The sequence below is a fragment of the Exiguobacterium sp. SL-9 genome, assembly GCF_004336985.1.
Taxonomy (GTDB): Bacteria; Bacillota; Bacilli; order Exiguobacteriales; family Exiguobacteriaceae; genus Exiguobacterium.
The window spans coordinates 515,964-744,013 of the sequence record NZ_SJUO01000002.1 but is presented as its reverse complement, the minus strand read 5'-3'; the positions used below and the strand labels follow the sequence as shown (position 1 = coordinate 744,013).

Genomic DNA, 228,050 nt, shown 5'->3' with positions numbered 1-228,050 from the left:
GACGATAAGTACAGCCGGGTGTATCAGGAAGGTGTCTGTTTCGTGCACGTGTCGACGGACGAAGTATACGGTTCGCTCGGTGCGACCGGGTATTTCACGGAGGACTCGCCGATTGCCCCGAACAGCCCGTATTCGGCCTCGAAAGCAAGCTCCGATCTGCTCGTTCGAGCCTATTATGAGACATACGGGTTGCCGGTCAAGACGACGCGGTGCAGCAACAACTATGGGCCGTACCAATTCCCGGAGAAGCTCATCCCGCTCATGATTCATAACTGTATGTCGAACTTGCCGTTACCGGTTTACGGGGACGGACAACAGATTCGGGATTGGCTGCATGTGAGCGATCACTGTGAAGCCATCGATGTCGTTCGAGAGAACGGAAGGTTCGGCGACGTTTACAACATCGGGGGTCATAATGAAAAGACAAACTTGGAGCTCGTTCACATCATCATTAACGCGTTCGGGCAGTCAGAAGAACTGATTCACTTCGTGAAAGACCGTCCGGGGCACGATCGGCGTTACGCGATCGATGCGACCAAGATGGCTGACGAACTTGGATGGATCCCACGATATCGGTTTGAAGATGGAATCGCTGAGACGATTCAGTGGTATGTGGAGCATCCCGAATGGATTGAGCGGGTCGTGTCCGGTGCGTATCAAGCCTACTACGACTCGATGTATTCTTCGTTCCGATAGGAGGGGGTTCCCATGTATGCACGTTTTATCAAACGTCCACAAGACATGTTCCTTGCGACAATCTCACTGCTCGCTTTAAGTCCCGTCCTCGTCACGATTGCCGGACTCATCAAATGGAAACTCGGAGGACCGGTACTGTTCAAACAAAAACGTCCCGGGAAGGACGGGATCATCTTCGAGATGGTGAAGTTTCGGACGATGACCGATGAGCGAGATGAGCAAGGGGAGCTGTTGCCGGACGAGGCGCGTTTGACCCCATTCGGGCAGACGCTTCGATCGCTCAGTCTCGATGAGTTGCCGAGCCTGCTCAACATCGTCAAAGGGGACATCGCCATCGTCGGACCGCGCCCGCTTCTTGTCGAGTATTTACCGCGCTATAACGACGAGCAGCGCCGACGGCACGATGTCCGTCCCGGATTGACGGGACTTGCCCAAGTGAACGGCCGGAATCGGCTGTCGTGGCCGGATCGTTTTGCGCTCGACGTGACATACGTCGACAACGTCACATTTCTAAATGATTGGAAGATCATCTTGCAGACGGTCGGGAAAGTCGTGAAGAAGGACGGCATCTCGTCGGATACGGCGGCGACGATGGAGGCCTTTATGGGGAATGATGCGAGCGGACCTTGAGTCGGCTCGTTTGCTTGTGTGCCGTTTCATCGGGGAAACGTCATCAGAACGTCACTCGAGTCTGTCAGGCAGACATGATATAACTAAATATGTGAATATTTGAACAAATGGAGGTCCATCAATGAAACCATTTTATCTATTACTCGTAGGACTTGTTCTGATCCTTTCTGCCTGCAGTCAAAGTGAGGCTGTCGATTCGAAGAAGTTGCATACATACACGCAGTATGAGCTCCCGCTCGAGGAGAAGGTCGCGCTTGGAGAAGGAGAGCATGAGATTGTGTTCGTCTTCGACTACAGCTGTCCGTGGTGCAAGAAGTGGATGGAGACGGTACTCCCGGAGATCGAGGAACGTTGGATTGACACGGGCGAAGCGACATTCAAAGGGCAACCGCTCGTCCTATTGAATGAACAGTCTCAGTTGCTCGCGAACGTGGACTACAACGTAGAACGACTCATCCCGAACCGTTATTATGAGGTGCAGCGTGCCATTGGGCTCGACTCCGGGACGGACGGGTTCGGGACGGAAGCCTATGCCCGGGAACTCGCGTCCGACTTCAACCTCAATGCGGACGAATTGCTTGAGAACCATGTCGATGTCGGCATCCAAAACTCACGTCTGTTCACGCGGGATTTCGGCGTTCAATACGTGCCGACGGTGTACGTCGACGGCATTCAGCTCATGGACGCGTTCAGCTTAGAAGAAATGGAACAAGTCATGGACGGCACGATTCAAGCAGGCGACGAAGTCGAACTACCGGAAGATTAAAACAACCCATCGTCGATGTGACATACTCCTCAATAGGTAAACAGATGAAATAACAAATCTGTTTATCTGATTGGGGAGTGTTTTGTTATGGCGAGAAGTCGACATTCGATGTAACGAAGAATGAACGTATTGTTGAGCGATGTTTCTTAGGTCTTGTACAAAAAGAAATGTGTGATGAAATTCGAAAACATTCTCGCTTTACTTTTACCAATGTTTTTACAATGTGTAAGTTATACTAAAAAATGGATTAATTTAATTTATTTTTGGATATAATAGGGACTAAGGCCTATTCTTATTTTCGAAAGGAGGGATATGAGGGGAATGGTGTTACAGCATATCATTCGAACGTCAATTCTTGTATTGCTCTGCCTAGCAATCACATCTTTCCTTAAAATAGGAGACTTATCGTTTACACATGCAAACTCAGATGAAAACGTAGAAGAAACAATAGACGATGTACCTACAACACAGGGGACTGAAGAGAGTCCGCTGTCCGAATCCGAACCCATCAGTGATGATGATGGCACAGAAAAGAGCAGCGGGGATGAATTAGAACAGAAAAGCGAAGACGCTTCATCTGATCAAACTCCAAATCAAGAGCCATCCAAAGAAACTGAGAGTGGCAACGGCGGAGACTATCCAAATATAAATACCGATACGCCATCCTCAGAAAGCATACCGAGTTTAGATTATACGGAAGAGACACATGAATCACAAAAACATTCGGTTGTCCCACCAGAGTCAACAGATGAGCCTAAAGCAAAAGTTGAAACGAACGGAGTAGTAGGACTGTCTCTCTTATCAGATATTCAACTAGAAGGTGAATTTGATGGAGACAATCAAATTAAACTGCGAGTGATTGGGGACGGTGTGCTCAATCTCAACTTATTGAAAGAGCGATATGTTTTGTTTAAACTTCCAGACTCTTTGTTTCCGTACATAGAAGAAGCGAGTTTTAACGGGACGTATGATGTACCAAATATCAGCCTGACTGGGCTCGAAATTGGGCGAAACAGAGGAGCGATTGCGACAGAACAGTGGATCATCGATCGTGAGCGAAAACAACTGGTTTTTCAAGCGAATCAGCTATTGTCACTAAGCTTATTAAGTGATTCTACCTATACGTTTGAGTTGAATTTTCGCGTGGATGGGTTCCCACTCATTACACCACAACGTTATAACTTCTATGGTCATCTGACGAATGATTTGGTCGATATTCGAGCGTTATCTGATGGGAAAGATCAATGGCAACTCGTATTAGACGGAAATGAAGTTCCTTTTATGTCACTAGTCGTACCGGAACAAATCGACTTTGGAAATGTTGACATTCAGTCGAATATGGGCAGAATCAATCGTCAAGAAAATATGGTTGTCACTGTATTTCATAGTCGCACTAAAGGGACCGCGTGGCAGCTGACGGCTCAAGCTAGCGCGCTCCAGTCAGCTAGCCACACATTACACAACACCATTTTTTTCAAACGGAAAGATGGGACGACTGTCTCACTCGAACAAGGCTCTCAATTGATTGAGACAGGAGTGATGGCAGATGCTCCAACAATTATCGATTATGAACGAGACGAAGGGATTTTTCTTGATGTACAACAGCAAATGCCTCAAAGCGGAACGTACAACACAATCATCGAATGGACATTAATTGACTCAATTTAAAAAGGAGCGATACACATGTTTTCAAAACAGATGAAAGTTGGAATTTTGGCAAGTGTGATAGCGATCAGCAGCCTGACATCGTATGATGTGGCGCAAGCAGATCCTCTCGTTCGTTCGACAAATGCAACTATTACCTTTGAGACGTTAGAAGTTCCAGATATTTTAGACCCGTTAAATCCCGATACACCGAAAGATCCGGGACCAGATGAAGGTGAATTAAATCAAGAGGCTGCTGAACTGACGTTAGATTTTGCGCCAAATCTGTATTTTGGCTCACATGAGATTAAAGAAGATGGAAGCTATACGTATCCGGCACTCGTCAACGCAAATCAAACCGCGAATCCCGATGAAAAAACGTCCGACCCTTTTTTACAAGTCACAGATCGCCAGGTAGTCCCTGGAAATTGGGAAGTGACGGTCGAAGCGTCCCGCTTTACGAATAGTGAGACCGCAAACGCTGACTCCTTGGCTGGCGCGACCTTGACGTTTACTGACGGTGTGTTAGACAAACCGACTGCTAACGTCACGGCTATCTCACCGACACTTATCTCCCCTGTCGAAGTGAGGACTGGTGAAGGGGCACAAGTTTTATTGACGGCAGGCTTAGGCCAAGGGCAATTCTCATGGATCGCCCATTGGATCCCTGAAAATTCAGAAGACACGACAGGAATCAGTTTGACAGTTCCAGTCGGCAGCATTCAAAAAGGAACACATACCTCGACGTTGACTTGGACATTGGCAACGACTGTGTTGCCATAAAGGGGGAAAGGCGATGAAACGATGGTGTTACGTTTGTTTCGTCATATTCGTTTTCGGGTGGGGCGGATTGCAATCGCCTACAAACGCACAAACCGGCGAAGTGGACTTTTCCGTTGAGGCTGTTCCACATGAGGGGCAAATCGATCAATCCGTTTCATATTATGACCTCTTGCTGTCGCCCGAAGAAAAAACGACGCTTGATTTCTTTATCCATAATGAAACAAATGAAGAAATGACGTTCGATTTATCTGTAGTCAACGCTTCGACGAACGGAAATGGCGTAATCGTCTACGAACAAAGCAGCCCATCTGATGAGTCGATCTATTCTGTGACTGAACTAATCGAGCAACCGAAAGTCGTTACGGTTGAAGCCTCGTCCTCGAAACGCGTCTCGATTCAATTGACTGCTCCGTCGGACGCGTTTTCAGGTGCTTTACTTGGAGGAATTCGGATTTCGAGACAAGTTGACACCGAGACTTCAGAGACAATCGGTATTCAAAATCGGTATGTATACGTCCTTGGTGTCAAACTGTCAATGGGTGTGAAAAAAGAGGCGTTTGATCCAGAACTGGTAGGCGTATCGTTACAAGCGGATACGTATTATCCGCACGTGGCTTTTGCGGTCATCAATCAAACTGCTTCTATTAGCCACCCTATTCAGGTTGACATGTTAATCGAATCAGAGACAGGAAAAAAGCTTCGTCACCAGTTGGACGCCCGTTTCGTTCCGCATGGTCAGGCCGCGCTACGTTTCCAGTTAGGTACTCGCCTAGAGGCCGGGACATACGAAGCGAGTTTACAATTTACGGACACGGTGACCAATGAGACTTGGAAATGGGAAGAGACGTTAATGATTTCGAAAGATGAAGCGGACGAGATGGGGGAGCGGATTACACCAACAGAAGTGACTTCGTCAGGATTTTTTGGAGGGAAAGTAACATGGTTGATTACAGCAGTCGGGATCGTGATACTAGCTTTGTTTATTTATATCATTCGTTTGCGCCGTCAATTGATTCAAACGAGTGAAAAGTAAAAGAGATGCTCCGGCATCTCTTTTACTTTGAATCCATTGATGTAGATGTATTCTCATGTTTTTTTTTATCACGTCGCCACTTCCAAGCGAACAAACCGATGAGCGCGAGGACCGGGGCGGCGACCCAGGGGCGAGCTTCGATGATGGCGACGAGCTCGAAAATCGACAGCCATCCGCTAATCATGATCAAGATAAGCAGGAAAGTCTTAAGTCCACCTCGAATAGGAAACCAATAGAAAACGAAAAGCGAAATCAAAAAGAAAGCGAGCAATCCCATGCGGTTATTCCTTTCTAGCCTCATTTTGACTCATTATATCAGAGAATATTCACAGAGTGTTAGAGCCTTCCCTTGATCGGCGCTTTTCGTTACTGTTAGGAGAAGACTATTGAAGGAGGAACTATCGTGAAATTTGGAATTATCGGCCTTGGCTATGTCGGACTTGCCACCCTATGTGGACTAGCGAAGGCGGGGCATGAGGTCATCGGTGTCGAAAAAGATCAACCGAGACTGCTCCGTCTCATGAACGGGGACGTCCCGTTCCATGAACCGGGCATGGCGGACGTGTTACGCGACTATCCCGGGTCAATCACGTTCACAGACTCGATTGCCGACACAGAAACGGTCGACTACCTCGTGCTCGCTGTCGGTACGCCGAGCAAGAGTGACGGCAGTTGCGACTTGACGTTCGTCGACGCAGCTTTGTCTGAGGTGACGTCGAAACAAAAAATCATCATCCGGAGCACCGTTCCACCGGGGACGACCGATATGCTGTCCATCATGTATCCGGCCCACACGTTCGCCGTCGTGCCGGAATTTCTTCAAGAAGGTCGTGCTCTCGCCGACGTATTGAAACCGCACCGTGTCGTCATCGGCAGTGATAACCTCGAGATGAGCGAAGAACTCGCAGGCATCTACGGGCGTCTCGGCGTCCCGCTCGTCTGCACGTCCCCGATTGATGCTGAGTTCATCAAATATGCCTCGAACGCATTTCTCGCCACCAAAATCAGTTTTATTAACGACTTGGCGCGTCTTGCCGACAAGGCAGGAGCGGACATCACCACGATTGCCGATGGAATGGGTCTCGACCCGCGCATCGGGCGCTCCTTCTTGAACGCCGGCCTCGGCTACGGTGGCTCGTGCTTCCCGAAAGATATGCATGCGCTCTTGAACGTCGCCCATGAGAATGAACTCGACTTGCCGGTCATCAGCGCCGCCATGCACTCAAACGACGCGCAGATGGCGTACGTCGCTTCGAAAGTCGAGCACAAGAGCGGACTCAAGGTCGCGTTCCTCGGCCTCGCCTTCAAACCGGGGACGGACGACATGCGCGATGCGCCGTCTGTCACGCTTGCTAGCCACCTGGCGTTGCGTGAAGTCGAGATAATCGGCTACGACCCGCTCGCTAAGTGGGATTATCCGCAGGCGATGACCATCGAAGCGGCACTCAAAGGAGCGGACGTCGCCATCCTCGTCACGGAATGGGATGAGCTCGTCAACTTGAAACCGGAAGCGTTCGACGGGATGCGGACGAAACGATTGATTGACGCACGTAACGCTTGGAAATACGCACGTGACCCTGGCACCGTCCAGTACGAAGGGGTCGGTCGGATGCAAAACAAGGCGAATACGCCGTCATCGATGTGACGAAAGGAGAGACCCCGCGGGGCCTCTCCTTTTTCACGCCTTCATCTGTTCTTTCGTCGGACCCATGACACCAGGGACCGTGAGTCCCGCCTGACGAACGAGCACCGTCATCTGGCCGCGGTGGTGCGTCTGGTGATCAATCATCATGCGCAGGACGGCGCCACGCGGCTTTCTTTCACCGTGGACGTCGACTTTTTCTAATAAATAGTCGTCCGAGAACTGTTCGGCCATCTGCGCGATCTCGTCGGCGTAACGCGCATATTGGTCGGCGATTGTTGTCGCGTCGGTCGGTCGCGTCAAACTTTTCAGTGCCGACAGCCGGAAGCCGAGCAAGTTCGTGAAATAGCCGAGCGCGGTCGTCACGTGCCAGCCCATCCAACCGAGCGAGTTATGGCCCGGGACGATTTCTTGTCCGAGCGCCTCATCCGTGACGACGCGAAGCACGTCGAGCGTGCCGGTCGACGACTTGGCCCAATCCTGTAAAAAGTCTGCTTTTGTCCGATACATCGAATTCCTCCTTGAGCGTTCTATCACGAGTATACGACTTCGATTCACGATTATGAAACGTTCTGCGTCGTTTTCCCGTACACTAGGGTAGAAAGGGGGACGACTCCATGTGGGGCTTAGCAACTGCTGCACTCATTTTGTTTCTTCTTGGATTTGCCGTCCATCGGTTGGGCTGGCACTTCCTCATCTCTGGCTATAACACGATGAAGCGCGAGGACAAGGAACGCGTCAATATCGAGGCGGTGGCAAGATTGATCGGCTTCATGTGTTATGGGATTGCAGCAATCTTTCTGATTATCGCCGCCATTCAAGGATTTGGGTTTGGACTCGACATCCCGGTCGAGCCGTTCTTCGTCCTGATGCTCGTCCTTGTCGTCGTGACGCTCTGGCGTGCCCAAAAATATGACGGAAACATCTATGACGAAAACGGAAAAGTCCGTCCTGGTGGCAAAAAACGGCTCATTCCGCTCGTCGTCGTGTTGACGCTTCTCGTGACGGTCGTCCCAGGCCTTTGGCTCTGGTTCAGCCAGCCGACCGAGGTGACGCTCACCGAGTCAGCGCTCATCATCGAAGGCAGCTACGGGGAGACGGTGCCCTATGATGAGATCGAGGCCGTGACGTTGACGTATGAGCCGAGTCTAGCCCGTCGCACGAACGGTGCCGCCACTGGATCGCGACTGACCGGACACTTCCGGACGACAGGCGGGGAGGACGTGCTCGTCTTCATCGACCGGGACATCGACGTGGTCGTTCGGATCGACTGGAGCGGCAAACCGATTTACGTGAATGTGGAGTCGCATGAGGCGACGGAACAATTGTATGAGGAGGTGCAGGCTAAATGACAAGACCTTGGTACACGCGGCATATGCCGTTCTTCTTTTTGACGTTTTTATTCGCGCCACTCGCGCTCCTCTTGCTCGTTTGGCGTTGGGAGAAGTTTGAGGGATATGAGCGGGGCATCAAGCTTTTCTTCGCCATCGGGATGACCGTGTTCATCGTGTTCGGTCTATTGCCTCGTGGTTCGCTTCCCATCATCTTGCCGGTCATCGGACTGTTGATCGCGTTGAAACTCGTCTTCAATCTCATCACACGAAAAACCGGCTGACATATGTCAACCGGTCGAACGGGGCCCACGCTTAAGCGAGACGGCCTCTTTTTTCATCCACCCACGCTTCGAACGCGGTCGCGTCGAGGGCCGGGGCGTAATAATAACCTTGGCCGAGTTCGACGCCTTCGGCGAGGATGCGGTCCAAATCTTGTTTCGTCTCGATGCCTTCGGCGAGCGAGGTCAGTTCTTGTTCACTGGCGAAACGCGAGACAGCGCGGAGGAACGACGTGCTATCTCTTGCTTTCCCGCTGACGTACATGCGGTCGATTTTCACTTCCTGAATCGGTAAATGCCAGATCGCTTCGAACGAGGCGTAGCCGGTACCGAAGTCGTCGATGGAGAGGCAGTAGCCGAGTTCGGCGATCGCTTCGAGCCGTTCGAGTTCGTTCGTATGCGACATGATGTCGGCCGACTCGGTCAATTCGATTTTCAACCGATCCGGAAGCCATGGATATGTCTCAGTCAAGTCACGTAGCTTCGTGACGATCGACGGGTCAACGGAATGGGCGGACAAGTTATACGACAGCGAGATATCAGTGAACGGGGTGTCGCGCCAGGCGACGAGCTGTTGGACGACTAAATCGAGAATGGAATGCGACAACCAAAGGATTTGATCGGAACGCTCGGCGATGCGAACGAACTCGTTCGGTGGCACGTAGCCGATATCCGGGTGCTCCCAGCGTGCGAGCGCCTCGGCCCCGACGACACGGCCCGTCTTCAACTCGACTTGTGGCTGATAGGCGATCGTGATATGGCCTTGCTCGATTGCATCCGGAAGCGCCTGTTCAATCAAGGCAGCCCATTGAAGCTGAGCGAGGATACTCGCGTCGTACCAAACGAACGGGGTCCGTGTCTCTTTGGCGTGTTGGAGCGCTTTTGTCGCCTCGAACAGACAGTCGTTATAGTTCGGTGTCGTATGCGTCCCACCGATTTGAAGATGGACGGTCTGGCGTTTTTGGTTGATCAACAGTTCGGTCGGGAACAGCTCCAGCAACTCGGTCTCGTCGACGTTACGGAGCCCTTTCACATACAGCATGAGCGTGTCGTCACGGTAACGGCCAAACAAATGATGCGCATATTTCTCGAGTCGTTCCTCGACATGACGGGCGAACTCGGTCATGAGCAGGTCGGCGTATGTCGGATCATACCAATCGACGAGATGATGGAAATCATACAATTTGATCAACAAAAACGTGCCGTCGATGTCGTGTTTCTCCCATGCTTGAAGAAAACCGTACTCGTTGTAAAGTTCGGTGGCGAGGTCGAAGCGGACAAGCCGATCGACTTTGCGCTCGCGCTCGACACGCTCGGTCTCGTCTTCGAGAATAAGGTAGTAGGTGAGTGTCTCGCCGCGCTTAAGCGGGATGATTTTAACGTTCAAGAAACGGACGTGTTCGCCTTTTAAGTGGATGATAAATTGGGCACTCGTCCCGTTTTCCGTCACTCCGGTGAGCGCCTCGCGCAACAGGCGGCGTCCCGTGTCGGTGAACAGTTGATTGATTTCATACAAGTTTCGTTCCCCGAAGAACTGACGGAACACGTCGTTGCGTTCGATGAAATTGTACGTGTCATCCATTAAGGCGATGGCGAGTCCCGTCTCGGAGAAGAGTGACGACCAGCGCTCATGATACCGGAGCAGGTCGTCCGATTGTGTCTCGAGCGTGTGCACCGTCGAGTGGACGCTCGTGGCAATCTCTCGTAATTCGTCCTCGATACTGCGGAAGTCATGGCTCGGAGGGAACGATTCCGCGACCGGTTCTGTGCTCGGGTCGATGGCAAGGGCACGCGCTTTCAAATGTGCCAAATCGTGGGCGTACATCTTGCGGGTATAGTAGAGTGCCATTAAAAGCCCGACCGATAACAAAAGCGTCATGATGAGGACGGCGATGGCGAGCGTGCCGTAACGATCGCGCTCGGTCATGAGCGTATCGTCTGCCGTCGATCGTACGGTTTGAAGGGCGGCGTACGAATCCTCATAAAAGCTTGTCCCGTTGACATAACGGGCCTCGAGCGTCGAATTGGTTACTGTCATGCGACTAAGCGCGAGCGCACTCTCAATCAAATCTTCGACGGATTTGGTTTTCAGAGACGGATCGGTCGCGATGATATCCTCGATCAACCGGGCCTCATTCGCAATCGTCGTGACCTCGAAGTCGAGCCGTTCTTGGTTCGGCGTCTCGGCGAGCAGGTTCGTGACGCCCTCGACGAACGCCATCTGCATCCGCATGACAGTGTCAGTCAACTCGTAGGCTGTGTTTTCTTGGGCGGTCCGTTCAAGCCCTTGATAAAGCCAGCGTCGATTGATCGATTCGATGACGTCGAATGGTACTGCCTCGAATCGGCGTGATCCGTCTTCATTCAACGTGTCCTCGAGCTGTTCAGAGAAACGGAGCAGCGCGGCACGTTCGCGCTCATCGACACCGGTCTCGAAGTCATCGAGCAGCTGACTGTTGTATTGGAGCGCCCGCTCGCGGTACGGGGCTGATAACAGGGCCGTCGGTTGCTGAGAGTTTGTTTCGTATAGTTTGGCCGCGTGATGCAAGACGAGGTAGGACTCGACCCCGGCCAAGTCAGAGGCGTGGTTCAAGTCGCGCACCGTCTCGTCCACGGCGACATGTTTTTCATTCCAGTAATAGCTCAGTCCGAGCCCGAACAATAATACGCCGATGAGACAAGCGATGGCGAGTACCATCGTGTAAATCCGGTACGGAATTTTAGCGAATCGATTGCTTCCCATCGGATACCTCCTTTTTTCTCTTCCTATTCTATCTTTGGTGTTCGAGTCTTTCGAGGGAAATCCTGCCCCACGAAAAAAAACCCGACAAAGGTCGGGTCAATGAATGCGTCGAAGGTCACGGTCGCTTATAGCCGATGACGCGTGATTTCCAATATGGCTCTTTGCTGATCGTGTTGTAACCGAGTCCGTACGTCCCGGCGTGGATGAACGTGTCCGAATTGATCATGATGCCCATGTGAGACGGTCCGGCCGTGTACGTGTTCTCGAAGAAGACGAGATCCCCCGGTTGTGGGACAAACGATTTACTGAGCTGTGTTCCGAAATAAGACCCAGCCCAATACGTAGCCACGTTCGTACGTGGGACGCTGTAGCCAGCCTGATTGAAAGCGTAATAGATAAGTCCAGAGCAGTCGAACCCACCGTTGGCCGGGTTCGATGATGCCCAGATGTAAGGCGTGCCGACAAATTTCTTGGCGACGGCGATGGCTGCGAGACTCTTCGCTTGCCCGTCAGACGAGCTTGGCGGTGCCGTCACAGAACCTTTCGGCACAGATTTGACGTATGAAGCCGCGACGAAACCTGTCGTGTTGCCGATATAGATTTGATGCCACCCGTTCGACGTTTGAACGACACGGAGCGTCTGGCCGGCCGTGACGTTGCCGATGACGGCCGAACTCGTCGAGGCTGAGGCGCGGACGTTGAGCGATGGGGTATTGACGACATAGTCGAACGAGGCGTTGCCCGCACCGCCGTCTCCGGCGTTCGGTGTGACCGGCGCGCTCGGTGCCGTCGTCGTCTGTTTCAAATAGCCTGTGCTGACGTAGCCGCTCTTGCCGTTATACGTGACATACACCCACGTGCCGCTTTGTTTCGTCGCTTTGACGGTCGTACCGTTCGGGATGTTTGTGACGAGGGCATAGCCAATCCCCGGGCCTTTACGGACATTCAAGTTGGCAGTCGTGACGAACGATTGGCTGATGCTCTCTTCTTTAATGACCGGCTTCGATGGTGCGACCGGAGCCGTCGGTTGACTCGGAGCAGGTGTCGGAGTCGAGGCCGTCTTCATTAAATATGTATTGGCGACAAATCCGGTCTTAGTGCCGTATTTGACGTGAGACCAACTGCCTTCGACGCTCAAAACAGTGACTGATTTACCTTTCGGGATTGTGACGAGCACGCTTGAGTTTGTCGACTTCGAAGCGCGAAGATTCAAGTTGGCGGTCGTCTGTGACGTCGTCGCTGTAGTTGGTGTGCTCGGTGTGGCTGGTTTGCTTGGTGTGGTCGGTTTGACGGAAGCGGTTTTCAAGTAGCCGTTATGAACCCAACCGGTCTTTCCACCGTAGCTCACTTTCGTCCAGGCACCACTCGTTTGAATCGGTTTGAGCGTTTTTCCTTTCGGAATGGTGAGAAGTATTTTGTGTGACGTGCCTGCGGCGAGGCGTAGGTTCAAGGCGGCTGTCGTGACTTGGGTCGAGTTTGACGAGACCTGGGTCGTGGCAGGTTTTACGCCGGTCGAGGTGTTCTCACTCAATTTGAGCGTCTGGCCGATGGCGATTCGGTCTGAGCTTAGTTTGTTGATGGTCTTCAAATCGGCAAGCGACACGTTGTGCTTTTGGCTGATCGACCAAAGCGTGTCACCGGCACGGACGACGTGTGTGCTGGCTGCTGCGACTTCGTCGGCCTGGGCGATGATGCTGACGGCGGCGATGGCGGCGAATGAGTACATGAGGCCGGACTTAGGGGACATGGGGTCACTTCCTTTTCTATTCGTTGAATTGACAATTATCGACAGGTAAAGCGATACAAGTTTATTGTAGGGTTTACATATACAGCAGGCAATGGTGAAAATGGCTCAATCCGTATATTTCATTGAAAATAAGGTCAATAATTTTAGGGCATAGAAATAGGTAGTACTAAAGAAAGAGGGGAATTGAAAATTGACTTTCTGTTGAATTTTGGAAACCTATTGATTGATCTTTTCATGCTATCATGAATGAAAACGTGTGAACGGGAGTAGGGGAGTTTATGAACGAGGGGAACAATTCATCACAAATTTATCGAAAACATCAAGAGAAACTGTTCGAACTCGTAAGGGTGCCTGACGTGACAGAGGACGGGGTGCGGCGGACGCTTCATTACATGTGTGAAGTCGTCTCCGATATGCTCGACGTCGATACGGTCTCGATTTGGCACTTTGACGAAACGTACGCATCAATCAGTTGCCAAGTCGCTTATTCAAAAGCGAGCGGTCCGAGTGAACCGGCGTTGACGGTCGTGCGGGAAGACGCGCCCATCTATTTTGACGCCCTGCGGACGAACCGGGTATTGCCATTTGAAAACGTCCGGACCCATGAATGGGTGAAGGACTTGTATCAGCAGCATTTCGTGGAAGGGCAACATGTGTACTCGATGCTCGACGCTCCAATCTACGCGAATAGCCGGGCTAAAGGGGTCATCTGTTGCGAGACATACGCGCCGCGTCAATGGACGTTCGTCGAGGAGTTGATTGTCAGCACACTGTCCGACTTTATCGCTATCCTCTATCTTCGGCTCGATCGTCAAGCGATCGATGATCACCTCGCCAAACTTGCCTACACGGATGAACAGACCGGACTCATGAACTTGAACGGCTTCATCGAACGCGTGGACCCGTTACGGGAACAGATGCCACACCAGCTTGGCTCCTTGATTTATTTGCGGGCCGACGAGTTTCGTTCCGTCGAGACGGCGATCGGTATCGAGCGCTCGGACAAGATTGTCATCGAGTTATCGAGGCGGCTCCGACAAGTCGTCGATTCGACGTTACTCGCGCGCATCTCTCAGTCCGGGTTCCTGCTTTGGACGCCTTACGGGGACCGCATCAAAGTCAAAGGGTATGCTGATTATATTTGCGAGTCGGTGACGAGCGAGCCGTTTGCAGTCGGGGAGCTCGACGTCGTCTTGACGATGAGCGCATTTATTTCAATCGAAGACAAAGGTCGTTCGACGCTCGAGATGATGGACACGACACGGATCACAGCCAATGAGCGTCACGTACAACGTGGGGGGATCGCCTTTTACGAAGAAGAGATGAGCGAGAAGGCGACGGCACGCCTGACGCTTGAGATGAACCTCAGAAAAGGGCTCGCTTTGAACGAGTTTACGCTCTACTATCAGCCGAAGATCGAAGCTTCGACCGGTAAACTGAACGGATTTGAAGGACTGATGCGTTGGGTTCATCCGAAACACGGGTTGATCCCACCGCTTGACTTCATCCCGATTGCCGAATCGACCGGTGTCATTATCGAGCTCGAAGAGTGGGCGCTCGCCGAGGCATGCCGTCAGTTGAAAATTTGGCACGCCTCGGGGCGCATGTATCAACTGGCATTGAACTTGTCGGCCCGTCATTTCCTATCGGACGGGGTCGTCGAGAAGTTGGCCCAAATCGTCAAGGAGATGAACGTCTGTCCGAACTATTTGACGTTCGAGATCACAGAGAGTGTCGGGATGGAGAATCAGCAACACGTCATCGATCGCTTCATCGCCTTCCGGGAACAAGGTTTCTCGATCTCAATTGACGACTTCGGTACCGGGTTCTCGGCGTTCGTCTATTTGAAGCATTACCCGATCCATGAAATCAAGATTGACCGTCAGTTCATCCAAGTGACAGACAATGACCCGACCGGAAACGTCATCGTCCAGTCGATTATCGAGCTCGCCCGCGGACTCGAACTGAAGACGGTGTGCGAAGGAATCGAGACGCCTGAACAGCTCGATACGCTCCGTTCGCTCGGTTGTGACGAGATGCAAGGGTATTATTTTGCGCGTCCGCTCCCGATCGACGAACTCGAGATGTGGATTCATGAATATGAAACGACAAAGAAGGATTCGCTCCGTTGAGCGGATCCTTCTTTGTTATGCCGGCAACTCGATACGAATCGTCGTCCCGACACCGCGTTCACTCGTCATGGTGACGGTGCCGCCATGCGCTTTAATGATGTCCCGGGAAATGGCCATGCCGAGCCCGCTCCCGAGCGAATCGGTCGTGTTCGTGCCTCGATAGTAACGTTCGAAGATGTACGGCAAATCCTTCGCGTCGATGCCGGTGCCGTCGTCTTGAATCGTGATCGTGTCGTGTTCGACGGTGACGCGGACCGCGACCGTCTCGTCATTATGGAGCAAGGCGTTATACAAGAAGTTGAGCAATGACCGCTTCATGAAGTGCCGGTCGATCGCCCGTGTGGCCGCGTCCTTGCTCGCGAATGAGACGTCCCGCGTAGAAAACCGAGCGTCGTTCAACACGTCGATCACGAGCTCACGGACGAACGCCTCGAGCCCGGTCGCGACGGTCTCGAGCGGGAAGTCGCCGTGCTGAAGCCGCATCGTCAAATTGAAGTCGTCGATTAGTTCCTTCATATACATTGCCTGGCGTTCGATGACTTCGGCGTATTGGATTCGTTCCGCTTCCTCGAGGTCACGATCGTCGAGCAACTCCGCATACCCTTGGATCGAGGCGAGCGGCGTCTTCAAGTCGTGCGAGACGTTGCTCATCCACTCTTTCCGGTGTTTTTCGAGCTCTTCCCGTTCCGACTCGTACGTCGTCAACGTCTCGGACACGTCGTTCAAGTTGGCGAAGACAGGTCGATACATGCCGGGTCGTTTCGGTTCGACGGTCGAGAAATCACGTGCCTTCAACTGGGCGATCCGTTCGGTCAATCGATAGACGGGTTTCGTCAAAATCGAGGTGAAGGCGAGTCCGATCAGCGCCGCGACGGCGAGATCGACGATGAGCAAGATGAGCCCGGCCTTCGACAAGTAGGCAAGGACGGACTGGGGGTCGATCATCGTGACGATACGGCCCTCGGTTGCCTCGGGGAAGCCGACGAGATAGCTGTAATCCTCGAACTCGCCAATGAAATAGAGGACGAGGTCGTCGTCTTTGTATTTATAGATATGAATCAATTCAATCGGCGCGTACGCGTCCGGTGCCGTTTCGGGCGCATCGATTTCGCTGACGACACGGCCCGACTCGTCGAGCACTTGCAGGAACGCGTTATTCGTCTCGAGCGCGCGGACACCATCCGGACTGACGATCGGTTCCCCGTTCTCGAGCGTCATGTATTGGTTGAATGTGCGCGTGAACGTCTCGCCGGAGTTGCTCTCGACGTCGTCAATCCCGGTCCGCTGATTGATCAACAGGGTCACGAGGATGATCACGTTCAAGATGACGACGATCGCGACGATGGCCAAGATTGACACCAAATAGCTGCCGGTCAGTTTCCATTTCACAAGTGACCGCCTCCTATGCCCCGAACTTGTAGCCGAGCCCTTTGACCGTTTTGATGTAGGTCGGTTGGGACGGGTTCGGTTCGATTTTTTCTCGGAGTCGGCGCATGTGTACCATGACCGTGTTGTCGGCGCCATAAAAATCTTCACCCCACACTTGCGTGAACAGCGTCTCTTTACTGAGGATTCGGTTCGGGTTGCGCATGAAGCAGGCGAGCAGGCCGACTTCCTTGGCCGTCAGCTCGAGCCGAACCCCATCGCGATACACCTCGGTGCCGTCCGCGTTCAACTTGAACGGGCCGACGATCGTTTCGGCGGGAAGTTCCGGCGCATCATAGAGCGAGACGCGCCGGAGTTGCGCCTTGACGCGGAAGGCGACTTCTTTCGGGCTGAACGGCTTCGTGATATAGTCGTCGCCACCGATAGCGAGGCCGAGAATCTTGTCGACCTCGTCGGACTTGGCCGACAAAAATAAGATCGGGATGTTCGACGTGTTCCGGATTTGCTGACATAGTTCGTACCCTTCTCCGTCCGGCAACATGACGTCGAGGATGGCGAGATGAGGTGCGAACGCGGTGAACGCCGCGAACCCGTCTCGAATCGTATGGGCCGTCCGAATCTCACGAAATCCCTCTTTCTCTAACGCTTTTTGGATGAGCGTACATAAATCTCTCTCGTCGTCGACGATCAAGATGCGTGGTTGTTCCATATTCATCACCTCTCGCTCAAGCATAACACTTAAGGATTTCGTAAGGTACGCGTGATTTTCAGTTAAGGTATGTCCTTTATCGTTGTATTCAGAAAGAGGTGCTGAACAATGAATCCATTACTACAAGTTGATGCCATTAAAAAAACATACGTGACGGGGGGCAACGCCTTCCACGCGCTCGATGGGGTGTCGTTCACGATCGACCACGGCGAGTTCGTCGGAATCATGGGGCCGTCTGGAGCCGGGAAGTCGACGCTGTTGAACGTGCTCGCGACGATTGATACGCCGACGGACGGGGACATCCTCGTCGACGGGGAGAATATCGCCAAGCTCGAAGAAGAGGCGCTCTCCGACTTCCGACGCGACCATCTCGGTTTCATCTTCCAAGACTATAACCTACTCGACTCGCTCACGGTCCGGGAGAACATCCTGCTCCCGCTCGCCGTCACGAAGACGCCGATCGATGAGACACGTTCACGCGTCGACGCGCTCGCACATCGGTTCGGGATCAAGGCGATCCTCGACCAATACCCGTATCAAATCTCAGGCGGACAGAAACAGCGGACGGCGGTGTGCCGCGCACTCATTTCTAATCCGAAACTCATCTTTGCCGACGAACCGACCGGGGCGCTCGACTCGAAGTCGGCGACGGACCTGCTCCAGACGCTCGCCGGGCTGAACGAGGCCGAGACGACGATTATGATGGTGACGCACGACGCCTACGCGGCGAGTTTCTGTCGCCGGGTCCTCTACATCCAGGACGGCCGGTTATCGAAAGAACTGATTCGTGGCACGACGTCACGCGATACGTTCTATCAGACGATTCTTGATGAGTTGAAGGGCGGTGCGTCTGATGACGCTGTTTGATTTGGCGAAGAAGAACGTCGCCCGTAACTTGTCACGCTATGCCCTTTACGTCGGGACGACCATCTTCTCGATCATCATCTATTTCACGTTCGCGACGCTCAAGCATAGCGACGAGATCAGCGGCTTGGCGGAGACGTCGGGACAGATTCGAAGCTTGATGAGCGCCTCGACGTTCATCTTGCTCGTCTTCGTCGCCTTATTCATCGCCTACTCGAACGCCTTCTTTTTGAAAGGGCGTAAACGCGAGGTTGGACTCTATTCACTCCTCGGGGTGCGTAAAAAACAAATCGGGACGCTCCTGTTGTTCGAGAACTTCGTCATCGGGGCGGTGTCGCTCCTCGTCGGGATCGGACTCGGTCTCCTCGGCTCGAACGCGCTGTTACAGCTGTTGCTCCGGTTGATGAACAGTGACTTGTCGATTGGTTTCACCGTTTCGACGTCGGCGCTGAGCGAGACGATGCTCGTCTTCGTAGCGATTTTCTTGTTCACGTCGTTCCAGGGCTACCGGGTCATTTATCGCTTCAAATTGATCGAACTGTTCCATGCCGACAAAAAAGGCGAAGACGTCCCAAAAGCGAGCCCGATCATGGCACTCCTCGGCGTGCTCGTCCTCGGAGCGGCCTACTGGCTTGCGCTGCAAGATTTGGCGACGTCACCGCTTTGGGGATACCTTACGGCGGCGATGCCGCTCCTCATCATCGGTCTCACAATCGTCGGGTCGGGCCTGTTGTTCCATAGCGTCCTCATCTTTATTCTCGGTCGTTTGAAAAAGAACGAACGTTGGGCGTGGCGTCGCCTCAACTTGTTGACGACGTCACAGCTGTTATACCGGATCCGTGGGAACGCGAAGACGCTCACGCTCATCAGCATCATCAGTGCGACGGCAATCACGGCCGGCGGCGCGATTTTCAGCGTCTATTATTACGCGGAGCAACAAGTCACATCTTATGCCCCGTATACGTTCGCCTGGCAAGGAGAGACGCGTGACATCGACGCCGACGTGCTCCATCAGGCGACGATTCTCGAGAAGACGGTCCGAGTCGCAGGAGAGATGGGGGAGCGCGAATACGGCGTTATCGACGAGTCGACGTTTCGTGACGTCGCGACTGATATGGGCTGGGACACGCCAAAAATGCTAGCCTCTAATCAGGTCTATTTGATTGATCCGTTCTATGATGAGCGGTTCTCAGAACATGTGACTGAGGTCGAGCTTGACGGCGTGACGCATGAAGTCGCCTCTCGCTATGAGCAGACACCACTCAACGTCATGACGTTCGGCGGCTTACTCCTCGTGACGCCGGATGACGTGTTCACGGCACTGCCGGAAGAGGCGGCGACGTATCAGGCCGTCTCGGTCGCCGACTATAAAGAACAGTCAGCCTTGTCCGATTCGTTATCGATTGAGGCGAACTTCTCGAGCGCGACGGCGTTGTATAGCGAGGCGATGGCCGTACATGGTGCGCTGTTGTTCGTCGGTAGTTTCCTCGGACTCGTCTTCCTCGTCGCCACCGGCAGCATCATTTACTTCAAGACGATGACCGAGGCCGAGGAAGACCGGGCCAAATACGAGGTGCTACGGAAAGTCGGTATCTCAAAACGAGATGTGAAGCGGACGATTCGGCAACAGATTGCCGTCGTCTTCCTGGCGCCATTCTCGCTCGGAATCGTGCACGCCTCGGTCGCCCTCGTCGCGTTCTCGCGGTTGTTGGCGATGGATTTCACGGTGCCGGTGCTCGTCTGGATGGGTGTGTACAGCGCGATCTATGCGCTCTATTACGTGTTGACCGTACGACGGTTCACGAAACAAGTGATATAAAGGAGAGAACATCATGAAAAAAGGAATCATCGCGAGCCTCGCGCTCATCGTGGCCGTCATCGGTCTCGTCAATATCGATTGGCAACGGCTGGGGAAGGATCATGTCTATGTACAGGTTGGAGAGGTCACGGAAGTGGAAGAGACAACGCTCGATTCTGGTGACATCGTCCGCCGCTACGTCTATTCGGTGGAGGCGCTGACGAAGGACGGCGACCCGCAAACGGTCACGTTCACAGCTGCGAAAGAACTTCGGAGCGGAGCGTACTTGAAGCTGTATGTCAAAAACAAGGACGAGGTCACGTCGTACGACGAAGTGTCGGTCGCGGCCGTCCCAGAAGCGGCACGGGAAAAATTGTAAAGCATCCAAAAACAGCCTTTCCTGACGATTCAGGAAGGGCTGTCTCATGTCCGCTCATTCATGCGGCCGTTCGATGTTCAATTCTAGGTGGAGTATGTACGCCAATTCTTTATGGGCCAACTCGGAGAAGTTCGTCTTTTTGACGTGTGTCCGGGGCCGTAGTCCGCATTCCAATGCGATGTCGACGATTGTCCGAATCTGATTTTCCGTATAGAAGCGCTTGCGTCCCATCGTGAACGGGGTCGGTGGCAAGACGCCGTCGGTTTCCCATTTAATCAGCTGTTGCTGGCTACGGGGAATCCCGGCGACATGAAACGCACGGCTCAGTTCTTTTAGTGGATAGACGGTCAATGGGCGTTCGTTGTACAGAAGCGGCTTCGCGTGTTCAGGGCGATAATCATCCCAGTCGGTCGCATAAAACGTCAGGTCGGTATGGTCGAAGTCGAGTTGAGCGGAAGGAATAGAAGTGTCGAGTGCGAGGTCTAAGCTGTTCATCTAGAGTATCTCCTTCTTCAAGTCAAACTGGTCATTTCGAAAATGGCCTCCTCCGTATAGTACCCCATTTTCAAGCAATTAACTGTCAGTTTTTTCAAAGTGGGGAAATGAATTCGTGGGACTTTAGGCGTGTTTTCAAAATTCGGTTGACGCTTATTAAGATACCCTAATTGGTATGGGAATTCAAGAAATAAAGCCAATTTGTAACGATGAATGCGCCTTCATTCATAGTGGGTCTATAGTCGTTACGAAAAAGGGACAAGGAAAAATGAGCAAACATTCACCAACTTCGGTTAATAGGGGCGAAGGAGGTGAGACATATGGCAGTGTATCGAGAATACGCAAGCGTCTTTTATCTCGACACGAAGCGGCTCGTTGACGGCAAGGAGAAGCGTCAGCTCGTCCGGTTCGGTCCACTCGGTGCGCGGATGGAGACCGAGGAGATCAAGCAGTTCGGTGATCTATTGATTCCGCTTCTCGCGGTCGAATCCGCCGCATACGTCGTGTCGCGTGAATTCCACGTGACGTTCTAATTGGAGGAACCCCTGATGCGTGTACCGAAGCGTTCCGCCGGAGCCTTTTACGATGAGCGTGTGGTCACATGAGCTGGCCCGAACTCATCTCGAACCTCGGCTTCCCGATTGTCGTCTCGCTCTATCTGCTCCATCGGATTGAGACACGCCTCGAGCGCATGATCCAACTGCTCGAGCGCCTCGATTCGACCTATCCATCTGAATCGTAATCCATACCCGAAAGGAGCCATTCCCCATGGCCGTATTGACTGAAAAGAAAGCCACGCTCGTCTTGACGACGCACCACGATTTGAACAGCTTGAAACCGACGAAGAAAACGCAACGTTTCGGTCCGATTCGGGCAGCGCTCACGGCTGACAATGCCGAGGCGTTCGGACATCTCATGCTCGACTTGACCGAGCAAGAAGATTTTACCGTGTCGGTCGTTCGCGAATACGATCTCGTCTAATCACACCAACACCCAAGGAGGACTAACCCATGACTGAGACTAAAGTAGAAATCGCATTTTTGGATATGTTCAATAAAGTATCACGCTTCCGTTTGAATAACGTGAAACAGCCGGTCGATCCGTTAAAAGTTCAAGCGCTCGCCGACTTCATGGTCGCCAACGACCCGCTCGGCAAGAGTGTTGTCAAATGGACGGAAATCAAGATGATTGAAGGCACGCAAACCGTGCTGAACGTACAATAATGGCATGGAAGATGACTGATTGTTCAGTCATCTTTTTTTATTTTGGTCAATCTGCTTTACATTTCTCGATGTGAAGACGATATAGGAGGAAACGTTGCATTCGAGAGGGGAATATACATATGTCAGTGAAACAGAAATGGGAAGCGTTACGGGGGCGATTGGACGTCCGACGCTTTCAATGGAAACCGAAATGGCGAAAGTCGAGCGCTCGTGAAGGGAAACGCGTGACAGGTAAGAACCTGACGATCCGACAAAAGCTTTGGGGTCTCGTCATCCTCGCGCTCCTCATGGTTGCGGGTGTCGGCGGTTACTCGCTCTTGTCGCTCGCCGACGCGAACCGGCAAGGCGATGACATCGTCAACAACTGGAATAAAGGACTCGACTATGCCCACGAACTGAACACGCTCGCTGCGAACTATCGGGCGCTCGAACTCGAACATATCGTGACCGAAGACGCGGCCGCGAAAGAAGAATTGATGACCGAGATGAAAGACATTCGGACGCGCATCAATGAGATCGCCCCGAAATATGAACAAACGGCGACGGGCGAGACGGACAAAGAGTTGTTCGCCAACTTCAGCCGCCAGTGGGAGATGTACCAACGCGTGTCGGATAACATGCTGATCTTCAGCACGTCTGGCAACAACGGTATGGCTCGCTCGTATTATGACGCCCAGTCCCAATCGACATACGATAACTTCACGCAGCGCCTGACCGAGCTCGTCGACTACAATTCGGAAGGCTCGCAACGTGTCGGCGCCGACATGGAACGTGAGTTTCAACAGTCGCTCATTACGCTACTCGCGGTGACGATCGGTGCGGTCGCGCTCTTGTTGTTCCTCGGTTTGAGCTTATTACGCTCGATCATCACACCGATGCGGACGCTTCAAACGAAGTTTGACGAACTGGCTTCGCAAGGCGGCGACTTGACGATGGCCATCCCGGTCACATCGAACGATGAAATCGCCCAAGTGAGCCGCTCGTTCAACACGTTCCTCGCCACACTGCGCGACATCATGATTGACGTCGACAAAACAGCGAAAATCGTCCTCGTCTCGTCAAAAGAAGTGGCGACGGAAGTGACCGAACTGAGCCGGTATATGGAAGAGACGTCCGGCACGGTCGAGGAATTGACGGCCGGTATGGAAGAGACGGCCGCCTCCTCGCAAGAGATGAGTGCGTCGACGACCGAGATGGGCAGTTCCATCGATTCCATCGTCGACTTGTCGAACGACAGTGCGACGACAGCGGGTGACGTCGAACGCCGCGCCCATGCGATGCGTGAACAAGCCGTCGCGTCGAAGACGGAAGCAAACGCTATCATCGAACAGAAACGGATCGAGTTAGACGAAGCAATTAAAGGTGCACAGTCGGTCGAACAGATTCGTGTCTTGACGAGCGCGATCCTCACGATCGCCGACCAGACGAACTTGCTCGCTTTGAACGCATCCATCGAGGCAGCGCGGGCCGGAGATGCCGGCCGCGGCTTCGCCGTCGTCGCTTCAGAGATTCGAAAACTCGCCGAGAACTCACGGCAGACCGTGAACGAGATTCAAGCGGTGTCGCACACGGTCATCGATTCGGTCGCACGACTCAATACGAGCTCGGCCGACATGCTGACGTTCCTCGATACGAAAGTGCTCGCCGACTATGACCGACTCGAGGAGTCGGCCACACAATACGAGTCGGACGCGACCGTATTCGGACAGACGGCCGAGACGTTCGAGGCGAACGCGCTCCAACTGCGTCATATGACCGACAGCATTCTCCACGTGATTCAAGAAGTCGCGACGACCGTGACGGAAGGGGCGGACGGGACACAGTCCATCTCGGAGAAAGTCCAACTGTCTGTCGAACGGTTCAACGACGTTCAAGTCCGGATGCAGGAAACCGAACAGCGCGCGGTCGATCTTTCGAACCGGGTATCGCAGTTCAAAATATGAAACGAGACCGCAACTCATCACACAGTTGCGGTCTTTTTCTGTGACAAAATGATGGAAGGGAAAGTGGGAAATGAGGTCAATGTCTAAAAAATAGGTCCAGAAGATTGGAAAACCGGTTCCGACATCCGATAAAACCCATGTAGTTCCAAAAAAAGAGAGATAGAGGTGGAAGAGGACACGGTCCTCGAGAGATTATGAAACGATTCAATCAACTGTCATTGACTCAAAAACTGTTTAGCGGCATCGGATTGATTTTACTGTTCGTCACGCTCGGCATGGGCTATAACCTATGGACGCTGCAAAATATGACGACCCAATATGAAGAGATGATCAGTCATGACGTCATGAAGATGAAGGCGGCCGATGACTTGTCGCTCGGCATGACGCGTCAAGCGTACGGGGTACGCGGATATATTCTCGTCCAAGAAGACGAACGGCGCGAACAAATCGAACGGGGTGGTAAAGAGAAGAAAGAAGCGCTCGAACAATTGCTCGCACTCGCGAAGACGGAAGCCGAGCGGAAAGAATTCGAGAGCATGCTCTCCTACGCGACCGGCTATGACGATTTGGCACAAGAAGTCATCGTCGCGGCCGATAATCAAGATCAGGACAACATCGACCGGCTCACGCTTCGCCTCATGCCTGATGTGACGGCATCCATCACAGCGACGGGCGAACAGCTACAAGCCGAGACGGAAGCAACAATTGTCGAGAAACAACGAGAGCTCGAACAGCTCGGTGGACAGGCGTTCCTTTATTCGACAGGGATTGCTATTCTCATCTTGCTGCTCACACTTGGGGCCGGTTATATGCTCCAGCGCATGGTCACGGTACCGCTCCGACAGTTATCCAATGAAGTCGGGATTGTGGCCGATGGCGATTTGACGCGTGCCGACCTTCAAGCACTCACACGTGACGAAATCGGTGAGCTCATGGTCGGTTTCAACCAGATGAAAGGCAACCTCCGTGAACTCATCGACGAAGTGAGCCGGAACGCCCAAGAGATTACGGCCCAGTCGGAAGAACTATATGCGAGCACGGAAGAGATGTCGTCGCAGACGGAAGAGACGACACGGATGATTGAACAAGTTGTCGGTCAGACCGTCAACCAGGCGGCAGCTGCCTCGAAGAGCGGACAGGCGGTCGCGGCGGCCGATGAAGGCGTCGAGCGGATTGCCACATCAATCGGGACAATCAGTCAAGACGTTCAGACGAGTCTAAAGCTCGCCGAACGCGGTGAACAGACGATTCAACAGGCGAAACAAGAAGTGCTCGCCCTCGAATCCGAGACGGTCGTCACCGGTCAATCGATCACGGCGTTGAAACAACAGTCGGACGAGATCGCCCTCATCACCGAGGTCATCCAGTCGATTACCGACCAGACGAACTTGCTCGCCTTGAACGCGGCCATCGAAGCGGCCCGGGCCGGAGAGCAAGGGAAAGGCTTCGCCGTCGTCGCCGAAGAAGTGCGGAAGCTCGCGGAACAATCAAAACAATCGGCGTCCCAAATCGCCGGCTTGATCGAGTCGATTCAGACGCAATCGAACGCGGTGCTCGAACGTCACGCCATCAGTGCGCGTCGCGTCGAGACGAATACGGCGCTGCTCGAAGAAGCGACGGCGTCGTTCCAACAAATCGTCGGGCAATTGCACGCCTCGGTCGAGAACACGGAACAAATCCGGGTCGCCTCAACGGAAATTTCGACGACGACGAAACAAGTCGCGACAGCAACAATCCATATGGCAAGTGACAGCGAAGGTACGGCCGAGACGATGCGTAGCGTCGGCGAGACGGCCGACGCCCAGCTCGCGATGATCCAAGAGTTGAACGGTGTCGCCGAGTCGCTCGGCAATATGACCGGAGACTTACAGACGCTCATCGGTCGCTTCCAAACATAAGACGAACCGTCCTTTCCTGTTTTAGGAGAGGACGGTTTTTGCGAGTTCCAAGGATTGAGCAGATGGGGTTAGGGGAATTGCCGAAGAGAGACAATATCTCAATACCAGTGAAAAGGGGACAGGATTATGAAATATACAGTCATCACCGGGGCAAGTTCAGGGATTGGGTATGAGGCGGCGAAACAGTTCGCGAAGCAAGGGAAATCGCTCGTGCTCGTGGCACGCCGTCACGATGAACTCGAGAAGTTGCGGAGCGAGATCAAATCGATTTCACCGAAGAGCGACGTCATCATCAAGGCGAAAGACTTGTCGTACAGCGAGAACGTTTATGCGTTGTATGAGTCACTCGCCGATCTCGACATCGAGACGTGGGTCAATAACGCCGGGTTCGGGGATTCGAATCTCGTGAAAGACGTCGAGGTCGGGAAGATGGAGAATATGATTCGTTTGAACGTCGAGGCGTTGACGGTACTGTCGAGCCTGTACGTCCGGGACTATCATAACGTTGAAGGGGCGACACTCGTGAACGTCGCGTCTGTCGTCGGCTATCATATCGCCAAAAAAGGTGTCACGTACAGCGCGTCGAAGTTCTTCGTCAGTGCGTATACGGAAGGACTCGCTCGCGAGCTGATGAACGACGGGGACAAATTGCGGGTGAAAGTGCTCGCCCCGGCCGCGACGGAGACGGGCTTTGCGAACCGGGCCCGTGAAGAGGACGACTTCGACTATAGTCAAAACGTCGAGAAGTATCATACGGCTGAAGAGATGGCTGAGTTTTTAGTGCAATTGCTTGAGAGTGATCAAGTCGTCGGAATCGTCAACCACGAGGACTACTCGTTCGAGTTGCGCGGACCGATTCATCCGTATATGTAATAAATGATTGGTTAGGTTTGAGTGCAAAAACGAGTTAAATCTGTTACATTAAATACATACAGTATGTATTGTAAGTATTTAATGTGGAGGTGTTTTTGTGCAAAAACTAAAAAGTAGTGAAAGAAAGTTAGTGAAACACGGAAATTCTGTTCACGTCTCAATTCCTATAAGTGAATTGCGGCATCTGAATTTAGAAGTAGGCGATACAGTTTCCGTAACTACGACAGATGAGGGCATTTTAATCAAACCGACTAATAAGATTGAAATTCCGTCCAACATGGATATCGCTCCGAACTTCTTTAAAGAAATGGAACAAATTATGAGTCAGCACGATGAGACATTTAAAGGATTAGTAGATCGTTGATTCAGTATGTAACGGAAACAGAAGTGATTGCAATCAATCGTTTAATGATTCTGAGGTATTCACCTGAAGAACCAATTGGTATAAAAGACAGAGGTTTATTAAGTTCGTTCGTTCAAAGAATGAACCACTCTGCGTTTGGTGAAGATGCTTATATTACTGTATTTGAAAAGGCGGCTGCCTTATTTCACTCATTGATTAACAACCATTGTTTTATTAATGCCAACAAACGCACTGCTTATGGAGCACTTCAATTGTTTTTAGCCCGTAACGGATTTGCGCTCGTATTAGAGTCGTCTCTTGCAATCGAATTATGTGTTCGAGTAGCGACAGAGCAAATGGATATTCAGCAGTTGGCCAATGATATAGAAATTAACTCATCACCACTTTGATTCATTTAACGACAATAAACAGCCCGAACTCTTTGAAAGAGTTCGGGCTGTCTGTTTACGTTTACGATGAACGCATCGAATCCCCGTAGCCCCCGGTCAAGCGGTGCGTGAGCCGGTGATACCAATAGCGGAGACGTAAGCGGTATACATACAGTCTGGACGTGTTTGGCAAGACAACGTTGTCGATATAATCCGCGAACATGGCACGGAACATACGGTCCTCGCTGTCGTCATACGTCGCGCTCCACATGCCGTGCTCTTCGACCTCGAGCAACATCGCAATCGTCTCGTCATCGAGTTGATGGTTGTCTTCCGGCAAGCGCTTGACGAGCATTTCGACCCGGTGGCTACAGATCGACGCGTAGAGCGAGTGGGCGCGTGGGTTGCGCGGGTTCGCGTTCAAGTACCCGATGGCCGCCTTGAGTAATTCGTCGTTCATCTCGAGCGGAATCTCATCGAACACTTGGAAAAATTCGAGCAGCATCGGCACGGTCTCTTCGTTGAATCCGGCGAGTCGGATGTAATGCATCAAATGGAGGCCGGCCTCCCCGAAAAACTTGCGATTGAAGTAATGGACAGCAATGGCACGCTGGACCATCGGCACGTCCGGATAGCGTTCGACGGCGCGAAGGAAATGTTGCTCGGCCTCGAACATGAAATTCGTATCGTCGCTCAAAATGCCATGGAGGCAGTGGATCATGTAATGGTCGCCTTTTTCGCTCGCGGCTTCGAGTACGGCACGAGCCCTACCGAACTCGCCTTCACGAATGAGCGGGTAAGCCCGCAGCGCCGGAAAGAACGGGTCCTCGGGGAAGTTCGTCTCACCGCGGACGATGAGCGACTCGATCGATTCAGCGTTATAATCGTCAATCAGTTCTTCAAGGAGCATCATCTCGAGGAAGGTGCGCTGAAAGTCTGGATGGTGTAAATCGATGGTGTGTTTCACAGAAGTCCCTCCCAAGTTCGTGAGTGTGGCTTCATTATACCGAGCATTCGGGCGGACGAGTAGATTTTTTTCAAGAAATGGGAAAAGAAAAAGGAAGGATTTGCGAAGAAACGGAGGAATGGAAATGGTCACGTTCACGGGCTATATCGTCGAGCTCGAGCCGACGCGGCTTCGGGTCGCACCGAACTTGGATGCTGAGCCGTTTGATGGCATCGTGTTTCACTGGGAAGGAGTACTTCGAGAGGAAGAGGTACCGCTCGCCGTCGGGCAACAGGTGCGCGTCGAACACGATGAGAAGATGACCCGCTCGCTACCGCCCCAGGCGACGGCGTACCGAATCGATGTGCTATGATGAGGCTGAGGTGAGACAAATGGGACAGTCGAATTTTTTGTGGATGGGCGTCGTCATCGCCATCAGTGCGCTGATCGTCTGGTTGTTGCAGGATGTAATGCCATTTTGGATGTTGTCGATCATCCTGCTGTTGTTCGGGGCCGCGGTCGGCAACGTGCAGCGGCGCGCTCGAAAAGACACATGAAAAAGCACGTCATCATTCAGATGGCGTGCTTTCTTCGTCTTCCACCGGCTCGTCCGGGATATCCTCGGTCGCGTCAGTCACGTCCGACTTCTCCTCGGTGACGGGCAGTGGCGCCGGTTTGTCGTTCTTGTCTTGTTTCGGCTTTGTGTTCGGACTCGGTTTGTCTTGCTTATTGACAGGTGCCGGTGCTTCCGCTTCTTTCTCTTGAGCGGCTGGCTTCTCTGGCTCGACGGGTTCCGCCGGTTCGGTCACAGGGCCGTCGGGCTCGGTCGGTTGCTCCGTGACGGGAGGCGTCTCAGGTTCTTCGGCCGGTTGTTCCGGTTCGACTGGTGTTTCCACTTCGACCGGTGCCGGCTCTTCTGCGGGCTCTTCGGTTTCTGGTGGAGCTTCGGGAGCGGCTTCCGGTTCCGGTGTCGATTCAGGTTCTGGAGCCGGAGCTGGTTCGACCGGGTCTTCTCGTTTCGGGACCGGTGTAATCGGCGCGACCGGTGCGAGTTCAGCGGCCGGCGTACTGCGTTTTTTCGTCGGTGGTGGTGCTGGCGTGTCCGACTCGAGGAACGACAGTACGTCTTGTTCGAACAAGGCGACCGGGAGCGTCTTCGTCACCAAGTGCAGTCCAAGAACCCGTCCATTGGCCGTGACGATCGGGCTGCCGACGGCACGATTCGGTAAATCGAATTCCCGCTTATAGCTGTCTTCTTCGAACGTGAGCGTTCCTTCGATTTGTTCATCCGGCGCGAGTGTCAACACTGGTTCGTCCGGTCCGACAATCGCATGGCTGAACGAGAACGGTGTCGCTTTCACTTTTTCGATGCGGATGACGGCGATCGCGTCGGTCCGACCGATGACGGTCCCGTTTACTGCCTTGTCACCATGTTTCATCGTGACGCGAGTGATGCCGGCGACGTTATGGGCCGCCGTCAACACGTCTTGCGGACTAATTAAAAAACCGGTGCCTGTTCCAATCGTATATAAGCTATCTTGCAACGTCTCGAGGTCGACGGTGGTAGCCCCGTCGGCCGAGACCGTATCTTCGGTGATGTTCAAGTCGACTTTGTCGGCGAGCGATTCACTCGAGCGCGGAGTTTCGGTGAGATAAGCGTTCGTCAAAAAAGAGACGAAGGCGATGAGTGCGATCGCAATCGGGGCAGCAATCCATTTCAAGCGACGAGTGCGATGGCCGCACGTCGGACAAACAGTGGTTTTCGAGCGGGATTTCGCTCCGCAGCGTGGACAAGTCACGGGATGACACCTTCCTTCATAAACATAGATGATATGCCTATTCCTCATATGAAGGAGGGGTAAACAAATATTTAACCGGGGCACATACAGGAAAGGTGAGTGGAATGAACTTTTTCAAAACGGGAAAGAACTAATGTAACGTTTCAGAAAGGGGAAACCGACATGCAGCCTTTTTGGACGACTCGTGCCTTTCGTAATGGGATTTGGGTGTTGCTCATCTTGACGATCGTGTTCATGGCCAAACAAGTCGAGTTCTTGTTTTATCCGATCGGTATCTTTTTCGCCACTGTCCTGACCCCGTTTTTATTCGCTGGCATCTTATTCTATTTGACGGTCGGTCTCGTCGATTGGTTGGAAGTGAAGTTCAAGCGCCGATCGCTCGCGATTTTGACGATGTTGCTCTCGTTGCTCCTATTGACTGTCGCATTTGTCCTGACACTAGGTCCGCTCATCACACGACAATTGCTCGCACTGCTCGACACGTTCCCGCGCTTTGCCGAAGAGAGTTACCGTCAATTCCTGTTATTGTACGCTCGCCTCGAAGAGTACAGCTGGTTCCGTGAGTACGCCGAACAAAACGCGACGTCCGTCGAGACGTGGGTGCGCCAATTGGCCGATGCGCTTGGCGTCGTCATCGGTTCGGTCGCCGGGTCGCTCGGACGTTTGCTTGCTCTCGTGATTTCCGGGCTGTTCACGTTGTTCATCGCCTTGTTCTTGTACGTCTTTATGTTGATTGACGGCGGCAAGCTCGCAAGTGCGATCGTTCGCTGGATTCCACCGACGTATGAACAGGATGCCCGTCACATTCTGCACGACATGCACGAGACAATCAAACGCTACGTCCGGGCCCAGCTCATCGTCTGTACGTTCGTCGGTTTCTTCGCCACCATCGCCCTATGGCTGCTTGATGTCCCTTTCTTTCTGCCGCTCGGGCTGTTCATCTTCGCAACGAATATCATCCCGTATTTCGGTCCGTTCCTCGGGGCCGCACCCGCCGTCTTAATCGCGTTCATTGATGAGCCGGTCAAAGCCATCTACGTCATCATCGCCATCACCATCGTCCAACAGCTTGACGCAAACGTCATCTCACCGCTCGTCCAAGGCAAGTCACTCCGTGTCCATCCCATCACCATTACGCTCGTCCTGCTCGTGGCGGGACGTCTCGCCGGGATCGTCGGTATGCTGCTCGCCGTCCCACTCTACGCTGTCCTAAAAGTCACGTTTCTCAACATGCAAAAACTATATGCGCTCCGTAAACAGTCGAAGTTTTCTGGTAATACAAATCGTTGATGTAGGACTCAATCCTGAAAGGGGATTCCGGCATGAACTCCTTACTCGCCTTCACGATCGTCATGCTGATTTGGACGATTAGCGACTACGTCTCTAAGAAGACGAAAGCGCTCCTGTCGTCTCTGTTCGTCGCCTCGGTCATCTTTCTCATCGGATTCAAATCGGGCTTATTCCCGGAAGATTTGTTGCCGTCCTCATCACTGCTCACGCTCGGTCAGACGGTCGTCGGTCTCGTCATCGTCCACCTTGGGACGCTGATCAGTCTCGATGAGTTCAAACGACAATGGAAGACGTTTGTCATCGGGGTGTCCGCCGTCCTCGGGATTGCCGCTTTCCTATATGGCATCGGTCAATTTTTCCTCGACACGAACTATGTGTTGAGTGCCATCGCGGCCATCAGTGGCGGGACGATCTCCATCATTCTCGTCCAAGACGCCGCCGTCAACGCCGGGCTCGTCTCGGTCGCCGTCTTTCCGGTTTTGATTGCGGCGACGCAAGGGTTGATCGGTTTTCCACTTACGTCGATTATCTTACGGAAAGAGGCGCGGCGCATTCGGACGGCGCATCGGGATGGGACACTCGTCACACCGGAGGAACATGCGGTCGTCCATGACGAGACCGACGATTCGATTTTACCGGCCGCGTTCCACACGACGGCTGGAACGCTGTTCGTCATGGGGGTTGTCGTCCTTATCTCGACCGTCTTGAGCGGGTGGACGAACGGCTACTTGAATACGTTCGTCATCGCCTTGATTCTCGGAATCGTGTTGCGTCGCTTCAAGATTTTGAAAGCGAACGCGTTGAACGGCATCGATGCCTATGGTCTCATCATGATTGCGATTCTTCTCATCATCTTCGGTCCGCTCGCGACGCTGTCACCGAGCGCCTTGTTCGATTTGATTGTGCCGATCACCATCTCGTTCATCCTCGGTGTGTCCGGACTACTATTGTTCGCACTCATCGTCGGACGCTTCCTCGGCTATTCGAAAGAGATGTCGATGGCGATTGGGTTGACGGCACTTTATGGATTCCCGGGGACGCTCATCTTGAGCGAGGAGGCGGCGAAGAGTATCGGGGAGACGAAAGAGGAGGTGCACATCATCGAGGATGAGATTTTACCGAAAATGATTGTCGCCGGGTTCTCGACGGTGACGATTACATCCGTGTTTATCACGGGGATACTTGCTGCTTTCATTTATTAAGAAGGAGGAGACGACATGGCATTATCAACCGAACTAGGCAAAATCAAGCAACTTCATAATGCGGAGGCGGGGGTGCTCAGTCTTTACTTGAGCACCAAACCGAGTGAGCGTGACAAATGGGAGATTAACTTGAAAAACGAGTTGCGCCGGCTCGAGCAAGAAGTCGAAGCGAGCGGGGACGAATCGAAACGGAAAGCGTTCAAACAGCTCCGTGACCGGGCCGAGCGAGAAATTTTAGGGAACGAACATAAGTTGTTGCGCAGCATCGTCTTATTTGCGGAAGGGAATGACGGATTGTTCGAACTACACTTTCTACAGCTCGATGTCGACAACGATTTTCATTACGGGGACAAGCCGAAATTAGATCAAATCGAGAAGCTCGACGCTGAGTTCCCGAACACGGGCATCTTGCTTGCTCAGCTCGATAGCATTACGGTGTACGATACGAGACTCGGTGAAGTCGAGGACGTCGTCGTGTTCGATCTTGATTTAGACACTGACCAATGGAGAAGATACCAAGGACGCGGTGCCGGCGGGAGAGCGTCGTCAAGCAGTCAAATTGATTCATTTGACAGCCGGAAAGAGAACCAAATCCATCAATTCTATCGGGACGTCGGCGGAGAGATTCGCTCGCTTCATAAGCATCATAAGTGGAGTGAAGTCGTCATCATCGGGCAAGATCGAAGCGCCAACTTGTTAAAAAATGAACTCGGGCTAGACGTCGAGCGGGTCGTGAACCGGAACTTAGGACATGCCGAGGAGGAAGAAGTATTGCGACGAGCGTTTGAAGCATGAACGAAGCGAGCGACTGCGTGTCGCTCGTTTTTCATTCGGCCCAACGGTTGTCTTGCGTGAAGGAGATTGTCAGCCATTTCTCATACGGTAAGAACGTGAGCGCATCTTCGATCTTTTGACGGATGCGGTCCTGTTCGGCGATTTTGTCATACTGATAATCTTTCGGGACAACGAGGTCAATCTCGATGAATAGCATGTTACCAGACTTGGTCGTTCGCACGTACGTTTTCAACACGTCATAGTGATGGGCGACTTGTAGGATGGTCAGTGTGATTTGTTTACTGTACGGCGTCTCCGTGTTCATCCCAATCAACTCTTTGATCGCAGTCCACATCTCGATGAGCGGCGTCTTGACGAGCCAGAGTGTGATGATAATCAGCATGACCGGGTCGACATACGGAGAAATCGCATCGAACGACAGCCAGACGAGCACTTGTGCAATCAAGTAGCCGACGAGAGCCCCACCGAGGACAAGTTCATTGCCGCCGGAGCGGACGTCATCGATAGCACCAAGGAAGGCGTCGACGATGACGTATAAGAGGACACCGTACTGGAACAAGATGATGAGCGGTTCAATCAAACTTTTTCCGAACGGGAACCGCTTGTCGGTCGTCAACATATAGACGCCGGCTCGAAGCGAAATCCAGCTCATGATGACGCTCAAAAACGAGTAGATGCCGTCAAATAAAATGAAAGCGGAAGACAGCCAATAACCGACAACGATGCCGGCGATAGCGAAAAAGAACGAGCAAATGACGGAGACGCGCAAGACGTAGCGCTCGAGTTGAGGGTCTTTTGGCATATGGGGCCTCCCTTTGAGTCGGACAAACGATAGCGACTACTCCTATTTTCCCGCTTCTACACAATCTTATGTTTCGAACATACAGTGTCGACAAAAAACACGCCTGACCTCATGTGTGAGGACAGGCGTGTATGAATTAAAGTGATTTGTAGCCGAGGAAGTGAGGTCGCCACTGCGGATCATGAATCGAGTTGATTTGCAGCATCTCGCCTCCGGCATGAATGAACGTCTCGTTGTCGAGCATGATGCCGATATGAGACGGTCCGTTGCGATACGTCCCGTGGAAGAAGATGATGTCGCCTCGTTTTCCGCTCGAGAGGTTCGTCCGGCGATTCTTGAAATGGTTGCTATGCCAATAGCCGCTCACGTTCGTCCGTCCACCGATCTTACCGGCTTGGTTGCTCGCATAATGAATGAGCCCGGAACAGTCAAACCCACCATTGAGTGGAGACTGTGAACCCCATGTGTATGGTGTCCCGAGATGTTTGGCGGCAGCTGCAATCATGCGCTCGGTTTTCGTGTTACCTCGTGAAGTCAACAACGGGTCTTGCTTGACCCGGATGGCCTGTTTCTTGACATAAACGGGTCGCCAGCTGTCTTGAATCAAATACGAATCGCCGTGAAGGGAGCGCGGATAGATTCGTCGATTCGCATCGAGGTAGCCAATCGGTTTTGTATCGTACGGATTCGCATAGAACGGTGTCTGTTTGACCGTATGGTAGTGGGCTTTGACGGAAACCGCCTTTTTTGCCACTGCTTTCGGTTTCGTCTTGGCAATATACGGGTTCAATACATATACTTTTTTACCGGATGCGAGACGGACTTGCCAAAAGTCGTCATCAATCGAGCGAAGGCCGACAAGCTTGGCACCGCGCGCTAATTTACCGGCTGGGCGAGTGTAGGCGATATCGCTCGAGAAGTAAGGCGTCTCACTGATTTGGGTATAGAAAACGGTCCCGACCTTTGATTTCGGGAGCGGTTTATTCAGGCTCAAGTATGCCGTCGGGACGAAATAATACTTTGTCCCGATCATGACGCGTGTGTAATGTCCGCTCGTTCCATACGTCTCAATCAAGCGCCCACGATTGAAGTGAGTGATCTTCTTCGAAAACGTGGATGTAGTTTGGTACACGTCGACATCATTGAATTTAACATAACGTTTGCCCATCGCGTCATAGAGCGGGGGTTTCTTCGTGCTGGTCATACTTGTCAAGACGAATCGGTACTGCCCGCCCGTGAATACGCGCGTGTACTTGCCGTGCGTCCCGTAAATCGTCACAAGCGCGCCGCGTTTTAACGTTCCGACGGGTTTGAATGACTCGCTGTAAAGAGTGGTTGATTTGGTGATGTAGCGCTGGCCGGTCTTCAACGGGGCTGGTTTTTTCGTGCTCGTATGGCTCGTTTCAACAAATCGATATTGTCCGTTTACGAAGACACGGGAACGATTTCCGACCTGGCCGTAAATACTGATGCGTTGGCCTCGCTTGACGATGCCGACTCGAGTCGTCTGAGTCGCATCTGCGTACAAAGACGTATCTTTTGCGATGTACCGTTCCGTCGTTTTGACGGGGCGACTTGAAAGCGCACGCGCCGGTACATAGCGATAGTGTTCACCCGATTGGATGCGGAAATATCCGTTCGTTTGTCCAAAAACGATGATGGTTTGTCCGAGTGGCAATTGACCCACGACGGGACCCGTACGCGGCGATGCATACAAGTCAGCCTTCGATTTCACATAACGTGTCTCTTCAAGAAGCGGAGGCGCCGTATCGGAAAGTGACACACGTTGTACGAATCGGGGTGTCTCGCCGACGACGCGCAAAAGTTCGGCCCCGTCCCCTAAATCGTAGACGCTCACGGTCGCGCCGTATGATAAAAACTCGACCGCATTCCCGGCTTCATCAAGTAGGTCCGTTTCAGCGATGACGGTTTTCGTGACCGGTTCGACGAGGACCTCGTTCGGGACGTACCCGGTTTGTTCACCTGCTGATACGTGGGCATAGGTATCGGACCGATCGAGAACGGTGACGGCCGTGCCTTTCGGTAACGTGACCAAGCTGTCGCTGTCTTCAATCGACACGAGGAGAGGTGTGTCGACCTTGATCAAGCGTGTGGTCGCTTCTGCAGAGACGGAAGCCACCAGTAAAAAACTGAATAGGATAAGTGAACTGAATAAACGTTTATACATGATGTAGCCACCTCAGGATTATAGTTTCATCTATTATTATATCGACTTAGAAAAGGAAAATGTTAGAAAATGAGGTGGGACATTGTATCTTCTCTCCGATTTGGCATGCTAGAATAACAAAAAGCATCCGGAAAGTAGGGTATTCATGAAATTTGTAGTCTTATTCGGCCCACAAGCCGTCGGCAAGATGACGGTCGGGCAAGAGCTCGCACGAATCACCGACTTAAAGCTGTTCCATAACCACATGACGATTGACCTCGTCAGTCCGTTCTTTAGTTATGGGACGGAAGAAGGACGCCGCCTCGTCCAACTGTTTCGCCATGAGCTGTTTGAAGCAGTCGCAAAAAGTGACTTGGACGGAATGATTTTCACGTTCGTCTGGGCGTTTGATTTAGAAGAGGATTGGGCGTATATCAAACAAGTGACCGATTTGTTCGAGATGAACGGGGCCGACATCTATTACGTCGAGCTCGAGGCGGACATCGAGGAGCGCCTCATCCGCAACCAAACGGAGAACCGGCTGACACATAAGCCGACGAAGCGGGACATCGCCTGGTCGGAAGGCGAATTGAAGCAGACGTCGACGCTGTACCGCTTGAACTCACGGGACGGGGAGCTCGACGTCGACAACTATTTGCGCATCAACAACACACATCTCGATGCGGCGACGGTCGCCGAACGAATCAAACATCACTTCCAGCTATAACGAAAACGAGCCCTGTAAAGGAGCTCGTTTTTGTTATGCCCACCAATCGGGGTGTTGATAGGATGTGAGTAGTTCTTTCTCGATGAGACGTTCGTCGAGGTAAGACGTGACGCTCGGGAGCACGGGATCGAGATTGGCCGGGTGGACCATCACTTCAATCGAGTCGCCCGGTTGAATCGAGTTGAGCGTCGCTCGTGATACGCCGTCACCGTAGAACAGGTCACTGAACCGTTCGGTCACCCACAAATCCCGGCGTGCGTCGAGTGTCGTTAAGGCCCGAAACGTCGTGCCATATTCTTCGGCGAGACGGACGATGACGTCTTGAATCGCCGGCCAGCCATGGACGTGATGATGACTGTCGAGGTGGTGGAGCGGAAGACCCGTCGCACGGAACGCCTCGATTTGGGCTTTCCATTCGAGATAGACAAGTTCCGGGTCTGGCGCCGCTTCGGTCAGAAAACGGTTCGTGTAGCGGAACGTGCCGTCTTCTTTCGTGAGCGGTGTGCTCGTCTCGGCGAGCGGCCGGCCCCACGTCAAGGCGAGATGTACCCCAACGTGTAGGGAAGGGTATTGCCTCGCGAGCACCACGGCCTCTTCAACGGCGTGACCGTTCATGATCATCGTCGCTGAATTGACGATGCCATGGACATGGCTCTCGATGATGCCGCTGTTCACCCCGGTCGTCAGTCCGAAATCGTCAGCGTTGATCAAGACAAACGTCTTATGCATTTTGGACGAGACCGAGCGCTTGATCGAGCACTTGGTCACCTTTCATGAGGCCGTATGCCATGTTGTCGATGACGGCGACCGGTACCGACACGGACGACTTGATTTTGCCTTCAAGATAGCGGACTTGTGGACCGATCAAGATGACGTCCACGTTCGTTTGTTCTTTCAAACGTGATTCCGGGATAGCGTCAATTGTCGCCTCTAAGCCACGGTTTGCGGCTTCAGTACGCATTTTTTCTACAAGGATCGATGTCGACATGCCTGCTGAACAGACGAGTAAGATGTTCATTTCGTTTCCTCCAATCGATTGAGTCGAGTGATCATGTCAATCATCTCGATGGCGAGTTCTTTGACGGTCATCGCCGTCATGAGGTGATCTTGGGCGTGGACGAGCAGGACACTCATGTCGCTCGCTGTGCCGCGTGCTTCTTCTTGCAGCAGCTCGGTCTGCATCTTATGTGCTTCGAGAAACGCCGCATCGGCTTCCTTCATTTTTGCTTCCGCGGTTTCCACTTCACCGCGCTTGGCGGCAGCGATCGCCTCGAACGCCGACGAGCGGGCGTTGCCGGCGTGCAAGATGATCATGAATGATAGTTGTTGCATCGTTTCAGTTTTCAAGAAATTTTCTCTCCTTCGTTGACTTCAGCTTTATTCTTATTGATTTCGGCTGTCATCGCCTTGGCTCCTGCCATGACGAACGGGATATACATCGCCGTCGCGATCGTCAAGTTGACGAGTTGGAGCAAGACGCCGCGGACGCTACCGCCGGTGACGAGATAGCCGCTGATGATCGGTGGCGTCGTCCATGGTACGATGGCGACCGTCTTCGGTACCATACCGGTCGTCAAGGCGACGTACGACACGATGGTGAGCGTGACCGGGACTAAGATGAACGGGATCAACATGACCGGATTCAACACGATTGGGAGACCGAAGATGACTGGTTCGTTAATGTTGAACAGTCCAGCCGGTGCCGACAATTTCGCGACTTGGTGGTACGGGTGATTGCGCTGCTTCCGGACGACGATGAAGATAGCGAGCAGGAGTGCGAACGTCGTACCTGATCCGCCCATGAAGACGAACGTATCGAGGAACGGCTTTGTGACTGTGAACGGTACGTCATATGCCGACGCACCTGCTTGGAACGCGGCCAAGTTTTGCTCGATGAGCGGCAGATAAATCGGCTCGATGACCGAACCGATGATGTTCGTGCCGTGCAACCCGAAGAACCAAAGGATATGGTTCAAGAACGCGATGACGAGACCGGCCGCGAGCGAATCGCCGAACCCTTGGAGCGGTTGTTGGATGACTTTGAAGATGACTTCAAAAATACTGAGTTCGATTTGAAGCGTCATGAACAGTTGTACAGCGGCGACGAGCGTCAAGATGAGCATTGATGGGATGAGCGCCTGGAACGAACGGGTGACCCCGCCCGGCACACCGTCCGGCATCTTGATTGTCAATTTCGTGTTAATGAGATAACGGAACAGCTCGGTGACGACGATGGAGACGATGATGGCGACGAACAACCCTTGTGCGCCTAGCCAAGCGAAGTTGAGTCCCCAGTCCTCGGTGACCGGGACGAGCATGATGTACGACGCGACCGAGAGGATCCCGGCAGCGAGTCCGTCGACCCCATACGACCGGGCCAAGTTATACCCGATCGAGAAGGCGACTAACAGCCCTAATATGGCGAACGAGGCGGTCCAAATGTTGCCGCCGAGTCCTTGCCAGTTGCCTTCACCGAAGGCGTTGTTCATCATGCCGACGAAGTCGAGCGAGAGGCCACCTAAGTTGATGGCAGGGAAGTTGTTGATGAGGACAGCGAGCGAGCCGACGATGATGAGCGGCATGACCGATACGAATCCGTCGCGGATGGCGACCAAGTGACGCTGGGAGCCGATGCGCCCAGCGATTTCGATAAATTTGTTCACGAATAAACCTCCTTCTGGAATTGTGGTAAGTACGCTTCATGTGCATCGAATAGCTCACGAAGAAGCGGATCGATTTTTTTCTCATCTTGGATGAGCGGGTTCATCAAGCAGGCGAGATAGGCGTCATGGTATGAACCCGAGATCGCCGCTTGAATCGCAAGTTGTTCAAACGTCTTCAAATTGGTAATGAGTCCTTTGATCGGGAGCGGGAGCGACCCGATGGCGATTGGACGCGGTCCCGACTTCGTGATGACGGCGTTCACTTCGATGACGGCGTCGTCTGGTAAATCGCGGATCGTGCCTCGATTCAGCGTGTTTACGGTTTGGATATCACCACGGTCGTTATAGATCGAGTCCATCAAGTTGCAGGCAGCGTCCGAATAATAGGCACCCCCGCGTTTTTCGAGCTCGTCCGGCTTCACGTCGAGCTCGATGTCCTTGTACTTCTCGAACAGTTGCGACTCGACTTGTTGAACGACCTCGGCCCGTGTCCCGTTCTGTTCGTATGCCGCTAAGTCTTTCGCGAGCACGTCCTTCGTCTGGAAGTAGTACTGGTGATACGGGTTCGGCAACATGTGGAGCGACTTCAAGAACGATTCGCTCCAACCGAGTCCGACGATGTTCGCGGGTGAATAATCAGTACCAGCGTTCAGTGACGCGAGCACATCGTCCGTGCGGTCAACCCCATCGACCCAGACGTGACGGCCGAACACGAAATGGTTTAATCCGATAAATTCGATCGCGACGTGTTCGACCGGTGTGTCTAAAATCTCAGCGACCGAGTTGCGCATATTGAACGGGATGTTGCAGACACCAATGACCTTGTTGTGCGCTGAATGGTTTAACACGGCTTCGGTGACGATGCCGGCCGGGTTCGTGAAGTTGACGAGCCAGGCGTCCGGGCAAATCTCGGCCATCTCATTGGCGAGTTCGATTAAGACGGGGATGGTCCGGAACGCTTTGAACAAGCCGCCGGCACCGTTCGTCTCTTGCCCGATAAAGCCGTGCTTGAGCGGGATACGTTCATCCAAGGCACGAGCTTTCAAACCGCCGACGCGAATCTGTGTCGAAACGAAGTCCGCGCCGTGCAGTGCCTCTTTTCGATTCAGTGTCCAACTGAGCGAGATGTCCGCTCCAGATTTTTGAATCATCCGTTCGGCGAGACGGCCGACGATGTCTAATTTTTCCCTCCCTTCCTCGATGTCGACGAGGACGATCTCCCGAACCGGGAACGTCGCTTGCCGCTGAATGAATCCTTCAATGATTTCGGGGGTATAACTCGAACCTCCACCGATGATGACAACCTTGACTGCCATAGTGCCAACTCCTCCTTTTGTGAAAGCGATTTCTTTTTGTTGTAACAAATATAACAAATGATACAACTTGTCGCAATATAAAAAGTACAAATAATACAAATTGTTTTTTGTATTTGCATTTGTATGTTTCCTGTATCACAATAAAGGAAAGAAGGATGATAGAAGGGGTGACAGCATGTCGCAATCGACGCTTCAAACCGCAATTAAAGAAGAGTTACTAGCCCGCATCAAGAGCGGCCATTATACAGAAGGGGAGAAATTCCCGACCGAGTACGCCTTATGCGAAGAATTCGATGTCAGCCGGACGACCGTACGCGGCGCTCTTAATCAGTTGACGACCGAAGGGTATCTCGTCCGCCAACAAGGGCGCGGCACGTTCGTCGCCGGAAAAAAAGTGCGACAGACGTTGTCGCACACGCCGAACAATTACGCGGCCCAGCTCGCCGTCCAAGGGAAACGTGGGCAAGTATCGCTCATCGAGTTGTCCGTCGTCTCGGCGAACGCGCAGCTCGCGAACGTGTTCACGCTCGACGAACAAGCGCCGATTCAAAAGATCGAGCGAATCCGTCACGCCGACGGGGAGCCGACACAGTACGAGGTGTCGTTCATCCCGTGGCAGATCGCGCCCGGTATCACGAAAGACCAGGCCGAGCACTCGCTCTTCCAAACGCTGTCGCAAGTGCACGACGTTCACGTCGCCAAGACGACCGAGTCACTCGAGATCGCACTCGCCGATGAGCGGGTAAGCAACTTACTCGACTGTCCGCTCGGCACGCCGTGCTTCTATATCGAGACGGTGACCGAGGATGTATCAGGGATAACAATTGAGTATTCACGGTCTTATTTTAGAGGGGATAAAACTAGCTTCGTCATCGAGCGGAGTTACTCCTGAAAAACACGCCGAGATTGGCGTGTTTTTTTTAAGGATTAAAGGGGGTTCACATCCGACAGTCATGGATGCGTCTCATTCATTGAAACGAGAAGATTTGTTGCGTACAGTTAGAATTAGAAAGGTGGGGGTAGGATGCTATTCAAAAAGAAAGCAGCAGGAGAAGCAGGGGCGAAACGTTTCAAAGTCAAATTGACGGAACAGTTGCCAGAACTCGGACAAATCACCATCATCGTCGACACGGCGACTGGCGTGAACTACGTCCAGACATGGGTCGGGACAGGTGGCGGTATTACGCCGTTGCTGGATCCAAACGGGGACGTCGTGGTCGACGACGTTTCAACAGATTGAGAAAGGATTGAAGACGCATGCACATCATCGAATTCAAAGACGTGAGTCACAACGACATCTTACATAACATCACCGGTTACTTTCGTGAAGGACGCATCACGACGTTTGTCGGACCGAGTGGTGCCGGCAAAACGACGTGTTTGAAACACATTAACGGACTGTTGTCGCCGGATGCGGGTGACATCTATTTCAAAGGTGAGAACATTCGAGACATCGACATCATCGCACTCCGGAAACAAATCGGCATGGCGTTTCAAAGCGCACCGATGATTGACGGGACCGTATATGACAACTTGAACTTGCCAAAAGCCATCTTCGGCGAGGCACTCGACCGAGGCAAGGCGGAAGAGTTACTGCGTAGCGTCGACTTGAACGATACGATGCTCGACAAAGCCGTCAAGACGTTGTCGGGCGGGGAACGGAGCCGGGTCGCCATCGCCCGGACGCTCGTCAATAAGCCGGATGTATTGTTGTTAGATGAGATTACGGCGAGCCTCGACTATCGGACGATGAAAGAAATCGAGCGGCTCATTCTCAAGCTCCAAAAAAACTTCGGCGTCACCGTCATTTGGATCACCCATGACCTCGATCAAGCACGGCGGGTCAGTGACGACATGTGGTTTTTACGTAACGGGGAATTGATCGAGTTCGGGGACGCATCGTTCATCGACACGTCGGACAATCCGATGATCGGGCGCTTCGTCAGGGGGGAAGAGCTATGACGTTCGTTGAATTGATGACGTCGCTCATTTTCGTGGCGATTCCGCTCGGACTGGCGCTATTCTTGAAGCTCGGTCTTGAACGTGACATCGTCATCGCGACGGTGCGATCGATCGTCCAACTGCTCATCATCGGTTACATCTTGACGTTTGTCTTCGAGAGCGATAGCCCGGTCTTCATGTTGCTTATGATTCTCTTGATGATCGGGGCGGCGACGCAAAACATCATCAAGAAAGGCGATGGGATTCCGGGGATCACGGGCATCATCGTTCTCACGCTCGTCACGGTCGAGGCGTTGACGATGGGCCTCATGCTTGGGCTCGGTATCATCCCGTTCGAGCCGGAGAAAGTCATCCCAATCAGTGGGATGGTCATCGGCAACTGTATGGTGTTGTCCCTCTTATTTTTGAACAAGTTTAAAGACGAGGTCGAGCGGAGTGACGAAGTCATCGAGCTGATCTTGTCGATGGGCGGGGCACCGAAAATCGCAATCGAGCGGAGTTTAAAGAACGCCATCCGGACGAGTATGATCCCGACTGTCGAGGCGCAGAAGACGATGGGGCTCGTCCAACTCCCGGGTATGATGAGTGGACTCATCATCGGGGGTGCCGATCCGATGGAAGCGGTGCTGTATCAACTGCTCATCCTGTTCCTCATTTTAACGACGGCGACGATTTCAGCCGTCATGGTCGGCTACCTGGCATATCCACGTCTGTTCAACCAAAAACTGCAGTTTATCGGATTGACGTATCGGAAGGCGGAAACGACATGATCACAGGCATCCATCACGTACAAATGACAATCCCAAAAGGTGAAGAGGCGCGAGCGCGGGCGTTTTACTGCGGAGTGCTCGGACTTCGTGAAATCGACAAGCCGGAGTCGCTTCAAGGTCGAGGTGGATTTTGGCTCGAAGTCGGCGACCAAAGCGTCCATGTCGGTACCGAGGACGGAGTCGACCGAATGAAGACGAAAGCACACGTCGCCTATGCGGTGACGGATTTAGCGAAGTGGGGACGAAAACTCGAAGCAGGAGGAATCGAGCGGATTGAAGGAATTCCAATCCCTGGCTTCAATCGGTTTGAGTTCCGCGATCCGTTCGGCAACCGAGTCGAGATGATTCAGGCAATCTAAACGAAAGGAGTGCCCATAAAAATGGGCACTCCTTTCGTTTAGATGTAAGTAAAAAGCACGTATGATGTCTTTTGAAGATGGAAAGTGATTTGCCCTCAAAACAAAGTATAAAAAGTAGAAAACATTAATTTAAAATTAAAAGAAAAAGTTTTTTAAAAAATGTAAATAACTTAAATGGGTGTTATTATAATTAAATGGAAAAATAAGAAAAGAGGAATAATATGAGGAAAATACTTAAATTCATTTTATCATTCATATTGATATTATGGTTAATTGATCAACCTTTCTACTTCACTCACTCGCCATCCTTGTTACAGGAATATTTATTAGGGAAAATGGATTTACTTTATGACCCAGGGTTTGAACATACTTCTCTAGGGTTGTTTAGTGGGGTATCTAACGGATTTTTATTAATCATTGCCAGTGTACCAGTCTCTTTTTTTCGAGCAATTATAGAATATATAGTTGGATTTGAGGGTGAGATGCATCCCGGTTTGTGGCTGTTTTTCGGAATTTTTTGGAGTTTGTTTGTAAATTTGATTTCTACGATTATTGCATATTTACTGCTATTTATAATCTCACTTTTAACATTTACGAACCCTTTGTTTTATGTAGGAAGTTTTTTAGGAGTATATTTGGGCATCAAGTTATTAAAGTGGATATTTAGTACGTCGAATACAACGAGAATTGAAACTGAATCAAACCCTCATGTACTCCCTGCACGCTCTCATACGGATTCTTAAATAGTAATCGATTTATAAATTATTGAAGAGGAGTGTCCATTTTTTGTGGACACTCCTTTGTGTTATGTCGGCACTCGCGTCCTTTGACGGAACCGCATCTTCCACGCATCGTCTTGTTTCACCCAAATCGAACTGCGTAGCGCGATGCGTCCGCTCGAGTGGTCTTCTGTCCGATACATGGCGAGGACGACATCATCTTGAATCGTCTCGAGTGCAAACTCAGAAAGAGTGGTTTGGGCTTCACTGGGATCCATCGTCGTCACATCTTTGGTGCGATAGAGCATCCGACCGGAGCGCCCGATTTCAAAAAAGTCTTCGGTCAACAGTTCGCGCAACCGCTCTGGCGACGTCCGGACGGCAGTCGTCAACAACAGTCGTTCTTTCTCTTCGATCAATGGTGCGAGCATGCACGTCACTCCTTTCAACCAACGTTATCCGTGTACCGTATTCGTTTTCCCGACATTCATAACGATGACACCGAGCACGATGACGATGAGTCCGATGCTGTTGACGGTCGACAACACCTCTCCATAGACGAATACCCCAATCAGGCCCGTCGCGACCGTACCGAGCCCGGCCCAGACGCTATAGGCGATGCTGAGCGGGATCGTCTTCAAGACGAAGCCCATCAGTGTGAACGAGACGGCGAAACTCACCAAGAGAATCACGCTCGGCCACAAGTTCGTGAAGCCGTCCGATAGCTTCAGCATCGATGTGCCGAGCACTTCGAACGAAATCGAGACCAGTAATAACAAATATCCTTTCACGCGTGTCCCTCCTTCATAGTTTCATCAAAACGAGTCCGACGATGACGAGTCCAATGCCAATGACGGTCTGAATTCGGACTTGCTCCTTGAAGACGAGAAAACCGATCAACGCCGTCGCGGCCGTGCCGACCCCGCTCCAAAACGCGTAGGCGAAGCTGAGCGGGATGGATAGGAGGGCGAGTGACAACATGTAAAATGCGGTCACATAGCCGAGAGCGACACCGAGAATAGGTAGCCGGTTCGTCGACGTCGCGTTCAGTTTTAACATGCTCGACCCAAACACTTCCGAGACGATGGCCCCAATCAAATAGACAAAGCCCATGTTAACTCGTTCCTTTCGCCAACGCATCACACTTCTCGCGAATGATACGAGCGGCCCGGTCTTTGAACGAGTCGCTATAGTCGTACGTCAGCGCGAACCAAAATCCGTCGCACAAGAGACGTAACTCGAGCACGCGGTCGGGGTCGCCTCCGTCAGCGGCAAATTGTTCGTCCCATCGCAGCGAGGCGTCCGCCCACAGTTTACCGCTCAGCTTGTCTTCTTGCGACGAGATGAAGACGGCCGTCAATCCTGCATCGTCTGTTTTCATATAGTCGAGGGTCGCGAGGGCGTAGGCGCGTGTGAACGGATAAGGCCCTTCCGTCAGATGTTGATTGATTCGTGCTTCAAACTCTGCGATGGCCATCTCATTCATCTGTCGCAGCAGATTACTTTTGCTTTCGAAATGATAAAGCACACCGCCTTTTGTGATACCGGCCCGATTTGCCAATCGCTCCATCGATAGCTGTTGAATGCCATCTTGTTGGATGATGGCAGCGGCGGTCCGTAATAGGGATTGTTTCTTACTCATCGATTTTCCTCCTTACTATACTGAACGGTCAGTATAGTCAATGTAACAAAATGATGTATGGGTTGTCGACAGAATAAGTGAATGGGATAATTAGGAAAAAAGGAGGGGTGGGATGACGCAACGTCTCTATGCACCACTCTACACCACGCTCGCGCTTTTCTTGGTAACACTGCTAACGCTGTTCACATTAAATGGCCGCGTCTTTCCGGATTTAGACTTGCTGACAGCTATTTGGGTGTACCTCGCCTTGGATATCTCGTTACTCGCCACATTCATCTGGGGTCTATTCTCAAAAGACAAGTTTGTCAAAGTGTTCAGCCTCCTAGCGAACATCGGGTTGATCGTGCCGTTATCGATTTGGATTTTTCTGTTGCTTCTCGCGAATGGGATCTCGGAAACATGAGGGGCGATAAACCAAACGTGCCATTTTTGATGCGGCCTGTCCCGTTCTTCATCTTGTTTGCTCTCTGCGGACCGCTCGCGTTGGCACTCGTCGTCATCTACTGGCGCGATCTGCCGGAAGATATTCGGGGGCCTCATCTGATGATTGCAATCATCTTTTCGCTATTTTTCATCGTGAAACTGCTTCCGGACGGCCTCCTGCAAATCATCCTCTTCTCATTCACATACACGTTCGTATTATTTCTCACCTACAGCATTCTCGGGAGAAAGCGAAATCAGAAAAACTGAACGCTACCCCTGCAGAAAGTGGTCTCGCATCACTTTCTTTTAATTTTGCATTAAATAGTAGGAAAAAGATTTCCAATCCCTTTTTGTAAATTTGGCATTGCACATCCTTTTTTTGTTTGTTATGCTTCTCAATGAAAACGACAATGATAATCATTATCAGTAATAAAGCGCCGATTTCTCTACATAGAACAGAATCGTGAAACGGTTGCGGGCTCACTGAGAAGGTCGTCATTCAAAAACAGATACATAGGGAGATGGAAAGAATGGGGAAATGGAAAGCAGCAGTCATGCTCACATCACTCGTCTTTACGCTAGCCGCATGCGGTAGCACGGACGAAACGAAAGACGCAGGAAACGCAGAAGCGGAAGCGACACCGAAGACGGTCGAGATCACGGACGCTCACGGCAAGATCGAAGTACCGGTCAATCCGGAGAAGGTCGTCGCGCTCGACAACCGGACGTTCGAGACGTTAGCGGAGTGGGACGTCGAACTCGCTGCAGCGCCGGTCGGCTTGATGCCAGCTGAATCACCATACGTCAAAGACGAAGACATCGTCGACGTCGGCATGCACTTTGAGCCGAACTTAGAAGCCATCGCTGGAGTCGACCCAGACGTCGTCATCGTCGGTCAACGTTTCGCCGACTACTACGAGGACATCAAAAAGTTGGTGCCTGAGGCGGCCGTCATCGACTTGAACATTGAACTTCCGGAAGATTCAGGCACACCAGGTGAGATTTTAGTCCAAGGACTTGAAGACACGACGCTCACGCTCGGTCAAATTTTTGACAAGAACGAAGAAGCGAAAGACATGGTCGCTGACCTTGACCAGTCAATCGAAGACGCGAAAACGGCATATGACGGCAAAGCGACGATTATGTCGGTCATCGTCTCAGGCGGAGACATCGGATTCTCAGCGCCAATCAGTGGTCGCGTATTCGGACCGATGTACGACATCTTCGGTTGGGTGCCAGCGCTAGAAGTTGAGAAAAAATCAGGTGATCACCAAGGGGACGAAGTATCGGTCGAAGCGATTGCTGAAAGCAATCCGGATTGGTTATTCGTACTCGATCGTGATGCACCGCTCGGAGACGCGGAAGGCGCAGTTCCGGCTGAAGACGTCATCGATAACGCACTAGCGCTTCAAAAGACGACAGCCGTGACGAAAGACCAAATCGTCTACGCACCGAAAGACACATACTTGAACGAATCGATTCAAACGTACTCAGAATTCTTTGAGAGCGTCGCAGCAGCGCTCGCGAAGTAACGAGGCCACGTTGTGCAGAATTCAATACTAGACAGGGTTGAGACCAGTGCTCAACCCTCCTTTTCTAACGTTTGGACGAAGTCGTTCATCTTCGCGTTGCTCGTCGTCTTGACACTTGCGATTGTATCGCTGTTCACCGGCGTATACGACATCAGTAAAGCGGACGGCTTCGATATGTTTTGGATTACGCGTGTCCCGCGTACGGTCGCGCTCATGTTGACGGGTGCCGCGATGGCGATGGCGGGGCTCGTCATGCAGTTGATCACGCAAAACCGATTGGTCGAACCAACGACGACGGGGACGCTCGAATGGGCGGGTCTCGGGTTACTGACTGTCTATCTCCTCGTCCCGGCACCGTCGCTCATGATGCGTATGACGGGGGCAATCGTGTTCTCGTTCGTCGGGACGATGGTGTTCTTCTGGTTCTTACGCTCGGTCAAACTGCGCTCGTCCTTAATCGTCCCGATCATCGGACTCATGCTCGGAGCGGTCATCTCGGCGATATCGACGTTTCTCGGATTATTCTTCCGCGCGAGTCAGACGCTCGAGGGTTGGTTCGTTGGCTCTTTTGCCTCGGTCCAAGTCGGCCGCTACGAGTATTTATGGCTGATCATCATCGCGACGTTCTTCATTTTCTTGTTGGCGAACCGGTTGACGCTCGTCGGGCTCGGGGAAGATATCGCGACGAGTCTTGGCGTCAACTATAACTTGTTGATGATGATTGCGACGGGATTGATCGCACTGTCGGTCGGTGTTGTCGCGACCGTCATCGGGAATCTGCCGTTTCTCGGTTTGATTGTCCCGAACCTCGTCTCGATGTTCCGTGGGGACGATCTCCGCAGCAACTTGCCGTGGGTATGTGTCATCGGGATGGGTGCGATTCTCGTCAGCGACTTGATTTCTCGGACGATCATCGCGCCGTTCGAATTGCCGGTGTCGCTTATTCTCGGGACGGTCGGCTCGGTCGTCTTTATCGCGATCTTGCTCAGACAACGGAAGACAGGAGGGGTTCGATGAGTACGGTCATGGAGAGAGAAGCTTACGAAGTGGACGTTCATCCGCTGAACGGGAAAGAACGGAGTGCGTCTGCATTTCGCTCAAAAAAAGAAGAACGGCGCTATTGGATGTTTCTGATCACGTTCATCATCGGTGGACTCATTTGCGCGCTTGGACTGCTTGTCTACAACAACCCGGTTCCGTTCGATTCCCCTTCATTTTTACCGGTCGTCGAGCGGCGTGTCGTCGCCGTCGTCACGATGGTGATTGCCGCCCTCTGTCAAAGTCTCGCGACCGTCGCGTTTCATTCGGTGACGAACAACCGCATCATCACACCATCCTTGCTCGGATTTGATGCGCTCTACTCGACGATTCAGACGAGCATGATTTTCTTTTTCGGTGCTGGGGCTTTGGTCGGCTTCAGCGGGACAGGGGCGTTCTTGAGTCAAGTCGCTGTCATGGTGCTCATGAGCCTTTTATTGTACGGCTGGTTATTATCGGGGAAATACGCCAACCTGCAACTGATGCTCCTCATCGGAATCATTATCGGAACGGGGCTGAATTCGGTGTCGACGTTCATGCGCCGCATGCTCGCACCGTCTGAGTTCGATCTCCTGCAGGCGCGCCTCTTCGGGTCAGTGACGAATGCGGATGCCGCCTACTTCCCGATTGTGATTCCGATCGTTATCATCGTTGGCGTCTTGCTGTACGTGTTCTCAAATCAGTTGAATATCGTCGCACTCGGGAAAGATGTGGCGACGTCGTTCGGGGTGAACCATCGGCGGAGCGTCATCTATACGCTCATTTTGATTTCACTCCTCATGTCGGTATCGACGGCATTGATTGGGCCGCTCACGTTTTTCGGTTTCTTGGTGGCGACCCTCAGTTATCAGGTCGCCTCCACGTATGATCATAAATACGTGTTCCCGATGGCGTTCGCACTTGGTTTCTTCGTTCTGACGAGCGCGTATTTCTTTATGTACCATATTTTCAATGCACCGAGTGTCGTGTCCGTCATCATCGAGTTGTTTGGCGGCGTGATTTTCTTAGCGGTGATTTTAAGGAAGAGGTCGCTATGATACAAATCGAACAAGTGAAAAAATCATATACGGACGACGTCCACATTGGACCGATCAATCTCACGATCCCCAAAGCCGGCTTTACCTCGTTGATTGGTCCGAACGGGGCCGGTAAATCGACGACACTGATGATGATCGGCCGTCTGCTCAATTTAGACGAAGGTCAGATTCAAGTTGCCGGGATGGACGTGTCGAGTACGAAGTCGAAAGACTTGGCGAAGATTATCACGATTTTGCGCCAAGAGAACCATTTCGTGACGCGTCTCACCGTCCGGCAGCTCGCGGGGTTCGGCCGTTTTCCTTATTCGAAGGGACGGTTGACGCAAGAGGACGAGCGCATCATCTCGAAATATATCGATTTCCTCGACTTGACTGAGCTCGAGCATCGTTATCTCGATGAACTGTCGGGTGGACAACGCCAACGGGCATATGTTGCGATGGTGCTCTGTCAGGAGACAGAATACGTGTTGCTCGATGAGCCGCTCAATAACTTAGACATCGCTCGCTCGGTCCAGATGATGGAATACTTGCGACACGTCGCCGATGAATTCGGACGGACGATTGTCACGGTGCTCCATGACATCAACTTTGCGGCGAAATATTCTGACCGTATCTGTGCGATGAAGGACGGGAACATCGCGGCATTCGGGACGGTCGAAGAAATTATGGACGCAGACATCCTGTCCGACATTTTCGAGACGAAACTTGAAATCATTCAAGGTCCATATGGGCCGATTGCAGTCTATTAAAGAGAGGACGGAATTCGATGCAGATTTACTGGACACCGATTCTAAAGGTTGAGGAGGAAGCTCGGGATACATATACGTTCAAACTTGAACTCCCGGCAGACTTCACGTGGGAAGAAGGGGCGCACACACACTTCGCGCTCGAAGGCTTCAACAAAGAAGATAAACCGAACCGGACCTTGATTCGGCATATGTCGATTTCGACCCTTCCACATGAAGGAATGATTGGGATCACGACACGCGTCAAGCCGGAGTGCTCAACATTCAAGTCGATGTTGCGAGACATGAACATCGGGGACAAGGTCGCCATCTTCAAGACGCATTCGAACGTGCCGTTGAAGCGCGTTGGAAAGAACGTCTATCTGCTGTCGGCCGGCGTCGGACTTGCAACGTTTCGTCCGCTCGTACTCGCGTATTTGGCGAACGGAGAAGGCGTTCCGCATCTTCACTCGTTGAACGTCGACTCATCGAAGGATTACTTGTTTAGCGATGTGTTCGAATCGACGGATAGCTTTACGGCTGAGTTCGTCGACAATCGTCCGGACTATTACCAGCAGGTCGAGATGCTCGCCACGGACAAGGACGGCTTGTTCTATGTCGTCGGCAGCGATGACTTTTTGCATGAGACGATTGCTCTGTTGCGCCGGAACGGCGTCACTCCAAATCAAATCATCCTCGACAAGCACGACTTTCAAGTTGAAGACTTTTTAAAAGTGTGAAGCGTCAAAAAGGTGTATACAAAAACCGCTCTTTCGATTTTAATTTCGAAAGAGCGGTTTTGTATCGATTTATTCTACTAGTTGGTTCAAAAGCGCGATCATGTCTTCGCGTACGAATGATCCAAGTGATTCACTGAATGACTTCGTCATATGGTTACTATCGCTGTAACCGACAATATTCCCTACTACAGGACGGCAGACGTCATCTTCACAGATGTAATCTGAATAATCATAGTAGTATACATTGGACGGTTTATCTTCTAGTCGTTCCCAATCACTCACGGCGGGAAGTGTTTTTTCACGTTCCACGCTACACTCTTCAGCGTCACGCCCAAATTCAGCCAGACATTCCGGAACCTTTCGATCAAAGAAAGGAGTGTCTCGTATAGCGAAGACGGGAATGTTATTTGATTCCAAGGCACGGAATTGTTCGACGTAACCTGCTGGTACTTCTTTGCTATTCTTTTGACCGATATCTGCCGTTGTGACGACTAAATCAACATCTGCTTCGACAATCGCATCAATAATGTTCTTGTTCCATTCATTACATTCTGGATAGTCGCTACGACTCTCCGTACTGAGTCGGCAAGCGCTTTTCGTCATGTTCATCAGCAGGATGTTTTCTTCTTCGATGAACGTATCGAGTGCAGGATGCCAGTGACTAGAATGAGAACCACCGACAAGTGCTACCTTGTATTCAGGGTTTTCAGTATCCCCATACTCACAAGTGACGACGTCTGTTTCAGGGACACCGATATGACACCCATCAAAAAATGGGATGGGACGATCGTTCGTAATCTCAGAGTCAAATGGAATATACGGACGTTCTGGCGTATCCTGATAGGCCTCAGTAAACACAAGCGCGCCTGGATAATCTGGAGACGAGGCTAGCGCAAGTTGTTCTTGCTGTTCCGCCTCGATTTTCAATTGCCAAGCAAAATTGAGTGCGAGAACAGGGAGCATGAAGGCGAGCAATGCCCCGATGACTTTTGGATGATAGTTCGTTTTCGTCTTGATTTTGCGAATCGGTCGCTCGACAATCGAAGTTGTCACATAAGAGAGCGCGAGTGACAACAAGATGATGAGGATCCCATCCACGATCGACACACGTTCTACTCCAAAGATGGCGTAATAGAACATGAGCAACGGCCAATGCCATAAATAAAAACCGTAAGACAAACCACCTAGCTTAGCGAGTGGCTTCGAACCAAGGAAACGTTGGACGCCATAAGTGCCACCGTTCTCACCGGCAACTAGAATCATAACAGCTGCCATCGTCGGCCATAATGCGACATAGCCAGGGAACACGCCGCCAACGTCTAACACGACGCCGACAGACACAAGTGCCAGGAAACCGAACCAACCCACAACTGTCGAGACCAGAGGGGATAAGCGGATTTTTGTAATGGTTAAGAAAAGAATTCCACCTAGTGAGAACTCCCATACACGTGCGAATGTGTCAAAATAGGCCCAAGGCTGATTGTATTGGGTCATCCAAATGGAGTAAGCAAGTGAAGGGATGAACACGGCCACAAAAATTTTCAATAGCGTAGGCTTGATGTCTGTCGTTTGTGTGCGCTTTACCCAAAAAATAGCAAGCGTGATGAGAAAGAACCAAATTACATAAAATTGCGCTTGAATGGACATGGCCCAAAAGTGTTGGACAGGGCTCTTATCATTGGCTGAATCTAAATAGTCAACCGCACTAAACGCAAGCTCCCAGTTTTGAAAATAAAGTGCAGAGGCCAATAGTTCCTGTACGGTCTGATCCCATCGTATGGTCGGGAGGACCACATAACTGATAACCGTCACGACGGCTAACACAAAAAAGGCTGCCGGAAACAGACGTTTAAATAAGCCGAATAAATAATCAAAAAAGTTAACGGTGCCGAGACGACGATAGCGCGATACGAGTGAGGCAGTTATTAAAAATCCTGAAACGACGAAAAAAACATCGACGCCTCCGGAAACTCGGCCTAACCATATGTGATAGACAGCTACAAGAAAAGCTGCTACCGCGCGAAGGCCCTCAATTTCAGGTCGAAACTTTTTTGGTCCCTGAGGCGCAAGGGATTTTGTTTGCGAAGATTGTGTGTCCATAGTGACTCCTTTACTCCAAAATTAATCGTTGATTTTTTTCACTATTTACCATAATAGCATATTCCCACAATTCGACAATGATTGCGCCTAAATCGTTATCATTTAGAAATATATATGACGATAAATAGATTCATTGGTTATGTCTGGATTTTGGTATTCACTTCACATTGCTCAAAAAATCGTAAAAAGATATCGCGACCGTTTGGGGTCCCAATCGACTCGGGATGGAACTGGACGCCGTACGTCGGGTGCGTGGGATGCTCGAGCGCCATGATGATCCCGTCACGCGTTCGGGCCGTCACGTTGAGTTCCGTCTCCAAGACGACGAGTGAATGGTATCGCATGACTTCGTAAGGATTCCCGTCAAACAAGACGCTCGGTGTCGTCTTGATCACGGACGTTTTCCCGTGCATGACTTGTTCGGCCCGGCCGACCGTGCCACCAAACGCTTCGGCGATGACTTGATGACCGAGACAGACCCCAAGAATCGGGATGTCACCAGATAGTTCACGAACGACAGCGAGTGAGACCCCCGCGTCCATCGGGCCACCTGGACCTGGAGAAATGATGATTCCTGAGGGAGCGAGCGCACGAATCGCGTCGACTGTCAGTTCGTCATTGCGGACGACCGACACGTCACTGAGCCGGGCGACATCTTGATATACGTTATATGTGAACGAATCGTAGTTGTCGATGAGTAAAATCATGCGAACACCTCCAGGAGTGATTTGGCTTTATGCAACGTCTCTTCATATTCCGAGACGGGGTCCGAGTCGAAGACGATGCCGGCTCCGGCTTGGACGTAGGCGGTTTGTTCTTGGACGACCATCGTTCGGATGGCGAGAGCGAAATCATAACCGCCACGGATATCGAGATAGCCGACGGCTCCGGCATACACTTCGCGTTTGACCGTCTCGAGCTCATCAATGAGCTGCATCGCCCGGATTTTCGGCGCTCCGGAGACGGTCCCGGCTGGAAGACAGGCACGCAAGGCGTCAATCGGATTCAAATCGTCACGAAGTTCGCCTTCGACCTCAGAGACGAGATGCATAACGTTTTTGAAGCGCTCGATTTCCATCTGTTTCGGGATTGTGACCGAACCGACCTTGGCGACACGGCCGATATCGTTCCGGCCGAGATCTAAGAGCATCCGATGCTCGGCGAGTTCTTTCTCATCTTGAATGAGCTCGGAGGCATGCCGGACATCCTCCTCGACCGTCTTGCCGCGAGGACGGGTTCCGGCAATCGGATTTGTCGACACTCGATTTCCCTCGACACGGACGAGACTTTCCGGAGATGCCCCGAGAACGATCGCTTCACCTAGGTCGATATAAAATAGGTAAGGGCTCGGGTTTTGTTTCCGGAGCGTTCGATAGAAATGGAACGGGTCCCCGGTGAACGTCGCATCGATGCGTTGTGATAAGACGAGCTGAAACACTTCGCCTGCTAAAATGGCTTCTTTCGCCTGTAAGACGCGCTCGACGAACTCATCTTTGCTGGTCAATATTCGTTCACTCGTACGGACGACGGGTGCGAGCTCGTGCGTCTTTGCCGTCTCGAGGGATTGTTGGACATGTTGAAGTCGTTCCGTGGCATCGTCATCCCCGGTGTCGATCACGATGACCCGTTCTTCGACATGATCATACAGAACGACTGTCTCGTAACGCTGGAACAAGGCATCCGGCAAACCACGAGTCTCGCTCGGAGTGTTCGGGATTGGTTCATAGACGCGCTGCATGTCATAGCCGATATAGCCGACGGCACCACCGATGAATGGATAAGGCGCGTCCGGCGTGTCTCGTGTGATCAGTTCTGACAACAAGGCGAGCGGGTCGTCCGTGTGCCTCGTGCCGGATGCATCGGTCACTTCGTTGCCGTTGGCGCGAATCGTCTCGACCGGATTTGAGGCGATAATGGAGTAACGGCCGTGCCTGCCTTCTGCGCGGCTCTCGAGCAAGACTTTTCGCTCGCCTGCTAAGCGGTGAAAGATTGCCACCGGTGTCAGTTCGTCACCGTTGATGATGAGTTGTTTCATATAAATAACCTCCTTAATAATTTAAATGAAAAGGGGAAACGATGATGCACATCTTAAAACCGAATCAGTTTTCAGGAGATGCGCTCACTGAGCATATCGAGCTAGAAGAAGAATTAAGTCCGTTTCTGGATCGATCGGATGAGTTGAATCAAGCGTATTTCAATGCCGTGATACGAAAAGCGAAGGGATTGTTCGACGCCTTGTTTCCAAAGGGTGAGGCCTTTACGCTCGTGTATCATGTGTATGGCGATCACCCCGGCAACACCGGTATGTTCCGATTGATTCGCGACAAATCTCTCCGCTTTCAGACGACGGTGATTCGTTCCGAAGAAGAGGAGGAGACGCTCTGGACGTATATCGTGCCGATTCCAGATCGAAACCAACTTCATACGTCTCGTTTGTTGGAGGCGATTTGTCACCAAGACTTTCCACCGTTGAGACCACGACTGCGCGGCTGGGCAACGTCGTATCCTGCCGTTCAGTTCATTCATCAGACAGACGGGCATGTCTTATTCGTTTATGATGACCGTGGTGCCTATATCCGTGCCACGTCGCCAACTCACCTCCAATCGCTCAAACAAAAAATCCCCCGCCCGACATGTCTAAAAAAGACATGAAGGACGGGGGACCCGTGGTGCCACCTTCGTTGGGGAAATCCCCCCACTCATCGCGAACCATCATTCGCTATCCTCGGTAACGGGAGGACCCGTCAGAGCCTACGTATCGGTCTGAACGCTCAAAAGCCCATTCACGCAAGGTACGTCACCGGTTCGCATCGACCACCGGCTTTCTGAAGACGTCCCTTCGCGCTACTCTTCTTTCTCATCGCGAGTTCGTATGAATGTTATCGCTACTTTAACGGGATGAAGCGGGAATGTCAATATCGAAACAGGGAATTGTTGTGAGTGAGAAGAATAATTGTGGAGATCCCCGCATTGCAAATCGGATCGGATGGCCTCGTCACGAGGTGGGCGACTCTGATAGACGAGTATGTTATGATGGACGCGAAAGGTAGGTATATCAATGGAAACACTTAATTTGAAACAGCTTTCTGACAACCGGGCCGAACTACAAACCAAGGGCGACCTTGACGCGATGCGTGGCATCATGCACGATGAGTTTCGCTACGTCGATTCGAGCGGACGTCAGTTTGATAAAGAAACATTTTTAGATCAGTTCGTTGACCCGGCGTCGGTTCAATGGATTTCGCAGGACACGGTCACGTTTGACGAGACGGTTTCAGGCGAGATCGCCCTCATCCAACTATTGCTTGAAGAACGCTTCATTCTTGGTACGAACGCCTATGAAGGCCGGTTTTGGGTATTGCACGTCTATGTGAAAGAGAATGACACGTGGCTCTGGCAAGGTGGACAAGCGACGATGATCAACGAACTATAATATGCTCTCCAAATGGCGATTATCTGATTAAAGTTAGATTTCGAATCTGATTTTAAAAGGTAATTTAAATTTGGAGTCTTTTATTTTTTGAAACATTTTTTAAAAAAAGGTAAAAGTATTGATTTAAATCATATACTATTTATTGAAAAGAAATATAATAAACGAGATAACGTTCCGTTATGGAGATAGGAGGCAACGAGAGTGAAAAAAATAATCATTCTCTTATGTGTGTTTTGGGGTTGGAATACGTATGCATCGGCTGAAGATACGTTGATTGTTGAGAGAGAAATAGGAGAGCCTCTTGCGGGTGAAGAAATCCTCTATGAAGGAATTGATCGTGTCATCGTATCCATTCCTGCCCCTTCTATCTCTACGAAAACGAATATAGAACAGTTAGATGAAGTGTTAGACGTTTCGGAAGACGGTGTCATCAAGCGCGAAGGGGTAGTGAGTCGCTACCAACCTTACATCGGTTCTCTAAACATCTCACCAGTTTGGTCGAATCATCGCGGAGAAGGTGTGACTGTCGCGATCATCGATGATGGAATCGATGTGAATCACCCAGAGTTTCGGGGTAGAATCGTTTCGCCTTACGACGCGACGAGAGATGTCTATCGAATGGTAGATAAAGGTGTACATGGAACGCATGTGGCTGGAATAATCGGTTCAACCTTTGATGATCAAGGAAACGTCGGAGTCGCCCCGAACGTGAGTTTGATGCCGATTGATGTGTTTGAAGGTGATGACTCTTCCATCTCAGATGTGTTAAAAGGAATTCACCATGCTGTATTAAATGGTGCCCGGGTTGTCAATATGAGTTTTGGTACGTATGAACGAAATGCCGCTCTCGAATCTGCTATTCGTGACGCAAGACGTCAAGGGCTGGTATTTGTGGGAGCAGCAGGTAATGAAGATACGGATGAACGCTTCTACCCGGCTGCATACAGTGACGTCCTAGCTGTAGGAGCTGTAACCGTGGATGACCAAATTACAGACTTTACGAACTATGGCACGTTTATCGATGTCGTTGCCCCGGGCGAAGATATTTATTCAACGTTACCGAACGGACGCTACGGATTTATGTCAGGCACGTCGATGGCCACACCGATTGCTTCAGGAATAGCCGCACTACTCATCTCGAAAGAGCCGAAATTATCACCTGGCATGGTATATGCAAGGTTGAAAGCAACCGCGGTTGATTTAGGAGAACCGGGCAAAGATGTACTTTACGGTTACGGCAGAGTGACAGGGAAGGCAACTAATTTCGCGTTGTCTGATTTTAATCTTTTGCGAGACATCACGCCACCGGCCAAGCCGTCATTAGGTAAACTAACGAACAAGAGTACTGCCATTACTGGGAAATCAGAAAGTGGAAGCACCGTTCAAATCTTCTATCGTGGGAAGATGTATACGCACTCCGCGAACAATGGCTCTTACCGAATGAATGTATCAAAATTGAAAGTAGGCTCACAAGTGACGATTGTTGCCCGTGACAAAGCATTCAATCCGTCCATTCCTATTACACGAACTGTGTTTGGCGTATTCGATAAACCGAGCTTCCAGTCCGTATCTTCCACTTCGTCAATCATTCGAGGAAGCGGTAAAAAATACGCAACTGTGCAAGCGTTCGTTGGCAATAAACCAATTAGCCGTGTTGTACGAATTAAAGGGAACGGACAGTTCGCAATCTCGATCCCGAAACAACGAAAAGGAAAAGTCGTCGTGGTGAAAATGAAATCACCGCTCTACTTATCTGAGAGTTACTCACTTGTAGTCCGGTAATCAAAAAGCGGTGATGGCGTTTACTCCGACATCTGCTGACTACACAGTCAAAACAAATCATAAAACGTACACGTAAGATGACTCCTGATAGACAGTGAGTCATCTTTTTCAATGGTCATTTTTGATCAAACCCTCCAGTCATGTACATAATTGGAGGCGAGTGAAAACAATTGCGAAAGTAAAGAAATATTTAGAAAATAAAAATAAAAAATCAAAAAAATAATAAAAGAGTTATTTTTTATTTATGCTATATTTATCATGTAAGCAAATTTTTTGGGGAGGTAGATTTATGAAGAAAAAATGGATGGTCACTTCGCTTGGTGCGACACTCTTGTTTTCAACAATTTCGCCAACGATGTCAGCTCCGGTCGAGGCCAGTCAAGTCAAGTCATCGGTTATTTCTCTAGGTTCTACATACGCTTATGGGGGGAAACTTGTATTGCCAAAAACATACAAGTCTCAACCTGTTCGTTGGTACAAGTCAAAATTCAATGCGAAGTTAATTAATCAACCGCAAGTGATCAACGGATACATCGTGAAATCGAAAAAGCCAGTTTCGATTAAAGTGACAGTGGATAACTATCCAATCAGTTTTGTGAATCGAGTCGTGAAGGTGAACGTCGAACAAGGGGAAACGGCACAACTTCCAACTCGATTGAAAGCAAAATTTGCGAAGGGTACATATTTCGTCAATGTGAATTGGGGTCAGGTTGATACGTCAAAAGAAGGCGTTCAAACGGTGACGGGGACGTACACACGAAATAACACGACCATCACGATCGAAGCACAAGTCAACGTGAAACCGATGAAGACGTTCAAAGTAAACATTATGCATACGAATGATACACACGGACGTGTTGAGGCGTTCCCGAAACGGATGACGGCAATCAAGGAATATCGTGCCACTCATCCTGATGCATTGCTTCTCGATGCAGGTGATGTCTTCTCGGGTACGCTTTACTTTAATGAGTACAAAGGACTTGTCGATGCTAAGTTAATGAACTATGCCGACTATGACTTGATGACGCTCGGTAACCATGAGTTTGATTTAGGCGGAGATGAGGATGGGAACCTCGAACTTCATAACTTCGTGAAAGTACTGAAGACGCCAATCGTGTCGTCAAACGTTGATTTTTCAAAAGATGACTTGTTGTCAAATCTTTACCGCGATCAAATTGCAGAAGATGCAAAAGGCGGTAAAATTTATAAAACTTACGTCAAGGAAGTAAAAGGCGAGGACATCGGATTTATCGGATTGACGACGATGGACACAGCTGTAATCGCAAGCCCAGGTTCGGTTCAATTCTTGAACTATATCGAAAGTGCCAAAGCTGCGGTTGCAGAATTGGAAGCGGCAGGCGTCAACAAGATTGTCGCGTTATCGCACCTTGGTTATAACGATGATCCAAAAGTAGACAACGACTTATTGCTTGCTAAACATGTAGAGGGTCTTGACGTCATCATCGGCGGTCATTCACACGATGAGTTGAAACAGCCTGTCATCGTAAATGAAGACACGGAACCGACGGCCATCGTACAAGCATCAGAATACGGAAAACGTTTAGGGACACTTGAAGTCGAGTTTGATAAAAAAGGAAAACTCGTCGTCGTTCATGAAGAAATCAATGGAGTCGCTACCGTCGTCAAGCCGTTCGGACAGTTGGTGAACTTGGAAGGCGCGATTGCAGAAGATGCTGGAGCGAAGAAAATCATCGCCCCATATAAAGCACAAATTGACGCGATTATGAAACAAGAGATTGGTGCGAACGCAACGGAGCCATTGGCTACTCACGACGAGAACAATGTCCGTCTCGTGCGTAAACAAGAGACTGGAATCGGTAACTTGATTGCGGACGGTATGTTAGCTAAGGCGAAAGAACTCAACCCAGAGGTATCGGTCGCCTTCACGAACGGCGGCGGGATTCGTGCGCCAATCGATGCGGGCGCGATCACAGTAGGCGAAGTCATCACGACATTGCCGTTTGGTAATACGTTGGCGACGGTAACGTTGTCAGGGGAAGAACTCAAGGAAGTGCTCGAACGATCGGTATCGAACGCACCAAATGAACTAGGTGCTTTCCTCTCTGTCGCTGGAATGCGTTTTGAGTATGATAGTTCGCTTCCGACTGGTGCACGTGTCACGAAAGTGGAAATTAACGAAGCCGGTACGTTTGTCGAACTAGATGCTGCTAAGACGTATACAGTGGCAACGAACGCGTTCACAGCAAAAGGTGGAGACGAGTTCAAGACACTCGAAAAAGCATATGCTGAGGGACGTGTGACTGACCTTGGTCTTTCGGATTGGGAAAACTTCCGGGATCATCTTGTCAGCATTGGCGAAGTGACACCGAAAGTTGAAGGACGCGTAGTCGATACAAAAACACCGTAATGCTTTAGTACCGAAGAAGCCCCTTTTCATAGTAAGGGGCTTTTTATATTGCAATTAGATTAGCCTTGCCGATGCGCACCAAGTGATGCATACGGATTACGACAATCATTATATCCAATCTATGGAGAGGATATAAAAGTGAACAGGCAAACGTTTTATATGATGTATGAACGGGCATACGACGAAGGTACAAATCATTTAAACGAAGCGAAGGAGGCATTCGACTGATGAAACCGACGGATCCATTGACTTACAGACGTGGGTATCTCGTATATGAGAAGAGGATGGCTCCTGTTTCAATACCTGAGGCTTTATCACATTGGAACGTTCACGATATGAAGGACTATGTTCTTATATACGATCCATGCGTCCCATTTGACGTGATTGTGGACAATGAAGTGTTTTTATTAGGAACAGCCTGGCATGTCCATGGTAAACCTGTCGCGGAAGTGCTGCGGTCTTCTTATGAGACGAGCGAAGACGGGCTGTTCGATGAGCTTGATTTTGTCGCTGGACGATACTTACTGTTTTATCGCTCCGGTGCTGACGATTCTTTGCATGTCACACAGGATGCTTTCGGTATGAAAAGTGTATTTTATTCTGCCGACAAACGATGTCTCAGTTCCCACTACTCGTTATTACGAGAAGTGACGGGTTGCAAAGAACCATTTGAAGACGTCTTGTCTCTACTAAAACGAAAGATCACCAACAATATGATTCCTGGTCATTTCACACCAGACCGCAACGTTCATATGTTGACCCCTAACCAGACGATGAATTTAAACTCATTTTCATGGCGGCGTATCTTCCCGAGAGAAGCATATGAACCCATTTCGGTTGAAGAGGCGGTCGAAGCGATTGACGGTGCCGTCAGTCAGTTACTTCACCAAATCGATCAGCGCCTACTCGTCCCGATCACTGCGGGGCTAGATAGTCGCTCCACGCTTGCGCTGTTGCGTTGTGAGTCAAGCCATCAGTACTTCACTTACGGTAAAGCGTCGGTCCGGTCACTCGGTAATGATTTGCGCATTGCCCGGGAAATTGCTCGGCAGTTCCGAATGCCTCATACCACGTTGCATCTACGTGGCGACTTTGGCAAAACAAATGAAGAAAAAGAATTCATGTCACACCTTCGGAAAGTGACGATTCGAAGACATTCGTTCGAAGTAGCGTGGCAGTATTACCACCACTTTGATGATGATTATTTACATATCCGATCGAACGGATATGAGGTGGCACGTCGATATTATCGACAAGCGTTCGCCTTAACGGAAGACTTGTCTGTTGAAGGGATGGCCCGGACTTTTTCGCGTTTCGCGATCACTGACGAGACGGTATTCGATTTGTCTAGGCAGTTCATTCAACAGTCGCAATTGGCTGAACATCTAAACTATGATCCATATGATTTATATTACTGGGAACACCGGATGGGCACGTGGCATGCTTCACTACTGCTTGAGAGTGATCTCGCCCACGACTCGTTCATTTTGATTAATTCCCGTTACGTGTTGAAGCACCTGTTAAGTGTTCCGACTGACGCACAAGAACAAGGGCTCGTGCAAAAACGCTTGATTGAACGATATGCACCACGTTTACTCGACTTCGCCATCAATTGATTGAACGGAATACATCAATTGATGATACGCGTCCTGCTCGCTAAGTGGAACGGATAGTCGAGACATGTCTCGTAATATATGATGTTTCTCGTACGAATTAGTCTCCGCGTAACGTAATAGGATATTCCATTGGGCGCTTATTTTTTTGCGTAACATGGTTGTGAGAGCCCCTCGACTCGAAGAAAGTAACGAGTACAACTCTTGAATGACAGTTAGACGGTCCGTGACCGCGAATAAATACGTCGGTTGTTGACGCGACAATGAGTGTTGGCGGCGATGTCGAAAATACACGGCACGAGTTGGTGCGATTCGAATCTGAAATGATCGGTGTGCGAATAACGTGGAAAAATAGACAACGTCTTCTGCGCTTCGTAAATGGTGTTTGAAGGCGACCGTCTGAGCTGCTTCGGTCGGAATGAGTTTACACGTCGTCATCGTCAAAACACGATGAAGTCGGCTAAGTGCAACATCAAAGGAAGGTCGTTCCCCCGCTTCAACGGAACGGATGTCTTGTTCGATGGGGCTCTCATGGATTGCTCCGTTCGGAAGAACGTCGGTCAAGTGAGCGATGGTGATCCCGAGCAACGAAGCGTGGTTCAATAAGTCCTCGAGATATGTCGGTGAGAGTGTGTCATCGGCATCGACGAACGTCAAAAATTGAAACGAGGCTTTCGACATGCCTGTATTTCGCGCATGACTCGCTGAAGCGACAGGACTGTATAACAGGCGGAGCGGTAACGTCTCATAAGCACGAGCTATTTCACATGTTCCATCATCAGGACCGTTTACGACTAATATGACTTCAAACAATGTAGAGTCCAGTGTTTGGGATGACAAACTGGTTAACATGTTAGAAATATGTTCTCGACTTTGATACGCCGGTAAAATGACACTGACACCGAATGGACGATGGAGAGATCGCCGCAAATCATGTTTTGACTCATTCATCAGCATCACCTTGCAACTGAAGGGCTGCTGCTAACGCGGCATGGAGGTGGGCCTCGGTCGCTTGTTGTTTGGAGATTTCCCGACGCAAGTTTCGAATGACTTGACGATGGTTCGTCAAACGGTGTTGTAATTGCTCATTTTCAAGTTGAAGGTGCAAGTGGTCGCTCTCTAATTTTTCTTGGGCGATTAGAAGGTCATCAATCGTGTGACGCAATGAGCGGAGCTCCAATGACAAGTTTTTTGAGTTCATAATAGCCTCCTCGTTCCTTGATGGAAATTTGCTTCACTGTATAAAATTTGCTACGATACGAAAGATAATGTAAAAAAATTCGAATGTGACGTAAAAGGAGAATTCATAGACAGATGAATTATAAAAAAATTCTCAACGATTTGACAGAACACGTAGCCTGGGCGCAAAGCGAAACGCGTCGCGTGAAGGATATGAGCCATCTAGATTCTGAATCATTGAAGCGAATCAAACGGTTGCCACGACTTGATTATTCGTTGGACCAATTTAGAAAACGTAAAGAACGGGCTCCTAAGAAGTTGGAAATCGTACAAAAATATCATAATGCCAGCAATCGACATTACCTCACTCAGTTCAAACAGTCTATGGCGCTCATCGGTGAAAGTAACGGATCCCGCTATTATAAAGGATTGACGAAACCGAATGTCGCAATCGTTTGCTCTGAGTTTATGTATGAGTTTTATAAAGATGCAATGAACCTTCATTACGTCACTCCGACAAATGCGGAAGACATTTTCGCTGAACCGATCGACTTCTTCCTCATTCTAACATCTTGGAAAGGACTATATGAGGACGAATGGCGTGGGATTTCAAATCCAGACTCCGAAAAACGGGAATCACTCTATCGCATTATCGACCATGCAAAATCACGTAATGTGCCTGTTGTCATGCAATCGACAGAAGATCCGAGTAACTACTCTCGCTTTATCGGGATTGCTCAACGGAGCGATGTCATCTTTACTGGAGATGAAGGGAAAATCTCGGAGTATCAATTAGATTGCGGTCATGATCGCATCGGGGTGCTTGAGTTTGGGGTAAACCCGAAATTACACAACCCAATCGGTACGCGGTCTGTCGAGAAAATTGATGGTGCGTTGTTTGCCGGTAGTTGGATGGAGAAGTATAGCGAGCGGACTGAAGATATTATGAAGTTGTTAAACGGCGTTTTATTAGCGGATAAACAACTCGATATTATCGACCGGAACTATTCGCTTAACGACCCACGTTACCACTTCCCTGAAGAGTTTGCTCCGTACGTAGCGCCAAGCGTGAATTACGTTGAATTGCAGAAGTTGAGCAAGAGCTATGACTGGGTGTTAAACGTCAACAGCATCAAATATAGTCCGACGATGTGTGCCCGCCGTGTCTACGAATCACAGGCACTAGGCAATTTGATTTTGTCGAACTATAGTGTTGCCGTGAATAACTATTTCCCGAATATCTTTATTGCGACGAATGAGGCGGATGCGGAGTCGATCATGTCTATGTTCACTGCGGATGAACGCTATGAGCATCAAATGCATGGCGTTAGAAATGTGATGTCGCAACATACCGTATATCATCGTCTTCAAACGATTTTGAGCGCTTTAGGTCACGAAGAAGCGCAACTTGAAAAATCTGTACTCGTCGTCGGTAGTGGCCAAAACAAATTGGTGCAACGAGATTTCGAGCAACAATCGTATTCAAATAAGACGTTTGTCCGCGAAGAAGAAGTAACAGCAGAGCTAGTCGCTGCCTATGATATGGTCACGTATTTTAATGATCAATTTGCGTATGGACCTTACTATTTAGAAGATTTAGTGAATGGCTTCAAATATACGGACGTCGATTTCATCACGCAAGTCGTGTATAAAGAAGGCCATGAATGGAACGAAGGAATCGAACATGTGTACACGGATTCGTTCACGAGTCGCTACACGACACTCTATTGGACGGCGTCCGTACCTTATGACGTGATTTCGGGCCAAGAGAAGAATCATGATTTAAAAGGCTATGCCGTGGATCGGTTTAGTTTAGAACGACGGATTGCTCAAGACGAGTCTGAACATGAAATTCGCACAGACTATAAGATGACGGTCGTCATTCCGGTCTATAATAACGGAAAATACTTATACAATAAGTGTTTCTTAAGTTTAAAACGTAGCTCCATGTTTAAAGACATGGAAATTATTATCGTTGATGATGGATCATCTGACATTGAAACGATTCGTCAAATTCGTCACATCGAAGAAAATTATGCGAATGTCACGACGCATTTGTATGAGATGGGCGGTAGCGGCAGTGCGTCAAGACCACGTAACAAAGGTGTCGAGATGTCGACGACCGACTACATCGTGTTCCTGGACCCTGACAATGAAGCAACGGAAGACGGTTACGCTTTCCTCTATCAACTGATGGAGCAAGATCCAGACCTCGATTTTGCAACCGGTCACATGAAAAAATTAGCGGAGAAAGAATCGCCAATCATGTTACCTAAGTCGTATCAGCAAGATCAACTTGTGTTGAATGATCCTCGCCAATACCTACTGGATCATAATTTCAGCGTGCAGAGTATCCAGGCGATGGTGATTCGAAAATCATTCATTGAAGCTCATCAACTTGAACAAGTTGTAGGGGCGGTTGGTCAAGATTCGTTATTCTTTACGGAAATGATGCTCAAAGCCAAAAAAGTCTTATTGGTGAATAAAGTGATTCATGATTACTATGCAGCAGTGAGCGGGTCGACCGTGAATGCGATTACCACCAAATATTTTGAAAAGTGTCTGTTGCGTGAAGAAGCACGGGCGAAAGTATTCAAGGAAGAACATGTGCTTGACGCCTTCAACAGTCATCGTTTCGAAGTGTTCTTTGAACTTTGGTATTTGCGCCACTTGAAGCGGAGTAATCTACAAGACTTCAAGCACAATGTCACGATCTTGTATAAAATCTATGAATTGTTCCGCCCAGAGACATTGAAAAACGAAAAGGTAGCCACATTTGTCGAATTGTATGAGAAGAACAACTTAGAACAATTGGCGAAACAATTTGGACCTGAGCAATGAATATGGAGGAACGAGCAATGAATGAACAGAATGATGTGTCAACCTTACAGCGTGAAAACCAACAGTTGCGTGAAGAGAAAGTGACAGTCGAGATGGAAAAAGAAGTGATTTTCAATCACTATGAAGAATTATTGAAACGCTATGAAACATTATCCGCGCTGTCTCAACATATGGCGAAAGAGCTTTCTGAAATTGCGCCACGTTATGAAGCGTTGAACAAATCCAAACTAACCAAAGTGACCCGGAAGTATTGGGAATTGAGACGGAAATTGCGTCGGAAGTGACTCGGGTCGTTGTGTGACAGGATAGACATGACTTTGTTATTAGTTTGTAGTTGCTTCTAAATATGGCGCGGAGTATAATTGCTATTGTTTTAACGAAGAGAAAAAAATAGTATATGAAGCAATTCATTAAAAATGAACAGTACTTTGGAGGTAACGACAATGAAAGTTTGTACGATCGGATTAGGATATATTGGACTCCCAACATCAGCAGTATTTGCACAATATGGAGTAGACGTCGTTGGTGTGGATATCCATCAATCGGTTGTCGATAAATTGAACCGTGGAGAAATTCACATCGAAGAGCCTGGTCTTGGAGATGTTGTTAAATCTGTGGTCGAAAACGGTAAATTCCGTGCTTCAATGGAACCGGAAAAAGCGGATGCTTTTATCATTGCGGTACCAACACCAAACAATGATGACGAGCATAAATCATGTGATTTAACGTATGTCCTAGATGCGACAAAACGTGTCTTACCTCATGTAGAAAAGGGGAACGTCATCATTGTCGAATCGACAATCGCTCCACGTACGATGGATGACTTTGTGAAGCCACTCGTAGAAGAAGCAGGGTTTGTAGTCGGAGAAGATATCTATCTTGTTCACTGCCCAGAACGCGTTCTTCCAGGCCAAATCCTTCATGAACTTGTTCATAACAACCGTATCGTCGGTGGATTGACGCCAGCATGTGCCGAAGCAGGAGCTCGTGTATACGGCACATTTGTTGAAGGTGAAATCATTAAAACAGATGCTAAAACGGCAGAAATGTCGAAGTTGATGGAAAATACGTTCCGCGACGTCAACATCGCCCTTGCGAATGAACTCGCTAAAGTATGTAACGCCCTCGACATTAACGTTCTCGACGTGATTGAAATGGCGAACAAACATCCACGCGTTAATCTTCATAGCCCAGGACCAGGTGTTGGTGGACACTGTCTCGCTGTAGATCCGTACTTCATCGTAGCGAAACAACCTGAACTTGCGAAAATCATCAAATTGTCACGCGACACGAACGTATCGATGCCTGCATACGTTGTTGAAAACGTTCAAAAACTTGTTGGCGACTCGAAAGATGCCAAGGTTGCTGCTTTCGGCGTAACGTACAAAGGTAACGTGGATGACATGCGTGAAAGTCCTGCGGTCGAGATTATCGAATTGATGCTCGAACAAGGAATGAATGTCGCTGTGCATGATCCGCACGTAGAAGTTTCATCATCGAAGCACTTTGATCTCGTTTCAAAAGAAGCTGCGTTACAAGATGCAGACATCGTCCTCATCTTAGTCGATCACAATGAATTCAAAGAATTGAACTTTGCTGAGTTGACATCAATGATGCGTCGTCCAATGATTTTTGACACACGAAATATTGTTAAAGCCGACCAAGATGAACAAGTCGATGTCGTGAATTACGGCAACCTCTATTCTTTTGTGAAAAAGGCTAATCTCACTGTCTGAGAGGTGGGCTTATGTTAAAAGCTCCTAAGCAAATATATTCTGAAATTCGGGAGAGTCTCTATTTAATATTGAGACTCTCTATGTATGAAACAAAAAGTATGTATTCGATGCAATACTTAGGGTTTCTTTGGGAATTAGTGACACCGATTCTTCAAATCTCGGTCTACTGGTTTGTGTTTGGTTTCGGTATCCGAGAAGGAAGAGATATAGATGGTGTCGCGTTCTTACCATGGTTGGTCAGCGGAATCATTGTATGGTTTTTTATCAGCCCAGCAATTACGACAACTGCCCGTTCCGTGTACTCGCGGATCGGGCTCGTTTCTAAAATGAGCTTCCCCCTCAGTACGATTCCGGCATACGTTTTATTATCGTTGCTCTATCGACACTTCGGGATGATTCTTGTCAGTTTCGTTTTGCTTGCCTTCTTTGGTTACTACCCAGGATTGCATACGTTCTGGTTGATTTATTTGTTAATTAGCGCTGTCGCCTTGCTTTACGCGCTCGCACTGTTGACATCAGCTTTAACAACGATCATTCGCGATTTGCAAAACTTGCTCATGTCCGTTATGCGTATGATGCTTTATTTAACACCGATTTTTTGGTTACCTACGGGTTGGGTTCAACAAGTACTTCAATTGAATCCCCTTTATTACCTCGTAGAAGGCTATCGCTCTATGTTTTTAGGCACGGATTGGATTGTGGAAAATTGGGAATGGGGCTTCTACTATTGGGGCATCGTCCTCATTTTGTTCTTCGTAGGCTCGAATGTGCATATGCGTTTCCGTCGTTACTTTATCGATTACATTTAAGGAGGGTATCTGATGACGTCACAAGTGAAATTTGAAAATGTTTCTAAGCGCTATACCCTCTATCGAAAACAGAGTGATAAATTAAAAGAGATTTTTACAGGGAAGACGAATGGCACACAATTTTACGCGCTTCGAAACGTTAGCTTTGAGGTTCCTCCTGGTGAGGTCGTTGGGATCATTGGAATTAACGGTTCAGGTAAGTCTACCATGTCCAATTTGTTAGCGGATGTCATGCCTCCGACACACGGACAAATCACATTGCGCGGGAAAACCGCACTGATTGCGATTTCGTCTGGACTAAACGGTCAACTCACCGGCATGGAGAATATTGAGCTGAAAGGCTTGATGCTCGGGATGAGTAAAGAGCAAATTGCAGCATTGACACCTGAAATCATCGATTTTGCCGATATCGGGGAATTCATTCATCAGCCTGTAAAAACCTATTCAAGCGGAATGAAATCACGTCTCGGATTTGCCATCTCGATTAATATCGATCCTGACATTTTAGTCATTGATGAGGCTTTATCTGTCGGTGACCAAACGTTTACTGACAAATGTCTAACAAAAATGAATGAATTTAAAGACCAAGGGAAGACGATTTTCTTTATCAGTCATTCCGTTTCTCAAGTAAAACAGTTTTGTACACAGGCTCTATGGTTAGAGTATGGAGAAATTCGTGAATATGGTCCTGTCGAAGAAATTGTCGGAGAATATAACAAGTTCTTAAAATGGTATCGTCAATTAACCAAATCCCAACAAAATCAATATAAAGAAAGTAAATTGACGCAACGTACGACAATCGTCGACTCGAATGATTTAGGTGAAACGATTGTCTTACCAAGAACTCAACAAACAAAGGAGATGACGGGATGATTAAGGTAATGACTGTTTTTGGAACACGTCCTGAAGCAATCAAGATGGCCCCACTCGTACTTGAATTGAAGAAACGTGAAGGGGTAGAGCCGATTGTTGTGGTAACAGCACAGCATCGACAAATGCTTGATCAAGTCTTAAACTTATTTAAAATCACACCGGATTACGATTTGGATATCATGAAGGACAAACAAACGTTGTTTGACGTGACGACACGGGTCCTTCATGGGATGGACAATGTCATCAAAGAAGCAAAACCGGACATCGTGCTCGTGCATGGTGACACGACGACGACATTTGCGACTTCACTCGCGGCCTTTTACAATCAAACGGCTGTCGGGCATGTCGAAGCAGGTCTTCGGACTTACAACTTATACTCTCCGTTCCCAGAAGAAGCGAACCGACAGCTAACGGGTGTATTGGCAAATCTTCATTTCGCGCCGACCGATGTTTCAGCGGGTAACTTAATTTCTGAAGGTAAGCAACAGGACATGATTTACGTGACCGGGAACACGGCGATCGATGCGTTGAACACAACGGTAAATGATTCGTACACGAACCCGATCCTTGATGAGATCACTGCACAAGGACGTCGTCTTGTCTTGTTGACGGCCCACCGTCGTGAAAACCTCGGAGAGCCGATGCGCAATATGTTCCGTGCCGTGCGTCGTCTCATTGAAAAATATGATGATATCGAAGTGGTCTATCCGGTCCACATGAACCCAGTTGTTCGTGAACTAGCGAATGAGATTCTTCACGACCTAGACCGCGTGCAATTGATCGAGCCACTCGACGTCTTCGACTTCCACAACTTTGCGGCGAAATCACATTTGATTTTAACCGATTCAGGCGGAGTTCAAGAAGAAGCCCCATCACTCGGCGTACCGGTCCTCGTTCTACGTGACACGACGGAACGACCAGAAGGTGTTGCAGCAGGTACGCTTAAGCTCGCAGGTACCGAGGAAGAAACCATTTTTGGATTAGCAGACGAATTGCTATCTGATGAGAAGAAGCATCACGATATGTCGATCGCTTCAAACCCATACGGAGATGGACAAGCTTCAGCACGCATTGTTGATGCGATTTTGACGCACTTCAATAAATAAGTCCTCTCATGAAGGAGTAATCACTATGATGATTCGTAAACGATATATCCGTCCAGCTATTTACCACTATTTTCCGATGGGTGATAAAGAAATGATGCACGCAACGGAAGAACAGTACCGGACAAAAATCAGTTTTCGCGATTACGAGGCATCTTCCTCGTTGTACGTTCAAATGTTCGATCAAAAATTTGACGTGCCACCGAGTAAAATTTATCGTCCTGATGCAAAATTGATGGATGCCAATCGTTTACTCGTGGAAGGCAGTTTTGAAGCGAATCTTCCGATTGGAACGCGCATTGAAGTCTACTATATGCAATACAACAAAACGAAACGGATTGTGAACTTGAAGAAACGGTACAATTTGAAGAGCGATACATTCTCATTCCGAGAGGAAATCGAATTGGAAAAAGGTGCTGAGTTCTTTAAACTCGCATTCAAGTTTTATTTGACCGACTCATCGTATGAAGAGCCATATATCGTGATGAATGACGCATGGCTCTCCTTGTTCGCAGATGAACCATTAGATGAGAAGGATGAGGAAGACGAGGAGGACGACGCACATGTTATTTAGTTCATCGGTATTTCTGTTTTATTTCTTACCGATTGTGCTTGGTTTGTACTTCGTGTCTCCCCGTTTTTTAAAGAACTTCGTATTGCTCGCGGCAAGCTTGTTCTTCTATGCATGGGGCGAGCCAAGGTTCGTCATGATTATGCTCGTCTCCATTTTGATGAACTATATGTTCGGGCTTTGGGTCGATCGATACCGACATGACGCCAAGCGTTTAAAAGCGACGATGGTTGCGATGGTCTTAGGAAATATCGGTATGCTTGGCGTCTTTAAATATGCCAGTTTTTTCGTGGAAAACACGAATTCGCTGTTCGGTCTGAATTTGAATGATCCAGAAATCCCGTTACCAATCGGGATTTCATTCTTTACGTTCCAAGCGATGAGTTACGTCATCGATGTGTATCGGAAAGACGGAAAAGTTCAAAAGAATCCACTAGACTTGGCGCTCTATATCGCATTATTCCCGCAGTTGATTGCCGGCCCGATTGTTCGTTATCAAACAGTGGCCGATGAAATCAATGATCGTCGCGAAACGTTGGACGATTTCGTTTCGGGCATTCAACGGTTCGTCATTGGACTCGGTAAGAAAATGATTTTAGCAAATAGTTGTGGCTATGTAGCAGACCAAGTGTTCAATAGCCCAGCAGGCGAAATTTCAACGACGTTAGCATGGATTGGTATTATCGCATATTCGTTACAAATATATTTTGATTTCTCGGGTTATTCAGATATGGCAATCGGACTTGGCCGGATGTTTGGTTTTCACTTTCTTGAAAACTTCAATTATCCGTACATCTCAAAATCAGTCTCAGAGTTTTGGAGAAGATGGCACATTTCACTCGGAAGTTGGTTTCGGGACTATGTCTATATTCCGTTGGGTGGAAATCGTTCCGGCCCGTGGAAGACTTATCGTAACTTAGCGATTGTGTGGACGCTTACTGGAGTATGGCACGGTGCAAGTTGGACGTTCGTCGCTTGGGGTGCCTACTATGGGATTTTCATCATGCTTGAACGAGCATTTCTCGGGAAATGGTTGGCACGGATTCCAGCTGCCTTGGCGCATCTATTTACATTGTTTGTAGTTGTCATCGGTTGGGTATTCTTCAGAGCAGACAATTTCCCATACGCCATCGAGTATTTGCAAACGATGTTCGCGTTAAATAACACGCCGTTGTTTGATTCGACGTCTCAGTTTTATTTAATGCAGTATGGAGCTGTATTGTTAATCGCTATGATTGCGGCTACACCGATTCCGAAATGGCTGACGATGAAGGTTCTAAAATATGAGGTCGAATCTACGAATGTCTCGTATCGAATCTTTACAGGTTTGATTCGAGCAGCAGGGATTTCTCTTTTATTCGTCATCTCCATTTCATTTATCGTGTCCAGTACCTTCAATCCGTTTATTTACTTCCGTTTTTAATCAAAGAGGAGTGCTGATATGCCAAACTTAAAATTATCTGATGACAGAGGCCGGAGTCCTAAAGCGAGAAAAGGTCAAAAATCATCTACGGTGATCAATCTATTGATTATGATGATTTTTCTTGGCACCCTTTTGTTAGGTCTTGCCGTGTATACATTAGGAGATGACCGTGAAATCTCTCACGTCGAAGGCCGTGAATTGGCTCAAAAACCAGACTTTTCTTTTACTAGTCTCTTTGAAGGTGACTATACGGAGCAATTTGAAACGTATACGAACGACCAAGTGTTTCAACGCGATCGTTGGGTATATATTAACGGTTTTGTGAGGAAAAATGGATTGCTTCAGCCGCTGAGTAACGGCATCTATGGTCTTCCAAGTGGCATGTTGCTTGAACCGGCTGAGAAAGTTCAGAATTTCGATGGGTTCAAAGAACCGTTCGGTCAATTTTCAAATGACATGAAACAAGCACAGGTACCAGTCTGGTTCGCATCAGCTCCTAGTAAGGCATCTTTTGCGGATGCACAAGGACTGATTCCGAGTCATATCCCTTCGTACAATGATGAATCGCGAAAGGTCATGCATGGGGTTTTAGATGAAGTCGGGATTGAAGTGATTGATTTGTATGATTCATTAAAGGAAAACGATATAGAAGATGTTTACTTTAAAACAGATCATCACTGGTCAATCAATGGAGCCTATGTAGGATATGAGCAAATTATGTCCACGCTTCAACAAGAGTTTCCGGAATTAGAGACGTTACCGAAAGAACATTGGGAGTCAAAAAGCATGACCACTCCTTATTATGGGACGTACGCGCGAAAAGCTTCGCTTCCTTACGTGAAATCAGCAGATTATTTAGAGTACTGGGAGCCGACGGAAGGGTTTAATTCGCAAGTGTGCATGAGTTTTGAGTCATGCAACCGCGAAGTGATCGATCGAAATGAATTGAAAAAGACAGATCCGTTTGAAGATTACTATGGTGTGTTCATGGGTGGAAATTACAGCCACTTAAAAATCGAGCAAAAAAGTAAAACGAATGATCGTCATATCGTTGTCCTAAAAGATTCTTACGCCAATCCATTGCTCGGGTTGTTAGCGGAGTCCGTTGGAGAAATTACCGTGTTTGATGTGCGGTATACAAAGGATATCGATATTTCAGAATATATCGTTGAAGAAGACGTAGATGGTGTCATGTTCATGCACAATGACGTCATTAGTGGACTAGCTGAAGATTATTCGAATAGTTTTTAATGTTCACAACGTGCCAATCATCCACGCGATGATTGGCCTTTTTTAATGAAGACCAGCTATACTAACAGGTAGGCAGGTGAATCAAGTGAAACGACGACATGCAGACGGCACGTATCGTTACGTCCTCGTTCTCGGTGCGAAAGTAAATGGGATTCAACCGTCTCGTGCTTTATTGCACCGGATTGAAGCGGCGGCTGCGTATGCGAACAAGCATCCACACATCGAGCTGATTGCTTCCGGCGGACAAGGACCCGACGAAGGGATGGCCGAGGCGCGCGTCATTGAACGAGAGTTAATGAAACGTGGCGTTGATGAGGCGCGAATCCATGTGGAAGCAGACTCGACATCGACGTACGAGAATTTTTTGTTCAGCCGTTCGATTTGGGATGGAGAGCCTGGGTTGACGATTGTTACGAACGACTTTCACGTCAGGCGAGCCCAACTCGTCGGTAAGCTGTATTTTGGACTTGCGACCGATGCGCTCTATGCGAAGACGCCGGCGGCAACGAAATGGAAGTACGTCGTTCGCGAACAGCTGGCCTATGTAAAATTGTTCATCAACTATATGCGCTGGAAATGGCGGCCATGACAAAAGGGACTTCATCGCGAAGTCCCTTTTTCGTGTGATCACGTACCGATAATCATTCCACCGATGACGCCGACGATGACGAGCGCCCAAGGCGGCATTTTCCAATACGCGATCATGGCGAACAAGAAAGCTGCGAAGACGAAGTCGACCGCACCATTCACCGTGCTCGTGAAAATCGGCTGATAGAAGGCAGCGATCAAAATCCCAACGACGGCAGCGTTGACCCCGATGAGTGCACCGGCGACTTTCGGGTTGCGACGGAGCGCATCCCAAAACGGCAAGGCGCCGAGAATCAACAGGAACGCCGGCAAGAAGATCGCGAACGTGGCGAGCAGTCCGCCCGGGACGCCGTTGATGACGGTCCCGAGATAGGATGCGAACGTGAAGAGTGGTCCTGGTACGGCTTGAGCGGCCCCGTAACCGGCGAGAAACGCCTCTTCGCTCAAGAAGCCGGCCGGCACGAGTTCACGCTCGAGGAGCGGCAAGACGACGTGGCCACCGCCGAAGACGAGGGCCCCGGCGCGGTAAAAGCTGTCGAACATGGCAATCGATTGATGTTCGATTGTCTCCCGTAAAATCGGCAAGATGACTAGGAGCGCTCCGAACAGACTAAGGAGTGTCGCCCCGAGCCGTTTCGAGAGCGGGAACGAAGCCGATTTGACGTCGAGGTTTTGTGGTTTGAACAGCAAGAACCCGGCCAGACCCGCTAGCAAGATGACGAGCACTTGGCTATAGGTTGTCTGCCACAACAAGACCCCTGCGAGCGCGAAAAACGCGATCGTCCGTGTCTTTGCGTCCGGTGTCAGTTTGCCGGCCATGCCGAGAATGGCATGGGCGACGATCGCGACGGCGACGACTTTCAGTCCATACAGCCAGCCCGCGTCCGAGACGTCAAAACCAGATACGAGCAAAGCGAATAAGATGAGTGCGATGACGGACGGTGACGTGAAGCCGATGAACGATGTGATGCCACCAAGGATGCCACCGCGGACGATCCCGATGCCAATCCCGACCTGGCTGCTGGCCGGGCCCGGCAAGAACTGACAAAGGGCGACGAGGTCGGCGTAGGCACGCTCGTCCATCCACTTGCGGCGACGAACGTACTCTTCATGGAAGTAGCCGAGGTGGGCGACCGGTCCGCCGAACGAGGTCAGGCCGAGCCGGGTCGATACGAATAAAATCTCAAGTAACGTCTTAAACGTTACACGTTGGTTAGACATGTGATTCACTCCTTAATTTCCTTGAACAGTTCATACGCTTTTTGACGGGCTTCAGCCAACACGCCGATCCCTTTTTCCGTCGTCGTGTAATTTTTGCGGATATGTCCATCGACGAGTTCATTCGTTCGGACGAGCAGGCCGTCCTGTTCCATGCTGTGTAAAATCGGATAGAGCGTGCCGGCACTGATCGAGTAGCCATGCTCTCGAAGTTCTTCGACCATCCACGCCCCATATACCGGATGTTCGGCAGCATGGTGCAAAATATGAATGTGAATGAAACCGAGGAACAACTTTCGAAGGACGCGGTCTTCCACGTTCATCATCTCCTTAAAATCGGTTTTCGATATCGGTTTTCGTAATGATGTTAACAAGAGGGAACGAATGATGCAACCCTCGAGGTGTCCTTTACAGAAACTTAATGTGCGCATATTCTGAAGAATTAAATCGGGAAATCTAGGGAATATATCCAAAATGGGGTAAACTTAAGGACATAATCCATCGCGAGGAGGAGTTACCGTGCTGAACCAGGATAAATGCCATGAATCTCTATTACGTCATTTGCCCCAAGGCTATGTCGAGTTCAAGGTTCTTTACGATGAGTCGAATCGCCCTGTCGATTATGTGTTCGTGGATGTGAACGAGTCATTTGAACGGATTATGCAGTCAAATCGGCGACGATTTATCGGTGGGCGGGTCACAGAGATTTTAAAAGACTTTGAATATAGTGAACGGGAGTGGATTGATCAAATCGCGAAATCGATAACGAGTGATGAATCGATTTCCTTTGAACATTATTCGCGTCGCAACCAAGCCTGGTTTGAGCTGAGTATCTTCAGTGAAAGAGCCGATTATATCTCCGTGATTTTTCACGATATTACGTCATATAAACAAGAAAACAATGCGTTGAAACAACTCGTGAACGTGTCACAGCGCTTCATCTCGAGTGGGCGCGATTTATTGATGAACCAACAGTTTTTAGATCAAATTCGTGAGTTCACTGGCGCTAAGGCGGTCGCCCTCAATTTAATGAATCCAGACGGGAAAACGTATTCGACCGTCGCCTTGAGCGGATTGAACGAGACGGTTGAGCGGAGCTTAGATGTGTTAGGGTTTCATCCGGTAGGGAAAAAATGGGGTGTGTATCCCGAGCATATTCGATTGAATGAAGCGGTCAATCCGATTGTATACGATCAGATTGAAGCGTTGACAGAAGGGATTTTACCGAGGCGGCTCGTCAAAAATCTCGTTCGCATTTTTGATCTTGGTCAAGCCATCATCTTTAAGATTGAAAAGGACGACGTCTTTTATGGCGACTTGACGATTGTCATGAATGCGAACCGTCAGGCGAATCGTCTTGGTTTGGTCGAACTTTACATTCACCATATCCTCGCACAGATGACACCAGACCATGATCCAGAAGAAGTGAAAGAATCGATGTTCAACGGATTCGCCACGGTCGATTTGGAATGCATCATGTCGTTGAGCACTCGAGATGTCTTGTATTTGAACAAAACATGGGAGCGGGTGCTCGGGCATTCGCTTGAAGAGTTAGAGAACATGAAGTTCCTCAGTCTTGTTCATCCCGATGATCGGGAGAAAACCGAGGCTGCGTTTGATGAATTATCACAAACAGGCGAACTGTTCCGTTTCGTCAATCGCTATCGGACGATTGACGAAGATTATCGCTCCATTGAGTGGCATTGCAAAGTTCAAGGGAACTATATTTATGCGGTTGCCAAGGATGTGACGGAGCGGGTTCAACTCGAGCAAAAACTTGCCGACCGAGACCGGCTGCTCACAAAGTTGTCTGATCAAATCCCAGGGGCCATTTATCAGTTTGAATTGAAGCAAGATGGCTCTTTTTCGTTCCCATTCTTTAGTCGAGGTTTCGAAGAAATGATTGGCATTTCGTCCGAAGAAGTGAAAGCTGACGCAAACACAGTATTTGCGAAGATGCACCCGGAGGACTATCCATATGTCATGGCGAGTATCGACGAGTCTTATCGCAACTTAACGATTTGGGATGCCGAGTTTCGAATCGTCACCGACGAAGGACGCACGGTTTGGATTTTAGGCTCTTCACGACCTGAACAGTTATCAGAAGGTCACGTCCTTTGGCACGGATACATTGGTGATGTGACAGATAAAAAGAAATATGAGATGGAAATCGAATATTTAAGTTATCATGACCAATTGACTGGCGTAAAAAATCGTCGCTATTTTGAAGAGGCGCTTTTGACTTATGATACCGAAGAATTTTATCCGCTCGCGTTGATTATCGTCGATATTAACGGTCTCAAGCTCACAAATGATGCTTTCGGTCATCTCGTCGGCGATCGACTCTTAATTGAAGCGTCAGAGGTTTTAAAGAATGAGGTACGGAATCAAGACACGATCGCGCGGATCGGTGGTGACGAGTTCGTTATCATTTTGCCAAATACGGAACTCCATGAGGCGAAGTATTTGTCAGAACGATTGAGCCGTTTGTTATTGGCACGCTCGATTGAAGGGTTACCTATCTCGGCCTCGTTCGGTCAAGCCGTGAAACTGGATGACTCGCTCCCGATGACCGAAGTGTTCAATTTTGCCGAAGATACGATGTATCATCATAAAGTATCGGAAAAACAAAGCCGGCGCCACCACTCGATTCAGTTGATCATGCGGACGCTCTATGAGAAAATCCCGCGTGAGGAAGCGCACTCGCAACGAGTGGCGGAGCTTGCCGGTAAGCTTGGGGAAGCGATGTATTTATCGAGCTCCGAAGTAAACGAGTTGAAAACGGCGGCGATCTTACACGATATCGGAAAAGTTGCCATCAGTAACGATATCCTGGACAAGTCGACCGCTTTGACAGAAGCGGAGTGGCTTGAGATTAAACGTCACCCCGAAGTCAGTTATAATATTTTGAACACGGTTCCTGAGTATGGGACTTTGTCACAAATCGTTTTGGCTCATCATGAGCGATGGGACGGAAAAGGGTATCCGAAAGGAATTCGCGGGACGGATATTCCACTCGCCTCACGCATTATTTCAATCGCCGATACGTTCGACGTTATGGTGACGGGTCGACCGTACCGGCAAGCGAAGACGCTTGACGAAGCGCTAGCTGTGATTGAAGAGGAAGCGGGTCGTCAATTCGATCCTCAACTCGTGGAAGTCTTTTTCCAAAAGGTCGTTCCAACGTTACAACATTAAAAGATGAGACGCTCTGATCGAGTGTCTCATCTTTTTTGATGTCATGTGAGCGGTCGTTTTTTCAATACGATGACCGTTACCGTTAATACGACGAACGTCATACTGATCATCATGAGAACGGATCGGATTGGAAAATGGTCTTCATACATTTGTGCGACCCCATAGTTGAACCAGTACGTCGGCAAGAAGCGTCCGACGACTTGGAGCGTATCGGGTAGCCACGTCAGGCTGATAAAAGCGCCCCCCGTGATGGCAGCGGCCATCGTCACCGACGTTTGCCAAATATTCGCTTTCTCTCGATTCGTCGCCAAGATGGCGATGAGTGAACCGATGGCGAGGCAGACGAATAAATAGACGATGAACAACAGGGTGAGGACAGGCAGGTGGGCGAGAATGTCTTGTCGATAAAGTACGGCGCTGAAAGCGAGCAGCATGAGCACGTAGAGCAGTCCGACGGCGCAAAACGACAAGAACAGCGAACCGATGTAACGCCGTGGTGTGACCGGGGCCGCGAATAGACGCGAGTAAATCTTTTCGTCCCGGTCGTCGGCGACGAACAAAGGGATAAACTGTAAGAACGCCGACATCATGACGAACGATAAGAGACCGAGGAACGCCTGCGTCCGCGCCGTCGTCGCCACGCTCTGTTGGAACGGCTCACTCGAGAGGGTATAGCCGTTCTCGGTCTCGCGTTCGGCGAGTTCGGTGAAACGTTCCTCGTCAAACTCACTTGCGATCAATAGTTGTCGCTCACGGGACAGATATGAATTGAGTGCCTGCTCGATCAAGGCGGCGTCACTTCCCTCGGTCGCGCTGAAAGATAATCGCGGCGTCTCACCATTCAAGAGCGCCTCGGTGAATCCGTCCGGGATCGTTAACACGACATCTTGTCCTTGGAGTAACGCCTCATCCGCCTCGTCCGTATCAAGCGGGGTCACCGAACCGAATCGTCCTGCTTCTTCAATCACGCGACCAGCGAGTGTCCCGCCGTCCCGGTCGAGAATGCCGATCGAGGCGTTCAAGGCGGACGTCGAGTTGAGGAAAGACAGGATGAGAGCAAATCCGAACATCGAGACGAACGTGAACACCCAGAGCCCTTTTTTCCGGAGCATGCGTTTGGCGACATGCCTAAATAGCACCACGGCGATCTCCCCCTTTCCATAGCAACAGACTGAGGGCGGCTAAGACGAACAAATGGATGGCGAGCCAGCCGAGGCTCTGCCAAAACACGGCCGTGTCACCACCGCGTAGGAGCACCTGAAGTATCCCTTCCCGCATGAAGATCGGCATAAAGACGTACTGGGCCCATGGCGCGACGCTCAGTGTCACTTGGTCGAAACCGGGGACGTAGCCGCCGGAGAGAATCATGATGATGGCGACGAACCCGTTGACGATCGCGTCTTTCGTCGCGCGCGAGATACGGGGCAAGCTCGATATGAAGAAACCGAACGCGGTGCCATATAAAGCGAGGGCGAGCCAAGATAGGAACAATAGACTGAAGTGAACGTAGTCGAGTGAGAAGCTACGATACACGAAGTGACTGAACCAAAACACGAGCACGAGTTGCAGGAAGATGAGGGTGTACCGGCTTAAGCTTCGGGCCAGGCGATGCTCAATCCGTTTGACGGGGGCGGCTTGAATCCGAAGATAGCTCCCGGTCATCGGCTGCTCCTCGCTAAGCATGCCCGTGATATAGAAAGCACCGAATAGCGCCGTCATGATGGAAATCGTGACGGTGAAATATTCGAGCGACGTCGGGGTTCGTCCTGACAAGTCGACGCTCTCGCTGTCGATGAACGTCTCAGGCGTGAACGGGGAGGAGACGCCCGCCTCGGCGAGCGTGATTTGCTGATTGGCGACGTCCGTGTATTGTCGAAGAATAGCTTCGATGACATCGAACTCGATCGTTGACGGTTCCTCGTAAAGAAGACGGACATCGGGACCGTCCAAATGGAGGATGACGTCGGCGTCACCATCGTTCACGCCGGTCTCGGCAGCGGCGATGCTATCGTACGGGACGAGATTGATGAATGCTTTGATGTCGTCGTCGGCGAGGAACGTCTCGAGCGGCACCCGGTAATCGTCGGTCGACTGCTCGACGTAAGCGACGTCCGTGACCGGGAGTGAGAAGTTACTGTTGAAGATGGCTGACAGCATCGTGCCGAGTCCAAAGATGAGAATGATCGGGAAGATGAGCATCCAAAACAGGGTCGAGCGGTCACGCAGTTGTTGTTTGACATCGAATTTGATGAACGTCCAAAGTTTCATCGCGCTCACTCCCTCAGCGTCTTACCGGTCAGGGCCAGGAAGACGGTGTTGAGTGACGGGCGGTCGACCGTGATCGAGGTGAAACGGATCTGCTCGTCGTGAAGCACGTCAAGGAGTGGGGCGAGTGGGGTATCTTTCTCGAGCGACACGTCAAGAAAAGGTTCATCGTAATCGACTTTCTTCACCCGATCAAGCGACTCGAGTCGTTCCAAGAGGCCAGGGGTGAGGGCGTCGACTTTAATCCGAGCCGTCTCAAGCGTCATGACTTGATCTTTCAGTTCATCTTGCGTCCCCTCCGCGATAATCCGTCCCTCATCGACGATGGCGACACGGTCGCAGAGCATCTCGACTTCCTCCATATAATGGGACGTATAGATGATTGTCGCCCCGCGTCGATTCAACTCGCGGATATTCTCGAGGATCGTGTTACGTGACTGCGGGTCGATGGCGACGGTCGGCTCATCCATAAAGATGAGTTCTGGTTCATGGACGATGCCGCAGGCGATGTTGAGACGACGAAGGAGCCCCCCGGATAGTTCCGGCGGACGTTTCTTTTGGTGCGGGGTGAGTTCGACGAAATCGAGGGCGGCCACGGTCTTTTGTTTCGCCTCGGCCGGCTTGAAGCCGTACAGTTCGGCGAAAAATTGGATGTTCTCGAAGACGGTCAGCTGATCGTACACGGAGACGTGCTGTGGGACGATGCCGACGCGTCGTTTGATCGTCAGTTCGTCCTTTGGCATCGAGTGGTCGAAGATTTGGATCGAACCGCTGTCGGCAGGATATAAGTTCAGCATGACCGAGATGGCGGTCGTCTTACCGGCCCCGTTCGGTCCGAGTAGGCCGAATAGTTCGCCGGATTCGACGTGAAGTGAAAAGTCGTTTAAGGCAATCGTCTCACCGAACCGTTTCGTGACATGGTCGAGGGCGATGATAGACACGTTGACGCAACTCCTTTCAATTCAAGAACGTGAAATAGCGTACAAGGTTTTGTTCCCGTTTGCAGGAATTTCCGAACCCGTTGCCGAATGAAATATAATAGTCGAATTATTCAGACAATTAATGGGAGTCGAAGTGAGGGATCGTGATGAAAAAGTGGCAGTTCAATAAAGAAGAGTCGAGTGAGAAGTTTCCAGATGAGATGGCGTGGGCGTTGTTTTGTACGGTCGAGCCAAAGCGGATGGACACGACACTCCCGTTCTATTATGACGAATCGGTGTTCCGCTTCTCGAACGGAACGGAGTCGTTCTACTTCAAAATCTCACCGAGTTATCATGAGTTCGAAGTGAACGTCAAAGACGCGTCGGGCGAGTTGCTTTACTATCAGTTGCTGCGAACGGTCGGGAAAGTGGAAGTGCTCGAAGATCGACGTGACCACGGCGAGCTGTTGATCGTCATGAACGAAGATCGGAATCGTACGGTGACGACGATTGAACTGACCGTCCGTCCCCGGTTCCGGGTGCTCGTCAAAGAGCACTATGTTTGAGTTTTCCTCAGAGTGGTACATCAATTAGACATGATATCACGAGGAGGAGATTTAGATGAAAGACGGACTCAACAAAAAAGTCGATGGTTTGATTGATAAAGCGGCAGGAAAAGCGAAAGAAGCGGTCGGCAAAGCGTCGGACAATCAATCGCTCAAACGTGAAGGGCAAAAAGATCAAGTGAAGGGGACGGCCAAAGAGAAGACGGGTCAAGCCCAACAAAATCTTGAAAGTCTGAAAGACGAACGCCGCTAAGCAAAGGGAAGTCGCAATCCATGCTACTTCCCTTTTTTCATTTGGTCAAAAGACTTGGACGTGAATCGTCGATTCTAATGCGTTCTTAAGGTGAGACAGCAAGGTGGGTAGCTGACAAAAACGAAAGAAGTAAAAGCTAAACTAGCGTATCCTTTAGTGAATTGTAGGTATATCATTTTATCGGGGAATTGGTCTGGAGTGAAAAGGAGAAACGAAATGAATTACGAGTTATTAGAAACAAGAACTCACGCCATTGCTTCCCGGATTCAACAGTTGGGTGGAGATGTTCAGGAAGTTGTAGTTGAAAACCCCATTTCTGAAGAGCAAATTTTTCAAATGGAGAAACGGCTTGGAGTCCAGTTGCCCGAGAGTTTTAAACGTGTTTTACAAGAGTTTTCTGGGGGATTCAGCTTTTATTGGTCTCTGCCTGAGGATTTAGTCACCCCACACGAGTTTAGAGATTCGGTTAGTAGCAACTTTCATTGGAGTATAGAAAGCCTTCCGCGATTGGAAGAAGAACGAAAAGAGTGGGTCAATCAAGTGTTTCCAAATGCGGAAGATAAGTACGACAAAATTTGGCACAACAAGCTCGTCTTTTGTGAAGTCGGAAATGGAGATTACATTGCCTTTGACTTAATAGACAGTCTCGATGAAGCTCCAATTATCTATTTGAGTCATGACGATGGAGAAGGCCATGGCTATCGATTAGCAAACACTTTCATTGAACTCATTGAAAGTTGGTCAAGCTTAGGATTTGTAGGATGTGAAGATAATCAGTGGCTCCCTTTTACAATGAATTCAACAAGCGGCATTCTAGCTGAGGGGGAGACTGCCAACCGATTTAAAAATTGGTTAGGACTAAATTTTTAAAATAAAACAGAGCATTGAATGGATTTCTTCAATGCTCTGTTATTATAATTTTGAAATATCGATTTAAGTTTCATTACCCAGCCCTTACTTATACAGTAAATACTCTTTCCGAATCGGTAAGAACGCATCTCGCTCGGCATCGACTTTCGCCATGATCGCCTCGAGCGACTCGCCGGCGAGGATCATATCTTTCACATAGGCGTTCCCGGTCAGCTTCGTGATGAAGTCGTTGGCGAGGAACTCGAAGTCGTCCGGATACAAGTCGTGCGCCGTCTTGACCATGGCGATGCCGGTCTTGACCGCTTCGAACTTCGTCGGCTCGGTGACGTACACTTCGACACCGTGCGACAGTTTGCCCGCGTTCTTCGAGAACGTCGGTGTGAACGAGGCAGCGCGGAACGTGACACCTGGTAGTTCGAGGTCGTTCAGCGTCTTGGCGTAGTCATGTGCCTTCACATACGGGGCACCAATCAATTGGAACGGCTTCGTCGTGCCGCGTCCTTCCGACAGGTTCGTCCCTTCGAACAGACCGGTCGCCGGATAGACGTTGACCGTGTCCGTCGTTGGCATATTCGGTGACGGCATGACGAACGGGAGTCCGGTATCTTCGTACAGCATCGAGCGCTTCCAGCCCTTCATCTTGACGACTTCGAGGTCGGCTTGCAGTTGGTACTCCGTGTTGAACAAGCGGGCGAGCTCACCGACGGTCATCCCGTGCTTGAGTGGAATCGGGTAGAGGCCGATGAAGCTCGAGTAGGCCGGATCGAGCACCGGTCCTTCGACGCGGAGGCCACCTTGCGGGTTTGGACGGTCGAGGACGACGAACGGGATGTCATTCTCAGCCGCAGCTTCCATCGCATACGCCATCGTATAGATGTACGTATAGAAGCGCGTGCCGACATCCTGAATGTCGAAGACGAGTACGTCGACATCCTTGAGCATTTCGGCCGTCGGTTTCTTCGTCGCGCCGTACAGACTATAGACAGGGAGTCCCGTCACTTCGTCGATGTACGAGCTGATCGTCGACCCGGCTTGGGCATCACCGCGGACGCCGTGTTCTGGTCCGTACAGTGCCGTCAGTTCGAAATCATCCGAGTTGTGGAACAAGTCGACGATGCTCGTCATATTGGCATCGATCCCGGTCGGATTCGTAATCAGTCCGACCCGCTTTCCAGCCAATAGCTCAGGACTATCCATCAACCGGTCGACCCCGAGTTCAACTTTCGGCTTCTTCGGGACGGACTTGGCATCGGCATCGAGTAACATGACAGATGATGTGACGAGTGTGAGGGCGGCTAGACCACCGATCCATTTCTTCATAACAATTCCTCCTTTATGAATGTAAGCGCTTTACCACTTACTCGAAAGTGTACCATTTTGTATTTTTAATTCAATTATATGTGATAAAAATAGGAAATTATATTTCTTAATTTGATTCATTGTACCTAAAAAGCCACCGGATTTTTCCGATGGCTTTCACATGATGCTTGCAGGTCATGATGAACGGCTAATGAACAACAACCGTTTCGAGGCGACGAAGAGCGTCACGGCAATCAACAAGACGCTACTGACGATTGGCCAAACGAGTATGCTCTCGCCCATGAGCACTTCGGCCGATAACGAGCCGAGCCGCCATGGCATCCAATCCCATTCGAGCCACCCGAGAAGAAGCGACATGATGAAGTGGAGGGCGAGCGTGATGACGAGGGCGACGAGGCCGCTCTCGAGCAACGCCGCGAACAAGAAGAAAATCGACAGCTGGACGACGAAATGGAGCATGAGCAGTCCGGTCGCGACCAAGAAGTCGGTGACGTCAAACGATTCGAACAAAACGATCGTGTAGTAGGCGGCACTCAATTGGGCGAGAGCGACGGCGATGACGGCAAGTAGCGAATAATGTCCCCATTTGCTGAGGACGATTCGTGTCGCCGGAATGTTGAGTGACTTGAGCCAGGCGAGCGTGCCGAGCGACCGTTCGTGGCTGAACGTATGCATCGCGGACAAGAGGACGACGAGCAGTCCGATTTGCCGCAACTGTTCGCTCGCCGACATGAGTACTTCTTCCGGTGATGGAGTCGGGATCTCGATGACTGCGCCGTCCGGCAAGTTGCCGCCCGAAGCCAAGATGTCCGGAAGGAAGTAGAGCGTGAGCGGCTGCATCGCCGCAAGCAACATCAAGGCGATTGGCACCCAAATCATCCGCTTATTGCGCCATGACTCAATCCACTCTTGTTTGAAGATGGCCGTTTTCATCAGGCGTTCACCTCCAAGAACAGTGACTCGAGCGATGGATGCCCGACATGGAGCGATTGGAGCCGGAGACCACGTTCGAGGAGCATTTGGAGCAGGGCCCGTTCCGTCACGTCTTTTGTATCCGTCTCGAGCTCCCACGTCGTCCCGGAGCGGGTGACGTGATTGACGCCTGGGAGCGTCCGCCACTCGTCTTCCGTCACGACATCATTGAACAGACGGACTTGGATCGACGACTTTGAACCGAGCAAATCGGTCACGGTCCCTTCCATGAGGAGACGACCTTGCCGGAGCAGGAGCACCCAGTCGCTCGCTTCCTCGGCGTCGGGGAGCACATGCGTCGAATAGAGGATCATCCGCTCCCGCTTCAAATCACTTAATAAATCGAGCACTTCCCGGCGTCCGCGCGGGTCGAGCGCCGAGACAGGTTCATCGAGCAGTAACAGCTCCGGGTCATGCACGAGCGCCTGGGCGATGCCGAGCCGTTGCCTCATGCCGCCTGACAAGTGTGCCGCCGGTCGATCGACGGGCTCGAGTCCGACCCGCTTCAGCAGCTTGACCGGATCGATACCCGTCACCCCGGTCAACTCGGCCGCGTAACGAATCGTCTCGACCGGGGTGAGCGACGGATAGAGCGCCGGGCGCTGCGGCAGATAACCGATGCGGATGGCATCGTGCCCGACAATCTGTCCGGACGTCGGCGTCGTCACTCGGGCAATCATGTTGAGCAGTGTCGTCTTTCCGGCCCCGTTCTCACCGAGGAGCGATGTGCAGCCGGGTCGAAGCGAGAAGCTGACGTCGTCGAGCGCGGTGAAAGAACCGAATTGTTTCGTCAGTTGCTTGACGTTCATCGCTTCGTCCGTCCCCATAGGAAGTAGACAATCGGTCCGAGGATGTTGATGAACAGGATGACGAGGAGCCACACCCACTTCGGTCCGTTCGTCTCTTGTCGCTTCAGCAAATCAATCAAGGCGACGACGAGCAAAATGAGTTGCAGCACGAGCAGCGGCAATAAAATGAGCAATAAATTTGAATCATTGGCAATATCCAATTGTGTTCCTCCTTCATAAATGAGTTCACTATCCCATTCCACACTTAGGACCTGTCTCCTGTATGGAATAGAAAAAAGCCCTTTCTCGGCTGAGAAAGGGTGACAATCATTTGACGATGATGACCGGCGCGAGTGCGCGTTTGGCCAGCTTATGGCTGACACTGCCGAGCACGAACTCCTGGAACGTGTTCAATCCGCGGGAGCCGACGACGACATACTCATACGGTTGATGGTTCGCGTATTTGACGAGCTCGACGTCTGGTTCGCCACGAAGTTCGATATATTCATAGTCGAGCCCAGCCGCGACGACTTGGTCGAAGAGCGGTTGTAACATCAATTTGCGCTTCGCTTCGAGATCGATTTTCCCGGTCGAGTTGAGCGCGGCTTCTTTCGATTCTTTGGCGCTGATGACATGGACGATGTCGATTGATGCATCTGATGCCTTGGCGAGCTGGATTGCTTTCTCAAGTGCCCGCTTCGAGTGGGCAGACCCGTCTGCCGCTAAAAATACCTTTCCCATAAAAACGTCCTCCTCTTTCACACAATCTACTTGTAGTATATGCGATTTTATAGAAGCGTGGGTATAAAAAGGGAGTGAACGCAAATGTCCACTCCCGCAAAAACGACATCAATGGCCGGCGTTTGCTTCTTGTTGCTTCAAGTGAAGCGCGAGCGTATTGAGCAGTTTCTCTGAATCTTTGTTCAAGTTCAACAGTTCCGGCTCGATCCCGACTTCGCGATATTTGAAGACGACTTTATCGATGGCACCGATGGCCGAGTCATCCCAAAGATGGGTGTTCGAGAAGTCGATCGTGACGTGTTTGACACCAGCTTCGGCGTCTTCAGTCACATCGAACTGATTGACGAACTCAGACGTCGAGGCGAAGAAGAGCTGACCGTTCACGATGTAACGAGCACGATCGGCGTCTACACTGCGATCAAGTTCGACTTTCGAAATTTTTGCGGCGAAGAGGATCGCTGCCGTCAAAATCCCGGCGAACACACCGAGTGACAAGTCGTGGGTGATGACCGTCACGAGCACGGTGACGAGCATGACGACCGTATCCGATTTTTGAGCGGTGCGCATCGCTTTGAGCGAGCCCCAGTCAAACGTCGCATACGAGACGAAGAACATGACGCCGACGAGGGCGCCGACCGGGATGAGCATCAAAATGTCGCTCATTGTCATGATCATGAGGAACAACGCGAGTCCAGCGACGAACGTCGACAGACGCCCGCGGGCACCGGATGAAACGTTGATGACCGATTGGCCGATCATCGCACAACCTGGCATCCCGCCGAAGAAACCGGCGATGATGTTCGAAATTCCTTGCCCGCGTGACTCGCGGTTTTTATTTGAATCTGTTCCTGTCATATCATCGACGATTTGGGCCGTGAGCAGTGACTCGATCAATCCGACGAAGGCGAGGGAGATCGAGTAGGGAAGGATGATCATCAACGTGTCAAACGTCAACGGGACGTTCGGGAATAAAAATTCCGGTAGTGTTGCTGAAATCGTTCCCATGTCACCGATGTTTTTCGTGTCGAGACCGAGCGTGATGGCGAGCACCGTCATGACGACGATGGCGACGAGCGGGGCCGGAATCGCTTTTGTGATACGCGGGAACAAGAAGATAATCGCGAGTGATGCAGCGACGATGGCCCAGATGATCCAGCTCTCGCCTTCAAAGTTCGACAATTGTGCCTGAAAGATCAAAATCGCGAGCGCATTGACGAACCCGACCATGACGGCGCGCGGGATGAACTTCATCAACCGGGCGATGCCGAGATAGCCGAGTGCGATTTGAATGATTCCCGTCAAAATACCGGCCGCGAGCAAGTACTCGAGGCCATGGTCTGCGACGAGCGAGACGATGACGAGGGCCATCGCGCCGGTCGCGGCCGAGATCATGGCCGGACGACCACCGGCAATCGAGATGACCATGGCGATGATGAATGACGCGTACAACCCGACCATCGGATTGACTCCAGCGATGAGTGAGAACGCGATCGCCTCAGGGATGAGCGCGAGCGCGACGACGATCCCCGCAAGGACGTCAGCCCGGACGTTGCCGAGCCAATCTTGTTTAATCGTATTCAATTTTTCCAAAAGAACACACCTCTCTATATATTTTTTGACTTTGATCTCCGAGTCTCACGAAGATCAAACCCCGCATTATATGAAAGAAATGGTTCGACCGATACATGTTTTCACAACGTGTTTCATCATACCGGATTTTTTCTGAAAAGACAATTGCCTCGAATGAAAAACTATGGTAATTTCATAACGTAAAGGTTATATAACGTTTTTGTTATACAGAGAAGGAGAATGACGATGCATACGGTAGATGATTTAAGTAAAGTGCTCAAAGTGCTCGCCGATCCGACCCGCTTGACGATGCTCAAGCAGATGCAGGGCGGGGAGCAGTGTGCCTGCAGTTTTGTCGACTGTTTTGACATCTCGCAACCGGCCATCAGCCGTCATTTGAAGATGATGCGGCAAGCGGGACTGTTGTTGGAACGCCGCGACAAGCAGTGGATTCACTATCGGTTGAATGAGACGAGCCCGTTCTATGCGATCGTCGTCGATCTGCTCGACAAGATCGAGACGGTCGATGCGAGTTGTGACTGTGACACCGAGTGCGCGATTTAAGGAGGAGTCAACGATGAAGCTTGAAGTATTCGAACCAGCCATGTGCTGCCCGACGGGACTATGTGGTCCGTCGATTGATCCCGAACTGACGCGGATCGCCACCATCCATTACGTATTAAAACAACGCGGCTTTGATGTAGCCCGTTATAACCTCGCCTCCGAGCCGAATCGCTTCGTCGAGAACGCCCGTGTCCAAGCTGAAATCGCGAACGGACTCGAGACACTCCCGCTCACCGTCATCGACGGTGAAATCGTCAAACGGGGCGCCTATATGACGAACGAAGAAATCGCCCGATTGACGGAACTCCCGGTCGAGGCGTTCGCTGCGCAAGACGGCGAGAAACCGAAAGTGCGCATCACGCTCAAAAAATAAGGAGGCGCGTCATGATGAATCGCTTTGACTTCACGACAATCGATCCGTCCCGTTACGTGTTTTTGACCGGGAAAGGCGGTGTCGGCAAAACATCGACGGCCTCGAGCCTCGCGTTGACGCTCGCTGACCGCGGCAAGCGCGTCCTGCTCGTCTCGACCGACCCGGCGAGCAATCTGCAAGACGTGTTCGAGATGGAACTCGACGAGACACCGCGCCTCGTCCCGGAAACAGGGCTCGCGATTGCCAACTTTGACCCGGAAGAGGCGGCGAAACAATACATGGAACGTATGGTCGGCCCGTATCGCGGTGTGCTCCCGGACGTGGCCATCCATTCGATGGAAGAGCAACTATCGGGTGCCTGTACGGTCGAGATCGCCGCGTTCGACCAGTTCACCGAGCTATTGACATCCGAGTCGGCACGTGAGACGTACGATCATGTCATCTTTGACACGGCGCCGACTGGTCACACGCTGCGGTTATTGACGCTGCCGAGTGCGTGGGATGAATTTTTAGAGACGAACACGACTGGTGCGTCTTGCCTCGGTCCGCTCGCTGGTTTAGCTGACAAGCAACTACAATATAAACGGGCCGTCGAAACGCTCACCAACGGCAACGAGACGACGTTATTGCTCGTCGCTCGTCCGGAGACGTCGACGCTCGTTGAGGCGGCACGTGCCGCGACCGAACTTCACGCGATTGGGATTGAACAGATGCAACTCGTCATCAACGGCGTCGTCGCTTCAGACGAAGCGACGGACCGCTACACGAAACGGTTCATCGAGCGTCAACAACAAGCGCTCCGTGAACTCCCGGAAGGCGTCGCCTCGCTCGAGACGTTCACGCTGTCATATGCGTACGAGAATCTCGTCGGTGTCCCGGCGCTCCGACGCTGGGTGAACGGGGAGACGGCCACCGTCCCGGATACACGTTATGACACGAGTCATTATGGCTCGATTGACCGACTCGTCGATGAAATCGAGATGGATGGATCGAGCGTCATCATGACGATGGGGAAAGGCGGGGTCGGCAAGACGACGCTCGCTTCGCTCGTGGCCGTCGCGCTCAGTGAGCGAGGACATGCCGTCCATTTGACGACGACGGACCCAGCCGCACATGTGGCTTTCACAATCGGTCTCGACGTCCCGGATACGTTCACCGTTGATGCGATTGACCCGAAAGTCGAAATCGAGAAGTACCGGATGGATGTGTTCCGGGAAGCGGGGGATATGAACGACGAGCAGCGCATGATGCTCGAGGAAGACTTGCGCTCACCTTGTACCGAAGAGATTGCCGTTTTCCGCGCCTTCGCCGATCAAGTGGCGAAAGCGAAAGACCGCTTCGTCGTCATTGATACAGCGCCGACCGGTCATACGCTTCTGCTCTTGGATGCGACCGAGAGCTATCATCGGGAACTTGAACGCTCGACCGGCGTCGTTCCAGAAGCAGTCCGCGAGCTGTTACCGAAACTGCGTGACCCGAAACAGACGCATGTCTTGATCACGACACTCCCTGAAGCGACACCGGTTTACGAAGCTGAACGGCTCGTCGCTGACTTAGAACGGGCCAAGATTCAACCGTTCGCCTGGGTCGTCAATCAATCGTTCACACCGCTCGATGTGACAAGCAAACTGCTGACGGCGAAAGTCGCGAGCGAGGCGCTATGGCTCGAGCGCGTGAACGCCTATCCGCGCCCGACGTTACTCGCATGGCAAGAACAACTGCCGGTCGGTTATCCCGCGCTCTCACAACTATTAAAGGAGGAAGTTACATGAACATCACGAATGAAGCCATCGACTTTATGAAAGCGGCATTAAGTGAAGAGGAAATTAAATCGGTTCGCATTTGTACCGAAGCCGGGTGCTGTGGACCGACACTGGGTCTTCACATTGCCGCGCCGGAAGCATCAGATGACGTGAAAGACTTCGACGGACTCACGTTCGCCGTTGCAAAAGATGCCGAAGCGATGGCAGAGAACGTCACGCTCGACGTCGAATCGACAGAAGACGACGTCAGCCTCGTGCTTCGCGGCCTGCAACAGACTTGCTAAACAAATAGAGAATTATTGGAGGAACTCATTGTGCAGTGGATTGCTAGTATCATCTTTTTAGTGACGCTCTTCCTCATCATCAAGCAACCGAAAGGCCTCGGCATCGGTTACTCGGCGATGGGGATGGCGGTCATCGCCCTACTTACCGGGGTCGTCAATTTGGATGACGTCGGTACCGTTTGGGACATTATTTGGAACGCGACGTTCACGTTCATCGCAATCATCATCATCTCGCTCATCTTGGACGAGATTGGATTCTTTGAATGGGCTGCCTTACATATGGCCCGAATCGCCAAAGGAGGCGGCGTCAAGCTGTTCGTCTATATCACGTTGCTCGGTGCGCTCGTTGCGGCGTTGTTCGCCAACGACGGAGCGGCGCTCATCTTGACACCGATTGTGCTCGCGATGGTACGGGCACTTAAACTACCGGATGCAGTCGTCTTGGCGTATGTCATGGCGTCCGGGTTCATCGCCGACACGGCGAGCCTGCCGTTCGTCGTCTCGAACCTCGTCAACATCGTCTCGGCCGATTTCTTCGGCCTCGGTTTCGCCGAATATGCGGCGCGGATGGTGTTTGTCAACGTCTTCGCTGTGGCCGGAAGTTTGCTCGTCCTATATTTGTATTTCAAAAAGGACATTCCGAAGCAGTACGATTTATCAAAACTCGTCGAGCCGGCCTCGGTCATCAAAGACCATAAGATGTTCCGCTTGTCGTGGGTCGTGCTCGCACTTCTCGTCATCGGGTACTTCACGAGCGACATCATCGGAATTCCGGTCTCACTCGTCGCCGGTGTCATCGCCTTGTTCTTCCTCGTCATGGCGAACCGTTCGCCAGCGGTGAAGACACAGTCGGTTGTTCGCGGTGCGCCGTGGGCCATCGTCTTCTTCTCGCTCGGGATGTATATCGTCGTCTACGGTCTGCAAAACGCAGGGCTGACGCAAGTGCTCGCCAACTTCATCGACTGGTTCGCCGTGAACAACTTCAGCGCTACGTTCGGGATGGGCTTCTTGGCCGCTATCTTGTCATCGGTCATGAACAATATGCCGACCGTCATGATTGACGCGCTCGCCATCGATTTGACGAATACGACCGGTCAGATTCGGGAAGCCCTCATCTATGCGAACGTCATCGGGTCCGATCTTGGTCCGAAAATCACACCGATTGGGTCACTTGCGACATTGTTATGGCTCCACGTGCTCCGTACGAAAGGGCTTAAAATCGGTTGGGGTCAATACTTTAAAGTCGGCGTCATCTTGACGATCCCGACGCTTGCCATCACGTTGCTCGGACTATATATCAGCCTACTACTTTACTAAGGAGTGTTTTTCTATGAAATTGGTCATCATCGGTTCAGTCGCCGCCGGTACATCGGTCGCGGCAAAAGCACGTCGTAACAACGAGGACGCACAGATTACCATTTACGACCGCGATTATGATATCTCGTATTCAGGTTGCGGCATCCCGTATTACGTCGGGGGAGAAGTCGAGTCACGCGACGATTTGACGCCTCGTGACGCGGCGTTCTTCAAGAAGCGCTACCAGATTGATGTCATGACGCGTCATAACGTGACGGCGATCGATGCCGACGCCCAGACGGTCACGGTCGAGAACCTCGAGACAGGTGAGTCGTTCACGGACAGCTACGATTCGTTGGTGCTCGCGACAGGTGCTTCGAGCATCGTCCCGCCGATTCCAGGCGTCGACTCGGACAACGTGTTCCCAATCCGTAACATTCAGAACGCGGAAGCGACACGCACCTTCGTCGACACAACGAATCCGAAGCACGCGACGATCATCGGCGCTGGATTCATCGGTCTCGAGATGGCGGAGCAGCTCAAACTGCGCGGTATCGATGTCACAGTCATCGAACGTTTCCCACAAGTGATGCCGCCGCTCGATAAAGACATGGCCTGCCGCGTCGAGGACCACCTCGAGAAGAACGGCATCGAGCTCATGCTCGGTGAGACGGTGACGGAGCTCGTCGGTGACGGGCACGTCGAACGTGTCGTCACGGAAAGCGGCAAGACGATCGACACGGATCTTGTCATCCTCTCGGTCGGCGTCCGCCCGAACACGGAACTCGCGAAGTCGATTGGGGTGACCATCGGCGAGACGGGTGCGATCGCCATCAACGAGCGTATGGAGACGAACGTGAAGAACGTCTATGCGGCCGGTGACGTTGCCGAAAGCTTCTCGCTCGTCACGGGCAAACCGATTTGGCGTCCGCTCGGCTCGACGGCTAACAAGATGGGGCGTGCGCTCGGTGACTTGATCACGGGCGGCGACCTTGAACATCGCGGCATCCTCGGCACAGGCATCTTCAAAGTGTTTGGCCAAGCGGTCGCGCAGACCGGTCTATCGGAACGTGAGGCACGCGAGCTCGGCTACGACATCGAAGTGCTCCATAACACGAAACCGGACAAGCCGGCTTATATGGGCGGGAAAGATATGACGATTAAAGCAATCGGCGACCGCGCGACACGCCAACTGCTCGGCGTTCAAATCGTCGGTTTTGAAGGCGTCGACAAGCGTATCGACGTGTTCGTCACGGCGATCACGTTCAAGGCGAAAGTCGATGACTTGTTCCATCTCGATCTCGCTTACGCGCCGCCGTTCGCGACGACGAAAGACCCGGTCATGTATACGGGCATGGCGCTCGCGAACAGTATGGATCAATCAGCGCGACTCATTACGCCGGGCGAGCTTCAGAAGCGGATCGATGCGGGTGAGGAGATGCAAATCATCGATACGCGCAAAGCGGCACAGTTCGAGAAGGCGTGTGTCGATTGCGCCGTCAACATCCCGCTCGGTGATTTGCGTGCGGCCGCCAAGGACATGGACAAAGATAAGCCGACCGTCGTCTATTGCAACGGTGGGGTGACGGGGAACGCGGCTCAAAACGTGCTCCGCAACCTCGGGTTCACTGACGTCTATAACTTGTCAGGCGGAAACAAGAACTATCAACTGTTTAAAAAGTACGGGAATTAACATAGACGACGTCCGAATCATTCGGACGTCGTTTTTTGGTATGCTGAATCATGAGGTGAATCAGATGAACTATAAGCTGTTACATGAAAAGTTCGAACGGAGAAAGCAGTGGCTCGTCTTTGAGAAGGAGGAGGTCGTCCGTCGGGTGATGGTCCGCTATAAGGCACGCGTCATCCCAAAAGCAGACATCATGGACTTGGTGAACGACGATCAATTGTCGTATGAACACATCTTCTGTTGTTTGACGATTGATGACCCGCGCATGATTGCTAAAATCTTTACGACGAAAGAAAAAAAGGACCACCGATGGGAACGGGAAGATAACGCGCGACGTGGGATGGTGTACAAACATAAGGATGAGGAACACCGACGCTACAATCAATTGATTCTCGACGAGATGGAAGGACGTCGCCTTGACATCATATTCGAAAGCAAGGATGGGAAGTTTGTGACCGGCTTTTTGACGAGAGACATGTCAACTCAAGTTGCTTCGTACATTTACGCGCATACGGGCGGCGCCAAATTCACGGGACTCATCCCACGTTTATTGTGGCCGCCGGACGTGACGGATGAAGAGTTTAAACTGAGCTATCGCTGGTACTTAGAGTCGTTGGAAGAGTGGAAAAAGTTATAAGGGAACGTCGAGACGACCTACTAGCAGGCCGTCTTTTTATATGTAATTCGCCATCACATTCCAGTCCCAGGAAGGAGATAGGAGTCATTACCTATTCTTGAAAAAAACATTGTATTCCAAAAAGGAAACGTTTACAATTTTTGTGTAAGCGTTTTCCTAAAATCATGCTACAAGGAGGGACCCACATGGTCAACAAACGATGGAAACAGGTATGGGCAGTTGTGCTAACGTTTGCACTGGTGTTCTCAATGTTTCCGATGTCATCGTCCGCTCTCGATAAAGGTAAGTCGACGCTCGTCGTCGTTCATTATCAAGAGGCACCGGACAATCAAACAGATTGGAACTTATGGCTTTGGGCGAATAACCCAGATTATTTCCCGAATAAAGCTTTTGCCTTCAACGGCGAGGACGACTTCGGCAAGGTGGCGGCCTACGAATTCCCGGTCGATTCACCAGAAAAGCTCGGTCTCATCGTCCGTACGGACAACTGGGAGAAAGATAAAGGGTCTGAGAACGACCGCTTCATCACGAGCGATATGATTAAAGACGGCGTTGCCGAAGTATGGATCAAGTCAGGGGACTCGAAAATCTATACGTCGAACCCGGACGGGGAGACGGCAGCAACGGACGTGGATATGAAAGTTCATTACTTCCGTTACGACAATACATACACGGACTGGGGTCTTTGGACATGGCCAGACGGTGGAGACGGTCAAAGCATCAATTTCGATGAGACGGACGCATTCGGCGGCGTCGCGAACGTGACGTTCGCGAATCCGGATGCGAAGAAGCTCATCGGGCTCGTTACGAAAAAAGGGGAATGGGCCGAAAAAGATGGGGAAGACCGGTTCGCGCTTAGTACGGCGAAAGAAATTTGGCTCGTCGAAGGCGATTCGACGATTTACTATTCCGAGCCAGAAATCGATCGTTCACCGAAAATCATCTCGTTCGAGGCGGACACGTTCCGTCAAGCGGAGCTCACGCTCAACCGCGTCATTGACGAGAAGTTTTTGAGCGAGTTGACGGTCGAAGGTGCGACCGTTGAATCGGTTGAGAAGTCAGGTGACAAGTCGGTCACGGTCCGTTTCAGTGCCGACATCGACTTGGCGGCAGTCATCACGGCGAAACATCCAACGTTCGGAGACAAAGTGCTCCAAGCGGGCGACGTGCTTCGTTCACCGGAATTTGATGCGAAGTACGCCTATAGCGGCAAGCTCGGCGTGACGTACAAGCAGTCAAAATCACAATTCGTCTTGTGGGCCCCGACAGCTCAAGACGTGAAACTCGAACTATGGAATATGCCGAAAACGCGTCCCGCTTCAGATAAAGATTTGAAGAAGACGGTTTCGATGAAGCGTGGCGAGCGCGGCACTTGGGTCGCGGACGTCCGCGGCGATTTGGACGGCATCGGTTATACGTACAACGTCAAACACGCGTCAGGCAGCGTTCGCGCGGTCGACCCATACGCGACGGCAGTCGGTGTGAACGGGGACCAAGGGGTCGTCGTCGACTTGAGCGAGACGAAACCGAAGCGTTGGAACTCGATGAAACCAAAACTCAAGAAACGGACAGACGCGATCATCTATGAGACGCACGTTCGCGACTTGTCGATCTTTGATGTCACGTCAGACAAATACGATTCAGGCATCAAAAACAAAGGCAAATATCTCGGCGTCGTCGAGCCAGGGACACGTCTCCTCGTCAACGGCAAGAAGACAGCGACGAAGACAGGCCTCGACCATATGAAAGACCTCGGCGTCACGCACGTCCAGTTCATCCCGGTATACGACTACAACACGGCCTCGGTCGATGAGACGAAGCCGGATGCATCATACAACTGGGGTTATGACCCGAAAAACTATAACGCGCCGGAAGGCTCGTACTCGACGAATCCATATGACGCGAAAGTCCGGATCCGCGAGATGAAACAAATGATTCAAGGGCTTCATGACAACAACTTGCGCGCCGTCATGGACGTCGTCTACAACCACATGTTCGATGCCCAAGCGTCGAACTTGCACAAAATCGTCCCGGGTTACTACTACCGATACACAGCGGGCGGTGACTTTGCGAACGGTACGGGCGTCGGCAACGATACCGCATCGGAACGCAAGATGATGCAAAAACTGATCGTCGACTCGGTCGTCTATTGGGCGAAAGAGTACCATTGGGACGGATTCCGTTTCGACCTCATGGGCATCCATGACGTCAAGACGATGAACCAAGTCCGTTCGGCCTTAAACAAAATCGATCCATCCATTCTCGTCTTCGGCGAAGGTTGGGATCTTAGCACGCCGCTTGACCCGGCACTCAAGGCGAACCAGAAGAACGCATATCAGATGCCAGGTGTCGCGCATTTCAACGACAATATCCGTGACGGCTTGAAAGGCAGTGTCTTCATCGACACGGACAACGGGTTCATCAACGGAAAATCCGGTCTTGAGAATCGGATCAAGACAGGGATCGTCGGCGAGATCGACTATAGCCCTGGTATCAAAGGATTCACAAAAGAGCCGACGCAAGCGATCACGTACGTCGAAGCGCACGACAACCACACACTTTGGGACAAGCTCGAACTCACGAACCCAGAGACATCGGAAGCGGACCGGACGAAGATGCATCGCCTCGCGTCAAACATCCTCTTGACGAGCCAAGGCACGACGTTCATCCATGCCGGTCAAGAATTCATGCGGACGAAAGAAGGCGACCACAACTCATACAAATCGCCGGACCGCATCAACCAAATGGATTGGAAACGGGCGGCTGACCGCAAAGCGGACGTCCAGTACATGAAAGGCTTGATTGAGATGCGTAAAGACAACCCAGGTCTTCGCATGACGAAGGCGGTCGACGTGAAGAAAAACTTGAAATTCTATAAAGCCGAAGCGAACGTGATCAGCTACTCAATCGATGACAAAGCGCCAGGCCAGAAGAAAGACTTGTTCATCACGCACAACGCCAACGCCAAGACAGTGAAAGTGAAACTGCCGAGCGGGCAATGGAACTTGATTGTCGATGGGAAAAAAGCGGGCACGAAGACGATTAAACGCGTCTCGGGCACAGTCAACGTACCAGCTTACAGCTCGGTCGTCGTAAAACGAAAGTAATGAAGTAACCAGGGGCGACAGTGCCCCTGGTTCTTTTGTATGAGTTAAATTACACGAATGTGTAATTCCATGCTTCATTTCCATGATTCTCCAATATATGATTTGTTCATATTGCCCATTTTTTATATAATTTAGAGAAATAGGCACAGTTCAGCATGACATTCGTCACATTAAGGAGTGAAATGCATGGGATTCTTCCGAAACTGGAAACCTTTACTGGAAACGGATATTAAACAAATCGATCGGAATGAGCGCCTCAATCTTGACCCGCTCTTAATCAATCAATATCCGGACGCGGTCTACGTGCTTGATAGTGAAATGAATTTAATTGATTCGAATGAGAAGCTATCCCTTTTATTCCAGGGAAAGGAGAGCCGTTTTTTGTGTCCAGACGCTTGGATGAGTAAAGTGGAGACCGAACGTGTCGCTCTGTTTCATCAACGGGCACTTCAAGGTGAAACTGTCCATTACGAACTAAAAGCCGTCAATACGGATCAAAAACATATCTACCTGTCTGTGACGAATACGCCACTCTATACGGGACAACATATCACCGGTGTCTGTGGAATTATAAAAGATTTGACGACACAGACGGAATTACGCGAACAATATAATCGCATGGTTGTCAGTCGGTCGTTATTTGAGCGCATTCCGGGTCTGATTTTGATTGAGTTAGATCTTGAAACCGGAGAGTTTTACCACTCTCCACAGACTGGAAAATTGCTTGGCTTGTCTCAACGACAGCTCGACAAGATGGAACGGGAGCATTTTCGTAATTTAATTCATGAAGATGACCGTGACACGTTTGCGGCGGCCGTCAATCGATTGATTCAAAATCCGAACGAGTTTGAATATGAGACGCAGTTGCGTGCTTTCAATCCCATGAAGAAACGATGTTTGAATTTGATTGTAAAAGTCGGAGTGTCGAAAAATCGAAAAACCATCACATGGGCGATGTTTGACATCACTAATTTGACTAATGCGGAGGCAAAACTGACCGAAGAGCGTTCGAAAGTTAAACAGTTGTGTGAGATTGTCGATTCGGTAATTTTTGAGCGGTATTTCGAATCTAAGCAGTTCAAGTTTTTGACGCCCGGCTTTGCGCATGTGTTTGGCTACACGGAAGAGCAGTTCAATTCAAACCCGAACTACTGGCAACAAGTCGTCGTACCGGACGACATTCCAAAAATTCACCAGGCGCGAGAAGTGACGCTAAGTGGGAAGACTACGACATTCTCTTATCGGATTTTCGCTAAAGGGGAAGTGAAATGGATTGAAGAAAATCGAGAACCGATTTTCTCGGAATCTGGACAAGTCATTGGTTTACGGACGCTCGTCAAAGACATCACGCAGTTGAAAGAACAGCAAGATGAAATCTATCGACTTGCTTTACTCGATCCCATCACCAACATGCCAAACCGAGAGTCGATTACAGAGACTGTGTATGATTTGACGCAACAGCGCGAACCATTTACGTTGTTCTCGCTATCCTTTAATCGAATCTCAGAAATTAATCACACGTTCGGTTATGAGCTAGGGGATGAGTGGCGGGTTGTGACGGTCAATCGTTTGATTCGGTTATTACCTGAAGACGCGGTGCTTGGTCATCTAGATGCAGATAATGTGTTGATTGTCTTGCCGCGTCTTATGGAAGATACAGACGTACTTGCACTTGGGAAAGAGCTCGATACGCTTTCCACGCATCGTTTCCGTGTCGGTGTCTATGACTTGTTTGCCCGGATCTCGATTGGGGTGAGCCGTTATCCGGACGACGGCTCACAAGCAAGCGAGTTGATTCAACGTGCCTGTGTCGCCATGAACCGTGCCGATAAAAAGGTGGGGAGCCAGCTTGAACTGTACTCGTCGCAGATGGACATCGAATCGCTGAAACGCTATGAGTTGCTCCGTGATATGCGGAGCGCCCTCGAGACCGAACAGTTTTTCTTGATGTATCAACCGAAGGTGGACGTGTGGACGGGACAAATCGTCGGAGCCGAGGCGCTCATGCGTTGGACACATCCGACATGGGGATCAATCTCACCGGCTGAGTTCATTCCGCTCGCCGAGGAGAGCAGTCTTCACCTCGACTTGACGAACTGGTTGATTGAAGAAGTGTGCCGCTATGTAATGACCCTCCCGAACAAAATACCAATTTCGATTAACGTGTCGGCCAAGTATTTGTATCAAGAGCAGTTCGAACGTGTCCTCGAAGAGGCAATGAAGCGCTATGAAGTGCCGGTAAATTTTTTAGAAGTGGAAATCTCGGAGACGTCACTGTTAGAGGATGCCCAACAGATCACACAAGCGTTCGAACGATTGAATGAACTCGGCATCCCGATTGCGTTCGATGATTTCGGGAAAGGCTATTCTTCTCTTGCCTACTTGCAAGCATATAGCGCTCAAACGATTAAAATTGATCGGGTCTTTGCCCATCACGTCAGTCAAAATCGGAAAGCGCAAGGCATCGTTCGCAGTCTGCTCGTCATTGCCGAGGAGTTCGGGATGGACGTCGTTGTCGAAGGGGTCGAGTTGATGGAAGATCTACTATGCCTGCGAAAATTTGGATGTCAGATTATCCAAGGTTTTATTTTCAGTCGACCGCTTAAGGGGACAGACTTTGAAGGAGCACTTGCGTCAGGAGCATTGACGCCGATGGAAGAACCGATCGAGATGATTCAATCATCGAAACATTTCATTCACGCGGGCATTACCATCACACGTCTGAGGGGGCAAAACGTTGAGGTAGGCACATCGCCAATCCTCATCATGCGGCATGACAATCAGGTCATTTCGTTTTACGGGTCAATTCGGCTCCCGGTTGACAGTGATTTAGGTTTGGTCATCTTGTTGAACGATGACAAAGAACCGTTTCCAATCCGCGTGAATCATTCAACTGAACTCGCCAACGGCCTGTATCAGTATGAGTCAACTTATGAACCGACAGTCGAACTTGAGAAGCGTTTGACCGCTTCAGAGAGTGAAAAACCGCGCGGATTCACGATTCAACAAGCAAAAGATTTGGTTGATCAAACCGACTGAAGGTGAGCCGGCAACGGTTCACCTTTTTTTGTACGCTAAAAGTAGAAACCCGTAGCAATTTTCTCTAAGATGGAAGGGACAGAATGAAAGAGGAGATACATGAAATGGACATACAGGCAGCCCGACACTTTTTCTCGCAACTAGAAGGTGATTATACGAACCGGCTCAGCGAGATTGCAGAAGCAATCGAACGTACGGGAACGTATACGCTCACGACCGAAGAGTTGACGGAAGGCGCGAAACTCGCCTGGCGCAACTCGAACCGATGCATCGGTCGTCTGTTTTGGCAGACGCTCACCGTCTGGGATGCCCGGGGCGTGACGACGTTCGATGAGGTATTCGAGGCACTCGTCAGTCATTTACGTTACGCGACGAACGGTGGAAAAATTCGTTCGACGATGACCGTGCTCCCGAACGAGTTTCGGCTCTTGAACGCCCAACTCGTCCGGTATGCGGCATATGAGACCGAAGCCGGCATCGTTGGTGACCCGCTGTCGTTGTCAATCACGAGACAAGCCGAGCGGCTCGGCTGGATCGGGAGCGGAACCGCGTTTGACGTTTTGCCGCTTTTGATCACCGACGGGCGTGAGGTCCGACTGTATGAACTGCCGGACGATGCGGTGCTCGAAGTCGAAATCCGGCATGAGGCGTATGACTTGTTCGACGGACGAACGGTCAAATGGCACGCCGTCCCAGCCATCGCCGATATGGAACTCGAGATCGGTGGTTTACGCTTCACGTCGGTCCCGTTCAACGGTTGGTATATGGAGACCGAGATTGGGGCACGCAACTTGGCCGATACGGACCGCTATCATCTATTGCCACTCGTCGGCAAGTCGCTCGGGCTCGATACATCGAAAGAACGGACGCTTTGGCGAGACCGGGCCCTCGTCGAATTGAACATCGCTGTCTTGCAGTCGTTCGAACGGGCAGGCGTGACGATTGTCGACCATCACACGGCGGCGAAACAGTTCAAGCGATTCGAGAAAAACGAGCATGACGCCGGGCGTGACGTGACCGGTCAATGGAGCTGGCTCATCCCGCCAATGTCACCTGCCGCGACGCACGTGTTCCATCAACAGTACAATGACGAAATTGTGACGCCGAACTTGTTCTCGCGTTCAGGTTGTCCGTTTTCTGCGTTTCAAGCGAAGGCAAAAGAGGAATCTAAAGCCTAGACCCGAAATGAGAGGATGATGAACGTGGCAGTCCCAATCTGGAAACGCGCCGTAGCCAGTCAAATTGACCAATTCATTTTTCAGACCCCTGCGAAACTCGTCGAGAAGACGATTCGGAAGAAATTATTTCCTGGAAAAGACGTGAAACGGTACTACTTGCCGACACTCGTGACAATCGCCGGGGAAGTGTATTTCTTGCTTAACAAAAATGGGCAGACGATCGGTGACCAAGTCGTCGGTATCAAAGTCGTCAGCCAAGACGGACGCCCGCTCTCGCTCGAACAAGTCATGAAGCGGACGCTGTATAAAGACGTCGTCTATCCGGCGACACTTGGACTACCGCTCTTAAAGGCGCTCCAACAAATCAAGGCTGGCAAAGAGACAGAATTGCCGCACGATGAATTTGCCCATACGAAACTGATTTCGACACGATGAGTCGAAGGCTGAGACAGAGCGACGACGCGTCGCCCTGTCTTTTTTTACGAGAATCGGTCGGAAAGGAACGAATCCGAAAAATGAGGTATAATGAAAAAGGAAAAAATTGAACGATTAACGGAGGACTTTTGTTATGACCAAAATCGCATGGATTACCGATAGTATGGCCAATTTCTCGAAAGAAGAGGCGGCCCGTCTCGGTGTCGATATCGTCCCGATTCAATTGATCGTCGACGGTAGCGGTTACAGCGAAGTCGACTTGTCACTCGAGGATTTGCACCGCTACATGATTGACCAAAAGAAAGAAGCGAAGACGTCACAGCCAATCTTCGGTGACTTCATTGCCCGCTATGAACGGTTGAAAGAAGAAGGGTACGACTGCGCCATCGCCGTCCATTGCTCGAACGGCTTGAGCTCGACGGTGAAAAACTCGAGCGCGGCTGCTGAAGCGGCTGGCTTCAAAGTGTACACGGTCGACTCGCACGCGGCGCTCGAAGCGCAGCAAGAGCTCGTCCGTCTCGGACTCGCCGCCGAAGCTGAAGGTAAATCGGTCGAAGAAATCGTCGCCTTGCTCGAAGCATGGCGCGACAAAAAGAATTTCTTCATGATTATCGGCAACATGGAAACGATGCGCCGCGGTGGTCGCGTCTCGTCAGGCGAGATGTTCCTTGCCAATATCTTGAACATCAAACCGATTATCACGCTCGATGAGACGGGGAAAGTCATCCCGTTTAAAAAAGCACGGTCGCTCAAGAAGGCGTACGCTGAGATGGTGACCGAGCTCGAACGTCGCCACGCTGCGAATGGGATTCACAGCAACCGCGTCTTCGTCCAGACGGCGCTCGCCCCAGAGATGCAAGACAATCTCGTCGCGCTCATCCAAGCGAAATTGCCAGAGATTGAAGTCGTCAAGACACGTTTCTGTCCGTCGATTGCGGTCCATGCCGGCTTTGAGACGGTCGGGGTGCTCTGGCTCGACGCTTAACTAGAACAGGAGGAAGTCTGATGGAAGCTGTCACCACACTTTCGGCATTACAAGACCGGATTGCGGGCTCGGATCAATTGCTCGTCTACGTCTCGCATCCGACCTGTAGCGTCTGCCACTCGCTGAAACCACAAGTCGAGGAGATGTTGACGGAGTTCCCCGATATCGAGGCGGTCGCGGTCGATTCGGACGAGGTGCCAGAAATTGCCGGCGCCTACTCGATTTTCACGGTGCCTGTCGTCCTGTTTTTCCTTGACGGCAGAGAAACGCTTCGACGGGCCCGGTTCGTCCCAATCGGGGAGCTGGCCCATCAACTTGAGCGTCTCCAAGCGATGCGCGGCTGAATCCACAGACATACGTCTGTGGATTTTTTTTTGGTTGTTCGCGTCTGTGACGGGGAATTAACAGAGTAGCTGCGTCACTTGTTTGAACGAAGAAATGGGGAAACGTTGATGCAAATCATACGACACTCGGAATGGGAGGACACGAAGCTCACGCTTCATCTCGTGTCGCAAATCTTAGGGAAAATCAAACTCGGTCTGGCCCCGCAAGAACCACAATGGGCCCACGTCACATTGCCGCTCACGGTGAACGGATTTTCGACCGGGCCGCTTTGGAACGGAGAGACGTTGTTCGAGGTGGACATCGATGTCGCGGCTGGGATTATCACGGTGCAAGTCGAGTCAAATCGAACGATGTTTCCACTCGAGGACGGGAAATCGCTCAAAACGTACTACACAGAAATCATCGGTACGCTTCAGGCGTCCGGCGTTCGACTCACGCTCAATCCGAAGACGCAGGAGATGCGAGAACTGCGATACTTGGACCGGGATGAGGCGCCGCTCGCATACGATGCCGATGCCGCGCAGAAAGGGGTGCGTTTGTTCCAATACGCCGCTCGGGAACAAGCGGCGTTTCTCGCCCCGCTCCGATGCCGGAAAGTAAAACCGGCCTTGTTTTGGGGCACGTTCGACGTTTCGTCGATGATCGTCTACGGGAAGTCCGAGCCGTTCCCGGAAGATAAACTGATCGAGAAGGCGGCGTTCGATGAGCACATGATCGAGTTCGGCTTTTGGCTCGGCGACGAGTCCGTCGACGTGCCAATGTTCTTCATCTTGCCGTATCCGTTCCAATACACCGAGCTCGGCTCGGAACGGATTCAACCAGCGGACGCCTACTATGACGCCAAGATGAGCGAATGTTTCTTGTCGATTGAAAAAATTGGTCGGTCGGGTGACGTCCAAGCGTTCTTTCGGACGTCGTTCGACCTGTTGAGTGGACAGCTCGGATGGGAAGGGTGTGAGCATTATTTCATGCCGCTCGATATACCGGCGCAACCCAAACAAGAGCCCACAGACTAAAGTCTGTGAGCTCTTGTTTTTATTCTGCTGCGACTTGCGGCACGAGGTAAATCAAGCCGAACGGGTTATGGAGCAGGTTGTCGATTGACGTCCGCTCGTCTTCGCCCATCTCGACCGTGAATGTCTTGCCGTCCTCGAACGTGAAACTGTCCCCGTCTCCGAACATCGAACCACCCGAGATGAGGTGGAAGTTGAACGAATGGACGACGTGAATCGCGTCTTCGATCTCGAGCGTGGCCGGTACGGCGACGTCGGCGTGGCCGAACGCTTTCATGCCCCATGAGACGTAGGCATCTTCTTCTTCCGTGATGGCCGTCAGGAGCGAATAGTCGAGGGCGAGATCTTCTTCTTTCGACTCCTGCCATTCGTCTTTCGAATAGGCGACACCAGCCGTCTCGACCATGACGCCGAGTCCGCCGGCGTTCAAAATCGCATTGGCCGCACGACGGGCCGCCGCGATGTCCGTCACGTCATTGACGTCGACGATCAAATAGACGATGTGCGTATGGCGGGCGAGTCCTTTCGCGATTTTCGGCGTGAAGCCACCCGAGCTGGCATGGATCATCGCCTCGGCGAGGGCTGGGTCGCGCTCGACGACTTCGACCGTGAACGCTTTCCCGGTCTCGTCTTCTAACAGCAACAGGCCGGCCATCGTGTAGCCTTCACTATGTAAACTGATTTGTTCGCTGACTGCCTCGGCCGATGACCAGTTTCCTGGGATCGCGAGCAATACTTGTGTACGGTTCATAAGAATCATCCTCTTCTTCTAATAGTCAGGCCCCTCACAGGGAGAGGCCCGGTCTCTTCTCTTATTATGCCCTATTTGGCGACAAATTATTCTTGATACGTCTTTAATACTTCTTGAAGCGGGATTAGATCGATTTTGCGGCGGCTGATGAACGTGCTTGCGAAGAAGAGGAGCGTCACCGCGCCGAGCGTATATAGCAGATAAATCCACTCGAACTCGAGTGGCAAGACGAGGCCGTAGTCTTCCGCAAATACGATAATGATGACCCGCAAGATGACGAGTGCGATTGGCACGCTGAGCAGTGCCGAGATGAGCGCATACATGAAGTAGCTATTGAGAATCATCGAACGGACCTCGCGCCGGTCGTACCCCATCACTTTCAAGAGCGAGATGACGTAATAATTTTTTTCGACGGTGAGCGCGGTCAAGACGAATAGGATACTAAAGGCGATCAAAGCAGACCCGCCAATCATGACATTCATCATCAAGTTCATGTACTCATTGATGGACTGGGATTGCTCAATCAGGCCACTTCGTGAGATGACCGTCGGATAGTCCGTCGCGTTCGGCCGATCGGTCGCATAAATCCCGTTGAACAACTCGCGTGTCGTCCCATCCGATAAACGTTCGCTTAGCGTCGCTCGAGGCAGGTAGACGACATCACCCGTATACTCGTCGGCGATGCCACGGATTGGGTACGAGAACGTCTCGTTGTCGAGTTCGATGTCAATCGTGTCCCCGGTCTCGAGGCCGAGCTTCAAGGCGAGCGAGGCGTTCACGATGACCTCGTCGGAGGCGGGCGTCAAATCATCCCCGTCCGCATCGATCAGGCGATAGAGTGTATTCGTGTCATCGAGTCCTTTCAACGTGACGAGTTTGTCTTCGACGAACGCGAACGGATAGGTGAGGAACGGCTCTTGTCCGTCCTCGAGCGCCGGTTGCGCCGTCGTGTACGCTTCATATTCATAGTCGGCCTCATTCAACTCGCCGACCGTCATTCGGTCGACGGCCCCGTTCATCATGAGGGCGAAGACGATGAGGAGCGTCGAGAACAGGATACCGAAAAAGAAGATGATGAAGCTACCCGTGCTTTTGACGGCGTATAAATATTTGAATTTCGTTTTGCCTCGCGCGTTCCGGAGCAGACGGCTGATGATGCGACTGAGCCGGTTGAGCGAGACGTTGTCTCGAGGGGACAGCAAAGCGAGCGCACTCTCGCCCATGAGTTTATAGATGACAGCTCCCGCGACAAGTGCGAAGAAGAGGAGCGGGGCGAAGACGGCCGTCAAGAAGACGAGTGGGCTTTGGGCGATCGTGATCGACGGTAACAGATAGAAGTCGAGATACAGATTTTTGAGCGGTTCGGCGAAGTAGAGGCCGAGGAAGTAGCCGATGACGAGCATGAGCGTCGCAAACAACAAGATGAAGACTAGATACGGTAGGGCGATTTGGCGGCGGTTATAGCCGATTGCTTTCAAGAGGCCGATTTGGCCGCGCTCGGCCTCGAGCATGTTCGAAATCAGGATGGCGACGATGATGACGGCGATCGAGACGATGAACAGGCTCAAGCCGAGCGCCATCGCCTTGCCGGAAGAGATTTCGCTATAAATAGCACCGCTACGCATGATGTTCTCCGTCTCCATGATCGAGATGACGAACGGGAGCTCGACGTCCGTCACGACCGTGCCATCAGTGACACCGGCGAGCCGGAACGACTCTGTACCGACCACGTCGTCGTAAGCGGCGTCCGTCATCAAAAGAAGCGTCTGCGTGCCGGGGTCTAAGTTAAAGAAGTTCTCATCAAATAGCGGGAGCGTATAGTCAGGGAACAAGACGAACCCGCTCACCGTGAACGGTGTGCCGAGGTTGATCGTATCACCGACCTCAATCCCGTTCTTCTCGGCGTATTTCGCATTGATGGCGACCTCATCGTCTCGTTCAGGGCGTTGGCCCGCTTCGAGATACGAGACGTTGATCGTGTCCGTTTCTTTCAAGACGAGTCCGCGGTGTTCGCTCGAGCCGAACGGATAGTTGATCAACTTCGAGGCGCGCAGTTCGAACGTCGCGTCGTCCATCTCGCCCTCGACGGCGTCGATACGTGCCGCCATCACGTCATCAAATGCTGCCTCGGCGACACGCTGCAAGTCCGCAAGCGTGTAGCGGCCGGAAGCGATGAAGTTTGCCAACTCCGGCAGGGCAGCTTCTTCTTCCGTGACCCGGTTCAGCATCTCGACGGCGAAGTCTTCTTGGTTTGACGATGCAAGATACTCCTCAGTCGGTACCTCGATCCCGCTAATGCCGTAAAACATCATCGTGTATGTGAGCGAACTCATGACGATGATGACGGCGATGGCGAGGAGTTGCATCCATTTGCCAGTGAGCGTTTTCCACACGTTTTTATATAACATCTGTCTCACCCCCAATGGATGTCGCAAGCGGCTTTTCGGACCGGGTTATGCGTGTCCTCCACAATTCGGCCCGAGTTCATTTTGATGACGTCGTCGGCCATCTCGCTGATACCTGTGTTATGGGTGATGACGACGACCGTCTTGTTGTATGTCTCGTTCAAGCGCTCGAGCAGTTCGAGCACACGCTTTGAATTGTCCTCATCGAGCGATCCCGTCGGTTCGTCGCAAAAGATGATGGACGGATTTTTGGCGAGACTCCGGGCGACTGAGACGCGTTGTTGCTCGCCGCCCGACAATTGGTATGGATATTTGTCGCGGGCAGCCGCTAACCCGACTTGATTTAATAATTCCTCCATCGGGAGTGGGTCGGTCGATAAATCGGCCCCGATTTGAACGTTCTCATAGACGGTCAAGTTTTGGAGTAGATTATATTGTTGAAAGATGAAGCCGAGATGTTCGCGTCGAAACGCTGTCATCTGTTCGGACGATAAGTCCGTCAAGACGGTATCACCGAACGTGATCGTCCCGGATGTCACCGTATCGAGTCCGCTGATGACATTCAACAGCGTGCTCTTGCCGCTGCCGCTCGGGCCGAGGATGACGACGAACGCCCCGTCATGGATCGTCAACTCGATGTCTTTCAACGCCGCAGTCTCGATATCCCCGGTCTTGTAGATTTTATTGACATGCTTGATGTGAATCATGCCGATTCCCCCTTTTGTCCGATATTCTCTTTTACCCGTTTTGAGCACATCGGGTAGGGGAATATGTGAAACTTCATAGGATTTCAATTTTGAAAAAATAGTGAAACCGCTTCACCTGTGATAAAATAATACTACCAGGTACTAATTCAGATTGAAGGAGAGCTAACACATGAAAATTGCTTATATTACGGACAGCACGGTCGTCCTTCCTGATTCGATTCAGAACCACCCGGACATCCACGTCGTTCCGCTCTATGTCGTAAAAGGGGACCAACCGTATAAAGACGGAGTCGAGGTCGATGCCAAGACTGTATACGAGTGGATTGACGCAGGTGAACGCGTTTCGACGAGCCAACCGGCCATCGGCGACTTCGTCACCTTGTATGAGGGAATCAAAGATCAATATGACATGGGCATCGCCGTCCACCTGTCGTCTGACTTGAGCGGTACGTATTCAGCATCGGTTCAAGGCGCAGAGATTGCCGAGTTCAAACTGCTCGCCATCGACTCACGGGCCGGTATCTACACGATGGGGCTCATGCTCGAAGAGTTGATTGAACGCGTTGAGCGTGGCGATGCTCTCGAGGACGTCGAGACGTATATGAAACAACGAGTCGAGGACGTCCACATCGAATTGATTTTGCAAAACTTGACGCAAATGCAAAAAGGCGGGCGCATCTCGAAATCGAAAGCGCTCATCGGCAATATGTTGCAGTTGAAACCGGTGCTCCGTTTCGAGGAGGGGCTCATCGTCCCATATCAGACGGTCCGAACGTATAAGAAGGCGCAAGCCCAGCTGTTCGAAGCGCTTCGTCAAGCGATCGATTCGGGCGAGTGCATGGACGTCTCGATTTTCCACGGGAACGTGCCAGAGCTGGCCGAGTCGTGGAAACGTGAACTCGGCGACAAAGCCAACATTCGGGTCGATACACTCGCACCGCTCCTAGGGGCCCACACGGGATCAGGCTCAGTCGGTTTTTCGTTCTTAAAAACAAAGTGATGACAGGACCGTGACGAGAGTTGCGGTCTTTTTTTATTGTCACAACTTTCAAACAACGGCTGGAATCTTCAACCAAAACCATTCATACTATGTAAGAATGACAATGAAAAGGGGGGAAGACGATGCGATTTCGGAAGTACCTCATCAGAAGCTGGTTCTCGTGGTCGCTCGTCTCCATGGGAATCGTCGCCTACATGTGGCACGGTATCGGTACGTTTGATTGGTCGTTGTTTTGGTTCATCTTCACACTCGGCGCCCTGTTCGTCATGAATCCGCTCAGGCGGCGGCACCTTCATTTCACATTCCACGAGATGTTCGTCTTCATGACGTTTTTCCTATACGGCTTGCTCCCTGCTTTGTTGATGGGACAGCTCCTATTACTCACGTTCCAGGCCAGGACGTTCACGAACAAAGTCGGACGCCGGCGCTTTTTGCATTTCTATCCGCTCAATACGTTAATCGAAGTGATGCTGCTCGTCTTGCCTGGGCTCGTCTATTTGCGTCTCGGCGGACAGATTGGGTCGAACGTCCATCTGCTTGAACAGGGGACGGCGCTGCTCGGCTTCTTTGCCGTCTTGTTCCTCGTCCTCGGATTCAGCTTCCTTCTTTCACGGTTCTTGATCGGGGAACGAATCCCGCTGCCGATCATGTGGCGTCTACTCCGTTTCGATTGGCTCGTCATCTCACTCGAGCTGTTGTTCACGATGGTTGCCATCGAGGCTTTCCAACTGTTCGGTTATACAGGATTGATGGCGACGTTCCTCATCCTGTCGCTCCTTAAGATGGGGTTGTCGAAAGCGACGGAGAACGAGGAGACGCAGTCGAAAGTCGATCAAGTCGAACGGTTGAAAGAACAGCTTTACCGAGTCGACGACGAGCAGCTGCTCGTCGAGAAATTTTGGAACGGGCTCCGGGAAGTCGTTGAACTCGAGCGCGGCTGGCTTCAAGTGAACCGGGACGGGCACCGGACGTTTTACGATATTAGCGGCCGCACGTCCACTCCCGTCACCGATGCCTATACAGTCGAACGTCACCGTGATGCGGAAGAACCATACTTTGTGTATGATTCGCTCCATGAATGGCATCCCGACCTGCAAGCGCACCAAACCGAACTCCATCATTCGGCACTCGTCATCCAACCGGTGTCAAGCACGACAAACGCGGTCAGTTGCATGATCTCGACGACGGCAAACGGGGCGTATGATGGCGCCATCGCCGTCGAGATTCATCGTCTATTAAAGACGTTGTCATGGTCGATCGAACGGATTGATGAGCGAAACCGGCTCCAACATGAGAGTTTGACCGACCCGATGACCGGTCTCCCGAATCAGCGGGCACTCAAACGCTGGACGAAAGAACGATTGAATGATGTCGGATCGTATCCGTTGTCGGTGTTCTTGGTCGACCTCGACCACTTCAAGGCGATTAACGACACGTATGGCCACGCATTCGGCGATGAGGTATTGATTGAGGCAGGGGCATTGTTTACGCGTCTCATCCGTAGGCGGGACCTCGTCACGCGATACGGGGGTGAGGAGTTCGTCTTCGTCTTTCCACGTATGGATGAGGCCGCTGCCATCGTGACGGGTGAGAAAATTCGCCAAGCGCTCCGCGCCCATCCGTTCGGCTCTGAAGGAATTCGCGTCCAAGTGACGGCGAGTATCGGCATCGAGACGATTCACGAGTACGAGGACCTCGACACGTTGCTCCGCCACGCCGACCGGGCCATGTACGTCGGGGCGAAATTTAACGGACGGGACCGTGTCGCCCATTACCGCGACACGTCGACGGAACGGATTCAATAATGATGAAGGAGAACACAAGCCCATCGGTGTTCTCCTTTATGTCTGATCAACATGAACGATGCTTGGGCCGGTGCCTCCGCAGCGCGTGCCACGCTTTACGGGGTCATCCTTGCATCGCTCCCCTAGGAGTTCGGGCACCGGCCTAGGCATCGTTGAACGAATGTTGAATCGAATTCGATTCGCTCGTTCCTCGGCGCCCCGACTCTTGCAGGACAGCAATCCGACGGAAACCCAGAAGCGTAAGCGATGCGGCTCCGGGATTGCCTGCAGAAAGCGTGGGCGCCGAAAGGACGAGCGACAACGGTACACCTACAAAATAAAGGAGGACACCGGATACCCGGCGTCCTCCTTATGAATGAAAGATTATAATTTCTGATTGAAGATGTCTGACTCGACCGCGTGAATTGCAGCCGACCATGAACCGTACCGATGCAGGATGGCTTTCGTGGACGGTTTATTGTTTCGTTTTGCCCATTCGCGATACGCTTCGAAGGAAAGAGAGAAGCCCATCTCGTGAATCGCTTCACGGAGAGCGTTCGAGAGCTCGGATTTTGAATAGGTCACACTCGCTTCAAGTCCGGCTTCGGCACAGGCATCATGCCACGAGCCGAACGTCTTGACGATATGGTAATGGCTCGGTGCTTTCGGATGAAGCTTGCGCCATTCTTGATACTTTTTGAGCGTGATGATCGATCCCATATCACGCGAGTAGAGCGCGAGCGTCTCGATGATGTCTTCGCGCGTATACTTCGGCATCTTATCCGGGAGGTCGACGGTCGCCTCTCCATGCCATTCGTAGCCGGCGATGGCGAGCGCCTCGGCCCATGACCCAAACTGTCGGATAATCGACTCGGGAGATGGCCAGCTTTGTTCCATCGCGAAACGACGATACACAGAGCGACGTGGACGTTCCTTCAGCAAGTCGCCGAGTAGACGGATACAGTGAATCATCCTCTGTTGCTCGGTGGACAAGTGGTGGGATTTAGTGGATAGCGTTTGACTCAATGATGGTTCCTCCTTCCATGGACTCATATCTGAACCGACAAAGATGACGAAATTGCTTCTACAATCATACTATCGGACAGTTTTTACATTTTATAAGTGCATTTTTCAAGTTTTTCATACCAATTTTGAAATTGGATAGGTCTAAGGTCTAGTATGAAATTAGAAAAAATGGTAACAGTTCTATTACAAATTTAATATTAAATGGGTTCAATTGTAAACAAAAAGTTTTATGGTGACCGAAATGTCATATTCTGTACGAAAAAGTACCCAACTGGCCAATGGGGTCATCACCGTTGCACCAGTTGAGTACTCTTCTATAATAAATTTAATTTTCAGACTAATCAATGAAAGTTTTGAAAATAACGAATTTTTTTTGAAAGGCTGGTCAGTGAAACAGGCGGTCTGCTAAAATAATGGAATTGATGGTAAAAAGAAAAGAGGATATTACGATATGACAATATGGTTATTCTATCTACTGCTCGGTTTGATTCAAGGCTTCACAGAGCCGATTCCGATTTCGTCGAGCGGACACTTGGTCATCTTCCAAGAGCTGTTTGATATCGAGTTGCCGGGACTCTCATTCGAGATTTTCGTGAACTTTGCCTCACTCCTCGCCGTCTTGACGATTTATCGGAAAGACGTCGTCCGTCTCATTGTGAGTCTGTGGGTGTTCTTATTTAAGAAAGATCGCAGCGACGAGACGATGATTGACGTCAAGTTCATCGGGCTCTTACTCGTCGCGACCGTCCCGGCCGGTTTGCTCGGCGTCTTGTTCGGTGATTGGATTGGGGAGACGCTCGGCGGTGTCGCCACGGTCGGCTATACACTCATCTTGACCGGACTTGCGCTCTGGTTCATCCGCAATATGCGTGGAAACAAAGGGGACGGTGGCATCACGCTCCGGGACGCCATTTTGATCGGTCTGGCTCAAGCGGTCGCGCTCATCCCGGGGATCAGTCGCTCCGGCGCCACGATTGTCATGGCGATGCTCCTCGGCATCAAGCAAGAGTCGGCCCTCCGCTTCTCGTTCTTCCTCTTCATCCCGGTCAGTCTCGGGACGATGATTTTAGATGGACCGGCCTTGTTCACCAACCCGGAGACGCGTGAATTGTTCGGACCGCTCATCTTGGCGTTCATCGCCTCGTATGCGCTCACGGCGATCTCACTCAAATGGTTCCAACACATCATGGCAAAAGGCGAGCTCAAATATTTCTCGTTCTATTGCTGGATTGTCGGACTCCTCGTCGTTTTATTCTTGGCTTGATTCAGACAGGCGCTGCTCACTCGAGCGGCGCTTTTTTGCGCATTTCATTTTGCTATCGATTGCATTTTGCGCTAAAGTGGAATCGTACAAACAAATATTCCTTCGGGGTCGGGTGAAAGTCCCAACCGGCGGTGATGGGCGCGAGCCTTAAGTCCGTGACCCGGGCGCACGTGTGCGAACGGTGGATCTAGTGCGATTCTAGAGCCGACAGTATAGTCTGGATGGGAGAAGGAAACAACACAGGTCCATGCGACCTGTAGTTCGTCGTACGTTTTTCTGTAAAGAAAACGCTTATTTGGCTTGCCCAAATGACGACGAGCGACTCCCACCGAGACCTTGAGGATGATTCCTTAAGGTCTTTTTGTTTGTACGAAACAAGGAGGGAGATTATGCAACAGTACATGCAACAAGCCATCCAATTGGCCAAGTCCGCCTCATCGACCGGCGTCAATCCGCGCGTCGGCGCTGTCGTTGTCAAGGACGGTCGGGTCGTCGGGTTCGGCGCTCATTTGAAGGCAGGGGAAGCGCACGCCGAAGTCCATGCCATTCGCATGGCCGGGGCTGCCGCGTACGGTGCGACGATGTACGTCACGCTCGAACCGTGTTCGCATTACGGTAAGACGCCGCCATGTGCCGATTTGTTGATTGAGTCGGGTATCAAGCGTGTCGTCATCGCGATGGAAGACCCGAATCCACTCGTCGCAGGAAAAGGAATCGCCCGCTTGAAGGCGGCCGGAATCTACGTCGAAGTCGGTCTGTTCGAAAGTGAAGCCCAGGCGCTCAACGTGGCGTTCTTGCGTTCGCTCCAGACGAAGCGGCCGTACGTCATCTTGAAGACGGCGACGAGCCTCGACGGCAAAATCGCCCTCGACACCGGGGAGAGCAAATGGGTGACCGGGGCGGAAGCGAGACGGGACGTCCATGCACTCCGGGCGACGGTCGATGCGGTATTGACCGGTGTCGGCACTGTCCTTGCCGACGATCCAGGCATGAACGTCCGGCTCGACCATGAGACGACACAACCGCTCCGGATCGTGCTCGACCGTGACTTACGGACGCCGCTCTCGAGCCAGCTCGTCCGGACGGCGAACGACATCCCGGTGCTTCTGTACACGACGTCGGACGATCAAGCGAAACGTGACGCGCTAGAGGCATATGGCGTCGAAATCGCAGACTACACCTCGCTCGAAGCGGTCTTACAAGACGTCTACACACGCGGTATCGGTCGTCTGCTCATTGAAGCAGGACCGACGCTCGTCACATCGTTCCTTGACGGACGATTCGTCGATGAGTGGGTCATGTACCAATCGCCCCGCGTGTTCGGCGGCAAGGGCGGGTTTTATCGCTCGCATCATGACGGGCCGCTCGAGACGATTGAACGGTTCAACGTCCGGTCTGTCGAGACGCTTGGGACCGACATCAAACTGATTATGCGAAAGGAGGAGTCCGATGTTCACGGGAATCGTTGAAGAAATCGGCAGTGTGAAGGCAGTGAAACGGAACGGTCCGTCACTCCGGCTCACGCTGAGCGGGAAGGTCGTATTAGAAGACGTGAAGCTCGGGGACAGTATTTCTGTCAACGGGATCTGTCTCACCGTGACGACGTTTGATCGCGACAGCTTCTCAGTCGACGTGATGCCAGAGACGCTCAAAGCGTCGAGTCTGGATGGCGTCCGCCCTGGTACACGCGTCAACTTGGAGCGGGCGATGCCGGCAAACGGACGCTTCGGCGGTCATTTCGTCTCGGGTCACGTCGATGGCATCGGTCGCATCGTCAAAAAACGGTCGCTCGCGAACGCTGTCTATGTCGACATCAGCTGCGAACCGTCGCTCCTCCGGTATATCGTCCCGAAAGGATCGATCTCGGTCGATGGGACGAGCTTGACAGTGTTTGAGGTGACCGAGCGCGGCTTCACGTTGTCGCTCATCCCGCATACGTACAGTGAGACGGTGCTCGGGATGAAACAGGCCGGGGATGCGGTCAATTTGGAATGTGACATGTTGGCTAAATATATGGAAAAACTCGTAAATCAAAAACCGATGACGCTCGAATCACTGGCGTCACAAGGATATGGAAAGGCGGGATGGTAATGTTCCACACGATTAAAGAAGCCGTCGAAGACTTGTTGATGGGACGACCGATTATCGTCGTCGATGATGAGGACCGGGAGAATGAGGGGGACTTCGTCGTCCTGGCTGATCGAATGACAGCGGAGACGATGAACTTCCTCATCACGGAAGGAAAAGGGCTCGTCTGTGCCGCCTTGGCTGAAGAAGTGGCCGTTCGGCTTGATTTACAGCCGATGGTCGCGAACAGCACCGATCCGCACGGGACGGCGTTCACGGTCAGCGTCGATCACGTTGATTCGACGACGGGCATCTCGGCAAGTGAACGGGCCCATACGGTCCGCGAACTCGCGAATAGAAACGCCCGTCCGGCCGACTTTCAGCGTCCGGGCCATATCTTCCCGCTTATCGCCAAAAAAGGCGGCGTCTCGGTACGACGCGGGCATACGGAAGCATCGGTCGATTTGGCGAGACTTGCTGGTAGTGAACCGGTCGCGGTCATCTGTGAAATCATCCGTCCGGACGGCGAGATGGCCCGAGTACCGGACCTCGAACGCGTCGCGGAAGAACACCATCTAAAGTTCATCACGATCGAGGCGCTCGTCCGCTATATGGAGACGGAACTCGTGAGTCGAGAGGCGGACGTATCGCTCCCCTCGGTGAAAGGGGACTTCCGACTAATCGGATATCGGAACGTCCTCGACCGGGAAGAACACGTCGCATTACTGAAAGGTGAGCTCGAACATGCGCCGCTCGTCCGGGTCCATTCGGAGTGTCTGACAGGCGATGTGTTCGGCTCCTATCGTTGCGATTGTGGACCCCAACTCGATACGGCGATGGCGAAAGTGGAAGCCGAAGGCGGTGTCATTTTGTATATGAGACAAGAAGGGCGCGGCATCGGTCTCCTCAACAAGTTAAAGGCGTACGAACTACAAGAACAAGGGCTAGATACGGTCGAGGCGAACATTGCGCTCGGTCTGCATGCCGATTTACGCGATTACCGGGTCAGCGCGGCGATGTTGCGTGACCTCGGGATCTCGAGCGTCCGTCTCATGACGAACAACCCGGAAAAAGTCGACGCCTTGGAAGCGTGCGGGGTTACGGTCATCGAACGTGTCCCGATTATCGTCGGTGCCCATGCGGCCAATGAGAAGTACCGAATGACGAAACAACAAAAAATGAACCATTTTGGAGGAGAAGAATAATGTTGCAATCATTTGAAGGAAACTTGGTAGGAAAAGGCTTGAAAGTCGGAATCGTCGTCGGGCGGTTCAATGATCTCATCACGATGCGCTTACTAGATGGAGCGAAAGACGCACTCAAGCGTCACGGCGTCGAACAAGACGACGTCGAACTCGCATTCGTCCCAGGCGCGTTCGAGCTTCCACTCGTCGCGAAGAAAATGGCGATGAGCAAGAAATACGACGCTGTCATCACACTAGGCGCCGTCATCCGCGGAGCGACGCCGCACTTCGACTATGTCTGTAGCGAAGCGGCGAAAGGTGTCGCCCAAGCGAGCTATCAATCGGAAGTGCCGGTCATCTTCGGTGTCTTGACGACCGAGACGATTGAGCAGGCAATTGAGCGCGCCGGTACGAAAGCCGGAAATAAAGGGTGGGAAGCAGCGACGGCGGCCATCGAGATGGCCAACTTGATGAAACAATTTTAAAAAAGAGCGACTATCGCTCCTCAGGCTGTTGAAGAACCAAGTCGCATATCGCAATTTGGTTCTTCTTTTTTATGTGTGCAAAGGGATTGGGGCGCTCTGTCCGACATAAACATAAAGAAATGCTATGGAGACGGTCGTGTCAAGATGATCGATGAACGCTTCCCGTTATTTGCCCGCCATCGAACGTGAAGCGAAGTCCGAGAAGTTTGTTTTTAGTTATTTATACCTAATAGAAAATAGTTAAAAAGACTCAAAAACCCTGTTGAATAACCGATACTTATATATATGAGAATGATGGAGGGGTTTGGATGAGGCGCGTCATTACGGTACTGGAAAATGAGTTACGGAAGCAAGAAGAATTGCATCATTTGGTGTCTTTGTTACTCAATCGTTTTTTAACTACATCGTTGGACGATTTTTCGGAGCGGGTGAATCATTCTTTGGAAGAACTAGGACGTTACTTTCAAGCGGATCGGGTGTATGTATTTGATTATGATTTCGAAAAGAAACTTTGTCACAATACATTTGAATGGTGTGCACTAGGTGTCTCGTCCGAGTTGGATAATTTACAGAACGTCCCATTAGATGCGCTTCCTGAATGGGTGAATACCCATATGAAAGGCGAATCGATGTACATTCCTCAAGTCCAAGCATTACCCGTTGAAAATGGGATCCGGCAAATTCTCGAGCCTCAACAGGTTCAAAGTCTTCTCGCCGTTCCGATGATGAGTGGGAATCACTGTCATGGTTTCGTTGGATTCGATTCAGTCATGCAAGAACGGACGTACTCGAAACATGAGCAAAACGTTCTAAAAGATTTTAGTAATGCACTTCTAGGTGCAGTCGAACGTCACCGGGTTGAAGCGCAACGTGAAATGATTCACCAGCAATTGATTGTCGCGAAACAAGAAGCGGAACGGGCCAACATTGCCAAAAGTGAATTTCTCTCCAACATGAGCCATGAAATTCGAACCCCGTTAAATGTGATTCTTGGATTTTCCCATTTACTCAAACAAGAAGGATTAGATCAAAAAAATAAACGACGTGTCGAAGATATTCTCCAAAATGGCGAACATTTATTGATGCTCATTAATGAGATTTTAGATATGTCGAAAATCGAATCGGGATATGTACAGATCGTGAAACAAACCATCTCACTTCCTGTCGTGGTCGAGGATCTGTATCGTATGTTCGAAATGATGGCGCATCAAAAAGGAATCGAGCTATTGGTTGAAGTCGACCAACATGTTCCGAATCAAGTCGTGAGTGACCCGACGAAAGTGAAACAAATCTTAATCAATCTCATTCATAATGCGTTGAAGTTTACGGACCGAGGAAGGATCCGAATCAAGGTCTCGGCTTCCGCCAGTCAACTTTGTTTCATCATTACAGATACCGGTCGCGGAATCGAAGGGCAAGAACTGGAGCTCCTGTTCGAACCGTTTTATCAAAAGAAATATACCGACCAACAGCAGGGAACTGGGTTAGGGCTTCCCATCAGCAAACAATACGCCACATTACTTGGAGGCGATCTTCAAGTGGAGAGTAGCGTTGGACACGGTAGTCGGTTTACATTCACGCTCCCGCTCGAACAGAATGAGAGAGTGGAGACCGCCAATTCAGAGTCAGAGACATGGGCGGACGTTCGATTTTCAAACATGCACGTCCTAGTCGTCGAGGATACGCCAGCCCAACAAGATATTTTACAAGAACTACTCGAAGCGGTTGGCTGCAGAGTCAGTTTGACTTCCTTAGGCAACGTTGCGCTCGAAAAAGTTCGAACAGAACGCTACGATATGATCTTATTGGACGTCCGGTTGCCTGATCTAGATGGAATCGAAGTGGCCACTCGACTCAAATCGCATGCGAGTTGTCCACCAATCATTATCATATCGGCCAACGCGTTCGACGAAGATCGCCAAAAAGCCTTTGCGTCAGGCGCAAGTGCGTTTGTCTCGAAGCCATTTCATCCAAACCAATTGTTCGAGGTCATGGGTCGGCACAGAAATACCATCATCGTGGATTCACAAGCGATGTTGTCCGACGTGTACATAGCCATTCAAGAAGGGGATGTGGAAACGATTGAACACTTGGTGAGCGGTTACCGGATAGAGACACCTCATTTACAACCGATATGGGAAGCGATTGATCAATTTGATTACGAGCTCGCAAATCGTCTGCTTCATCGAGCGTTGAGGGGGGAAGCGGATGTGTGAAGCCAAAAAACGAATCGTGTTTGTGGTCGATGACACACCTGCCAACTTAAGGCTGTTATACGACATTTTACATCAGGCCGATTACCACGTGCGTGTTTACCCGAACGGTAAATTGATGTTACAGGCGATGGAGCGAGTGCAACCCGACTTGATTTTATTGGACATCATGATGCCTGACATGGACGGATATGAAGTTTGTGAGATTCTTCGGAGACGATATAATCCAAATATCCCTGTCATCTTTCTAAGTGCGCTGACCGAGTCGTATGATAAAGTGCGTGCGTTTGAAGTGGGAGGGCAAGATTACATTACGAAACCCATTCACCCAGAAGAAGTATTGCTACGTCTGAACGCTCAATTAAAACATGTGAATGAACGCGAACGATTCTCGTACAATCTAGAAGAAAAAGACAAACAGTTACACGAGTATCAGGAGGGGCTAGTCAAGACGTTGCTCCGCTTATCTGGTTTGCGCGATAACGATACTGGTAATCATATTGAAAGAGTACAAGCGCTCGCGACAAGTTTGGCGGAGCTTCTTCTAACGGAATCGAGTGCACACGTTAATCCAATATTCGTCGAAGCGATTCGCTTGGCAGCACCGCTACATGACATTGGAAAGATTTCTGTCCCGGATTCAATCTTGTTAAAACAAGGTAGGCTTACTGAAGAGGAATGGCAACTCATGAAAGAACATGTTCGAGTCGGGGGCGAAGTGCTTGGAGAGCTCCATCGGCAATTTCCGGAAAATTCCTTTATCCAGATGGCGATGGACATCGCGCTCTATCATCACGAGAGATGGGATGGGCAAGGTTATGTCCATGGTCTATCTGAAGAAGCAATTCCGCTTGCGGCGCGAATTGTGAGCATTGTCGATGTATATGATGCGTTACGAACTATGCGGCCCTATAAACCCGCTTATTCACATGCGGAGACACTGAAAATCATGGGTCAGATGGAAGGTGCGTTCGATCCTCACTTGTTCAATCTGTTTTTGAGTCACGATCTGCTTTTCTCCACTGTGTTTGATTCCATTTACGAGGCGGGGCAGGTAGAGCGTAACGCTCAGACTCCGTTTACCATTTGATCGAGGCAAGAAGCGCGACCGCTTCGTCCTTCATAGATTCGCTATTCCAGACAAAAGCCCGGCTCGCATGAGCCGGGCTTTTAGATTAGAACGTCTCAGACGTCGTTTTCGCTTGCATGTGGAGCTGGATGTAATCCGGTCCGCCTGCTTTTGAGTCTGTTCCTGACATGTTGAACCCGCCGAACGGCTGATAGCCGACGATGGCGCCTGTGCAACCACGGTTGAAATACAAGTTCCCGACGTGGAAGTTCTGACGCGCGTACTCTTGGTTCGAGCGGTCACGCGTGAGGACGGCACCCGTCAAGCCGTATTCCGTGTTGTTGGCGATGTCGATTGCTTCTTTGAAGTCTTTCGCTTTCGTGAAGGCGACGATCGGGCCAAAGATTTCTTCTTGCATGAGACGTGCTTTCGGTGCGACGTCAGCGACGACTGTCGGCTCGATGAAGTAGCCTGTCGAGTCGTCCGCTTTTCCGCCGGCGACAATCTTGCCTTCTTCTTTGGCGACGTCGAAGTACGACGTGATCTTTTTGAACGCGGCTGCATCGATGACCGGACCCATGAAGTGTTCGTTCTTCTCCGTGTTACCGACCGAAAGTTCGTTCGTCAATTCGACGACGCGGTCGAGCACCGTGTCATACACGCTGTCGACGATGACGGCGCGCGAACAAGCCGAACATTTTTGACCTGAGAAACCAAACGCTGATTTGACGATCGATTGGGCCGCTAGTTCGAGGTCGGCTGATTCGTCGACGACGATCGTGTCTTTTCCACCCATCTCAGCGATGACGCGTTTGAGCCAGATTTGGCCGTCGTTCAATTTCGAGGCGCGTTCGTTGATGCGCAAGCCCACGTCACGTGAACCCGTGAAGCTGATGAAGCGTGTCTTCGGATGGTCGACGAGGTAGTCACCGACTTCAGCGCCCGGTCCTGGGATGAAGTTGAGGACACCTTTCGGAAGGCCTGCCTCTTCCATGACCTCGACGAATTTCGCAGCGACGATCGGTGTCGTCGATGCTGGTTTCAAGAGGATCGTGTTACCGGCGACGATGGCCGCGACGGCCGTCCCTGCCATGATCGCGAACGGGAAGTTCCATGGGCTGATGACGATCCCGACCCCGAGTGGGATATAGTCATAGCGGTTGTATTCGCCCGGACGGCTCTCGACTTTTTTACCTGGTTTGAGCTCGAGCATTTGACGTGCATAGTATTCCATGAAGTCGATCGCTTCTGCTGTATCCGCGTCCGCTTCGTTCCACGGCTTGCCTGCCTCTTTGACGAGGTAAGCCGAGAACTCGTGCTTACGCTTACGGACGATATTCGCCGCTTTGAACAAGACGTCGGCACGGACGGCTGGATCGACGTGGCGCCATGAGTCGAACGCTGTGAGCGCTTCTTGCATTGCGCGCTCCGCGAGCTCTTGGTTCGCTTTCGAGACATGACCGATGACTTCTTCTTTATTGGCTGGGTTATAAGACGTGATTTTGCCTTCCGTCGTAACTTTTTCCCCACCGATCACGAGCGGATAGTCTTTCCCGAGCTCACCGTTCACTTTCTCGATTGCCGCTTGGATGGCTGCGGCGTTCTCTTTGTTTGTAAAGTCTGTGAATGGTTCATGTTTGTATGGAATCATTCTCGTTCCCCCTTAAAAAGTGATCAAGCAGTTAAGCGCTTACGTCTGTATTGTATCGAAAATCTTGGTGAAATCCTAGTGAAACAATTTTCCAGAAAAGCGTGTCGTTTTCGCTCGAAATGGAGTCGTGGTAGGATGAGGGTACAGGACGTCTTGTGAAGGGAATGATTCGATGAATAAATGGATGATGCCGCTCGCGCTGACCGTGTTGCTCGCGGGATGCGGGACGGCGGACGAAGCGCCGACGGAAGAGGCCCCTGAAGTGATGAAAGCGCCGCTTCCGGAAGCGGTCGAGACGGTGTATGCATCGTATCAACAAGCACTCGAAGACGGGGACGCAGCCGCACTTAACGCAATCGATTATGCGGGCGAGTTGACCGAGATCCCGGCGACGGGCGCGAAGACGCGTGAGCTCACACCGGGCGACGTATATGAAAGCTGGGTAAACGAAGACGGGGATGTCGCGTTCATCGTCCACGAGATGGAAGACGCGGACGGCAATGAACTGCCGAACCGCCTCTCGAAAGTCGCCATCAAAGAAGATGATGCGTGGAAACTCGTCGTCACGCCAGCCTTGCTCCCGGCTGACCTGATTGATGAGGTCGGCGACATGTTGACGGGCATCGAGGCGAGCGAGTACGGGGTGAATGCGGAAGCGAACGCCCGTCTCGCCGATGTGCCAGAAGATGAGGCCGGTCCGATTTACGACCGAGTGAACGCCCAAACCGACTATGTGGCGCTCGAGGCCGACAATAACGTCTTCTTGCTCATGGCCGAGACACTCACCGTACCGGAGAACCAAGACACGATGGCCGACTATTTCGAAGCATACCGCACGTGGTACATCGACAATGAGGCGGCACTCCAAAAAGCTGCCGCGACGGAAGACCCGGTCGAGTATCTCGAAGTGCTCGAACCGCTCAAACAGAAATTAGAACAAGCGATCGACGGCTATGACGAGAACCTCGTCGACCCGTCGTTCGGATAAGGAGGAACCGATATGTTAGCACCAACATTTACATTAGCGAACCAAAATGGGGACATGATCTCGCTCGAGGACTATCGAGGGCAGAAAGTCGTTCTATATTTCTATCCAAAAGACGCGACGCCCGGCTGCACGACCGAGGCATGTGATTTCCGTGACGCCGCGCCGAAGATGAACGGGGCCGTTGTCCTCGGCATCTCGGCTGACAGTCAGAAGAAGCATCAGAACTTCATCGCGAAGCACGACTTGCCGTTCGATTTGCTCGTTGATGACACGCATGAGGTGTCGGAGTTATACGGCGTCTGGCAGTTGAAGAAGAACTACGGGAAAGAGTACTACGGCATCGTCCGCTCGACGTTCCTCATCAATGAGGACGGCTATATCGAACAGGAATGGCGCAGTGTGAAAGTGAATGGGCACGTCGACGAAGTCGTCGCGGCGCTCGCTACATGAATCGGAACGGCTTCCTTGACGGGAGGCCGTTTTTTTTAGTGACCTGGTCATTACAGATTTATTTCAAATACTAAAATTGAAAGCCAGGCGTTTCAAGATGCGAGAGAGTTATATTACAAAAATATTACGTGAATATCAGATGTTTGGCTATTTTGTCAACTTGACGAAGTTGAGAATGTTCTGAAAAATATGAAGGGTCAGTGAACGATAGAAATACATAGGGGGCATAACTAGCATGGAGCAATTTGAAGCATGGCTGACGAGTCTATCGAATCTCGTCTGGGGACCACATTTGTTGATTTTATTGATCGGGACAGGCATCTACTTGACGTTCCGGCTCGGATTCATTCAAGTGACACGGCTCGGCGTCGGGTTGAAAGAGGCGTTTATTCCGAAACAGAAGACGGACGCAGAAGTCGCGAAACAGAAAAAGCAGCGCGGTGATATTTCTCACTTCCAAGCGCTTATGACGGCGCTTGCCGCCACAGTCGGGACCGGGAATATGGTCGGCGTCGCGACGGCGGTCGTCCTCGGTGGACCAGGGGCCATCGTTTGGATGTGGCTCTCCGGTTTCATCGGGATGGCGACGAAATACGCCGAGGCGATTCTCGCTGTCAAATATCGCGTCGTCGATGAACGGGGTGAGATTGCCGGTGGACCGATGTATTATTTGGAACACGGCTTAAAGAAAAAATGGCTCGGCATGACGTTCGCCTTGTTCGCTTCAATCGCTGCTTTCGGGATCGGCAACGGCGTTCAGACGAACTCGATCAGTCTTGCCTTGAACACGTCGTTCGGGGTGCCGATGATCGCGACAGGTATCAGCATGATGGTCTTGACGGCGTTCGTCATTCTCGGCGGTGTCAAATCGATCGGGAAAGTCGTCGGGATTTTCGTACCGGTCATGATCTTCGCTTACGTCGGAGGCGGTCTCGTCATTCTCGTCATGAACGCGGAATTGATTCCGGGGGCGTTCGCGACCATCTTCTCGAGCACGTTCAGTGCGGAGGCCATCGGCGGTGGGGCGCTCGGTGCGGCCATCCGTTACGGGGTCGCCCGCGGCGTGTTCTCGAACGAGGCGGGTCTCGGTTCGGCACCGATTGCAGCTGCGGCGGCGAAGACCGATTTCCCGGGACGACAAGCGCTCGTCTCGATGACACAAGTGTTGATCGATACACTCATCGTCTGTTCGATCACCGGATTGACGATCGTCATGAGCGGTCAGTATACGGGCGGACTTCAAGGCATCGAGTTGACGCAAGCGTCGTTCGCTTACTTCCTCGGCCCGATCGGTGAACTGATCGTCACCATCTCACTCGTCTTCTTCGCCTTCTCGACCGTGATCGGTTGGTGTTATTACGGCGAACGATCGGTCTATTATCTGCTCGGGGAGAAAGCAATCGTCCCGTACCGGATGATGTATATCCTCGTCGCCGGACTTGGGGCGATGACGACGAATTTGAACTTGATTTGGGCCATCTCAGACGTCTTTAACGGACTGATGGCGATCCCGAACTTGATTGGTCTCTTATTCTTGTCGGGTGTCGTCGTGGCCGAGACGAAGCGTTTCGAGATCGAACGGCAAAAAGAACTGCGGGAGTCGGCCGCTTGACCAAAAAGGAAGCATCCTCACGCGAGGACGCTTCCTTTTTTCATACTTTGAATTGACCGATCAACTCGCTCAACTCGTCCATTTTCTGTTGCGACATCTCGGTGGCCCGGTTCAACTCGCTGAAGCGGTCGACCGACATCGTCACTTTCTCGGCAATTTCTTGGGTCCCGAGCGCACCGTTGTTGACGGTGACGGCCACGTCTTGGATGACCCCAATCATATTCGAGGTCAACTGTTCGAGCTCGACAGCGGCGTCAGCGAATTCCGAGGCGGTCGCCTCAAATCGACCGGCGTCCTCGCTGTAACGTTCGGCCGCTTCCTCGAGCTGGTCATAATCTTTCAATACGTTCGTGTCGAGGAATCCGAGCATCTCGCTCGACGTGTCGTTCAAGTGGTCGACCGAGTGGAGGACGGTCGTCGAGATGGTCTGAATCCGTTCGACGGTCGACCGGCTCGTCTCGGCGAGTTTTCGAATTTCATCAGCGACGACGGCGAACCCGCGCCCTGCCTCACCGGCCCGAGCGGCTTCAATCGAAGCGTTCAAGGACAAAAGGTTCGTCTGGGCGGCGATGTCGAGAATGTCATTCGTAAGCGTCGCAATCTCCCGGACGGCTTTGGCGTCTTGCATCGCTTTCTCCAAGTTGACACGTGTCGACGACAGGACACTGAGTGCGGATGCTTTCGCCTCGACGGCATGGTCACGCAACGCGACGGCCCGTGCGTCGACTTGTGCGGCTTCGACTTTTCGCTCAGCTGCCATCGTCACGATATGGTGGAGTGTCCGTTCCATGTCCGACGCCGAAGCGTTCATCTCTTGGGCGCTAGCGGCCGTCTGTTGCATACCGGCCGTCAAATCCTCTGTTGTCGCGGCAGTGGCTGTCATATACGTATCAAGCGCTTTCAATTCGTCATACATGTGTGTGGACTGTTCGGTCACGCCATGCGACACGCCGTTCACTTGGAGAATCAGTTGGCGCAGGTTGGCGATGAATTGATTAAAGTCGCGGGCGAGACCCGAGAATTCGTCGCGCCGTTTTACCGGGATCGCCGTCGTCAAATCGCCTTCGCTCGTGGCCAGTTCCCGCATCTTCACTTTAAACTCGTTGAGCGGTTCAAAGATGGAGCGGAAGATGAATACCATCATCAATACCGTGAAGACGACGGCAGCAGCCATGATAATCATAAGCGTGAGCTGGACCTGTTCAAATAACGACTCACCGTTCGCTGTGTCGGTACGGATTGCGTCGCGGTTCAAGTTGACGAGCAGGCCGAGTGTGTTGGACAAGGCGTCGGCGCTCGGTGTCGCCGTGTCACGGAAGTAGGCGTCGGCCGCGGCTTGTCCGTCTTCGTTCGAGATGCGGACGAGCTCGGTAATATTCGCTTGGAACGACGTCCATTGGTTCGTCGCTTGATCGAATAGCTCTTGGTCGGCCTGTGTGATAATCGTCGATTCATAGCCGGCCATCTGTTGTTCGAGAATCGTGACGGCTGTCTGCAGGTCGCGTTCGATGTTCTGCTTCATCACCTCGTCTTCGACCAAAGCATGTCGGGTCATGTGACGACGAATCTCAAGCAGTTGCTTGTCGACTTGGTGAATTTGGTCCATCCCTGGCACCCAGGAGTCGGTCATGTTTTGTTGCGCCGCCTTAGAGGCGTTCAGCGCATAAAATGAGTAGCCGCTCACCCCGAGCAATAGAACGAGCAAGACGGTGAAAGCGACGATCAGTTTATTACGGATTGACATAGGGATCCTCCTCGAAAAAAAGAATGCTTCTTTCTAAGCATAATGAGATTGAGGGACGGACCGAATAGGTGTTTTTGGAAACGAGTCAATAGTGTAGGCGGATTCCCTAACTTTTCAAAAAATCGTTCATCGTTGGCTAGATGGGATTTTCTTTTTTGTCTTATGAAAAAGTGGTATGATAATGGACGATGTATTGAAAACTGTTGGAGGTGGAACCTTTGGCTCGAATCACTGAAGCTGAAGTTCGGCACGTCGCCGGACTCGCCCGACTTGCGATCACAGAAGATGAAGTGACGCACTTCACGGAGCAATTGACAAAAATCCTCGAGTTCGCCGAGCAACTCGATGAATTGGATACGACGGGCGTCATTCCGACGACCCATGCCCTAGATTTGAAAAACGTACTACGCAAAGACGAGGTTCGTCCTTCACTTCCACGCGAGGAAGTCGAACGGATGGCACCTGATTGGGAGAACGGTCAAGTCCGTGTCCCAGCGGTCTTTGAATAAGGAGGCCCTTCATGAGTTTATTTGATCACGGTGTAGCCAAGCTACATGCGCTTATAAAAGATGGCGAAGTCACGGTATCCGACCTCGTCAAAGAATCATTTGACCGCATCGAGGCGACCGACGAGAAAATCGGAGCCTTCTTGACGCTCAACGAAGACGCGTTCGAACAGGCGAAACGGATGGACGAACTCGCCAAGACCTCGGACAACGCGCTCTTCGGTTTACCGATCGGCGTCAAAGACAACATCGTCACGAAAGGGACACGCACGACGTGTGCCTCGAAGTTCCTCGAGAACTTTGTCCCGGCCCATGACGCGACTGTCGTCGAGCGTCTCCATGACGCCGGTGCCGTCACGATCGGGAAGCTCAACATGGACGAGTTCGCGATGGGTTCATCGAATGAGAACTCGGCGTTCAAAGTCGTCCGTAACCCGTGGGATCCGACGCGCGTACCAGGTGGTTCGTCAGGTGGTTCAGCGGCAACGGTCGCGGCCGGCCAAGTACTGTTTAGCCTCGGCTCGGATACGGGTGGCTCGATTCGTCAGCCGGCGGCCTATTGTGGCGTCGTCGGGATGAAGCCGACGTACGGCCTTGTCTCACGATACGGCCTCGTCGCGTTCGCCTCGTCGCTCGACCAAATCGGTCCGCTCACACGAACGGTCGAAGATAACGCCTACTTGTTGAACGCGATCGCCGGTCATTGCGACATGGACTCGACGTCAGCGACGGTTGACCTTCCAGACTACACGAAATCGCTTCACAGCGACATTAAAGGCATGAAGCTCGCGCTTCCAAAAGAGTTCATGGCTGAAGGCGTGTCGGACGGTGTCCGCAAACAAATCGAAGAAGCGGTCGAGACGCTCAAATCACTCGGGGCGACGGTCGAGACCGTCTCGCTTCCGACGGTGAAATACGCGCTCCCGACGTACTACTTGCTCGCCTCGTCAGAAGCATCTTCGAACCTCGCCCGCTTCGACGGCATCCGTTACGGACGTCGTGCTGAGGCCGATGCGCTCGAAGAAGTGTTCACGTACTCGCGCGAACAAGGTTTCGGGGAAGAAGTGAAACGCCGCATCATGCTCGGGACGTATGCGCTCAGTTCAGGTTATTACGATGCGTTCTACAAAAAGTCGCAACAGGTTCGCACGCTCATGAAGCAAGACTTCGCGAACGTGTTCGCCGACTACGATGCGATTATCGGACCGACTGCGCCGACGGTCGCGTTCAAACTCGGTGACCAGCTCGAAGATCCGCTCACGATGTATGCCAACGATATTATGACGATTCCGGTCAACTTGGCGGGCATCCCGGCCATCTCGGTACCGGCTGGCTTGTCAGAAGGCCTCCCGGTCGGTTTACAGATCATCGGGAACCATTTCAGTGAACCAACACTCTACCGCGTGGCCCATGCTTTTGAACAAGCAAACGGCGGTTTCAAGATGCCACAGCTCTAAGGAGGACGTACGATGAACTTTGAAACGATCATCGGGATCGAGGTGCACGCCGAGCTGAGCACGAAGTCGAAGATTTGGTGTGGCTGCTCGCGCACATACGGTGCCGAAACGAATACACAGACGTGTCCGATTTGTCTCGGACACCCGGGCGTCTTGCCTAAATTGAACGAAGAGGCGGTCAATCTCGCCATCAAGGCCGCGATGGCACTCAACTGCGAAATCGCGACCGACACGAAATTCGACCGCAAGAACTATTTCTATCCGGATACGCCGAAAGCGTACCAAATCTCGCAGTTCGATCAGCCGATCGGCTTCAACGGTCACGTCGACGTCGAAGTCGATGGTGAGATGAAACGATTCCGCATCGAACGCGTCCACCTTGAGGAAGACGCCGGGAAGATGAACCACACGGGCGAGAAACACTCGGTCGTCGACTTCAACCGGACCGGCTCACCACTCATCGAGATCGTCAGTGAAGCCGATATGCGCTCACCGAAAGACGCCGTCGCGTACCTCGAGCGCTTGAAAGAAGTGCTCTCGTTCGCGGGCGTCTCGGACGTCAAGATGGAAGAAGGGTCGCTCCGTTGCGACTGTAACATCTCGGTCCGTCCGTTCGGTCAAGAGCCGTTCGGCACGAAGACAGAGCTTAAAAACTTGAACTCATTCTCGAACGTCTTGAAGGCGCTCGAGTATGAGGAAGACCGTCATCGTAAATTGCTCATCAAGGGCGGCGTCATGCGTCAAGAGACGCTCCGTTTTGATGAGGCGGCGAAGAAGACGATCCTCATGCGTGTCAAAGAAGGAGCGGCCGATTACCGCTACTTCCCAGAGCCGGACCTCGTCCGTCTCGAAATCGATGAGGCATGGAAAGAACGCATCCGCGCCACGCTTCCAGAACTTCCGGTCGCACGCCGCGAGCGTTATATGAACAACTACGGCTTGTCGGCTTATGATGCCAAGGCACTCACGTCGACGCGGGAGTTCTCGGACTTCTTCGAAGCGACGACGGCTGCCGGTGCCGAACCGAAAGCGGCCGCGAACTGGCTCATGGGCGAAGTGCTTGGTCACTTGAACAAATCGGACGATACGATCGAGACGATGAAATTGACGCCGAGTTCGCTCGCAGAGTTGATTCGTTTGATCGGAGAAGGTACAATTTCTTCGAAGATCGCCAAACGCGTGTTCACTGCCATGATTGAAGAAGGCGCCGAGCCGAAGGCGTACGTCGAAGCGAACGGTCTCGCCCAAATCTCGGACGAGAACTTGCTCCGCGGCTACATCCTCGACTTGTTCGAAGCGCATCCGCAGATGATTGAAGACTTTAAGAACGGGAAAGACCGTGCCAAAGGCTTTATCATCGGGCAAATCATGAAGCAGACGAAAGGGATGGCGAACCCGGCACTCCTCGATGGCTTGTTCCACGAAGAGATCGCCAAACGCTAAACAGGCGGCGAGGCACTTGTGTCTCGCTTTTCGCTCGACTTGAGCATGGGGAGAGAATAGTATGCAACGAAAACGCGCACGGGTCATCTATAACCCGACATCTGGAAAAGAAGTGATCAAACGGGAACTCCCGTACATTTTGAACCGCCTCGAGGATGCGGGTTATGAGACGTCGACGTACGCGACGAAAGCGATCGGCGACGCGACGCTCGAGGCCGTTCGGGCCGCTGAGGCCGAATTCGACTTGATTATCGCGGCCGGTGGGGACGGGACGCTAAACGAGGTCATCTCGGGACTCGCCCCGCTCGACACGCGTCCGACGATCGGGCTCATCCCGGTCGGTACGACGAACGACTTCGCCCGGGCAATGCGGATTCCGCTCAACGTCGTCGGTGCCCTCGACGTCATCTGTGACGGGTTCGAGATGCCGGTCGACCTCGGTGAGATTGAAGGAGAGAAAGGCGACATCCACTACTTCATCAATATCGCCGGCGGCGGCATCATGACGGAGCTGTCGTACGAGGTCCCATCGAAACTGAAGACGGCGCTCGGACAGCTCGCCTATTACGTCAAAGGGATGGAGAAGCTTCCACTCATCAAGCCGACGTATATCGAGCTCGAGCACGATGAGGGCACGTTCAGCGGCGAGGTCATGATCTTCCTTACGTCGAACTCGAACTCGGTCGGCGGTTTTGAGAAGATTTCGCCGCACGCGTCATTAAACGACGGACTGTTCGACTTGTTCATCTTGCGTAAGTGTAACTTGTTCGAGTTCATCCACGTCGTCCGTTTGTTGCTCCGTGGTGAGCACTTGTCGAGTCCGCTCGTCGAGCACGTCAAGACGGGACGCGTCAAGATGAAGACGACGACGGAACCGATGAGTCTCAACATCGACGGCGAATACGGTGGCGAATGCACGGGCGAGATGCGAAACTTGTTCCGTCACTTGACGGTGCTCGCGCCGAACGCGCGCATCCGTGAGATGGAAGACTTGAACGCCCAGTATGAACGCGAACAGATGATTAAACAGCTGTTCAACGTAGCGAACGAGAAAGCAGAATAACACGGCTCGGCGTGGCGCACACGCCGAGCTTTTCGTTCGCTTGGAACGGGTATGAACCAATACACACTATTTTTTGAATCGGGAAAGGAGAGACTCATGCTACCAGTCCAAAAGAATGACCGTCTCGACGTCCATATCCACGACCTCACGCACGAAGGCGCGGGCGTGGCACGCGTCGACGGTTACACGTTGTTCGTCCCGAATGCGCTCCCGGGGGAGACCGTGGAGATTGTCGTGACGAAGACGAATAAACAGTACGGGTTCGCCCGCTTGATCGATGTGAAGCAAGCGAGTAAGGACCGGGTCGAGCCACCGTGCCCGATTTTCTATCAGTGCGGGGGCTGTCAGCTCCAGCACTTCAGCTATGACGGCCAGCTCCGTCAAAAACGGGACCGTGTCGTCGATGCGTTGAAACGACTCGGTCAGTTCGACGTGCCCGTCCACGAGACAATCGGCATGCCGGAACCATGGCGTTACCGCAACAAGGCGCAAGTGCCGTTCAAAGACGAGGCCGGTCGTCTCGTCGCGGGTTTCTATCGTCCACGTTCGCACGATATCGTCGAAATGAAGGAATGTCTCATCCAAGACGAGCGTAACGATGAGGCTGTCCAAGTCGTCCGTGACGTGCTCGCGGCGCACGGCGTCCCCGCATATGACGAGAAGACCGGGCGAGGCGTCATCCGCCACGTCATGGCCCGTTACGGGTATCATTCGGGTGAATTGATGATCGTCCTCATCACGAAGACGACGAAAATCAAAGGCGTGAACGAGATCGTCGCCGACATCTTGAAACGTCTCCCGGACGTGACGTCGATCATGCAAAACGTCAACCCGGACAAGACGAACGTCATCTTAGGGTCGACGAACAAATTGTTATATGGCCATGAGACGATTGAGGATAAGATCGGTGGACTGACGTTCACGATTTCCCCGCACTCGTTCTTCCAAGTCAACCCGGTCCAGACGGAGAAGCTATACGGCAAGGCGCTCGAATACGCGCAACTCACCGGGACCGAACAAGTCGTCGACGCCTATTGCGGCATCGGGACAATCAGTCTGTTCCTCGCCCGGAAAGCGGCGCATGTGTACGGCGTCGAAGTCGTGCCGGAAGCGATTGAGGACGCGAAACAGAACGCGCTCGTCAACGAGATCGACAACGTGACGTACGCCTGTGGCGCAGCGGAAGATGTGCTGCCGCAGTGGAAGAAGGATGGCATCAACCCGGACGTCATCGTCGTCGACCCACCACGTAAAGGCTGTGCCGAGTCGTTCCTCGAGACGATGGTCGAGATGGCACCGAAGCGGATCGTCTACGTGTCGTGTAACGTCGCGACGCAGGCACGCGATATGCGTTATCTTGCCGACCGTGGCTACAAATTAGTCGAAGTGACCCCGGTCGACATGTTCCCGCATACGGCGCACGTGGAGACGGTGGCGTGGCTAGAAAAAATAGAATAAACTGAAAGAAATGACCTTCGATTTGTGGAAATCGGAGGTTTTTTTAGGGTCAAGACGATAAGGAGCGTGTGGATGAAGATTCAGCGTTATGTAGAGTTAGAACTTGATGAGACATTGAGTAATGAAATCAGTGAGTTGTTGGTGGTGTCATTTGAACCGCTCTATCCGAATCGTCGATATTTCAAGCAATTGCCTCACCTCCGTCTTCTCGCTTTTGGGGACGAAGGTCAAGTCGTTGGTCATGTCGGACTAGACTATCGAGTGATGAATTTGAACGGGGAACCGATTCACGTTCTTGGTGTGATTGATTTATGCGTCAAAAAAGAGATGCAGGGCGACGGTATTGGTAAGGCGTTATTGGATGAGGTCATTGATGTAGGAGAGACGAATCAAGTCGATTTCCTCTTATTGTTTGCGGACCGACCTGATCTTTATTTACGAGCGGGATTCAACCATGTCGACAACATGTGTACGTGGCTCCAAATCGACGATGAACGGCAGACGACACGTGGAATCGGGGAAGCCTCCTTTGATGAGTTGATGATTCGGCCGGTCGGTGATAAAGCATGGACGGAAGGTCATTTAGATTTAGTAGGCTACTTGTACTGAGAACTAAAGATTTTCTCATGAAAAGGAGTGAAGAGGATGCGAAACGTGACAAAAGTGATCCTAGGTATAGTGGGAGTAGCCGTCCTGTTGATTGGGTGGTGGCTCATTTCGCCTATTTTCTTGAACGAGACGGTTGATGAGGGACTTCCGCCGACGTCAATTGACGCAACTGTAGATGAAGAGGGCGAAGGCGAGGAAGCGACGGAACCCCCGTCGTCTGAGGAGGATGGAACCGCAACGGAGTTTACCGACTTGGCAGGAGTGTTCATGGATGGAGAAAAGAACTATGAAACGTCAGGGAACATTCAAACGATCCGTGCAGAAGACGGCGTGTACTTGCGCTTCGAAGATTTCCAAACGACAAATGGGCCCGACTTGTTCGTCTATTTGATTCAGCCGGGGATGGAGACGACAGAAGGGATTCGTCTAGGCGCGTTAAAGGGCAATACCGGGAACCAAAATTATTTGATTCCTGAAGATGTCGATCTCACGCAATACACGACCGTCGTGATCTGGTGTCGGGCGTTCGATGCAACGTTTGGTACGGGAGAGTTAAGTCCACAATAACGCGAACACATTAAAAGTTAAGGCCTTCATCTAATGACATTAGAAAAACAACAACCTTAGTGAGACCGATGCACGGTTCCATTGAGGTTGTTGTTTTTTTTGAATTATGATTCATCATGGTCTGTAGAGAATGGCTTTTCTTCGTAACTAGAAACGTTGTACGAACCAATTGTGCGATATTTTTCAGAAAAAGTGCCACTATCTGACAAACTAGCAGAGAAGTCGATAGATAAAGCATCATTTATGACTTTGTGTAAATAGGTCGGATCTGGCGCTTCATTAATTGCGGCCATGACGAGGGCATTTCTAAGGTAACCAGCGTTATTAGAGAGCAGTTCTGCATTAAAAGGCAAATTATGATGTTGAGCGAAAAGTTTCATGAGAACAGAAACGGTACGGGTATTCCCTTCGCGAAAAGGATGAACCCGCCACAAATCTGTCATTAGCTTAGCGAAATAGATGGGCAGTCGTATATTTTGATGGGTCCATGTGATTTCTTGTTTCCAATCAAAGATAGATGCTAAGTCCGTTTGAATCTGCAAAGAATCACTGTAAATCACAGATATGCCGCCCAAAATTCGCTCATTTTTATAGATATTGATTGAGCGAAAATCGCCGGCCCATTCATATAGTTCGTTGAATAGATGTCGATGGATTTGTTGTAGAGCATGATAACTATCGAAGTCTACTTTCGAAATGAGCGATTCGATTTCTAACTATGTTTGCAATGATAAGTTGCGCTTCAACAGTAATCAGTTGTTGCTCGTCAGTTATCCCAAGTTTATTTATAAGCACACTTGTATTGGGGTAAACGTAAGGATCCATTAGGATTGCTGTGCTTTCGTATACTGCTCCATAATGGCTTGTTTAAACTGAGCTGAAGTGATCTCGCCATTTTCATATCGACTTAGCAATTTTTGTGTGAAAGGACTTGGTTTCCCCCCATCGATTGCAGCCATACCAACTGCAAATTTCACTTGTTTTTGACGTTCGATGTATGAGTTCTTGTCCACTTTTCTCACCCTTTTCACTTGGATTAACTTATTTACAATTATATCATACACGATGAACTATAAAATCGTTGTGCAACTTAGCGCGATTAGCTTGGACTCGTAGTCAGCACCCGAGGATTTTGTGAAGAAAGTGCTGTGTTTCAATTGACGAATGTTTGAAAAGAACAACAATCATTTAGCATGTACAATGGAGCGGATCGAATATTGGCACGAGCATAACAATGAGTATGAAAGAGCCGTGTTCATGACGAAAGACTAAAAGACTCCTCAAGCAAGCAACCTTCAATCGTAGATTAGAGGGTTCTTGCTTCGTCATGATCGGAACGCGTGTACGAAGAGACTGCGTTTTGCGGCTAGTAGGGTCAAGCCGCTCCGCTCGGCAATTTCCTCGACGACCTGTTCGACTGTAAGGTGATTGGTCTCGATTTTGTCATGCGTGATGTCGTGATGAAAGGCGTAGAGACAGCGGTCAATTTGCGCCTTACCCCATGAATTGAACCATTCAAAGCGTTGATTCAAACGCTTGTTAAGTGTTCTCTTATCCGCGTGGAGAATATAATGGTCGACCCGAATCCCGTCACGTTGTAGGGCTCCGATGATTTCATCATAGTAGAGGCGGTCCACGATCGTCATCGGGACAACGATTACGCCATCGTATGAACGAGCAATCTTCGCCAACATCTCAGCATTAAACGCCCGCCATTCCGGATGACGTTGGAAGTCAGGCAGTTGCATGTCTTTGGGCAGATTGTCGCGAATGAAAAAACCGACTTGTTCCGGGTCATACAAAAAGGCGTTTGGCAACCGTTGTTGCAATTGTTTGGCGGCTGTCGTCTTGCCTGAACCGAAAGCGCCGTTGATCCAAACGATCATCTTGATCAACCCTTTCAAAATATGTTCTGTATTATCATTCTAATTGTCCTGACGATTGTCCTGTGAAAAATAAAAAAAAGACGGACTGTCACGCAGCCCGTCTCATATTTACAGCACTCTTCTGACCGCAGTTTCTTGTTCAGGAGCAGTGTCTTCACGCATCGCGTTGATTTCTTTATATTCGTTCGTATCTTTCCACAACTCGTCTTTCAACGGATTGAGTTTGTATTTGACGATCCGTGTCACTTGCCAGACGGCGAGGACGACATTCAGCGCCAAACTGAGGAGGGCGATCGTCCAGTTCGCTGCCGGGTTGTACGACACACTCACGTTGAACGTGCTACCGACAGCAAAGAAGTAAGGGAACGTCATGACCCACATCATCCAAAATGTGAGCGTCTGGGCGCGGTTTTGCATCCATGTGCCTTTTGCCCAAAGCAAGGCGGGAACCGTCGCGGCGATGTTCAAAGCGAATCCTGAATAAAAGGCGTTGCCCGGTGCGCATGAATAGACGTAGGCGATGTTCCAGATGCCGTAAGCGACAATCCAAAGTTTCGTCTGGTCCGGCCAGAGCATGTCTTTTTTCTTACCGGATGTGGCGAAGATGCCGACCCAGCCGCAGATGAGGAGCAAGTTCAAGATTCCCGCGACGGCGTTCACATAGTTCCAACCGCCCGAGATGTAGTACATTCCATCGACCATACCTTCAAATCCCATGATACCGACTTGGAACTCTCGAACGACGGCCTCAGCGATGTTGAGTGCCAAAATACCTGGGACGAGCATCAAATACCATGGATGTTTCTTATGATAATCCGTGAAACGGATGACCATGTAAATCAAACTTCCGGCTAATGCTGAATACACTTTCACCCAATGGAACCACGAGGTGATTTCAGGATCGGCGGTAAAAAACCAAATCGGGGTCAAGGCGATTGGTACGGCCATAAACATGAAGATACTCGCTGTTTTGCTAGATCGGACGATTTCATTCAACCCGATCAATAGACCGAATACGACGAACCACATCACGACATTGTACCAAGGGATAGACTCAAAGAAGAACATACGATAACACTCCTTTCATTTCTAAATGATAGTGATGAAGCAACGATAAAAAGATGATGTCACTAAACATACCGAACGTTCGTTATGTTTATGTGAAAAGTGTAACAAAGTAATGAAAGCGGTGTCAATATGATTTGGCACGTCACCGTGACATGTCATAATTCGGACAAATCATTATGATATAATTAGCCATTATTACGTGAGGAGCGTCGGAGCAGATGATGAACGAAGGAAAACAAAAGATATTAGAAGCGGCGCGAGCGACGATTATCGAAAACGGGATTCAAGGTACGACGCTTCGGGGAATCGCAAAAAAAGCAGGGTTTAGCACGGGGGCGATCTATCATTATTACAGTTCGAAAGAGGCTATTTTATATGACGTGATGGACGAAGGATTAGGTGAGATTCGTCGAATCGCGACCGTCTCGATTGAGGACAAGAAAGAGGCCCGCGAAATCATTCAAGAAATCTTCGATGGGATGCAAGACCGACTCAAAAAAGATGCGGAAAGCCGTTTGCAGTTTTATTTGGCCCATGAGGCGATGCTCGGGAATGTGGAGTTACAAAATAAGTTTAAAGAAAAATATGTGGATTGGATCAATCGCGTCGAAGCCATCTTTGTGAGAGCGTATGGCGTTGAACGCGGACCTTCGACGAGAGCGGTCGCCGCCTGGACGATGGCCGCAATTGATGGAATGGTGCTCCAAACGTTATTGAATGTTCAAGTTGTCGAGTCTGTTCATACGAATCGAATATTGGAGTATTTGCTGCAGGACGGGTTTACACACTTCTTTAAAATCATTGAAAATGAACAACGCTGAGCTTTTTAAAGTATTGTCAGTTGATACATTCCCGCGTCCATAATAAGATAGATAAAGTGATTTTGTTGGATTGACTACGAAAGGGAATGATTTGACATGAACGAAAACTTCTGGCGCGATCTGCCGCGTCCATTCTTTATACTTGCCCCGATGGAAGACGTGACCGATGTCGTCTTCCGCCACGTCGTCGCCTATGCGGGACGCCCTGACGTCTTTTTCACCGAGTTCGCTAACTCGGACAGCTACTGCCACCCGGAAGGGAAAGGTAGCTTGCGCGGACGCTTGACGTTCACCGAGGACGAACAGCCGATGGTCGCCCACATTTGGGGCGACAACCCGGACTACTTCCGCGAGATGAGCATCGGGATGGCCGAGATGGGCTATAAAGGCCTCGACATCAATATGGGTTGCCCGGTCCCGAACGTGGCGAAGCGCGGCAAAGGGAGCGGACTCATCCTCCGTCCTGACGTCGCGGCGGAACTCATCCAAGCGGCGAAAGCCGGCGGCATCCCGGTCAGCGTCAAGACACGTCTCGGTTTCGCGAAGCTTGACGAGTGGCGCGATTGGTTGACGCATCTCTTGAAGCAAGATATCGCCAACTTGTCGATTCACTTGCGTACACGTAACGAGATGAGTAAAGTCGACGCGCACTGGGAGATGATTCCTGATATTGTCAAACTGCGTGACGAGATCGCACCGGACACGCTCATCACGATCAACGGTGACATCCTCGACCGTCAGATGGGATTAGAACTCGTCGAAAAGTATGGCGTCGACGGCGTCATGATCGGCCGCGGGATTTTCAAGAACCCGTTCGCGTTCGAGAAAGAACCGCGTGAGCATTCGATGGAAGAGTATCTCGATTTGCTTCGTCTCCAACTTGACCTGCAAGATAAGTTCCAAGAAGAGGTGCCGCGTTCAATCTCGAACTTGCACCGCTTCTTCAAGATTTACGTGAAAGGATTCCGCGGGGCGAGCGACCTCCGTGTGAAGCTCATGGACACGAAATCGACAGACGAAGTGCGAGCGCACCTTGATGCGTTCGTTGAGAACTATCATAGAGAAGAAGCTGCGCTTGCCGAGGCAGCGTTGACAGTTGAATAAGTTTTACCGGGATTCAGTGTATACTGGATCCCTTTTTTCTTGTAGTCAACTACCTAAAATTAGGATATACTCAATATATCGGAAGCCGATATATCGTCAGACGAAGTAAAGGGGACGAATTATGAAGAAATCAGTGGGAAGCATCGCTTTGACAGAAGCGGTCTACTATGTGCTGCTGTCGCTACAAGTCCCGAGGCACGGATACGGCATCATGCAGTTTGTAGAAGAATTGAGCCATGGTCGCGTCCAGTTGGCGGCGGGGACCTTATACGGGGCACTCAGTAGCCTGGTGGAAAAAGGATGGATCGAGGCGGTCGAAGGAGCGAGTGGGCGAAAGAAAGAGTACACCATTACGATAGATGGACAATCTGTGCTCGAAGCCGAACTCGTGCGCCTTGAAGAACTTGTTATAAACGGAAGACAGTGGATAGGGGGAAATCGACCGTGACAACAAAAACAATTTACCGCGTTTATGTCGATTATGAAAAAGAAGAGCAGTGGCTGAACGAGATGGCGGAACAGGGGTGGTTGCTAGAACGATTCAAGATCGGACGTTACGTGTTTAGTAAAGGGGAGCCAGGTGCATACATGTATCGTATTGAATTACTGGAAGAACTTCCGAACCATCCTAAGTCTACAGCTTACCTTGAGTTTTTAGACGAGATGGAAATCGAAGTGGTCGATACATCGTTCCGATGGATTTTTTTGCGTAAACGTACTGAAAACGGACCGTTTCATCTCTATTCTGATTTTGACTCGATGATTGCGAAAACGAATCGTGTGTTGCAATTGTATCAACTTGTACTGCTCGTCAATATCATCGCTATTTGCATCAATGTGATTGGTCCATTCGCAGTATGGGTGATTTGGCCGAACCTCGCGCTTGCCGCGTTCATCGCCTATTTGATTCAACAGCAAACGCGAAAGCTGCGTACGTTAAAAGGACTGCGGGCAATCGCGGAACAAGACTGAAAACGGAAGACATGAAGATGAGTTGAGATTTGGAAAGTATGGGTCGATGAACAGACGGAACCAAGCGTCAAGACGATCACACGCGACGACTTGACGACTGATGCGCTGCGATTTTTAGGTGCAGACGGGTTCGAGCGGCCGGAATGCCTTCGCGTGACAAAAGCATAACCTGACCGAACGAGATGTCTCGTTCGGTTTTTTTGTTTTGTCTCCTCACTTGAAAAAGACTGCTATATTATGAGGAGAAGAGTCAGGAGGGAATACCATGCACATTTTAATCGTTGAAGACGACCGGACGATCGCCTCCGGTCTCCAATATTCGCTCGAACAAGAACAATTCACGACGACGTTGTGCCAGAACGCAACCGACGCGACGCGAATCATCGAGCAACAGTTACATACCATCGATCTGTGTCTATTCGATTTGTCGTTGCCGGACGGGAGCGGCTATGACTTATGTCGGCTCGTAAAACAACAACAGGATACGCCCGTCATTTTTTTGACGGCGTTCGATGATGAAGTGAACGTCGTCATGGGACTCGATATGGGAGCGGACGATTACATCACCAAACCGTTCCGTATCCGAGAACTCATCTCGCGGATTCATTCGGTGTTGCGCCGCTACAATAAGCAGACCAGTTCGCCTATTCTGAAAATCGGGTCAGTCGAAATCAATACGCAAGACGCGAAAGTGAAAAAGGACGGGGATGAGATTTTATTGACGGCGCTTGAATACCGCTTATTGCTCATCTTCGGCAGACATACAGGACAAGTGTTGTCCCGCGCCCAACTACTCGATCAGATTTGGGACATGGGTGGGGATTTTGTGAATGACAATACGTTGACTGTCTACATTAAACGGTTGCGCGAGAAGCTCGAAGATGACCCACAGCGCCCGACGTTGATTAAGACGGTTCGTGGCATCGGCTATAAGGTGGAGGGTTAACATGCTACGAAATAGAGAAGTTCGAATCTATTTATTGAGTCTCTTTGTGATCATCGGCTTGGCCGTGAGCGTCGCGCTGTTCATCTCGATTGAGGCTACGCTCCTTGTCGCGGTCTTATCGATTGTATTCGTCGCCGTGACCTATCGCTTCACGGTGTGGCGCTATCGGGAAATCGAACAGCTCTCGAGCTACATCCAAGAGATCAGCAACGGCAACTATAAACTCGACGTCCGCGACAACCGTGAAGGCGAGCTCAGCCTGTTGAAGAGCCAAATCTATAAAGTGACGAAGATGCTGTCGGAACAAGGGACGCATCTCGAAGAGGACAAGCAGAAGTTGACGGATGCCATCTCCGACATTTCCCATCAGCTGAAGACGCCGCTCACGTCGATGACCGTCATGGCTGACCTGCTCAGTGACCCCAGGCTATCGGATGACAAACGTCAAGAGTTCACGCATAACGTGCAAGTGCAGCTCGAGCGGATGGAGTGGCTCGTCTCATCGTTACTTAAACTGTCTAAAATCGATGCCGGGACGATTCAATTCAAACGAGAACCGGTGTCCGTCCCCGCCCTCATTCAAGCTGTGACTGAACCGATGCTCGTGCCGATCGATATTAACATGCAGCGGCTCCAAGTCACAGGTGAGGATGACGTCACGTTCGAAGGCGATGTGAAGTGGACGACCGAGGCGCTGATCAACATCTTGAAAAATTGTGTCGAGCATACACCGGAACAAGGTGAACTGTTCATCGAGTTCAGTGAGAACACACTGTATACGGAAATCGTCATTCGCGATACGGGGAGCGGCATCGCCAAACAAGACGTCCCATATATCTTCCAGCGTTTCTATAAAGGCGTGAATGCGAGTGAGGACAGTGTCGGGATTGGGCTCGCCATGGCCCACAGTATCATCACGAGCCAGCAAGGTGAATTGACCGTCCGCAGTGAAATCGGCGTTGGGACGGCGTTTCAAATTCGATTCTACAAAGCGATCGTGTAAGTGACGAAACAGTCACTTTTGAGTCACGGACGTGTCACACTCGCTCGGTACACTCAAAGTAGATCAAGTACTGGAGGGTGCAAACATGAATATATTAGAAGTACAACACTTATCAAAAGTATACGGGAAAGACGAGATGGAAGTACGGGCGCTCGATGACGTATCGTTCACTGTGAAGAAAGGCGAGTTTGTCTGTATCGTCGGACCATCGGGCTCAGGGAAGTCGACGCTGTTGCATTTGCTCGGCGGTGTCGACGTCCCGACGAGTGGACAGGTGTTGATCGACAATACGGATATTTACAAGTTGGATGAGACACAGCTCGCCATTTTCCGCCGTCGTCAAATCGGTTTGATTTATCAGTTTTACAACTTAATTCCGATTTTGACGGTCGAGGAGAACATCACACTACCGATGTTGTTGGACGAACAAAAAGTCGACGCCGCCCATTTGGAGCGCATCATCGGCATCCTCGGGCTATCGAACCGGATGACGCACCTACCGAACCAACTGTCTGGCGGACAGCAACAACGCGTCTCCATTGGCCGGGCACTCATTAGTAATCCGGCCATCATCTTGGCCGATGAGCCGACAGGGAACTTGGACAGTCAAAACAGTGAAGAGATTATGAGCCTTCTGAAACTGTTCAACAAGAAGTTCAATCAGACACTGATCATCATCACACATGACGAACGGATCGCCTTGCAAGCCGACCGCATCATCTCAATTGAGGATGGGAAGATTGCGAAGAACGAGGTCGTCCGCTCATGAACATCATCCATAAAATGACGCTTCGACACTTACGCGAGAACAAGCGGCGCTCGCTTGTCACCATCATCGGGGTCATCATCTCGGTGGCAATGATCACGGCTGTGACGACGCTCGGTTCGTCGTTCCTGGACTTGATGATTCGTCAAGACATCGCAGATAACGGGGAATGGCACGTCAAATATGTCAATACGAATGAAGAGCAGGTCGAGGCGATTCGAAATGATGCATCGACGAAGGATGTCATCCTTTCAAGTGACGGCTATGCAGAATTAATGGATTCACAGAATGCCTATAAACCGTACTTATACGTCCGGAACTATAATACGTCAGGGCTCAAGAACTTTCCCGTCGACTTGACGGAGGGACGCTTGCCGAACAAAGAAGGCGAAGTCGTCATTTCTGAGGCCATCCGTCAAAATGCGCAAGTCACGTACAACATCGGGGACGAATTGACGATTGAAATCGGTGAGCGTGTGGATGAAGAATCCGGCCGTGTATTGACCCAAAACGAGGGTTTGGTCCGCGAAGGGGAGACGATTCTTGAAAAGTTGAAAATCGAGGATACGGTGACGTTGACCGTCGTCGGTACGATGGCGCGCCCGGCCTGGGAGCCGACTTGGTCGCCAGGGTATACGGTCGTCGGATACATTGACGACAAAGCATTGAACGGTGCGACCGTCGATACGTTCGTCGCCTTGAACGACGTGAACGGCTCGATCTATGAGGATACGAAACAAGTGATGAACGAACAGAAGATCGAAGGCATTGCGTATAACTCATCGTTGCTCCGCTATTATGGGGTGACGGATGATGACGGCTTGCGCAAGACGCTGTACGGGTTCGGTGGCATCATCATGGCGGTCATCGTCATCGGCTCGATTTCGCTCATCTATAACGCCTTTGCCATCAGTGTATCCGAGCGTTCGCGTTATCTCGGGATGCTCGCGAGTGTCGGGGCGACGAAACGGCAAAAACGGAACTCGGTCTTCTTTGAAGGATTGATTATCGGTGGGATTAGCATCCCGATTGGTATCATCGCCGGGGTGACCGGGATTGGGGTCACGTTCCTGTTCATCAACGCCTTTGCGGAGAAAGCGCTCAATGTGACCGAGAAGTTTGAGGTCGTCGTCACACCAATCACGCTCCTGTTGACGGTCCTGATTTCGAGCGTGACGATTTTCATCTCGTGTTATCTGCCGGCACGCCGCGCTTCCAAAATTTCTGCGATTGACGCGATTCGTCAAACCCAAGATGTTCGACTGACATCGAAGAACGTCAAGACGTCAAAGCTCGTTCGCCGCATCTTCGGTTTGGAAGCGGAGATCGGGCTGAAAAATACGAAACGCAACCGGAAACGGTATTTGGCGACGGTGTTTTCGCTCGTCATCAGTATCGTGCTGTTTTTAGTCGTCAGCTACTTCACAGACCGGCTCGGACAGTCACTCGAGATGTCACAAGGCACGTACGAGTTCGACATTCTCGTGAACGGGTCGAATCTCAGTAAAGATGACTTACGTCGCTATGAGACGTTAGACCATGTGACGAGTGGGACGTACTTCGAGAACACGACCGTCCAGACGATGGTCGACGAAGCACGGTTACCGAGCGCAGTCACCGAGAACGAAGACTTGGCATTCAACTTCGGTGATGGGAAATTCATGTATTACGTCTCCCTCTATCAATTGGATGACGCCAGCTTCGATGCGTACTTGAAGCAAATCGGGGCAGACGCTAGCAACTTTGAAGATGAAGAAATGCCGGGTGCCGTCTTGATTGATGAAATCTCGTATCAAGACGTGGACAAGAAAAAGTTCGTCAACTCGAAGACGATTGAGACCGAAATTGGTGATACGCTCGAACTCCGGGACGAGAACGCAACGGACGGCACGACACCGCTCAAAACAATCAAGATCGGCGCCATGACCGACGTCGCCCCGACCGGTGTGATGACAAGTTCACTCGGGTGGCTTGATGTGATTGTCCGAGAAGGGACCTTTGAAGACGATGCGATTGGTCAATTGATGCAACAATCGAGCCCATCAATCGCCTTGAACACAAGCAATCCTGACGCGACGCAACAAGTGATTGAGGCGGAACAGAACATGGACCAGTACATCTTCAACGTGTCGGAGCAACGTGAACAGCAAGAGCAAGTGTTGTTGCTGTTGTCGATTTTCGTCTACGGGTTCATCGTCTTGATCTCGCTCATCTCAGTGGCGAACATCTTCAACACGATCTCGACGAGCGTCTCGCTACGGCGCCGCGAATTCGCGATGCTGCGGTCGGTCGGGATGACACCGAAAGGGTTCAACAAGATGGTTTATTATGAGAGCATCTTCTACGGCGTGAAAGCATTGGCGTATGGAATCCCGGTCAGTATTCTCTTCATGTACCTCATTTACCGGGCACAGATCAACACGTTCGAAGCAGCGTTCACGTTGCCGTGGGGCGATATCTTGTTCGTCACGGTCGTAATTTTCCTGATCGTTGGTTCTTCGATGCTGTATGCCATCTCGAAAGTGAAGTCGGATAATATTATCGACCGGTTGAAGCAAGAGAACAATTGATGATTGGCACACAGTCATTAATAAAATAGGTGTAAAGGGATTCAGCATCTACTGAATCCCTTTTTTTGTAAAATGAGTAAGAAGAAAGAGGTAGGAGAGTGGACATCGGAGAATTTATAAGTGTTCAGAATTTGTGCACGGTCGATTACGTAGATGCGATGGAGAAAATGACGCGCCGTCATCCGGAGATTTAAGCGTATCAAACGTCCCTGTTCCAGCAACTGTATCGTGCCACCCAACAAGAAGTGAGGTAACACTTAGCCCAGTTGATACCAAGACGGAAGCATTCATGATGGAACGGTTCCGTTAACGGGAACGGGAAATGGAAGAGAGGAGGACTACGATGACAGAGCAGAATTGGCGAGCGTCGGGTGTAGGACTCGGACTGGTGTTTGGAGCCGGAATGGGTATCATCGGATCGCTCCTATTTGATTTTGAACTGGTGTATGGGATTGCGGCAGGTACGGCACTCGGCTATCTCATTGGACTCGTGATCTCAGTGACCGGAAAGAGATAACTAAATAATAGGAGTGACGAGGATGATCACAAAGAAAATTAGGCAGTGGTTTCGAACAAAAAAAGTTCACGAGGAGAGGGAAGAAGTACTTGAAATCACATTCCGAGTAGGAGGATTCGGAATTGCAAACGAATCCAAACTGACATTTTTTCCAAACGGGACGGCTGTCCGATCTATTGACCGGCAAGAATATGAACTTCAGCCAGGCGATACGTTCGTCAGATATAAGGAAGCAGAAGCACAAGGTGTATACGCGGCGTTTATAGCGTTAGGGACGGAGGCGTGGCCGTCTACGTTTGAAGACGAAGACGAGTGGTTGACCCGCGACGGGACACAATGGAGCTTGACCATTACACAGCCAGACAGCACCACACGGACATACGACGGTAGCAACGCGTATCCAGATAACTGGGAGGATGTCATAAAACTGTTCGGCATTTCGTGAATCAAAAGGAGGAAATCATATGGACCGCACAATCACCGTCAAAGGTACAGGGAAAGTATCGACCAAGCCCGATTTGATTGTCGTGAGAATGGATTTGTCGTCAAGAGCCGTCCGTTATGAGGAGACGATGAACGGGGCGGCACTCGCCGTCACGCGGCTCCAAAAAGCGATTGAGCAGGCGGGCTTCGCGAAGACGGATTTAAAGACGACCGACTTCTCGATTGACACGGACTATGAGAGCTACCGGGACAAACAAGGCAATTACAAGTCTCGGTTCCGGGGTTACGTCTGTCAGCAGAAGACGAAACTCGAGTTCCCGCTCGATACGAAACAGTTGTCCTCGGTCATCGAACACGTCAGTAATTCGCTAGCCGAACCGAAACTGTCCATCTCGTTCACGATCAAGGATGCGGATTCGGTTCAAGACGAACTGCTCGCGAGTGCGGCGGCGAACGCGCGCCATCGGGCCGAACTGTTGGCAAAGGGTGCCGGGGCGACGCTCGGCGATTTGCTTCAAATCGACTATACGTGGGGCGAGCTCCATCTTTACTCGCCGACACGCCTCACGCTCCATGACGAGGTGCTCTTCTCGGAGGCGGCGATGCCGGAACTCGAACCGGACGAGATTGACTTGAGTGACTCGGCGACGTTCGTGTGGGCGATTCGATGAGGCGCGTCATCGGATTGGTGTTGCTGCTTCTGTCTGTCTCTTTGTCGGCTCAAGCCTTATCTTGGGCGTATGCGTTCGTCGTGTTAGATGGACGGGTGTATGAAGTGATGGATGTTGCCGTATTGGAGGCTGATTTAGGTGAAGTCGTCGGCGAGGTGAAGACGATGGCCGACGATATGGATGGCAGCTATTACGGGGATGCCTCGAACATGTATCCGATTGGGACGACCTATCGAGAAGTGAACGGGGAAGCGATAGAGGATGCACTCGCGGTCGAGGACGAGTCGGGATGGAAGAGGGCCGAGTATCGGCATGACGCCCCGTTCAGCATGCGTGACCATCTGGATAAGGTGGCATATGGATTCGTCGGACTCGGCCTCGTGGTTTTCGTCATGTATCGATTTAGGAGGACAAGATGAATCTATTCGAGTTTGAAAGATATGTATCACGGCGAATCGAGGACCGTGGCTACAGTTACTATATGAGCGGGAACCTCGAATTAGTGTCACAAACTCGAAATACGTACTTGTTTAATGTAAATGGCAGTATCGTTTATCGAGTGGAGGTTACATGTGCGAACGAGTGGATGATTCAATCGTCATGCGATTGCCCCTATGATCAAGGCACGTGCAAACATGAAGTCGCAGTTTATTATTGGTTACGCAATCGGCTTTCACCGGGGTCACCGTTTGATTTAGCAAAAGAACTCAGTAAGTTGAAAAAGGCCGAGCTCATCGATGTGATGTTGAAGCTGGTGCATGACCCGGATATTCATCATCGATTGGCGCACGACTTCACACCGCCATCAAGCAATCCAAAAACATTCGTTCAAGTATGTGAGCGAGAAATTGTCGGAAAGTTTTCAAATGGCACGATTCATCAACAAGAAATGAAGACCTTGAAACGTTATCTGTTTCGTAAAATAAATGTGATTCAGTCAGATGAAAATCCTATATCACGCTTATTCAATAGTATTTCATTTCTTGATATCGTCACTCCGACAATCATGAGATGTGAGACGTTTATCCATCTGTTGTTCGCTGTGCGAGACGAGATCACTGATTTGATGGTATCAGCCATTGAGGAAATCCCGAAGGCGGAACGAGACATGGTTCTTCAACGTTTCATTTTGATATGGCATGAACTGCATCTGGCCGTTTACCATGACGTTCATGTTCAATTGTTGAAAGGGATTGTCCCCATCTATGAAGGGGATAAGACGTTTCTCATCGACCAAATCGATCGGTTCAGAAACACGCACGCCGAGGCTAGTGACTTGGAGCACCTGGACGAGTTCACGAAAGTGTTAACAGAAGAAAGTTGATAGGGTGATAATCAAGTATGGAAATAGGGAACAGACTCATGTAGGGATCACCCAGTCTTGGAGAGAGAAGGGACAGACATGAAAATCCTCATCATTTTTGACTCGATGTACGGATGCACCGAAAAAATCGCATATGCCATCAAGGACGGGTTCAACGACTTGCACCAAGTTGACATCATGCAAATCAGCCATGTCGGGTACGGCGACCTCGCCAACCTCGATTTGTTCATCGTTGGTTCGCCGACGCACGGCGGACGCGAGACCGAGGACGTGAAGACGTTTCTCGACGGCTTGTCGGACCATGCACTACGTGGTACGCGAGCTGCAGCCTTCGATACGAGTATGGCCGAAGAAGATCAAGGCTTTTTTGTCGGGAAGATTGTCAAATGGTTCGGCCACGCCTCGACCCGGATCGAGCAGCTCTTATTGGATAAAGGAGCGGAACCGGTGTTGAAAGAGTCGTTTATCGTCCTTGATAAAGAAGGACCACTCAAAGACGGAGAGCTCGAGCGGGCGACCGAATGGGGTCGTCACTTGATGGACAAATAATCTGGCGCGTTCCTGATGGGACGTGTCTTTTTTGACTCGGAATTGTCCGAAGCGTTCGCAAAACGGGTAAATATAAGGGTAGCTCTTTTACGTGGAACGGAGGGAGAATGATGAAAAAATGGGAACGTGACGTCCTCATCGGTTGGATCGTCGTCTTGTTGGTGCTCGTCGCGCACTATCTCATCACGGTGTCGCTCGGCAACACGTATTTCGCTGAATCGACATTGAATCGGATGCTTTGGCTCAGTAGTTTCCCGGCCTTTTTAATCGCCTTTCTTGCGGCCCTCTTCCAAAAAACAAATACACTCACGTTGGCTGTTCGCCGTGCTGTCATCTGGACGGCTGAGCTCGTCGTAGCTTTCTCGCTCGTCGCCTGGCTCTTTCGAGCGTTCGAGACGTTGTTTGTGAGCCCGGGCGCTTATTGGTTGTTTGGGGCGGTCCTCCTCGCTCCGCTCGTCTACTTGTTCGAGTTCCGGCGTCAAAACCGTGGGACGAAAGCCGGCGCCCACTAAATTTAGAAAACGTCTCCGTCATAGAGGCGTTTTTAGTCTGGACAGGAATGGGAATGGGGTACAGAAGACAAGAATGGAGGGAATCACCATGAGTCATTATTTTTCATCATCGTACGAGGAGTCGCGTGAGAAGTTTCTCGCTTTACTCGACAACGTTAAAACCTACTATCCGACAGCCCGCGTGATGTCCCACTCGATTGGCGAGGATACGATCGACTTGATCATCGGTGAGCCGGCGGGGTCACGCAAGGCGGTGCTTCTCATGACAATCGGCGAGCACGGTATCGAAGGGTACGCCGGTGCCGCCGTGACGCATCAGTTCGTCGAGACGCAGCTCGAAAATCTTCGACACGAGTCGACGGGGATTTGTCTCATCCATGCGGTCAATCCGTGGGGGATGAAGCACTTCCGTCGCGTCAACGAGCATAACGTCGACTTGAACCGGAACTACGTCATCGATCGTGAATCACTCCCGCGTAACGTCAATAAAGAGTATGAAGTCATGCGTCACTTGTTCGTCCCGGACGGCGTCATCGATGACTATCACGAGGCGCGCGAACACATCTACTCGTTCCTCGGTTCTGGTATCAAGCTCGACGGGTTTGACGCGATGACCGAGGCGAAGGGGATGGGGCAATATCAGTTCCCGAAAGGCGTCTATTATGGCGGCGAGTCGGATGAGCCGTCCGCCATCTTTTTGAAAGAGGTGCAACACGATTTGCTTGAGCGCTATGACCGCGTCGTCCATATGGATTGGCACACGGCGCTCGGCCCGACGAACGAAGTGACGATGGTCATCAGTGAACGGGACGGCCGTGATGTCGACGAATTAAAGCAGGTATATGAGTTGAAGAATATTCAGACGTACGACCCGACCGACGTCCTCGGGGACTCGACGAACCATTTCTATTACGTGCGGGACACGCATCATCCAGAGAAAAAACTCGTCTCGGCGTTGTTCGAGTTCGGGACGTTCGGGACGTCGACGAAAGCGACGATTCGTGAGTTTTTGACAATCATCCTCGAGAACCGGCTCTACTTCGAAGGGACGAAAGATCCGGAAGCCAGGAACGGCATTCGAAAAGAGTTTATGGCCATGTTCTATCCGGATGATGAGTCGTGGCGGACGTCCGTGTTACGCGAAGGGGCGGGCGCGATTGAGCATGTCTTGAAAGGCGAATCGCTTTGGCGCCACAGTTGATAGGTTTCTACTTCGGTCAAACGGGAAAAAGTGGGTTGTGGGCAAACACGAACGCCGCTCAACAATCCAACTGGGGGTTTTGACCAATGGGGAACTATATTACTGCACATGACGGAACGAATATTTTTGTAGAAGATGTCGGGACAGGGGACGCCGTCGTCTTCTTGCACGGCTGGCCAGCGAACAACAACATGTTCGAGTATCAAAAGAATGCGTTGCTCGAAGCAGGCTATCGCTACGTGGGGATTGACTACCGCGGCTACGGCAAGTCGGATGCGCCGGCGACGGGTTATGACTATGCGACGATGGCGTCTGACGTGCACATGGTCGTCAACGGGCTCGGCGTCAAAGACTTCACGCTCGTCGGTTTCTCGATGGGCGGGGCGATTGCCATCCGTTACGCAGTCGACTTCCCGGATGACGGGTTGAAGAAGCTCGTCCTGTCAGGCGCCGCGGCACCGGTATTCACGCAACGTCCGGACTATCCGTACGGGATGACACAAGCCGAGGTCGATGCGTTGATTGAAGACACATTGAACGATCGGCCGAAGATGCTCGAAGGATTCGGTGAGATTTTCTTCGAGAAAGAACATTCGAAGCCGATGCAAAACTGGTTCCATCATCTTTCGCTCGTCGCGTCGAGCCACGGGACAATCGCTTCGGCGAAAGCACTCCGTGATGAGGATCTTCGAGAGGACTTACCGAAAGTCAACGTCGAGACACTCATCATCCATGGCGTACACGACAAGATTTGTCCGTTTGAGTTCGCGCTCGAGATGGAAAAAGGGATCCCGAACTCTCGTATCGAGCGGTTTGAGGAGAGCGGTCACGGTACCGTCCTCGATGAGATGGACAAGTTCAACAAGACGTTGCTTGGATTTATCTAAACATGTGACAAGTCTAGGGATTTCCTAGGCTTGTTTTTTTGTGCCCACCCCAAATACGTTTCTTAGATTTGTGGGGCTAGAATGACGTGTACACGGGTATAGCTAAAATGAAGCATGTTGTTCGAGTTGAGATTGAACGAGTTTGCCGGATGCCGATATATCGGCATAGAGATGTTGTTGTTCGCCACACGGTCAAGGATGGCTATGGAAAAGCCGCTCGGGACCGTGCCTGTTTGTGTGTTCACACGTGATTCGATCAACTCATCTGGAAACGCTTCATAAGAAAAAAGGAATGAGCCTCTTTTTGCTAGAATGAATGATATTGACATGGTCAATTTGTGCTGACTAAACACTAATACATGGTACAATGAAGAGGTGGATTTTTAGATTGAGGAGAGATTGTACATGAATATCGCTTTCTTTTTATATCCGAAAGAAGACGTCAAATATTTAGACCCGGAATCGACAGTGCGGCAAGCGCTCGAGAAGATGAAACATCATCGTTTCACATCGGTGCCGCTCGTCTCTGAAAACGGCTTTTACGCCGGGACGATGACAGAAGGGGATTTACTTTGGGCACTCGCCGAACAGCTTCGCGGGGAAGAAGACTACGAAAAAGTGCTCCGGACACGCCTAAAAGACATTAAGCAACGCGTACGGTATAAGCCGGTCGCCATCACGGCTCAAATCGAGGAGCTCGTCGATGCAATCACAGATCAAAACTTCGTGCCGGTCGTCGATGACGGGAAGTATTTCATCGGCATCATCCGGCGTCGCGACATCATCGAGTATTACTCGACGAAGTTGCAACAGCTCGAGAATAAAGTGAACTAAACTTGAAGGCCAAGTCGCTATGACTTGGCCTTCCTATCGTTCACGTAAAAATGGAAAGGGGAACTGAACATGAATGAAGAAGAAACGTTTGTGATTGAGTCGGTCTCACCAAATGAACGCTACGTCTGTGTATTTGAGGATGATGGGGACACGGGGTACGTTTATTTTTGTCCACTGAATTCTTCAGGGGAGATGGAAGGCGTCGCGGACGCGCTTTGGATTTACGACCAAATCGCACCGCCGATTGAAGCGTGTGAAGAAGTCGGATTTGCCTGGGACGACGATTCATCTAAAGTCGCATTCATCGTGGATGGAGAATGCTGGGGGCTGTTGGACCTGAACACGAAGCGAAAACTCACCGCCCCGCGTGAGCATAACGCCATCGTCTCGCTCCCGATTGAACTGTGGGAAGAAGGCATTCCGGTGTCAGAGGGTGAAGTGTTGCAGTTGAGCGTGGAGAGCTGACGTTCATGAAAAGCTTAGTAAAATATTTGGCCGTTATCGTCTTGGCCACTGCGCTCTTATATGGCTACAATACGTTTGTTCCGAAAAACCTCATGACATTGATCATCGGTCTTCCGATTTATGTCGGAATCATTCTATGGGTCGTGAATCTCTTTGAGAAGAAGCTAGGTATGACGTGAGCATCATCATCCTTATGAATCGGTCGCACAATCTTGTGCGGCCGTTTTTTGTTGCCTCATGTCGGGTACAGTCACAAGAGACAAAGGAGGGGACAACAATGGATGTGTTGACATATCGATTTGAAGACGACGGGTCAATTCCGAACAATCCGGATTTCCCGGTGCTGTTATATCGCGGCGTGTTCGATGAGACGGACGGGATACAGACGACGTTCGAACATAACGGCTGGGGGAATAGCTGGGTCAACGGCGTGTTCGATTACCACCACTACCACAGCAACACGCATGAAGTGCTCGGTGTGAAGTCAGGGCGGGCGACCGTTCAGCTTGGCGGTGCGACCGGGGACCTCGTCTCGATTCAGGCGGGAGACGTCTTGATTTTACCGGCCGGGACCGGCCACCGTCGACTTGAGGCGAGCGACGACTTTGAAATCGTCGGCGCGTATCCGAACGGGCGTGATTATGACAGGTTGACGGGAAAACCGGAAGAACGGCCCGACAGTGTACTGCGCATCGAACGAGTCGATAAACCGGCGACCGATCCTGTCTTTGGGACGACCGGGCCGTTACATGAACAATGGACGAAGGAGGAAACAATATGAATCGCATTCCACACACATTAATTTTGGCAGCATTGAAACAACATGTGGCTGAATTGCCGGACGGGCGTGAGATGAGGGCCCTCGGCCAAGGCACGTGGCGCATGGGAGAAGACGAATCGAAGCGCGAGGCGGAAATCGAGGCGCTTCGGACGGGACTCGACTGCGGGTTGCATGTCATCGATACGGCAGAGATGTACGGAGAAGGGAAATCAGAGTCGCTCGTCGGCGAAGCGATCCAAGACCGACGGGAGGACGTGTTCCTCGTCTCGAAAGTGTATCCGCATAACGCCGGGGGCGACGAGCTCGTCCAGGCGTGTGACGCCACGCTCGAACGGCTCGGTACGGACTATCTCGACTTGTATCTCCTTCATTGGCGTGGGAACATCCCGCTCGAGGAGACGGTCGATGGGCTCGAGCAATTGAAGGCGGACGGAAAAATCCGGGCGTGGGGTGTCTCGAACTTTGACGTCGACGACATGAAAGAGCTGCTCGCCTTACCGAACGGAAAGCATTGTGCGGTCAACCAAGTGCTCTATCATCTCGGCAGCCGCGGCGTCGAATATGACTTGTTGCCGTTCTTACAGGAACACGGCATTCCGATGATGGCTTACGCTCCGCTAGCCGAAGGTAGCGACGTGAAAGAGAAAGTGTTCAATGATGAGACGTTGAACCGGATTGCTGAGGCGTACAATGCGACACCGGCCCAAATCTTACTGACGTGGACGGTGCGGAACGGAAACGTCATCGCCATCCCGAAAGCGGGACAGAAAGCACACGTCGAAGAAAATGGCGCGGCGCTTCTCCTCAACCTGACCGAGGACGACTTTAACGCGCTCGACGAAGCATTCCCACCGCCGAGCGAGAAAAAACCATTAGATGTGATTTGATGCAAAACAGGTGAGTCCCATTCGATGGGGCTCACCTGTTTCATTTGTTCAATTCGCGAGCGGATGCTTCAATAGATAATCTTCAATCTGTCCGACCGTCTGTTTCAACACGCCGTCCTCGAACGGTGACTTTAGACCGGCCAATTCGACGAGCTCGAGGAACGAGCGGCTGCCACCGGCTTGGCAGAGCGTGAGGTAATCGCTCCACGCCGCTTCACGGTCCTCATGCATGCGCACCCAGAATTGGAAGGCGCACACTTGCGCGAGCGTGTAGTCGATATAGTAGAACGGGCTCTGGAAGATGTGTCCTTGTTGGTGCCACCATGCGCCCGACTCAAGATAATCGTTCGTCTCGTAGTCACGGTGCGGGAGATACACTTTCTCGAGGTCGCGCCACGCCTGACGACGCTCTGCGACCGTCATGTCAGGGTTGCGGTAGACGACGTGCTGGAACTCATCGACGAGGACGCCGTACGGCAAGAACGTGATGCTTCCTGCCAAATGGTTGAACTTGTACTTGTCGACTTGGTCGCCGAAGAACAGCTCCATCCACGGCCAGCAGAAGAACTCCATCGACATCGAGTGGATTTCACACGCCTCGTACGTCGGGAACGCGTATTCCGGTGTCGTCAAATGACGGCTCTCGTATACTTGGAAGGCATGCCCGACCTCGTGCGTGAGCACGTCGATATCGCCGGCCGTCCCGTTGAAGTTGGAGAAGATGAACGGCAGACCTTCTGACGGGAGGTACGTGCAGTAGCCGCCGCCGGCCTTGCCTGGTTTCGCCGTCAAATCGAGAGCGCCACGCTGTTGCATGAACTGGAAGAACTCGTCCGTCTCGTTCGAGAGTTCCCGGTACATCGTGTTGCCACCTTCGATGATGAACGTCTCGTCGCCCTGTGGCGTCGCGTTGCCGTCCGGGAAGACGAACGACTCATCATAATACGTGAGCGTATCGACACCGATCCGTTTCGCTTGCTTCTCTTTTAACGTCGTCGCGAGCGGGACGATGACGTCACGCACTTGTTTGCGGAAGTTGTCGACGTTCGACTCGTCATAGCCGACACGTTGCATCCGGGCGTACCCGAGCTCGACGAACGAGGGGAAGCCGAGCGCGTGCGCGATGTCAGTCCGGACGCGGACGAGTTCGCCGTAGATGCGGTCGAGTTCATCCCCGTTGTCGGCGAGATATGTATAACGGGCTTCGGACGCCGCTTTTCGTACCGAACGGTCAGGAGATTGTAAATACGGTCCGAACTGGGACAAGTTGAGCGTCTTGCCATCGAATTCGATTTGGGCCGCCGACATGACTTTCTGATAAGCGGTCGCCAATCGGTTCTCTTCCTGCAGTTTCGGGATGAGCGATTCCTCGAACGTCTTGAGCGCGCGCTCCGCGAGTTCGAACAACTGGCTGCCCCATTCCTGTTCGAGTTGGCTCCGTAAGTCGTGCTCGGTCAAAACGCGATAATATGCTTGGACCTCTTTTTCGTAAACCGGTAACGCATCGTCGAAGAACGTCTGCTCGGCCTCGTAAAACGCATCACGCGTGTCGATCGAGTGGCGAATCGCGACGAGTTGACTTTGCGTCTCAAACGCGTTCCGTTCCTGGTTGATTTGGCGAATCAATTCGTTCGCCTCTTCGAGTGTGCTTGCTTGTTGCAATTCGACTGAATAGTCCGACAATCGGCTGTTCAAAGCGTCCAAGTCGGGCCGTTCATATGACAATTTTGTGAAAGTCGTCATTGTAAGCGCCTCCATCATGTGAAATTTTTATAAAGTGTAAAAAGGGCTTGCAAAAGCGATTGCACACTCGTATTCTTACGATGTGTAAACGAATTCGCACTACCTTATTACAACTATACCGTTTCTAGGGTAGGGATTGAAGAGGAAGCTTTTCGGGTATAAAAGCTAAGACTTTGATTAACAGAACATGTTGGAGGGATTAAGCTATGGGATTCTTTAAAAAACTATTTGGTGGTAAAGAAGAACAACTTAACGCGGTTTCACCGCTTACAGGGAAGGTCATTGACATCACGAACGTTCCTGACCAAGTGTTCTCGCAAAAAATGATGGGTGACGGCATCGCCGTCGAACCAACAGACGGCAAAGTCGTCTCGCCGGTCAACGGTACAATCGCGACAGTCTTCCCGACGAAACACGCGATTGGGATCAATGCAGACAACGGTGCAGAGTACTTGATTCACATCGGTCTCGACACGGTTAACCTTAAAGGTGAAGGCTTCGAAACGCACGTGACAGAAGGACAAGCTGTCAAAGCAGGCGACACGCTCGTCACATTCGACCTCGACTTCATCAAAGCGAACGCGCCGTCGACGATCACACCGGTGATCATCACGAACCACGACAGCTTCGGTGTAAACAAACTCGTTGCTGAAGGTGACACGGTCACAGCCGGTTCTTCTGAAGTCGTCGAGTTGACGAAAAAATAAGTTGAACATTTTACTCGGAGGCATACGCTTCCGAGTATTTTTTTTTGGATTCGGGAACTATACTAAAAAGAGAGGGGGAGAGACACATGGATGGAAAAAACGCACCGTATCGGGGGTATGGGGATCGGATTCGAATTTTACGTGAGCGGGCCGGTATCTCGGTCGAGGCACTCGCCGACCGTATTGGCGTCGCACCGTACTTTATTCGCCGCACCGAACTGAGTGAAGTCTACCCGACGATGCCTTACATAGAGGTGCTCGCCGAGGCGCTTAAGATTGACGCGAACTATTTGGCCCGCCATATTTGGACGGGCGAGTCGCTCAAAGTACTCATGAAAGGGACAGTCCCGGAGCTCGAGCAGATGAAGCTCGCCTACGAAGAGGCGATGCACGGTAAGTCGACCGAGGACATGCAGCGGCAGCTCGAGGCACGCATGCGCATCTTTGACCTGATGCACGAAGAAGAACTTCGTCGCATCTTCGCCGAAGATGAAGAACCGACGTCTCATCATGCGCTCGAGGCGCTCGTCGATGCTGTGCTCGACCTCGGTCGGTCGCACGAACCGACGCATCGGATTGTCCCGTTCGCTCGCTATATCGAGCAACTCGTGCCGGATCAGTTCGTCGACAACTCGTTCCAATACACGGAGTTCGGGATTGTCGATAAATCGTATAAATTGCAGTGAAGGCCGTGGGCGACCACGGTTTTTTGCTATGGATGAAAGGAAGACGATCATGATTGCGATTCAAGCATTGAAGCGACGGTTAGTGAACAACCGGTTGGACGTCCAGTTAGAAGAAGGGTATGTGAACCAATTAACGTTCTCTTTCAATCGTCCAGCTACTGTGACGGAGTTGGAGCGGTTGCCGAAAGAAATGCCGGTAGCGGTCCGTTCCTTATTAGCTGAACATAACGGAATAAAACTGTTCGAGGACCCGGAGTACGGCGGAGGGATTGAGCTATTTTCGGTCGATGAGATTCTTGACTACCGACAACTTTGGGACTGTCCTGTTTCTTTTCTACCGATAGGGGTTGGTCGTGACGGAGAATGGATTGTTTGCGAATACATAAGTGAGACGGACAATCGGGTGTGGGTTGGAGAGTTTTTGAGTTTTGATGAAGAAGACGCTAAATTGAACCGCTTGCCGTTCACCTTTTCACAATGGTTGGATTACGTGATCGTGGCACAAGGAGCCGCGTTCTGGGATTGGTTTCGTGGCTAAAAAAGAACGGCCGCCCAAATGGGTGGCCGTTCTGTCGTTCAACGCGACATGCGCGCGTCGTAACGTACTTTCGGTCGTGTCCCGGCAAGTAGGAAGCCGAGCACGATATTGAGAATCGTGAGCACCCACCCGACGTAACCGAACGTATAGGCGAGGCTTGCGAGCATCGTCTGCCAGTCGAGTAAGGACGCGGCGTCACCACGAACGGTGAAGCGGATTGCGGTGAATCCGATGAGCGTCGTCGCTGTGATCAAGATGCCGATCCACGCGCCGCCGAACCGCGACGTCTCCTGGCGTCGGCTGACCGGATACCAAAAAGCGAGCGTCCCAAGGAACGTGCTTCCCGCGTATGCGAGCAAGATTTGCCACAGCGCATCGGCGTCCAAGAAGACGGTATAACAGATGAACGTCGTGAGCGTCGTCATGAAAGTAAAGATTAAAGCTGCGAGTGATCGTGATCGCATTGTTCGTTTCCTCCTCATTTTGCACATTCTTTAGAGTATACGAAAACGAAAATGCTGTAAACGTTATTGTCGATTCTGTAATATTTGTCGCCATTGTTTAATCGCGTTGTTGCCGTAGAATAGGACCCCACCGCGATAAAATTTCGAGCCGACCCACAAAATCACACCGATTGAGGCGATCATGATGCCGATCGATAACGCGACTTCCCATACCGGCACGTCGACGAGCATGACACGAAGGAACATGAGCATCGGTGTGAAGAACGGGACGTACGACAAGATCGTGACAATCTGCGCTTCCGGGTTGTTCAAGCCGAACATGGCGGCGAGGAACCCGGCGACAAGGAGCATGATGACCGGCATTGTCATCTGTTGCGACTCTTCGACCCGGCTGACGAGCGAACCGAGCACGGCAAACATGGCTGCATAGAGCAAATACCCGAGCGTGAAGAACGTCAACAAGTAGACGACGGCCCGGACGTTGCCGGCGTTATCGATGACCGACTGGGCCATCTCGTTGCTACGGGCGCTGAAGTAACCGAAGCCGAGAAAGATTGCGATTTGGAGCAGGGCGAGCGTTCCGATGGCTGAAATCTTGGCGAGCATGTGCGTCACCGGATGCGTCGTCGAGATGATCAGCTCCATGACGCGTGACGACTTCTCGGTCGTGACCTCGGTCGAGATCATCGAGCCGTACGTGATGATCGAGACATAGAGCAACATGAGCATGACATAGACGAACGCGAACGACGAGAACAGTTCGTCCGAGTTTTCACCGCCACGTCCGAGATACGATTCATCGACCGTCACGGGCTCATTCAATGCCGCGAGGACGCTCGGGTCGATGTTCGACGTCTCAATCAGTTCGGCGTTCCGGATTTCGCGGAGCGCCGTCTGGAGGACCGTCGTGAAGTCCGGTTCCGGCCGTTCCGATAGGACGCGGGCCGAATCGTTTTCGATGAAGGCGACAATCTCATAATCCCCGTTGTCGAGGCCAGTACGCGCTTCCTTCTCGGTGATGGCCGCCGATTCGATGTCTTCATAACCGAGCGACTGCATGAGCGTCGTCAGTTCATTGTTTTCGGTGACGAGGATGGCTTGCGCCTGGTCGGTGTCCTCGAAGTTCGCGAGCAGACGGTCGATATTCGTGAAGCCGAGAATGAACAAGATCGTCAAAATCGTCGAGATGAGGAACGCCTTTGAGCGTAGCTTCGAGCGTAACGTGAACAAATAGAGCGGTCTGAAGTTATGAAACATGTTGGCCGACCTCCTTGATGAAGATGTCGTTTAATGAAACGGGTTGGCGCATGAACGTCTTGACGGCGGCACCATTCGTGACAAGGGCACCAAGGACCGCGTCGCTATCATCGAACGAGTCGAGCCGAACGAAATGGCCGTCTTTATACGGTTCGACCGCCCGGACGACCGGGATAGATTGAAGCACATCAGGCCGGTCCGTTTCGATGAAGAGCACCGGTTCGGCGTAACGTGCTTTGATTGTCGGCACGTCGCCGCTCACAACCGCGCGTCCACCTTTCAAGATGCCGATATGTTGGCACAGCTCTTCGACGTGTTCCATCCGGTGGCTCGAGAAGACGATCGTCGTCCCAGCGTCACGGAGGGCGAGCACTTCACGTTTTAAAATCTCGACGTTGACCGGGTCGAGCCCGCTGAACGGTTCATCAAGGATGAGCAGTTCCGGGTTGTGGAGCAGGGCGGCCACGAGTTGAATCTTCTGTTGGTTCCCTTTGGACAGTTGTTCGACGCGCATCGTCTCATACTGGGGAATCTCGAGCCGTTCGAGCCACGATTTGACGGCCCGTTTCGCCTCGGCCTGGCGCATGCCTTTTAGACTCGCGAGAAAGACGAGCTGGTCCCGGACAGGTGATTTCGGATAAAGGCCCCGTTCTTCCGGCAGATAGCCGACGATGCGGTGATCGACGTTTCGGCCGTCCCATGTAATCGTCCCGGCACTCGGTTTTAAGATGTCGAGGATCATGCGGAACGTCGTCGTCTTGCCGGCCCCGTTCGCCCCGAGCAGGCCAAACATCTCACCTTTCGGGACGTGGAAGCTCAAGTCGTCAACAGCCGTGAACTCGCCGAACTGTTTTGAGACGCGATCGATGTGTAACGTCATATATGTACCTCCTTATAGGTGTCTACTACTAGCGTACGCCATATTGAGCAAAAAGTTTCACATTTCTTCGAAAATGATTTATCTTGAAATCAAGATAATAAAAGGAGGACATGACATGACGAAGCAATCAGCGGGCATCCATCACATTTCGTCGATGGTGAAAGACCCACAGCGTACACTAGACTTTTATGGGAATGTCCTTGGACTCCGGTTCGTTAAACAGACGGTCAACTTCGATGACCCTGGCACCTACCACTTTTACTTTGGGGACGAACAAGGGTCGCCAGGTACGGTCATCACGTTTTTCCCGATTCCAGGAATCGGCAAAGGCAGCGTCGGTAGCGGACAGGTCGGGGTCACGGCATATCTCGTCCCGGAAGGCAGTCTCTTATTTTGGGAGAAACGATTGAACGAACATGGCATCGGCACGGTCGCGACCGAACGGTTCGGTGAGCCGTCGCTACTATTCGAAGACCCGGACGGACTCGTCGTCGAGCTCGTCGCCCGGACGAGTTCGAAACAGACGAATTGGGTCGTACCGGGCGTGACTTCACGCGAAGCGATTTCTGGTTTCGCCGGGGCGACGTTACTGTCGAAAGACCCGGAGGCGACGGTCCGCCTGTTGACGGAACTGTTTGGCTTTGAGACGGTAGGGGAAGATTCAGAATGGATTCGCCTACAAGCTTCGGCCGACTACGGCAACGTCATCGACGTGAAAAAGACCATCCTGCCGAACGGGGTACCCGGTTCGGGGACGGTCCATCATATCGCGTGGCGCATCAGTGACGGAGAGGACTACACGACGTGGCAAGACGCCATCTTCGGACTCGGTCTGCGACCGACCGAAGTAAAAGAGCGTCATTATTTCCGCTCCGTCTACTTCCATGACGGCGGCCGGATTCTCCATGAACTGGCGACCGATGCGCCCGGCTTTTTGATTGATGAGAGTTTGGAGGGCCTCGGCTCGACGCTCAAACTTCCGGCCTGGTTCGAACAGGACCGTGAGGCGATCACTCGCACGTTACCAACCATTACAATCCCGAGAGGAGATATGACATGATTCATCAATTCATTAAAGGCACGACCGAGACGACACTCGTTTTATTGCACGGGACAGGGGGGACGGAGCAGGATTTGATTCCGCTCGCCCGCATCCTTTCTCCTGAGGCGAACATTTTGACGCTCCGAGGGGACGTGCTCGAGAACGGTATGTCCCGCTTCTTCCGCCGTCATGCGGAAGGCGTCCTCGACCTTGAGGACTTGAAGCAGCAGACGGAACGGTTTTTGACGTTCTTGGATGAAGCCGTCAACGAGTACGGCATCGACCGGGACAAGATGATTCCGCTCGGGTATTCGAACGGGGCCAACTTGATTGGCTCGGCGCTCTACCGGAAGCATGCGTTCCACGCATCGCTCTTGTTCCATCCGATGGTCCCGGACCGTTCGCTCACGTTGCCAGATCTCTCAGGCGCGAACGTGTTCATCTCGGCCGGCGAGCGAGACCCGATTTGCCCGAAAACAGAAACAGAAGAGCTCACATCGACGCTACGGAATGCCGGAGCGGACGTTGAACTCTTCTATCATGGAGGCGGACACGAATTGCGTATGGAAGAAGTCGAGGCGGCACAGGTCTGGTTGGCACGATTCCTCGGTTAAGCCATCTTCTTCGGTTTCGATGGTCGCGAGTAGACGACGAGCACACCGCGATCGATCAAATAGGCGGCGAACAGACGTTTCGCCTCTTCAGAACGAACGGTTCGGTCGATTTGGATATACAATCGGCCGAGCTTTTTTTGTGACGTGCGGGTCAATAACCAGATGGAGTCTAGCGTGTACTGCCAGCTGCGGAGTGTATCCGCCCCGATATACATATACCGGTTCGACGTGCGTTCAAGCAGGTAGTTGAGCCACCAGACGTCGCGCGCAAGTTTCATGGCGACGCCGACGAAGAACGAGATGAATACGAATGACAGGGCAGATAGAATCGGATGGATGGCGGCAAATCGCTCCCGGATCGGTTCGAAGGCGACGATGAGCAGTCCGACGGAAAAGGCGCCGGTGAACCACCAAAATCCGAAGTTAGAGAATGAACGTTTTGAGTCATGCACCATATGATGACGGTTACGAATGACGGAAGCCATTCTCTACACCTCCTTTTGTTAGAATATTCTGATTATTTGATAAGACTACTATACTATACTGTACCCACTCTCGTCTATTTGAATTCGTGCTAAACCTGCTGTCGGATGAAGAATTCTTGACGTTTCGGCTTGCAAACGGTAAATCCGGGGAATGATGACAGTGACGTCATCATTTTTTTGTAGAAACGTAATTTCACCAGGTCAAAAAATCGGCTATGATGGATGAGGCAAAAATTGAAGCGAGGGAATTGGATGAAGAAGATGAAAGTAGGCGAATTGCGGGCCGAGCTCAAGCAATTCGACCAAAACGAGTTGATTGAATTAATCGTCGGGTTGTATAAACAACACGCAGACGTGAAGACGACGTTGAACCGTTATTTCAGAGAAGGCTTCGAAGCTGAAGAGATGATTCGGCTCACCAAAGAGATTGTCCGACTAGGGGACAAGGGAACGAATCGTTTTTTGATGAACTTTAACATGTTGCGTGAAGGGGCGGCCATCGTCAAAGAAGCAGAACGTTTCACGGATCCGGTGCTCACGGAACGGGTGCGCATCTTCTATCTCACTTATTTTGGCGGATATGTCGCTGAAGCTGGACAGCTGCTCGAAACGCAGGCTCCTCGCGAACTCGAGGTGTTCTTTACGCAGTTTGAAAAGATTATGCGGTGCGTTCAGGAAAACCCCGGATTGCTGTTGCCACTCGAAGACGAAGTGGGGGAGATGCTCGAGGAGTTTCCGATTGAACGGAAGAAAGAAACGATTGCCTTTTGGAATCGTCAAAAAGAATTGGCTAAACAACAATATTGATTTATAGAACTTGAGGGAATATCATGCGAAATCATTGGTACGATAATATTAAAGGCGTGCTCGTCTTGCTTGTCGTGTTCGGTCACTTGTTGACCGATGTACGCGGCGCTTATGACGACATCTTGCCGAAATGGGTGTATTTGTTCTTATATACGTTCCATATGCCGTTGTTCATTATGTTGAGCGGTTATTTCTTCCGAGAGAACCGTTATTTGCGGGTCATCCAGCTGTTCGTCGTCTACGTCATCTGGCAGATCATTCTTGGCTCATGGTTCGCCTTCACCGAGGGCATCCCGCTCTTGTCGCTCGAGAATCCTGGGCTGAACATCTTGACGCCATATTGGGCGCTCTGGTATTTGATGGCGATCATCATCTGGTACGTCATCACTCCCTATGTGACCCAGTTGAAAGGATACGTGCTGTACGCGCTCTTGTTCGCGCTCTTGTTCGGCTTCCAAGCTGAGTCGACCGGGTTCTTCGCGCTTCGAAAAGTCATCATGTTCTATCCGTTCTTCTTGATCGGGAACTGGATGAGTGAACGGAATACGATGAACTTCTTCGAACTGCCGAAACGGGCCGAACACCGGAACCGGTATCGGATCGGCGGCTTTGCTGTCTTCACGACGCTCACGCTCGGGCTGCTCGCCTCGATGAGTTTCCAGAGCGAAAGTGCGTTCTACCATATCGGCAACTTGTTCAAATTCCGCTTCGCCTACGAGACGGCGGTGCCGGAGGCGATCTGGAGCGGCCCGTTCGCCTTCTTGATCGTCTATACGGTATCCATCCTCATGGCGATCAGTTTCGCACTCATCATTCCTGGTCGCGAGTTGCCCGTATTCACTCGGGCCGGGAAGTACAGCCTCTACATTTATTTGGTGCACGTCTTCCTCGTCGTCGCCTGGAAGGCGTTCGTGCCGGCCGGATTCATGCCGACGTCATGGCTCCAATTGCTCGTCTTGTTCGGCGTCGCCTTCTTGATCGTTCTATTGATCATCAGTCCGCCGGTCGTCAAGCTATTGAAGCCGCTCGTCGAGATTGACGTTCGCCGTGCCCAAGATGTGAAAGATGCAAAACCGTAAACTCTTTTCTAAACGGACGTTTTCCGCTACACTTTATAAAGGGAAGCGAAACTAGAGTTAAGGAAGTGACACCATGCCATACGAAAATGGAATGCATAGCACAGAAGGAGACGTCAACGTCTCACGCCACGTCGTCGAAATGATCGCCGCAGTCGCGGTCAAAGAGACGAAACACGTGTCGTTCACGCAAGAAGATACGAAACTGTCGGAGCGTGCGCTCATGAAGCACGTCAAGGTCGACGAGTCGTCAGAAGGCGTCACGATCAACTTGTCGCTCTACATCGCTTACGGTCAGTCGATCGTCAAGACGGTGACGGCCGTACAGGAACGCATCACGCAAGACATGGACACGATGCTCGCGATGACACCGCTCTCGGTGAACGTGAAAGTTGTCGGGATCCAGTTGTAAGCAGTAGGAGAGGCGCAGGCTTCTCCTACTTTTTTATTTTTTTGCGAAAGCGGTTGCATGATGGTAGCTTTTTCATTTATAATAGAAATCGAACAAGTGCAACCGTTTGCATCAATGACCAATCGTGCAACGGGTACTTGTCAAGTTCCCTTAATGTAGTCTGACGACAGAAACATTAGAAGGAAAGGCGGAAAGCATGTATGTCGACGATTGAAGCAGTCATTTTTGATTTGGACGGTGTCATCACTGACACCGCGGAGTACCATTACCTCGCTTGGAAACAACTTGGAGAAGAGCTCGATATTCCGTTTGACCGCGAGTTCAATGAGACGCTAAAAGGCGTGAGTCGGACGGACTCGCTCGAGCGCATCCTCGCGCTCGGTGGGAGACAAGACGATTTCACACCGGATGAGAAAGCGGAACTCGCACAGAAGAAGAACGAGCATTACGTTGAACTCATTCAACACATCTCTTCAGACGATTTGTTGCCAGGCATCATTTCATTCCTCGATGAAATCAAAGAGGCTGGTCTCAAAATCGGAATGGCATCGGCTTCTAAAAACGCATTCGCGGTCGTAGACGCACTTGGTGTCCGTCATTACTTCGATCACATTGTCGATGCAGCAACTGTCGCCGAATCAAAACCACATCCCGAAGTGTTTTTGAAGGCTGCCTCTGCCCTTGGCGTGAAACCCGAACATGCCATCGGCGTTGAAGACGCAGCCGCAGGCGTGACTGCAATCAAAGCGGCAAACATGTTTGCTGTCGCCGTCGGGGAAGAATCGATGCTTGGTCATGCAGACCTCATCGTCGCTTCGACCGACGAACTCTCGCTCGCACGCATCCTCGAACGCGTCGGCGTGTAAAGACTACGCTCATCTTCCGTGAGATGGCGACTGCCCCGAACAGTCGCCATCTTTTTGTTTTGGGTCAAAAGACTTAAAATAGATAGTAGTGCCTAAAAAAAGATGACAAGTACATTACAAAACCGTTACACTTTTATGTGGGAACAAGTAATAACTGGGAATAATTGATGAAATTGGGTGATGGGGGACATCAATTATGTACAGAGGAGGAGTCGTTCATGGAATCAACGAACGTCAATGAAACTATTTATCGAGAACTGATGGAGATTGAAGAATCATATCGTCAGTTGCAACGCCGCGCGGAATATTTAATATCAGAGCTAAACCGAAATAAACACGTAGAGGACCCTCTCCTCGACCCGGCAAAACGGCTTCGCCCACGTCGTGTCAATCAACGCTATCCGCTCGAAGTCTACGTCCATCAAGTGACAGACCTGTTGAAGGAGCGGAAGACGATGAGCGTGCGGGACATCCAGATGGAACTCGAATTGCGCTATCGGCATCATATTAGCAACATCTATCAATTGATGGTGAAAATCGAGTCAGTCAATCCTGATATTAAAAAAATTGGCCGCGGCTTGTATACATACGAGGCCACGGATGACATGACGACGCACCCGGCCCACGCCTGAATGTGACCCGACGAGACGAGCTTGTCGGGTTTTTTTGGTTGTAACATTTCTGATACGTCTCGCCTCAAGGGAAATATGCTATAATTCGCCAGAGTCTATTTTTTTATGAGAGAGGAACGTTGGCCCATGTTATGGATTGCCATGTTGGTCAGTTTTGTGATGGCCATCTTGATCACGCCGCTCGTTCGCCGATTGGCTTTTCTGATCGGAGCGGTCGATCACCCGAACGCTCGAAAAGTACATTTACGGACGATGCCACGGATTGGCGGCCTCGCCATCTTCATCGCCTTTTTCATTGGTTATGCCTTGTTGCTGCCGACGAGCCGATATAACGATGCCATCTTGATCGGGGCGGTCGTCATCCTCTTGACGGGCCTCATCGATGACCGGTTCCAACTGACGGCCCGCGTCAAGCTAATGGGACAGATGATCGCAACGGTCGTCGTCTTGAACTCTGGTATGCGTATCGAGTTGATCAACCTTCCGTTCGATCAGCAATTGTATCTTGGGTCGTGGAGTATCCCGGTGACGGTGCTTTGGCTGATTGGAATCACGAACGCGATCAACCTGATCGATGGGCTCGATGGTCTCGCCGCAGGTGTCTCGAGCATCGCACTCGGAACGATCGCCTTGCTCGCCATCATCCAAGGGAACGTCTATTTGACGATGATGGCCTTGTTGCTCCTCGCGAGCACGCTCGGTTTTCTCGTCCATAACTTCTATCCAGCGAAGATTTTCATGGGGGACACCGGTGCGCTCTTCCTCGGCTATATGCTCGCCGTGTTCTCGCTGATTGGGTTCAAGAACGTGACGTTGTTCTCGCTCGTCGTGCCGGTCCTCTTGCTCGGACTGCCGATTTCGGACACGATTTTCGCGATTGTCCGCCGGCTCGTCCAAGGGCGTCCGCCGATGTCGCCTGATAAGTCGCATATGCATCACCAGTTGATTGATATGGGCTTCACGACGCGACAAGCTGTGTTGCTCATGTACGGGATGACGTTCTTCTTCGGCATCGCCTCGATTCTGTTCGCGAAGACGACGATGCTCGGTGCGGTCATCACGTTCGTCATCGTGCTCATCGTCATCGAGCTGATCGTCGAATCGACCGAACTAATCCACCCGAACTACAAGCCGATCATTCATACGTCGCGGCGTCTACTTGGCCGGCCGAAGGCATGATCAGACCATAAAAAAACGACCGGGGACACGAGTCCTCGGTCGTTTTTTGTAGTCAGTACGTCGTCGTCTCGCTGAGACCGTCGTCGGTATCCGTCAACCCGTCGTTCGTCTCTGGTGCGGTATCTTCCGCCGTCACCGGCAAGCCGAGTTCGCTCTTCAGGAGCGAGCGTTTCTCGCTCAAGTCAGCCGGATCAAGTTCATAGTAGTACACACCGCCGAGCGTCAAGTCGCCGCCCGCTAGCGTTTCTTGATTGAATGAGCGGAGTGACTTCGTGTACGGCTGGAGCTGTGACGCCTCGGACAAGGACATATTCGTTCGGATGTTATTGCCGACCGCATTCATAATCCGGTTGAGCTTAGTGAACGAATTGATTGTCGTTGCCTCGTTGATGATGGCTTCGAGCACTTGCTGTTGACGTTTCGCGCGTCCGACATCGCCCTCAGGGTCGTCTTTTCGCATACGCGCGTAAGCGAGCGCTTCCTTGCCATCTAGCGTCTGGACGCCTGGTGCAAGTTCGACGTTACCGGTCGCCCGGCCTGAGATTGGGATGAGAACGTCGACCTCGACGCCGCCGACAGCGTCGACGAGATCTTCGATGCCATCAAAGTTGATTGTCGCGTAGTAGTCGATCGGGATGTCGAACAGCTTCTCGACCGTCGCGATCGTCGTGTCGATGCCACCGTACGCATACGCATGGTTGATCTTGTCCTTGAACTCACTGCCCTCCGTGACGATGTCGACGTACGAGTCACGCGGGATGCTGACGAGCGTCACTTGGCGCGATTCCTTGTTGAACGTCGCCACCATGAGCGAGTCGGTCCGTCCTTCTTCGAGCGAGGCGCCGCCATCGACGCCGGCGAGTAGGACGGAGAAGTGATCCTTCGTCAGGTCGACCGTCTCTTCCCGACGGTCTGACTTGTCGCCGCGTGTCAACTCGCTGTTCGTGTTCTCCGCCGTCTCGTTCGCCTTGAAGACGAAGTAGCCGAAGGCCGATCCGCCGACGAGTAGGACGAGGCCGAGTACGAGCAGGACGATTTTCCACACGGGACGTTTCTTGCGGGAGTCTTGTTCCATGTCGTCTCCTCATTTCATTTGTTTCCTTCAGTATACGTGACCTACCGCACAAAATCACGTTCGATGATGCGTTGGTCCTGGGTCTCGAGTCCTCCTTGGCCGTTCGTCAAATCGACGAGCCAGGCCATCGCGGCCTCGGTCTCTTCGACCGGCACCGAGATGTGGAACGTGACGGTGTCGGCGTAGACGATGTCGTCTAAGAGGTACGACGATTGGCGGAGCTCGTTCTCGACCTTGCCGATCCAACCGTAATCGACCGTGAGCGTCAACCGTTGCATCGCGATACGTTCGACGATGCCGACCGCGTCGAGCCCTTCGCTCACCGTGCCGCCGTAAGCGCGAATCAGTCCGCCACCACCGAGCTTGATTCCGCCGAAGTAGCGGGTGACGACGACGACCGTGTCTTTCAATTCGCGTTTTCGAAGCACCTCGAGCATCGGTAGCCCGGCCGTCCCGCTCGGTTCACCGTCATCATTCGCTTTTTGGAACTCGTTCCGTGCACCGATGATATAGGCCGAACAGTTGTGATTGGCGCTCCAATGCGCTTTCTTGATGGCTTGGATGAACGTCTGCGCGTCTTCCTCGGACGTGACCCGTTTGAAGTGGGCGATAAATTTTGACTTTTGAATGACGACCTCGTATTCTCCGTCTTGTTTTATAGTATAATTTTGTTCAGCAGACATTTCTGAAAATTCTCCTTTCTATTTTTGAATATTTTTTTTAAAATTCAAGTAGGCGTCAACGCCTGATGCGGCGAATGGGTAGGAGAGCCTCCGTTTTTTTACTGTAAACGAACGTTCCGCAGTCGATAATAAGAATAGATGAAGACTTACTACCGAATTATTAGGGGATGGCATCGTGAATCATATTACCGATCGTACAGCTTTAGAACATATCATAACAAATATGATTGATACGGTGACGGAAAGTAAAGAGGAGATCGTCCGGATTACCGAGAGTTCGGCCAACGAGTATTCGTTGATTCAAAACGAACTGAAAGAGTTGACGCAAAAGATCGAGTTTTATATCGAGGAGTCGGAACGTCTCGACCTGCTCGTGAAAGCGGCGAAGAACAAACTCGTCCAAGTGAGCAAGAAGTTTCATATACATAGCGAGCAAGAGATCCGGGAGGCGTACGAACGCGCCAACCAAATGCAACTCGAGCGCTTTCTCATCCAAAAAGAAGAGATGGCCGGCCAACAGCGTCGTAACGACCTCGAGCGCCGTCTGCTCGTCCTCGAGGACACGATCGAACGGGCTGACAAACTTGTCAGCCGCGTCTCCGTCGTGCTGAACTTCCTTCGGGACGACCTGCAACAAGAGTACTCCGACATGATGAAGAAGCAAGAGATGGCGATCAGTGTCTTTGAGGCGGCCGAACGTGAACGGCGCCACCTCGCTCGTGAGATGCACGACGGACCGGCGCAATCGCTTGCACATATTTTGATTCGAGCCGATTTGATTGAGAAGACGTTCGATAAGCGTGGGAAAGACGAGGCGTTCGCCGAACTCCACGAACTCAAACGTCTCATCCGCGGTGCGCTCGTCGACGTCCGACGACTCATCTATGATCTTCGTCCGATGTCGCTTGACGACCTCGGCTTCTTGCCGACGCTCGAACGTTACCTTCATCAGACAGAGGAATATACGACCATCAAAACACGGCTCAACTACCGGGGGTCTCGGGCCAGATTGCCTGAGAAGTTGGAAATCAACGTATTCCGGCTTGTCCAAGAAGCCGTCCAAAACGCAATCAAACACTCGAAGACGGCGGAAATCATCGTCAACGTCGAGCAAGCGCATGACGCGATACATATTCATGTACGGGATCATGGTGTCGGCTTCGTGCCGAGTACGATTGGCGAAGAGTCATTCGGGATTGTTGGGATGCGGGAACGGATCGAGTTGGTGAACGGGAGCATGACCATTGATTCGGAAGTCGGCAAAGGGACGGTCGTCCGGATGTCGATTCCGATCACGTAAGACAAGAACAAGGGGGAGTATCCAGATGGAACAATTACAAACGCGCATCGCAATCGTGGATGACCATGAGCTGTTTCGAGAGGGTTTGAAACGGATTTTTGACTTAGAGGATGAATTCACGGTCGTCGCCGAAGGGCGGACCGGCACTGAGGCGATTCGAATCGCAGCCGACCACAAGCCGGAGATTTTGATTCTCGACATCAATATGCCGGAACTGAACGGGATCGAGGCGACGAAGCAATTGTCGGTGCTATCACCGGACACGCGTGTCCTCATCCTGTCGATTCACGACGACGAGTCGTATATCACGCATGCGCTCGAAGCGGGCGCCTCTGGCTTCCTGCTCAAAGAAGTGGCATCGACCGAACTCATCTCGGCCGTCCGTTCGGTCGCAAAAGACGGGGCTTATCTGCATCCGAAAGTGACGACGAACGTCTTGAAAGAGTACCGTCGTTTGCTCCAATTCAAAGGCGAACAAGCTGTTCGCAACGTTGAGAATCGGACCGATGACCCGGTGTACCAATTGTTGTCGCGCCGTGAAGTCGAAGTGTTGCATTTGCTCGCCGAAGGTCGTTCAAACCGCGACATCAGCGACATGCTCTTTATCAGCGAGAAGACGGTCAAAAATCACGTCTCTTCGGTACTCCGCAAAATGGAAGTGAACGACCGGACGCAAGCCGTCGTCGACGCCATTCGCCGTGGATGGGTTGAGATTTGACCTCGATTGAGGCAATGCATCGTTTTTATGCTACAATATGGAATGGAATCCACATTCAATTGGAAAACGAAACGATGTAAAGTGAGGATATAGCATGGGAAACATAGCCATTTTGACCGACAGTACCGCCTATTTGCCGGCCGAATTTTGTGAGCAGCACGACGTCCACGTCGCCCCGCTCAGCGTGATTTTTGACGGGGAGTCGTTCCGCGAAGACGTCGATATCACGACCGAAGCGTTTTATGACCGGATTGAGGCAGGGAACTTGCCGACGACTTCCCAACCGAGCATCGGGGAAACAATCGAAATGATTGAACGGCTTCCGGAAGACGTGACGGACGTCATCGCCATCACACTCTCAAGCGGGATCAGCGGTACGTATCAATCGATGATCGCCCTGAACGGCATGGTCGACATCAACGTCCACGCGTTCGACTCAGAGATTTCGTGCATGCCTCAGTCGTTTCTCGTCGAAGAGGCCATTCACTTGCGTGACGCGGGCGCATCGGCGCAAGAAATTATGGCTCACCTTGAAAAGGTACGCGAGTTGATTCGGGCGTACTTCGTTGTCGATGACCTCGACCACCTCCAACGAGGCGGACGACTTAGCGCGGCGCAGGCGCTGGTCGGATCGTTCCTTCAAATCAAACCGGTGCTTCATTTCCAAGACCGGTTGATCGTCCCGTTCGAAAAGATCCGGACATACAAGAAGGCGGTCCGCCGCATCGAAGAGATGATGGAGCAGTCGATCGAGGGCGATGGTGCAGGTTATTGTATCGGCATCATCCACGCCAACTGCCCGGACCGTCAGGCCGAGGAAATCGCATCGATGAAGCAGAAGTTCCCACAGGCCCATGTCACGGGCGGTCATTTTGGACCGGTCATCGGGACACACCTTGGACCTGGTGCGATCGGTATCACGTGGTATCGTCGCGAGTGGTAAACAAAAGACGGCCATTCGGTCGTCTTTTTCGATAGAGAGGAGTGAGCCTGTGGCCAAATATCGTCAAATCTACGAGCGCCTCGCTGAGCGTATGAAGACCGGTGAGTATGCGGCGGAGTCGAAGCTGCCGTCCGAGACCGAGCTCATGCAAGAGTATGAGGCGAGCCGAGGCACCGTCCGTAAAGCGCTCGACCTGCTCCAAGAGCACGGTTACGTTCGGAAACATCATGGGAAAGGCGTCTTCGTGCTTCAGCGCGATCAAATCGAGTTCCAGTTCAACGGCATCGTCAGCTTCTCCGAAGTATACGCTTCCTTGCTCGGCCGCTCGATTCAGACGTCGGTCGCCTCGTTCGAGGAGATTGAGGCGCCGACTTGGCTCGCCGACCGGATGAACCTTGACCCTGGGACACGGATGTATCGGGTCGAACGGGTCCGGAACTTCGACGGGGAGGATGTGATCTTAGACGTGAACTATTTCGTCAAAGACCTCGTTCCGGGATTAACGAAAGAGATTGCGGCCCGCTCGATCTATGGGTATGTCGAACATGAGCTCGGTCTCCAGATCAGTTACGCCAAACGGAAGATCGCGGCCGAGGACGTGACCGAGCTTGATCGGTTACGTCTTGACCTTCACGATTACGAGTACGTCATCGTCATTACGAACGATACGTTCCTTTACGAAGGAAAACAGTTTGAATATACAGAGTCCCGCCACCGACTCGACAAGTTCCAGTTCAGCGACGTGGCGCGCCGCTAGCACCCCTTCTTCGGAAGGGGTCTTTTTTTCGTTTTGAATCGGGACAAGAGGGAACAAAAATAGTGAACGCCTGTCACAAAATCGCCACGAATAACTTATATAGATAAGTTGTTGACAGAACTTATCTATATAAGTTAAACTTTGTTTGTACTCATAAGTAACCGTTTTCAACAAACGCTTTCAAACAAAGGAGGCCAACAAATATGAAGGCAGATTATCGTCAAATCGCCGCAGATATCCTTGAAGCCATCGGAGGCAAGGATAACGTCGACAAAGCGGCACACTGTGTCACGCGGCTCCGTCTTTCGTTGAAGGACCAGTCGCTCGTCAATGAAGCAAAAGTGAAAGAAGCCGACCTCGTCAAAGGGGCATTCGAAAACTCGGGTGTGTATCAAGTCGTCATCGGTGCAGGGGACGTCGAACGCGTCTACGCCGAGTTTATCAAACTCGCCGGGCTCGAAGCGGCGACGGTCGCCGAGGTCAAATCGGCAGGCGGCAAAAAGATGAACCCGATGCAAAAACTCGTTAAAGTGTTCTCGGACGTGTTCATGCCAATCATCCCGGCCATCATCGTCGCCGGTCTTTTGATGGGGATTAACAACTTGCTCGCGTCGGAAGGGCTGTTCGTTGAGGGTGCGACGCTGATTGAGGCGTACCCGAATCTGCAAGGACTTTGGGACCTCATCAACATGATGGCGAACACGGCGTTCGTCTTCCTCCCGGCGCTCGTCGGTTGGTCGGCGACGAAACGGTTCGGCGGCAGCGAAGTGCTCGGGATTGTCATGGGTCTCTTGCTCGTCCACCCGGATCTCTTGAACGCCTGGGGTTATGGGCAAGCGGCGCTTGAAGGCGACGTCCCGACGTTCAACATTCTCGGTTTGTTCGAAATCGAGAAAGTCGGCTATCAAGGTCAAATCTTGCCGATTTTGGCCGCGGCCTTCATTTTGAGCCATATTGAAATCTTCTTGAAAAAACATGTACCAAACGCGATTCAATTGCTCGTCGTGCCGATCACAACGATCGTCGTCACCGGTTTCCTCGCGCTCGCGATCGTCGGACCGGTCACACGTGGAATCGGGAACGTCATCGCGACGAGCCTCGTCAACGTGTTCGAAGTCGTCCCGGTCGTCGGTGCGCTCTTGTTCGGATTGTTCTACGCACCGCTCGTTGTCACGGGGATGCACCACTTGTTCATCGCGATCGACCTTCAGCTCATCGCGGAAACGGGCGGTACGTTCATCTGGCCGATGCTCGCCTTGTCGAACATCGCTCAAGGTTCGGCTGCGCTTGCCATGTTCTTCGTCTATAAGCACAACGCGAAACAAAAGAGTATGGCGTCGACATCAGCCATCTCGGCTTACTTCGGGATTACCGAGCCGGCCATGTTCGGGGTGAACTTGCCCAACAAGTTCCCATTCTACTCGGCAATGATTGGGTCGGCGATTGCGGCCGTCTTCATCACCTTGAACGATGTCCAAGCGATCGGGATCGGGGTCGGGGGACTACCTGGATTCCTCTCCATCTTCACCGATAAGATTTTGCTCTTCATCGTCGGGATGGTCATCGCGATCGTCGTTCCATTCGTCTTGACGTTCGTCTTGTCGAAACGCTATATGAAGAAAGGCGAAATCGAAGAAAACAAAGTCGCTTAATAAGAAGATCACTGACAAGGGGAGGGACGGAGGTTCTTCCCCTTTTCCTGTACAAATGAAAACTCTTACAAAAGGAGATTACACCTATGACACCATCAAACTGGCGCAAATCTGTCGTTTATCAAATTTATCCGAAAAGCTTCTATAGCCCAGAAGGCAATGCCACCGGCTCCATCAAAGGCGTGACGGCCAAACTCGATTATTTGGCCGAGCTCGGCATCGAATACATTTGGATAACGCCGGTGTACAAGTCACCACAAAATGATAACGGCTACGATGTCAGCGACTATTACGCAATCGACCCATCATATGGGACGATGGACGACCTCGATGAGCTCGTCCGTGAGGCCGAGGCGCGCGGCATCGGCCTCATGATGGACATCGTCGTCAACCATTCGTCGACCGAGCATGAGTGGTTCCAAAAATCGCTCGCCGGCGACGAACGCTATCGCGACTACTACATCTGGCGCGACGAACCGACGAACTGGGAGTCGAAGTTCGGGGGCAACGCCTGGAAGTATGACGAGAAGAGCGGCCAATATTATCTCCACTTGTTCGACGTGACTCAGGCCGACCTCAACTGGGAGAACGAGCAGATGCGCGAGGACGTCTATGAGATGATGCGCTTCTGGCGCGACAAGGGCATCAAAGGGTTCCGCCTTGACGTCATCAACTTGATCTCGAAACAGCAAGACTTCCCGGAGGACGACTCGGACGGCCGCAAGTTCTACACGGATGGACCGCGCATCCATGAATACTTGAAAGAGATGAACCGTGAGGTGTTCGACGGCCACGATGTCATCACGGTTGGCGAGATGTCGTCGACGACGCTCGACCACTGCGTCCGTTACTCGAGCCCGGACGAGCGCGAGCTCAGCATGACGTTCAGCTTCCATCACTTGAAAGTCGACTACCCGAACGGCGAGAAGTTCGTCGCCGCCCCGTTCGACTTCGTGCAACTGAAAGACATCATGTCGACGTGGCAGGAAGGGATGCACGGCAAAGGCTGGAACGCCATCTTCTGGTGCAACCACGACCAGCCGCGCGTCGTCAGCCGCTTCGGCAACGACACCGACCACCGCGTCGAGAGCGCGAAGATGCTCGCGACCGTGCTCCATGGCCTCCAAGGGACGCCATACATTTATCAGGGCGAGGAGATTGGGATGACGAACCCGGGCTTCGACTCGCTCGACGAGTATCGTGACATCGAGACGCTCAACGCCTATAACTTGAAGCGTGAACAGGGTGTGTCGCATGAGGACATGATGGCCGCCATCAAACAGAAGTCGCGCGACAACTCGCGGACACCGATGCAGTGGGACGCGACGCCGCACGCCGGCTTCACGAGCGGGACCCCGTGGATCAACGTGGCATCCAACTATCTTGACGTGAACGTCGAGACGGCGCTCGACGACCCGAACTCGGTGTTCTACCACTACAAGAACTTGATCTCGCTCCGGAAAGAGCTCGACGTCTTGACGGACGGGGACTACACGCTACTCACACCGGACGCACTCGACGTCTGGGCGTACACGCGGAAGACGGCAGACGAGGAAGTGCTCGTCATCGCGAACTTCTACGGACCGGAGACGACGTATGAGATCCCAGCAGGTTTCACACAGGCCGAGGTCGTCAGCCACAATTATGACGTGCCGCAGCTCGACGGGACGACGCTGTCGCTCCGGGCGTACGAGGCGATCATGTTCTACAAACAACATTGAGTGTCAGGAGGCGTTCCATGCGGGCGCCTCCTTTTAGTTGCCGAATGAGGGACTCTCAAAATGAGGATTGTTCCAATAGAGGTGTCCCTCGAGCCTGTCGAGGAACATGTGGATAGGATTTACTCTACATCAACGTCTAAGGTGGGTGAGAGAAAAGGTTCCTCCGGGTCGTTGGAGGAACCTTTTTAGTCGTTCAAACGTTGCTTTAGGCGTGCTAAAAGATGAGGGGAGTCGAGGTCGCTATATTGAATCCCTTCCGCATAACGTTCGATGCCATCTACCGTGATTTGCAGCGTGATGGCATGGAAGGGAACACTGTTCTCGTCAGCGACACGTTTCACGTCACGCAGTAAACGCATCACTTCTTCAAAGGTATAGGATTGATCTTCCGCATGGAGGAAGAGGAGACCGTAGCGCGCCCCATAAAACTCGACGTCGACGGGTTGATCGATTTGCAAGTCATTCGTATCAACCCCTAGTTCCACATCGTCGCTCCATGTTGAACGAGGGAGCTCAGCCATGAAATCGATGCGGTCTGAAAAGCTTGGTGCGATGAACTGTTGAACAGCAGCGTTATAAGCGTCACTGATGCGTTGGTGTGTGTGTTCCTTTGACACGACATCTTCTTCATAGCTGTCATCGACGACTTTTCCGCTTCGGGTGATTCGTATCACGAACTCGGTATCGGTGCTTGTACGAGAAGTCATCGTCACATAATATTTTGGGTCGTATAGCGATAAGTACATGACGTCCGCTACGTGAAGCGACAAGTCCGGATACGTGACGTGAACATACTCCTCTGCTGCTTCGATTGCGCGTTGCTCCGCTTTGTCGCTCCCGTCAAAGACATACCAGCACCACCATCCGAAGCAGAAGACCCCGAGCATACCTAAACCGGTCAAGATGTTGTGGATGGGTCGTTTGAACATGATTTTCTCCTCGTTTCCAATAAATGGTCTATTTTCAGTATAGTCAATCGTTTCAACTTTCACCTCGGTCTACAGCATGATATGAGTGGACATCCCATCGTTATCCGTCGCTGTTCCATCAACGAACATGACATGTAGATGTGATGGTAATATGCTAGCGTCAATAGAAAAAGGACTGATCTTATGGGCCAACTCATCGTGTCACCAAATGGAACTCCTGCCATCCGCTTCGGCGTCTGCCAGCGCTGTCTAAGTGCGGACACGCGTTCATTCACATGCCACCACGGTGCGTGCCGCTATTGCCGGAATTGCCTCCATCTCGGTCGTGTCTGTCAATGTGACCGTCTTCAGGAAGAAGATGTCACGACACCGGTCGAATCGACGGAACTCGTTATGCCGTTCGAACTGTCGGCCGATCAAAGACGTGTGAGCCGGCAACTGCTCGATTGGTGGGAAGCACGGACGAGCGGACTCGTTTACGCCGTCTGCGGTGCCGGGAAGACAGAGATGACGTTCCCGGTCATCGCGCGCGTCGTCAATGAAGGGAAGCGTGTCCTCATCGTCTCGCCGCGCCGTGACGTCGCCATCGAATGGACTGACCGGCTCGAGGCCGCCTTCTCTATCCCGGTCACCCGGCGCTACGGGGGCGGGGACAAAGACACGATCGGGATGATCACCGTCGCGACGGCCCCGCTCCTCATGAATTTACGACATGTGTTCGATTACGTCCTCGTCGATGAGTCTGACGCGTTCCCGTTCGCCTTCGACCTCGTGCTCTGGTGGACGCTCCGCCGGGCCGGCAAAGGCCTATTCTTGTTCGTGACGGCGACGCCGACCGTCTGGCAACGCCGGTTCCCGACCGTTCATCTGTCCCGGCGCTATCACGGCCACGATTTACCAGTGCCGCGACTCGTGCGTGAGACGGGGCAAGCCATCCTGGACTTCTGTCGGCAATACGAGGGGTCCCCACGTTTGCTGTTCGTGCCGACGAAACCGGACCTCGTCCGCTACGGAGAACTGCTTGAAACGAACGGTCTCACCTTTAAGGCCGTCTCGGCAGATACCAATGAGCGGACGGACACGCTCGAATGGCTGGCGCAGACAGATGGGATCGTGCTCGCGACGTCGATTTGGGAACGAGGCATGACGGTGACCGGGGTGCACGTCGCCGTCCTTGACAGCAGCCATGCCTTGTTCTCGTCCCGCGCCCTCATTCAGATGGCCGGACGGGCTGGACGCAAACCGGTCGCGCCGACCGGGGACGTCGTCTTCTTCTATCAAGAGCGCACGTTCCGACAAGACCAGGCCATTCGGGCAATCCAGGAGGCGAACCGACGATGAACTGTCTCGTCTGCCGAAAACCGTTCATCATTCCCTGGAGCCCGGCGACACTCCTGAAACGAGACTGGGTTTGCCCGGACTGTGAAGGGAGGTTGACGCCGCTCGTCGCGGGTTGCCCGCGTTGCGGTCATCCGACCGAGGACGAAGCGACATGCGACGATTGCGTCCGTTGGCTTGCCCTCGGTCTCGATTTGACCGTCCACTCGCTATATGCATATGACGAGGCGGGTGCGAACTGGCTCCATCGCTACAAGTTCGGCGGTGACGTCGTCCTGGCCAACCAGATGCGCTCGGTACTCCGACAGTTACGAGAACCAGGTGTCGTCTACGTGCCGATCCCTCTCAGCGAGGAGCGGTTGCGGACGCGGCGTTTCAATCAGTCCGAGGTGCTCGCCCGGATGATCGGGCCGACGAAACAAGTGCTCGTGAAAGCCGAGGTTTCAAGTCAGCGTGAATTTGGGAAAGAAGAAAGGCGGCACCGTACGAATCCGTTCGCTGTACAGCAGTTGCCACGCTATGGCAAAATGGTCCTCGTCGACGATGTCTATACGACCGGGACGACGTTACATCAAGCAGCACTCATCTTGCGCCGGGCCGGGGTGGAACAAGTTTCTGCCGTTTGCCTGTTCCGGACGCTAAACAAATCAAAAATGCGTCCGATATAAAGGGCAGAGGTGAATGACTGTGGAAGCAACAACTTGTCAAACGTGCGGTCGGCTGTTCATGAAACAAAGCCGCTCGCCTTACTGCCCATCCTGTGCGGAAGTCGATTTCCAAAACTTTTTGAAAGTCCGGGACTTCATCCGCGAACCCACTAACAAACAGACGACCATCGGGGCTCTCGTCGAAGCGACGAACGTCTCCGAACTTGATATCACGCGATACATCCATGAAGGACGCCTGATCATCAAGGACAACCCGTCACTGAACATCGCCTGCATCCGTTGCGGCAATCCGACGAACCAAGGAAAGGTATGCGCGGGTTGTCAGACCGACATGCAGCAAGAACTGAAAGGGCTACAAGCCACCGCCACGAAACAAAGCGTTCGCGCTTATCGTTTGGACTAACAACTGAGAAGAGGGGGGACACGTATGCGCATCGATTCTGCAAAGTGGGTACACTTACCGAACACTTATGAGAAGAAAACGCAACCTGAGACGAAGCCCGAGCTGACACGCCAAACGGACCAACTATCGATATCGGCCGAAGCCCGCGCCCGGTTTGAAGAACCGGTGAAACACCCGGAGCGCCTGGAGAAAATCAATGCCTTGAAGGCGGAGATTAACGCCGGGACGTATACACGGGACGCGCGCGAGATCGCCAAACGCTTTCTACAAGGATGAATGAAAGCGAGGTCCGAGGGAGACCTTCGCATAAATATGATGGCACGGAAGCTGACTAAACAAGGGACACCCTTTCTTTAGTCGGCTCTTTTTTTGGACAAAGGAGAGACTTATGCTCACATTACATACACGCTTGCTCGAACTCGCTTACGAAAAAGAACGATTGCTCGTCAACGGCGACATGCCCGCTTTCAGCGCGCTCGTCAAGGAAGAGGCGACGCTCCTCCGACAAATCAAACAAAAAGAAGCGGAACGACTTCAAGGAACGTATCATTTGGACGATGAAGAGAAAGAAGCGTTACGACCGGTCGTCTTCGAGCTGAAACGGCAGAACGAATTGAACGCCGTCTTGCTCGAACAGTCGCTCCGGTATATCGAATGGCATTTGGACATGCTTTTGCCAGAGGCAGATGATTTCACATACGGTCAACAGGCGCTCGAGACGCGCTCGTTCAGCCGGGATGTATAAGGAGGAAGTTTGATGGGCTCAACATTTATGGGATTAGAGACGGCGCGCCGTAGTTTGACGACGCACCAATGGGCGCTCCAGGCGACGGGGAATAACGTTGCCAACGCCTCGAACCCGGGCTACTCGCGTCAACGCTTGTCGCTCGGCATGACCGAACAACTCAGCGTCAACTTCGGGGGAACGAAGGCCGGGCAGTTCGGGACAGGTGTCCGCGGCGAGACGCTCGCGCGGATCCGCGATTTGATGATTGACCAACAATACCGCGACGAGTCGGTGAAGAACGCCTACTATGCGACGAAAGAGGCGGCGTTCGGCCGGATGGAGGACATCGTCAACGAACCGTCCGAGACGGGCCTCGCGAAGTCGCTCGACTTGTTCTGGGCCTCGCTCCAAGACTTGTCGGTCAACCCGGATGACGCCGGCGCTCGAAGCGTCGTGCGCCAACGGGCGATGACGCTCGCGGAGACGTTCAACTACATGTCGTCCTCGCTCCAAAAAGTACAGGCTGACCTAGCCTCAGAAGGTGACGTCGTCGTCAAGAAAGTGAACGACTTGATGACAAAAATCAGTCAAGTCAACCGCCAAATCGGCGACGCAGAGCCGCTCGGCGTGCTTCCGAACGAACTGTATGACGAGCGCGACCGCTATATGGACGAACTCGCCCAATACATGGACTTCACACGCGTCCCGGTCGACTATACGAACGGCGAGTCACGCGGGAACTCACAAAAAGTTGCCGAAGGCCGCATCGACATTATTGTCTCCATCAATGGCGTCGACCATAAGCTCGTCGACGGAATCAATGGCACGGTCGGTTCGTTCGACGGTCTCGACATGACTGACGCGAGCGGGGCGGACGTGGCACTCACGCACGCAACGATGCCGAACGGAAAATGGAAAGCGCTCGTCGAAATGTACGGCACGGACACGGCGGAAACAGGCAGCGTGAACGGTGTGTACGCGACGATGTTGAAAGATTTGGACGAGATGGCCGGCAAGTTCGCTTCAGCGTTCAACACGGCCCACAGCAACAATATGGACGCCAAAGGCAACGCCGGGACAGCGAACTTCTTCGAAGGGACGGCTAGCGCCTCGACAATCAAAGTGAGCGACGCCGTCATGAACAACCTCGACTTGATTGCCGCGTCACAAGACGGCAATATCGGGGATGGCAGCGGGGCACTCGCTTTGGCGAACTTGAAGTCGGCCACGCTCAGCTTTGACGGGTCGGTCCAGACAGACACGTCGGTCGGTAAATACTATCAGAACGTCATCGGGAACATGGCCGTCGCCGCCGATCAAAGCGGACGTCTCGCCAAGAGCACGTTCGCGCTCATGGCGAGCTCGGACCAGCGCCGCCAAGCGGTGAGCGCCGTGTCACTCGACGAAGAGATGACAATGATGATTCAATATCAACACGCCTATAACGCGGCGGCCCGCAACATCACGGCCGTCGATGAGATGCTCGACAAAATCATCAACGGCATGGGTGTCGTAGGGAGGTAATGCTTGATGCGAGTCACACAGACGATGCTCACACAGACAAACTTGAAACACTTATCGAGCAGTTATAACAAGCTCGCCCAAGTGCAAGAACAACTCATCAGCGGGAAGCGGATCCAGAAGGCATCACAGGACCCGGTCGTCGCCATGCAGGGCATGCGCTATCGGACCGAGGTGCGCGAGGTCGACCAGTTCCGCCGCAACGTCAGCGAGGCGACAAGCTGGATGGACTTGACCGACTCGACCTTGAACGAAGTGACAGAAGCTGTCAAACGGATTCGCGAACTGACGACGCAGGCAGCGAACGACACGTACGAGTCATCGCAACGTCAAATCATCCAAAGTGAGGTCAATCAGTTGATTGAACACATTGGCTCGCTCGCAAACGCGAAGTCGGGCGAGAAATATATTTACAACGGCACGAAGACGGATCAGCCACTCGTCGATATGGACGCCTTGAAGGCGTTCCTTGCCGACCCGAACGGGGACGTCAACAGCATTTACCCGGACGGGGCACCGGCAGCAAGCGGGAAAGTCGCCTTTGAAGTATCGAAAGGCATCACCGTCCAAGTGAACATGCAACCGGAGACGGTGTTCGGGAGCGACGTGTTCGCCGGACTCCACGACCTCGTCTCGAAACTGGCCGACCCGAACACGACCGGGGAAGTACTCTCGAACGAGCTCGCTGACCTCGACGTCATCGCCCAAAGCTTGATCACGGAGCGGGCCGAGCTCGGGGCCCGTGCCAACCGATTAGAACTCGTCGACAACCGCCTGCAAGAACATGAGATTATCGCCAAGACGATCATGTCCGATAACGAAGACATCGACATCGAAAAAGTCATCATGGAGCTCAAGTCTCACGAGACGGTGCACCGGGCCGCATTATCGGCCGGCGCCCGTATCATCCAGCCGACGCTCCTCGACTTCCTCCGGTAAGCGATGAATATCGCCCGGCTTGAGATGCGGCAGACACAGGCCGCGATCCAAATCTCGTCGAATCGACCTCACCTCGAGATGAGGCAAGGTCGGGCCGACGTGTCGATGACGCAAGGCAAGGTCGAGATGATCCAACAGACGACAGGCGGCACGCTCGAGGTCGACTCGTCGGTCGCACGCAGTGAAAGTAACTTGAAGGCAGCGCTCGAGCTCGGTCGTCATTTCGGGCAACTCGGAGAACAGGCGGCGCGAGAAGCGACGTCCGGCACAGCCCGCGATGGGGATCGGCTCATGCGTATCGAGAACGGCAACCCGATCGCCGCGATGGCCGCCGAGAAGACGAGCTCTCCGTATCCGGTCGTCGACATGGATTTCATGCCGAAGTCGCTCGACCGCGTGAAGTTGACGTATACGCCGGCGGATGTCAAAATCGAGTGGAACCTGACGCCGGCACAGATTGATGTATCACTCACCCCGACCGATATCTCGTTCACGCCATGGACGACGGACATCTCGCTCCGTCAACAGGCGTCGCTCGAGATGTGGCCGGTCGGTGGCATGTATGATGAGACGCGTTGAAAGTGAGGACAACCCATGTTCATTGAGACAGACTATTTTGGCAAAATTGAAGTAAATGAAGAAGAAACGATTTCATTCGTCAGCGAGATTCCCGGTTTCCCGGACTCGAAGACGTTCGCCCTCATCCCTTATGGCGCCGAGCTGCCGTTCTGGTCGCTCCAGTCGCTCGAGGACCCGGTTTGCGCTTTCGTCGTGACGAACCCGTTCTGGCATAAGCCGGACTATGCGTTCGAATTGACCGACGGCGCGAAAGAGCAACTGGGCATCGATGAGGCCGAGCACGTCTCGGTATATGCCATCGTGACGCTCCGCGAACCGTTCGACGCTTCGACGCTCAACTTGAAGGCGCCGATCGTCATCGAGACGAAAGAACGCCGTGGGAAGCAAGTCATCTTGGACGACGTCTACCCGGCCCGGTTCCCGCTCGGCGGCCAGAAAGAAGAGGTGCGCTGATGCTCGTATTGAAACGAAAACAAGGTGAGGCAATTCATATCGGAGACGATGTGACGCTCACTGTGCTCGCCATCGAAGGTGACCAGGTCAAGCTTGGCATCGATGCCCCGCGCCATATCGATATCCATCGTCATGAGGTGTACGTTCAGATGCAGGCCGAGAACGAATCGGCCCGGGACAGTGCCAACTTGATGAAACAGATGATGCAAAACAAGTCGGAGGCGTGAGCTTCCGGCTTTTTAGCTGTCCTAAAAATTGGGAAGGGTGACATACATCACTTTTTTACGATAGGATAGGGTGGGAAGAAATGACGGGAGAGGATGAGGTGACATGGGGCAAGTCGTCAATATCTTTTTTATTAATATCAGCATCATCTATTTACTCGTATCGCTCACGTTCTATTTGATGCGGAATCTCTTACCGATTCAACCGGCTTCGCCACTCGCCGTACGTGTCTGGTTCGGAATCTCAAACGGAATCATTGCCATCCTACTCACGATCAATTCATTTATGGTCGAAGCGGCTCGAATTGATTTACGGGTCATTCCGCTCGCCCTCGCGGCCGCCTATGCCGGTCCGGTTGGAGTCGCTGTTACGATTGTGCTGATGCTGGGCGGTCGCTTCATTCTCGATGGGATGACAGGCCAAGTTATCAGCTCGTTCGGTACGCTGGCTCTGTTCCCCATCTTAGCACTCGTGCTGAGTCGGCTATCGCTTCGGCGAGGTCATTTGTACACGGTCTATCTCGTCTTCGGGACGGTTCTCGTCCTGTTCCGTATTGCTGGGAACGTACCGATGCATGCGTTCATGACGGTGTTCTTGCCGTATTTTGTGCTCACGTTCCTCGGCGGTTGGGTGTGCTATTGGGTCGCGAAACAGATTGAGACGCATCTTCGGATGTTCCGGCTCCATACGCAACGGGCAACGATTGATGAACTGACGGGACTCCCGAACCGCTATATGACGCTCGAACGGTTGAACGAGGTCGAGATGTCGGGTCTCCCTTGGGCGCTGTTCGTCATCGACGTCGATCGATTCAAACAGTTGAATGATACATATGGACATCGGGCCGGTGATGCGGCGCTTCATCACATCGGTCAAACGTTACGGACGAACTGTCCGGTTGGGGGATTCGTCGGACGTTACGGCGGAGAGGAGTTTTTGATGGTGCTCGAGGACGTCGGAGACGTGAGGACGATTGCCGATGGAGTCGTCGCCGTCGTCCGAGACACCCCGTTCTCGTTTGAAGGGACAGAAATCCCGATGACGGTGTCACTCGGGGCCTCGCTCGCCGGGGCCGAACCGGGCACGCTCGTGTTCGAACGAGCCGACGCTGCTCTTTATCAGGCTAAGACGAGCGGGCGTGACCAAGCAAAAATCGGGTAAACAAAAAATCGGTCCTATGGGGCCGATTTTTTTAGTGGATATTTTTCTTTTTGAACTGACCGCCTCGGACGTCATGGATATTGCCGATGGCGAGGAACGCCTTCTCGTCATAGTCGTCGAGGATGTCTTTCAGTTTGGTCTCTTCTAATCGACTGATGACGGTAAAGACGACTTTCTTGCCATCGCCCGAGTAGGCACCTTCGCCGTGTAGATACGTCACGCCGCGGCCGAGCCGGTCCATGATGGCTTGGCCGACGTCGTCCGGTGCTGACGTAATAATCCACGCCGCCTTCGACTGGTCGAGCCCCTCGAGGACGATATCGATCGTCTTGAACGCGACAAAGTAGGTGATGAGCGAATACATGGCCCGGTCCCAGCTGAAGACGAAACCCGCCGTCCCAAGGATGAAGATGTTGAAGAACATGACGATCTCGCCGACGGAGAACGGCAACCGGTCCGTGAACGACACGGCTAAAATCTCGGTCCCATCGAGCGACCCGCCGGCCCGGATGACAAGCCCGATCCCGGCGCCGAGCAGGAAACCGCCGAAAACGGTCGAGAGAAGCAAGTCGTCGGTGAACGGTTCAATCGTGTGGAGCAAGATTGTGAAGCCGGACATGAGCATGATGGCAATCAAGGTGACGACGGCGAACGTCTTTCCAATCTGGCGATAGCCGAAGTAGATGAATGGCAAGTTGAACAGGACGAGCCAAATGGCAAGTTTCGTCTCCGTCAAATACGACGTGATAATCGAGACACCGACGATGCCGCCGTCGATGATTTGGTTCGGGACGAGGAATGCCTCGAGCCCGATGGCAAAGATGAACGAGCCAATCAAGAGGAGCAGCCCCTTGGCGAGGAGTTCGGTCGGTTTGATCGGATTATGTTCACGTTTCAAGCGGAGCACTTCCTCCGGTGTCGGAGAAGGCATCGGTGGACGCTGCATCGGGGGTCACTCCCTTTTTTCTTTTTAGTATAGCAAACCTCACACAGGATGAAGCAGAAGCGGCAGACAATCTGACACAAGTTTTTATCAATATCGTATATGCTATTTTACTATTATTTTATGCTAGACTAGGAAAGTTGATTTAAAAAGGAGGACGTTACTTATGAAACGTGACAATCGAGCCTGGCTCATGGGCTTTCAAATCATCATGAACATCATCGGCGGGATGATTGCGGCGTATGGCCTCGAGTCGGTACTGATCCCGAACAGCGTATCGGACGGGGGCATTACCGGAATCAGTATCGTCGTCTCCCAACTGACCGGTGTCCCGCTCGGCGTATTCCTCGGCATCCTGAACATCCCATTCGTCTATCTCGGCTATAAACAGATTGGGAAGAGCTTCGCCATCCTATCGGTCACAGGCATCGCCTCGCTCTCGGTCGGGACCGTGATCATGCACCACGTCCCGACGATCATCGATGGAGACACGCTCCTCGTCACCGTCGTCGGCGGGATCATTCTCGGACTCGGAATGGGGCTGTCGCTCCGGAACGGGGGCGCGCTCGACGGCATCGACATGCTGGCCGTGCTGTTATCACGGAAGTTGCCGTTCGGGACGAGCGACTTGATTCTGTTCTTGAACGCGTTCGTCTTCATCGTCGTCTCGACGGTATTCGGCCTGCAAGGGGCGGTCCTGTCCGCCATCGCCTACTTCATCGCCTCGAAAGTCATCCATATCGTCGAGGAAGGCTTGAGCGGCGCGAAGACGTTCAAAATCATCACGGGTGCGCCCGATGTCATGGTCGAGACGATTCGCGACCGGCTTGGCCGGAGCGCGACGCTGAACCAGATTCAAGGAGCGTACTCGAAAGAGTGCTATTTCGAAATCACGTGCGTCATCAACCGGCTCGAGGAACGGAAGATGAAAGAAATCATCAACCAAGTCGACCCTGAGGCGTTCGTCGTCGTGTACGAGGTGTCGGAGGTCAAAGGTGGGAATTTCCGCAAACGCGATATCCATTGAGACAAATCAAGCAGCCGGCGCTGCTTGATTTTTTTTTGAGGCAGGGAAACACGTCACGGATAGGGAACACATGGGGATTCGGAAAGGAGAGAATTCATGCGTCCACTTTTATTAGGTGTACTCGCCGCCTTATTTTTCGCGAGCACGTTCGTGTTGAACGAATCGATGCATGTCGGTGGGGGCAGTTGGGCGTATAGCGCCTCGCTCCGTTTTCTGTTCATGATCCCGCTCCTCGCTTTCGTCGTCTATGTCCGGGGCGGGATGACTCGGGTACGCCGAGCGCTCGTCGAACAGCCGGGGCCGTGGCTCGTCTGGGGCACGGTCGGCTTCGGTTTGTTTTATGTCCCGATTTGTCTCGCCGCCGAGGTCGCCCCGCCTTGGCTCATTGCTGGTACCTGGCAAGTGACGATTATCGCCGGGGCGCTGTTATCACCGCTCTTTCGACGGGGTGACGGCACGCGGGAACAGATTCCATGGACAGCACTACGTTTTTCTGGAATTATCTTGTTCGGCGTCGTCTTGATGCAAGTCGAGTTCCTCGCCGCCTTCGAGCCGCGCTTCTTATGGGTCGGGGTGGTGCCGGTCTTGATCGCCGCCTTCGCCTATCCGCTCGGCAACCGGAAGATGATGGCTCACACCGACCTCGACGTGTTCGAACGGATCCTTGGCATGTGTATCGGCTCCCTCCCGGTCTGGCTCTTGTTGTTCGGTTATGGGTTGATGACGGGCGCGCCGTCTGGCTCGCAACTGACGCAGACGCTCCTCGTCGCACTCTTGTCCGGTGTTGTCGCGACGGTGCTCTTCTTCAAGGCGACCGATCTCGTCAAACACGATATGGGGAAATTGGCGACGGTGGAGGCAACGCAGGCGCTCGAGGTGTTGTTCGCGCTCATCGGCGAGTTGATTTTCCTTCAGGCGCATCTGCCGTCCGGACTGTCGCTCGTCGGCATCTCGCTCGTCATGGTCGGGGTCGTGCTGCATAGTCGCAGCCAGTTCAATGGAAAGGAAAGTGTCGTTCTGGCGGCGAATCGTTATGACAAGGAGGGATGAACATGTCTTATGGATTGATGGGAAAGCTGACGGCTGTCCCCGGTGAGCGCGAGATGCTTCTTGCCATCTTGCTCGAGGCGGCTGCGGCGATGGAACAAGAGCCGACGTGCGAGACATATCGGGTGAACGTCTCGCTCGACGACGAGTCGATTGTCGTGTATGAAGTGTGGGAGAGTGTCGAGGCGCATCACCAGTCGCTGTCGCTTGAGACGACGCAGACGTTGATTGGGCGGGCGAAGCCGATTTTGGCCAACATTGAACGCTTGGCCGTGTTCGAGCCGAGGAGCAAAAACTAAAAAAAATCCACGTCCGAGGACGTGGATGAAGGGTCAAGCTTTCGTCAAGCTACCTTTGACCTTCTCATAAAACTCGTCCATCATGCCGGTACGGCTACCGAGCTGGCAGATGAGTTCAAGTGTCTCTTTATAGAACTTTTTGACGAGTCCTTTGTTTTTGATCCCGTCCATCGACGCGAGCGTCTTGTCGAGGTTTTGCAGAATCTCTTCGATCTGGTCGTCCGAGTCCGGTTTTACGACCGTCATGTTGTCCGGGATTTTGACGACTTTGTCTTGTTCCTGGTGACGGAACGACGCGCCGAAGCCGAGGTTCTCGATGAACAAGTGCGGCATCACTTTCTGACCGAAGAACTGTTTATGCCAGTCCGTCGCTTTCATCGTGTCCATGTCCTGCTTGAACGTGGACGCCGTCGAGACGTACTTTTTGAACAAGTCGGTCATGAACTTCTCGATGACCGGGATTTGAAGGGCGAAGACGTTCTTTAAGAGCGCGTCGAGCTGTGCGCGTGACAATTGTTGTTCGTTTGACATGTCGGTTCCTCTTTTCTATAATACGATACTTTTATCGTATGGGATTGCGGAACGTGCGTCAACGCATCGCTAAACATTTTTTCAGAATATTTAATGATTTACGGACATTTTATGCGATAATCGTCTCATGGCTAGACTAGAGAGGAGTGAATCCATATGAACAAAACAATGAAATGGGCCGTCGCACTCGGTGTGACGGGCGCTCTTGTCGCGACGGTCGGTGTCGTCTCGTCCCGGGGACGGACTGACGATACGACGCAGACGATCCGCGACCGTGAACTCGGTTACGAAATCATCCTCCCGTCGAAGATCGTCGAGGCAATCGAGCGCGGGGACGTCTATATCGAGAAGGCGCAGGACGTCGTCGATGTCGGCGACAAGAACAGCTACGGCACGTTCGACCTCTACTATAACGTCGAGGACGGCGACGACCAGTTGTTGTTCCATTTGGACTTGATTGACCGTGAACTATCGGAAAAGGCGTTCGCAGAGGAAGTCGGCTATGGCAACTACCTTGGCGCGAGCGACAAGACGTTCTTCTGGGTCGAACCGACCGAGGCCGTCCCGGGTGCCGAGGCACACACGGACGAGATCGCGGAGCTGCTCGAGACGCTCCCGGAGCTCGAGTTCCGGACGTTGTAAGTCCGCCCGCTACGGCGGGCTTTTTCGATTGTGCTACAATATGATGTGAGGTGATTTCATGAATTGGACAGTAGAAGAAGTGAAACAGGCAGACCAAGTCGCAGCGCTCGAGGCGGTGGTCAATGACTTTGACAAGATTGACGTGAAACTCGGACACGTGTCAATCGGTCAGAACGACTACGCCGTCTATGACAACGATACACTCGTCGGCTATATGGTGCTTTTCCCATACCTCCCGAACGAGTATGAGGTGAACGCGCTCGTCCATCCGGACTATCGGAAACAAGGCGTCTTCACGACTCTCTTTAAGGCGGCGAAAAGTGACGCGAAGGAGAACGGCTGCGAGGCGTTCACGTTCGTCATCGACCGCAAGTCGAAGGACGGCAAGGCGGTCATCGACCACATCGGTGCGGCGTATCAGTTCTCGGAATACAATTTGGTGCTCAAAAAAGCCGAGTTGTTCTTGAAGCCGGACGAGGTGTCGCTCCGCGAGGCGACCGATGCCGATCGTCCGCTCATCATCGAGACGTTATCTGAAGCGTTCGGGGACCCGCTCGACGTGACGGAGAACATCTACCAGCAGATCGACACGCCGGACCGTGTGACGTATATCGGTGAAGTCGATGGCCGTTCCGTCGGCGTCATCCGCGCGCTCCTGTCAGGCGAAGATGCCGGCAGCATCCACGCGTTCGGTGTCAAGGCGGACGAGCAAGGCAAGGGCTACGGTACGAAGATGTTGAAGCAGATGGTCCAACAACTGTTCCGCATGGGCCGGACGAAACTCGAGCTCGACGTCGAGACGGAGAACAAGGCCGCGCTCGAGATTTACAAGCGGGCCGGGTTCGCTGAAAACGGCGGCTATGAGTTTTATTTGTTAGAACTGTGAGGTGAAACAGATGGTTCGGAATTTGAAATGGATGGGTGCCGCTTTTGAGGCGCTCCTCGGCATCCCGGCACTCGGTGGGCTGTTCATCATCAGTATGGGCTACACGCCGCTCGGGTTTATGCTCGTGTTCCACATCATGGTGCTCGTCTTGTCGATCACGCGGCTGAAGCGGATTTCGGTCGGACCGATCGTCGGCATCACGGCGTCGGTGCTCGGGTTCATCCCGTTCCTCGGCATGATGTTGCACTGGGCGGCCGCGCTCGCGCTCGCAATCGACGCGCTCATGACACCGCGCGAACAGGTGCACATGACAAAAGAAGACGATCGATTTTGATATGAACGCTCTCGGAGACGAGGGCGTTTTTTCATTGACCAAAACTTCAACTGAAAACGCTATACAAAAGCTGGCAATCGGACGATATAGAAGGTGATGAATTACACAGAGGAGGAACTCATAGTGAAGCTATTCAAAAACTTTACGACCCAACTGCTCGCTTGGATTTTGGTCACATCCTTTATTACGGGCGGAGCGGTCGGCTTGATCACGCTCTTGCTGCTCACGGAGCTCGAGATGGCGAAAGGTCAGGTCATGCTCGTCGGGACGGCTGTGGCGTTGCTCATCTCAGGTTTAGGTGGCGCTGTCATCTACTTGATCGCCCGTCGCCCGCTCAAGGCGATCGAATCGGCGTCAGATAAGGCGGTCGAAGTCGGGAACGGTGATTTGACGGTCGTGTTCGCGAGCGAGACGACGACAGACCGTTCAGAGATGGGACGTCTGCTTCTGTCGATGGACAACATGGTCGGACATCTGCGGGAACAAGGGACGAACATGCGCTATACGGCGGACCAGCTCACCGGTTCGGCGCAAGAGATCGCGGCAGCGGTTCAAGAAGGGAATATCGCCGGTGAGAACATTCGCCAAGCGATGGACGCCTTGAACAAGATGCTCGAGGATAACGTCAACGCAACATACAGCTCGATGGATTTGCTCGGTGCCGTCGCTCGGACGATGGAGAACATTCGTCAAGAGATGGGCTCGGCGCTCGAATCAGCGAGTGAGATGCAACAAGAGGCAGAGAGCGGCAAAGGCCTCGCCTCGTCGTCGGTCGATGCGATGCATGCGATCGCCGGCAAGGTCGAGCAGTCGTCGACGCTCAACAGCAAGTTGACAGAAATGACAGGCGAAATCTCGCGCATCACGGACGTCATCAGTGATATCTCGGCGCAGACGAACTTGCTTGCCTTGAACGCATCGATTGAAGCAGCTCGGGCCGGTGAACATGGACGTGGATTCGCGGTCGTCGCGGCCGAGGTCAAGAAGCTCGCCGAACAGACGGCGAACTCGACGCAAGAGATCACGGATTTGATTGTCGACGTCAAACGTCTCGTCGGCGACACGTCGTCATCGATGGCGAACGTGAAAGCGGAAGTGGAGACGGGCGTCGGTCTCGTCGAGAAGGCGGGCGGCGCGTTCGCGTCGATTCACAACTCGGCGAACGAAGTGTACAGCCACGTCCATTCGGTCGATGCGCTCTTGGATGAGTCACGTGGCCAAATCGACTCTGTCGTCACGAACTCGGCTGGAATCGTCGGTATGGTCGAAGAGGCGTCACGCTACGCGACGGAAGTCACGTCAGCCGCGAGCCAACAAGCTGCGAGTCTCGGTGAAGTGAACGGTGCGATGACAGAGCTCGTCCGTGTCGCCGAGAGTTTGCAGAATGAGACGGAACAAGTGAAGGTGGAAGTGTAAGGAGGAGCGGCCCAGTGATGGGTCGTTTTTCTATTCAAATTGAAGAGAAGTAGTCAGAATGTGTAACTTTTTTGGATAATGACTAAACAGATACCTGTAGATTCCGATATAGAGTATGGAAACGATAAAACGTTCCAACATTTGCAAGGCAAGGGCCGGCCTAAGCCTTGTATGCTCGGACAAATGGATTTGGAAGAGCGGAAAAAACTCAAACCTATGGAGGGAACTTAACATGATTATCAATCACAACCTTAACTCGATGAACGCACACCGCAACATGTCATTCAACACAGCACAAACTGGCAAAGCGATGGAGAAATTGTCTTCAGGTCTTCGCATCAACCGTGCTGGTGACGATGCAGCAGGTCTCGCAATTTCTGAAAAAATGCGCGGGCAAATTCGTGGTCTTGATATGTCTTCGAAAAATGCACAAGATGGCATTTCATTAATTCAAACTGCTGAAGGCGCATTGAACGAGACACATTCAATCCTTCAACGTATGCGTGAACTTTCAGTTCAATCTGCTAGCGATACAAACACAAATACTGATCGTACTGAAATGCAAAAAGAAGTTGGACAATTAATTCTAGAAATTGATCGAATTGCAACAGATACAGAATTTAACACTAAGAAATTATTGAACGGAACGTTCAACGGAAATTTCCATATTGGGGCAAACCAAGACCAGAACTTGAACTTAACTGTGGCTAACATGGGTTCTGTAGGTCTCGCAGTTGGTGCTGTTACTATTGCAACTCAAGCAGGAGCAAACACAGCAATCACTACAATCAATACAGCGATTGAAACTGTCTCGGGAGAACGTTCGAAATTGGGTGCCACACAAAACCGTCTCGAGCACACGATCAACAACTTGAGCACGTCAGCCGAGAACCTCCAGGCTGCCGAGTCACGCATCCGTGACGTCGACATGGCGAAAGAGATGATGAACTTCACGAAGAACAACATCTTGAACCAAGCGGCACAGGCGATGATGGCCCAATCGAACCAACAGCCACAGGCTGTGCTCCAACTTCTTCGTTAAGCAGTAAGCCAATAAACTAAGATGGCCAAAAGGACTTGGCCAAATCATACCTATGGAGGGAACTTAACATGATTATCAACCACAACCTTAACTCGATGAACGCGCACCGCAACATGTCGTTCAACACGGCACAGACGGGCAAAGCGATGGAGAAATTGTCTTCAGGTCTTCGCATCAACCGTGCCGGCGACGACGCGGCCGGCCTCGCCATCTCTGAGAAGATGCGCGGCCAAATCCGTGGTCTCGACATGGGAGCGAAGAACGCGCAGGACGGCATCTCGTTGATCCAGACGGCAGAGGGCGCCTTGAACGAGACGCACTCGATCCTTCAACGCATGCGTGAACTTTCAGTTCAAGGTTCGAATGATACGAACACGTTAACTGATCGTAAAGAGCTTCAAAAAGAGTTCAACCAACTCATTGAAGAAATTGATCGTATTTCAACGGACACAGAGTTCAACACAAAGAAACTTTTAAATGGTGAAGCGGACGCAGCTTCAGGTGTTGCAGGAGCAGCTGATTTGAACTTCCATATTGGAGCAAATGCAGGGCAAACATTGGTTCTAAGCATCTCTCAAATGGACAGTACTACTTTGGGCACTGGCGCCGGTGACAAATTAACTGATTTAGCAGTTGCCAATGTTGATGATGTAGGTACTACGACTGGTGGATTACTGGATGGTTCAAATGCTGCAATCACAGTTGTAAATGATGCTATTGAAATGGTATCAGCTGAACGTTCGAAACTAGGGGCGAACCAAAACCGTCTCGAGCACACGATCAACAACTTGAGCACGTCAGCCGAGAACCTTCAGGCTGCCGAGTCACGCATCCGTGACGTCGACATGGCGAAAGAGATGATGAACTTCACGAAGAACAACATCTTGAACCAAGCGGCACAGGCGATGATGGCCCAATCGAACCAACAGCCACAGGCTGTGCTCCAACTTCTTCGTTAAGCAGTAAGCCAATAAACTAAGATGGCCAAAAGGACTTGGCCAAATCATACCTATGGAGGGAACTTAACATGATTATCAACCACAACCTTAACTCGATGAACGCGCACCGCAACATGTCGTTCAACACGGCACAGACGGGCAAAGCGATGGAGAAATTGTCTTCAGGTCTTCGCATCAACCGTGCCGGCGACGACGCGGCCGGCCTCGCCATCTCTGAGAAGATGCGCGGCCAAATCCGTGGTCTCGACATGGCCTCTAAAAATGCACAAGATGGCATTTCAATGATTCAAACGGCAGAAGGCGCCTTGAACGAGACGCACTCAATCCTCCAACGCATGCGTGAGCTTGCGGTTCAATCTTCGAATGACACGAACACGACGACAGATCGTGGCGAAATTCAAAAAGAAGTTACACAGCTCGCAAAAGAAATTACACGTATTTCTGCAAATACAGAATTTAACACTCAGAAATTGCTTGATGGATCAGATGCAGACGGTAAAGTGTTCCACATTGGAGCAAATGCTAGCCAAAGCCTGACACTAACAATTGGTGCAATGGATGCTACTACTTTAGCGGTAGCTACTGGTGCTACTGAAGCCACGACTGTTGGGATTGACGTTTCTACACAAGCATTAGCAAACACAGCAATTGGTACAATCAATACAGCAATCGAAACTGTCTCGGGAGAACGTTCGAAATTGGGTGCCACACAAAACCGTCTCGAGCACACGATCAACAACTTGAGCACGTCAGCCGAGAACCTCCAGGCTGCCGAGTCACGCATCCGTGACGTCGACATGGCGAAAGAGATGATGAACTTCACGAAGAACAACATCTTGAACCAAGCGGCACAGGCGATGATGGCCCAATCGAACCAACAGCCACAGGCTGTGCTCCAACTTCTTCGTTAAGCAGTAAGCCAATAAACTAAGATGGCCAAAAGGACTTGGCCAAATCATACCTATGGAGGGAACTTAACATGATTATCAACCACAACCTTAACTCGATGAACGCGCACCGCAACATGTCGTTCAACACGGCACAGACGGGCAAAGCGATGGAGAAATTGTCTTCAGGTCTTCGCATCAACCGTGCCGGCGACGACGCGGCCGGCCTCGCCATCTCTGAGAAGATGCGCGGCCAAATCCGTGGTCTCGACATGGGAGCGAAGAACGCGCAGGACGGCATCTCGTTGATCCAGACGGCAGAGGGCGCCTTGAACGAGACGCACTCGATCCTCCAACGCATGCGTGAGCTTGCGGTTCAATCGTCGAATGACACGAACACGAATACAGATCGTGGCGAAATCCAAAAAGAGGTAGACGAGTTAGCAAAAGAAATCACGCGTATTGCTAACAACACAGAATTTAACACGAAAAAATTACTTGATGGTTCTGCAAGTACTGGTTCTGGTGTTACTAACGCTGCAGATTTAACGTTCCACATTGGCGCTAACACAGGACAATCACTTACACTTAAAATTGGAGCTATGGATGCACAAACATTAGGTGTTTCTGGTGCAGGTGGTGCAGCAGCTACAGGAGGAACGGCAGCAGTCACAGTAGCTGGAATCGCAGTCAATACGCAAGCAACAGCTAACACTGCTATCACAGCAATCAATACTGCTATTGAAAGAGTATCGTCAGAACGTTCATTGCTCGGTGCAAACCAAAACCGTCTCGAGCACACAATCAACAACTTGAGCACGTCGGCTGAGAACCTTCAAGCCGCAGAATCACGCATCCGTGACGTCGACATGGCGAAAGAGATGATGAACTTCACGAAGAACAACATCTTGAACCAAGCGGCACAGGCGATGATGGCCCAATCGAACCAACAGCCGCAAGCAGTTCTTCAACTTCTTCGTTAAGAATTACTTTTTTCTTAACCAATATTCATTAGAACCAGGCTATGAAAATGTCCGCCTCTCATTTTTGAGGGACGGACATTTTTTAATATGCATAGGTGACTCTATCTTCCTTTTGTTTGACTGAAAAATGTTCGCGGTACTGTAGTCCATTCTTCGGGGCGCTTTTTGTATTTGTTCGTGTAATGGTCCCATCTCCTAGTAGTATTCCTAACAATAAACTTTTCTCAAACGCAGTCAATTCATCCCACTCCATCATTGACCCTCCTTAATGATCTACTAAATTACTATCCCATATTATTAATGCCCGATTTCATTCTTGATAGTCAGAATACCATTGTAGAAAAAGGCCAGGGATAGGTATGATTTCAGGTTTAGGAATTTGAAAAGTGAGTTTGACTAAAACATAAGGTTTAAACAGTGATTAAAACTGAAAAATGAAGTGAGGTAAACCGATATAGTATGTGAGAACAATGAAAATGAGGAGCAGAAGCTTATGAATCCGATCATTTCTGAAGTACGGCTTCACTTACCTTCTTCTGTCTTGCCGTATGAACAAACGAAAAACGTGTTCGTTGAAGCGAATCAAAAAGCACTCGCTGACGAAGGGATTGTCATTCTCCCGACGCCTCAACACGTGACCAAGTTAGAGACGGCAGTCGAAAAAGCAAATCTAGTATTAGAGCAACAACGTACCGGTTTGAAATTTATGAAACATGAAAAGTTGAATGATTATTATATTCAAATCGTTGATACGAACAACGAAGTTATTCGTGAAATTCCAAGCAAGAAGTCGCTCGACTTTTTCGCCGCATTCATGGAATTCAACCAACTCTTCGATGAGCGTGTATAAAGGGGGCACATCATGACGACACCAATCCGATTTGGCGGACTTGCCAGTGGAATTGATACCGATTCAATCATCAAACAATTGATGCAGGCAGAGCGTATGCCAGTCGATAAACTTGAACAAAAAAAACAAACGACTGAATGGAAGCGTGATGCTTATCGCGAGATTAACCGCTCGCTTATGACACTTAGAAATAGTGCTGTCGATCTTATGTTTAGTCGAAACTTCTATGCAAAAACATCTAGCTCATCCGATGAATCACGTGTCTCGGTCGTAGCGGGGCCATCCAGTGGGAACACGGCAATTCGCATTGAATCCGTAAGTCAACTGGCAACGGCTGCTACTCAAGTCGTTGAGCCGAAAGATAAAAATGGAGTTGCGGTGACGAAGACAACAAAAGTCGCGGATATGAACTTACAATCCACCACTCAAGAAATAACGCTATCGACGGCAACAAAAGAATGGACACTTTCTCCAAAACCAAGAGCGGGAGCAACAGTTGCTTTAAAAGATGCAACAAACACTCCTATTGATCCATCAAGTTATACTTATGATGGAGCAACTGGGAAAGTAACGATGAATGACGGTTCGGACGTGCCGGCTGGCTTTAAGGCTAGCTACACATCTGGGTACCAGATTCAAATTCGTTCCGTTGAAGGCGGAGACTTTCAGACAATCAAGGTAACGGAAGACGCCACAATGGAGAACCTAGTTACTGCATTGAACGGAAAAGAATCAGGTGTTTCTGCATTTTTCGAACCGATTTCCGGTAAACTATCAATCACTCAAAAACAGACCGGTGAAAATGCAATCATAGAATTTGATGCAATGACGAAGGCTGCTTTTGGAATCGCTCCCGCCGATCTTCCGAAATCAGGAACGGATGCTAGTTTTACAGTGAATGGCATTCCGATGACGCAGAGCTCGAACACGGTCACGATTGATAATATGACAGTCACGTTAAAATCAGAGTTTGCGTCTGGCGCGGTAACACTCTCTGCTGCTACCGACACCCAAAAAGTTTTCGATAACATCAAAGGTTTTGTCGATAAATATAACGAGACGATTGATCTTATGAATAAAAAGGTCCGAGAAGAGCGCTTTCGCTCGTTTGCACCACTTACACAAGCACAACGTGACGAACTTTCTGACGATGAAATTAAAAAGTGGGAAGAAAAAGCGATGAGTGGAATGCTTCGTGGTGATACGATTGTTCGTAGTGCGATGGACACGATGCGCGGTAAGTGGTCAAGTGCGACATCGAGTACGAATGACGACGAGATGAAACAATTATTCCAAATTGGTCTTTCGACGGGGGCAGACTTTACCAACGGTGGGAAAATTGTGCTGAACGAAGAAAAACTTAAAGCAGCCATTGAAAAAGACCCGGACCAAGTTTATCAATTGTTCACAAACCCAGAGAGTGGATTGATTCCACAAATTCGTGATGCAGCGACCAACTCAAGGTCATCAATCACTCGAATTGCTGGAGCTGAGGGAGCCGGTGCTCCGACGTACTCAATGGGTCGTGAGATGACAAATATCGACACACGAATCAAGCGATTGAATGACTTGTTAGTAGATAAAGAAAACGCCTACTACCGTCGCTTTGCAGCGATGGAAACGGCAATGAACCAGGCGAACTCACAAGCCGCCTCACTGCAACAGTTCTTAGGCGGAGGCATGTAAGAGGAGGAATTTAAATGGTAGCCAACCCATATGCAGCATATCAAAACAATGCGGTCACGACCGCGAATCCACAGGAACTCACGCTCATGCTGTATGACGGGGCGCTCAAGTTCATGCGCCTTGCCAAACTCGCCATCGAGCAAGGGAATCCAGATTTGAAGAATAAGAACATCCAAAAGACACAAGCCATCTTTCAAGAAATGCGCTTGACGTTAAATAAAGACGTTGCTATCTCGGCGAATTTAGATTCGCTCTATGAGTACATGTGGCGTCGTCTCGTCGATGCGAACATCCAAAACGATACGACCATCCTCGACGAAGTACTCGACTTCACGACCGAGCTCCGCGACACGTGGAAGGAAGCGATGAAACTCGCGAAGCAAGCATGAGACCTATCGATGAGATTATCTTTAAAACACAGCGATTAAAAGACCTGTTGGCGCAAGTGCCGGAAGAGCCGACGTATGACACATGGATGGACCAAATCCATGATCTGCTTGACGACCGTGAGCAATTGCTCGCGGCGCACGGTCCGGACTTGAAGGACGCTGACCAGACGGTAATTCGTCAGCTCGTCGACGACAGCCAACAGATTGCCCGCTTAATCGAGGCCGAGCATCAACGGCTCGGCATGACGCTCGGGACGGCACGTCAAGAACGGAAGACGGTCAAGTCTTACGTCGATCCATATGAAGATGTCGACTCGAACTTTTCAGGATTGTTCGATCAACAGACATAAAACAGCTCGAAGGCGCGCCTTCGAGCTGTTGTCGTTCATAAAGTTTTAGCTTGCCGTCGTACCTTTTGTATTACATAGGATGAGCTGAACAGGATCAGTCCACTCACATTAAACTTTAAGTAAACTGACAGGGCATCTTGAAGTGACGTCACCGGAAGAAAACCGCTCAATATGACGAGCGGAAGAATTGTCACATGCATCGTGACCCAATGAATCAAAATCTGTTTCGGGAACGACCACTGTCTCACATCATAGATGATACTCGTCAAACCGAGGAAGAATGCCATCCCACCATAAACGAGCATATTATGTACACCTTCCATATTTCCGCTCCACCATTGATACATCGCAAGCAACCCAAATAACATGGACCACTTCACGCCACGAACCAATCCTGTTTTCAATAAACTCATCTATCTCGTCCCCCTCATTCATCTGTTGCCTTTGTATACGATTTGATTTGGAAAAAGTTTCAATAGGGATGTAAGGATGCAAAGACGCCTGTTTTCGTATAAAATCGGGTAAATACCACTGTAACCGTTGCTTCTGTTCTGGAAAGGGGAGGGAAACGAGATGAGTGAGAAAAAGGTAAAGCCTAAGTCATCGAAAGATCGTCGTTACTTCATCTACGGTCCAGAAGGGGCGTACGATGAGTATGTGGAACGTGACCCGAAACTTGAAGCGTACATCGAAGACGATGCGCCAATCGAAGACGGTCCCGATCCGTATGAAGAAGAAGAGCTCAAATCAAGAGGATAAAACATGTGAAGTCAAGGTCCAATCACGGACCTTGACTTTTATTTATTCAGGGTGGTGACCCTATACGTTTTCTTACACCGGTCAGGGTAGACAATCCAGTATGCTCATCTTATCAACCACCACTCACACGGAAAAGGAGAGAACTAAGATGAACATGAAACGATATGGATTAATCCTCGCTTTACCTTTAACACTTCTTGTAGGATGCGGGGAGGCCGATGAACTGAAGACGACGGCAAATGATACGGAGGAAGTCGTCGAAACAGAGACGACGGAAGAAACGGCAACAGACACAACAGAAGAAGCAGAAGTACAGGAGAGTGAACTTGGTTCAAACAAAATCTTCATGAAGAATAAGGCGCTCGACATTAAAGAGACGATTGGCTCCATTAACTTTGCCATCGATAAAGTGCAGACATCCCGACTCACTGTCAACGAGGCGTACCGAGATTCGTTTGACGGACAAGAAGAAGTGACAGTCGTCGCGATGAATGTCATCGTCGAAAACACGATTGACGACACCATCAGTTTCCACCCGAACCAAGCGACACTCGTGACGAACACGGGCGAACAAGTGTCGGCTGACTTGTGGTTCTCGGATGATGTCGGCGGTGAGTTCCTCGGGAAAGTGAAGAAGGAAGGGAACGTGCTCTTCTTCGTCAAAGCGATGCCAGAAGACTTAGCGGACGTGAAAGTCGTCTTCGACGGACCGTCGGACGCGAACTATGAGTCGATCGGGGAATCCCGCTACGAATATACGATCGACGTCACCAAATAAGAGAACGCGCATCTTCGCGATGCGCGTTCTCTTATTGTCGTTGATGCGGCAACGGAATCGTCAACACGTTCCAGTTCTCGCCGGCGAATACTTTCGCGAGATAGACGATCTGCCCGACGTGATAGCTATAGTGCGACACCTGCTTCTCGATCGCCCAGATGACGGTCTTCTCTTCGCCGCGGATGAAGACGGACTTCCCGAGGTCTTCCGGTGTGAGGCTCGAGAGTACGTCGTCCAACAGTTGCCAACGTTCGTCCCACGTCGCCATCAATTCGGCGCGAGACTGTTGTTGGTCCTCGAACTCGGCGTCGCGGTTCCGGTCCGGCTTCTCGCCGTCTGTCGTCAAAAAGTCGGTCCAGCGGGACTTCATATTGTTCGAGATGTGCTGCACAATGACCGCAAGTGAGAGCGTGTCTTTCGCGAGCACGCGATGCATGTCCTCGTCGTTCACTTGGTTCAACGCGTCCTCGGCGAGCTGTTTCTGTTCTTGGAAAATCGAGCGTACTGTTTCGATATAGCGGGCTTCAAACATGGAATGACCTCCTTTGGATTCATCACTAGAATACCCTAATCTCGACGCGATAAAAATAATAGTAAAATAGCGAAAACCGGATTATAATGAGAATGAACCGTGCAAGACGCCACCGCGTGGTCGGTTCTTGGGTGCCCTGTTTAGGTTTTGATGCGAGTCATGTCGCGTATATCTCCTTTCGGTTTGGGGGTTCATCCGTTAAGAGAACCGACCGCGTTTGTCCGTGAGTGGATGAGCGCGGTTTTTTGTATACGAAAAGGGAGAGCCGCGGCTCTCCCTTTTAAGCGTGTTCCGTCCGAAAATCTTCCCAATGTGACCGGGCCTGGGTGCGAATCCGCTCCGACACTTCCTTACTGCCGAGCAGGATGCCGTACCAACGCCGCGCATCCTCGTACAGACCGAGCGCGGCAGACAAGTCAGCGATCCGGAGCATGAGCTGGTCGTAAGGAAGACCGGTCCGGACCTGGTCCGTGTACACCTCCTGCACCTCGTTGTACTTGTCGAGCGTCCGCTTCATCCATTCTTTCTCGGACGCCTCATTCCCCGTCAAACGGTACATCCAGACGAGTCGCATGCCGAGCATGGCGACGACGGATGGCTTCTGTCCGCTCAATTGGGCCGTCACGACGGCGAACTTATAGAGACGGATGACGTGTTCGGCCGACCGGTCGCCGGTGAGCACATCGGCATTGACCCGGTCGAAGTACTCCGTCTCGAGCGCCTCGCGATGCGTCTTCCGCACCTTATCGAACGAGTCGTGGAAAACGAGGTGACAGTGGGCGCAGACCGTCGGCTCATAAAAGTACGGGTTAGCGCCATCATACGTCGTATATCCGTCCTTCGCGACTTCCTGCGGCCGGATGTGGCGCGACAGGACGCGTGGCGTCTCGCTCTGTTTCAAACAATACGGACATTTCACTTTTTTTGAAAAGATATGTTCTGCCATGAATTCACCTCACACGTATACGTTGACGAGCAGGCCGCGAATCTCACCGACTTGGTCGAGGAGCGACAAGCGTGACGCCTCACCCGAGATGACCTGGTCCGTCAGTGCGAGCAGCTTTTGGTCGACCTGTTCGACAATCTTATAAATCTTAGCGCGACCGCGGCGGTTGAAGCCGCGTTTATCTTCAAGGCGGAGCGCCGCGTCGACGGCGTCTTTCATAAAGTCTTTAATGAGCTGCTTATATTCGGCGAGCGACTCGACGGTCTGGCTCTCGGCGAGGAGTTCGCCTTTTTCGTGGATGGCCGCGATTTGGCGTTGGAAGCGCTCATGCTCGCGGTCCTCACGCTTTTGACCGATGACGTTTTGGAACGAGACGCCTGCCTCGGCGTCAGGGCGTTTCGCCTTCCCCGTGCCGTGAAGCGACTGCGTTTCCATGATGCGACGAATGTCCATAGGGATCCGTCCTTCCTTAAGTTAGTTCAATAATTGTAGCACGCCTTGCGGCAATGCGTTCGATTGGGCAATCATCGCCATGCCGGACTGGTTCAAGATGTTGAGGCGGGCAAAGTCCATCATCTCGCGCGCCATGTCGGCGTCGCGGATACGTGACTCGGACGCCGTCAAGTTCTCAGAACCGATCGTCACGACGCTCACATTCGCTTCCAATCGGTTTTGGATGGCACCGAGCTTCGAGCGTTCGAGCGACACTTTTTGGATGGCGGCGTCAAACTTGGCGATGGCGTCATTGGCGCCACCTTGCGTCGTCACGTCAAGCCCGTCGATCCCGAGCGCGCCGGCGCGCATATCGTCAACGTTCAAGACGACACCTTCACCGCTACCGGCCCCGAGTTGGAAGAAGAGTGTCTCACTGCCGGCTATAAAGTCGCCGTTCATGATTTTCTTCGAGTTGAACTCGGTCGTCTCGGCGATCCGCGTCACTTCATCGGTTAGCGCCGTGATTTCGTCTTGAATCGCTTTGGCGTCATCACCACTCAACGTCCCGTTAGACGCTTGAACCGACAGCTCGCGCATCCGTTGCAGGAGTGAATGTGTCTCATTCATGCCGCCTTCGAGTGTCTGCGTGAGCGAGATGCCGTCGAGCGTATTTCGTTCGGCCATCGACAGTGAGTCGAGCCGGATGCGCATCTTCTCGGAGATGGCGAGTCCGGCGGCGTCATCGGACGCCTTGTTGATGCGGATACCGCTCGAGAGGCGGTCCATTGTCTTCTTCATCGTCGCCTGATTGACCGTGAGCGACGAGTAGGCTTTCAGTGCTTGCACGTTATTGGTAATTTTCATAACGGTTTCCTCCTGCAGGTACGGGTTTCAGACGAGCGTTCTCAATCGCTTCGCCCCACGTCTTGTCGAGCTCGGTCGCGAGGCCATGGAGCTCCTCGATTTTGTCCATATCTTGTTCAATCAACGCCTCGAGGCTTGATTTCGCCATATAGAGGTAAAGCTCGTCGAGTTGAGCCGAGATGATGCCGCCACCGTCGTGAAGTCCTTGGTGGAGCTTCGCGAGCAGTTCGCGCGCTTGACGCAAGTGACGGTTGCGTTCGGCGATCGTTGCCGTCCGGGCTTGCTCGTAATGATAGACGAGTGCGTGGAGCATCGCTTGGGTCAGTTCTTGCGGGCTCATTTCGTATAGTCGGTTCGGGTTCATGATGGATCTCCTTTGATAGTGTCGAGTTCTTCGATCAGTAATAGCACTTCGGCCATGACGTCATACAGTTGAGGGGGGATTGCGTCCCCGAGGTCGAGGTCGAGCAGGTGGCCAAGGAGCGAGTGGTCATGCTCAATGGCGACGCCGCGTGATCTCGCCTCGTCTAAAATCTTATCGGCGACGGCGCCCGTCCCGCGGGCGACGATGACCGGCGCCCGGTCGATCGTCTCGTCATAGCGGACGACAGCGGCCGTCTTGCGTTTCGTCAAATCCATACGTTGATACATAACAGCCTCCTAGATGCGGAAATCATAACCGGTCGTCTCGAGCGTCGGACGCTCGATTTCTGGTTTGTCCGTCTTCGTCAGTGGACGGAACTGGGTCGTCACGCTCCGGTAGCCAATCGCCTCGAGCGTCGTCTCGATCTTGCCGAGAAGCGGTTTGGCGAGCGTCTCGACGACCGGGTCATCATGTTCAAGCGTGAGCCGGAGATTCCGGTCGATCGCCTCGAGCTTGACGCCAATTTCGCCGAGCCGTGGTGTCTCGAGCCGGATATAGAGCACGCTGTTCTCCCAGTCGACGACGTCCCCGGCCTCACGGTTTTGGATATGGACGTGGATGCCGGTGTCGATTTCTTGGACTTTTGCCGGTAAGGCGAGGATGAGCTGTTGGAGCTGCCCGCCGTCGAGCCGGTTCAATGTCTGTTGGACTTGGAAGAACGAGGCGAGTCGTTGCGCTTCGGGTGTCGCCGCGTCGGGTTTCAATGACAACGTCGACGCCTGGACACGTTGGGCCGTCTCTTGGATGACGCGACCCGATAGGTTCGGGTCGACCTTGAACGGCGTGACACGCGATAGTTCCCCGGCGCGCGTCGCCTGATGCGGTATATATTCAAGTCGGACGTGGTTCGGCACGTAGCGGAACTCGTTCAAGCTGGCGCGCACTTCTTTGATGAGCGCGGCACTCTCGGCCGGTTTCGTCGACAGCAGCCCGAGGGCGACGTCGAGCTTCGCCGTCATCGCGACGAGCACCTTCTCTTGAGTCGCGCTCGTATGTAATAGGGCGTCCGTCTTTTGGATGAGTTGCGTCAGCCGGGTCGATACCGTCTCGAGAGCGGGTCTTGCTTGATGCGGATTCGTCTCGACGAGGGCGGCGACTTGGCCGAGCTGTTTCGTCACCGTCACTTGCTCGTTTCGGAACGTGTTCGTCACGTTCGCGAGATGCGTCGTCACTTCCTTGACGAGCACTGGTCGTCCGAGGACAGGCGGTAACGACTCGCGTGGTTCGATTCGCGTCGGGCGCGGCTCTGGCAACTCATTGATGAGCCGATCGACTGTCTCCGGTGTCGGCGTCATGCGCTCGCTGACGGGACGTGACAAGTTGACGTGCTCGATGAAGCGTTCTTTTTGCGGATACGGGGCGTCGGGCGCCGGACGAGTCATCAGTTGTCTCGCTTCATCTAATGACGCGACGGCGATGTCGCGGGCGACGTCACGCGGGAGCGTCGGTGCCTCGATCGTCTTCAGCCAAAGGACCGCGTCGCGCATGTCGCCTTTGAAGACGGTCTCGAGCAGCCGGACCGTGTCCTCGTTCATCGGCAGGCGTCCGGATTGGAGCAAACGGCTGACGGCGCTCCGGACCTCGGGTGGGAGCGACGCGAGCAAGACTTGGATTTTCGTATCGAGTTTTACCGGTTGGCCGCTCGGCATGTCCGGCGTCTCTGGCTCAGGTTTGACGACGATCGTTCCGATGAGCTTTCCGTCTTGTTCAGCGAGCGTCAGTTGGAACGGGTTCGTCTTCGGGAGCCCGCCCTCGAACGTGACCTCGACGTGCTCGCCGTTGATTTTGACGATGCCGGAGTCGGGTCCGGTCTGTTTGACGAGTTCGGCCTTATAGACCCGGTTCGTCTGAATGCCGGCTGTGACCGCGACGGCCGCGGTCAAGGGGGCTTGGATTTGCATAGTTGTCACCTCGACCAATATATCGACCTCTTTTTCAAAAAGTGAAGCGAAACCGACAGAAAAAAACCTCCCGTCAACACGACGGAAGGGTCAGGATTCGAGCAAGGCGCTCTGGTTCAATTGTTGGAACCGGGCGACGAGTTCACCCGTCGCTTTCAGCTGATTGCGAAGGACATAGGCGGTCGCGTTCGTTTGAATCCGGTGGCCGTTTTGGGTGACGACTAAGCCGTTTGACTCCAGCGGATCACTCGAGATGTCACGAATGTGAGACCAGGCGTACCATTCGCAGTCGGGGCGCTTCGGAGATTTCGTCGGGAAGAAGACGAGTCCGGACGTCGGTTCGATGACGACGGGCACTTTGCCTTTGACACCGGCGACGCGTTTGGCGACGAAGATGCGTTCTTCGATCGAACTGCTGTACTGGCGGCATGAAAGCTGCAAGAGTTGATAGGGGCGGAGCGGCGTCATAATCTCGGAGCCGTCCTCAAGAACGATTCGCGATTGCATCAACGTATCAAAACAGGGTAGGATCGCAACCGTCCGTTTCGTGATGCGGTATTTCTCTTCGGAATGGTAGGGGCGCATAGGGCTGCACCGTCCTTTTCGTATTAGATTTTCAGGCTTGGCCATAAGCATGGAACAAGTGCCTAAATCATCTTTAATATGATATATCACAAAAAATGTAAATTCAATAAGTCGATATGAAAAGTAGGGAAATAGAATTCCAATGTAAGCCAAACGGGAATTCGTTTACAAAAAAATGAGAAAGTGTTTGTCACGCTTCCAATAAGGTGGTAAGATTACCGATAGAGGGAAAGCCTCTGTATTCTTCAATGGTGAAAGGAATGGATTTACACATGGTAGGTAAAGTAAAATGGTTTAACTCAGAAAAAGGTTTTGGATTCATCGAAGTAGAAGGCGGCAAAGACGTGTTCGTACACTTCTCAGCAATCCAAACTGACGGCTACAAATCACTTGACGAAGGTCAAGAAGTTGAGTTTGAAATCGTTGATGGCGAGCGTGGCCCACAAGCGGCTAACGTAACAAAATTATAATTTCGAACTACGAGTCGGCTCCTAACGGGGCCGACTTTTTTATTTTTCTCACATAATGAACATTCCGATCAAAATTGCGTTTAAGAACGGGCAGAACGGGTAGTTTGTTTCTATACTACCGATTCATCTAGAAGACGGACCTGTCGGAACAAAATTGTCATTATTTTCTGATGATAACGTTTTCAAATGATTTGGATTCGGGGTATACTATAAATGAGCCACCTGGTTCCACTTTCTTTTTAAGAAATGAAGCAGGAGATTCGGTCCAGTCTGACGAATCATTGGGTCAAGCGGTTATTTTAAGGAGGAGTTCAGATGATTTATAACATTCGCGGCGAAAACATTGAAGTCACACCAGCTATTCAAGACTATGTCGAGAAAAAGTTGGACAAATTGACTCGGTATTTCACAACTCCTACGGATGCACAGACGGCTTACGTCAACTTGAAAGTTTATAATGAGAAACAAAAAGTGGAAGTGACGATCCCGATGCCGAACTTGTTGCTCCGTGCTGAGGAAACAAACCTCGATATGTACGCGGCAATCGACCTCGTTGTCGACAAATTGGAGCGTCAAATCCGTAAACACAAAACGAAACTCAACCGTAAATCGCGTGCGAAAGATGGCGGTATCGGCGAGTACTTCAAATCACTCGAAGGTCCCGAGGACGTGGTCGTCTATGATGAGGACGAGGCAGAACTCGAACTCGTTCGGACGAAGCGTTTCACGCTCAAACCGATGGACACGGAAGAAGCGATTCTTCAGATGGACATGCTCGGTCACAGCTTCTTCGTCTTCTCAGACGCAGAGACGGGCAACACGAACGTCGTCTACCGTCGTAAAGATGGCAAATACGGCTTGATCGAACCAGAATAATTCAACCTTGAAACCACACGGCCTTCCGATTCGGAAGGCCGTTTCCTTTTGCCTTTCCTTGAAAGCGAAGGTCACTTCGGTTAAACTGTACATTAGGGAAAAAACATGCATTTTTCAGTGAATGCAGAGGAGATAAAGCGTATGGCGAACTTTTTGAAAGATTTATTTGCTCCACAGAAACGAGTATTGAAAAAAGCAGAAAAAGCGGCCGACCTCGTCGAGTCGTTCGCCGAACCAATCAAGGCATTGTCTGACGAAGCACTTCAGGCGAAGTCGGTCGAGTTCCGTGAGCGCCTAGACAAAGGCGAGACGCTTGACGATATCTTGCCAGAAGCGTTCGCGGTCTGTCGTGAGGCGTCCGAGCGCGTGCTCGGCATGCGCCACTATCGCGTCCAGCTCATCGGGGGCTACGTGCTCCATAACGGTGACATCGCCGAGATGAAGACCGGGGAAGGGAAGACGCTCGTCGCGACCCTCCCAGTATATTTGAACGCGCTCACGGGCCGCGGCGTTCACGTCGTGACGGTCAACGAATACTTGGCCCGCCGTGACAAAGAACTCATGGAACCACTCTACTTCGCGCTCGGACTTTCGGTCGGCCTCAACGTGTCGAACATGGACCGCGTCGAGAAGCAGGCGGCATACAACTGTGACATCACGTACTCGACGAACAACGAGCTTGGTTTCGACTACTTGCGTGACAACATGGTCCTTTATAAAGAAGATCGTGTCCAACGCGAGCTCTACTTCACGATTGTCGATGAAGTCGACTCGATCCTCGTCGATGAAGCGCGGACCCCGCTCATCATCTCGGGATCGGCTCAAAAATCGACAGAGCTCTACACGCGGGCCGATGCCTTCGTACGGACGCTCAAGATTGAGGATGACTATACGGTCGACGTGAAGACGAAATCGGTCCTCTTGACGGACAACGGGGTCGACCTCGCCGAGAAGTTCTTCGGCATCGACAACTTGTTCGCGATCGAGCACGTCTCGGTCAACCACCACGTCGGGCTCGCCCTACGTGCCAACGCCGTCATGCATCATGACGTCGACTATATGGTCCGCGACGGCCAAGTTATGATCATCGACCAGTTCACCGGTCGGGTCATGGACGGACGCCGCTACTCGGAAGGGTTGCACCAGGCGATTGAAGCGAAAGAAGGCGTCGAGATTCAACGCGAATCGATGACGCTCGCGACGATCACGTATCAGAACTACTTCCGTATGTATGAGAAGCTGGCCGGGATGACCGGGACGGCGAAGACAGAGGAAGAAGAGTTCCGTAACATCTACAACATGCAGGTCGTGACGATCCCGACGAACAAACCGATCCTTCGGGAAGACCGTTCGGACCTCATCTTCAAATCGATGGAAGGCAAGTTCAAAGCCGTTGTCGACGAGATCATGGCAGCCCACGCGACGGGACAACCGGTCCTTGTCGGGACGGTCGCCGTCGAGACGTCGGAGTATTTGAGCAAGCTCCTCTCGAAGAAGAAAATCAAACACGAAGTGTTGAACGCGAAGAACCACGCCCGTGAGGCTGAAATCGTCGAGAACGCGGGCCAAAAAGGCTCGGTCACGATTGCGACGAACATGGCCGGACGCGGTACCGACATTAAGCTCGGCGAAGGTGTCATCGAGCTCGGCGGATTATACATCGTCGGGACCGAGCGCCACGAGTCGCGCCGGATCGACAACCAGCTCCGTGGACGGGCCGGACGACAAGGAGACCCGGGTAAATCCCAGTTCTACTTGTCACTCGAAGATGAGCTCATGCGCCGCTTCGGGACGGATAGCCTCCAAAACATGATGGAGCGTCTCGGCATGGACGACACGCAACCGATCGAGAGCCGTATGGTCTCGAAAGCGGTCGAGTCGGCCCAGAAACGTGTCGAAGGGAACAACTACGACGCCCGGAAACAGCTTCTCGGGTACGATAACGTCATGGCCGACCAACGGAAAGTCATGTATAAAGACCGGGCGAGCATTCTCGAGAACGAGTCGGTCACGGACATCGTCCGTTCGATGATTCAAGAGACGGTCGAGACGGGCGTCGCGCAATACACGCCGCTCGAGCTCGTACCGGAAGAGTGGAACATCGATGAGCTCGCGCACTGGGCCAACCAGACGCTCGCCCTCGAGCATCCGATCGAAGGTAAAGACTTCTTCGGCAAAGAGCGCGAAGAGATTATCGAGCTCCTCGCTGAACGCACGAACGCGCAGTATGAGGCGAAACGCCAACTCGCGCCGCCGGAACGCTTCAACGAGTTCGAGAAGATTATCGTCCTCCGTGCCGTCGATTCGCACTGGATGGCGCACATCGATCATATGGACCAACTCCGTCAAGGGATTCATTTGCGCGCGTACGGACAGAACGACCCGCTTCGTGAGTATCAGGCGGAAGGGATCAACATGTTCGATGCAATGAACGCGGCCATCTCCGAAGAAGTGACCGGCTTCGTGCTCCGTGCCGAAGTCGGCGACAACCTCCGACGCGAGAAAGTCGTCGAGGAGGAAGTGGCGGTGTCTGGCAAGGACGACACGCCGGTGAAGAAAAAACCGGTCCGTCGCTCTGAAGACCAACGGCTCGGGCGTAATGACCCGTGCTGGTGTGGTTCAGGCAAGAAGTTCAAAAACTGCCACGGCAAACAACAGGCTTAATTTTGAAAGAGGCGAGTCCGCTCGCCTCTTTCCTACGGAAAGGTGACCTACACTATGGAAATTTCAGATATTCGCAACGAACTCGAGGCGATGGCGAAACGCCTCGAGAATTATCGCCAATCGCTCAACCTGACAGAGAAGCAGGCCCGCATCGCCGAACTCGAGAACGAGATGACGTACCCGGACTTCTGGGACAGCCAAGAGAAGGCGCAAAAAGTCATCGACGAGTCGAACGCGCTTAAAGCGATGGTCGACAAGTATCAACAGCTTGCGGATGGCCATGAGGACGGCGACGTCACGCTTGAACTCATCAAAGAAGAGCCGGATGCCGAGATGCAGGACGACCTCTCAGAGATGGTGACAGCGCTCAAGGCCGACTTCGACGCGTTCGAACTCGAGATCCTCTTGAACGGACCGTACGATGCCAACAACGCCATCCTCGAGTTGCACCCGGGGGCGGGCGGTACCGAGTCACAAGACTGGGCGTCGATGTTGCTACGCATGTATCAACGTTTTGCTGACAAGCAGGGCTGGAAAGTCGAGACGGTCGATTACCTTGCGGGCGAAGAGGCCGGTGTCAAATCGGTCACGCTCCGCATCGTCGGTCATAACGCCTATGGTTATTTGAAGGCGGAGAAAGGGATTCACCGTTTGGTCCGCATCTCGCCGTTCGACTCGTCGGGCCGTCGTCATACATCGTTCGTCTCGTGCGACGTCATGCCGGAGTTCAATGACGACATCGAAATCGAAGTGAAGACTGAAGACCTCCGCATCGACACGTACCGCGCGTCAGGCGCCGGCGGTCAGCACATCAACACGACCGACTCGGCCGTCCGGATCACACACGTGCCGACGGGTGTCGTCGTCTCATGTCAGGCTGAGCGTTCGCAAATCAAGAACCGCGAAGCAGCGATGAAGATGCTTAAAGCGAAACTGTATCAACGCGAACTCGACGAGCAGCAACGCAAGCTCGATGAGATCCGCGGTGAGAAGACGGATATCGGCTGGGGTAGCCAGATCCGCTCGTACGTCTTCCACCCGTACGCGATGGTCAAAGACCACCGGACGAGCTATGAAGTCGGGAACACAGGCGGCGTCATGGATGGGGACATCATGGGCTTCATCGACGCGTACCTTCGCAAGACAAATATGTGATGCAAGTGGCTCAAGGACTGACGTCTTTGGGCCACGTTGTATGTAGAGGAGAAAACCTTTAATGAAGCAAATCGTCAAAGACTACATTTATTTACTCACCGGGTCCGTGTTCGTCGCCTCGGCGTTCAGTTTGTTCCTATTGCCGAACAACCTCGCCTCAGGTGGCGTGAGCGGGATCTCGATCATCACGTATGAGCTGTTCAACATCTCGCCAGGTGCGTTTCAGCTCGTATCGAACGTGTTGCTCCTCCTCGTCGGCTGGATGATCCTCGGACTCGGTTTCGGCGTCAAGTCGCTCGTCGGATCGATTTTCTTGCCAGGCGTGATCTTATTCTATGAAGCGATTGACGCGGGTGCGGCCGTCAATGACACGTTGCTCGCGGCCATCTTCGGCGGGGCCGGCGTCGGGATCGGTCTCGGTCTCATCTTCCGGGGCCGGGCCTCGACCGGAGGGATGGATCTGTTGGCCCAGATTCTACATAAGTTCACCCATATCCCGCTCTACCTCTGTATCGCCATCCTCGACGGTGCGGTCGTCCTCGTCGCCGCCGTCACGTTCTCGTTCACGACGGGGCTATACGCGCTCATCGCGCTCTTCATTACGATTAAGATGATCGACTTCGTCCAGCTTGGCTTCACGCAGGACAAAATGGCCTACGTCATCTCGGAGAAGCGGGACGTCATCACGCGCGCCGTCTTCGATGAGCTCGACCGAGGCGCGACCGAGATTCAAGCGATCGGGGCGTACTCGCGTCTTGAGCGCCCGATGCTCCTCGTCGTCGTCCGCCAGAACGAAGTGAGCCGTCTGAAAGAGATTATTCGCCGCATCGACCCGGAAGCGTTTCTCATCTTCAGTGAGGCGCACGAGGTGATGGGACAAGGCTTCACCTCGGACAAACGTTACATCAACGTCCCGTGAGTTGTGGAATCTTTGTGTATTTTTGATGAGTTAGGTTAGAAAGAGGTTCATAACGGCTATAATGGTAAAAGTAGGTTATTTCTACAACTTAGGAGGGGAACCCTATTATGAAGAAATGGATGATGGCAATTGGACTCGGCGCCATGCTCACGCTCGGTGCGTGTGGCGGTGGCGATGAAGAAGAGACGACGAGCAACGGGGACGGCGCGAACACGGCGTCGGTCGACGCGGAAGCAGTGTACGCACAAAACTGTGCGGCGTGCCACGGCGCGAACTTAGAAGGGATGAGCGGTCCGGCACTTGAAGACGTCGGTGCCCGCCTTTCGGCAGAAGAGATTGAGAACGTCATTCGAAACGGACAAGGCGCCATGCCTGCGAACGTAATCGAGAAGGACGAAGAAATAACAGCGGTCGCGGCTTGGCTCGCTGAGAAGAAATAAAAATCGAAACCACGAGGTGACTTGTGGGTTGAATGGAGGCACTCGCGGATGCGGGTGCCTTTTTGAATGTGCGTTTCACCGTGTGTGTCGATCTCGTGAAGCCCATCTTCATTTCGACAATTTCCCACCGAACTCAATCCAACTGAAACAATCCTGTAATGGTTATTTAAAAGTTCGATTGTTATAATTGTAGCGCTTGAACTAACGCCTGACCGATTTTTTGGACGGGGTGACCGGGACAGGGTCCCTTGACAGGTTACCTGATTATCGTGTAGAACAGAGGCTAGGTGAAAATATTCACTTAACGAATCAATTCAACGAAGCCAATTCAGAATTTGTCATAGATGCATGAAAAATATATAAAAAGGGTAGGGAATACGTTATGATTTCGATGCAAAAAGTCAGCAAAGTATATCCAAACGGCGTCGTCGCAGTCGACGACCTCGATTTGCAGATTCAAGACGGCGAATTTCTATATGTCGTCGGACCATCCGGCGCCGGGAAATCGACGTTCATGAAAATGATTTATCGGGAGGAGAAGCCGTCGAGCGGGCAGCTCTTAATTGATGGAATCGACGTCGGCAAACTGAAAAACCGCCACGTCCCAAAACTGCGCCGTCAACTCGGCGTCATCTTCCAAGATTATAAATTGTTGCCGTCACTGACGGTATATGAGAACGTCGCATTCGCACTCGAGGTCGTCCAAGCCGATACGAACACGATGCGTAAACAGGTCATGGACGTATTGAACCTCGTCGGCCTGAAGCACAAGGCGCGCAACTATCCGGACGAACTATCGGGTGGGGAGCAACAGCGTGTATCGATTGCTCGGGCCATCGTCAATAAGCCGAAGCTCATCATCGCCGACGAGCCGACCGGTAACTTAGATCCGGACACGGCTTGGGGCATCATGGAAGTGTTTGAAGAGATTCACCGTCGCGGGGCGACCATCGTCATGGCGACCCACAACCGTGATATCGTCGACAAGATCCGCCATCGCGTCATCGCGATCGAGAACGGGAAAGTCGTACGCGATGAAGAGAAAGGAGCATATGGCTATGATATTTAAAAGTGGAATCCGTCATCTGCGCGAAGGGTTCAAGGGAACACTTCGCAACGGGTGGATGACGTTCGCGGCTGTCAGTGCCGTCACCATCACCTTGTTACTCGTCGGGGTATTCGCCCTCGTCATGTTCAACGTCAACGAGATCTCAGAGAACGTCGAGAACGACGTCGAAATCCAAGTGTTCGTCACCCGGACCGCGGAGGAAGGGAACGTTGAAAAGCTCGGCGAGAATTTAGAGCAAATTCCTGGCGTCGCGTCGGTCACGTTCAGCTCGAAAGAAGATGAACTTGAAAACTTCCGTAATCAACTTGGGGAAGATGCGAATGCGTACGGAACGGTCGAGAAGGACAACCCGCTCCACGACCGCTATATCGTCAAGGCATCAGACCCGCTCAATACAGAGACGGTCGCGGATGCGGTGCAATCGCTCGCTAACGTCGATAAGGTCACATATGGACAGGACTATATTGACAAAATGTTCGCCTTCTTCAACGGGATTCGCATCGGTGGACTCGTGTTGATCGTCGGTCTCACCCTCATGGCGATGTTCCTCATCTCGAACACGATCAAGATGACGATCTTCTCACGCCGTCGTGAGATTGAAATCATGCGTCTCGTCGGAGCGAAAAACAGCTTCATCCGCTGGCCGTTCTTCATCGAAGGGCTTCTCCTCGGTGTGCTCGGCGCGCTCATCCCGATCGCCGTCATCTACTTCGGTTATGACGTCGCATATAGTGCTTTACAACCATCGCTAGATCAACTGAATAGTGATATATTTAAATTGATTGATCCATCGGTACTGACGACACAAGTGTCGCTCGTCCTCTTGGCGCTCGGTGCTTTCATCGGGATTTGGGGCTCGACGACATCACTCGGTCGGTTCTTGAAAGTTTAATCTAATTTAAATATGAGGAGGAGTTGGCGGATGAAACGTTCGCTTGCGCTTGGATTAAGTTTGACGCTACTTGCCTCGCCGGTCATGGCGACGGAGAAAGACACGCTGAAAGCACGACAAGATCGTCTATCCAATCAATTGGAGGAGTCCAAAAAAGCGCAAGACGAGACGGACGCCGAGCTCGACATCACCGAGGCGGAACGCGACGCGGTATCGACAGAAATCCGCGCCGTCAATGAACGTCTCGAGGGATTAAGTGAACAGATCGCCGTCCAGCAAGAAGAAGCGGACGCGGCGCGCACTGAGCTCGAGGAAACCCGTGATCAACTCGCTGCCCAAGGGCAGTACCTCGAAAGCCAGAAGGCGCTCCTCAGTGAGCGCCTTCGTGTGCTTCAAGTACACGAGGACCGGTCCTATCTCCAGGTCGTCTTTGAGTCCCGTTCGTTCGGGGACTTCGTGACGCGGCTCTTGACCGCGCAGACGATCGCGGAGCAGGACCGGGACCTCATACATACCTACATGAGTGAAGTCGAGCGGCTCGAATCGCTCGAGGCACGTCAGCGGACGCAGCTGTCGTTCTTAAAGCAAAAAGAGCGCGAGCTCGTCGTAACGAAACAAGCGCTCGACGTCGCCGTCGAACAGAAGCGTGACTTGTTGAGCGAGCTGAACGAACAAGTCGAACTGCTCGAACTTGAAAAAATGAGCCGTGGCGAAGAGCAGGCGCTCATGAACGAGCAGAGCCGTATCATCGCCGGACAGCTCGAAGCGATCGCCACGGCGGAGCGAGAAGCGGCCGAAGCGCAGGCGAGAGCCGAAGCGGAAGCACGGGCGAAGGCAGAAGCAGAGGCGAAAGCACAGGCCGAGGCCAAAGCCGCAGCGGAAGCGAAAGGACAGTCGGAGGATAAGCCCGCGGCTTCTCCAGCGCCGGCACCGTCACCACCCGCGAAAGTCCCGACGAACGTGTCTACACCGGCTACCTCATTCGTCCGTCCGGTGTCCGGTTACGTGTCGAGCCCGTTCGGCCCGCGTCAAAACCCGCTCACGGGCGTGGCGGAATCGCATCGCGGCATCGATCTCGTCAATGCGACCGGGACCCCGATCGTCGCGGCGGCACCAGGCATCGTCATCAAGGCGGCACCTGCGACGGGATACGGCAATGTCGTCTTCGTGTCCCATATCGTCGGCGGGGAAGTGTGGACGACCGTCTACGCCCACCTCGACGCGATCACGGTCACGTCGGGCCAGACGGTTTCTGCTGGACAGACCGTCGGTACGCTCGGCAACACGGGCTGGTCGACGGGTCCGCATCTCCACTTCGAGTTGCATCGTGGACAATGGGCGCCAGGGCAACCAAATGCGGTCGATCCGGGTCCTTATATCGGTTATTAATGAGACGGACGTGTTCCAAATTTGTGGAACGCGTCCGTTTTTCTGAACTTTTTGCTATACTGAATGAAAGACTGACAAAGAGAAAAGAGGGAATCACCCGTGAAAAATACAACCGCAGGATTACTAGCCGGCGCCACGTTCGTTGCCGGGGCCGGTGCAGGGCTCGCAACGATGGCGTTTACGGATACGGCGCTACCGATTCAACCGAAGGCTGAAGGCTGGGACAAGGTCGACCAAGTCCGCCAATTGATCGAAACGCATTCGCTCAAGGACATCTCGGAAGAAGATTTGTTGACGGGGGCACTTGACGGCATGACCGGGGCGCTTGACGACCCATATTCGGACTTCCTTGACGCTGAAGAGACGTCGCAGTTCACCGATTCGATCGAGTCGAGTTTTGAAGGAATCGGCGCGACTTTGGAGAAGAAAGGAGAAGACATCTTGATTGTCGCTCCAATCAAAGGCGCACCAGCCGAAGAGGCGGGTCTCCGGGCCGGCGACGTCATCACGGCGGTCGACGGGGAATCGATTGAAGGAATGGCCGTCGAAGAGGCGGTCCAGCTCATCCGGGGCGAGAAAGGGACCGTCGTCACACTCACGATCCGTCGCGGCGGCCAAGAGGCCGACTATGAGATCACACGCGATACAATTCCGATCGAGACCGTCTATTCAGAAGTGAAAGAACAGGACGGGAAAAAGGTTGGTTATATCGAGGTGACCCAATTTTCCGAGCCGACGGCGGACGAGTTTTTAGAACAACTCGAGACGCTTGAATCGGAAGGAATCGATAGCCTGATCATCGACGTACGAGGCAACCCGGGTGGCTTGCTCCCTGCCGTCATCGAGATGACCGAAGGATTCGTCCCGACGAACAAACCGGTCGTCCAAATCGAGAATGCGGACGGGGACCGGGAGTCGCAGAGCGGTCGTGCCCGTGAAGCGAAGCCGTACGATTTGTTCGTCTTGACGGACGAAGGGTCGGCATCGGCGTCTGAAATTCTGGCCGGGGCCCTGAAAGAAGGTGCCGGAGCCACGATCATCGGCAACAAGACGTTCGGCAAAGGTGTCGTCCAGACGGCGTTCGACTTAGAGGATGGCAGCAACTTGAAGCTGACGACGAGCAAATGGCTCACACCAGACGGGAACTGGATCAACGAGAAAGGCATTGAGCCGGACGTTGAGGTCGACCAACCGGATTATTTCAATGTCACCCGCATCCTCGCTGACGCGGATACGCTCAAAGTCGGGGACTATGGGGAAGCGGTCTCGAACTTGCATACGGTGTTGACGGGAATCGGCTATGAGCCGGGCGGGCAGCCGGGCTATTTCGGGGATACGATGGCCCGTGCCGTCAGCGACTTCCAGGCCGACAACAACTTGCCGGAAGACGGGGTCGTCAATGAGGCGACGGCGTCGGCGCTCGAGTCACGTTTGCTCGAGGAGATTCAAGACGAGGCGAACGATGCCCAATTGAATCGTGCGCTCGAAGAAGCTGCAAAATAAGGATTAGGGAAAGGATTGGACAAGTGTGGACGTTCTACGAATGAGTTTTACTGCTTTGTTGACCTTGATCGGTAGTCCGCTACTCTGGGCGACGCTCGTCGCCCTCGCTTACATATCCATGACGCGCATCAAACGGGAGAGAGGCATGTTCCGTTCGCGCCGGCGTTCGCCGAAATCGGACTGGCGTCATTTTGCATGGCCGAGCCTGCTGCTCGCCGTCATCGGTTCGGCGGCACTGATTATGCTCGAGACGACCGTCAATTGGGAATGGCTCGTGACATTCAGCGTGCTGTATGCGCTCATCGTCTTGACGATGCATCCTCGCTTCAGCAGCCCGGCGTTTCCGTTTTTGATCATGCTGACGGCAGTCTCGCTTCGCGGCGTCGTCGAGTATGGCGCCTTCACGGACTGGATGGACCGCTTGGCCGAGGTCGACTGGCCGGTGTATGCGCTCGTCTTTGGTGTCGTCACACTGGCGGAAGCAATTCTCTTACGTTGGAACGGTCCGATCGAGACGTCACCGACGCTCATCTTGTCCAAACGCGGCCAGTTCATCGGCGGACACGTCGTCAAACGGCTCTGGTTCTTCCCGCTCGTCGTCTTCCTTCCGCCGTCATTTGGAATCGACGGCCCGGTACCAATCATCTTACCGATTCCGATCGGCGTCAGCCTGTTGTCGACGGGAGCGCTCCCGGGGACACTGCTCGGGCGCTTGAGCCTGTATCGCGGCCTGCTCGCGCTCATCGCCCTCGGTTTGTTCGGGGCCTCCTACGTCATCGATGTGCCGTATGCGGCCTACGGCTTGCTCGGTTTGTTCGTCTTGTATGAGCTGGCGCTACAACTCATCAAACGAGAAAACCGAGGAACGACACCGGTGTTCATCAACGGCAACCGGGGCGCGGTCATCATCGACACGCTCCCGGGCTCACCAGGTGAAGCGATGCTGCTCATCCCAGGTGAATCGATTTATAAAGTGAACGGGAGTGTCATCACGGGCGGGAGCAGCTTCTATGAGGCGCTCCAGCTGCATAAACCGTACATCAAACTCGAGGTACTCAACTTGAACGGGGACATTCGCTTCGTGCAACGGGCGATGTATGAGACCGACCCGCACGAGCTCGGCATCTTGTTCGTCGCTGAGCCGGCGAGCCCTCGTCTGCGATTACGGAAACTATAAAAGGGAGCATCCTTGGCGGATGCTCCCTTTCGTGCGTTCGATTACAGTTCAAGTTTTGATGGTTTGAAGCCCATTGTCGCTTCGACTGCGTGTTGCCAGCCTTTATAAAGATTTTCGCGGTGTGACTCGTCCATCTTCGGTTCGAACTGGTGGTCGAGTTTCCACTGTTGTTTGATCTCAGCTTGGTCTTTCCAGAAGCCGACGGCGAGACCGGCGAGGTAGGCGGCACCGAGAGCCGTCGTCTCGCTCACTTCCGGCCGTTCAACCGGGACGTTCAAGATGTCCGCTTGGAACTGCATGAGGAAGTTGTTGTTGACCGCACCACCATCGACGCGGAGTGTCTTCAACTCGATGCCAGAATCTTGTTCCATCGCCGTCAAGACGTCGCGCGTCTGATAAGCGAGTGACTCGAGTGTCGCACGGACGAAATGCTCTTTCTCCGTCCCACGTGTGAGGCCGAAGATGGCACCGCGGACGTCCGAGTTCCAGTACGGCGCACCGAGTCCGACGAAGGCTGGGACGACGTAGACGCCGTCTGTCGTTTCGACGCGGTTGGCGTACTGTTCCGTGTCTTTCGCTGACTTGAGCATACGAAGTCCGTCACGGAGCCATTGGATGGCTGAACCGGCGACGAAAATCGAACCTTCGAGCGCATATTCGACTTTACCGTTATACCCCCACGCGATCGTCGTGAGCAGACCGTGGTCTGATTTGACGGCTTCTTCACCTGTGTTCATGAGCATGAAGCAACCTGTTCCGTACGTGTTCTTGCCTTCCCCTGACTCGAAGCAGGCCTGACCGAACAGGGCCGCCTGTTGGTCACCGGCCGCGCCGGCGATTGGGACTTCAAAGCCGAAGAAGTGATACGGGATCGTGTTCGCATATACTTCACTCGATGGTTTGACTTCCGGGAGCATCGATTTTGGTACCGTCAAGATTTCAAGCAGTTCATCGTCCCATTGTTGCTCATAAATGTTATACATGAGCGTCCGTGAGGCGTTCGAGTAGTCTGTGACGTGGGCGTGGCCGCCTGACAGTTTCCAGATGAGCCAAGTGTCGATAGTTCCGAAGAGGAGGTCACCGGCTTCTGCTTTCTCGCGGGCACCTTCGACGTTGTCGAGGATCCATTTAACTTTCGTACCTGAGAAGTAGGCGTCGATCAAGAGGCCCGTCTTATCGCGGAACAAGTCGCCATGACCCGCTTCCTTCAATTCATCACAAATGCCGGCCGTTTGACGTGATTGCCAGACGACAGCGTTATAGACCGGGCGACCTGTCGACTTCTCCCAGACGACGGCTGTTTCCCGTTGGTTCGTGATCCCGATGGCAGCGATCTCTTTTGGATCGATGTCGGCCGAACCGAACGCCTCGGCCATGACGGCGAGGACGGAACCCCAAATCTCATTGGCGTTATGCTCGACCCAGCCTGGCTTAGGGAAGTATTGTTTGAACTCGCGCTGAGCGGTCGTGACGATTTTACCGTCGTGGTCGAAGATGATGGCCCGTGAACTTGTCGTTCCTTGGTCAAGTGCTAAGATATAACGTTTTTCTTTCTCCATATGAGAGAGCCTCCTTAGAAATTAGAAAGATTATGGTACGAGAATGCCGTACAGCAATGCGGCGATGACCGCCCCGATGATCGGTCCGACAACTGGGATCCATGAGTAGCCCCAGTCCGACGTGCCTTTACCTTTGATTGGAAGGATCGCATGCGCAATCCGTGGCCCGAGGTCACGAGCCGGGTTGATGGCATATCCCGTTGTACCACCAAGCGAGAGACCAATCGAGACAACGAGGAAACCTACGATGAGCGGATTCAAACCATCCGTAAACGTGTTGGCTCCGAAAGATAAAATCCCGAATACGAGGACGAACGTGCCGATGATTTCCCCAATCACGTTGAACGGCGTGCTACGAATCCCAGGTGCGGTCGAGAACGTCGCCAATTTGGCGCCAGGGTCATCTGTCGCATCATAGTGCGGTTTGTAATGGACATACACGAGGACGGCCCCGATGAACGCCCCGATGAATTGTGCCAAAATATACGCTGGCACATCAGCCCAAGGGAATGTGCCTGCTGTCGCAAGTCCGACCGTGACGGCAGGGTTCAAGTGCGCACCTCCGTAGATACCGGCCGCATAAACCCCAATCATAACGGCAAAGCCCCAACCGAACGTGATGACGACCCAGCCTGCGTTCTCCGCTTTTGAGTGACGGAGGACAACCCCGGCGACGACACCGTTACCGAGCAAGATGAGTAGCATTGTACCAATAATTTCGCTGACGAATGCTGACATGTGATACTCCCTTCCTTCCATATTAAATTTGGCTTACCACTTCATTATATGCCCCAAATGTAAGCGTTTCAAAACCGAATATGCAAAAAAAGCCACTTTTCTTATGAAAAGTGGTTTTGATTGACAAACCGCCGTCTGAAATCGAGGGTGATGCCGACGAGAAAAGCAAGGAGGACAGCCAAACTCGCGTATGTGAGCAGGGGGAACCTCGTAGTGCCGAGGTCGAGGATGATCGACGCAATGACGGAAAGATAGAGCCAAGCAAGTCGTCTTGAAATCTCTTTGTCGTTATAACGATTAGTGAGGGTGGCCCCGATCGGCGCACCGATGAATGCCCCGAGGACGAGGGCGAGCGGCGTCACATAATCGAGCGACAGCGATGGCAGATAGCCGACGAGGCCACCGAGCGAGATGAACAAGACGGCAGCCAAGCTCGTCCCGACCCCGCGATGCGTCGTGAAACCGAGCCAACTGACGAGGAGCGGGACGATGATGAACCCGCCACCGATGCCGAGGAGGGCGGACAATAGTCCGGCCATCGCCCCGATCATCATCCCCGCGAGAACGGTCGATTTTTTCGGCTTCTGCGGTTTTGATGTTTTCTTTAATAGCGTAACGGCAAAATAAGATAGGATAGCGAGATAAAATAGGTTCAACAACCAATCGTACGTCCCGGAAATCGAGAGGACGAGTCGGCTCGACAGCTGTGCTGTCAAGGCGCCGGTCAATCCGACCGTGATACCCGTCGACCAGGACACGTTGCCGAGCGACGTATGTTTCTTCGCGCCGGACAGGCTCGTCCCGACGACGAACAAGAGCGACGTGGCGACGGCCTCTGCTGCCGAATAACCACTAAAGAGAAGTACCGGGACGATGACGACCCCGCCGCCGATACCGAAGAATCCGGACAAGGCACCCACGATGGCACCGAGCGGGATGAAGAGAAGTGACCACATGACGACCAACTCGTTTCTATTTAGATTCACTCTCCATCATAACGAAAAGCGGAACGAGTTGGGAAGCGTGTCAGAAGCGAATATTTGTTCGTGTATGTGCTATAATCAAGTCAATATGCAAGGAACAGAAAGCGAGGAATATACATGGATAAGATTAGCGTTCCGTTCGGCTTACAATCAGAATATAAGCCGGCCGGCGACCAACCGGAGGCGATTCGACAGCTCGTCGAGGGTATCAATCGCGGCGACCGGTACCAAACGTTACTCGGGGCGACCGGTACCGGGAAGACGTTCACCGTATCGAACGTCATCCAAGAAGTGAAGAAGCCGACGCTCGTCTTGGCCCACAACAAGACGCTCGCCGGACAGCTCTACTCCGAGTTCAAAGAATTCTTCCCGAACAACGCCGTCGAATATTTCGTCAGCTATTACGATTACTATCAGCCAGAGGCGTACGTGCCGTCGACCGACACGTTCATCGAGAAAGACGCCTCGATCAACGATGAGATCGATAAACTTCGCCACTCGGCGACGTCGGCTCTGTTCGAGCGCGATGATGTCATCATCGTCGCTTCGGTATCGTGCATCTACGGTCTCGGTAACCCGGAAGAATATAACAGTCTCGTCTTGAGTCTCCGAGTCGGGAAAGAGATGGGGCGCGATCAAATGCTCCGCAAATTGATCGACATTCAATATGAACGGAACGACATCGACTTCCAACGGGGGCGGTTCCGTGTCCGTGGGGACGTCGTCGAAATCTTCCCGGCGTCACGTGACGAGCAGTGCTTGCGCGTCGAGTTTTTCGGGGACGAGATTGATCGGATTCGCGAGATGGACCCGCTTACCGGCGAAATCATCGCCGATCGCGAGCATGTATCGATTTTCCCAGCATCCCACTTCGTCACGCGTGACGAGAAGTTACAAAAAGCGATCGTCAACATCGAGGCCGAACTCGAACAACAGCTTGAGAAGTTCCGTGAAGAAGGCAAGTTACTCGAGGCGCAACGTCTCGAGCAGCGGACGAACTACGATCTCGAGATGATGCGTGAGATGGGTTACTGTTCAGGCATTGAGAACTATTCGCGCCATTTGAACTTGACGGAGGCAGGAGCGACACCGTACACGCTCATCGACTACTTCCCGAAAGACTTCTTGCTCATCGCTGATGAGTCGCACGTGACGCTCCCGCAAGTGCGCGGGATGTATAACGGGGACCAAGCACGGAAACAAGTGCTCGTCGACCACGGTTTCCGTCTGCCGTCGGCGAAGGACAACCGGCCGCTCAAGTTCGACGAGTTCGAGAAGAAGTTGAGCCAGGCCATCTTCATTTCGGCGACACCGGGCCCGTATGAGCTCGAACATACGCCAAACATGATTGAACAGATTATCCGGCCGACGGGTCTCCTCGACCCAACGATTGAGATTCACCCAATTAAAGGGCAGATTGACTATTTGATGGATCAGATCCGCGATCGCATCAAACAAGATGAACGCGTCCTCGTGACGACGCTCACGAAAAAGATGGCCGAGGACTTATCGGACTATCTGCGTGAGGCGGGCATCAAGGTGAACTACATGCACTCGGAAATCAAGACGCTCGAGCGGATTGAGATTATCCGCGACTTGCGTCTCGGGAAATACGACGTCCTCGTCGGAATCAACTTGCTGCGGGAAGGGTTAGACATACCGGAAGTGAGTCTCGTCACGATTCTCGACGCCGACAAGGAAGGCTTCCTTCGTTCAGACCGGTCGCTCATCCAGACGATCGGACGGGCAGCCCGGAACTCGAACGGCCACGTCATCTTGTTCGCCGATAAGATGACCGACTCGATGACACGGGCGATTGACGAGACCGACCGCCGTCGCACGATTCAACAGGCTTATAATGAAGAACACGGCATCACGCCGCAGACGATCCGCAAAGAAGTGCGCGGTGTCATCCGAGCGACGGTCGATGCCGAGGAGGATGTGCTCGAATCGCTCAGTTCGATGAAACCGGCCGAGCGCGAAGAAGCCATCGCCAAGCTAGAAGAAGAAATGAAACAAGCGGCCCGCGACCTCCAGTTCGAACGGGCGGCCGAATTGCGTGACTTAATCTTGGAGTTGAAGGTAGGGAATTAAATGGCTGAGAAGAAAAATGCGATCGTCATCAAAGGCGCTCGCGTCAATAACTTAAAAAACATTGATATTGATATCCCCCGTGATCAGCTCGTCGTCTTGACGGGCTTGTCGGGTTCCGGGAAATCGTCACTCGCGTTCGATACGATTTACGCCGAGGGACAGCGTCGCTACGTCGAGAGCTTATCGGCCTACGCCCGTCAGTTCCTCGGACAGATGGACAAGCCGGACGTCGACACGATTGAGGGCCTCAGCCCGGCTATCTCGATCGACCAGA

Annotated in this window: 240 protein-coding genes, 1 pseudogene, 1 riboswitch and 1 other annotated feature (2 of these 243 cut by a window edge); of the genes and pseudogenes, 172 read left to right on the top strand and 69 right to left on the bottom strand. The window is 51.9% G+C overall.

Features of this window, described 5'->3' with window-relative positions:
• The 6 genes from rfbB to EVJ34_RS08220 all read left to right on the top strand — a co-directional run.
• On the top strand, positions 1-696 hold the 3' portion of the coding sequence (rfbB, locus tag EVJ34_RS08245; protein ID WP_131485235.1) for a dTDP-glucose 4,6-dehydratase. Its footprint begins 363 nt before the window's first position; 696 of the gene's 1,059 nt are visible here — the last part of the coding sequence; the start codon falls outside the window, past its left edge; the stop codon is at positions 694-696.
• A gap of 12 nt (positions 697-708) precedes the next feature.
• Positions 709-1,326 carry a sugar transferase gene (locus tag EVJ34_RS08240; RefSeq protein WP_131485234.1) on the top strand — a complete coding sequence of 206 codons (618 nt, stop codon included), beginning with the start codon at positions 709-711 and terminating at the stop codon, positions 1,324-1,326.
• A 121-nt stretch (positions 1,327-1,447) separates the two neighbouring features.
• Positions 1,448-2,092 carry a DsbA family protein gene (locus tag EVJ34_RS08235; protein WP_131485233.1) on the top strand — a complete coding sequence of 215 codons (645 nt, stop codon included), beginning with the start codon at positions 1,448-1,450 and terminating at the stop codon, positions 2,090-2,092.
• A 321-nt stretch (positions 2,093-2,413) separates the two neighbouring features.
• Positions 2,414-3,760, top strand: a complete 1,347-nt coding sequence (locus tag EVJ34_RS08230) for a hypothetical protein (protein ID WP_131485232.1) — start codon at positions 2,414-2,416, stop codon at positions 3,758-3,760.
• 15 nt (positions 3,761-3,775) lie between these two features.
• Entirely contained in the window at positions 3,776-4,519 is a 744-nt protein-coding gene (locus EVJ34_RS08225) for a WxL domain-containing protein (protein ID WP_131485231.1), read from the top strand.
• A 13-nt stretch (positions 4,520-4,532) separates the two neighbouring features.
• Positions 4,533-5,552 carry a DUF916 domain-containing protein gene (locus EVJ34_RS08220; protein ID WP_131485230.1) on the top strand — a complete coding sequence of 340 codons (1,020 nt, stop codon included), beginning with the start codon at positions 4,533-4,535 and terminating at the stop codon, positions 5,550-5,552.
• 22 nt (positions 5,553-5,574) lie between these two features.
• On the opposite strand, the gene EVJ34_RS15715 is transcribed toward EVJ34_RS08220, so the two are convergent.
• Positions 5,575-5,742, bottom strand: coding sequence for a hypothetical protein (locus EVJ34_RS15715; protein ID WP_161568892.1), 168 nt, complete (start codon positions 5,740-5,742; stop codon positions 5,575-5,577).
• A gap of 213 nt (positions 5,743-5,955) precedes the next feature.
• On the opposite strand from EVJ34_RS15715, the gene EVJ34_RS08215 reads away from it, so the two are divergent.
• On the top strand, positions 5,956-7,197 hold the full coding sequence (locus tag EVJ34_RS08215) for a UDP-glucose dehydrogenase family protein (protein ID WP_131485229.1): 1,242 nt from the start codon (positions 5,956-5,958) through the stop codon (positions 7,195-7,197).
• Between the two features lie 33 nt (positions 7,198-7,230).
• Here EVJ34_RS08215 and EVJ34_RS08210 read toward each other — a convergent pair whose 3' ends face one another.
• Complete coding sequence (locus tag EVJ34_RS08210) at positions 7,231-7,704, bottom strand: DinB family protein (RefSeq protein WP_131485228.1); 474 nt, start codon at positions 7,702-7,704, stop codon at positions 7,231-7,233.
• 107 nt (positions 7,705-7,811) lie between these two features.
• Here EVJ34_RS08210 and EVJ34_RS08205 point away from each other — a divergent pair, with 107 nt between their 5' ends.
• Complete coding sequence (locus EVJ34_RS08205) at positions 7,812-8,546, top strand: DUF3784 domain-containing protein (RefSeq protein ID WP_131485227.1); 735 nt, start codon at positions 7,812-7,814, stop codon at positions 8,544-8,546.
• Positions 8,543-8,809, top strand: coding sequence for a hypothetical protein (locus EVJ34_RS08200; RefSeq protein WP_131485226.1), 267 nt, complete (start codon positions 8,543-8,545; stop codon positions 8,807-8,809). Before EVJ34_RS08205 ends, EVJ34_RS08200 begins: the two co-directional genes overlap by 4 nt.
• Before the next feature lie 31 nt (positions 8,810-8,840).
• On the opposite strand, the gene EVJ34_RS08195 is transcribed toward EVJ34_RS08200, so the two are convergent.
• Positions 8,841-11,549, bottom strand: coding sequence for an EAL domain-containing protein (locus EVJ34_RS08195; protein WP_131485225.1), 2,709 nt, complete (start codon positions 11,547-11,549; stop codon positions 8,841-8,843).
• Between the two features lie 115 nt (positions 11,550-11,664).
• The gene (locus tag EVJ34_RS08190) at positions 11,665-13,296 is read right to left on the bottom strand and encodes a C40 family peptidase (protein WP_236636669.1); all 1,632 of its coding nucleotides are present in this window, start codon (positions 13,294-13,296) and stop codon (positions 11,665-11,667) included.
• Between the two features lie 278 nt (positions 13,297-13,574).
• Here EVJ34_RS08190 and EVJ34_RS08185 point away from each other — a divergent pair, with 278 nt between their 5' ends.
• Positions 13,575-15,428 carry a sensor domain-containing phosphodiesterase gene (locus tag EVJ34_RS08185; RefSeq protein ID WP_131485224.1) on the top strand — a complete coding sequence of 618 codons (1,854 nt, stop codon included), beginning with the start codon at positions 13,575-13,577 and terminating at the stop codon, positions 15,426-15,428.
• A 15-nt stretch (positions 15,429-15,443) separates the two neighbouring features.
• Here EVJ34_RS08185 and EVJ34_RS08180 read toward each other — a convergent pair whose 3' ends face one another.
• Together EVJ34_RS08180 and EVJ34_RS08175 are read right to left on the bottom strand one after the other, a co-directional pair.
• Positions 15,444-16,817, bottom strand: a complete 1,374-nt coding sequence (locus EVJ34_RS08180) for a HAMP domain-containing sensor histidine kinase (protein ID WP_131485223.1) — start codon at positions 16,815-16,817, stop codon at positions 15,444-15,446.
• Between the two features lie 13 nt (positions 16,818-16,830).
• Positions 16,831-17,523 (bottom strand): response regulator transcription factor, encoded by a 693-nt coding sequence (locus EVJ34_RS08175; RefSeq protein WP_131485222.1) that lies wholly within the window; start codon positions 17,521-17,523, stop codon positions 16,831-16,833.
• 108 nt (positions 17,524-17,631) lie between these two features.
• Here EVJ34_RS08175 and EVJ34_RS08170 point away from each other — a divergent pair, with 108 nt between their 5' ends.
• Genes EVJ34_RS08170 through EVJ34_RS08160 form a run of 3 tightly spaced genes read left to right on the top strand, consistent with a single transcriptional unit; the run spans position 17,632 to position 20,564 of the window.
• The gene (locus tag EVJ34_RS08170; protein WP_131485221.1) at positions 17,632-18,390 is read left to right on the top strand and encodes an ABC transporter ATP-binding protein; all 759 of its coding nucleotides are present in this window, start codon (positions 17,632-17,634) and stop codon (positions 18,388-18,390) included.
• Complete coding sequence (locus EVJ34_RS08165) at positions 18,377-20,206, top strand: FtsX-like permease family protein (protein ID WP_131485220.1); 1,830 nt, start codon at positions 18,377-18,379, stop codon at positions 20,204-20,206. Before EVJ34_RS08170 ends, EVJ34_RS08165 begins: the two co-directional genes overlap by 14 nt.
• Before the next feature lie 13 nt (positions 20,207-20,219).
• Entirely contained in the window at positions 20,220-20,564 is a 345-nt protein-coding gene (locus EVJ34_RS08160; RefSeq protein WP_131485219.1) for a YxeA family protein, read from the top strand.
• Between the two features lie 54 nt (positions 20,565-20,618).
• On the opposite strand, the gene EVJ34_RS08155 is transcribed toward EVJ34_RS08160, so the two are convergent.
• A complete protein-coding gene (locus EVJ34_RS08155) occupies positions 20,619-21,059 on the bottom strand; it encodes a MerR family transcriptional regulator (RefSeq protein ID WP_131485218.1) in 441 nt (146 codons plus the stop codon).
• A 320-nt stretch (positions 21,060-21,379) separates the two neighbouring features.
• Between EVJ34_RS08155 and EVJ34_RS08150 the strand changes: the two genes are divergently transcribed.
• The 9 genes from EVJ34_RS08150 (at position 21,380) to EVJ34_RS08110 (ending at position 27,749) form a co-directional block, all read left to right on the top strand.
• Positions 21,380-21,592: a hypothetical protein gene (locus tag EVJ34_RS08150; protein WP_029594867.1), complete on the top strand. Its 213-nt coding sequence runs from the start codon at positions 21,380-21,382 to the stop codon at positions 21,590-21,592.
• Positions 21,593-21,660: 68 nt separating this feature from the next.
• On the top strand, positions 21,661-21,801 hold the full coding sequence (locus EVJ34_RS08145) for a YvrJ family protein (protein WP_016510821.1): 141 nt from the start codon (positions 21,661-21,663) through the stop codon (positions 21,799-21,801).
• 26 nt (positions 21,802-21,827) lie between these two features.
• On the top strand, positions 21,828-22,040 hold the full coding sequence (locus tag EVJ34_RS08140) for a hypothetical protein (RefSeq protein WP_058764453.1): 213 nt from the start codon (positions 21,828-21,830) through the stop codon (positions 22,038-22,040).
• A 29-nt stretch (positions 22,041-22,069) separates the two neighbouring features.
• Positions 22,070-22,282 (top strand): DUF2922 domain-containing protein, encoded by a 213-nt coding sequence (locus EVJ34_RS08135; RefSeq protein WP_034778930.1) that lies wholly within the window; start codon positions 22,070-22,072, stop codon positions 22,280-22,282.
• 119 nt (positions 22,283-22,401) lie between these two features.
• Positions 22,402-24,225, top strand: coding sequence for a methyl-accepting chemotaxis protein (locus EVJ34_RS08130; protein ID WP_131485217.1), 1,824 nt, complete (start codon positions 22,402-22,404; stop codon positions 24,223-24,225).
• 194 nt (positions 24,226-24,419) lie between these two features.
• Positions 24,420-26,123: a methyl-accepting chemotaxis protein gene (locus tag EVJ34_RS08125; protein ID WP_131485216.1), complete on the top strand. Its 1,704-nt coding sequence runs from the start codon at positions 24,420-24,422 to the stop codon at positions 26,121-26,123.
• Positions 26,124-26,249: 126 nt separating this feature from the next.
• The gene (locus EVJ34_RS08120; RefSeq protein ID WP_131485215.1) at positions 26,250-26,996 is read left to right on the top strand and encodes an SDR family NAD(P)-dependent oxidoreductase; all 747 of its coding nucleotides are present in this window, start codon (positions 26,250-26,252) and stop codon (positions 26,994-26,996) included.
• Positions 26,997-27,093: 97 nt separating this feature from the next.
• On the top strand, positions 27,094-27,360 hold the full coding sequence (locus EVJ34_RS08115; protein WP_131435656.1) for an AbrB/MazE/SpoVT family DNA-binding domain-containing protein: 267 nt from the start codon (positions 27,094-27,096) through the stop codon (positions 27,358-27,360).
• Positions 27,357-27,749, top strand: coding sequence for a type II toxin-antitoxin system death-on-curing family toxin (locus tag EVJ34_RS08110; RefSeq protein ID WP_236636668.1), 393 nt, complete (start codon positions 27,357-27,359; stop codon positions 27,747-27,749). Before EVJ34_RS08115 ends, EVJ34_RS08110 begins: the two co-directional genes overlap by 4 nt.
• 61 nt (positions 27,750-27,810) lie before the next feature.
• On the opposite strand, the gene EVJ34_RS08105 is transcribed toward EVJ34_RS08110, so the two are convergent.
• A complete protein-coding gene (locus EVJ34_RS08105) occupies positions 27,811-28,695 on the bottom strand; it encodes a tetratricopeptide repeat protein (protein WP_236636667.1) in 885 nt (294 codons plus the stop codon).
• 124 nt (positions 28,696-28,819) lie between these two features.
• Between EVJ34_RS08105 and EVJ34_RS08100 the strand changes: the two genes are divergently transcribed.
• Both EVJ34_RS08100 and EVJ34_RS15800 read left to right on the top strand, forming a co-directional pair.
• A complete protein-coding gene (locus EVJ34_RS08100; RefSeq protein ID WP_131435654.1) occupies positions 28,820-29,047 on the top strand; it encodes a DUF3221 domain-containing protein in 228 nt (75 codons plus the stop codon).
• A 19-nt stretch (positions 29,048-29,066) separates the two neighbouring features.
• Positions 29,067-29,231 (top strand): hypothetical protein, encoded by a 165-nt coding sequence (locus tag EVJ34_RS15800; RefSeq protein ID WP_201739673.1) that lies wholly within the window; start codon positions 29,067-29,069, stop codon positions 29,229-29,231.
• A gap of 12 nt (positions 29,232-29,243) precedes the next feature.
• On the opposite strand, the gene EVJ34_RS08095 is transcribed toward EVJ34_RS15800, so the two are convergent.
• Positions 29,244-30,473, bottom strand: coding sequence for a S1 family peptidase (locus tag EVJ34_RS08095; RefSeq protein WP_131485214.1), 1,230 nt, complete (start codon positions 30,471-30,473; stop codon positions 29,244-29,246).
• A 162-nt stretch (positions 30,474-30,635) separates the two neighbouring features.
• Here EVJ34_RS08095 and EVJ34_RS08090 point away from each other — a divergent pair, with 162 nt between their 5' ends.
• From EVJ34_RS08090 to EVJ34_RS08080, 3 genes are read left to right on the top strand one after another with little or no spacing between them, the layout of a single operon-like run.
• The gene (locus tag EVJ34_RS08090) at positions 30,636-31,763 is read left to right on the top strand and encodes an AI-2E family transporter (RefSeq protein WP_131485213.1); all 1,128 of its coding nucleotides are present in this window, start codon (positions 30,636-30,638) and stop codon (positions 31,761-31,763) included.
• A gap of 32 nt (positions 31,764-31,795) precedes the next feature.
• The gene (locus EVJ34_RS08085; RefSeq protein ID WP_131485212.1) at positions 31,796-32,965 is read left to right on the top strand and encodes a hypothetical protein; all 1,170 of its coding nucleotides are present in this window, start codon (positions 31,796-31,798) and stop codon (positions 32,963-32,965) included.
• Between the two features lie 15 nt (positions 32,966-32,980).
• Positions 32,981-33,760: a VLRF1 family aeRF1-type release factor gene (locus tag EVJ34_RS08080; RefSeq protein WP_131435642.1), complete on the top strand. Its 780-nt coding sequence runs from the start codon at positions 32,981-32,983 to the stop codon at positions 33,758-33,760.
• Positions 33,761-33,791: 31 nt separating this feature from the next.
• Here EVJ34_RS08080 and EVJ34_RS08075 read toward each other — a convergent pair whose 3' ends face one another.
• A complete protein-coding gene (locus tag EVJ34_RS08075; RefSeq protein WP_131485211.1) occupies positions 33,792-34,562 on the bottom strand; it encodes a cation efflux transmembrane domain-containing protein in 771 nt (256 codons plus the stop codon).
• A 136-nt stretch (positions 34,563-34,698) separates the two neighbouring features.
• Positions 34,699-36,750 carry a C40 family peptidase gene (locus tag EVJ34_RS08070; RefSeq protein WP_131485210.1) on the bottom strand — a complete coding sequence of 684 codons (2,052 nt, stop codon included), beginning with the start codon at positions 36,748-36,750 and terminating at the stop codon, positions 34,699-34,701.
• A 145-nt stretch (positions 36,751-36,895) separates the two neighbouring features.
• Here EVJ34_RS08070 and EVJ34_RS08065 point away from each other — a divergent pair, with 145 nt between their 5' ends.
• The gene (locus EVJ34_RS08065; RefSeq protein ID WP_131485209.1) at positions 36,896-37,456 is read left to right on the top strand and encodes an AAA family ATPase; all 561 of its coding nucleotides are present in this window, start codon (positions 36,896-36,898) and stop codon (positions 37,454-37,456) included.
• A 33-nt stretch (positions 37,457-37,489) separates the two neighbouring features.
• Here the strand turns inward: EVJ34_RS08065 and EVJ34_RS08060 are convergent, their stop codons facing one another.
• From EVJ34_RS08060 to EVJ34_RS08040, 5 genes are read right to left on the bottom strand one after another with little or no spacing between them, the layout of a single operon-like run.
• Complete coding sequence (locus EVJ34_RS08060) at positions 37,490-38,185, bottom strand: ChbG/HpnK family deacetylase (protein ID WP_131485208.1); 696 nt, start codon at positions 38,183-38,185, stop codon at positions 37,490-37,492.
• Positions 38,178-38,474, bottom strand: coding sequence for a PTS sugar transporter subunit IIB (locus tag EVJ34_RS08055; protein ID WP_131485207.1), 297 nt, complete (start codon positions 38,472-38,474; stop codon positions 38,178-38,180). Before EVJ34_RS08055 ends, EVJ34_RS08060 begins: the two co-directional genes overlap by 8 nt.
• Entirely contained in the window at positions 38,471-38,788 is a 318-nt protein-coding gene (locus EVJ34_RS08050; RefSeq protein ID WP_031200063.1) for a PTS lactose/cellobiose transporter subunit IIA, read from the bottom strand. The genes EVJ34_RS08055 and EVJ34_RS08050 overlap by 4 nt, the downstream gene beginning before the upstream one ends.
• 11 nt (positions 38,789-38,799) lie before the next feature.
• Positions 38,800-40,119, bottom strand: coding sequence for a PTS cellobiose transporter subunit IIC (celB, locus tag EVJ34_RS08045; RefSeq protein ID WP_131485206.1), 1,320 nt, complete (start codon positions 40,117-40,119; stop codon positions 38,800-38,802).
• Positions 40,116-41,435 (bottom strand): 6-phospho-beta-glucosidase, encoded by a 1,320-nt coding sequence (locus tag EVJ34_RS08040; RefSeq protein WP_131485205.1) that lies wholly within the window; start codon positions 41,433-41,435, stop codon positions 40,116-40,118. Before EVJ34_RS08040 ends, celB begins: the two co-directional genes overlap by 4 nt.
• A 175-nt stretch (positions 41,436-41,610) precedes the next feature.
• Between EVJ34_RS08040 and EVJ34_RS08035 the strand changes: the two genes are divergently transcribed.
• The 5 genes from EVJ34_RS08035 (at position 41,611) to EVJ34_RS08015 (ending at position 44,526) form a co-directional block, all read left to right on the top strand.
• Positions 41,611-42,327: a GntR family transcriptional regulator gene (locus EVJ34_RS08035; RefSeq protein WP_131435626.1), complete on the top strand. Its 717-nt coding sequence runs from the start codon at positions 41,611-41,613 to the stop codon at positions 42,325-42,327.
• 132 nt (positions 42,328-42,459) lie between these two features.
• The gene (locus tag EVJ34_RS08030) at positions 42,460-42,675 is read left to right on the top strand and encodes a DUF6440 family protein (protein ID WP_131485204.1); all 216 of its coding nucleotides are present in this window, start codon (positions 42,460-42,462) and stop codon (positions 42,673-42,675) included.
• Between the two features lie 17 nt (positions 42,676-42,692).
• Positions 42,693-43,397, top strand: coding sequence for an ABC transporter ATP-binding protein (locus EVJ34_RS08025; protein ID WP_131485203.1), 705 nt, complete (start codon positions 42,693-42,695; stop codon positions 43,395-43,397).
• A complete protein-coding gene (locus tag EVJ34_RS08020) occupies positions 43,394-44,167 on the top strand; it encodes an ABC transporter permease (RefSeq protein WP_131485202.1) in 774 nt (257 codons plus the stop codon). The genes EVJ34_RS08025 and EVJ34_RS08020 overlap by 4 nt, the downstream gene beginning before the upstream one ends.
• The gene (locus EVJ34_RS08015) at positions 44,164-44,526 is read left to right on the top strand and encodes a VOC family protein (RefSeq protein ID WP_131485201.1); all 363 of its coding nucleotides are present in this window, start codon (positions 44,164-44,166) and stop codon (positions 44,524-44,526) included. The genes EVJ34_RS08020 and EVJ34_RS08015 overlap by 4 nt, the downstream gene beginning before the upstream one ends.
• 805 nt (positions 44,527-45,331) lie before the next feature.
• Here EVJ34_RS08015 and EVJ34_RS08010 read toward each other — a convergent pair.
• The 4 genes from EVJ34_RS08010 to EVJ34_RS07995 are packed head-to-tail and all read right to left on the bottom strand — an operon-like array spanning position 45,332 to position 46,887.
• Positions 45,332-45,676 carry a nuclear transport factor 2 family protein gene (locus EVJ34_RS08010; protein ID WP_131485200.1) on the bottom strand — a complete coding sequence of 115 codons (345 nt, stop codon included), beginning with the start codon at positions 45,674-45,676 and terminating at the stop codon, positions 45,332-45,334.
• A gap of 24 nt (positions 45,677-45,700) precedes the next feature.
• Positions 45,701-46,036: a DMT family transporter gene (locus EVJ34_RS08005; RefSeq protein ID WP_131485199.1), complete on the bottom strand. Its 336-nt coding sequence runs from the start codon at positions 46,034-46,036 to the stop codon at positions 45,701-45,703.
• A gap of 13 nt (positions 46,037-46,049) precedes the next feature.
• Positions 46,050-46,358, bottom strand: a complete 309-nt coding sequence (locus EVJ34_RS08000) for a DMT family transporter (protein WP_131485198.1) — start codon at positions 46,356-46,358, stop codon at positions 46,050-46,052.
• 1 nt (position 46,359) lies between these two features.
• Positions 46,360-46,887 carry a TetR/AcrR family transcriptional regulator gene (locus tag EVJ34_RS07995; RefSeq protein WP_131485197.1) on the bottom strand — a complete coding sequence of 176 codons (528 nt, stop codon included), beginning with the start codon at positions 46,885-46,887 and terminating at the stop codon, positions 46,360-46,362.
• Between the two features lie 112 nt (positions 46,888-46,999).
• On the opposite strand from EVJ34_RS07995, the gene EVJ34_RS07990 reads away from it, so the two are divergent.
• The 7 genes from EVJ34_RS07990 (at position 47,000) to EVJ34_RS07960 (ending at position 52,382) form a co-directional block, all read left to right on the top strand.
• Positions 47,000-47,290 (top strand): hypothetical protein, encoded by a 291-nt coding sequence (locus EVJ34_RS07990; protein ID WP_131485196.1) that lies wholly within the window; start codon positions 47,000-47,002, stop codon positions 47,288-47,290.
• Positions 47,287-47,577: a hypothetical protein gene (locus EVJ34_RS07985; protein ID WP_131435607.1), complete on the top strand. Its 291-nt coding sequence runs from the start codon at positions 47,287-47,289 to the stop codon at positions 47,575-47,577. The genes EVJ34_RS07990 and EVJ34_RS07985 overlap by 4 nt, the downstream gene beginning before the upstream one ends.
• 263 nt (positions 47,578-47,840) lie before the next feature.
• The gene (locus tag EVJ34_RS07980; protein ID WP_201739931.1) at positions 47,841-48,842 is read left to right on the top strand and encodes a siderophore ABC transporter substrate-binding protein; all 1,002 of its coding nucleotides are present in this window, start codon (positions 47,841-47,843) and stop codon (positions 48,840-48,842) included.
• A gap of 12 nt (positions 48,843-48,854) precedes the next feature.
• On the top strand, positions 48,855-49,859 hold the full coding sequence (locus EVJ34_RS07975) for an ABC transporter permease (protein ID WP_131485194.1): 1,005 nt from the start codon (positions 48,855-48,857) through the stop codon (positions 49,857-49,859).
• Positions 49,856-50,917 carry an iron chelate uptake ABC transporter family permease subunit gene (locus EVJ34_RS07970; protein WP_131435601.1) on the top strand — a complete coding sequence of 354 codons (1,062 nt, stop codon included), beginning with the start codon at positions 49,856-49,858 and terminating at the stop codon, positions 50,915-50,917. Before EVJ34_RS07975 ends, EVJ34_RS07970 begins: the two co-directional genes overlap by 4 nt.
• Positions 50,914-51,666, top strand: coding sequence for an iron ABC transporter ATP-binding protein (locus tag EVJ34_RS07965; RefSeq protein WP_131485193.1), 753 nt, complete (start codon positions 50,914-50,916; stop codon positions 51,664-51,666). The genes EVJ34_RS07970 and EVJ34_RS07965 overlap by 4 nt, the downstream gene beginning before the upstream one ends.
• A 17-nt stretch (positions 51,667-51,683) precedes the next feature.
• Entirely contained in the window at positions 51,684-52,382 is a 699-nt protein-coding gene (locus EVJ34_RS07960; protein WP_131435597.1) for a ferredoxin reductase domain-containing protein, read from the top strand.
• A gap of 69 nt (positions 52,383-52,451) precedes the next feature.
• Here the strand turns inward: EVJ34_RS07960 and EVJ34_RS07955 are convergent, their stop codons facing one another.
• From EVJ34_RS07955 to trpE, 3 genes are all read right to left on the bottom strand, one after another.
• Positions 52,452-54,482: an acyltransferase family protein gene (locus EVJ34_RS07955; RefSeq protein ID WP_131485192.1), complete on the bottom strand. Its 2,031-nt coding sequence runs from the start codon at positions 54,480-54,482 to the stop codon at positions 52,452-52,454.
• Between the two features lie 137 nt (positions 54,483-54,619).
• Positions 54,620-55,189, bottom strand: coding sequence for an anthranilate synthase component II (locus EVJ34_RS07950; protein WP_131435593.1), 570 nt, complete (start codon positions 55,187-55,189; stop codon positions 54,620-54,622).
• Complete coding sequence (gene trpE, locus EVJ34_RS07945; protein WP_131435591.1) at positions 55,186-56,517, bottom strand: anthranilate synthase component I; 1,332 nt, start codon at positions 56,515-56,517, stop codon at positions 55,186-55,188. The genes EVJ34_RS07950 and trpE overlap by 4 nt, the downstream gene beginning before the upstream one ends.
• Positions 56,518-56,561: 44 nt before the next feature.
• Here trpE and EVJ34_RS07940 point away from each other — a divergent pair, with 44 nt between their 5' ends.
• The 5 genes from EVJ34_RS07940 to EVJ34_RS07920 all read left to right on the top strand — a co-directional run bounded on the left by EVJ34_RS07940 (position 56,562) and on the right by EVJ34_RS07920 (position 63,702).
• On the top strand, positions 56,562-57,134 hold the full coding sequence (locus EVJ34_RS07940) for a DUF3885 domain-containing protein (RefSeq protein WP_131485191.1): 573 nt from the start codon (positions 56,562-56,564) through the stop codon (positions 57,132-57,134).
• Positions 57,131-57,352 (bottom strand) — a binding site (T-box leader). (Overlaps the previous gene by 4 nt.)
• A gap of 188 nt (positions 57,353-57,540) precedes the next feature.
• The gene (locus tag EVJ34_RS07935) at positions 57,541-57,915 is read left to right on the top strand and encodes a nuclear transport factor 2 family protein (protein ID WP_131435587.1); all 375 of its coding nucleotides are present in this window, start codon (positions 57,541-57,543) and stop codon (positions 57,913-57,915) included.
• Between the two features lie 201 nt (positions 57,916-58,116).
• Positions 58,117-59,697, top strand: coding sequence for a S8 family peptidase (locus tag EVJ34_RS07930; RefSeq protein WP_131485190.1), 1,581 nt, complete (start codon positions 58,117-58,119; stop codon positions 59,695-59,697).
• A 289-nt stretch (positions 59,698-59,986) separates the two neighbouring features.
• Entirely contained in the window at positions 59,987-62,086 is a 2,100-nt protein-coding gene (locus EVJ34_RS07925; protein ID WP_131435583.1) for a 5'-nucleotidase C-terminal domain-containing protein, read from the top strand.
• A gap of 398 nt (positions 62,087-62,484) precedes the next feature.
• Positions 62,485-63,702 (top strand): asparagine synthetase B family protein, encoded by a 1,218-nt coding sequence (locus tag EVJ34_RS07920; protein ID WP_131485189.1) that lies wholly within the window; start codon positions 62,485-62,487, stop codon positions 63,700-63,702.
• Here the strand turns inward: EVJ34_RS07920 and EVJ34_RS07915 are convergent.
• Together EVJ34_RS07915 and EVJ34_RS07910 are read right to left on the bottom strand one after the other, a co-directional pair.
• The gene (locus EVJ34_RS07915; RefSeq protein ID WP_161566906.1) at positions 63,679-64,650 is read right to left on the bottom strand and encodes a glycosyltransferase family 2 protein; all 972 of its coding nucleotides are present in this window, start codon (positions 64,648-64,650) and stop codon (positions 63,679-63,681) included. The genes EVJ34_RS07920 and EVJ34_RS07915 overlap by 24 nt on opposite strands.
• Complete coding sequence (locus EVJ34_RS07910; protein ID WP_131485187.1) at positions 64,643-64,900, bottom strand: hypothetical protein; 258 nt, start codon at positions 64,898-64,900, stop codon at positions 64,643-64,645. Before EVJ34_RS07910 ends, EVJ34_RS07915 begins: the two co-directional genes overlap by 8 nt.
• A 113-nt stretch (positions 64,901-65,013) precedes the next feature.
• Between EVJ34_RS07910 and EVJ34_RS07905 the strand changes: the two genes are divergently transcribed.
• The 10 genes and pseudogenes from EVJ34_RS07905 (at position 65,014) to EVJ34_RS07860 (ending at position 76,074) form a co-directional block, all read left to right on the top strand.
• Complete coding sequence (locus tag EVJ34_RS07905) at positions 65,014-67,719, top strand: glycosyltransferase (protein WP_131485186.1); 2,706 nt, start codon at positions 65,014-65,016, stop codon at positions 67,717-67,719.
• Positions 67,720-67,736: 17 nt separating this feature from the next.
• The gene (locus EVJ34_RS07900) at positions 67,737-68,003 is read left to right on the top strand and encodes a hypothetical protein (RefSeq protein WP_131485185.1); all 267 of its coding nucleotides are present in this window, start codon (positions 67,737-67,739) and stop codon (positions 68,001-68,003) included.
• A gap of 159 nt (positions 68,004-68,162) precedes the next feature.
• Complete coding sequence (locus tag EVJ34_RS07895; RefSeq protein ID WP_131435571.1) at positions 68,163-69,455, top strand: nucleotide sugar dehydrogenase; 1,293 nt, start codon at positions 68,163-68,165, stop codon at positions 69,453-69,455.
• An 11-nt stretch (positions 69,456-69,466) separates the two neighbouring features.
• Positions 69,467-70,264, top strand: a complete 798-nt coding sequence (locus tag EVJ34_RS07890; RefSeq protein WP_058764376.1) for an ABC transporter permease — start codon at positions 69,467-69,469, stop codon at positions 70,262-70,264.
• Positions 70,265-70,276: 12 nt separating this feature from the next.
• Positions 70,277-71,053 (top strand): annotated as a pseudogene (gene tagH, locus EVJ34_RS07885) (teichoic acids export ABC transporter ATP-binding subunit TagH); the annotation flags it as partial.
• Positions 71,054-71,133: 80 nt separating this feature from the next.
• Positions 71,134-72,243 (top strand): non-hydrolyzing UDP-N-acetylglucosamine 2-epimerase, encoded by a 1,110-nt coding sequence (wecB, locus tag EVJ34_RS07880; RefSeq protein ID WP_131435567.1) that lies wholly within the window; start codon positions 71,134-71,136, stop codon positions 72,241-72,243.
• A gap of 25 nt (positions 72,244-72,268) precedes the next feature.
• The gene (locus tag EVJ34_RS07875) at positions 72,269-72,814 is read left to right on the top strand and encodes a hypothetical protein (protein ID WP_131485184.1); all 546 of its coding nucleotides are present in this window, start codon (positions 72,269-72,271) and stop codon (positions 72,812-72,814) included.
• Entirely contained in the window at positions 72,804-74,234 is a 1,431-nt protein-coding gene (locus tag EVJ34_RS07870) for an MBOAT family O-acyltransferase (RefSeq protein WP_131435563.1), read from the top strand. Before EVJ34_RS07875 ends, EVJ34_RS07870 begins: the two co-directional genes overlap by 11 nt.
• Before the next feature lie 18 nt (positions 74,235-74,252).
• Complete coding sequence (locus EVJ34_RS07865) at positions 74,253-75,485, top strand: DHHW family protein (RefSeq protein ID WP_131485183.1); 1,233 nt, start codon at positions 74,253-74,255, stop codon at positions 75,483-75,485.
• A gap of 85 nt (positions 75,486-75,570) precedes the next feature.
• On the top strand, positions 75,571-76,074 hold the full coding sequence (locus EVJ34_RS07860) for a YdcF family protein (protein ID WP_131485182.1): 504 nt from the start codon (positions 75,571-75,573) through the stop codon (positions 76,072-76,074).
• Positions 76,075-76,112: 38 nt separating this feature from the next.
• Here the strand turns inward: EVJ34_RS07860 and chrA are convergent, their stop codons facing one another.
• Together chrA and EVJ34_RS07850 are read right to left on the bottom strand one after the other, a co-directional pair.
• Positions 76,113-77,294 (bottom strand): chromate efflux transporter, encoded by a 1,182-nt coding sequence (gene chrA, locus EVJ34_RS07855; protein ID WP_131485181.1) that lies wholly within the window; start codon positions 77,292-77,294, stop codon positions 76,113-76,115.
• Between the two features lie 5 nt (positions 77,295-77,299).
• Positions 77,300-77,608 carry a PadR family transcriptional regulator gene (locus tag EVJ34_RS07850; RefSeq protein ID WP_131485180.1) on the bottom strand — a complete coding sequence of 103 codons (309 nt, stop codon included), beginning with the start codon at positions 77,606-77,608 and terminating at the stop codon, positions 77,300-77,302.
• A gap of 202 nt (positions 77,609-77,810) precedes the next feature.
• Between EVJ34_RS07850 and EVJ34_RS07845 the strand changes: the two genes are divergently transcribed.
• Entirely contained in the window at positions 77,811-80,489 is a 2,679-nt protein-coding gene (locus tag EVJ34_RS07845) for an HD domain-containing phosphohydrolase (protein WP_236636666.1), read from the top strand.
• A 41-nt stretch (positions 80,490-80,530) separates the two neighbouring features.
• Here EVJ34_RS07845 and EVJ34_RS07840 read toward each other — a convergent pair whose 3' ends face one another.
• Genes EVJ34_RS07840 through EVJ34_RS07830 form a run of 3 tightly spaced genes read right to left on the bottom strand, consistent with a single transcriptional unit; the run spans position 80,531 to position 83,695 of the window.
• On the bottom strand, positions 80,531-81,631 hold the full coding sequence (locus EVJ34_RS07840; protein WP_131485179.1) for an ABC transporter permease: 1,101 nt from the start codon (positions 81,629-81,631) through the stop codon (positions 80,531-80,533).
• Positions 81,618-82,757 (bottom strand): ABC transporter permease, encoded by a 1,140-nt coding sequence (locus tag EVJ34_RS07835; RefSeq protein ID WP_236636665.1) that lies wholly within the window; start codon positions 82,755-82,757, stop codon positions 81,618-81,620. Before EVJ34_RS07835 ends, EVJ34_RS07840 begins: the two co-directional genes overlap by 14 nt.
• Positions 82,758-82,762: 5 nt before the next feature.
• The gene (locus EVJ34_RS07830) at positions 82,763-83,695 is read right to left on the bottom strand and encodes an ABC transporter ATP-binding protein (RefSeq protein WP_131485177.1); all 933 of its coding nucleotides are present in this window, start codon (positions 83,693-83,695) and stop codon (positions 82,763-82,765) included.
• A 146-nt stretch (positions 83,696-83,841) separates the two neighbouring features.
• Between EVJ34_RS07830 and EVJ34_RS07825 the strand changes: the two genes are divergently transcribed.
• The 3 genes from EVJ34_RS07825 (at position 83,842) to EVJ34_RS07815 (ending at position 85,363) form a co-directional block, all read left to right on the top strand.
• The gene (locus EVJ34_RS07825; protein WP_131435547.1) at positions 83,842-84,240 is read left to right on the top strand and encodes a hypothetical protein; all 399 of its coding nucleotides are present in this window, start codon (positions 83,842-83,844) and stop codon (positions 84,238-84,240) included.
• A gap of 55 nt (positions 84,241-84,295) precedes the next feature.
• Positions 84,296-84,493, top strand: coding sequence for a CsbD family protein (locus EVJ34_RS07820; protein ID WP_034778818.1), 198 nt, complete (start codon positions 84,296-84,298; stop codon positions 84,491-84,493).
• Between the two features lie 216 nt (positions 84,494-84,709).
• Complete coding sequence (locus tag EVJ34_RS07815) at positions 84,710-85,363, top strand: SMI1/KNR4 family protein (RefSeq protein ID WP_131435545.1); 654 nt, start codon at positions 84,710-84,712, stop codon at positions 85,361-85,363.
• Between the two features lie 84 nt (positions 85,364-85,447).
• On the opposite strand, the gene EVJ34_RS07810 is transcribed toward EVJ34_RS07815, so the two are convergent.
• The 6 genes from EVJ34_RS07810 to EVJ34_RS07785 all read right to left on the bottom strand — a co-directional run bounded on the left by EVJ34_RS07810 (position 85,448) and on the right by EVJ34_RS07785 (position 90,774).
• Positions 85,448-86,683: an exo-beta-N-acetylmuramidase NamZ family protein gene (locus tag EVJ34_RS07810; protein WP_131485176.1), complete on the bottom strand. Its 1,236-nt coding sequence runs from the start codon at positions 86,681-86,683 to the stop codon at positions 85,448-85,450.
• Positions 86,684-86,857: 174 nt separating this feature from the next.
• A complete protein-coding gene (locus EVJ34_RS07805) occupies positions 86,858-87,616 on the bottom strand; it encodes an ABC transporter permease (RefSeq protein WP_131485175.1) in 759 nt (252 codons plus the stop codon).
• On the bottom strand, positions 87,616-88,464 hold the full coding sequence (locus tag EVJ34_RS07800) for an ABC transporter ATP-binding protein (protein ID WP_131485174.1): 849 nt from the start codon (positions 88,462-88,464) through the stop codon (positions 87,616-87,618). The genes EVJ34_RS07805 and EVJ34_RS07800 overlap by 1 nt, the downstream gene beginning before the upstream one ends.
• Positions 88,461-88,664: a PLD nuclease N-terminal domain-containing protein gene (locus EVJ34_RS07795; protein ID WP_084592848.1), complete on the bottom strand. Its 204-nt coding sequence runs from the start codon at positions 88,662-88,664 to the stop codon at positions 88,461-88,463. The genes EVJ34_RS07800 and EVJ34_RS07795 overlap by 4 nt, the downstream gene beginning before the upstream one ends.
• Before the next feature lie 106 nt (positions 88,665-88,770).
• Positions 88,771-89,184: a universal stress protein gene (locus EVJ34_RS07790; RefSeq protein WP_131435537.1), complete on the bottom strand. Its 414-nt coding sequence runs from the start codon at positions 89,182-89,184 to the stop codon at positions 88,771-88,773.
• A gap of 108 nt (positions 89,185-89,292) precedes the next feature.
• Entirely contained in the window at positions 89,293-90,774 is a 1,482-nt protein-coding gene (locus tag EVJ34_RS07785; protein WP_131485173.1) for a SulP family inorganic anion transporter, read from the bottom strand.
• A gap of 225 nt (positions 90,775-90,999) precedes the next feature.
• Here EVJ34_RS07785 and EVJ34_RS07780 point away from each other — a divergent pair, with 225 nt between their 5' ends.
• The 14 genes from EVJ34_RS07780 to EVJ34_RS07715 all read left to right on the top strand — a co-directional run bounded on the left by EVJ34_RS07780 (position 91,000) and on the right by EVJ34_RS07715 (position 107,465).
• Positions 91,000-91,317: an ArsR/SmtB family transcription factor gene (locus tag EVJ34_RS07780; RefSeq protein ID WP_131435533.1), complete on the top strand. Its 318-nt coding sequence runs from the start codon at positions 91,000-91,002 to the stop codon at positions 91,315-91,317.
• Positions 91,318-91,330: 13 nt separating this feature from the next.
• Entirely contained in the window at positions 91,331-91,690 is a 360-nt protein-coding gene (arsD, locus tag EVJ34_RS07775) for an arsenite efflux transporter metallochaperone ArsD (RefSeq protein ID WP_131435531.1), read from the top strand.
• Between the two features lie 11 nt (positions 91,691-91,701).
• A complete protein-coding gene (gene arsA / locus EVJ34_RS07770) occupies positions 91,702-93,462 on the top strand; it encodes an arsenical pump-driving ATPase (RefSeq protein WP_131485172.1) in 1,761 nt (586 codons plus the stop codon).
• On the top strand, positions 93,459-93,737 hold the full coding sequence (locus EVJ34_RS07765) for a Fe-S cluster assembly protein HesB (protein WP_131435527.1): 279 nt from the start codon (positions 93,459-93,461) through the stop codon (positions 93,735-93,737). The genes arsA and EVJ34_RS07765 overlap by 4 nt, the downstream gene beginning before the upstream one ends.
• Before the next feature lie 30 nt (positions 93,738-93,767).
• The gene (locus EVJ34_RS07760; RefSeq protein WP_131485171.1) at positions 93,768-95,054 is read left to right on the top strand and encodes an arsenic transporter; all 1,287 of its coding nucleotides are present in this window, start codon (positions 93,768-93,770) and stop codon (positions 95,052-95,054) included.
• Between the two features lie 13 nt (positions 95,055-95,067).
• Positions 95,068-96,726 carry an FAD-dependent oxidoreductase gene (locus EVJ34_RS07755; RefSeq protein WP_131485170.1) on the top strand — a complete coding sequence of 553 codons (1,659 nt, stop codon included), beginning with the start codon at positions 95,068-95,070 and terminating at the stop codon, positions 96,724-96,726.
• Between the two features lie 64 nt (positions 96,727-96,790).
• Entirely contained in the window at positions 96,791-97,360 is a 570-nt protein-coding gene (locus EVJ34_RS07750; RefSeq protein ID WP_131485169.1) for a hypothetical protein, read from the top strand.
• A gap of 185 nt (positions 97,361-97,545) precedes the next feature.
• A complete protein-coding gene (pulA, locus tag EVJ34_RS07745) occupies positions 97,546-100,467 on the top strand; it encodes a type I pullulanase (protein ID WP_131485168.1) in 2,922 nt (973 codons plus the stop codon).
• A gap of 186 nt (positions 100,468-100,653) precedes the next feature.
• A complete protein-coding gene (locus EVJ34_RS07740) occupies positions 100,654-103,506 on the top strand; it encodes an EAL domain-containing protein (RefSeq protein ID WP_131485167.1) in 2,853 nt (950 codons plus the stop codon).
• Positions 103,507-103,610: 104 nt separating this feature from the next.
• Positions 103,611-104,684, top strand: coding sequence for a nitric oxide synthase oxygenase (locus EVJ34_RS07735; RefSeq protein ID WP_131485166.1), 1,074 nt, complete (start codon positions 103,611-103,613; stop codon positions 104,682-104,684).
• 18 nt (positions 104,685-104,702) lie between these two features.
• Positions 104,703-105,119, top strand: a complete 417-nt coding sequence (locus tag EVJ34_RS07730; protein ID WP_236634551.1) for an RDD family protein — start codon at positions 104,703-104,705, stop codon at positions 105,117-105,119.
• Positions 105,120-105,252: 133 nt separating this feature from the next.
• Positions 105,253-106,104: a DegV family protein gene (locus tag EVJ34_RS07725; RefSeq protein WP_131485165.1), complete on the top strand. Its 852-nt coding sequence runs from the start codon at positions 105,253-105,255 to the stop codon at positions 106,102-106,104.
• Positions 106,105-106,124: 20 nt separating this feature from the next.
• The gene (locus EVJ34_RS07720) at positions 106,125-106,448 is read left to right on the top strand and encodes a thioredoxin family protein (RefSeq protein WP_131435511.1); all 324 of its coding nucleotides are present in this window, start codon (positions 106,125-106,127) and stop codon (positions 106,446-106,448) included.
• Between the two features lie 108 nt (positions 106,449-106,556).
• Positions 106,557-107,465, top strand: coding sequence for a DUF5996 family protein (locus EVJ34_RS07715; RefSeq protein WP_131485164.1), 909 nt, complete (start codon positions 106,557-106,559; stop codon positions 107,463-107,465).
• 19 nt (positions 107,466-107,484) lie between these two features.
• On the opposite strand, the gene EVJ34_RS07710 is transcribed toward EVJ34_RS07715, so the two are convergent.
• The 3 genes from EVJ34_RS07710 to EVJ34_RS07700 all read right to left on the bottom strand — a co-directional run bounded on the left by EVJ34_RS07710 (position 107,485) and on the right by EVJ34_RS07700 (position 111,325).
• A complete protein-coding gene (locus EVJ34_RS07710) occupies positions 107,485-108,213 on the bottom strand; it encodes a DUF4261 domain-containing protein (protein WP_236634550.1) in 729 nt (242 codons plus the stop codon).
• Positions 108,214-108,299: 86 nt separating this feature from the next.
• Positions 108,300-110,621 carry an ABC transporter permease gene (locus EVJ34_RS07705; protein ID WP_131485163.1) on the bottom strand — a complete coding sequence of 774 codons (2,322 nt, stop codon included), beginning with the start codon at positions 110,619-110,621 and terminating at the stop codon, positions 108,300-108,302.
• 5 nt (positions 110,622-110,626) lie between these two features.
• On the bottom strand, positions 110,627-111,325 hold the full coding sequence (locus EVJ34_RS07700) for an ABC transporter ATP-binding protein (protein WP_131485162.1): 699 nt from the start codon (positions 111,323-111,325) through the stop codon (positions 110,627-110,629).
• Positions 111,326-111,494: 169 nt separating this feature from the next.
• Here EVJ34_RS07700 and EVJ34_RS07695 point away from each other — a divergent pair, with 169 nt between their 5' ends.
• Positions 111,495-112,325, top strand: a complete 831-nt coding sequence (locus tag EVJ34_RS07695; protein WP_131485161.1) for a DegV family protein — start codon at positions 111,495-111,497, stop codon at positions 112,323-112,325.
• 122 nt (positions 112,326-112,447) lie between these two features.
• Positions 112,448-114,130, top strand: coding sequence for a GGDEF domain-containing protein (locus EVJ34_RS07690; protein ID WP_131485160.1), 1,683 nt, complete (start codon positions 112,448-112,450; stop codon positions 114,128-114,130).
• Positions 114,131-114,493: 363 nt separating this feature from the next.
• On the opposite strand, the gene EVJ34_RS07685 is transcribed toward EVJ34_RS07690, so the two are convergent.
• On the bottom strand, positions 114,494-115,135 hold the full coding sequence (locus tag EVJ34_RS07685; RefSeq protein ID WP_236634549.1) for a homing endonuclease associated repeat-containing protein: 642 nt from the start codon (positions 115,133-115,135) through the stop codon (positions 114,494-114,496).
• A gap of 451 nt (positions 115,136-115,586) precedes the next feature.
• Between EVJ34_RS07685 and EVJ34_RS07680 the strand changes: the two genes are divergently transcribed.
• The 7 genes from EVJ34_RS07680 (at position 115,587) to EVJ34_RS07650 (ending at position 123,438) form a co-directional block, all read left to right on the top strand.
• Complete coding sequence (locus EVJ34_RS07680) at positions 115,587-116,399, top strand: undecaprenyl-diphosphate phosphatase (protein ID WP_131435493.1); 813 nt, start codon at positions 115,587-115,589, stop codon at positions 116,397-116,399.
• Positions 116,400-116,493: 94 nt separating this feature from the next.
• A riboswitch (FMN riboswitch) is annotated at positions 116,494-116,636 on the top strand.
• 152 nt (positions 116,637-116,788) lie between these two features.
• The gene (gene ribD, locus EVJ34_RS07675) at positions 116,789-117,868 is read left to right on the top strand and encodes a bifunctional diaminohydroxyphosphoribosylaminopyrimidine deaminase/5-amino-6-(5-phosphoribosylamino)uracil reductase RibD (protein WP_131485159.1); all 1,080 of its coding nucleotides are present in this window, start codon (positions 116,789-116,791) and stop codon (positions 117,866-117,868) included.
• Positions 117,849-118,490 carry a riboflavin synthase gene (ribE, locus tag EVJ34_RS07670; RefSeq protein WP_131485158.1) on the top strand — a complete coding sequence of 214 codons (642 nt, stop codon included), beginning with the start codon at positions 117,849-117,851 and terminating at the stop codon, positions 118,488-118,490. Before ribD ends, ribE begins: the two co-directional genes overlap by 20 nt.
• A complete protein-coding gene (ribA, locus tag EVJ34_RS07665; protein ID WP_131485157.1) occupies positions 118,490-119,671 on the top strand; it encodes a GTP cyclohydrolase II in 1,182 nt (393 codons plus the stop codon). The genes ribE and ribA overlap by 1 nt, the downstream gene beginning before the upstream one ends.
• The gene (gene ribH / locus EVJ34_RS07660; protein WP_131435485.1) at positions 119,671-120,135 is read left to right on the top strand and encodes a 6,7-dimethyl-8-ribityllumazine synthase; all 465 of its coding nucleotides are present in this window, start codon (positions 119,671-119,673) and stop codon (positions 120,133-120,135) included. Before ribA ends, ribH begins: the two co-directional genes overlap by 1 nt.
• A 308-nt stretch (positions 120,136-120,443) precedes the next feature.
• Complete coding sequence (locus EVJ34_RS07655) at positions 120,444-122,351, top strand: GAF domain-containing hybrid sensor histidine kinase/response regulator (protein ID WP_131485156.1); 1,908 nt, start codon at positions 120,444-120,446, stop codon at positions 122,349-122,351.
• Positions 122,344-123,438, top strand: a complete 1,095-nt coding sequence (locus tag EVJ34_RS07650) for an HD-GYP domain-containing protein (protein ID WP_131485155.1) — start codon at positions 122,344-122,346, stop codon at positions 123,436-123,438. Before EVJ34_RS07655 ends, EVJ34_RS07650 begins: the two co-directional genes overlap by 8 nt.
• 85 nt (positions 123,439-123,523) lie before the next feature.
• Here the strand turns inward: EVJ34_RS07650 and pruA are convergent, their stop codons facing one another.
• Positions 123,524-125,068 carry an L-glutamate gamma-semialdehyde dehydrogenase gene (gene pruA, locus EVJ34_RS07645; protein ID WP_131485154.1) on the bottom strand — a complete coding sequence of 515 codons (1,545 nt, stop codon included), beginning with the start codon at positions 125,066-125,068 and terminating at the stop codon, positions 123,524-123,526.
• A 172-nt stretch (positions 125,069-125,240) separates the two neighbouring features.
• Between pruA and EVJ34_RS07640 the strand changes: the two genes are divergently transcribed.
• The 3 genes from EVJ34_RS07640 (at position 125,241) to EVJ34_RS07630 (ending at position 128,118) form a co-directional block, all read left to right on the top strand.
• A complete protein-coding gene (locus tag EVJ34_RS07640; RefSeq protein WP_131485153.1) occupies positions 125,241-126,056 on the top strand; it encodes a nuclear transport factor 2 family protein in 816 nt (271 codons plus the stop codon).
• A 12-nt stretch (positions 126,057-126,068) separates the two neighbouring features.
• Positions 126,069-126,506, top strand: coding sequence for a thioredoxin-dependent thiol peroxidase (bcp, locus tag EVJ34_RS07635; RefSeq protein WP_131485152.1), 438 nt, complete (start codon positions 126,069-126,071; stop codon positions 126,504-126,506).
• Positions 126,507-126,741: 235 nt separating this feature from the next.
• On the top strand, positions 126,742-128,118 hold the full coding sequence (locus EVJ34_RS07630; protein WP_131485151.1) for an alanine/glycine:cation symporter family protein: 1,377 nt from the start codon (positions 126,742-126,744) through the stop codon (positions 128,116-128,118).
• Positions 128,119-128,158: 40 nt separating this feature from the next.
• On the opposite strand, the gene EVJ34_RS07625 is transcribed toward EVJ34_RS07630, so the two are convergent.
• The gene (locus EVJ34_RS07625; RefSeq protein WP_131485150.1) at positions 128,159-129,862 is read right to left on the bottom strand and encodes a methyl-accepting chemotaxis protein; all 1,704 of its coding nucleotides are present in this window, start codon (positions 129,860-129,862) and stop codon (positions 128,159-128,161) included.
• 218 nt (positions 129,863-130,080) lie between these two features.
• Here EVJ34_RS07625 and gatC point away from each other — a divergent pair, with 218 nt between their 5' ends.
• From gatC to EVJ34_RS07590, 7 genes are all read left to right on the top strand, one after another.
• A complete protein-coding gene (gene gatC / locus EVJ34_RS07620) occupies positions 130,081-130,371 on the top strand; it encodes an Asp-tRNA(Asn)/Glu-tRNA(Gln) amidotransferase subunit GatC (RefSeq protein WP_021066487.1) in 291 nt (96 codons plus the stop codon).
• An 11-nt stretch (positions 130,372-130,382) separates the two neighbouring features.
• Positions 130,383-131,825: an Asp-tRNA(Asn)/Glu-tRNA(Gln) amidotransferase subunit GatA gene (gatA, locus tag EVJ34_RS07615; protein ID WP_131485149.1), complete on the top strand. Its 1,443-nt coding sequence runs from the start codon at positions 130,383-130,385 to the stop codon at positions 131,823-131,825.
• 12 nt (positions 131,826-131,837) lie between these two features.
• The gene (gene gatB / locus EVJ34_RS07610) at positions 131,838-133,268 is read left to right on the top strand and encodes an Asp-tRNA(Asn)/Glu-tRNA(Gln) amidotransferase subunit GatB (RefSeq protein WP_131485148.1); all 1,431 of its coding nucleotides are present in this window, start codon (positions 131,838-131,840) and stop codon (positions 133,266-133,268) included.
• Positions 133,269-133,329: 61 nt separating this feature from the next.
• Positions 133,330-134,331 carry a diacylglycerol kinase gene (locus EVJ34_RS07605; RefSeq protein ID WP_131435468.1) on the top strand — a complete coding sequence of 334 codons (1,002 nt, stop codon included), beginning with the start codon at positions 133,330-133,332 and terminating at the stop codon, positions 134,329-134,331.
• 96 nt (positions 134,332-134,427) lie between these two features.
• Complete coding sequence (gene rlmD, locus EVJ34_RS07600; RefSeq protein ID WP_131485147.1) at positions 134,428-135,789, top strand: 23S rRNA (uracil(1939)-C(5))-methyltransferase RlmD; 1,362 nt, start codon at positions 134,428-134,430, stop codon at positions 135,787-135,789.
• Positions 135,790-135,861: 72 nt separating this feature from the next.
• Positions 135,862-136,398 (top strand): GNAT family N-acetyltransferase, encoded by a 537-nt coding sequence (locus tag EVJ34_RS07595; RefSeq protein ID WP_131485146.1) that lies wholly within the window; start codon positions 135,862-135,864, stop codon positions 136,396-136,398.
• A gap of 36 nt (positions 136,399-136,434) precedes the next feature.
• Positions 136,435-136,965, top strand: a complete 531-nt coding sequence (locus EVJ34_RS07590; RefSeq protein ID WP_131485145.1) for a DM13 domain-containing protein — start codon at positions 136,435-136,437, stop codon at positions 136,963-136,965.
• 104 nt (positions 136,966-137,069) lie between these two features.
• Here EVJ34_RS07590 and EVJ34_RS07585 read toward each other — a convergent pair whose 3' ends face one another.
• From EVJ34_RS07585 to EVJ34_RS07570, 4 genes are all read right to left on the bottom strand, one after another.
• On the bottom strand, positions 137,070-137,621 hold the full coding sequence (locus EVJ34_RS07585; RefSeq protein ID WP_236636676.1) for a Fic family protein: 552 nt from the start codon (positions 137,619-137,621) through the stop codon (positions 137,070-137,072).
• A gap of 168 nt (positions 137,622-137,789) precedes the next feature.
• The gene (locus tag EVJ34_RS07580) at positions 137,790-137,978 is read right to left on the bottom strand and encodes an antitoxin VbhA family protein (RefSeq protein WP_201739670.1); all 189 of its coding nucleotides are present in this window, start codon (positions 137,976-137,978) and stop codon (positions 137,790-137,792) included.
• 312 nt (positions 137,979-138,290) lie between these two features.
• Positions 138,291-138,851 carry an AAA family ATPase gene (locus EVJ34_RS07575; protein ID WP_131435458.1) on the bottom strand — a complete coding sequence of 187 codons (561 nt, stop codon included), beginning with the start codon at positions 138,849-138,851 and terminating at the stop codon, positions 138,291-138,293.
• 108 nt (positions 138,852-138,959) lie between these two features.
• The gene (locus tag EVJ34_RS07570) at positions 138,960-139,919 is read right to left on the bottom strand and encodes a DUF5692 family protein (RefSeq protein ID WP_131485143.1); all 960 of its coding nucleotides are present in this window, start codon (positions 139,917-139,919) and stop codon (positions 138,960-138,962) included.
• A gap of 218 nt (positions 139,920-140,137) precedes the next feature.
• Between EVJ34_RS07570 and EVJ34_RS07565 the strand changes: the two genes are divergently transcribed.
• The 22 genes from EVJ34_RS07565 to EVJ34_RS07470 all read left to right on the top strand — a co-directional run bounded on the left by EVJ34_RS07565 (position 140,138) and on the right by EVJ34_RS07470 (position 157,173).
• Positions 140,138-140,740, top strand: a complete 603-nt coding sequence (locus EVJ34_RS07565; protein WP_131485142.1) for a TetR/AcrR family transcriptional regulator — start codon at positions 140,138-140,140, stop codon at positions 140,738-140,740.
• A 96-nt stretch (positions 140,741-140,836) separates the two neighbouring features.
• Complete coding sequence (locus EVJ34_RS07560; RefSeq protein ID WP_131485141.1) at positions 140,837-141,844, top strand: tRNA dihydrouridine synthase; 1,008 nt, start codon at positions 140,837-140,839, stop codon at positions 141,842-141,844.
• A gap of 121 nt (positions 141,845-141,965) precedes the next feature.
• Complete coding sequence (locus tag EVJ34_RS07555; protein ID WP_131485140.1) at positions 141,966-142,292, top strand: PadR family transcriptional regulator; 327 nt, start codon at positions 141,966-141,968, stop codon at positions 142,290-142,292.
• Complete coding sequence (locus tag EVJ34_RS07550; RefSeq protein WP_131485139.1) at positions 142,289-142,816, top strand: DUF2812 domain-containing protein; 528 nt, start codon at positions 142,289-142,291, stop codon at positions 142,814-142,816. Before EVJ34_RS07555 ends, EVJ34_RS07550 begins: the two co-directional genes overlap by 4 nt.
• A 265-nt stretch (positions 142,817-143,081) precedes the next feature.
• The gene (locus EVJ34_RS07545) at positions 143,082-143,762 is read left to right on the top strand and encodes a response regulator transcription factor (protein ID WP_131485138.1); all 681 of its coding nucleotides are present in this window, start codon (positions 143,082-143,084) and stop codon (positions 143,760-143,762) included.
• A 1-nt stretch (position 143,763) separates the two neighbouring features.
• On the top strand, positions 143,764-144,765 hold the full coding sequence (locus EVJ34_RS07540; RefSeq protein WP_131485137.1) for a sensor histidine kinase: 1,002 nt from the start codon (positions 143,764-143,766) through the stop codon (positions 144,763-144,765).
• Positions 144,766-144,850: 85 nt separating this feature from the next.
• Positions 144,851-145,534 carry an ABC transporter ATP-binding protein gene (locus EVJ34_RS07535; RefSeq protein ID WP_131485136.1) on the top strand — a complete coding sequence of 228 codons (684 nt, stop codon included), beginning with the start codon at positions 144,851-144,853 and terminating at the stop codon, positions 145,532-145,534.
• Positions 145,531-148,101 (top strand): ABC transporter permease, encoded by a 2,571-nt coding sequence (locus tag EVJ34_RS07530; protein WP_131485135.1) that lies wholly within the window; start codon positions 145,531-145,533, stop codon positions 148,099-148,101. Before EVJ34_RS07535 ends, EVJ34_RS07530 begins: the two co-directional genes overlap by 4 nt.
• 343 nt (positions 148,102-148,444) lie before the next feature.
• Positions 148,445-148,618, top strand: coding sequence for a hypothetical protein (locus EVJ34_RS15710; protein ID WP_161568890.1), 174 nt, complete (start codon positions 148,445-148,447; stop codon positions 148,616-148,618).
• A gap of 22 nt (positions 148,619-148,640) precedes the next feature.
• Complete coding sequence (locus tag EVJ34_RS07525) at positions 148,641-149,063, top strand: hypothetical protein (RefSeq protein ID WP_131485134.1); 423 nt, start codon at positions 148,641-148,643, stop codon at positions 149,061-149,063.
• Between the two features lie 19 nt (positions 149,064-149,082).
• Positions 149,083-149,733 carry an SIMPL domain-containing protein gene (locus EVJ34_RS07520; protein WP_131485133.1) on the top strand — a complete coding sequence of 217 codons (651 nt, stop codon included), beginning with the start codon at positions 149,083-149,085 and terminating at the stop codon, positions 149,731-149,733.
• Positions 149,730-150,152, top strand: coding sequence for a hypothetical protein (locus EVJ34_RS07515; protein WP_131485132.1), 423 nt, complete (start codon positions 149,730-149,732; stop codon positions 150,150-150,152). The genes EVJ34_RS07520 and EVJ34_RS07515 overlap by 4 nt, the downstream gene beginning before the upstream one ends.
• Positions 150,149-151,057, top strand: coding sequence for an SWIM zinc finger family protein (locus tag EVJ34_RS07510; RefSeq protein ID WP_131485131.1), 909 nt, complete (start codon positions 150,149-150,151; stop codon positions 151,055-151,057). The genes EVJ34_RS07515 and EVJ34_RS07510 overlap by 4 nt, the downstream gene beginning before the upstream one ends.
• 78 nt (positions 151,058-151,135) lie before the next feature.
• Complete coding sequence (locus tag EVJ34_RS07505; RefSeq protein WP_131485130.1) at positions 151,136-151,606, top strand: flavodoxin family protein; 471 nt, start codon at positions 151,136-151,138, stop codon at positions 151,604-151,606.
• 110 nt (positions 151,607-151,716) lie between these two features.
• Positions 151,717-152,118: a hypothetical protein gene (locus EVJ34_RS07500; RefSeq protein WP_131485129.1), complete on the top strand. Its 402-nt coding sequence runs from the start codon at positions 151,717-151,719 to the stop codon at positions 152,116-152,118.
• 88 nt (positions 152,119-152,206) lie between these two features.
• Positions 152,207-153,319: a M14 family metallopeptidase gene (locus EVJ34_RS07495; protein WP_131485128.1), complete on the top strand. Its 1,113-nt coding sequence runs from the start codon at positions 152,207-152,209 to the stop codon at positions 153,317-153,319.
• An 86-nt stretch (positions 153,320-153,405) separates the two neighbouring features.
• A complete protein-coding gene (locus EVJ34_RS07490) occupies positions 153,406-154,206 on the top strand; it encodes an alpha/beta fold hydrolase (protein ID WP_131435413.1) in 801 nt (266 codons plus the stop codon).
• A gap of 405 nt (positions 154,207-154,611) precedes the next feature.
• Complete coding sequence (locus tag EVJ34_RS07485; RefSeq protein ID WP_021066516.1) at positions 154,612-155,040, top strand: CBS domain-containing protein; 429 nt, start codon at positions 154,612-154,614, stop codon at positions 155,038-155,040.
• 69 nt (positions 155,041-155,109) lie between these two features.
• Positions 155,110-155,505 carry a DUF2251 domain-containing protein gene (locus tag EVJ34_RS07480; protein ID WP_131435412.1) on the top strand — a complete coding sequence of 132 codons (396 nt, stop codon included), beginning with the start codon at positions 155,110-155,112 and terminating at the stop codon, positions 155,503-155,505.
• Between the two features lie 5 nt (positions 155,506-155,510).
• Positions 155,511-155,684: a hypothetical protein gene (locus tag EVJ34_RS15705; RefSeq protein ID WP_161568889.1), complete on the top strand. Its 174-nt coding sequence runs from the start codon at positions 155,511-155,513 to the stop codon at positions 155,682-155,684.
• 98 nt (positions 155,685-155,782) lie between these two features.
• Positions 155,783-156,286, top strand: coding sequence for a cupin domain-containing protein (locus EVJ34_RS07475; protein WP_131485127.1), 504 nt, complete (start codon positions 155,783-155,785; stop codon positions 156,284-156,286).
• Positions 156,283-157,173, top strand: a complete 891-nt coding sequence (locus tag EVJ34_RS07470) for an aldo/keto reductase (protein ID WP_131485126.1) — start codon at positions 156,283-156,285, stop codon at positions 157,171-157,173. The genes EVJ34_RS07475 and EVJ34_RS07470 overlap by 4 nt, the downstream gene beginning before the upstream one ends.
• A gap of 48 nt (positions 157,174-157,221) precedes the next feature.
• Here EVJ34_RS07470 and EVJ34_RS07465 read toward each other — a convergent pair whose 3' ends face one another.
• A complete protein-coding gene (locus tag EVJ34_RS07465) occupies positions 157,222-158,916 on the bottom strand; it encodes a M3 family oligoendopeptidase (RefSeq protein WP_131485125.1) in 1,695 nt (564 codons plus the stop codon).
• Between the two features lie 206 nt (positions 158,917-159,122).
• Between EVJ34_RS07465 and EVJ34_RS07460 the strand changes: the two genes are divergently transcribed.
• The 3 genes from EVJ34_RS07460 (at position 159,123) to EVJ34_RS07450 (ending at position 160,847) form a co-directional block, all read left to right on the top strand.
• Positions 159,123-159,623: a PTS sugar transporter subunit IIA gene (locus tag EVJ34_RS07460; protein ID WP_029594982.1), complete on the top strand. Its 501-nt coding sequence runs from the start codon at positions 159,123-159,125 to the stop codon at positions 159,621-159,623.
• 86 nt (positions 159,624-159,709) lie between these two features.
• Positions 159,710-160,309, top strand: a complete 600-nt coding sequence (locus tag EVJ34_RS07455; RefSeq protein ID WP_131435403.1) for a helix-turn-helix domain-containing protein — start codon at positions 159,710-159,712, stop codon at positions 160,307-160,309.
• Positions 160,310-160,358: 49 nt separating this feature from the next.
• On the top strand, positions 160,359-160,847 hold the full coding sequence (locus EVJ34_RS07450) for an SMI1/KNR4 family protein (protein ID WP_131435401.1): 489 nt from the start codon (positions 160,359-160,361) through the stop codon (positions 160,845-160,847).
• Positions 160,848-160,885: 38 nt separating this feature from the next.
• Here the strand turns inward: EVJ34_RS07450 and EVJ34_RS07445 are convergent, their stop codons facing one another.
• The 3 genes from EVJ34_RS07445 to EVJ34_RS07435 all read right to left on the bottom strand — a co-directional run bounded on the left by EVJ34_RS07445 (position 160,886) and on the right by EVJ34_RS07435 (position 163,448).
• Positions 160,886-161,311 carry a hypothetical protein gene (locus tag EVJ34_RS07445; protein ID WP_131435399.1) on the bottom strand — a complete coding sequence of 142 codons (426 nt, stop codon included), beginning with the start codon at positions 161,309-161,311 and terminating at the stop codon, positions 160,886-160,888.
• A gap of 63 nt (positions 161,312-161,374) precedes the next feature.
• Positions 161,375-162,568 carry an ABC transporter permease gene (locus tag EVJ34_RS07440; RefSeq protein WP_131485124.1) on the bottom strand — a complete coding sequence of 398 codons (1,194 nt, stop codon included), beginning with the start codon at positions 162,566-162,568 and terminating at the stop codon, positions 161,375-161,377.
• Positions 162,558-163,448, bottom strand: coding sequence for an ABC transporter ATP-binding protein (locus tag EVJ34_RS07435; RefSeq protein ID WP_131485123.1), 891 nt, complete (start codon positions 163,446-163,448; stop codon positions 162,558-162,560). Before EVJ34_RS07435 ends, EVJ34_RS07440 begins: the two co-directional genes overlap by 11 nt.
• A 115-nt stretch (positions 163,449-163,563) precedes the next feature.
• On the opposite strand from EVJ34_RS07435, the gene EVJ34_RS07430 reads away from it, so the two are divergent.
• Together EVJ34_RS07430 and EVJ34_RS07425 are read left to right on the top strand one after the other, a co-directional pair.
• Positions 163,564-164,508, top strand: a complete 945-nt coding sequence (locus EVJ34_RS07430; RefSeq protein WP_131485122.1) for a VOC family protein — start codon at positions 163,564-163,566, stop codon at positions 164,506-164,508.
• The gene (locus tag EVJ34_RS07425; RefSeq protein WP_131485121.1) at positions 164,505-165,104 is read left to right on the top strand and encodes an alpha/beta hydrolase; all 600 of its coding nucleotides are present in this window, start codon (positions 164,505-164,507) and stop codon (positions 165,102-165,104) included. Before EVJ34_RS07430 ends, EVJ34_RS07425 begins: the two co-directional genes overlap by 4 nt.
• Here the strand turns inward: EVJ34_RS07425 and EVJ34_RS07420 are convergent.
• The gene (locus EVJ34_RS07420; protein ID WP_131485120.1) at positions 165,101-165,589 is read right to left on the bottom strand and encodes a hypothetical protein; all 489 of its coding nucleotides are present in this window, start codon (positions 165,587-165,589) and stop codon (positions 165,101-165,103) included. The genes EVJ34_RS07425 and EVJ34_RS07420 overlap by 4 nt on opposite strands.
• A gap of 252 nt (positions 165,590-165,841) precedes the next feature.
• On the opposite strand from EVJ34_RS07420, the gene EVJ34_RS07415 reads away from it, so the two are divergent.
• The 6 genes from EVJ34_RS07415 to EVJ34_RS07390 all read left to right on the top strand — a co-directional run bounded on the left by EVJ34_RS07415 (position 165,842) and on the right by EVJ34_RS07390 (position 170,561).
• The gene (locus EVJ34_RS07415; protein ID WP_131485119.1) at positions 165,842-166,396 is read left to right on the top strand and encodes a hypothetical protein; all 555 of its coding nucleotides are present in this window, start codon (positions 165,842-165,844) and stop codon (positions 166,394-166,396) included.
• Between the two features lie 23 nt (positions 166,397-166,419).
• The gene (locus EVJ34_RS07410) at positions 166,420-167,475 is read left to right on the top strand and encodes an acyltransferase family protein (protein ID WP_131485118.1); all 1,056 of its coding nucleotides are present in this window, start codon (positions 166,420-166,422) and stop codon (positions 167,473-167,475) included.
• A 73-nt stretch (positions 167,476-167,548) separates the two neighbouring features.
• Positions 167,549-167,884, top strand: a complete 336-nt coding sequence (locus tag EVJ34_RS07405) for an Asp23/Gls24 family envelope stress response protein (RefSeq protein ID WP_034778659.1) — start codon at positions 167,549-167,551, stop codon at positions 167,882-167,884.
• Between the two features lie 200 nt (positions 167,885-168,084).
• The gene (pgmB, locus tag EVJ34_RS07400; RefSeq protein WP_034778656.1) at positions 168,085-168,750 is read left to right on the top strand and encodes a beta-phosphoglucomutase; all 666 of its coding nucleotides are present in this window, start codon (positions 168,085-168,087) and stop codon (positions 168,748-168,750) included.
• Positions 168,751-168,968: 218 nt separating this feature from the next.
• The gene (locus EVJ34_RS07395; RefSeq protein WP_131435382.1) at positions 168,969-169,382 is read left to right on the top strand and encodes a Rok-like winged helix domain-containing protein; all 414 of its coding nucleotides are present in this window, start codon (positions 168,969-168,971) and stop codon (positions 169,380-169,382) included.
• Positions 169,383-169,508: 126 nt separating this feature from the next.
• Positions 169,509-170,561 (top strand): glycosyltransferase family 4 protein, encoded by a 1,053-nt coding sequence (locus EVJ34_RS07390; protein WP_131485117.1) that lies wholly within the window; start codon positions 169,509-169,511, stop codon positions 170,559-170,561.
• A 52-nt stretch (positions 170,562-170,613) separates the two neighbouring features.
• Here the strand turns inward: EVJ34_RS07390 and EVJ34_RS07385 are convergent, their stop codons facing one another.
• Both EVJ34_RS07385 and EVJ34_RS07380 read right to left on the bottom strand, forming a co-directional pair.
• On the bottom strand, positions 170,614-171,636 hold the full coding sequence (locus tag EVJ34_RS07385; RefSeq protein ID WP_131485116.1) for an LCP family protein: 1,023 nt from the start codon (positions 171,634-171,636) through the stop codon (positions 170,614-170,616).
• Positions 171,637-171,677: 41 nt separating this feature from the next.
• The gene (locus tag EVJ34_RS07380; protein ID WP_131485115.1) at positions 171,678-172,319 is read right to left on the bottom strand and encodes a YigZ family protein; all 642 of its coding nucleotides are present in this window, start codon (positions 172,317-172,319) and stop codon (positions 171,678-171,680) included.
• A gap of 175 nt (positions 172,320-172,494) precedes the next feature.
• Between EVJ34_RS07380 and EVJ34_RS07375 the strand changes: the two genes are divergently transcribed.
• The 6 genes from EVJ34_RS07375 to treC all read left to right on the top strand — a co-directional run bounded on the left by EVJ34_RS07375 (position 172,495) and on the right by treC (position 179,410).
• Complete coding sequence (locus EVJ34_RS07375; protein WP_200881489.1) at positions 172,495-173,619, top strand: sensor histidine kinase; 1,125 nt, start codon at positions 172,495-172,497, stop codon at positions 173,617-173,619.
• A gap of 25 nt (positions 173,620-173,644) precedes the next feature.
• Positions 173,645-174,337: a response regulator transcription factor gene (locus EVJ34_RS07370; RefSeq protein WP_131435375.1), complete on the top strand. Its 693-nt coding sequence runs from the start codon at positions 173,645-173,647 to the stop codon at positions 174,335-174,337.
• A 94-nt stretch (positions 174,338-174,431) separates the two neighbouring features.
• Positions 174,432-175,280 carry a DegV family protein gene (locus tag EVJ34_RS07365; protein ID WP_131485114.1) on the top strand — a complete coding sequence of 283 codons (849 nt, stop codon included), beginning with the start codon at positions 174,432-174,434 and terminating at the stop codon, positions 175,278-175,280.
• A gap of 91 nt (positions 175,281-175,371) precedes the next feature.
• Positions 175,372-176,037, top strand: coding sequence for a trehalose operon repressor (treR, locus tag EVJ34_RS07360; protein ID WP_236636674.1), 666 nt, complete (start codon positions 175,372-175,374; stop codon positions 176,035-176,037).
• 203 nt (positions 176,038-176,240) lie between these two features.
• Complete coding sequence (gene treP / locus EVJ34_RS07355) at positions 176,241-177,689, top strand: PTS system trehalose-specific EIIBC component (RefSeq protein ID WP_131435369.1); 1,449 nt, start codon at positions 176,241-176,243, stop codon at positions 177,687-177,689.
• A gap of 86 nt (positions 177,690-177,775) precedes the next feature.
• Entirely contained in the window at positions 177,776-179,410 is a 1,635-nt protein-coding gene (treC, locus tag EVJ34_RS07350) for an alpha,alpha-phosphotrehalase (RefSeq protein ID WP_131485112.1), read from the top strand.
• Positions 179,411-179,595: 185 nt separating this feature from the next.
• On the opposite strand, the gene EVJ34_RS07345 is transcribed toward treC, so the two are convergent.
• Positions 179,596-180,339, bottom strand: coding sequence for a hypothetical protein (locus tag EVJ34_RS07345; protein WP_131485111.1), 744 nt, complete (start codon positions 180,337-180,339; stop codon positions 179,596-179,598).
• A 183-nt stretch (positions 180,340-180,522) separates the two neighbouring features.
• Here EVJ34_RS07345 and EVJ34_RS07340 point away from each other — a divergent pair, with 183 nt between their 5' ends.
• The 11 genes from EVJ34_RS07340 (at position 180,523) to EVJ34_RS07290 (ending at position 188,353) form a co-directional block, all read left to right on the top strand.
• Positions 180,523-181,680, top strand: a complete 1,158-nt coding sequence (locus tag EVJ34_RS07340) for a helicase-related protein (RefSeq protein ID WP_131485110.1) — start codon at positions 180,523-180,525, stop codon at positions 181,678-181,680.
• Positions 181,677-182,345: a ComFC family protein gene (locus EVJ34_RS07335; protein WP_131485109.1), complete on the top strand. Its 669-nt coding sequence runs from the start codon at positions 181,677-181,679 to the stop codon at positions 182,343-182,345. The genes EVJ34_RS07340 and EVJ34_RS07335 overlap by 4 nt, the downstream gene beginning before the upstream one ends.
• Before the next feature lie 19 nt (positions 182,346-182,364).
• A complete protein-coding gene (locus tag EVJ34_RS07330; protein WP_236636663.1) occupies positions 182,365-182,748 on the top strand; it encodes a flagellar protein in 384 nt (127 codons plus the stop codon).
• A gap of 24 nt (positions 182,749-182,772) precedes the next feature.
• Positions 182,773-183,024, top strand: coding sequence for a flagellar biosynthesis anti-sigma factor FlgM (locus EVJ34_RS07325; RefSeq protein ID WP_131435359.1), 252 nt, complete (start codon positions 182,773-182,775; stop codon positions 183,022-183,024).
• Positions 183,025-183,136: 112 nt separating this feature from the next.
• The gene (flgN, locus tag EVJ34_RS07320) at positions 183,137-183,493 is read left to right on the top strand and encodes a flagellar export chaperone FlgN (RefSeq protein WP_131435357.1); all 357 of its coding nucleotides are present in this window, start codon (positions 183,137-183,139) and stop codon (positions 183,491-183,493) included.
• A gap of 12 nt (positions 183,494-183,505) precedes the next feature.
• Positions 183,506-184,999: a flagellar hook-associated protein FlgK gene (flgK, locus tag EVJ34_RS07315; protein WP_131485108.1), complete on the top strand. Its 1,494-nt coding sequence runs from the start codon at positions 183,506-183,508 to the stop codon at positions 184,997-184,999.
• 6 nt (positions 185,000-185,005) lie between these two features.
• Positions 185,006-185,935 carry a flagellar hook-associated protein FlgL gene (gene flgL, locus EVJ34_RS07310; RefSeq protein WP_131485107.1) on the top strand — a complete coding sequence of 310 codons (930 nt, stop codon included), beginning with the start codon at positions 185,006-185,008 and terminating at the stop codon, positions 185,933-185,935.
• Positions 185,936-185,938: 3 nt separating this feature from the next.
• Entirely contained in the window at positions 185,939-186,514 is a 576-nt protein-coding gene (locus EVJ34_RS07305) for a DUF6470 family protein (RefSeq protein WP_131485106.1), read from the top strand.
• A gap of 15 nt (positions 186,515-186,529) precedes the next feature.
• Positions 186,530-186,967, top strand: coding sequence for a flagellar assembly protein FliW (fliW, locus tag EVJ34_RS07300; protein WP_131485105.1), 438 nt, complete (start codon positions 186,530-186,532; stop codon positions 186,965-186,967).
• Positions 186,967-187,194 carry a carbon storage regulator CsrA gene (csrA, locus tag EVJ34_RS07295; protein WP_021066562.1) on the top strand — a complete coding sequence of 76 codons (228 nt, stop codon included), beginning with the start codon at positions 186,967-186,969 and terminating at the stop codon, positions 187,192-187,194. The genes fliW and csrA overlap by 1 nt, the downstream gene beginning before the upstream one ends.
• 103 nt (positions 187,195-187,297) lie before the next feature.
• On the top strand, positions 187,298-188,353 hold the full coding sequence (locus tag EVJ34_RS07290) for a GGDEF domain-containing protein (protein WP_131485104.1): 1,056 nt from the start codon (positions 187,298-187,300) through the stop codon (positions 188,351-188,353).
• Between the two features lie 31 nt (positions 188,354-188,384).
• Here the strand turns inward: EVJ34_RS07290 and EVJ34_RS07285 are convergent, their stop codons facing one another.
• A complete protein-coding gene (locus EVJ34_RS07285) occupies positions 188,385-189,299 on the bottom strand; it encodes a YitT family protein (protein ID WP_201739667.1) in 915 nt (304 codons plus the stop codon).
• A gap of 163 nt (positions 189,300-189,462) precedes the next feature.
• On the opposite strand from EVJ34_RS07285, the gene EVJ34_RS07280 reads away from it, so the two are divergent.
• The 3 genes from EVJ34_RS07280 to EVJ34_RS07270 all read left to right on the top strand — a co-directional run bounded on the left by EVJ34_RS07280 (position 189,463) and on the right by EVJ34_RS07270 (position 191,669).
• The gene (locus EVJ34_RS07280; protein ID WP_131435345.1) at positions 189,463-190,323 is read left to right on the top strand and encodes a YitT family protein; all 861 of its coding nucleotides are present in this window, start codon (positions 189,463-189,465) and stop codon (positions 190,321-190,323) included.
• A 96-nt stretch (positions 190,324-190,419) separates the two neighbouring features.
• Entirely contained in the window at positions 190,420-191,373 is a 954-nt protein-coding gene (locus EVJ34_RS07275; RefSeq protein WP_131485103.1) for a DMT family transporter, read from the top strand.
• Positions 191,374-191,375: 2 nt separating this feature from the next.
• Positions 191,376-191,669, top strand: a complete 294-nt coding sequence (locus EVJ34_RS07270; protein ID WP_131485102.1) for a putative quinol monooxygenase — start codon at positions 191,376-191,378, stop codon at positions 191,667-191,669.
• A 33-nt stretch (positions 191,670-191,702) separates the two neighbouring features.
• On the opposite strand, the gene EVJ34_RS07265 is transcribed toward EVJ34_RS07270, so the two are convergent.
• Complete coding sequence (locus tag EVJ34_RS07265; protein ID WP_131435339.1) at positions 191,703-192,200, bottom strand: hypothetical protein; 498 nt, start codon at positions 192,198-192,200, stop codon at positions 191,703-191,705.
• A gap of 156 nt (positions 192,201-192,356) precedes the next feature.
• On the opposite strand from EVJ34_RS07265, the gene EVJ34_RS07260 reads away from it, so the two are divergent.
• From EVJ34_RS07260 to hag (EVJ34_RS07225), 8 genes are all read left to right on the top strand, one after another.
• Positions 192,357-192,842: a hypothetical protein gene (locus tag EVJ34_RS07260; RefSeq protein WP_131485101.1), complete on the top strand. Its 486-nt coding sequence runs from the start codon at positions 192,357-192,359 to the stop codon at positions 192,840-192,842.
• A 58-nt stretch (positions 192,843-192,900) separates the two neighbouring features.
• Positions 192,901-193,728: a GNAT family N-acetyltransferase gene (locus EVJ34_RS07255; RefSeq protein ID WP_131485100.1), complete on the top strand. Its 828-nt coding sequence runs from the start codon at positions 192,901-192,903 to the stop codon at positions 193,726-193,728.
• A gap of 10 nt (positions 193,729-193,738) precedes the next feature.
• The gene (locus EVJ34_RS07250; protein ID WP_201739929.1) at positions 193,739-194,062 is read left to right on the top strand and encodes a hypothetical protein; all 324 of its coding nucleotides are present in this window, start codon (positions 193,739-193,741) and stop codon (positions 194,060-194,062) included.
• A gap of 123 nt (positions 194,063-194,185) precedes the next feature.
• On the top strand, positions 194,186-195,478 hold the full coding sequence (locus tag EVJ34_RS07245) for a methyl-accepting chemotaxis protein (RefSeq protein ID WP_131485098.1): 1,293 nt from the start codon (positions 194,186-194,188) through the stop codon (positions 195,476-195,478).
• A 232-nt stretch (positions 195,479-195,710) separates the two neighbouring features.
• Entirely contained in the window at positions 195,711-196,520 is an 810-nt protein-coding gene (locus EVJ34_RS07240; RefSeq protein WP_131485097.1) for a flagellin N-terminal helical domain-containing protein, read from the top strand.
• A 68-nt stretch (positions 196,521-196,588) separates the two neighbouring features.
• Positions 196,589-197,479: a flagellin Hag gene (gene hag, locus EVJ34_RS07235; RefSeq protein WP_131485096.1), complete on the top strand. Its 891-nt coding sequence runs from the start codon at positions 196,589-196,591 to the stop codon at positions 197,477-197,479.
• 68 nt (positions 197,480-197,547) lie between these two features.
• Positions 197,548-198,390 (top strand): flagellin Hag, encoded by an 843-nt coding sequence (gene hag / locus EVJ34_RS07230; protein WP_131438732.1) that lies wholly within the window; start codon positions 197,548-197,550, stop codon positions 198,388-198,390.
• A gap of 68 nt (positions 198,391-198,458) precedes the next feature.
• On the top strand, positions 198,459-199,349 hold the full coding sequence (gene hag / locus EVJ34_RS07225; protein WP_131485095.1) for a flagellin Hag: 891 nt from the start codon (positions 198,459-198,461) through the stop codon (positions 199,347-199,349).
• Positions 199,350-199,431: 82 nt separating this feature from the next.
• Here hag (EVJ34_RS07225) and EVJ34_RS15700 read toward each other — a convergent pair whose 3' ends face one another.
• Complete coding sequence (locus EVJ34_RS15700) at positions 199,432-199,602, bottom strand: hypothetical protein (RefSeq protein ID WP_161568888.1); 171 nt, start codon at positions 199,600-199,602, stop codon at positions 199,432-199,434.
• A gap of 240 nt (positions 199,603-199,842) precedes the next feature.
• On the opposite strand from EVJ34_RS15700, the gene EVJ34_RS07220 reads away from it, so the two are divergent.
• Genes EVJ34_RS07220 through EVJ34_RS07205 form a run of 4 tightly spaced genes read left to right on the top strand, consistent with a single transcriptional unit; the run spans position 199,843 to position 202,624 of the window.
• Complete coding sequence (locus EVJ34_RS07220; RefSeq protein WP_131485094.1) at positions 199,843-200,199, top strand: flagellar protein FlaG; 357 nt, start codon at positions 199,843-199,845, stop codon at positions 200,197-200,199.
• A 12-nt stretch (positions 200,200-200,211) separates the two neighbouring features.
• Positions 200,212-201,885 (top strand): flagellar filament capping protein FliD, encoded by a 1,674-nt coding sequence (fliD, locus tag EVJ34_RS07215; protein ID WP_131485093.1) that lies wholly within the window; start codon positions 200,212-200,214, stop codon positions 201,883-201,885.
• 14 nt (positions 201,886-201,899) lie between these two features.
• The gene (gene fliS, locus EVJ34_RS07210; RefSeq protein WP_034803946.1) at positions 201,900-202,274 is read left to right on the top strand and encodes a flagellar export chaperone FliS; all 375 of its coding nucleotides are present in this window, start codon (positions 201,900-201,902) and stop codon (positions 202,272-202,274) included.
• On the top strand, positions 202,271-202,624 hold the full coding sequence (locus tag EVJ34_RS07205; RefSeq protein WP_131485092.1) for a flagellar protein FliT: 354 nt from the start codon (positions 202,271-202,273) through the stop codon (positions 202,622-202,624). The genes fliS and EVJ34_RS07205 overlap by 4 nt, the downstream gene beginning before the upstream one ends.
• Before the next feature lie 35 nt (positions 202,625-202,659).
• Here the strand turns inward: EVJ34_RS07205 and EVJ34_RS07200 are convergent, their stop codons facing one another.
• Entirely contained in the window at positions 202,660-203,037 is a 378-nt protein-coding gene (locus EVJ34_RS07200; RefSeq protein WP_131485091.1) for a DUF3021 family protein, read from the bottom strand.
• A gap of 160 nt (positions 203,038-203,197) precedes the next feature.
• Between EVJ34_RS07200 and EVJ34_RS07195 the strand changes: the two genes are divergently transcribed.
• On the top strand, positions 203,198-203,383 hold the full coding sequence (locus tag EVJ34_RS07195; RefSeq protein ID WP_131485090.1) for a hypothetical protein: 186 nt from the start codon (positions 203,198-203,200) through the stop codon (positions 203,381-203,383).
• 148 nt (positions 203,384-203,531) lie between these two features.
• Complete coding sequence (locus EVJ34_RS07190; RefSeq protein WP_131485089.1) at positions 203,532-204,161, top strand: DUF4352 domain-containing protein; 630 nt, start codon at positions 203,532-203,534, stop codon at positions 204,159-204,161.
• Positions 204,162-204,192: 31 nt separating this feature from the next.
• Here EVJ34_RS07190 and EVJ34_RS07185 read toward each other — a convergent pair whose 3' ends face one another.
• The 8 genes from EVJ34_RS07185 to EVJ34_RS07150 all read right to left on the bottom strand — a co-directional run bounded on the left by EVJ34_RS07185 (position 204,193) and on the right by EVJ34_RS07150 (position 209,848).
• Entirely contained in the window at positions 204,193-204,693 is a 501-nt protein-coding gene (locus EVJ34_RS07185) for a DUF1572 family protein (protein ID WP_131485088.1), read from the bottom strand.
• A 280-nt stretch (positions 204,694-204,973) separates the two neighbouring features.
• Positions 204,974-205,639, bottom strand: coding sequence for a DUF2225 domain-containing protein (locus tag EVJ34_RS07180; protein ID WP_131485087.1), 666 nt, complete (start codon positions 205,637-205,639; stop codon positions 204,974-204,976).
• Positions 205,640-205,648: 9 nt separating this feature from the next.
• A complete protein-coding gene (locus EVJ34_RS07175) occupies positions 205,649-206,092 on the bottom strand; it encodes a YaaR family protein (protein ID WP_131438002.1) in 444 nt (147 codons plus the stop codon).
• A gap of 21 nt (positions 206,093-206,113) precedes the next feature.
• Complete coding sequence (locus tag EVJ34_RS07170) at positions 206,114-206,938, bottom strand: flagellin N-terminal helical domain-containing protein (protein WP_131438004.1); 825 nt, start codon at positions 206,936-206,938, stop codon at positions 206,114-206,116.
• The gene (locus EVJ34_RS07165) at positions 206,922-207,302 is read right to left on the bottom strand and encodes a flagellar export chaperone FliS (RefSeq protein ID WP_131438005.1); all 381 of its coding nucleotides are present in this window, start codon (positions 207,300-207,302) and stop codon (positions 206,922-206,924) included. The genes EVJ34_RS07170 and EVJ34_RS07165 overlap by 17 nt, the downstream gene beginning before the upstream one ends.
• Entirely contained in the window at positions 207,299-207,589 is a 291-nt protein-coding gene (locus EVJ34_RS07160; RefSeq protein WP_029595031.1) for an EscU/YscU/HrcU family type III secretion system export apparatus switch protein, read from the bottom strand. Before EVJ34_RS07160 ends, EVJ34_RS07165 begins: the two co-directional genes overlap by 4 nt.
• 9 nt (positions 207,590-207,598) lie before the next feature.
• Positions 207,599-209,263: a hypothetical protein gene (locus EVJ34_RS07155; RefSeq protein ID WP_236636662.1), complete on the bottom strand. Its 1,665-nt coding sequence runs from the start codon at positions 209,261-209,263 to the stop codon at positions 207,599-207,601.
• 90 nt (positions 209,264-209,353) lie between these two features.
• Positions 209,354-209,848 (bottom strand): competence protein ComK, encoded by a 495-nt coding sequence (locus EVJ34_RS07150; protein ID WP_131438009.1) that lies wholly within the window; start codon positions 209,846-209,848, stop codon positions 209,354-209,356.
• A gap of 272 nt (positions 209,849-210,120) precedes the next feature.
• Here EVJ34_RS07150 and cspD point away from each other — a divergent pair, with 272 nt between their 5' ends.
• The 11 genes from cspD to EVJ34_RS07095 all read left to right on the top strand — a co-directional run bounded on the left by cspD (position 210,121) and on the right by EVJ34_RS07095 (position 222,402).
• Positions 210,121-210,318: a cold-shock protein CspD gene (gene cspD, locus EVJ34_RS07145; protein ID WP_021065411.1), complete on the top strand. Its 198-nt coding sequence runs from the start codon at positions 210,121-210,123 to the stop codon at positions 210,316-210,318.
• A gap of 315 nt (positions 210,319-210,633) precedes the next feature.
• Entirely contained in the window at positions 210,634-211,194 is a 561-nt protein-coding gene (gene hpf, locus EVJ34_RS07140) for a ribosome hibernation-promoting factor, HPF/YfiA family (protein ID WP_021065412.1), read from the top strand.
• A gap of 141 nt (positions 211,195-211,335) precedes the next feature.
• Positions 211,336-213,858, top strand: a complete 2,523-nt coding sequence (gene secA, locus EVJ34_RS07135) for a preprotein translocase subunit SecA (protein ID WP_131485085.1) — start codon at positions 211,336-211,338, stop codon at positions 213,856-213,858.
• Positions 213,859-213,912: 54 nt separating this feature from the next.
• Positions 213,913-215,013 carry a peptide chain release factor 2 gene (gene prfB / locus EVJ34_RS07130; RefSeq protein ID WP_131485084.1) on the top strand — a complete coding sequence of 367 codons (1,101 nt, stop codon included), beginning with the start codon at positions 213,913-213,915 and terminating at the stop codon, positions 215,011-215,013.
• A 61-nt stretch (positions 215,014-215,074) separates the two neighbouring features.
• Positions 215,075-215,932, top strand: a complete 858-nt coding sequence (locus EVJ34_RS07125) for a YitT family protein (RefSeq protein ID WP_131438015.1) — start codon at positions 215,075-215,077, stop codon at positions 215,930-215,932.
• 107 nt (positions 215,933-216,039) lie between these two features.
• Positions 216,040-216,372 (top strand): cytochrome c551, encoded by a 333-nt coding sequence (cccB, locus tag EVJ34_RS07120; protein WP_131438016.1) that lies wholly within the window; start codon positions 216,040-216,042, stop codon positions 216,370-216,372.
• A gap of 382 nt (positions 216,373-216,754) precedes the next feature.
• Positions 216,755-217,441, top strand: a complete 687-nt coding sequence (ftsE, locus tag EVJ34_RS07115) for a cell division ATP-binding protein FtsE (RefSeq protein ID WP_131485083.1) — start codon at positions 216,755-216,757, stop codon at positions 217,439-217,441.
• Positions 217,431-218,333, top strand: coding sequence for a permease-like cell division protein FtsX (ftsX, locus tag EVJ34_RS07110; protein ID WP_131485082.1), 903 nt, complete (start codon positions 217,431-217,433; stop codon positions 218,331-218,333). Before ftsE ends, ftsX begins: the two co-directional genes overlap by 11 nt.
• A gap of 30 nt (positions 218,334-218,363) precedes the next feature.
• On the top strand, positions 218,364-219,722 hold the full coding sequence (locus tag EVJ34_RS07105; protein ID WP_131485081.1) for a murein hydrolase activator EnvC family protein: 1,359 nt from the start codon (positions 218,364-218,366) through the stop codon (positions 219,720-219,722).
• Between the two features lie 99 nt (positions 219,723-219,821).
• A complete protein-coding gene (locus EVJ34_RS07100) occupies positions 219,822-221,225 on the top strand; it encodes a S41 family peptidase (RefSeq protein WP_131485080.1) in 1,404 nt (467 codons plus the stop codon).
• A 40-nt stretch (positions 221,226-221,265) separates the two neighbouring features.
• Positions 221,266-222,402: a PDZ domain-containing protein gene (locus EVJ34_RS07095; protein ID WP_131485079.1), complete on the top strand. Its 1,137-nt coding sequence runs from the start codon at positions 221,266-221,268 to the stop codon at positions 222,400-222,402.
• 41 nt (positions 222,403-222,443) lie between these two features.
• Here the strand turns inward: EVJ34_RS07095 and glpK are convergent, their stop codons facing one another.
• The 3 genes from glpK to EVJ34_RS07080 all read right to left on the bottom strand — a co-directional run bounded on the left by glpK (position 222,444) and on the right by EVJ34_RS07080 (position 225,655).
• Positions 222,444-223,961, bottom strand: a complete 1,518-nt coding sequence (gene glpK / locus EVJ34_RS07090; RefSeq protein WP_131438030.1) for a glycerol kinase GlpK — start codon at positions 223,959-223,961, stop codon at positions 222,444-222,446.
• Positions 223,962-223,991: 30 nt separating this feature from the next.
• Positions 223,992-224,699 (bottom strand): MIP/aquaporin family protein, encoded by a 708-nt coding sequence (locus tag EVJ34_RS07085; RefSeq protein WP_131485078.1) that lies wholly within the window; start codon positions 224,697-224,699, stop codon positions 223,992-223,994.
• Positions 224,700-224,800: 101 nt separating this feature from the next.
• Positions 224,801-225,655: a sulfite exporter TauE/SafE family protein gene (locus EVJ34_RS07080; RefSeq protein WP_131485077.1), complete on the bottom strand. Its 855-nt coding sequence runs from the start codon at positions 225,653-225,655 to the stop codon at positions 224,801-224,803.
• 144 nt (positions 225,656-225,799) lie between these two features.
• Between EVJ34_RS07080 and uvrB the strand changes: the two genes are divergently transcribed.
• On the top strand, positions 225,800-227,776 hold the full coding sequence (gene uvrB / locus EVJ34_RS07075; RefSeq protein ID WP_131485076.1) for an excinuclease ABC subunit UvrB: 1,977 nt from the start codon (positions 225,800-225,802) through the stop codon (positions 227,774-227,776).
• Positions 227,777-228,050, top strand: partial view of an excinuclease ABC subunit UvrA gene (uvrA, locus tag EVJ34_RS07070; RefSeq protein ID WP_131485075.1) — the start only. Its footprint extends 2,600 nt past the window's final position; 274 of the gene's 2,874 nt are visible here — the first part of the coding sequence; its start codon is at positions 227,777-227,779; the stop codon falls past the right edge of the window.

Excerpts from the sequence above, each read along its gene's own strand:
- prfB (WP_131485084.1), top strand. The coding sequence starts at position 213,913 with ATGGAAATTTCAGATATTCGCAACGAACTCGAGGCGATGGCGAAACGC.
- EVJ34_RS07960 (WP_131435597.1), top strand. The coding sequence starts at position 51,684 with ATGCAGATTTACTGGACACCGATTCTAAAGGTTGAGGAGGAAGCTCGG.
- EVJ34_RS07395 (WP_131435382.1), top strand. The coding sequence starts at position 168,969 with ATGGAATCAACGAACGTCAATGAAACTATTTATCGAGAACTGATGGAG.
- EVJ34_RS07430 (WP_131485122.1), top strand. The coding sequence starts at position 163,564 with ATGACGAAGCAATCAGCGGGCATCCATCACATTTCGTCGATGGTGAAA.
- EVJ34_RS07270 (WP_131485102.1), top strand. The coding sequence starts at position 191,376 with ATGTCTTATGGATTGATGGGAAAGCTGACGGCTGTCCCCGGTGAGCGC.
- EVJ34_RS07765 (WP_131435527.1), top strand. The coding sequence starts at position 93,459 with ATGAACATCACGAATGAAGCCATCGACTTTATGAAAGCGGCATTAAGT.
- EVJ34_RS07560 (WP_131485141.1), top strand. The coding sequence starts at position 140,837 with ATGAACGAAAACTTCTGGCGCGATCTGCCGCGTCCATTCTTTATACTT.
- EVJ34_RS08155 (WP_131485218.1), bottom strand. The coding sequence starts at position 21,059 with ATGAACAGCTTAGACCTCGCACTCGACACTTCTATTCCTTCCGCTCAA.
- EVJ34_RS07405 (WP_034778659.1), top strand. The coding sequence starts at position 167,549 with ATGCCATACGAAAATGGAATGCATAGCACAGAAGGAGACGTCAACGTC.
- EVJ34_RS08010 (WP_131485200.1), bottom strand. The coding sequence starts at position 45,676 with ATGCTCGCACCATTGATCGAAGAGAAAGAACGACTGTTGTTGACGACT.
- flgL (WP_131485107.1), top strand. The coding sequence starts at position 185,006 with ATGCGAGTCACACAGACGATGCTCACACAGACAAACTTGAAACACTTA.
- EVJ34_RS07425 (WP_131485121.1), top strand. The coding sequence starts at position 164,505 with ATGATTCATCAATTCATTAAAGGCACGACCGAGACGACACTCGTTTTA.
- EVJ34_RS07950 (WP_131435593.1), bottom strand. The coding sequence starts at position 55,189 with ATGATTTTACTCATCGACAACTACGATTCGTTCACATATAACGTATAT.
- ftsE (WP_131485083.1), top strand. The coding sequence starts at position 216,755 with ATGATTTCGATGCAAAAAGTCAGCAAAGTATATCCAAACGGCGTCGTC.
- EVJ34_RS07165 (WP_131438005.1), bottom strand. The coding sequence starts at position 207,302 with ATGAACCCGAACCGACTATACGAAATGAGCCCGCAAGAACTGACCCAA.
- EVJ34_RS07725 (WP_131485165.1), top strand. The coding sequence starts at position 105,253 with ATGACCAAAATCGCATGGATTACCGATAGTATGGCCAATTTCTCGAAA.
- EVJ34_RS07790 (WP_131435537.1), bottom strand. The coding sequence starts at position 89,184 with ATGGGAAAGGTATTTTTAGCGGCAGACGGGTCTGCCCACTCGAAGCGG.
- EVJ34_RS07290 (WP_131485104.1), top strand. The coding sequence starts at position 187,298 with ATGGGGCAAGTCGTCAATATCTTTTTTATTAATATCAGCATCATCTAT.
- EVJ34_RS08050 (WP_031200063.1), bottom strand. The coding sequence starts at position 38,788 with ATGCAACAACTATCATTCATGATCATCTTGCACGCCGGCAACGCCCGC.
- EVJ34_RS07535 (WP_131485136.1), top strand. The coding sequence starts at position 144,851 with ATGAATATATTAGAAGTACAACACTTATCAAAAGTATACGGGAAAGAC.
- fliS (WP_034803946.1), top strand. The coding sequence starts at position 201,900 with ATGGTAGCCAACCCATATGCAGCATATCAAAACAATGCGGTCACGACC.
- EVJ34_RS07895 (WP_131435571.1), top strand. The coding sequence starts at position 68,163 with ATGAAAGTTTGTACGATCGGATTAGGATATATTGGACTCCCAACATCA.
- EVJ34_RS08145 (WP_016510821.1), top strand. The coding sequence starts at position 21,661 with ATGAGCTGGCCCGAACTCATCTCGAACCTCGGCTTCCCGATTGTCGTC.
- EVJ34_RS07095 (WP_131485079.1), top strand. The coding sequence starts at position 221,266 with ATGAGTTTTACTGCTTTGTTGACCTTGATCGGTAGTCCGCTACTCTGG.
- EVJ34_RS07280 (WP_131435345.1), top strand. The coding sequence starts at position 189,463 with ATGAAACGTGACAATCGAGCCTGGCTCATGGGCTTTCAAATCATCATG.
- EVJ34_RS07815 (WP_131435545.1), top strand. The coding sequence starts at position 84,710 with ATGAATTACGAGTTATTAGAAACAAGAACTCACGCCATTGCTTCCCGG.
- EVJ34_RS07275 (WP_131485103.1), top strand. The coding sequence starts at position 190,420 with ATGCGTCCACTTTTATTAGGTGTACTCGCCGCCTTATTTTTCGCGAGC.
- EVJ34_RS08170 (WP_131485221.1), top strand. The coding sequence starts at position 17,632 with ATGAATCCATTACTACAAGTTGATGCCATTAAAAAAACATACGTGACG.
- EVJ34_RS07995 (WP_131485197.1), bottom strand. The coding sequence starts at position 46,887 with ATGAGTAAGAAACAATCCCTATTACGGACCGCCGCTGCCATCATCCAA.
- EVJ34_RS07750 (WP_131485169.1), top strand. The coding sequence starts at position 96,791 with ATGAACTATAAGCTGTTACATGAAAAGTTCGAACGGAGAAAGCAGTGG.
- EVJ34_RS08025 (WP_131485203.1), top strand. The coding sequence starts at position 42,693 with ATGCACATCATCGAATTCAAAGACGTGAGTCACAACGACATCTTACAT.
- EVJ34_RS07800 (WP_131485174.1), bottom strand. The coding sequence starts at position 88,464 with ATGAACGTCAAGCAACTGACGAAACAATTCGGTTCTTTCACCGCGCTC.
- EVJ34_RS07640 (WP_131485153.1), top strand. The coding sequence starts at position 125,241 with ATGAATAAATGGATGATGCCGCTCGCGCTGACCGTGTTGCTCGCGGGA.
- EVJ34_RS07265 (WP_131435339.1), bottom strand. The coding sequence starts at position 192,200 with ATGTCAAACGAACAACAATTGTCACGCGCACAGCTCGACGCGCTCTTA.
- ribE (WP_131485158.1), top strand. The coding sequence starts at position 117,849 with ATGTTCACGGGAATCGTTGAAGAAATCGGCAGTGTGAAGGCAGTGAAA.
- EVJ34_RS07325 (WP_131435359.1), top strand. The coding sequence starts at position 182,773 with ATGCGCATCGATTCTGCAAAGTGGGTACACTTACCGAACACTTATGAG.
- EVJ34_RS07125 (WP_131438015.1), top strand. The coding sequence starts at position 215,075 with ATGAAGCAAATCGTCAAAGACTACATTTATTTACTCACCGGGTCCGTG.
- EVJ34_RS07455 (WP_131435403.1), top strand. The coding sequence starts at position 159,710 with ATGGATGGAAAAAACGCACCGTATCGGGGGTATGGGGATCGGATTCGA.
- EVJ34_RS08175 (WP_131485222.1), bottom strand. The coding sequence starts at position 17,523 with ATGGAACAACCACGCATCTTGATCGTCGACGACGAGAGAGATTTATGT.
- EVJ34_RS08190 (WP_236636669.1), bottom strand. The coding sequence starts at position 13,296 with ATGTCCCCTAAGTCCGGCCTCATGTACTCATTCGCCGCCATCGCCGCC.
- EVJ34_RS07390 (WP_131485117.1), top strand. The coding sequence starts at position 169,509 with ATGTTATGGATTGCCATGTTGGTCAGTTTTGTGATGGCCATCTTGATC.
- EVJ34_RS07285 (WP_201739667.1), bottom strand. The coding sequence starts at position 189,299 with ATGCAGCGTCCACCGATGCCTTCTCCGACACCGGAGGAAGTGCTCCGC.
- EVJ34_RS07470 (WP_131485126.1), top strand. The coding sequence starts at position 156,283 with ATGAATCGCATTCCACACACATTAATTTTGGCAGCATTGAAACAACAT.
- wecB (WP_131435567.1), top strand. The coding sequence starts at position 71,134 with ATGATTAAGGTAATGACTGTTTTTGGAACACGTCCTGAAGCAATCAAG.
- EVJ34_RS07650 (WP_131485155.1), top strand. The coding sequence starts at position 122,344 with ATGTGTGAAGCCAAAAAACGAATCGTGTTTGTGGTCGATGACACACCT.
- EVJ34_RS07570 (WP_131485143.1), bottom strand. The coding sequence starts at position 139,919 with ATGTTCTTCTTTGAGTCTATCCCTTGGTACAATGTCGTGATGTGGTTC.
- EVJ34_RS08130 (WP_131485217.1), top strand. The coding sequence starts at position 22,402 with ATGTCAGTGAAACAGAAATGGGAAGCGTTACGGGGGCGATTGGACGTC.
- EVJ34_RS07705 (WP_131485163.1), bottom strand. The coding sequence starts at position 110,621 with ATGTTATATAAAAACGTGTGGAAAACGCTCACTGGCAAATGGATGCAA.
- EVJ34_RS07870 (WP_131435563.1), top strand. The coding sequence starts at position 72,804 with ATGTTATTTAGTTCATCGGTATTTCTGTTTTATTTCTTACCGATTGTG.
- EVJ34_RS07495 (WP_131485128.1), top strand. The coding sequence starts at position 152,207 with ATGAGTCATTATTTTTCATCATCGTACGAGGAGTCGCGTGAGAAGTTT.
- arsD (WP_131435531.1), top strand. The coding sequence starts at position 91,331 with ATGAAGCTTGAAGTATTCGAACCAGCCATGTGCTGCCCGACGGGACTA.
- EVJ34_RS07835 (WP_236636665.1), bottom strand. The coding sequence starts at position 82,757 with ATGAAACTTTGGACGTTCATCAAATTCGATGTCAAACAACAACTGCGT.
- EVJ34_RS07970 (WP_131435601.1), top strand. The coding sequence starts at position 49,856 with ATGAGTACGGTCATGGAGAGAGAAGCTTACGAAGTGGACGTTCATCCG.
- EVJ34_RS07175 (WP_131438002.1), bottom strand. The coding sequence starts at position 206,092 with ATGGACATTCGTCGCATCATGGAAACGCAGTCGCTTCACGGCACGGGG.
- EVJ34_RS07415 (WP_131485119.1), top strand. The coding sequence starts at position 165,842 with ATGAAGAAGATGAAAGTAGGCGAATTGCGGGCCGAGCTCAAGCAATTC.
- EVJ34_RS07170 (WP_131438004.1), bottom strand. The coding sequence starts at position 206,938 with ATGAAAATTACCAATAACGTGCAAGCACTGAAAGCCTACTCGTCGCTC.
- EVJ34_RS07980 (WP_201739931.1), top strand. The coding sequence starts at position 47,841 with ATGGGGAAATGGAAAGCAGCAGTCATGCTCACATCACTCGTCTTTACG.
- EVJ34_RS07080 (WP_131485077.1), bottom strand. The coding sequence starts at position 225,655 with ATGTGGTCACTTCTCTTCATCCCGCTCGGTGCCATCGTGGGTGCCTTG.
- EVJ34_RS08210 (WP_131485228.1), bottom strand. The coding sequence starts at position 7,704 with ATGTATCGGACAAAAGCAGACTTTTTACAGGATTGGGCCAAGTCGTCG.
- gatA (WP_131485149.1), top strand. The coding sequence starts at position 130,383 with ATGAGTTTATTTGATCACGGTGTAGCCAAGCTACATGCGCTTATAAAA.
- EVJ34_RS07655 (WP_131485156.1), top strand. The coding sequence starts at position 120,444 with ATGAGGCGCGTCATTACGGTACTGGAAAATGAGTTACGGAAGCAAGAA.
- EVJ34_RS07890 (WP_058764376.1), top strand. The coding sequence starts at position 69,467 with ATGTTAAAAGCTCCTAAGCAAATATATTCTGAAATTCGGGAGAGTCTC.
- EVJ34_RS08150 (WP_029594867.1), top strand. The coding sequence starts at position 21,380 with ATGGCAGTGTATCGAGAATACGCAAGCGTCTTTTATCTCGACACGAAG.
- bcp (WP_131485152.1), top strand. The coding sequence starts at position 126,069 with ATGTTAGCACCAACATTTACATTAGCGAACCAAAATGGGGACATGATC.
- EVJ34_RS07810 (WP_131485176.1), bottom strand. The coding sequence starts at position 86,683 with ATGAAGAAATGGATCGGTGGTCTAGCCGCCCTCACACTCGTCACATCA.
- EVJ34_RS07505 (WP_131485130.1), top strand. The coding sequence starts at position 151,136 with ATGAAAATCCTCATCATTTTTGACTCGATGTACGGATGCACCGAAAAA.
- ribH (WP_131435485.1), top strand. The coding sequence starts at position 119,671 with ATGTTGCAATCATTTGAAGGAAACTTGGTAGGAAAAGGCTTGAAAGTC.
- pulA (WP_131485168.1), top strand. The coding sequence starts at position 97,546 with ATGGTCAACAAACGATGGAAACAGGTATGGGCAGTTGTGCTAACGTTT.
- EVJ34_RS08065 (WP_131485209.1), top strand. The coding sequence starts at position 36,896 with ATGAAATTTGTAGTCTTATTCGGCCCACAAGCCGTCGGCAAGATGACG.
- EVJ34_RS07385 (WP_131485116.1), bottom strand. The coding sequence starts at position 171,636 with ATGGAACAAGACTCCCGCAAGAAACGTCCCGTGTGGAAAATCGTCCTG.
- EVJ34_RS08125 (WP_131485216.1), top strand. The coding sequence starts at position 24,420 with ATGAAACGATTCAATCAACTGTCATTGACTCAAAAACTGTTTAGCGGC.
- EVJ34_RS07200 (WP_131485091.1), bottom strand. The coding sequence starts at position 203,037 with ATGAGTTTATTGAAAACAGGATTGGTTCGTGGCGTGAAGTGGTCCATG.
- EVJ34_RS08040 (WP_131485205.1), bottom strand. The coding sequence starts at position 41,435 with ATGGCAGTCAAGGTTGTCATCATCGGTGGAGGTTCGAGTTATACCCCC.
- EVJ34_RS08055 (WP_131485207.1), bottom strand. The coding sequence starts at position 38,474 with ATGAACATCTTACTCGTCTGTTCAGCAGGCATGTCGACATCGATCCTT.
- EVJ34_RS07900 (WP_131485185.1), top strand. The coding sequence starts at position 67,737 with ATGAATGAACAGAATGATGTGTCAACCTTACAGCGTGAAAACCAACAG.
- EVJ34_RS07085 (WP_131485078.1), bottom strand. The coding sequence starts at position 224,699 with ATGTCAGCATTCGTCAGCGAAATTATTGGTACAATGCTACTCATCTTG.
- EVJ34_RS07190 (WP_131485089.1), top strand. The coding sequence starts at position 203,532 with ATGAACATGAAACGATATGGATTAATCCTCGCTTTACCTTTAACACTT.
- ftsX (WP_131485082.1), top strand. The coding sequence starts at position 217,431 with ATGATATTTAAAAGTGGAATCCGTCATCTGCGCGAAGGGTTCAAGGGA.
- EVJ34_RS07445 (WP_131435399.1), bottom strand. The coding sequence starts at position 161,311 with ATGCGATCACGATCACTCGCAGCTTTAATCTTTACTTTCATGACGACG.
- treP (WP_131435369.1), top strand. The coding sequence starts at position 176,241 with ATGAAGGCAGATTATCGTCAAATCGCCGCAGATATCCTTGAAGCCATC.
- trpE (WP_131435591.1), bottom strand. The coding sequence starts at position 56,517 with ATGAAACAACTCATCATCAACGGTGACGAACTGACACCGGTGGCAATC.
- chrA (WP_131485181.1), bottom strand. The coding sequence starts at position 77,294 with ATGTCTAACCAACGTGTAACGTTTAAGACGTTACTTGAGATTTTATTC.
- EVJ34_RS07365 (WP_131485114.1), top strand. The coding sequence starts at position 174,432 with ATGGGAAACATAGCCATTTTGACCGACAGTACCGCCTATTTGCCGGCC.
- hpf (WP_021065412.1), top strand. The coding sequence starts at position 210,634 with ATGATTTATAACATTCGCGGCGAAAACATTGAAGTCACACCAGCTATT.
- EVJ34_RS07250 (WP_201739929.1), top strand. The coding sequence starts at position 193,739 with ATGGTTCGGAATTTGAAATGGATGGGTGCCGCTTTTGAGGCGCTCCTC.
- ribD (WP_131485159.1), top strand. The coding sequence starts at position 116,789 with ATGCAACAGTACATGCAACAAGCCATCCAATTGGCCAAGTCCGCCTCA.
- flgK (WP_131485108.1), top strand. The coding sequence starts at position 183,506 with ATGGGCTCAACATTTATGGGATTAGAGACGGCGCGCCGTAGTTTGACG.
- EVJ34_RS07680 (WP_131435493.1), top strand. The coding sequence starts at position 115,587 with ATGACAATATGGTTATTCTATCTACTGCTCGGTTTGATTCAAGGCTTC.
- EVJ34_RS08060 (WP_131485208.1), bottom strand. The coding sequence starts at position 38,185 with ATGCATAAGACGTTTGTCTTGATCAACGCTGACGATTTCGGACTGACG.
- EVJ34_RS07340 (WP_131485110.1), top strand. The coding sequence starts at position 180,523 with ATGGGCCAACTCATCGTGTCACCAAATGGAACTCCTGCCATCCGCTTC.
- EVJ34_RS07820 (WP_034778818.1), top strand. The coding sequence starts at position 84,296 with ATGAAAGACGGACTCAACAAAAAAGTCGATGGTTTGATTGATAAAGCG.
- hag (WP_131438732.1), top strand. The coding sequence starts at position 197,548 with ATGATTATCAACCACAACCTTAACTCGATGAACGCGCACCGCAACATG.
- EVJ34_RS07955 (WP_131485192.1), bottom strand. The coding sequence starts at position 54,482 with ATGGACACACAATCTTCGCAAACAAAATCCCTTGCGCCTCAGGGACCA.
- EVJ34_RS08120 (WP_131485215.1), top strand. The coding sequence starts at position 26,250 with ATGAAATATACAGTCATCACCGGGGCAAGTTCAGGGATTGGGTATGAG.
- EVJ34_RS07755 (WP_131485170.1), top strand. The coding sequence starts at position 95,068 with ATGAAATTGGTCATCATCGGTTCAGTCGCCGCCGGTACATCGGTCGCG.
- EVJ34_RS07485 (WP_021066516.1), top strand. The coding sequence starts at position 154,612 with ATGAATATCGCTTTCTTTTTATATCCGAAAGAAGACGTCAAATATTTA.
- EVJ34_RS07555 (WP_131485140.1), top strand. The coding sequence starts at position 141,966 with ATGAAGAAATCAGTGGGAAGCATCGCTTTGACAGAAGCGGTCTACTAT.
- EVJ34_RS07475 (WP_131485127.1), top strand. The coding sequence starts at position 155,783 with ATGGATGTGTTGACATATCGATTTGAAGACGACGGGTCAATTCCGAAC.
- EVJ34_RS08205 (WP_131485227.1), top strand. The coding sequence starts at position 7,812 with ATGTGGGGCTTAGCAACTGCTGCACTCATTTTGTTTCTTCTTGGATTT.
- EVJ34_RS08160 (WP_131485219.1), top strand. The coding sequence starts at position 20,220 with ATGAAAAAAGGAATCATCGCGAGCCTCGCGCTCATCGTGGCCGTCATC.
- EVJ34_RS07370 (WP_131435375.1), top strand. The coding sequence starts at position 173,645 with ATGGAACAATTACAAACGCGCATCGCAATCGTGGATGACCATGAGCTG.
- EVJ34_RS07985 (WP_131435607.1), top strand. The coding sequence starts at position 47,287 with ATGAGGGGCGATAAACCAAACGTGCCATTTTTGATGCGGCCTGTCCCG.
- EVJ34_RS08100 (WP_131435654.1), top strand. The coding sequence starts at position 28,820 with ATGGTCACGTTCACGGGCTATATCGTCGAGCTCGAGCCGACGCGGCTT.
- EVJ34_RS07435 (WP_131485123.1), bottom strand. The coding sequence starts at position 163,448 with ATGACGTTACACATCGATCGCGTCTCAAAACAGTTCGGCGAGTTCACG.
- arsA (WP_131485172.1), top strand. The coding sequence starts at position 91,702 with ATGATGAATCGCTTTGACTTCACGACAATCGATCCGTCCCGTTACGTG.
- EVJ34_RS07925 (WP_131435583.1), top strand. The coding sequence starts at position 59,987 with ATGAAGAAAAAATGGATGGTCACTTCGCTTGGTGCGACACTCTTGTTT.
- EVJ34_RS08195 (WP_131485225.1), bottom strand. The coding sequence starts at position 11,549 with ATGGGAAGCAATCGATTCGCTAAAATTCCGTACCGGATTTACACGATG.
- EVJ34_RS07335 (WP_131485109.1), top strand. The coding sequence starts at position 181,677 with ATGAACTGTCTCGTCTGCCGAAAACCGTTCATCATTCCCTGGAGCCCG.
- glpK (WP_131438030.1), bottom strand. The coding sequence starts at position 223,961 with ATGGAGAAAGAAAAACGTTATATCTTAGCACTTGACCAAGGAACGACA.
- EVJ34_RS07710 (WP_236634550.1), bottom strand. The coding sequence starts at position 108,213 with ATGAACCGTACACAAGTATTGCTCGCGATCCCAGGAAACTGGTCATCG.
- EVJ34_RS08080 (WP_131435642.1), top strand. The coding sequence starts at position 32,981 with ATGGCATTATCAACCGAACTAGGCAAAATCAAGCAACTTCATAATGCG.
- EVJ34_RS07500 (WP_131485129.1), top strand. The coding sequence starts at position 151,717 with ATGAAAAAATGGGAACGTGACGTCCTCATCGGTTGGATCGTCGTCTTG.
- EVJ34_RS07345 (WP_131485111.1), bottom strand. The coding sequence starts at position 180,339 with ATGTTCAAACGACCCATCCACAACATCTTGACCGGTTTAGGTATGCTC.
- secA (WP_131485085.1), top strand. The coding sequence starts at position 211,336 with ATGGCGAACTTTTTGAAAGATTTATTTGCTCCACAGAAACGAGTATTG.
- EVJ34_RS08235 (WP_131485233.1), top strand. The coding sequence starts at position 1,448 with ATGAAACCATTTTATCTATTACTCGTAGGACTTGTTCTGATCCTTTCT.
- EVJ34_RS07630 (WP_131485151.1), top strand. The coding sequence starts at position 126,742 with ATGGAGCAATTTGAAGCATGGCTGACGAGTCTATCGAATCTCGTCTGG.
- EVJ34_RS07380 (WP_131485115.1), bottom strand. The coding sequence starts at position 172,319 with ATGTCTGCTGAACAAAATTATACTATAAAACAAGACGGAGAATACGAG.
- EVJ34_RS08020 (WP_131485202.1), top strand. The coding sequence starts at position 43,394 with ATGACGTTCGTTGAATTGATGACGTCGCTCATTTTCGTGGCGATTCCG.
- EVJ34_RS07715 (WP_131485164.1), top strand. The coding sequence starts at position 106,557 with ATGCAAATCATACGACACTCGGAATGGGAGGACACGAAGCTCACGCTT.
- EVJ34_RS07160 (WP_029595031.1), bottom strand. The coding sequence starts at position 207,589 with ATGTATCAACGTATGGATTTGACGAAACGCAAGACGGCCGCTGTCGTC.
- csrA (WP_021066562.1), top strand. The coding sequence starts at position 186,967 with ATGCTCGTATTGAAACGAAAACAAGGTGAGGCAATTCATATCGGAGAC.
- ribA (WP_131485157.1), top strand. The coding sequence starts at position 118,490 with ATGTTCCACACGATTAAAGAAGCCGTCGAAGACTTGTTGATGGGACGA.
- EVJ34_RS08030 (WP_131485204.1), top strand. The coding sequence starts at position 42,460 with ATGCTATTCAAAAAGAAAGCAGCAGGAGAAGCAGGGGCGAAACGTTTC.
- EVJ34_RS08225 (WP_131485231.1), top strand. The coding sequence starts at position 3,776 with ATGTTTTCAAAACAGATGAAAGTTGGAATTTTGGCAAGTGTGATAGCG.
- cccB (WP_131438016.1), top strand. The coding sequence starts at position 216,040 with ATGAAGAAATGGATGATGGCAATTGGACTCGGCGCCATGCTCACGCTC.
- EVJ34_RS08085 (WP_131485212.1), top strand. The coding sequence starts at position 31,796 with ATGAACTCCTTACTCGCCTTCACGATCGTCATGCTGATTTGGACGATT.
- EVJ34_RS07990 (WP_131485196.1), top strand. The coding sequence starts at position 47,000 with ATGACGCAACGTCTCTATGCACCACTCTACACCACGCTCGCGCTTTTC.
- EVJ34_RS07205 (WP_131485092.1), top strand. The coding sequence starts at position 202,271 with ATGAGACCTATCGATGAGATTATCTTTAAAACACAGCGATTAAAAGAC.
- EVJ34_RS07875 (WP_131485184.1), top strand. The coding sequence starts at position 72,269 with ATGATGATTCGTAAACGATATATCCGTCCAGCTATTTACCACTATTTT.
- EVJ34_RS07695 (WP_131485161.1), top strand. The coding sequence starts at position 111,495 with ATGAAAATTGCTTATATTACGGACAGCACGGTCGTCCTTCCTGATTCG.
- EVJ34_RS08165 (WP_131485220.1), top strand. The coding sequence starts at position 18,377 with ATGACGCTGTTTGATTTGGCGAAGAAGAACGTCGCCCGTAACTTGTCA.
- EVJ34_RS07595 (WP_131485146.1), top strand. The coding sequence starts at position 135,862 with ATGAAGATTCAGCGTTATGTAGAGTTAGAACTTGATGAGACATTGAGT.
- EVJ34_RS07460 (WP_029594982.1), top strand. The coding sequence starts at position 159,123 with ATGGGATTCTTTAAAAAACTATTTGGTGGTAAAGAAGAACAACTTAAC.
- EVJ34_RS07440 (WP_131485124.1), bottom strand. The coding sequence starts at position 162,568 with ATGTTTCATAACTTCAGACCGCTCTATTTGTTCACGTTACGCTCGAAG.
- EVJ34_RS07940 (WP_131485191.1), top strand. The coding sequence starts at position 56,562 with ATGCACATCTTAAAACCGAATCAGTTTTCAGGAGATGCGCTCACTGAG.
- EVJ34_RS07510 (WP_131485131.1), top strand. The coding sequence starts at position 150,149 with ATGAATCTATTCGAGTTTGAAAGATATGTATCACGGCGAATCGAGGAC.
- flgN (WP_131435357.1), top strand. The coding sequence starts at position 183,137 with ATGCTCACATTACATACACGCTTGCTCGAACTCGCTTACGAAAAAGAA.
- EVJ34_RS07730 (WP_236634551.1), top strand. The coding sequence starts at position 104,703 with ATGAACGTGGCAGTCCCAATCTGGAAACGCGCCGTAGCCAGTCAAATT.
- EVJ34_RS07105 (WP_131485081.1), top strand. The coding sequence starts at position 218,364 with ATGAAACGTTCGCTTGCGCTTGGATTAAGTTTGACGCTACTTGCCTCG.
- EVJ34_RS15700 (WP_161568888.1), bottom strand. The coding sequence starts at position 199,602 with ATGGAGTGGGATGAATTGACTGCGTTTGAGAAAAGTTTATTGTTAGGA.
- EVJ34_RS07490 (WP_131435413.1), top strand. The coding sequence starts at position 153,406 with ATGGGGAACTATATTACTGCACATGACGGAACGAATATTTTTGTAGAA.
- EVJ34_RS08135 (WP_034778930.1), top strand. The coding sequence starts at position 22,070 with ATGACTGAGACTAAAGTAGAAATCGCATTTTTGGATATGTTCAATAAA.
- EVJ34_RS15710 (WP_161568890.1), top strand. The coding sequence starts at position 148,445 with ATGACAGAGCAGAATTGGCGAGCGTCGGGTGTAGGACTCGGACTGGTG.
- EVJ34_RS08000 (WP_131485198.1), bottom strand. The coding sequence starts at position 46,358 with ATGGGCTTTGTCTATTTGATTGGGGCCATCGTCTCGGAAGTGTTTGGG.
- EVJ34_RS07740 (WP_131485167.1), top strand. The coding sequence starts at position 100,654 with ATGGGATTCTTCCGAAACTGGAAACCTTTACTGGAAACGGATATTAAA.
- EVJ34_RS07185 (WP_131485088.1), bottom strand. The coding sequence starts at position 204,693 with ATGTTTGAAGCCCGCTATATCGAAACAGTACGCTCGATTTTCCAAGAA.
- cspD (WP_021065411.1), top strand. The coding sequence starts at position 210,121 with ATGGTAGGTAAAGTAAAATGGTTTAACTCAGAAAAAGGTTTTGGATTC.
- rlmD (WP_131485147.1), top strand. The coding sequence starts at position 134,428 with ATGCTACCAGTCCAAAAGAATGACCGTCTCGACGTCCATATCCACGAC.
- pgmB (WP_034778656.1), top strand. The coding sequence starts at position 168,085 with ATGTCGACGATTGAAGCAGTCATTTTTGATTTGGACGGTGTCATCACT.
- EVJ34_RS07910 (WP_131485187.1), bottom strand. The coding sequence starts at position 64,900 with ATGAACTCAAAAAACTTGTCATTGGAGCTCCGCTCATTGCGTCACACG.
- EVJ34_RS07965 (WP_131485193.1), top strand. The coding sequence starts at position 50,914 with ATGATACAAATCGAACAAGTGAAAAAATCATATACGGACGACGTCCAC.
- EVJ34_RS07240 (WP_131485097.1), top strand. The coding sequence starts at position 195,711 with ATGATTATCAATCACAACCTTAACTCGATGAACGCACACCGCAACATG.
- gatB (WP_131485148.1), top strand. The coding sequence starts at position 131,838 with ATGAACTTTGAAACGATCATCGGGATCGAGGTGCACGCCGAGCTGAGC.
- EVJ34_RS08185 (WP_131485224.1), top strand. The coding sequence starts at position 13,575 with ATGAACGAGGGGAACAATTCATCACAAATTTATCGAAAACATCAAGAG.
- EVJ34_RS07780 (WP_131435533.1), top strand. The coding sequence starts at position 91,000 with ATGCATACGGTAGATGATTTAAGTAAAGTGCTCAAAGTGCTCGCCGAT.
- EVJ34_RS07195 (WP_131485090.1), top strand. The coding sequence starts at position 203,198 with ATGAGTGAGAAAAAGGTAAAGCCTAAGTCATCGAAAGATCGTCGTTAC.
- hag (WP_131485095.1), top strand. The coding sequence starts at position 198,459 with ATGATTATCAACCACAACCTTAACTCGATGAACGCGCACCGCAACATG.
- EVJ34_RS07625 (WP_131485150.1), bottom strand. The coding sequence starts at position 129,862 with ATGTCAATCCGTAATAAACTGATCGTCGCTTTCACCGTCTTGCTCGTT.
- fliW (WP_131485105.1), top strand. The coding sequence starts at position 186,530 with ATGTTCATTGAGACAGACTATTTTGGCAAAATTGAAGTAAATGAAGAA.
- EVJ34_RS08070 (WP_131485210.1), bottom strand. The coding sequence starts at position 36,750 with ATGTATAAACGTTTATTCAGTTCACTTATCCTATTCAGTTTTTTACTG.
- hag (WP_131485096.1), top strand. The coding sequence starts at position 196,589 with ATGATTATCAACCACAACCTTAACTCGATGAACGCGCACCGCAACATG.
- EVJ34_RS07155 (WP_236636662.1), bottom strand. The coding sequence starts at position 209,263 with ATGCAAATCCAAGCCCCCTTGACCGCGGCCGTCGCGGTCACAGCCGGC.
- EVJ34_RS15705 (WP_161568889.1), top strand. The coding sequence starts at position 155,511 with ATGAAAAGCTTAGTAAAATATTTGGCCGTTATCGTCTTGGCCACTGCG.
- EVJ34_RS07720 (WP_131435511.1), top strand. The coding sequence starts at position 106,125 with ATGGAAGCTGTCACCACACTTTCGGCATTACAAGACCGGATTGCGGGC.
- EVJ34_RS07735 (WP_131485166.1), top strand. The coding sequence starts at position 103,611 with ATGGACATACAGGCAGCCCGACACTTTTTCTCGCAACTAGAAGGTGAT.
- fliD (WP_131485093.1), top strand. The coding sequence starts at position 200,212 with ATGACGACACCAATCCGATTTGGCGGACTTGCCAGTGGAATTGATACC.
- uvrB (WP_131485076.1), top strand. The coding sequence starts at position 225,800 with ATGGATAAGATTAGCGTTCCGTTCGGCTTACAATCAGAATATAAGCCG.
- EVJ34_RS07525 (WP_131485134.1), top strand. The coding sequence starts at position 148,641 with ATGATCACAAAGAAAATTAGGCAGTGGTTTCGAACAAAAAAAGTTCAC.
- EVJ34_RS07690 (WP_131485160.1), top strand. The coding sequence starts at position 112,448 with ATGCGATTTCGGAAGTACCTCATCAGAAGCTGGTTCTCGTGGTCGCTC.
- EVJ34_RS07825 (WP_131435547.1), top strand. The coding sequence starts at position 83,842 with ATGAAAAAGTGGCAGTTCAATAAAGAAGAGTCGAGTGAGAAGTTTCCA.
- EVJ34_RS07540 (WP_131485137.1), top strand. The coding sequence starts at position 143,764 with ATGCTACGAAATAGAGAAGTTCGAATCTATTTATTGAGTCTCTTTGTG.
- EVJ34_RS07935 (WP_131435587.1), top strand. The coding sequence starts at position 57,541 with ATGGAAACACTTAATTTGAAACAGCTTTCTGACAACCGGGCCGAACTA.
- EVJ34_RS08230 (WP_131485232.1), top strand. The coding sequence starts at position 2,414 with ATGGTGTTACAGCATATCATTCGAACGTCAATTCTTGTATTGCTCTGC.
- EVJ34_RS08140 (WP_058764453.1), top strand. The coding sequence starts at position 21,828 with ATGGCCGTATTGACTGAAAAGAAAGCCACGCTCGTCTTGACGACGCAC.
- EVJ34_RS07465 (WP_131485125.1), bottom strand. The coding sequence starts at position 158,916 with ATGACGACTTTCACAAAATTGTCATATGAACGGCCCGACTTGGACGCT.
- EVJ34_RS07545 (WP_131485138.1), top strand. The coding sequence starts at position 143,082 with ATGCACATTTTAATCGTTGAAGACGACCGGACGATCGCCTCCGGTCTC.
- treC (WP_131485112.1), top strand. The coding sequence starts at position 177,776 with ATGACACCATCAAACTGGCGCAAATCTGTCGTTTATCAAATTTATCCG.
- EVJ34_RS08240 (WP_131485234.1), top strand. The coding sequence starts at position 709 with ATGTATGCACGTTTTATCAAACGTCCACAAGACATGTTCCTTGCGACA.
- EVJ34_RS07700 (WP_131485162.1), bottom strand. The coding sequence starts at position 111,325 with ATGATTCACATCAAGCATGTCAATAAAATCTACAAGACCGGGGATATC.
- EVJ34_RS07410 (WP_131485118.1), top strand. The coding sequence starts at position 166,420 with ATGCGAAATCATTGGTACGATAATATTAAAGGCGTGCTCGTCTTGCTT.
- treR (WP_236636674.1), top strand. The coding sequence starts at position 175,372 with ATGAAGACCGGTGAGTATGCGGCGGAGTCGAAGCTGCCGTCCGAGACC.
- EVJ34_RS08200 (WP_131485226.1), top strand. The coding sequence starts at position 8,543 with ATGACAAGACCTTGGTACACGCGGCATATGCCGTTCTTCTTTTTGACG.
- pruA (WP_131485154.1), bottom strand. The coding sequence starts at position 125,068 with ATGATTCCATACAAACATGAACCATTCACAGACTTTACAAACAAAGAG.
- EVJ34_RS07255 (WP_131485100.1), top strand. The coding sequence starts at position 192,901 with ATGAATTGGACAGTAGAAGAAGTGAAACAGGCAGACCAAGTCGCAGCG.
- EVJ34_RS08075 (WP_131485211.1), bottom strand. The coding sequence starts at position 34,562 with ATGCCAAAAGACCCTCAACTCGAGCGCTACGTCTTGCGCGTCTCCGTC.
- EVJ34_RS07480 (WP_131435412.1), top strand. The coding sequence starts at position 155,110 with ATGAATGAAGAAGAAACGTTTGTGATTGAGTCGGTCTCACCAAATGAA.
- EVJ34_RS07450 (WP_131435401.1), top strand. The coding sequence starts at position 160,359 with ATGATTGCGATTCAAGCATTGAAGCGACGGTTAGTGAACAACCGGTTG.
- EVJ34_RS07260 (WP_131485101.1), top strand. The coding sequence starts at position 192,357 with ATGAACAAAACAATGAAATGGGCCGTCGCACTCGGTGTGACGGGCGCT.
- EVJ34_RS07420 (WP_131485120.1), bottom strand. The coding sequence starts at position 165,589 with ATGGCTTCCGTCATTCGTAACCGTCATCATATGGTGCATGACTCAAAA.
- EVJ34_RS08035 (WP_131435626.1), top strand. The coding sequence starts at position 41,611 with ATGTCGCAATCGACGCTTCAAACCGCAATTAAAGAAGAGTTACTAGCC.
- EVJ34_RS07575 (WP_131435458.1), bottom strand. The coding sequence starts at position 138,851 with ATGATCGTTTGGATCAACGGCGCTTTCGGTTCAGGCAAGACGACAGCC.
- EVJ34_RS07520 (WP_131485133.1), top strand. The coding sequence starts at position 149,083 with ATGGACCGCACAATCACCGTCAAAGGTACAGGGAAAGTATCGACCAAG.
- EVJ34_RS07905 (WP_131485186.1), top strand. The coding sequence starts at position 65,014 with ATGAATTATAAAAAAATTCTCAACGATTTGACAGAACACGTAGCCTGG.
- EVJ34_RS07865 (WP_131485183.1), top strand. The coding sequence starts at position 74,253 with ATGCCAAACTTAAAATTATCTGATGACAGAGGCCGGAGTCCTAAAGCG.
- EVJ34_RS07565 (WP_131485142.1), top strand. The coding sequence starts at position 140,138 with ATGATGAACGAAGGAAAACAAAAGATATTAGAAGCGGCGCGAGCGACG.
- EVJ34_RS07305 (WP_131485106.1), top strand. The coding sequence starts at position 185,939 with ATGAATATCGCCCGGCTTGAGATGCGGCAGACACAGGCCGCGATCCAA.
- EVJ34_RS08015 (WP_131485201.1), top strand. The coding sequence starts at position 44,164 with ATGATCACAGGCATCCATCACGTACAAATGACAATCCCAAAAGGTGAA.
- EVJ34_RS15800 (WP_201739673.1), top strand. The coding sequence starts at position 29,067 with ATGGGACAGTCGAATTTTTTGTGGATGGGCGTCGTCATCGCCATCAGT.
- EVJ34_RS07180 (WP_131485087.1), bottom strand. The coding sequence starts at position 205,639 with ATGGCAGAACATATCTTTTCAAAAAAAGTGAAATGTCCGTATTGTTTG.
- EVJ34_RS07150 (WP_131438009.1), bottom strand. The coding sequence starts at position 209,848 with ATGCGCCCCTACCATTCCGAAGAGAAATACCGCATCACGAAACGGACG.
- EVJ34_RS07590 (WP_131485145.1), top strand. The coding sequence starts at position 136,435 with ATGCGAAACGTGACAAAAGTGATCCTAGGTATAGTGGGAGTAGCCGTC.
- EVJ34_RS07915 (WP_161566906.1), bottom strand. The coding sequence starts at position 64,650 with ATGAATGAGTCAAAACATGATTTGCGGCGATCTCTCCATCGTCCATTC.
- EVJ34_RS08220 (WP_131485230.1), top strand. The coding sequence starts at position 4,533 with ATGAAACGATGGTGTTACGTTTGTTTCGTCATATTCGTTTTCGGGTGG.
- EVJ34_RS07220 (WP_131485094.1), top strand. The coding sequence starts at position 199,843 with ATGAATCCGATCATTTCTGAAGTACGGCTTCACTTACCTTCTTCTGTC.
- EVJ34_RS07530 (WP_131485135.1), top strand. The coding sequence starts at position 145,531 with ATGAACATCATCCATAAAATGACGCTTCGACACTTACGCGAGAACAAG.
- EVJ34_RS07605 (WP_131435468.1), top strand. The coding sequence starts at position 133,330 with ATGCAACGAAAACGCGCACGGGTCATCTATAACCCGACATCTGGAAAA.
- EVJ34_RS07805 (WP_131485175.1), bottom strand. The coding sequence starts at position 87,616 with ATGAAAACGGCCATCTTCAAACAAGAGTGGATTGAGTCATGGCGCAAT.
- EVJ34_RS08090 (WP_131485213.1), top strand. The coding sequence starts at position 30,636 with ATGCAGCCTTTTTGGACGACTCGTGCCTTTCGTAATGGGATTTGGGTG.
- EVJ34_RS07515 (WP_131485132.1), top strand. The coding sequence starts at position 149,730 with ATGAGGCGCGTCATCGGATTGGTGTTGCTGCTTCTGTCTGTCTCTTTG.